Origin of the sequence: Methylomonas sp. MS20 (genome assembly GCF_050275925.1) — a bacterium.
Taxonomy (GTDB): domain Bacteria; phylum Pseudomonadota; class Gammaproteobacteria; order Methylococcales; family Methylomonadaceae; genus Methylomonas; species Methylomonas koyamae_A.
On the sequence record NZ_CP189962.1, the window covers coordinates 1,142,882 to 1,373,567 of the forward strand.

At 56.9% G+C, this 230,686-nt stretch carries 189 protein-coding genes and 3 pseudogenes (1 of these 192 only partly in view); 94 read left to right on the top strand and 98 right to left on the bottom strand.

All coding sequences use genetic code 11. The features are described from left to right. Window positions 1-242 precede the first annotated feature (242 nt). The 8 genes from eutC to hslV form a co-directional block, all read right to left on the bottom strand. Window positions 243-1,019: an ethanolamine ammonia-lyase subunit EutC gene (gene eutC, locus ACQE3D_RS05075; protein WP_313728832.1), complete on the bottom strand. Its 777-nt coding sequence runs from the start codon at window positions 1,017-1,019 to the stop codon at window positions 243-245. After that, on the bottom strand, window positions 1,016-2,395 hold the full coding sequence (locus ACQE3D_RS05080) for an ethanolamine ammonia-lyase subunit EutB (protein WP_313728831.1): 1,380 nt from the start codon (window positions 2,393-2,395) through the stop codon (window positions 1,016-1,018). The genes eutC and ACQE3D_RS05080 overlap by 4 nt, the downstream gene beginning before the upstream one ends. A 392-nt stretch (window positions 2,396-2,787) precedes the next feature. Then, complete coding sequence (gene ubiB, locus ACQE3D_RS05085; protein ID WP_168031847.1) at window positions 2,788-4,356, bottom strand: ubiquinone biosynthesis regulatory protein kinase UbiB; 1,569 nt, start codon at window positions 4,354-4,356, stop codon at window positions 2,788-2,790. 11 nt (window positions 4,357-4,367) lie between these two features. Then, on the bottom strand, window positions 4,368-5,012 hold the full coding sequence (locus tag ACQE3D_RS05090; protein ID WP_313728830.1) for a ubiquinone biosynthesis accessory factor UbiJ: 645 nt from the start codon (window positions 5,010-5,012) through the stop codon (window positions 4,368-4,370). A gap of 72 nt (window positions 5,013-5,084) precedes the next feature. Next, entirely contained in the window at window positions 5,085-5,834 is a 750-nt protein-coding gene (gene ubiE / locus ACQE3D_RS05095) for a bifunctional demethylmenaquinone methyltransferase/2-methoxy-6-polyprenyl-1,4-benzoquinol methylase UbiE (RefSeq protein WP_064024253.1), read from the bottom strand. Window positions 5,835-5,842: 8 nt separating this feature from the next. Next, window positions 5,843-6,232, bottom strand: a complete 390-nt coding sequence (locus tag ACQE3D_RS05100) for a gamma-butyrobetaine hydroxylase-like domain-containing protein (protein ID WP_064024251.1) — start codon at window positions 6,230-6,232, stop codon at window positions 5,843-5,845. Window positions 6,233-6,235: 3 nt separating this feature from the next. Continuing rightward, a complete protein-coding gene (hslU, locus tag ACQE3D_RS05105; protein ID WP_064024249.1) occupies window positions 6,236-7,555 on the bottom strand; it encodes an ATP-dependent protease ATPase subunit HslU in 1,320 nt (439 codons plus the stop codon). Then, window positions 7,552-8,121: an ATP-dependent protease subunit HslV gene (gene hslV / locus ACQE3D_RS05110; protein ID WP_071154817.1), complete on the bottom strand. Its 570-nt coding sequence runs from the start codon at window positions 8,119-8,121 to the stop codon at window positions 7,552-7,554. Before hslV ends, hslU begins: the two co-directional genes overlap by 4 nt. 214 nt (window positions 8,122-8,335) lie before the next feature. Between hslV and ACQE3D_RS05115 the strand changes: the two genes are divergently transcribed. Then, window positions 8,336-8,782: a hypothetical protein gene (locus tag ACQE3D_RS05115; RefSeq protein ID WP_313728829.1), complete on the top strand. Its 447-nt coding sequence runs from the start codon at window positions 8,336-8,338 to the stop codon at window positions 8,780-8,782. Here ACQE3D_RS05115 and ACQE3D_RS05120 read toward each other — a convergent pair. Genes ACQE3D_RS05120 through ACQE3D_RS05135 form a run of 4 tightly spaced genes read right to left on the bottom strand, consistent with a single transcriptional unit; the run spans window position 8,776 to window position 11,482 of the window. Then, window positions 8,776-9,240 (bottom strand): nucleoside deaminase, encoded by a 465-nt coding sequence (locus ACQE3D_RS05120; protein WP_071154819.1) that lies wholly within the window; start codon window positions 9,238-9,240, stop codon window positions 8,776-8,778. The two genes, ACQE3D_RS05115 and ACQE3D_RS05120, sit on opposite strands and share 7 nt — an antisense overlap. After that, window positions 9,240-10,304: a homoserine O-succinyltransferase MetA gene (gene metA / locus ACQE3D_RS05125; protein WP_313728828.1), complete on the bottom strand. Its 1,065-nt coding sequence runs from the start codon at window positions 10,302-10,304 to the stop codon at window positions 9,240-9,242. The genes ACQE3D_RS05120 and metA overlap by 1 nt, the downstream gene beginning before the upstream one ends. Before the next feature lie 13 nt (window positions 10,305-10,317). After that, window positions 10,318-11,166 carry an ATPase gene (locus ACQE3D_RS05130; protein WP_313728827.1) on the bottom strand — a complete coding sequence of 283 codons (849 nt, stop codon included), beginning with the start codon at window positions 11,164-11,166 and terminating at the stop codon, window positions 10,318-10,320. A gap of 13 nt (window positions 11,167-11,179) precedes the next feature. Continuing rightward, a complete protein-coding gene (locus ACQE3D_RS05135) occupies window positions 11,180-11,482 on the bottom strand; it encodes a DUF6763 family protein (protein WP_064024235.1) in 303 nt (100 codons plus the stop codon). Window positions 11,483-11,601: 119 nt separating this feature from the next. Here ACQE3D_RS05135 and ACQE3D_RS05140 point away from each other — a divergent pair, with 119 nt between their 5' ends. Continuing rightward, complete coding sequence (locus tag ACQE3D_RS05140; protein WP_064024233.1) at window positions 11,602-11,814, top strand: SlyX family protein; 213 nt, start codon at window positions 11,602-11,604, stop codon at window positions 11,812-11,814. A 37-nt stretch (window positions 11,815-11,851) separates the two neighbouring features. On the opposite strand, the gene ACQE3D_RS05145 is transcribed toward ACQE3D_RS05140, so the two are convergent. Continuing rightward, entirely contained in the window at window positions 11,852-13,162 is a 1,311-nt protein-coding gene (locus tag ACQE3D_RS05145) for a D-alanyl-D-alanine carboxypeptidase family protein (protein WP_313729458.1), read from the bottom strand. A 273-nt stretch (window positions 13,163-13,435) separates the two neighbouring features. Between ACQE3D_RS05145 and ACQE3D_RS05150 the strand changes: the two genes are divergently transcribed. Beyond that, window positions 13,436-14,224 carry a PEP-CTERM/exosortase system-associated acyltransferase gene (locus ACQE3D_RS05150; RefSeq protein WP_064024231.1) on the top strand — a complete coding sequence of 263 codons (789 nt, stop codon included), beginning with the start codon at window positions 13,436-13,438 and terminating at the stop codon, window positions 14,222-14,224. 214 nt (window positions 14,225-14,438) lie between these two features. On the opposite strand, the gene ACQE3D_RS05155 is transcribed toward ACQE3D_RS05150, so the two are convergent. The 4 genes from ACQE3D_RS05155 to ACQE3D_RS05170 all read right to left on the bottom strand — a co-directional run bounded on the left by ACQE3D_RS05155 (window position 14,439) and on the right by ACQE3D_RS05170 (window position 19,418). Beyond that, on the bottom strand, window positions 14,439-15,680 hold the full coding sequence (locus ACQE3D_RS05155; RefSeq protein ID WP_313728826.1) for a glycerophosphodiester phosphodiesterase: 1,242 nt from the start codon (window positions 15,678-15,680) through the stop codon (window positions 14,439-14,441). A gap of 40 nt (window positions 15,681-15,720) precedes the next feature. Further along, window positions 15,721-17,292, bottom strand: a complete 1,572-nt coding sequence (locus ACQE3D_RS05160) for an alkaline phosphatase D family protein (RefSeq protein ID WP_313728825.1) — start codon at window positions 17,290-17,292, stop codon at window positions 15,721-15,723. A gap of 390 nt (window positions 17,293-17,682) precedes the next feature. After that, complete coding sequence (locus tag ACQE3D_RS05165) at window positions 17,683-18,546, bottom strand: pirin family protein (RefSeq protein ID WP_313728824.1); 864 nt, start codon at window positions 18,544-18,546, stop codon at window positions 17,683-17,685. Between the two features lie 272 nt (window positions 18,547-18,818). Next, window positions 18,819-19,418: an FMN-dependent NADH-azoreductase gene (locus ACQE3D_RS05170; RefSeq protein WP_168031836.1), complete on the bottom strand. Its 600-nt coding sequence runs from the start codon at window positions 19,416-19,418 to the stop codon at window positions 18,819-18,821. A gap of 70 nt (window positions 19,419-19,488) precedes the next feature. Between ACQE3D_RS05170 and ACQE3D_RS05175 the strand changes: the two genes are divergently transcribed. Then, window positions 19,489-20,424 carry a LysR family transcriptional regulator gene (locus tag ACQE3D_RS05175; protein WP_313728823.1) on the top strand — a complete coding sequence of 312 codons (936 nt, stop codon included), beginning with the start codon at window positions 19,489-19,491 and terminating at the stop codon, window positions 20,422-20,424. A 253-nt stretch (window positions 20,425-20,677) separates the two neighbouring features. Here the strand turns inward: ACQE3D_RS05175 and ACQE3D_RS05180 are convergent, their stop codons facing one another. After that, the gene (locus ACQE3D_RS05180; protein ID WP_313728822.1) at window positions 20,678-21,475 is read right to left on the bottom strand and encodes a PEP-CTERM sorting domain-containing protein; all 798 of its coding nucleotides are present in this window, start codon (window positions 21,473-21,475) and stop codon (window positions 20,678-20,680) included. 255 nt (window positions 21,476-21,730) lie between these two features. On the opposite strand from ACQE3D_RS05180, the gene ACQE3D_RS05185 reads away from it, so the two are divergent. Then, window positions 21,731-23,338, top strand: coding sequence for an FAD-binding oxidoreductase (locus ACQE3D_RS05185; RefSeq protein ID WP_064024219.1), 1,608 nt, complete (start codon window positions 21,731-21,733; stop codon window positions 23,336-23,338). Window positions 23,339-23,694: 356 nt separating this feature from the next. Here the strand turns inward: ACQE3D_RS05185 and ACQE3D_RS05190 are convergent, their stop codons facing one another. From ACQE3D_RS05190 to ACQE3D_RS05220, 7 genes are all read right to left on the bottom strand, one after another. Further along, window positions 23,695-24,822, bottom strand: a complete 1,128-nt coding sequence (locus tag ACQE3D_RS05190) for an SDR family oxidoreductase (protein WP_168031830.1) — start codon at window positions 24,820-24,822, stop codon at window positions 23,695-23,697. A 43-nt stretch (window positions 24,823-24,865) separates the two neighbouring features. Then, a complete protein-coding gene (locus tag ACQE3D_RS05195; RefSeq protein WP_313728821.1) occupies window positions 24,866-26,644 on the bottom strand; it encodes an AMP-dependent synthetase/ligase in 1,779 nt (592 codons plus the stop codon). Beyond that, window positions 26,622-27,731 (bottom strand): hypothetical protein, encoded by a 1,110-nt coding sequence (locus ACQE3D_RS05200; protein WP_427551419.1) that lies wholly within the window; start codon window positions 27,729-27,731, stop codon window positions 26,622-26,624. The genes ACQE3D_RS05195 and ACQE3D_RS05200 overlap by 23 nt, the downstream gene beginning before the upstream one ends. A 64-nt stretch (window positions 27,732-27,795) precedes the next feature. Continuing rightward, window positions 27,796-29,184, bottom strand: coding sequence for a TIGR03013 family XrtA/PEP-CTERM system glycosyltransferase (locus ACQE3D_RS05205; RefSeq protein ID WP_064024211.1), 1,389 nt, complete (start codon window positions 29,182-29,184; stop codon window positions 27,796-27,798). 29 nt (window positions 29,185-29,213) lie between these two features. Next, the gene (locus ACQE3D_RS05210; RefSeq protein ID WP_313728819.1) at window positions 29,214-29,990 is read right to left on the bottom strand and encodes a S1C family serine protease; all 777 of its coding nucleotides are present in this window, start codon (window positions 29,988-29,990) and stop codon (window positions 29,214-29,216) included. A 307-nt stretch (window positions 29,991-30,297) separates the two neighbouring features. Continuing rightward, entirely contained in the window at window positions 30,298-31,068 is a 771-nt protein-coding gene (locus tag ACQE3D_RS05215; protein ID WP_313728818.1) for a UDP-2,3-diacylglucosamine diphosphatase, read from the bottom strand. Window positions 31,069-31,072: 4 nt separating this feature from the next. After that, window positions 31,073-31,585: a peptidylprolyl isomerase gene (locus ACQE3D_RS05220; RefSeq protein ID WP_269454742.1), complete on the bottom strand. Its 513-nt coding sequence runs from the start codon at window positions 31,583-31,585 to the stop codon at window positions 31,073-31,075. Window positions 31,586-31,766: 181 nt separating this feature from the next. Between ACQE3D_RS05220 and cysS the strand changes: the two genes are divergently transcribed. Together cysS and fchA are read left to right on the top strand one after the other, a co-directional pair. Then, on the top strand, window positions 31,767-33,140 hold the full coding sequence (cysS, locus tag ACQE3D_RS05225; RefSeq protein ID WP_313728817.1) for a cysteine--tRNA ligase: 1,374 nt from the start codon (window positions 31,767-31,769) through the stop codon (window positions 33,138-33,140). A 9-nt stretch (window positions 33,141-33,149) separates the two neighbouring features. Further along, window positions 33,150-33,779 (top strand): methenyltetrahydrofolate cyclohydrolase, encoded by a 630-nt coding sequence (gene fchA, locus ACQE3D_RS05230; protein WP_313728816.1) that lies wholly within the window; start codon window positions 33,150-33,152, stop codon window positions 33,777-33,779. A gap of 241 nt (window positions 33,780-34,020) precedes the next feature. Here the strand turns inward: fchA and nifA are convergent, their stop codons facing one another. Together nifA and nifL are read right to left on the bottom strand one after the other, a co-directional pair. Then, a complete protein-coding gene (nifA, locus tag ACQE3D_RS05235; protein ID WP_064024199.1) occupies window positions 34,021-35,547 on the bottom strand; it encodes a nif-specific transcriptional activator NifA in 1,527 nt (508 codons plus the stop codon). Beyond that, window positions 35,540-37,174: a nitrogen fixation negative regulator NifL gene (gene nifL, locus ACQE3D_RS05240; RefSeq protein WP_313728815.1), complete on the bottom strand. Its 1,635-nt coding sequence runs from the start codon at window positions 37,172-37,174 to the stop codon at window positions 35,540-35,542. Before nifL ends, nifA begins: the two co-directional genes overlap by 8 nt. A gap of 344 nt (window positions 37,175-37,518) precedes the next feature. Between nifL and rsxA the strand changes: the two genes are divergently transcribed. The 11 genes from rsxA (at window position 37,519) to ACQE3D_RS05295 (ending at window position 46,262) form a co-directional block, all read left to right on the top strand. Next, window positions 37,519-38,100 carry an electron transport complex subunit RsxA gene (gene rsxA, locus ACQE3D_RS05245; protein ID WP_064024198.1) on the top strand — a complete coding sequence of 194 codons (582 nt, stop codon included), beginning with the start codon at window positions 37,519-37,521 and terminating at the stop codon, window positions 38,098-38,100. 11 nt (window positions 38,101-38,111) lie between these two features. Beyond that, complete coding sequence (gene rsxB, locus ACQE3D_RS05250) at window positions 38,112-38,645, top strand: electron transport complex subunit RsxB (protein WP_064024196.1); 534 nt, start codon at window positions 38,112-38,114, stop codon at window positions 38,643-38,645. A gap of 11 nt (window positions 38,646-38,656) precedes the next feature. Then, a complete protein-coding gene (gene rsxC, locus ACQE3D_RS05255; RefSeq protein ID WP_313728814.1) occupies window positions 38,657-40,171 on the top strand; it encodes an electron transport complex subunit RsxC in 1,515 nt (504 codons plus the stop codon). Continuing rightward, on the top strand, window positions 40,168-41,229 hold the full coding sequence (locus ACQE3D_RS05260; RefSeq protein WP_313728813.1) for an RnfABCDGE type electron transport complex subunit D: 1,062 nt from the start codon (window positions 40,168-40,170) through the stop codon (window positions 41,227-41,229). The genes rsxC and ACQE3D_RS05260 overlap by 4 nt, the downstream gene beginning before the upstream one ends. 8 nt (window positions 41,230-41,237) lie before the next feature. Continuing rightward, entirely contained in the window at window positions 41,238-41,975 is a 738-nt protein-coding gene (gene rsxG, locus ACQE3D_RS05265) for an electron transport complex subunit RsxG (RefSeq protein ID WP_083385532.1), read from the top strand. A 41-nt stretch (window positions 41,976-42,016) separates the two neighbouring features. After that, the gene (locus ACQE3D_RS05270; protein WP_064024189.1) at window positions 42,017-42,721 is read left to right on the top strand and encodes an electron transport complex subunit E; all 705 of its coding nucleotides are present in this window, start codon (window positions 42,017-42,019) and stop codon (window positions 42,719-42,721) included. 12 nt (window positions 42,722-42,733) lie between these two features. Beyond that, a complete protein-coding gene (locus ACQE3D_RS05275; RefSeq protein WP_064024187.1) occupies window positions 42,734-42,997 on the top strand; it encodes an RnfH family protein in 264 nt (87 codons plus the stop codon). A 2-nt stretch (window positions 42,998-42,999) separates the two neighbouring features. Continuing rightward, complete coding sequence (locus ACQE3D_RS05280) at window positions 43,000-43,203, top strand: (2Fe-2S)-binding protein (protein WP_313728812.1); 204 nt, start codon at window positions 43,000-43,002, stop codon at window positions 43,201-43,203. 23 nt (window positions 43,204-43,226) lie between these two features. Further along, on the top strand, window positions 43,227-43,691 hold the full coding sequence (gene bfr, locus ACQE3D_RS05285; RefSeq protein ID WP_064024262.1) for a bacterioferritin: 465 nt from the start codon (window positions 43,227-43,229) through the stop codon (window positions 43,689-43,691). A 327-nt stretch (window positions 43,692-44,018) separates the two neighbouring features. Next, window positions 44,019-45,320, top strand: coding sequence for a sigma-54 interaction domain-containing protein (locus tag ACQE3D_RS05290; protein WP_313728811.1), 1,302 nt, complete (start codon window positions 44,019-44,021; stop codon window positions 45,318-45,320). An 18-nt stretch (window positions 45,321-45,338) separates the two neighbouring features. Further along, entirely contained in the window at window positions 45,339-46,262 is a 924-nt protein-coding gene (locus tag ACQE3D_RS05295; RefSeq protein WP_313728810.1) for an HDOD domain-containing protein, read from the top strand. A 10-nt stretch (window positions 46,263-46,272) separates the two neighbouring features. Here ACQE3D_RS05295 and ACQE3D_RS05300 read toward each other — a convergent pair whose 3' ends face one another. The 6 genes from ACQE3D_RS05300 to ACQE3D_RS05325 form a co-directional block, all read right to left on the bottom strand. Further along, the gene (locus tag ACQE3D_RS05300; RefSeq protein WP_071154839.1) at window positions 46,273-47,061 is read right to left on the bottom strand and encodes an elongation factor-1 alpha; all 789 of its coding nucleotides are present in this window, start codon (window positions 47,059-47,061) and stop codon (window positions 46,273-46,275) included. A gap of 76 nt (window positions 47,062-47,137) precedes the next feature. Then, complete coding sequence (locus ACQE3D_RS05305; RefSeq protein WP_313728809.1) at window positions 47,138-47,788, bottom strand: c-type cytochrome; 651 nt, start codon at window positions 47,786-47,788, stop codon at window positions 47,138-47,140. 2 nt (window positions 47,789-47,790) lie between these two features. Then, window positions 47,791-49,410 carry a cbb3-type cytochrome c oxidase subunit I gene (locus tag ACQE3D_RS05310; RefSeq protein WP_313728808.1) on the bottom strand — a complete coding sequence of 540 codons (1,620 nt, stop codon included), beginning with the start codon at window positions 49,408-49,410 and terminating at the stop codon, window positions 47,791-47,793. Next, a complete protein-coding gene (locus ACQE3D_RS05315; RefSeq protein ID WP_064024177.1) occupies window positions 49,403-49,927 on the bottom strand; it encodes a cytochrome C oxidase subunit II in 525 nt (174 codons plus the stop codon). Before ACQE3D_RS05315 ends, ACQE3D_RS05310 begins: the two co-directional genes overlap by 8 nt. 9 nt (window positions 49,928-49,936) lie before the next feature. Then, window positions 49,937-50,089, bottom strand: coding sequence for a hypothetical protein (locus ACQE3D_RS05320; RefSeq protein WP_168031802.1), 153 nt, complete (start codon window positions 50,087-50,089; stop codon window positions 49,937-49,939). A gap of 162 nt (window positions 50,090-50,251) precedes the next feature. Beyond that, window positions 50,252-50,944: a thiopurine S-methyltransferase gene (locus ACQE3D_RS05325; RefSeq protein ID WP_281022474.1), complete on the bottom strand. Its 693-nt coding sequence runs from the start codon at window positions 50,942-50,944 to the stop codon at window positions 50,252-50,254. A 396-nt stretch (window positions 50,945-51,340) separates the two neighbouring features. Here ACQE3D_RS05325 and ACQE3D_RS05330 point away from each other — a divergent pair, with 396 nt between their 5' ends. The 5 genes from ACQE3D_RS05330 (at window position 51,341) to ACQE3D_RS05350 (ending at window position 55,483) form a co-directional block, all read left to right on the top strand. After that, window positions 51,341-52,579: a glutamate-5-semialdehyde dehydrogenase gene (locus tag ACQE3D_RS05330; RefSeq protein WP_409521100.1), complete on the top strand. Its 1,239-nt coding sequence runs from the start codon at window positions 51,341-51,343 to the stop codon at window positions 52,577-52,579. Beyond that, complete coding sequence (gene nadD / locus ACQE3D_RS05335; RefSeq protein WP_281022476.1) at window positions 52,579-53,220, top strand: nicotinate-nucleotide adenylyltransferase; 642 nt, start codon at window positions 52,579-52,581, stop codon at window positions 53,218-53,220. The genes ACQE3D_RS05330 and nadD overlap by 1 nt, the downstream gene beginning before the upstream one ends. After that, the gene (gene rsfS, locus ACQE3D_RS05340) at window positions 53,221-53,556 is read left to right on the top strand and encodes a ribosome silencing factor (RefSeq protein ID WP_064024169.1); all 336 of its coding nucleotides are present in this window, start codon (window positions 53,221-53,223) and stop codon (window positions 53,554-53,556) included. A 90-nt stretch (window positions 53,557-53,646) separates the two neighbouring features. After that, window positions 53,647-54,327 carry a hypothetical protein gene (locus ACQE3D_RS05345; RefSeq protein WP_313728806.1) on the top strand — a complete coding sequence of 227 codons (681 nt, stop codon included), beginning with the start codon at window positions 53,647-53,649 and terminating at the stop codon, window positions 54,325-54,327. Continuing rightward, window positions 54,317-55,483: a flagella assembly protein FlgT middle domain-containing protein gene (locus ACQE3D_RS05350; RefSeq protein ID WP_313728805.1), complete on the top strand. Its 1,167-nt coding sequence runs from the start codon at window positions 54,317-54,319 to the stop codon at window positions 55,481-55,483. The genes ACQE3D_RS05345 and ACQE3D_RS05350 overlap by 11 nt, the downstream gene beginning before the upstream one ends. Here the strand turns inward: ACQE3D_RS05350 and ACQE3D_RS05355 are convergent. The 3 genes from ACQE3D_RS05355 to ACQE3D_RS05365 form a co-directional block, all read right to left on the bottom strand. Next, on the bottom strand, window positions 55,480-55,971 hold the full coding sequence (locus ACQE3D_RS05355; protein ID WP_313728804.1) for a glutathione peroxidase: 492 nt from the start codon (window positions 55,969-55,971) through the stop codon (window positions 55,480-55,482). The two genes, ACQE3D_RS05350 and ACQE3D_RS05355, sit on opposite strands and share 4 nt — an antisense overlap. 63 nt (window positions 55,972-56,034) lie before the next feature. After that, window positions 56,035-56,685 (bottom strand): hypothetical protein, encoded by a 651-nt coding sequence (locus tag ACQE3D_RS05360; protein ID WP_313728803.1) that lies wholly within the window; start codon window positions 56,683-56,685, stop codon window positions 56,035-56,037. Window positions 56,686-56,946: 261 nt separating this feature from the next. Further along, a complete protein-coding gene (locus ACQE3D_RS05365; protein WP_313728802.1) occupies window positions 56,947-58,971 on the bottom strand; it encodes a reprolysin-like metallopeptidase in 2,025 nt (674 codons plus the stop codon). A 246-nt stretch (window positions 58,972-59,217) separates the two neighbouring features. Between ACQE3D_RS05365 and ACQE3D_RS05370 the strand changes: the two genes are divergently transcribed. Then, entirely contained in the window at window positions 59,218-59,949 is a 732-nt protein-coding gene (locus ACQE3D_RS05370) for a DUF5765 domain-containing protein (RefSeq protein ID WP_064024157.1), read from the top strand. A 47-nt stretch (window positions 59,950-59,996) separates the two neighbouring features. On the opposite strand, the gene ACQE3D_RS05375 is transcribed toward ACQE3D_RS05370, so the two are convergent. The 3 genes from ACQE3D_RS05375 to ACQE3D_RS05385 all read right to left on the bottom strand — a co-directional run bounded on the left by ACQE3D_RS05375 (window position 59,997) and on the right by ACQE3D_RS05385 (window position 64,278). Continuing rightward, window positions 59,997-60,566, bottom strand: a complete 570-nt coding sequence (locus tag ACQE3D_RS05375; RefSeq protein ID WP_313728801.1) for a hypothetical protein — start codon at window positions 60,564-60,566, stop codon at window positions 59,997-59,999. Window positions 60,567-60,631: 65 nt separating this feature from the next. Next, complete coding sequence (locus ACQE3D_RS05380; RefSeq protein WP_313728800.1) at window positions 60,632-63,157, bottom strand: ExeM/NucH family extracellular endonuclease; 2,526 nt, start codon at window positions 63,155-63,157, stop codon at window positions 60,632-60,634. Window positions 63,158-63,402: 245 nt separating this feature from the next. Beyond that, window positions 63,403-64,278 (bottom strand): carbohydrate kinase family protein, encoded by an 876-nt coding sequence (locus ACQE3D_RS05385; RefSeq protein WP_313728799.1) that lies wholly within the window; start codon window positions 64,276-64,278, stop codon window positions 63,403-63,405. Window positions 64,279-64,482: 204 nt separating this feature from the next. Between ACQE3D_RS05385 and ACQE3D_RS05390 the strand changes: the two genes are divergently transcribed. The 4 genes from ACQE3D_RS05390 to ACQE3D_RS05405 all read left to right on the top strand — a co-directional run bounded on the left by ACQE3D_RS05390 (window position 64,483) and on the right by ACQE3D_RS05405 (window position 71,475). After that, a complete protein-coding gene (locus ACQE3D_RS05390) occupies window positions 64,483-65,910 on the top strand; it encodes a circularly permuted type 2 ATP-grasp protein (protein WP_071154853.1) in 1,428 nt (475 codons plus the stop codon). Continuing rightward, window positions 65,904-66,845: an alpha-E domain-containing protein gene (locus tag ACQE3D_RS05395; RefSeq protein WP_071154854.1), complete on the top strand. Its 942-nt coding sequence runs from the start codon at window positions 65,904-65,906 to the stop codon at window positions 66,843-66,845. The genes ACQE3D_RS05390 and ACQE3D_RS05395 overlap by 7 nt, the downstream gene beginning before the upstream one ends. Before the next feature lie 62 nt (window positions 66,846-66,907). Continuing rightward, entirely contained in the window at window positions 66,908-68,164 is a 1,257-nt protein-coding gene (locus ACQE3D_RS05400) for a hypothetical protein (protein WP_064024574.1), read from the top strand. After that, window positions 68,161-71,475 carry a DUF2126 domain-containing protein gene (locus ACQE3D_RS05405; protein WP_313728798.1) on the top strand — a complete coding sequence of 1,105 codons (3,315 nt, stop codon included), beginning with the start codon at window positions 68,161-68,163 and terminating at the stop codon, window positions 71,473-71,475. Before ACQE3D_RS05400 ends, ACQE3D_RS05405 begins: the two co-directional genes overlap by 4 nt. A 166-nt stretch (window positions 71,476-71,641) precedes the next feature. Here ACQE3D_RS05405 and ACQE3D_RS05410 read toward each other — a convergent pair whose 3' ends face one another. From ACQE3D_RS05410 to ACQE3D_RS05440, 7 genes are all read right to left on the bottom strand, one after another. After that, on the bottom strand, window positions 71,642-73,255 hold the full coding sequence (locus tag ACQE3D_RS05410; protein WP_168031778.1) for a methyl-accepting chemotaxis protein: 1,614 nt from the start codon (window positions 73,253-73,255) through the stop codon (window positions 71,642-71,644). A 136-nt stretch (window positions 73,256-73,391) separates the two neighbouring features. After that, the gene (locus tag ACQE3D_RS05415; protein ID WP_313728797.1) at window positions 73,392-74,612 is read right to left on the bottom strand and encodes a PepSY-associated TM helix domain-containing protein; all 1,221 of its coding nucleotides are present in this window, start codon (window positions 74,610-74,612) and stop codon (window positions 73,392-73,394) included. A 210-nt stretch (window positions 74,613-74,822) separates the two neighbouring features. Further along, window positions 74,823-77,363 (bottom strand): TonB-dependent siderophore receptor, encoded by a 2,541-nt coding sequence (locus ACQE3D_RS05420; RefSeq protein ID WP_427501293.1) that lies wholly within the window; start codon window positions 77,361-77,363, stop codon window positions 74,823-74,825. 102 nt (window positions 77,364-77,465) lie between these two features. Next, window positions 77,466-78,440: a FecR family protein gene (locus tag ACQE3D_RS05425; RefSeq protein WP_313728795.1), complete on the bottom strand. Its 975-nt coding sequence runs from the start codon at window positions 78,438-78,440 to the stop codon at window positions 77,466-77,468. A 61-nt stretch (window positions 78,441-78,501) separates the two neighbouring features. After that, entirely contained in the window at window positions 78,502-79,116 is a 615-nt protein-coding gene (locus ACQE3D_RS05430; protein ID WP_231883524.1) for an RNA polymerase sigma factor, read from the bottom strand. Window positions 79,117-79,248: 132 nt separating this feature from the next. After that, complete coding sequence (locus ACQE3D_RS05435) at window positions 79,249-81,672, bottom strand: Lon protease family protein (RefSeq protein ID WP_313728794.1); 2,424 nt, start codon at window positions 81,670-81,672, stop codon at window positions 79,249-79,251. A 58-nt stretch (window positions 81,673-81,730) separates the two neighbouring features. Continuing rightward, window positions 81,731-82,717 carry a helix-turn-helix domain-containing protein gene (locus ACQE3D_RS05440; RefSeq protein WP_313728793.1) on the bottom strand — a complete coding sequence of 329 codons (987 nt, stop codon included), beginning with the start codon at window positions 82,715-82,717 and terminating at the stop codon, window positions 81,731-81,733. 130 nt (window positions 82,718-82,847) lie between these two features. On the opposite strand from ACQE3D_RS05440, the gene ACQE3D_RS05445 reads away from it, so the two are divergent. Then, window positions 82,848-83,285: a hypothetical protein gene (locus ACQE3D_RS05445; protein ID WP_064024560.1), complete on the top strand. Its 438-nt coding sequence runs from the start codon at window positions 82,848-82,850 to the stop codon at window positions 83,283-83,285. Here ACQE3D_RS05445 and ACQE3D_RS05450 read toward each other — a convergent pair. Beyond that, the gene (locus ACQE3D_RS05450) at window positions 83,273-84,481 is read right to left on the bottom strand and encodes a glycosyltransferase (protein ID WP_168031768.1); all 1,209 of its coding nucleotides are present in this window, start codon (window positions 84,479-84,481) and stop codon (window positions 83,273-83,275) included. The two genes, ACQE3D_RS05445 and ACQE3D_RS05450, sit on opposite strands and share 13 nt — an antisense overlap. 201 nt (window positions 84,482-84,682) lie before the next feature. Between ACQE3D_RS05450 and ACQE3D_RS05455 the strand changes: the two genes are divergently transcribed. From ACQE3D_RS05455 to ACQE3D_RS05470, 4 genes are all read left to right on the top strand, one after another. After that, window positions 84,683-86,530 carry an autotransporter domain-containing protein gene (locus ACQE3D_RS05455; RefSeq protein ID WP_313729457.1) on the top strand — a complete coding sequence of 616 codons (1,848 nt, stop codon included), beginning with the start codon at window positions 84,683-84,685 and terminating at the stop codon, window positions 86,528-86,530. A 173-nt stretch (window positions 86,531-86,703) separates the two neighbouring features. Continuing rightward, a complete protein-coding gene (locus tag ACQE3D_RS05460) occupies window positions 86,704-88,539 on the top strand; it encodes a HAMP domain-containing methyl-accepting chemotaxis protein (RefSeq protein WP_064024556.1) in 1,836 nt (611 codons plus the stop codon). A 37-nt stretch (window positions 88,540-88,576) separates the two neighbouring features. After that, window positions 88,577-92,632 carry a response regulator gene (locus tag ACQE3D_RS05465; protein ID WP_313728792.1) on the top strand — a complete coding sequence of 1,352 codons (4,056 nt, stop codon included), beginning with the start codon at window positions 88,577-88,579 and terminating at the stop codon, window positions 92,630-92,632. 9 nt (window positions 92,633-92,641) lie between these two features. Beyond that, the gene (locus ACQE3D_RS05470; protein ID WP_071154867.1) at window positions 92,642-93,760 is read left to right on the top strand and encodes an HD domain-containing phosphohydrolase; all 1,119 of its coding nucleotides are present in this window, start codon (window positions 92,642-92,644) and stop codon (window positions 93,758-93,760) included. Between the two features lie 7 nt (window positions 93,761-93,767). Here ACQE3D_RS05470 and ACQE3D_RS05475 read toward each other — a convergent pair whose 3' ends face one another. After that, window positions 93,768-94,667 (bottom strand): LysR family transcriptional regulator, encoded by a 900-nt coding sequence (locus ACQE3D_RS05475; protein WP_064024551.1) that lies wholly within the window; start codon window positions 94,665-94,667, stop codon window positions 93,768-93,770. A 143-nt stretch (window positions 94,668-94,810) separates the two neighbouring features. On the opposite strand from ACQE3D_RS05475, the gene ppc reads away from it, so the two are divergent. From ppc to ACQE3D_RS05525, 10 genes are all read left to right on the top strand, one after another. Further along, window positions 94,811-97,597: a phosphoenolpyruvate carboxylase gene (ppc, locus tag ACQE3D_RS05480; RefSeq protein WP_281022494.1), complete on the top strand. Its 2,787-nt coding sequence runs from the start codon at window positions 94,811-94,813 to the stop codon at window positions 97,595-97,597. Window positions 97,598-97,643: 46 nt separating this feature from the next. After that, window positions 97,644-98,090: a hypothetical protein gene (locus tag ACQE3D_RS05485; RefSeq protein ID WP_313728791.1), complete on the top strand. Its 447-nt coding sequence runs from the start codon at window positions 97,644-97,646 to the stop codon at window positions 98,088-98,090. Window positions 98,091-98,242: 152 nt separating this feature from the next. Further along, a complete protein-coding gene (locus tag ACQE3D_RS05490; RefSeq protein ID WP_082885306.1) occupies window positions 98,243-100,288 on the top strand; it encodes an ATP-binding cassette domain-containing protein in 2,046 nt (681 codons plus the stop codon). Beyond that, window positions 100,272-101,582, top strand: a complete 1,311-nt coding sequence (locus tag ACQE3D_RS05495; protein WP_313728790.1) for an HlyD family secretion protein — start codon at window positions 100,272-100,274, stop codon at window positions 101,580-101,582. The genes ACQE3D_RS05490 and ACQE3D_RS05495 overlap by 17 nt, the downstream gene beginning before the upstream one ends. Continuing rightward, complete coding sequence (locus ACQE3D_RS05500) at window positions 101,579-103,369, top strand: TolC family protein (protein ID WP_313728789.1); 1,791 nt, start codon at window positions 101,579-101,581, stop codon at window positions 103,367-103,369. The genes ACQE3D_RS05495 and ACQE3D_RS05500 overlap by 4 nt, the downstream gene beginning before the upstream one ends. A 203-nt stretch (window positions 103,370-103,572) precedes the next feature. After that, entirely contained in the window at window positions 103,573-104,406 is an 834-nt protein-coding gene (locus ACQE3D_RS05505; protein WP_313728788.1) for a hypothetical protein, read from the top strand. Between the two features lie 81 nt (window positions 104,407-104,487). Then, the gene (locus ACQE3D_RS05510) at window positions 104,488-105,165 is read left to right on the top strand and encodes a transaldolase family protein (RefSeq protein ID WP_313728787.1); all 678 of its coding nucleotides are present in this window, start codon (window positions 104,488-104,490) and stop codon (window positions 105,163-105,165) included. Between the two features lie 12 nt (window positions 105,166-105,177). Then, entirely contained in the window at window positions 105,178-106,740 is a 1,563-nt protein-coding gene (locus ACQE3D_RS05515; RefSeq protein ID WP_313728786.1) for an NCS2 family permease, read from the top strand. A 738-nt stretch (window positions 106,741-107,478) separates the two neighbouring features. Then, the gene (locus ACQE3D_RS05520) at window positions 107,479-108,018 is read left to right on the top strand and encodes an REP-associated tyrosine transposase (RefSeq protein WP_313728785.1); all 540 of its coding nucleotides are present in this window, start codon (window positions 107,479-107,481) and stop codon (window positions 108,016-108,018) included. Between the two features lie 316 nt (window positions 108,019-108,334). Next, entirely contained in the window at window positions 108,335-108,508 is a 174-nt protein-coding gene (locus ACQE3D_RS05525; protein WP_168031754.1) for a hypothetical protein, read from the top strand. Here the strand turns inward: ACQE3D_RS05525 and ACQE3D_RS05530 are convergent. After that, on the bottom strand, window positions 108,505-109,173 hold the full coding sequence (locus tag ACQE3D_RS05530; protein WP_313728784.1) for a Crp/Fnr family transcriptional regulator: 669 nt from the start codon (window positions 109,171-109,173) through the stop codon (window positions 108,505-108,507). The two genes, ACQE3D_RS05525 and ACQE3D_RS05530, sit on opposite strands and share 4 nt — an antisense overlap. A gap of 179 nt (window positions 109,174-109,352) precedes the next feature. Here ACQE3D_RS05530 and ACQE3D_RS05535 point away from each other — a divergent pair, with 179 nt between their 5' ends. Next, window positions 109,353-109,901: a hypothetical protein gene (locus ACQE3D_RS05535; protein WP_427501295.1), complete on the top strand. Its 549-nt coding sequence runs from the start codon at window positions 109,353-109,355 to the stop codon at window positions 109,899-109,901. 604 nt (window positions 109,902-110,505) lie between these two features. Here the strand turns inward: ACQE3D_RS05535 and ACQE3D_RS05540 are convergent. Beyond that, the gene (locus ACQE3D_RS05540) at window positions 110,506-111,174 is read right to left on the bottom strand and encodes a hypothetical protein (protein ID WP_313728779.1); all 669 of its coding nucleotides are present in this window, start codon (window positions 111,172-111,174) and stop codon (window positions 110,506-110,508) included. 435 nt (window positions 111,175-111,609) lie between these two features. On the opposite strand from ACQE3D_RS05540, the gene ACQE3D_RS05545 reads away from it, so the two are divergent. Beyond that, on the top strand, window positions 111,610-112,062 hold the full coding sequence (locus ACQE3D_RS05545; protein WP_313728778.1) for a helix-turn-helix transcriptional regulator: 453 nt from the start codon (window positions 111,610-111,612) through the stop codon (window positions 112,060-112,062). Between the two features lie 81 nt (window positions 112,063-112,143). Here the strand turns inward: ACQE3D_RS05545 and ACQE3D_RS05550 are convergent, their stop codons facing one another. Further along, window positions 112,144-113,556 (bottom strand): PLP-dependent aminotransferase family protein, encoded by a 1,413-nt coding sequence (locus ACQE3D_RS05550; RefSeq protein ID WP_313728777.1) that lies wholly within the window; start codon window positions 113,554-113,556, stop codon window positions 112,144-112,146. A 162-nt stretch (window positions 113,557-113,718) separates the two neighbouring features. Here ACQE3D_RS05550 and ilvE point away from each other — a divergent pair, with 162 nt between their 5' ends. The 5 genes from ilvE to ACQE3D_RS05575 all read left to right on the top strand — a co-directional run bounded on the left by ilvE (window position 113,719) and on the right by ACQE3D_RS05575 (window position 117,284). After that, on the top strand, window positions 113,719-114,597 hold the full coding sequence (gene ilvE, locus ACQE3D_RS05555; protein WP_313728776.1) for a branched-chain-amino-acid transaminase: 879 nt from the start codon (window positions 113,719-113,721) through the stop codon (window positions 114,595-114,597). Between the two features lie 274 nt (window positions 114,598-114,871). Further along, entirely contained in the window at window positions 114,872-115,282 is a 411-nt protein-coding gene (locus tag ACQE3D_RS05560) for a MauE/DoxX family redox-associated membrane protein (RefSeq protein WP_313728775.1), read from the top strand. A gap of 41 nt (window positions 115,283-115,323) precedes the next feature. Further along, on the top strand, window positions 115,324-116,112 hold the full coding sequence (locus tag ACQE3D_RS05565) for a transglycosylase domain-containing protein (RefSeq protein ID WP_313728774.1): 789 nt from the start codon (window positions 115,324-115,326) through the stop codon (window positions 116,110-116,112). A 129-nt stretch (window positions 116,113-116,241) separates the two neighbouring features. Beyond that, a complete protein-coding gene (locus tag ACQE3D_RS05570; RefSeq protein WP_313729456.1) occupies window positions 116,242-116,550 on the top strand; it encodes an SPFH domain-containing protein in 309 nt (102 codons plus the stop codon). Window positions 116,551-116,585: 35 nt separating this feature from the next. Next, window positions 116,586-117,284: a sugar kinase gene (locus ACQE3D_RS05575; protein ID WP_313728773.1), complete on the top strand. Its 699-nt coding sequence runs from the start codon at window positions 116,586-116,588 to the stop codon at window positions 117,282-117,284. A gap of 180 nt (window positions 117,285-117,464) precedes the next feature. Here ACQE3D_RS05575 and ACQE3D_RS05580 read toward each other — a convergent pair. Then, a pseudogene (locus ACQE3D_RS05580) lies at window positions 117,465-117,680 on the bottom strand (IS256 family transposase); the annotation flags it as partial. A gap of 407 nt (window positions 117,681-118,087) precedes the next feature. On the opposite strand from ACQE3D_RS05580, the gene ACQE3D_RS05585 reads away from it, so the two are divergent. From ACQE3D_RS05585 to ACQE3D_RS05620, 8 genes are all read left to right on the top strand, one after another. After that, the gene (locus tag ACQE3D_RS05585) at window positions 118,088-123,388 is read left to right on the top strand and encodes a non-ribosomal peptide synthetase (protein WP_313728772.1); all 5,301 of its coding nucleotides are present in this window, start codon (window positions 118,088-118,090) and stop codon (window positions 123,386-123,388) included. Window positions 123,389-123,469: 81 nt separating this feature from the next. Further along, window positions 123,470-125,077 (top strand): MBL fold metallo-hydrolase, encoded by a 1,608-nt coding sequence (locus ACQE3D_RS05590; protein WP_313728771.1) that lies wholly within the window; start codon window positions 123,470-123,472, stop codon window positions 125,075-125,077. Window positions 125,078-125,115: 38 nt separating this feature from the next. After that, on the top strand, window positions 125,116-128,457 hold the full coding sequence (locus ACQE3D_RS05595; RefSeq protein ID WP_427501299.1) for an amino acid adenylation domain-containing protein: 3,342 nt from the start codon (window positions 125,116-125,118) through the stop codon (window positions 128,455-128,457). Continuing rightward, on the top strand, window positions 128,454-136,370 hold the full coding sequence (locus tag ACQE3D_RS05600) for a non-ribosomal peptide synthetase (RefSeq protein WP_313728769.1): 7,917 nt from the start codon (window positions 128,454-128,456) through the stop codon (window positions 136,368-136,370). Before ACQE3D_RS05595 ends, ACQE3D_RS05600 begins: the two co-directional genes overlap by 4 nt. A gap of 109 nt (window positions 136,371-136,479) precedes the next feature. Continuing rightward, window positions 136,480-138,957, top strand: coding sequence for a TonB-dependent siderophore receptor (locus tag ACQE3D_RS05605; protein ID WP_313728768.1), 2,478 nt, complete (start codon window positions 136,480-136,482; stop codon window positions 138,955-138,957). 53 nt (window positions 138,958-139,010) lie between these two features. Then, on the top strand, window positions 139,011-140,180 hold the full coding sequence (locus tag ACQE3D_RS05610; RefSeq protein ID WP_313728767.1) for a PepSY-associated TM helix domain-containing protein: 1,170 nt from the start codon (window positions 139,011-139,013) through the stop codon (window positions 140,178-140,180). Between the two features lie 48 nt (window positions 140,181-140,228). Beyond that, window positions 140,229-141,434, top strand: a complete 1,206-nt coding sequence (locus ACQE3D_RS05615; protein WP_313728766.1) for a sulfotransferase — start codon at window positions 140,229-140,231, stop codon at window positions 141,432-141,434. 56 nt (window positions 141,435-141,490) lie between these two features. Beyond that, entirely contained in the window at window positions 141,491-143,494 is a 2,004-nt protein-coding gene (locus ACQE3D_RS05620; RefSeq protein WP_313728765.1) for a carbamoyltransferase family protein, read from the top strand. A gap of 75 nt (window positions 143,495-143,569) precedes the next feature. On the opposite strand, the gene cysC is transcribed toward ACQE3D_RS05620, so the two are convergent. The 3 genes from cysC to ACQE3D_RS05635 all read right to left on the bottom strand — a co-directional run bounded on the left by cysC (window position 143,570) and on the right by ACQE3D_RS05635 (window position 145,327). Then, window positions 143,570-144,184: an adenylyl-sulfate kinase gene (gene cysC, locus ACQE3D_RS05625; RefSeq protein WP_313728764.1), complete on the bottom strand. Its 615-nt coding sequence runs from the start codon at window positions 144,182-144,184 to the stop codon at window positions 143,570-143,572. A 187-nt stretch (window positions 144,185-144,371) separates the two neighbouring features. Continuing rightward, window positions 144,372-144,593, bottom strand: a complete 222-nt coding sequence (locus ACQE3D_RS05630) for an MbtH family protein (protein WP_064025298.1) — start codon at window positions 144,591-144,593, stop codon at window positions 144,372-144,374. Window positions 144,594-144,814: 221 nt separating this feature from the next. Continuing rightward, window positions 144,815-145,327, bottom strand: coding sequence for an RNA polymerase sigma factor (locus tag ACQE3D_RS05635; protein ID WP_313728763.1), 513 nt, complete (start codon window positions 145,325-145,327; stop codon window positions 144,815-144,817). A 444-nt stretch (window positions 145,328-145,771) separates the two neighbouring features. Between ACQE3D_RS05635 and ACQE3D_RS05640 the strand changes: the two genes are divergently transcribed. From ACQE3D_RS05640 to ACQE3D_RS05650, 3 genes are all read left to right on the top strand, one after another. Continuing rightward, window positions 145,772-147,457: a cyclic peptide export ABC transporter gene (locus ACQE3D_RS05640; protein ID WP_313728762.1), complete on the top strand. Its 1,686-nt coding sequence runs from the start codon at window positions 145,772-145,774 to the stop codon at window positions 147,455-147,457. Further along, window positions 147,454-149,877, top strand: a complete 2,424-nt coding sequence (locus ACQE3D_RS05645) for a penicillin acylase family protein (protein WP_313728761.1) — start codon at window positions 147,454-147,456, stop codon at window positions 149,875-149,877. The genes ACQE3D_RS05640 and ACQE3D_RS05645 overlap by 4 nt, the downstream gene beginning before the upstream one ends. A 114-nt stretch (window positions 149,878-149,991) precedes the next feature. Further along, window positions 149,992-150,948 (top strand): FecR family protein, encoded by a 957-nt coding sequence (locus ACQE3D_RS05650; RefSeq protein ID WP_313728760.1) that lies wholly within the window; start codon window positions 149,992-149,994, stop codon window positions 150,946-150,948. Between the two features lie 230 nt (window positions 150,949-151,178). Here ACQE3D_RS05650 and ACQE3D_RS05655 read toward each other — a convergent pair. Then, window positions 151,179-151,491, bottom strand: a pseudogene (locus tag ACQE3D_RS05655) (adenylyl-sulfate kinase). A 760-nt stretch (window positions 151,492-152,251) separates the two neighbouring features. On the opposite strand from ACQE3D_RS05655, the gene zwf reads away from it, so the two are divergent. Next, complete coding sequence (gene zwf / locus ACQE3D_RS05660; RefSeq protein ID WP_313728759.1) at window positions 152,252-153,739, top strand: glucose-6-phosphate dehydrogenase; 1,488 nt, start codon at window positions 152,252-152,254, stop codon at window positions 153,737-153,739. A 17-nt stretch (window positions 153,740-153,756) separates the two neighbouring features. Here zwf and ACQE3D_RS05665 read toward each other — a convergent pair whose 3' ends face one another. The 5 genes from ACQE3D_RS05665 to rpsT form a co-directional block, all read right to left on the bottom strand. After that, the gene (locus tag ACQE3D_RS05665; protein ID WP_064025286.1) at window positions 153,757-155,067 is read right to left on the bottom strand and encodes a hemolysin family protein; all 1,311 of its coding nucleotides are present in this window, start codon (window positions 155,065-155,067) and stop codon (window positions 153,757-153,759) included. 205 nt (window positions 155,068-155,272) lie between these two features. Continuing rightward, window positions 155,273-156,025: an MBL fold metallo-hydrolase gene (locus ACQE3D_RS05670; RefSeq protein WP_064025284.1), complete on the bottom strand. Its 753-nt coding sequence runs from the start codon at window positions 156,023-156,025 to the stop codon at window positions 155,273-155,275. A 4-nt stretch (window positions 156,026-156,029) separates the two neighbouring features. Further along, complete coding sequence (locus ACQE3D_RS05675; RefSeq protein WP_064025282.1) at window positions 156,030-156,629, bottom strand: hypothetical protein; 600 nt, start codon at window positions 156,627-156,629, stop codon at window positions 156,030-156,032. A 252-nt stretch (window positions 156,630-156,881) separates the two neighbouring features. Next, complete coding sequence (locus tag ACQE3D_RS05680; RefSeq protein ID WP_064025280.1) at window positions 156,882-157,892, bottom strand: Gfo/Idh/MocA family protein; 1,011 nt, start codon at window positions 157,890-157,892, stop codon at window positions 156,882-156,884. Between the two features lie 224 nt (window positions 157,893-158,116). After that, window positions 158,117-158,380 (bottom strand): 30S ribosomal protein S20, encoded by a 264-nt coding sequence (gene rpsT / locus ACQE3D_RS05685; protein ID WP_064025278.1) that lies wholly within the window; start codon window positions 158,378-158,380, stop codon window positions 158,117-158,119. 102 nt (window positions 158,381-158,482) lie between these two features. Between rpsT and murJ the strand changes: the two genes are divergently transcribed. From murJ to ACQE3D_RS05705, 4 genes are read left to right on the top strand one after another with little or no spacing between them, the layout of a single operon-like run. Beyond that, window positions 158,483-160,027, top strand: a complete 1,545-nt coding sequence (gene murJ, locus ACQE3D_RS05690) for a murein biosynthesis integral membrane protein MurJ (RefSeq protein WP_071157223.1) — start codon at window positions 158,483-158,485, stop codon at window positions 160,025-160,027. 60 nt (window positions 160,028-160,087) lie between these two features. After that, window positions 160,088-160,915: a pyrroline-5-carboxylate reductase gene (proC, locus tag ACQE3D_RS05695; RefSeq protein WP_168032164.1), complete on the top strand. Its 828-nt coding sequence runs from the start codon at window positions 160,088-160,090 to the stop codon at window positions 160,913-160,915. Then, complete coding sequence (locus tag ACQE3D_RS05700; protein WP_064025272.1) at window positions 160,915-161,490, top strand: YggT family protein; 576 nt, start codon at window positions 160,915-160,917, stop codon at window positions 161,488-161,490. The genes proC and ACQE3D_RS05700 overlap by 1 nt, the downstream gene beginning before the upstream one ends. A 14-nt stretch (window positions 161,491-161,504) precedes the next feature. Then, on the top strand, window positions 161,505-162,500 hold the full coding sequence (locus ACQE3D_RS05705) for a DUF4124 domain-containing protein (RefSeq protein WP_064025270.1): 996 nt from the start codon (window positions 161,505-161,507) through the stop codon (window positions 162,498-162,500). On the opposite strand, the gene argB is transcribed toward ACQE3D_RS05705, so the two are convergent. Genes argB through coaBC form a run of 4 tightly spaced genes read right to left on the bottom strand, consistent with a single transcriptional unit; the run spans window position 162,483 to window position 167,615 of the window. Continuing rightward, on the bottom strand, window positions 162,483-163,376 hold the full coding sequence (gene argB / locus ACQE3D_RS05710) for an acetylglutamate kinase (RefSeq protein ID WP_071157229.1): 894 nt from the start codon (window positions 163,374-163,376) through the stop codon (window positions 162,483-162,485). The two genes, ACQE3D_RS05705 and argB, sit on opposite strands and share 18 nt — an antisense overlap. A gap of 12 nt (window positions 163,377-163,388) precedes the next feature. Further along, the gene (locus tag ACQE3D_RS05715; RefSeq protein WP_313728758.1) at window positions 163,389-165,965 is read right to left on the bottom strand and encodes a phosphomannomutase/phosphoglucomutase; all 2,577 of its coding nucleotides are present in this window, start codon (window positions 165,963-165,965) and stop codon (window positions 163,389-163,391) included. A 17-nt stretch (window positions 165,966-165,982) separates the two neighbouring features. After that, on the bottom strand, window positions 165,983-166,438 hold the full coding sequence (dut, locus tag ACQE3D_RS05720; RefSeq protein ID WP_313728757.1) for a dUTP diphosphatase: 456 nt from the start codon (window positions 166,436-166,438) through the stop codon (window positions 165,983-165,985). Then, the gene (gene coaBC, locus ACQE3D_RS05725) at window positions 166,410-167,615 is read right to left on the bottom strand and encodes a bifunctional phosphopantothenoylcysteine decarboxylase/phosphopantothenate--cysteine ligase CoaBC (protein ID WP_313729455.1); all 1,206 of its coding nucleotides are present in this window, start codon (window positions 167,613-167,615) and stop codon (window positions 166,410-166,412) included. Before coaBC ends, dut begins: the two co-directional genes overlap by 29 nt. A gap of 92 nt (window positions 167,616-167,707) precedes the next feature. Between coaBC and radC the strand changes: the two genes are divergently transcribed. The 3 genes from radC (at window position 167,708) to ACQE3D_RS05740 (ending at window position 171,902) form a co-directional block, all read left to right on the top strand. Next, window positions 167,708-168,382, top strand: coding sequence for a RadC family protein (gene radC / locus ACQE3D_RS05730; RefSeq protein WP_064031008.1), 675 nt, complete (start codon window positions 167,708-167,710; stop codon window positions 168,380-168,382). Between the two features lie 116 nt (window positions 168,383-168,498). Then, window positions 168,499-169,938, top strand: coding sequence for a hypothetical protein (locus ACQE3D_RS05735; RefSeq protein WP_313728756.1), 1,440 nt, complete (start codon window positions 168,499-168,501; stop codon window positions 169,936-169,938). Further along, window positions 169,935-171,902, top strand: a complete 1,968-nt coding sequence (locus tag ACQE3D_RS05740; protein WP_313728755.1) for a DUF3857 domain-containing transglutaminase family protein — start codon at window positions 169,935-169,937, stop codon at window positions 171,900-171,902. The genes ACQE3D_RS05735 and ACQE3D_RS05740 overlap by 4 nt, the downstream gene beginning before the upstream one ends. Before the next feature lie 550 nt (window positions 171,903-172,452). On the opposite strand, the gene ACQE3D_RS05745 is transcribed toward ACQE3D_RS05740, so the two are convergent. Beyond that, window positions 172,453-174,354, bottom strand: coding sequence for a tetratricopeptide repeat protein (locus tag ACQE3D_RS05745; protein ID WP_313728754.1), 1,902 nt, complete (start codon window positions 174,352-174,354; stop codon window positions 172,453-172,455). A gap of 238 nt (window positions 174,355-174,592) precedes the next feature. Between ACQE3D_RS05745 and ACQE3D_RS05750 the strand changes: the two genes are divergently transcribed. Continuing rightward, window positions 174,593-176,587, top strand: coding sequence for an alpha/beta hydrolase family protein (locus tag ACQE3D_RS05750; RefSeq protein ID WP_313728753.1), 1,995 nt, complete (start codon window positions 174,593-174,595; stop codon window positions 176,585-176,587). Window positions 176,588-176,599: 12 nt separating this feature from the next. Here ACQE3D_RS05750 and ACQE3D_RS05755 read toward each other — a convergent pair whose 3' ends face one another. From ACQE3D_RS05755 to ACQE3D_RS05770, 4 genes are all read right to left on the bottom strand, one after another. After that, window positions 176,600-177,328: a TIGR00266 family protein gene (locus ACQE3D_RS05755; RefSeq protein WP_064031003.1), complete on the bottom strand. Its 729-nt coding sequence runs from the start codon at window positions 177,326-177,328 to the stop codon at window positions 176,600-176,602. Window positions 177,329-177,397: 69 nt separating this feature from the next. After that, window positions 177,398-178,525 carry a succinyl-diaminopimelate desuccinylase gene (dapE, locus tag ACQE3D_RS05760; protein WP_313728752.1) on the bottom strand — a complete coding sequence of 376 codons (1,128 nt, stop codon included), beginning with the start codon at window positions 178,523-178,525 and terminating at the stop codon, window positions 177,398-177,400. Continuing rightward, complete coding sequence (locus tag ACQE3D_RS05765) at window positions 178,522-178,863, bottom strand: ArsC family reductase (protein WP_168032180.1); 342 nt, start codon at window positions 178,861-178,863, stop codon at window positions 178,522-178,524. The genes dapE and ACQE3D_RS05765 overlap by 4 nt, the downstream gene beginning before the upstream one ends. Before the next feature lie 5 nt (window positions 178,864-178,868). Beyond that, window positions 178,869-179,111: a hypothetical protein gene (locus ACQE3D_RS05770; protein WP_064031000.1), complete on the bottom strand. Its 243-nt coding sequence runs from the start codon at window positions 179,109-179,111 to the stop codon at window positions 178,869-178,871. A 241-nt stretch (window positions 179,112-179,352) separates the two neighbouring features. Between ACQE3D_RS05770 and ACQE3D_RS05775 the strand changes: the two genes are divergently transcribed. After that, window positions 179,353-181,590 carry a putative bifunctional diguanylate cyclase/phosphodiesterase gene (locus ACQE3D_RS05775; protein WP_427551422.1) on the top strand — a complete coding sequence of 746 codons (2,238 nt, stop codon included), beginning with the start codon at window positions 179,353-179,355 and terminating at the stop codon, window positions 181,588-181,590. A gap of 708 nt (window positions 181,591-182,298) precedes the next feature. Further along, window positions 182,299-183,015: a hypothetical protein gene (locus ACQE3D_RS05780; protein WP_313728750.1), complete on the top strand. Its 717-nt coding sequence runs from the start codon at window positions 182,299-182,301 to the stop codon at window positions 183,013-183,015. 342 nt (window positions 183,016-183,357) lie between these two features. On the opposite strand, the gene ACQE3D_RS05785 is transcribed toward ACQE3D_RS05780, so the two are convergent. The 9 genes from ACQE3D_RS05785 to ACQE3D_RS05825 all read right to left on the bottom strand — a co-directional run bounded on the left by ACQE3D_RS05785 (window position 183,358) and on the right by ACQE3D_RS05825 (window position 193,195). Continuing rightward, entirely contained in the window at window positions 183,358-184,284 is a 927-nt protein-coding gene (locus tag ACQE3D_RS05785; RefSeq protein ID WP_427551423.1) for a hypothetical protein, read from the bottom strand. 216 nt (window positions 184,285-184,500) lie between these two features. Further along, the gene (gene dapD, locus ACQE3D_RS05790; RefSeq protein ID WP_168032188.1) at window positions 184,501-185,319 is read right to left on the bottom strand and encodes a 2,3,4,5-tetrahydropyridine-2,6-dicarboxylate N-succinyltransferase; all 819 of its coding nucleotides are present in this window, start codon (window positions 185,317-185,319) and stop codon (window positions 184,501-184,503) included. Between the two features lie 97 nt (window positions 185,320-185,416). Further along, window positions 185,417-186,619 (bottom strand): succinyldiaminopimelate transaminase, encoded by a 1,203-nt coding sequence (dapC, locus tag ACQE3D_RS05795; RefSeq protein ID WP_313728748.1) that lies wholly within the window; start codon window positions 186,617-186,619, stop codon window positions 185,417-185,419. Continuing rightward, on the bottom strand, window positions 186,619-187,401 hold the full coding sequence (locus ACQE3D_RS05800) for a M48 family metallopeptidase (protein ID WP_313728747.1): 783 nt from the start codon (window positions 187,399-187,401) through the stop codon (window positions 186,619-186,621). Before ACQE3D_RS05800 ends, dapC begins: the two co-directional genes overlap by 1 nt. Window positions 187,402-187,485: 84 nt before the next feature. Further along, window positions 187,486-189,444 carry a sensor domain-containing diguanylate cyclase gene (locus tag ACQE3D_RS05805; protein ID WP_313728746.1) on the bottom strand — a complete coding sequence of 653 codons (1,959 nt, stop codon included), beginning with the start codon at window positions 189,442-189,444 and terminating at the stop codon, window positions 187,486-187,488. Window positions 189,445-189,537: 93 nt separating this feature from the next. After that, window positions 189,538-190,029, bottom strand: a complete 492-nt coding sequence (locus tag ACQE3D_RS05810; RefSeq protein WP_064030993.1) for a CinA family protein — start codon at window positions 190,027-190,029, stop codon at window positions 189,538-189,540. Between the two features lie 44 nt (window positions 190,030-190,073). Continuing rightward, window positions 190,074-190,652, bottom strand: a complete 579-nt coding sequence (locus tag ACQE3D_RS05815) for a DUF502 domain-containing protein (protein WP_064030992.1) — start codon at window positions 190,650-190,652, stop codon at window positions 190,074-190,076. 88 nt (window positions 190,653-190,740) lie between these two features. Beyond that, window positions 190,741-191,814: a cytochrome d ubiquinol oxidase subunit II gene (gene cydB / locus ACQE3D_RS05820; RefSeq protein ID WP_313728745.1), complete on the bottom strand. Its 1,074-nt coding sequence runs from the start codon at window positions 191,812-191,814 to the stop codon at window positions 190,741-190,743. After that, window positions 191,804-193,195, bottom strand: coding sequence for a cytochrome ubiquinol oxidase subunit I (locus ACQE3D_RS05825; RefSeq protein WP_313728744.1), 1,392 nt, complete (start codon window positions 193,193-193,195; stop codon window positions 191,804-191,806). Before ACQE3D_RS05825 ends, cydB begins: the two co-directional genes overlap by 11 nt. A 167-nt stretch (window positions 193,196-193,362) precedes the next feature. On the opposite strand from ACQE3D_RS05825, the gene ACQE3D_RS05830 reads away from it, so the two are divergent. Beyond that, on the top strand, window positions 193,363-195,510 hold the full coding sequence (locus ACQE3D_RS05830; RefSeq protein ID WP_313728743.1) for a sensor domain-containing diguanylate cyclase: 2,148 nt from the start codon (window positions 193,363-193,365) through the stop codon (window positions 195,508-195,510). Here ACQE3D_RS05830 and phoR read toward each other — a convergent pair. The 4 genes from phoR to clpB all read right to left on the bottom strand — a co-directional run bounded on the left by phoR (window position 195,507) and on the right by clpB (window position 201,472). Further along, window positions 195,507-196,781 (bottom strand): phosphate regulon sensor histidine kinase PhoR, encoded by a 1,275-nt coding sequence (gene phoR, locus ACQE3D_RS05835; protein ID WP_064030988.1) that lies wholly within the window; start codon window positions 196,779-196,781, stop codon window positions 195,507-195,509. The genes ACQE3D_RS05830 and phoR overlap by 4 nt on opposite strands. Window positions 196,782-196,787: 6 nt before the next feature. Then, complete coding sequence (gene phoB / locus ACQE3D_RS05840; protein WP_064030987.1) at window positions 196,788-197,480, bottom strand: phosphate regulon transcriptional regulator PhoB; 693 nt, start codon at window positions 197,478-197,480, stop codon at window positions 196,788-196,790. Between the two features lie 136 nt (window positions 197,481-197,616). After that, window positions 197,617-198,669, bottom strand: a complete 1,053-nt coding sequence (locus ACQE3D_RS05845; protein ID WP_064030986.1) for a glyceraldehyde 3-phosphate dehydrogenase NAD-binding domain-containing protein — start codon at window positions 198,667-198,669, stop codon at window positions 197,617-197,619. Between the two features lie 229 nt (window positions 198,670-198,898). Beyond that, window positions 198,899-201,472 (bottom strand): ATP-dependent chaperone ClpB, encoded by a 2,574-nt coding sequence (gene clpB / locus ACQE3D_RS05850; RefSeq protein ID WP_313728742.1) that lies wholly within the window; start codon window positions 201,470-201,472, stop codon window positions 198,899-198,901. A gap of 263 nt (window positions 201,473-201,735) precedes the next feature. On the opposite strand from clpB, the gene ACQE3D_RS05855 reads away from it, so the two are divergent. The 3 genes from ACQE3D_RS05855 (at window position 201,736) to ACQE3D_RS05865 (ending at window position 203,355) form a co-directional block, all read left to right on the top strand. After that, window positions 201,736-201,939 (top strand): cold-shock protein, encoded by a 204-nt coding sequence (locus tag ACQE3D_RS05855; protein ID WP_064030983.1) that lies wholly within the window; start codon window positions 201,736-201,738, stop codon window positions 201,937-201,939. Between the two features lie 131 nt (window positions 201,940-202,070). Further along, window positions 202,071-202,997, top strand: coding sequence for a hypothetical protein (locus ACQE3D_RS05860; RefSeq protein WP_313728741.1), 927 nt, complete (start codon window positions 202,071-202,073; stop codon window positions 202,995-202,997). Between the two features lie 103 nt (window positions 202,998-203,100). Then, complete coding sequence (locus ACQE3D_RS05865; RefSeq protein ID WP_071157281.1) at window positions 203,101-203,355, top strand: hypothetical protein; 255 nt, start codon at window positions 203,101-203,103, stop codon at window positions 203,353-203,355. Here ACQE3D_RS05865 and ACQE3D_RS05870 read toward each other — a convergent pair. The 11 genes from ACQE3D_RS05870 to ACQE3D_RS05920 all read right to left on the bottom strand — a co-directional run bounded on the left by ACQE3D_RS05870 (window position 203,352) and on the right by ACQE3D_RS05920 (window position 212,660). Beyond that, complete coding sequence (locus tag ACQE3D_RS05870; protein WP_313728740.1) at window positions 203,352-204,203, bottom strand: radical SAM protein; 852 nt, start codon at window positions 204,201-204,203, stop codon at window positions 203,352-203,354. The two genes, ACQE3D_RS05865 and ACQE3D_RS05870, sit on opposite strands and share 4 nt — an antisense overlap. Window positions 204,204-204,243: 40 nt before the next feature. After that, window positions 204,244-205,062 carry a formylmethanofuran dehydrogenase subunit C gene (locus ACQE3D_RS05875; protein WP_281022553.1) on the bottom strand — a complete coding sequence of 273 codons (819 nt, stop codon included), beginning with the start codon at window positions 205,060-205,062 and terminating at the stop codon, window positions 204,244-204,246. Beyond that, on the bottom strand, window positions 205,059-205,955 hold the full coding sequence (gene fhcD, locus ACQE3D_RS05880; RefSeq protein WP_313728739.1) for a formylmethanofuran--tetrahydromethanopterin N-formyltransferase: 897 nt from the start codon (window positions 205,953-205,955) through the stop codon (window positions 205,059-205,061). Before fhcD ends, ACQE3D_RS05875 begins: the two co-directional genes overlap by 4 nt. Continuing rightward, complete coding sequence (locus ACQE3D_RS05885) at window positions 205,952-207,616, bottom strand: formylmethanofuran dehydrogenase subunit A (RefSeq protein ID WP_313728738.1); 1,665 nt, start codon at window positions 207,614-207,616, stop codon at window positions 205,952-205,954. The genes fhcD and ACQE3D_RS05885 overlap by 4 nt, the downstream gene beginning before the upstream one ends. A gap of 9 nt (window positions 207,617-207,625) precedes the next feature. Further along, window positions 207,626-208,885, bottom strand: a complete 1,260-nt coding sequence (locus ACQE3D_RS05890; RefSeq protein WP_313728737.1) for a formylmethanofuran dehydrogenase subunit B — start codon at window positions 208,883-208,885, stop codon at window positions 207,626-207,628. Window positions 208,886-208,895: 10 nt separating this feature from the next. Continuing rightward, window positions 208,896-209,273: a 4a-hydroxytetrahydrobiopterin dehydratase gene (locus ACQE3D_RS05895; RefSeq protein ID WP_281022557.1), complete on the bottom strand. Its 378-nt coding sequence runs from the start codon at window positions 209,271-209,273 to the stop codon at window positions 208,896-208,898. Window positions 209,274-209,415: 142 nt separating this feature from the next. Then, on the bottom strand, window positions 209,416-209,799 hold the full coding sequence (locus ACQE3D_RS05900) for a ClpXP protease specificity-enhancing factor (protein WP_064024737.1): 384 nt from the start codon (window positions 209,797-209,799) through the stop codon (window positions 209,416-209,418). After that, a complete protein-coding gene (locus ACQE3D_RS05905) occupies window positions 209,796-210,404 on the bottom strand; it encodes a glutathione S-transferase N-terminal domain-containing protein (RefSeq protein WP_313728736.1) in 609 nt (202 codons plus the stop codon). Before ACQE3D_RS05905 ends, ACQE3D_RS05900 begins: the two co-directional genes overlap by 4 nt. Before the next feature lie 170 nt (window positions 210,405-210,574). Beyond that, entirely contained in the window at window positions 210,575-211,216 is a 642-nt protein-coding gene (locus ACQE3D_RS05910; protein WP_064024739.1) for a DUF47 domain-containing protein, read from the bottom strand. Window positions 211,217-211,229: 13 nt separating this feature from the next. Then, window positions 211,230-212,228, bottom strand: coding sequence for an inorganic phosphate transporter (locus ACQE3D_RS05915; protein WP_231883529.1), 999 nt, complete (start codon window positions 212,226-212,228; stop codon window positions 211,230-211,232). Window positions 212,229-212,267: 39 nt separating this feature from the next. Then, window positions 212,268-212,660, bottom strand: coding sequence for a glycine zipper family protein (locus tag ACQE3D_RS05920; protein WP_064024741.1), 393 nt, complete (start codon window positions 212,658-212,660; stop codon window positions 212,268-212,270). A gap of 155 nt (window positions 212,661-212,815) precedes the next feature. Here ACQE3D_RS05920 and rpmH point away from each other — a divergent pair, with 155 nt between their 5' ends. From rpmH to ACQE3D_RS05960, 8 genes are all read left to right on the top strand, one after another. Further along, the gene (gene rpmH, locus ACQE3D_RS05925; RefSeq protein WP_064024743.1) at window positions 212,816-212,950 is read left to right on the top strand and encodes a 50S ribosomal protein L34; all 135 of its coding nucleotides are present in this window, start codon (window positions 212,816-212,818) and stop codon (window positions 212,948-212,950) included. After that, window positions 212,951-213,319 (top strand): ribonuclease P protein component, encoded by a 369-nt coding sequence (gene rnpA / locus ACQE3D_RS05930; protein WP_082885317.1) that lies wholly within the window; start codon window positions 212,951-212,953, stop codon window positions 213,317-213,319. Further along, entirely contained in the window at window positions 213,301-213,522 is a 222-nt protein-coding gene (gene yidD / locus ACQE3D_RS05935) for a membrane protein insertion efficiency factor YidD (RefSeq protein ID WP_082885318.1), read from the top strand. Before rnpA ends, yidD begins: the two co-directional genes overlap by 19 nt. A gap of 5 nt (window positions 213,523-213,527) precedes the next feature. Beyond that, a complete protein-coding gene (gene yidC / locus ACQE3D_RS05940; protein ID WP_313728734.1) occupies window positions 213,528-215,231 on the top strand; it encodes a membrane protein insertase YidC in 1,704 nt (567 codons plus the stop codon). A 5-nt stretch (window positions 215,232-215,236) separates the two neighbouring features. Next, window positions 215,237-216,577 carry a tRNA uridine-5-carboxymethylaminomethyl(34) synthesis GTPase MnmE gene (mnmE, locus tag ACQE3D_RS05945; RefSeq protein ID WP_313728733.1) on the top strand — a complete coding sequence of 447 codons (1,341 nt, stop codon included), beginning with the start codon at window positions 215,237-215,239 and terminating at the stop codon, window positions 216,575-216,577. A gap of 119 nt (window positions 216,578-216,696) precedes the next feature. After that, on the top strand, window positions 216,697-218,673 hold the full coding sequence (locus tag ACQE3D_RS05950) for a type I restriction-modification system subunit M (RefSeq protein WP_313728732.1): 1,977 nt from the start codon (window positions 216,697-216,699) through the stop codon (window positions 218,671-218,673). Between the two features lie 49 nt (window positions 218,674-218,722). After that, entirely contained in the window at window positions 218,723-218,950 is a 228-nt protein-coding gene (locus ACQE3D_RS05955) for an addiction module protein (protein WP_071157430.1), read from the top strand. 19 nt (window positions 218,951-218,969) lie between these two features. Then, window positions 218,970-219,515, top strand: a complete 546-nt coding sequence (locus ACQE3D_RS05960; protein ID WP_083385857.1) for an endonuclease domain-containing protein — start codon at window positions 218,970-218,972, stop codon at window positions 219,513-219,515. A gap of 299 nt (window positions 219,516-219,814) precedes the next feature. Here ACQE3D_RS05960 and ACQE3D_RS05965 read toward each other — a convergent pair whose 3' ends face one another. The 4 genes from ACQE3D_RS05965 to ACQE3D_RS05980 all read right to left on the bottom strand — a co-directional run bounded on the left by ACQE3D_RS05965 (window position 219,815) and on the right by ACQE3D_RS05980 (window position 223,138). Beyond that, window positions 219,815-220,714, bottom strand: a complete 900-nt coding sequence (locus ACQE3D_RS05965) for a transposase (RefSeq protein WP_313728731.1) — start codon at window positions 220,712-220,714, stop codon at window positions 219,815-219,817. A 99-nt stretch (window positions 220,715-220,813) separates the two neighbouring features. Further along, window positions 220,814-222,373 (bottom strand): IS66 family transposase, encoded by a 1,560-nt coding sequence (gene tnpC / locus ACQE3D_RS05970; RefSeq protein ID WP_427551424.1) that lies wholly within the window; start codon window positions 222,371-222,373, stop codon window positions 220,814-220,816. A 31-nt stretch (window positions 222,374-222,404) separates the two neighbouring features. Further along, window positions 222,405-222,755 (bottom strand): IS66 family insertion sequence element accessory protein TnpB, encoded by a 351-nt coding sequence (tnpB, locus tag ACQE3D_RS05975; RefSeq protein ID WP_064031840.1) that lies wholly within the window; start codon window positions 222,753-222,755, stop codon window positions 222,405-222,407. Next, window positions 222,731-223,138 (bottom strand): transposase, encoded by a 408-nt coding sequence (locus tag ACQE3D_RS05980; RefSeq protein WP_231883784.1) that lies wholly within the window; start codon window positions 223,136-223,138, stop codon window positions 222,731-222,733. The genes tnpB and ACQE3D_RS05980 overlap by 25 nt, the downstream gene beginning before the upstream one ends. Window positions 223,139-223,327: 189 nt before the next feature. On the opposite strand from ACQE3D_RS05980, the gene ACQE3D_RS05985 reads away from it, so the two are divergent. From ACQE3D_RS05985 to ACQE3D_RS06030, 10 genes and pseudogenes are all read left to right on the top strand, one after another. After that, on the top strand, window positions 223,328-224,026 hold the full coding sequence (locus ACQE3D_RS05985) for a restriction endonuclease subunit S (RefSeq protein ID WP_313728729.1): 699 nt from the start codon (window positions 223,328-223,330) through the stop codon (window positions 224,024-224,026). A gap of 172 nt (window positions 224,027-224,198) precedes the next feature. After that, window positions 224,199-224,431, top strand: a pseudogene (locus ACQE3D_RS05990) (DUF4160 domain-containing protein). A 10-nt stretch (window positions 224,432-224,441) separates the two neighbouring features. Further along, window positions 224,442-224,729, top strand: a complete 288-nt coding sequence (locus ACQE3D_RS05995) for a DUF2442 domain-containing protein (RefSeq protein ID WP_313728728.1) — start codon at window positions 224,442-224,444, stop codon at window positions 224,727-224,729. After that, window positions 224,726-224,950, top strand: a complete 225-nt coding sequence (locus tag ACQE3D_RS06000; protein WP_313728727.1) for a hypothetical protein — start codon at window positions 224,726-224,728, stop codon at window positions 224,948-224,950. Before ACQE3D_RS05995 ends, ACQE3D_RS06000 begins: the two co-directional genes overlap by 4 nt. Window positions 224,951-225,180: 230 nt before the next feature. Further along, window positions 225,181-225,417, top strand: a complete 237-nt coding sequence (locus tag ACQE3D_RS06005; protein WP_313728726.1) for an AbrB/MazE/SpoVT family DNA-binding domain-containing protein — start codon at window positions 225,181-225,183, stop codon at window positions 225,415-225,417. Then, window positions 225,405-225,719 (top strand): type II toxin-antitoxin system PemK/MazF family toxin, encoded by a 315-nt coding sequence (locus ACQE3D_RS06010; protein WP_313728725.1) that lies wholly within the window; start codon window positions 225,405-225,407, stop codon window positions 225,717-225,719. The genes ACQE3D_RS06005 and ACQE3D_RS06010 overlap by 13 nt, the downstream gene beginning before the upstream one ends. 28 nt (window positions 225,720-225,747) lie before the next feature. Next, the gene (locus tag ACQE3D_RS06015; RefSeq protein ID WP_313728724.1) at window positions 225,748-229,065 is read left to right on the top strand and encodes a type I restriction endonuclease subunit R; all 3,318 of its coding nucleotides are present in this window, start codon (window positions 225,748-225,750) and stop codon (window positions 229,063-229,065) included. A 301-nt stretch (window positions 229,066-229,366) separates the two neighbouring features. Continuing rightward, window positions 229,367-229,687 carry a hypothetical protein gene (locus tag ACQE3D_RS06020; protein WP_313728723.1) on the top strand — a complete coding sequence of 107 codons (321 nt, stop codon included), beginning with the start codon at window positions 229,367-229,369 and terminating at the stop codon, window positions 229,685-229,687. 216 nt (window positions 229,688-229,903) lie between these two features. Next, window positions 229,904-230,176: a hypothetical protein gene (locus ACQE3D_RS06025; protein ID WP_071157449.1), complete on the top strand. Its 273-nt coding sequence runs from the start codon at window positions 229,904-229,906 to the stop codon at window positions 230,174-230,176. Window positions 230,177-230,353: 177 nt separating this feature from the next. Then, window positions 230,354-230,686, top strand: partial view of an ATP-binding protein gene (locus ACQE3D_RS06030; protein ID WP_064027755.1) — the beginning only. 1,038 nt of this gene lie beyond the right edge of the window; the window shows 333 of its 1,371 coding nt (coding positions 1-333); the start codon lies at window positions 230,354-230,356; the stop codon falls past the right edge of the window.

The following is a 230,686-nucleotide window of genomic DNA, read 5'->3' on the forward strand; positions in this document are numbered from 1 at the left end:
AATTCTCGGGGGGATAAGGCTTTGTCTTCCGGGTAGCTCGCATTGCCAATTCCGGCCCTTGCTCCACCCAACTTTTGCACATATTGGCTGTTTGGAAGCATTACTAATCCAACAAAGTTTTGCTTACTACGGCGATACTTAAAAATTAGGTACGTTCTAATTTTCAAGCTTAGAATGAAAATGCCCGGTATTTTTCCAGGTTGCATCTAATTCAAACCAAGCGGATCTGTCGGCTCCATACGCTAAAAACAGTCCAAGCTGTTGGCGTCCTTGCTGGTCGGCAACCAGCCGCTCGGCATGTCGTCTTTCAAGGCCACGCCGGAAAGTCCGCGCCGCAGCGCTTGCGCGCTCAGATAAGCCAGTTTGATCGCGGCGGCTTCGTAAGCCAGGCCCTGTGGCGGGCGGATGTTGGATAGGCAGTTGCGGTCGGCGTCGGTATTGCCGAGGCGCGGCGCGTGGGTCAGGTAAATGCCCAAGCTGTCGGCGGCGCTTAAGCCGGGGCGTTCGCCGACGATGATGACGGCGAGTTTGGCTTGCAGCAGTTCGCCGATTTCGTCGGCGACGGCGACGCGGGCTTCCGGCACCAGACAAATCGGAGCCAGGGTCAGGCCGTAAGCGCGGTAAGCGGCCGTCACCGCTTGCAATAGGTTGAAAGCGTGGCGTTCGACCGCAGTCGAAGACAGACCGTTGCTGACGATCAGCGCGACGTCGGAGCCGGTCGGGTTCAGCGCCGTCAGTTGGGCGCGGCTGTCTTCGGTCAAGCGCCGGCCCAAGTCCGGTCGGCGCAAATATTGAGCGCGATCCGCAATCGGCGTGTTCAGTACCAAAACCGGCCAGCCGGCATCGGCGACTGCATCGGCACAGGCGCGAACCGCCCACGGTTGATGCACCGCGTCCCGAGCCGCGGCGTGAGCGGCGTTGAATTCCAGTTGCGCCGAGGTTGGCAGCGCGCAGCCGGCCCGGCCCAGCGCGATGCGAGCTTGAGTGTAACGGCGCAGTTCCAGCCAGGGATCGCTCATGCGGTCAGTTCGCCGCGAAATTGGCCGAGCAGCCGGGACGCGTCGCGGCGGTCGGTTAGGCGGTTATTGTCGAAGATGCCCAGGCTTTCCAGCCAGGCTTCGAATTCCGGTGCGGGGCGCAGGCCCAGCGCTTCGCGCAGATACAGCGCGTCGTGGAACGAGGTGCTTTGGTAGGCCAGCATCACGTCGTCGGCGCCGGGTACGCCCATCACGAAATGGCAGCCGGCGACGCCGAGCAAGGTCAGCAAGGTATCCATGTCGTCCTGGTCCGCCTCGGCATGATTGGTGTAGCAAATGTCGCATCCCATCGGCAGGCCGAGCAGTTTGCCGCAAAAATGGTCTTCCAGACCGGCGCGGATAATCTGTTTGCCGTCGTACAGGTATTCCGGGCCGATGAAGCCGACCACCGAATTGACCAGCAGCGGATCGAACTCGCGGGCGACCGCGTAGGCGCGGGCTTCGCAGGTTTGCGCATCGACACCGTGGTTGGCGCCGGCGGACAATGCGCTGCCCTGGCCGGTCTCGAAGTACATCACTTGATGGCCGACGCTGCCGCGCCGTTGCTCGTCGGCCATCGCCCTGGCTTCGCGCAACAGAGCTAAATCCACGCCGAAGCTGCGGTTGGCGGCTTCAGTGCCGGCGATCGACTGAAACACCAGATCGATCGGTGCGCCGCGCCGCATCAGTTCCATCGTGGTGGTGACGTGGGCCAACACGCAGGCCTGGGTCGGGATCGCGTAGCGTTGGATGATGCCGTCGAGCATTTCCAGCAAGGCGCGGACATTGTCCAGGCTGTCGGTGGCCGGATTGATGCCGATTACCGCGTCGCCGCTGCCGTACAGCAAGCCGTCGAGAATGCTGGCGGCGATGCCGCGCGTGTCGTCGGTCGGATGGTTAGGCTGCAGCCGGGTGGATAGCCGACCCGGCAGTCCCAAGGTATTGCGAAATCGGCTGACCACCCGGCAACGGCGGGCGACCGCGATCAGATCCTGATTGCGCATGATTTTGCTGACTGCGGCGACCATTTCCGGCGTCAATCCGGGCGCCAGCGCTGTCAAGTCGGTTTGACCGGTCAGCAGCCAATCGCGGAATTCGCCGACCGACAAACCGGCGACCGGCGCAAATGCGCGCTGGTCGTGGCGATCCAGGATCAGGCGCGATACTTCGTCGTATTCCGGGTCGATCAGAGGCTCTTCTAAGAAGCGTTGCAGCGCGACCTCGGCCAGACAACGCTGGGCGGCGGCCCGTTCGATCTCGGAATCGGCGGCCAATCCGGCCAATTCGTCGGCCGCCCGGCGCGGCGATGCCTTGGCCATCAACACCCGTAGATTCGCAAATTGAAAGAAGCGGCCGTTAACGGCGGTCGAGTAGGGCATTCCGCGAGCGAAAATTGATTGATGATTGGACCGCGAGCATAAGCCGGTTTTATGACCGATTCGTGACACTGGCGAGCGCATGCTTGCCGCAAACTGGGGTATCTCAAAAAGATCCGTTGTCACGTGTTTTGGGCCGTCCATGTTTCGACTTTGCTCAACACGAACGGCCTAAAACACACTCACTTACCCGGTGAATAAAAAATCCAGCTTCCACTTCAGAGGGTGTCGTAAAAGTCGAAACAGAACCTTCTCCTCGCGGGAGAGGGCAGGGTGAGGGGGATAAAATCAATGCCTTACCTTGATATTTCCCCTCACCCCAACCCCGCAAGGAGAGGGGCTTTTACGACACCCTTCTTCAGTGGGAGTTACGCGGTGTCGGGCGCGGATTGCGGTCAGTAGTTGAGACCGGGCAATTGGAGGATCAGCGCGGCGCTGATCATCGCGGCGGCGGTCAAAATGGCCCACAGCGAACGGCGATTGTTGGATTTGAGCTGTTTGCGCAGCAATACCATTTCGCGCTGGTGGTGCTGGATTTGTTGCTGCATCTGGGCGGTGCTCTGCAATGCGTGCAACACCAGGGCCGGGATTTCCGGCAGTTGCTCGGTGATTTCCGGGAGTTTGCCCAGCAGTTCCTTGAGCTTGGCGGCGGGTCCCATCCGTTCCTTGAACCAATTCTCCAGGAAGGGTTTCGCGGTTTGCCACAGGTCCAGCTCCGGGTAGAGCTGCCGGCCCAGGCCTTCGATGTTCAGCAAGGTTTTTTGCAGCAGCACCAATTGCGGTTGGACCACCATGTCGAAGCGGCGGGCGGTCTGGAACAGTCTGAGCAACAGCAGGCCGAAGGAGATGTCTTTCAACGGCTTTTCGAAGATGGGTTCGCAGACGGCGCGGATGGCTGCCTCGAATTCCTCGACCCGAGTCGTGCTCGGCACCCAGCCCGACTCGATGTGCATTTGCGCGACCCGCCGGTAATCGTGGTTGAAAAAGGCCAGGAAATTCTCGGCCAGATAACGCTGATCGGAATCCGACAGGCTGCCGACGATGCCGAAATCGACCGCCAGGTATTTGTCCGGCAGTTGCACGAAAATATTGCCGGGGTGCATGTCGGCGTGGAAGAAATTGTCGCGGAATACTTGGGTAAAGAATATTTCCACGCCCCGTTCCGCCAGTTTCTTGAAATCGGCTTGGCCTTCGCGCAAGGCGTCGATGTCGCCGACCGGAATACCGTAGATGCGTTCCATCACCAGCACTTTGCGGCGGGTCAGCGGCCAGTGGATTTCCGGGATGTAGAGCATTTCGGAGTTTTTGAAATTGCTGCGGATCGCGCTGGCATTGGCGGCTTCGCGGACCAGGTCCAGTTCGTCGAGGATGGTCTTCTCGAATTCGGCGACGATTTCGACGGCGCGCAGGCGGCGGGCATCCGGCCAGAAGCGCTCGGCCAGTTTGGCGAATTCGAATAACAGCGCGACGTCCGAGTGAATCTTGCCGGCGATGTCCGGGCGCAACACCTTGACGATGACTTGCTCGCCGCTGTGCAATTGCGCGGTATGAACTTGGGCGACCGAGGCCGAGGCCAGCGGCGTCGGATTGAATTCGGCGAAGGCTTCGCCCAGGGTTTGGCCGAGTTGCTGCTCGATGATTTTTCGGGCCGTTTCGGCCGGGAAGGGCGGCACCTTATCCTGTAGCTTGACCAGCTCCTCGGCGATGTCTTCCGGCAGCAAGTCCTTGCGGGTGGACAGGGTTTGGCCGAATTTGACGTAGATCGGCCCCAGGTCTTCCAGGGTTTTGCGGATGCGGACGCCGCGCGGCAGCGTGGTGCGGCCCAGCCAGTAGTTGGGCGAGCAATAGGCCAGAAAGCGAATCGCCCGGAACAAGCGGGTTTTCAGCACGATTTCGTCCAAACCGTGGAACATCATCACCCAATTGATATGAATCAGGCGCATCAAGGTTTTGGGACGAATCACAAGCAGTCCTTTTAACGGGGTTCGGTGGGTGGAGTGAGGGCGGCGGCCAGCCGGTCGAGGCGCGCGGTCAGTCTATCGGCATCCTGCCGGAGTTCGTCTATCCGTTGAAAGACTTGCTCGGCTTCCGGTTTGGCGGGCAGTTCGCGGGTTTCTTCCTGGAGAAATTCCTCCAGATTGAGTTTAAACGTGGTCAGGCCATGCCGCGACCAGGCGCGGCCGCCGCGCACCCAGCCGGCCAGGCGGTGGGCCAGGTCGGCGCCGGCGTAGCGGGCCAACTTGGCTTCCCAGGCGATGTCCAGTTTTTCGAACAAGCGCTGCAGCTTGCGGGCCAGTTGGGTATCGCCGGCCAGTTTGACTTCGCCGCGAAACAGCGAGCGCATGGGCGTGGCGCTCAAGCCCATCAGGCCCAGAGCGGCCAGCGAGCCGCTCAAACTGGCATCGGGTTCGCCGGCGTAACTCTCCAGAATCTGGATGCGCCGGGTGCCGGGACACAGGAACAGTTCGGCGCCGAAGGGCTGAATGCGCAACGCGATGACCTTGCCGGCCATCGGCGCCAGATAGTCTTCGAGGTGGTCGTCCAGCACCAGATACTGGTTCAACGCGGTTTCCAGCGCGGCTACCAGCAGGGGTTTGACTTGCAGAAAATCGTTCGCCATTAGCCGTTCGTCGATCGGAGCTGTTGCGGACAATCGCGCGCTACCATCCGGGGTCGATGGAAGCCGCGGCGCTTAAAATTTGTAGCCCCGGTGCACCGCGACGATACCCTGGGTCATATTGAAATATTCGCAGCGCTCCAGGCCGGCGTTTTCCATCATTTGTTTTAGTTCGTCCTGCTTCGGGTGCATCCGGATGGATTCGGCCAGATAGCGGTAGCTTTCCTCGTCCTTGGCGACGACCGCGCCGATTTTGGGCAGCAGATTGAACGAATAAAAGTCGTAAACCTTTTCGGTAATCGGATCGGTCGGATGGGAAAATTCCAGCACGATGACCCGGCCGCCCGGTTTCAAGACTCGGTACATCGAACGCAGCGCGGCGTCCTTGTCGGTGACGTTGCGCAAGCCGAAACCTATCGTCACGCAATCGAAGGTATTGTCGGCGAACGGCAGGCATTCGGCGTTGACCTGGGCGTAACGGATATTGCCGGCCAGACCTTTGTTGACCAGGCGTTCGCGACCGTTGCGCAGCATCTCGGCGTTGATGTCGGCCAATACCACTTGGCCCTTGGCGCCGACCCGTTTCTCGTACAGCATCGTCAAATCGCCGGTGCCGCCGGCCAGATCCAGTATTTTATCGCCTTCGCGCACATTGGCCAGTTGTACCGCGACCCGCTTCCAGATCCGGTGAATGCCGAACGACATCAGATCGTTCATCAGATCGTAGTTGTTGGCGACCGAATCGAACACGCCGCGCACCATCGCGACTTTTTCCGAGACCGGTACTTGTTTGAAGCCGAAATGGGTAGTGTTGTCGTTAGTCATGGTGGCGTTTAATGAGTAATGGGCGAGCGGCGGCTAATGCCGGCGGCTTGGAGTTCTTCGAGATATTGCGACCAGAGCAGCGGAAAGTCCGAACCCAGTTTGTACAACAAGTCCCAACTGTAAATGCCGGTATCGTGGCCGTCGCTGAATACCAGTTTGACCGCGTAATTGCCGACCGGCAGGATGTCGGTGATGGCAACGTCCTCCTTGCCTGTTTGCAGGGTTTCCTGGCCGGGGCCGTGACCGACCGCTTCGGCCGACTGGGTGTAGACGCGCAGGTATTCGGCCGGCATTTCGAAGATGCTGCCGTCGTCGAAATGGATTTCCAGTATACCCGACACCTGGTGCAGCTTGATTTCGGTCGGGACGTGGTGGCAGGGCGGAATTTCGATACGCATGGCTTATAAGATATAGCGGCTGAGGTCTTCGTCGTCGGCCAGTTCCAGCAAATGGGCGTTGACGTAGGCGGCGTCGATGGTCACGGTTTTTTCCGGCAGGTCCGGGGCGTTGAAGGACACGTCCTCCAGCAACTTCTCCAAGATCGTGTGCAAGCGGCGGGCGCCGATGTTCTCGGTTTTTTCGTTGACCTGCCAGCCCAGCTCGGCGATGCGGCGGATGCCGTCGGCGGTAAATTGCACGTCCACGCCTTCGGTTTTGAGTAGCGCCTGATATTGCTCGGTCAGCGAGGCGTTCGGCTCGGTTAGGATGCGGACGAAGTCTTCGGCGCTGAGCGCGCTCAGTTCGACCCGGATCGGAAAACGGCCTTGCAACTCCGGAATCAGGTCTGACGGTTTGGTCAAATGAAAGGCTCCGGATGCGATGAACAGCACGTGGTCGGTCTTGATCATGCCGTATTTGGTGCTGACCGTGCTGCCTTCGACCAGCGGCAGCAAGTCGCGCTGCACGCCTTCGCGGGAGACTTCGCCGCCGCCGATTTCGCCCCGTTTGCAAATCTTGTCGATCTCGTCCAGGAACACGATGCCGTTTTGCTCGACGGCTTGTAGCGCCGTTTGCTTGATGTCTTCCTCGTTGACCAGTTTGCCGGCTTCTTCTTCCTGTAGCAGTTTCAGCGCGTCCTTGATTTTCAATTTGCGGGTCTTGGTGCGGCCGCTGTTCAGGTTTTGAAACATGCCCTGTAACTGATTGGTCATTTCTTCCATGCCCGGCGGCGCCATGATCTCGACACCCACCGACGGCGCCGCGACATCGACTTGAATTTCCTTGTCGTCGAGATCGCCTTCGCGCAGTTTTTTACGCATTTTCTGGCGGGTGGATTCCTCGGTTTCCGACAGCATGCCGCCCTCGGCGCGCGGCAGCAGAATGTCCAGCACCTTGTCTTCGGCGGCGTCGGCGGCGCGGTTTTGCACTTTTTCCATTGCCGCGACGCGAGTCATTTTGACGGCGGTGTCCACCAGATCGCGGATGATGGATTCCACGTCGCGGCCGACGTAACCGACCTCGGTAAACTTGGTGGCTTCTATTTTAATGAAGGGGGCGTTGGCCAAGCGGGCCAGGCGGCGGGCGATTTCGGTCTTGCCGACGCCAGTGGGGCCTATCATCAGAATGTTCTTCGGAGTGATTTCCTCGCGCATGCCGGCATCTACCTGGCCGCGGCGCCAGCGGTTGCGTAGCGCGATAGCGACCGAGCGCTTGGCGTCGGCCTGGCCGACGATGTGCTTGTCCAGTTCGCTGACGATTTCTCTTGGGGTCATTTGACTCATGGTTGTTCTTGCTCCGCCGGTTTGGCTTCGGCGTCCAATTCTTCGATGCGTAAATTGTGGTTGGTGTAGATACAGATGTCGGCGGCGATGTGCAGCGATTTCTCGACGATGTCGCGGGCGCCGAGTTCGGTGTTTTCGTACAAGGCGCGGGCCGCGCTTTGCGCGAACGCGCCGCCGGAGCCGATCGCGATGAAATCGTATTCCGGCTCGATCACGTCACCGGTGCCGGAAATGACCAGGGTGGTCTTGCTGTCGGCGATGATCAACAAGGCTTCCAGCTTACGCAGCGCTCGATCGGTGCGCCAATCCTTGGCCATTTCGACGGCGGCGCGGGTCAGATTGCCGCGGTGTTTTTCAAGCTTGCCTTCGAAATGTTCGAACAGGGTAAAGGCGTCGGCGGTGGCGCCGGCAAAACCGCCTATCACCTTGTCGTGGTAAAGCCGGCGCACCTTGCGGGCGTTGGCCTTCATCACGGTGTTGCCCAGCGTGACCTGGCCGTCGCCGCCGATCACGACTTTGTCGCCGCGCCGCACGGACAATATGGTGGTACCTTCGAAACTCGTCATGTTTTCAATCAACGGAACGGGGAAAGCCGAGGATTTTACATGTTCTGGATTGCGATGGGGAGAAGTTTGCTGGGGCTCGCCGGCCGGCCAAGCGTTGAACTATCGGGCGAAACTGATTAAAGTGAGGCGGCCGGATAGGTGGTGCCGATAACGCTGCCGTAGAGCGGCGGCCGGGACGGCTTTCGATCATTAGAATAACAACAAGGGGATCAACATGAGAGGTTCATCAGGCTGGAAATGCGCGGCTTTGCTGTGCGCGGTGTTCTTTTCGGGCGCGGTAGCGGCGGTAACGCCCGACGAAGAAGAAAAACAGCAATGTAAAAAACCCAAATTTCGGGACTTCGCGCCCGCGCACATGGCGGAAGTGGCGCCGGGCGTGCCGTTGTCGTTTCACGTTTCGCCCAACGCCGACCCGTTTACGATCACCGCCGAGGCGCGTGGCGAGAAAATGAAAGTGGATGTTGTCAATAAAAAGACCTTCTATCTGGTCAATGCGACCTTGCCGGCGCTGAGCGGCGGATTTGCCCGGATACACGTCACCGCGAAAGCCGCCGAAAGCAAGACCATCGCTAGCGGTTGCCTGGGTCAGGATGGTTGGTTGCTGAAAATCAAGGGGGCCGAGACACCCGCGAAAACGGCGGTGGCGCCGGCCGCTCAATAGCGGATTTTGTCGGTTTTGGCCTGCCAACGGCGGAACGGCAGATCCGGTTCCGCCAGCGGCAGTCGGCGCATTGCGATTCGGCGGTGCTTGGCGGCCTTGCCGATTTCGTCGTAGATAAAGCCGTCGTCGAAACCGGCTTGGGCCGCGTCGTGGCGGTCGCAGGCGTAATACACCGCCTTTAGCCGCGCCCAATAAATCGCGCCCAAGCACATCGGGCAGGGTTCGCAACTGGTGTAGAGCGTGCAGTCGGGCAGCTGAAAGTCGCCGAGCGCCCGACAGGCCAGACGGATCGCCGCGACTTCGGCGTGAGCGCTCGGGTCCAGGTCGGCGGTCACCCGATTGCCGCTGGCGGCGATGACTCGGCCGTCCCGGACGATCAGCGCGCCGAACGGTCCGCCGCCTTGTTCGACATTGGCGGTGGCCAAATCCACCGCTTGCTGTAAAAAGCCGGCGTCCATTAGAGGCCCAACGGGTTGTCCGGGTCGATGCCGGTCATGAACGGCAAACGCCGGTCTTCGTTGGTGATTTGGTAAACCTTGCCCAGCCAATTGTTGAACACCGCCTTGGCGGAGTCGCGCCAAGTAATGTCCAAATGGCCGAGTATCTCCTCCTCGGGCAGGGCTTTTACCGGTCTGGCGCCGTGCCGGGCGGCCTTGACCTCCGCTTCGTACTCGGACAGTAGGCGTTGCGTCGCCGGATCGAAGTAGTTTTCCGGGAACGGCGGGTAATCGTCGCGCTCGGCTCGGTAAAACCGCAGTACCTCGCGCTTGTATTCCTTCAGCAGGCTGATGTCGTCGTATTCCGGATGGCCTTGGAAGAATACGATACGGAAGCCGTCCGGACTGACCGCCAGATGTACGCCCGCCTGATCGCTGGCCACCAATACTTTCAATCCGTGTTTGGCCATGTCCGCTTGAAAGACTTCGTTGTAGCGCGAGTGCGGTACGTCGAAGCGGGTGTTGATTTCGGCCACCAACGGATGGCGGCGGTCGACGACCTTGTGCGAGAACACTCCCCAGCGTTTGCTGGGCAAGCGGGTGCGCTCGACGCCGTAGCAGTGTTGGATCAAGGCATGGGTGGCGAGGCAGGAGCACAGGACCGACGTGACGTTTTGCTTGGCCCATTCGAAGACTTCGGTCAACGGTCCCCAAAACGCTTCGTCCTGCAAGTGGTCGTGGGTGACGTTGGCGCCGCTGATGATCAATGCATCCAGGCCGTCCCGCTTGATTTGCTCGAAGGATTCGTAATAGCGCTCGATATGAGCCAGCGCTTCAGGGCCGCGTTCCAGGCCGGCGATCGTGAATGGATGCACATGAAATTGGGCAATCTGATTACAAGCGCCGACCAGCCGGAAAAACTGGCGTTCGGTGGCTTCCAGCGCCGCGTCGGGCATGATGTTGAGCAGGCCGATATGCAATTCGCGGATGGATTGGCCTAGCGCGCGCGCCGGACTGAGGATTTCTTCGCCTTCGTCGCGCAGACGGCCGAAGGTCGGCAAATCGGTATGGGCAACTAACGGCATCGCGGTAGAGGCCTCATGCGCTTTGGCGGTTGATGGCCGCGGCGATCAATTCGATGAAATCTTGCTCGCTTTGAATCCGGGCCGTTTCGTCGGCGCTGACCGTGTAGCCGTATTGGGCGGCAATCGCTTCGTAGCGCGGCACGCGGGCCTTGAACAGCTCCGGAAATACCCAAGTGACGAAGTCGTCCGGCGGAATTTGGTCGGTCGAGGCGTAACCGCGTTCGTTCATGAATCGCGCCAGCTTGGCATCGACGAATTCGGGGCGGTAGTAGAGCGGTTTCGGATCTTGCTTGGCGCGGTCGATGATGGTTTGTTCCAGCGCCGGCGGAATCTGGATGTAAACGATCAGCGTGTGCTCTGCCAGCGTTTCGAGAACCTCAGGGCAATCGAGTTCGCAGACGCTACCGCCTGCGTCGTTCAAAAAATGTTTGTAGCCGTAAATCGCTTCGGCCTTATGAATGAAATCCGGCACGTCGTTCATCGCCGCGATTTCGGCCTGATGGTGTAGTGCCTGCCGGCGCTTGAATTCGGCCAGCGTCAGGCCGCCCTTGGCCGGATCGCCGATTTTGCCCAGGAAACTCGATACCGGCGCCAGATTATCGACGGTAATATTGTTGCAGATGTAGATCGAGTCCGATTTAAGCAGCTCGCGCAAAAACGGCACGCCCATCGCCTGCTGTTTGATGTTGTCCAGGATGGGTTCTTCCAAGTACTTGGTGCCGATCCGGTAATCCCCGGAATAGTGGAACCATTTGTCCTTGGGCAGTTTGTTGGACAAGGTAGTCTTGCCCGCGCCGGACATGGCCAGCAGCGTGATGCTCTTGGATTCCCAGTCCAAGAATTGTTGGGCGGTCATTTTCATAAAAGGTGATTGCTTAATCCAAAAAATCGCTGATATCCAAATCTTCCGAGTCCGGGCGGGCGTGGCGATCGGGATCGGTATAGCCGAGATCGTCGGCCTCCAGATCGTCGAACGGCGCGCTCCAGTCTTCCGGATCCTCGATATAGTCTATCGTCGAGTTGTACCAACTTTCGTTGTCGTATTCGCCCAGATCGCCATTGGCGTATTGGACTTCGATGTTGTCGTCATTGCCTTCGATGGCGACGACCTTGAAGGTGAGGTTGCTTTCCAAGTCTTTATACCAACGGCCGATCACCGGGTCTGCGATAGTAGTCATCGTTGCGTCCTCGCTAAGTGGTTTACCCGCCCAATGATAGCGAGTTTGCCGAGACTGTGCGAGCCGAGTCGCCGGCGAATTCGGTTAGAATGGCGATTTACTCTTGGTCGGTACAGATCATGAACGTGGATAGAATCATCGAATTGGAGATCAGGCAGGCGTATCAGGAAGACCTGATACAGGCCCTGAATCAGGTGGTGGCCGGTCAACAAATCCAGATCGGCAAACTGGAAGAAACTTGCAAGTTATTGCACGACAAGATTAAAAGCCTGGGACATGCCATTAACGATGGCGGCGGAGCGCAGGCGGACGAGCGTCCGCCGCATTATTGAACCAGCCGGCATCCGGCCGGGCTGTGCTTCCCGCCGTTTAGCCGGCCTTGACGCGCCGACGCGGCGTTTCGGCGCTAGCGACCGATTTGGCGGATGGCGGCAATGCGGTGCAATCCAGGTTTTTAGAATGCAGTCGTCGGCAGAAATCGCGGCTGTCGTCTTGCGCCAGCCCGGTCCAAACGGTTTTCCAAAACACGCCGCCCTTGAATTTTTGGCGGACGATACGCGGTTGGCCGGCTTTGGCTAGCGAGCCGAGCGCGCTTCTGGCGCGTTTCAGATTAACGTCAGCGTCGATCTTGCGCGCGAAATTGCCTATCGCGACCGACCAAGCACGCTCGCTGGAATGGCTTTTGACGCCGGTCGCGCGGATTTCCGCAACTGCCTTGCGGCGTTCCGAATGGCCGGGATTGATCCGAATCGGCTCGTAACGGTTGTTGCCGGAGTCGGCACCCATTTGTTCCGCGCTACCGGCGCAACGATTGGAGGACAGCTGGAACGGCGGCGGCGCGCCGCTGCCGTCTTGCAATTGGCTGATGTGGCTGCCGTACAAGCCGCTGGCACTGTTGGTAAAGCCCAGGTCCAGCAGGTTTTCCATTTGTTGAAAGCGTTCGGCACTACTGTGCGCCCCCAACAACACGCCGATCAAGCGATGGCCGTTGCGTTTGGCCGAGGCGATCAGGTTGTACCCGGAGCCGCAAGTAAAACCGGTCTTCAGGCCGTCGGCATCCGGATAGCTTTTCAGAATGCGGTTGGTATTCGGCAGAACCCGGCCCTTGTAGCGAAATTCGGTCGCCGAGAAAAAACGGTAGTGCTGCGGAAAGTCGCGGATCAATGCGGCGGACAACAAGGCTAAATCGCGAGCGCTGCTGATCTGGCCGTCGTCAGGCAGGCCGCTGGCGTTCTGAAACGAACTGTTATACATGCCCAGCCGATGCGCCGTTTGGGTCATCATCGCCGCGAAATTGCTTTCGGTACCGCCCAGATGCTCTGCCAGCACCACCGCCGCGTCGTTGGCCGAGCGGGTCGTTACCGCCATGATGGCCTGCTCGACGGTCAGGTTTTGGCCTTGGCGCAAGCCCAACTTGGAGCTGGGTTGCAGCGAAGCGTGTCGGGATACCGTGACTGTGTCGTTCAGGTGCAGGTGACCGGATTCTATCGCCGAGAACGTCATGTAAATCGTCATGACCTTGGTCAGCGAGGCAGGATACCAGCGATGCGTGGAGTCGGTTTCGTGAACGACTCTGCCCGTATCGGCATCGATGACGATGGCCGCGTAACGGGCGGCGGCCGGCGAACCGTGCAGCAGCAGGCAGGCGATTGAGGCGAGGGCTAGGTTTAGGCGCGGCACGGTACTCAAGTTCTTACTTTGCTCCAAGTAGGTGGTGTAAGGTTTTGACTGGATTATTTAATCAGAATAATCGCTTTCAAAAAAGGCTTATTTTCGAATCGGTGACCAAATATTCTGGAATTTTTTTGGGCAAGCTTAGCCGGTTTTTTGCTTGAACAAAAGGGCAATTGCGGTTTGTAAATGCTTAAAATTGTTATATTATCTAAGCTCGGGGCTGCTATTTGACAAACAGTCTGGGCAGCAAGGGATCTATAGTCGTCGGGATGGTGTCGCTTGATTGAAGAAAAACGTTATTTTGACAATAGTTTTGATGTGTTTCTGGCTGATACGCCCGAGAGTCTGGAAATCCATTACAACCTCCGGTTTCGGGTGTATTGCGATGAAATGGGCTACGAAGACAAGGAGCGGTTTCCCGATAGATTGGAGAAGGATTATTGGGATGAAAACGCCGTCCATTTTTTGGTCCGCCATCGCGATAGCGGCTGTTGGCTGGGAGCCATGCGGTTGGTCAAGCCGAGAGGCTATCGGTTTCCGCTCGAGGATCGCTGCACCCCCTACCAGCCTCTGTCGGTGAATCAATACCGCAACTCGGTGGAAATTTCCAGGCTGTGCGTGCTGCGGGAAGCGCGGCGCTTAAACTTGCACAGGCGGCCGGCCAAGGTGTTGGCCAACGGCGAAGTCGATCGGCGTGTCAGTTTCCTGCAAGATTATAAAAACTTGAGCCGTAGCGTGATGTGGGGTTTATATCGGGCGGCCGTCGTGTATTGCCGGCAAACCGGAATCAGAGACTGGTACATCCTGGTCACGCCGTCGTTGGCGCATGCGGTCAAGCGCGAAGGCTTTGAAATGACTCAGATCGCCGAACCTTGCGGACTGAACGGCGTGCGTACCGCATATCGATTGAGCGTGGCGCATATCCTGAAAAACCCGATATGGGAACACGACTACAAGCGCGATTTTCTGCGCTACTCCGAGCTGAACGACGAATTCGCCGCCTATGGTTATCTGCGCAGGCCGCTACGCCAGATCGGCTCGGTTTCCTATATTCAGCCGCGCTATTAGAAAAACTATAACGGCGGAAATCGATAGACCGGCAGCTCGGTTGCCGATCATCGATAGAAGAGTGCCGCAGCGCTAGTCACGGCGTTAGTCCTTGAGCGTTCCGGCTTGCTCGAGCCATTCGGCAAACAGGGCGCCAGACGTGCAAACTGGGTTTGCGCGCCTGGCTTTTCCGTATCAACCACCGCCGGCTTGGCGAAACCGTTGTCAAGCGGAATCAATCCTCGCGATGCCGGCCGCGGCGGCATTGACTAAAGGTCGAATCGGCGTTCGCCGAGGCATCGCGAGCCGCCACGCCGGTGTCCGGGAAGTCGGTGAACAAGCCATCCACGCCTAAATCGAAGTAGTAGATCATTTCCTGTTGCGGGTCCGCGAAACCGTAACCACCGGAGTCGTTGCGGAAGGTCCAGCTATGCACCTGCAAACCCTTGTCGTGCGCCATTTCCAGTACGCCGGTACTGCCGTCCACTCGGCGGTCGTGAAGGTCTATGCTACCGTCGCCGGTACGGTCCACGCCATCGGCCACCGTTTTCACCAGATAAGGTTTCCATGGGCCGATTGCGTCGGCATAGGACTTAACGAAATCCAGGCCGGTTTCGCTTAACAAATCCGCAAAAGTGCGCGGGTCGCCGGCTTTGACGAAATCGTAAGGCTGTTTGTAAGGCGGAACCAGCGACAGTGAACCATCGGCATTGACATCGTCGGCGTCGATCAACTGCACCAAGCGAATGTCGGTTTTCCTGCTCAGATATTGCAGATTGCCGACTTCGAAGGATTGGATGAACACCGGTGCGCAGGCGCTGTCGCCGTAGGCGGCGTGCAATTTGGCCAACAACTTGTTTTCGAAGAAATTCCGGCCGAACAGCGGCCGGCGGTTGGCGGCTTTCAAGTCGGCGTGATAGGTGGAATGCTTGATTTCCGGATAAATGCCGATGGTCCGGCCGGTTTCCCGGCTTTTTTGCTTGGCCAGCGCGATGACTTCTTCCAGTGTCGGAATTTCATACAGGCCGTCGTAGGCGGTGTTGGCCGGCCGCGTTTGCGGTAAACGTTCCCTGGCGCGCAGGGTTTTGATCTCGGCCAACGTAAAGTCGCTGGCAAACCAGTCTTCGTATTCGACACCATCCACCATCCGCTTGGTTTTGCGGCCGGCGAATTCCGGGTGATTGGCCACGTCGGTGGTGCCGCCTATCATCGGCTCGTGGCGGGCGATCATCTGGCCGTCCTTGGTCAACACCAAATCGGGCTCGATGAAATCGACGCCCATCTCGATTGCCAGCGTATAGCCCGCCAATGTGTGCTCCGGCCGGTAACCGGCGGCACCGCGATGGCCGATGACGAGAGGGCTGGTTTGCATGGTGCCGTGATCTCGGTGATAGGAATGGGCGGCGGCGGTGCCGGGCCCAGTCAATATAGCCAGGGAAACGGCCGCCGCCGGCAGGTTGTAAAGCATTTTAAACATGTTGGCTCCTTAGTTAAGGAAAGGTGAGCTTCCTAGGATATTAATCGCGGCGTTCGCCGTCGGCGGGCAGTACTTTGCTGAACACCGTCGCGCCATTGATGTCTTTCAACGCAACCCGCAGGGCTCGGCTGCGCTGGTCGATATCGACTTGACCGAAGAACTGCAAGCCGGCGTACGGTGACAGGTTCACTTGACCGGCCGGTGGCGCCTTGCTGAATACCACTTGCGGGCCGAAGGTGCCGTCGGTGCCGTTCGGGCCGAACGAACCGGCGTTCAGCGGGCCGGCGACGAATTCCCAGAACGGCGCGAAATCTTTGCTGGCGGCCTTGCTTGGGTCGTAATAGTGCGCGGCGGCGTAATGCACGTCGGCGGTCAGCCACACTACGTTTTTGACGTGCGCGTGTTTGATAAAGCTCAGCAAGCGGGCGATTTCCAGCTCGCGGCCGGCGGCCGGACCATTGTTGCCGTTGGCGACCGCTTCCCAGCGCGGCGTGCCGTCCGGCAAGCTACCGTCGCCGATGTTCAAGCCGATCGGCATGTCGGCCGAAATGATTTTCCAGGTGGCGTCGGAGCTGGCCAAGGCTTCTTCCAGACGAGCCAGTTGTTCCTCGCCCAGGAATGCGGTTTCCTCGCTTTCGGAGGTTTGCAGATTGGCGGTGTTCGGACCACGGTAGCTGCGCATGTCTAAGACGAACACCTCCAGCAACTTGCCGTAAGACAATTTCCGGTAAACCCGGTCGGATTCTTCCGCACCGTGCGGGCGTAGCGGCGCGTATTCGTGGAAGGCTTGGGTGGCGTGGGCGATCAGGGTCGGAATATCCTTGATGGTATAGCGCGCGTCGTTGCTCAGGTCCTTGGCATCCGACCAGTTGTTGACCACTTCGTGGTCGTCCCATTGCCAGATTTGCGGTACTTCGGCGTTAAAGCGGCGCAGATTGGCGTCCAGCAGGTTGTATTTGTAGCGGCCGCGAAACTCGTCCAGCGTTTCGGCCACTTTGGAGACTTCCGGCGTGACCAGATTGGTCCAAACTTGGCCGTTCTCGGCGACCACGCTTTCTTTAATCGGGCCGTCGGAATACACGCTGTCGCCGCTTTCGATGAAGAATTGCGGTTGGACTTTACGCATCGCTTCGTAGATTTTCATGCCGCCGAAGCTTTCGTTGATGCCCCAGCCCTGGCCGGCGATGTCACCGCCCCAGACAAAACGGATGTTGTCGCGTTTGCCTATCGTGTGGAAATGCCCGGTCACCGCCGCGCTGGCATTGCGAGCGTTGGTCAAGTCTTCGAACCAGACCTTGACGTAAACGTCTTGGCCGGCCGGCAGATCGACCAAATCCTGGCGGGCGGTGAAATCGGATTCAGGCGTCGCATAAGGGCCGCGAATCGTTACCGGATTGGTGAAGTCGGCATCGAATGCATATTGCACGAACATCCGGGCCGGTCGGTCGGCACGGCTCCACACCACGGTTCTGCCCGGCAGCGGATCGCCGAATTGGATGCCTTGCGGCATTTGCGGGGCGTCCACCGCGCAAGCCGGGTTTGTTAAAGCGGCAATGGCCGCCAGCAGCGCCGATTGGCCGGCGATACGGGTAAATCTGCTTAATTTACGCATGCTTAATTCCAGGGCTGGGTAGAGGAGGCCGGGATTATAGGCAGCGCAAAATGACAGGATGATTAAGCGGAGCCGCTTGATTTCTCGAGGGAATCGGCGTGATCGGGTGGTGGGAGGGATTTGGAATGTCGTTTTTATCAGTCGTTCGCCGCGCGGATTTGTGCTGTGGCGAAGTCGTGGCAGACGCATCGAATGCGCTGTTAAGCCCGCCCGGCTGTTGCTGCCGGGCGGAATGAGCTGGAGTGAGGCTTTGCGTTGCAGGACACAGGCGGAATGCACTCGCCGTGTCGTTTCTTTCGCGAGTGCGTTTGGCGCGAAGGTTTGGGCTTGCGGCGCGGTCGGTTTACTGAAGACGTCGCGGCCGAGTTCCGGTGGGGACCGGTCCCCGGTTTACAAGCGGCCGTTTTGGTAGTCGTCGATCGCTTGCAGAATTTCGGCCTCGCTGTTCATCACGAACGGGCCGCGCTGAACGATCGGTTCGCGCAGCGGCCGGCCGGCGATCAGTATGGCTTGGCTGTCCTGTTCGGCGATCATCACCACGCCGTCGCTTTCCGACCGATTATTTAACACCGCCAATTGCCGAGCCGCGAGCTTGCGCCCGCCGATCGTCAGCTCGCCGCGATAAACGTAGATAAAGGCATTGCGGTCGGGCGGCAGCGCTTGGCTGAATGCGTCGCCGGCCGGTAAGTGCAGATCCAGAAACAACGGTTCGGTGACCGGCCGTTGTATCGCGCCAGCTACGCCGTGACTGGCGCCGGCAATCACGCGGAGCAGGCCGCCGTTCGGCAGCTCGAGTTCCGGTATCGCCGGGCTTTGCACGTCGAGGTAGCTGGGGGGCTGCATTTTGTGCGCGGCCGGCAGATTGATCCACAGTTGAAAGCCTGCCAACAAACCGTCTTTCTGCTCCGGCATTTCCGAATGGATAATCCCGCGTCCGGCTGTCATCCATTGTATCCCGCCGGTCTCCAATAGCCCGGCGTGGCCGGCATTGTCGCTATGCCGCATGCGGCCGGCCAGCAAATAGGTCAGGGTCTCGAAGCCGCGGTGCGGGTGACTGGGGAAGCCGGCGACATAATCGCCGGGATTGTCGCTGCCAAAGGCGTCCAGCAATAGAAACGGGTCCAGCCGTTTTTGTAAACTTGGCGGTATCAGCCGCGTCAGTTGGACGCCGGCGCCGTCGGTTGTGTTAAGCCCGGTGACTAATTGTTCGATAGTCCGGGAGTGATTTACGGTGGAAGCGGATGTTGGGCTCATCGGTTGATCTCATGTTAATTGGGGCGCGTTTTAAGGTCCCTTCGGCATCGCGCGGGGACCGAGCGGCATCGGCACAGTTCCTGATCCGAGCGTGGCGTTTCCCTGAGCGGAGCGTGGCGTTCCCTGAGCCGAGCCGAAGCATCCCCTGAGCGGAGCCGAAGCGGTCCCTGAGCGGAGTCGAAGGGAACATGCCGGTCGATTCAATCACCGGCAGGGCAAATCCTCGAGGGGGTGACGGATTTGGAACTCGCCGCAAGGATGGGGTCGGCCGGTCATATTTCCAGCGCGGCAATTTCCAGCTCGGCTTGCCGCAAGGCCAGTTCGGCGACATCGCCGCTTCTTGCCAGGCCTTCTGCATGGATGAAGGTCAGATCGGTCATGCCCAAAAAGCCCAGCATCGTTTGCAGGTAGGGCGTCATCGTATCCAAGGGAGTGTCGCTGTGTTGTCCGCCATAAGTTAAGGTTAAATAAACCTTTTTGCCGCGCAACAAGCCTTCCGGGCCGGACTCGGTGTAACGAAACGTCAGGTCGGCGCGGGCAATGGCATCGAACCAGGCTTTGAGCTGGGCGGGAATCCCGAAGTTGTACATCGGAACGCCCAGCACGATACGGTCGGCTTGTTGGATTTCGTCTATCAAGGCGTCGAAACGTTCCGCCAAGGCCTGCTGTTCGGCGTCGCGCTGTTCGGCCGGCGTGAACAACGCGCCGAGGGCCGCGCCGTCCAACAGCGGTGGAGCGGATTGCGCCAAGTCGCGTTTAATTAACTCGGAATCCGGATAGGCGGCTTGTAGCTTTTCAGTCAATAGTGTTGCCAAATGGCTGGAGTGGCTTTGTTCGCCGCGAATGCTGGTGTTGATTTGCAGAAGGTTCATCGTTGGTCTCCTAAATGTCAGTGGATGGGGCTACTATAATTCGGGATAATCAAAACGATAAGACGTGAAAATGGATAACATTATTCCACTAGAGCAACAATATCCCGGCATCGAGCCGAACGATTTGTGGCTATTCGCCAAGGTGGCCGATTGCGGCAGCTTTTCCAGGGCCGCCGAAGCGGTGGGATTGCCCAAGTCGTCGTTGTCCAGGCGCATCGCGTTGCTGGAGCAGCGTCTGGGCGAGCGTTTGTTGCAACGCACGACGCGTAAGTTGACCCTGACCGAGCTAGGCGAACGTTTGCGGGAACATGGTCGGCAAATCGGTGAGGAAACCAACGCGGCGGCGGCCTGGGCGGCGCATCGGCAAGTGACGCCGTCCGGCCGGTTGCGTTTATCCGTTCCCGGCGATTTCGCCAGTTTGGCTTTGGCGCCGCTGTTGGCCGAATTCGGGGAACGCTATCCAGATGTGATGTTGGCCCTGGATCTATCGCCGCGACGGGTGGATTTGGTTGGGGAAGGCTACGACTTGGCGATTCGGGTCGGCGAATTGGCCGACGACACGACGTTGGCGGCTAAGCGCCTGGACCGGTTCGAATTCGGTTTGTACGCGGCGCCACACTATTTGGCGCGCGCCGGCACGCCGGATCATCCCCGGCAATTGGCTGAGCATACCGCGTTGCATCTGGTAGCGGCCAATCAAGAAATCGCGCCCTGGCGGTTGCGGCGCGGTGAAGAACTTTGGACCGGCCTGCCGCCCGCGGCGGTCACCGCCAATTCGCCGGAGTTATTGGTTAAATTGGCTCGTCTTGGTCGCGGTATTGTCGCGGCGCCAAAAGTCTACGGTGAATTGAGTTTGCATACTGGTGAACTGGTGCGTTTGCTAGCGGACTGGCAGCTTCCCGGTGTCGATGTCTGGGCGGTATTCCCCGGCCGAAAGTTAATGCCGACCAAGACTCGAGTGTTCTTGGATTTTTTGGCGGAGCGCTTTGGTAAGGGGGCATTCTAATGAACAGATGATTTGTCGCCGAGGAAGGTGAAAAAGCTGGGCGTAGTGAGGTTACTTAGGCTACGATAAGAGGTGTCGATTTAACGGTGCTGCCCTTATAAATATGGCATATTGAGGGGGAAATGCTGTGTAGTGAGACCAAGTTACAAAAGTTGACCGGAAGCACTAAGGCAAAAAATAACCGCCAGTCTGTTAGAACTGGCGGTTGGTATATAGCAATATCGCTTGGTAATTCGATCTGCTTACGCGGATATTATGCTCTGGCTTTGAGTTTACGCTGACCCGCTAGACCTAAAAGCCCGATTCCTAACAGCGCTAACGATTCAGGCTCTGGTACAGTTACTGTGTTGCCGTTAAGCTGGCCGTTTCCCCCGTTTGAGTACTTGTCATTGGCGGTAGTGTTAAAAAACGCACTGGAGTTGTATTCAAGGGTTTTGGGGTCGAAATAGGAATATGCCGTACCGCCGACTGCTCGTAATGTTGCTGAAACGCTACCGCCTTGGATATTGGAACCGGTGTTAAAGATCAAAGAATCAATCACTAAATCAAGCCACACGGTCCCAGTCTGAGCGGCGGCAACTTCTGCGCCACTACCAGCCGGAGTGGTGTAGTTTGGGGTCAAGTCATTAACGTAAATTCTAGCCCATGCGTTGGTCGTATCGTAGGTTGAGTCGAAATTCAACGAAATACCTCCAAACGCAAATGTCAATTCGTAACCTGCATCCATAAAAGCAGGGCCGGATGAAAATCCTCCGTTAACGCGGTCGATTTCGCCTACACCTTCTAGGTAGAAACCAGTGGCTCCAACACCGCCACCAGCGACAGTACTTGTTACGGTATTGATCGCGACTCCGTTATTGAACACTGCGGAACCGGTGTCGCTGGCTGAGTACCATTGAGTAAACTTGAATTCACTTAGAAAGTCATGGTCTGTAGAGTCAATGTAGTTTGGATCCCAGTTTACGTGGCTAACGCTTAATGCGCTTGCTGTTCCGCTGAGAGCTATCATGCTGATTGCGCCGATTAATTTGAGTTTTGTCGTTGTTTTCATGTTGGTTCACCTTAGTTTGATTGGTTAAGGACTTGTATGAGTCGTATTTTTACAAGCATGTATTGTGCCGCTTTTCTTAAATAGCCATAATATATTGATATTTATGATTTTTATTCTGTCTTGTGCGATGAGCGCTCTCTGGTATTTTTTGTGGTGTAAAAAAAGCCGACGCTTCGTTTTGCCGCAGGAGAGGTCAATGGTTCTTGGTTGAAGCTGCTATACTTTAAGGACTAGTCGGTTTTTAGGGGAATTAAAATGGAACCAGATACATTTGCCATTGCCTTGACCCGTTTTCAACAAGCAATTGGTGCTGATAGGGTCAATGCTGATTCGGATATGTTGGACATCGTTACTAGCGATTGCTCTATGTTACGGCGCCGTATTATCGCTACCCTTGAGCTTTCGAGCGCTTCGGATGTGTGTGAAGTTGTTAGGATTGCCAATGAGCATCGCATTTCCCTCTATCCCTTTAGCACAGGACGAAACTGGGGCTATGGATCGAAAAATCCCGTCCAGGATTGTTCCGTACTGGTGGATTTGTCACATATGACTCAGATTATCGACTTCGATGATGAAACAGGTTTAGTTACTATTGAGCCTGGCGTTACTCAACGTCAATTAGATGCCTTTTTACGTGCGCATGGGCATCCTTATATCGTCCCTGTAACGGGAGGCGGTCCGGATTGCAGTTTGGTCGGCAACGCTCTAGAACGCGGTTACGGTATAACGCCTTATGCCGACCATTTTAGCGCGGTGATGAGTTTGGAAGCTGTTCTGCCAAACGGTGAAATTTATCGTTCCATGATGGAGGGGTTGGGCGGAGTTGAGATAGATAAGGCCTTCAAGTATGGGATGGGGCCATACTGTGACGGTTTGTTTTCTCAAGGCAATTTTGGAATTGTGACGAAAATGACGATAGCCTTGGCGCCTAAGCCAGAACGAGTCGAGGCTTTCTTCTTTGGCGTAAAAAAGTCTGACGATTTGGAGTTGGCCGTAGAAAAAGTGCGGCAGGTTCTTAGAGAAGTCGGTGCGGTGACGGGATCGATAAATTTGATGAACGGACACCGGATGTTGTCGATGTCGGAACCTTACCCGAAGGATAGGCTAGGCGAGAATGGAATGATTCCTGACGCGGTTTTGAAAAAACTGATGCGGCGCAATCTATTTATGGAATGGACCGGCGTTGGAGCAATCTACGGCAATAAGAAGGTCGTGAAGGCGGTGAAAGGCGAAATTTGCAAAATATTAGGTCCGGTTGCTAAGCGGTTGGTGTTCTTCACGCCAAAAAAAGCGAGATTTTTATTTAAACTAGCTTCAGCTATCCCGATCTTCCGGGATTCGCAAATTGTAAAGGGTTTGGCATCTGTCAACAAGAGCATGCAGATATTTGCAGGAGAGCCAAGCGAAATAGCCTTGCCTCTCGCTTATTGGCGATCGGGTGTTATGCCGGCAGACGGGACGCCTATGAATCCAGATGTCGACGGTTGCGGTTTAATCTGGTACTCCCCGCTTTTGCCGATGAAGCCGAGTTTGACAAGAGCCTATGTTGATATGGTTACGAAAATTTGTGTAAAACACAAAATTGAGCCACTAATTACGCTAACGAGTATTTCCGATCGCTGTTGGGATAGCACGATACCAATTTTGTTTGATAGGCAAAATTCAGAAGAGGTTGCTCGTGCTCATGCGTGTTATCACGAGTTGTTGGATACCGGTATAGCATTAGGATTTATACCTTATAGGCTGGGCATTCAGTCTATGTCTTTGCCAAGCGAAAAAAATGCAGTACCTTCTTTCTTGCAAGTTGTAAAGAAAGCAGTGGATCCGAGTAATATTATGGCTCCGGGGCGTTACGGATTGTGATTCTTCGCTCATTCAGCAATGTAGTCGTTAGGGAACCTCTGATTAACAGGTTGTTGAAAAATGAAACTCGGTGGAAAAATTTTCCAAAATCCTCCAATTTGTCACTAAAAGGCATTTGGCCGCTACTAACAATCAATGACTTACAAAATTTTATTTTGCGGGATATGCGTTTTAGAGACAAAAGTGGAGCAGATTTTTAAATTTCAACAGCCTGTTAAATCAACGGCTTATGTATTCGAATGTTTTGAAAAACTGAATTAGTCAGAGGTTCCTTAGCAAAATCAAAAGGTTTAATAAATCATAATCCTTCGAAAGACAGGTTGTATATACTTGAGCATTGCGCAAAAAACCACTTGTTATTTAAATCGCTGGCGAGTCCAATATCGTGTAATTACTGTTTGAAAATATGTGTGGGTTAAAGGTGGCTGGATCGGTAGAGTCTGCACTGATAATTGGTTGTCAAAGCTGGTCCGAGCCTCTAAATATGCTAAAAAAAAAGGAAATGACTTTGTTTTTCGGCGGGTGCTCTTCGGGATAAAATGTTTAGTAGCTTTGGTTAATATATTGAAAGCCCATAGTGGAATAGATATAACTTTCGGTATATCTAAAACATGCTCCTTTGATATACATTGTAATATTTTTATTATATCGACTAATTTTAATGCTTGATTGGGTCCGGAGCAAAGATGAAATATTTTTCCAACGAAATCTAGTCTTTGCGAGCTGGTTTTTATACATTTTGCAACATAATCAACGGGTATTATATCCAGCTTTGCGTTGCCGAGGTGCGGTAATAGTCCAAATGTAAGGCGCCCTGACAGAAAGTCACAAATATAATAAAAAATTTGGAAGTGAATAATCTTACCTGTTTCGGAGTGTCCGACAACCATACTCGGACGGTGTACAGTTACAGGTAAATTGAGTTCGAGCATCTTTTCTCTTAAGTAATCTTCTGCTTCAGCCTTGGATTGCTCGTATGTGTTATGAAATGCTCTAGTTTCGGTAATCCATGTTTCCGGTATTAAGCCGGGCATCTTGCCTGCTACCCCAATAGTGCTGACATATTCTACCTTCTGCAATACTCCCGCCGCTTGGCAGGCGTGAGCCAGTTCGACAATGTTTTTGACGGCGCTCAATGCGTGTTTGCGAGCCGTGTCCAGCGGCAGATTCATCCGTACCACGCCGGCGCTATGGATAATGTGCGTGCATGAATTAACGATTTCTCCATAGGCTTGCTCGGATAGGGCAAAGCGCGGCTCATCGGTGTCCCCTTGTAGTAGGCTAATCCGTCGGCGCGCGTCGTCGGCTCGAGTGGTATCCAGTTCCCAGAATTCAATCAGTTCCTCTAGTCGTTGCCGGAGGTGTTCGGGTGAGTTCGCGCGGATTAACAACCAAATTCGGTTTTGTGGTTCTTCCAGCAATAGCGGTACCAGCATGCTGCCGATAGCGCCGGTCGCGCCGGTGACGAAGTAATTGGATTTCATCGTTATTCCTTGGGTGCGATTGGACGATCTGCAAAAGGACTTGTCAGGCCGGTAACTTCAGCAGCACGATATTAGGTTCAATTAACAGGGGTTGCTGATGAATAGTTGAATCGCCATTGTCTAATGCGTCGTAAAGCTGGTTTATCCACGCTCCGTAATCTTGTTGAATATTCCTCCGCAACAGCTTTAAATTACGCGTCAGTTCATTTCTTTCGACCGACAGTGACGAAAAGCTTAACACAGCACCGACCGGGCGCTTGTAATTGGGTAATTCCGTTGCGGTTTCGGCGAGCGTCTTCGCTAATTTTCTGGCGAAATCGAGCATTTCGCCGGCGTCTTCCGGTCGTTTGGCTCCCACTGTTACCAAGGTTGTCAAAAATTTGCGGTTTGCGCCGAATACAACCGCGTGCTCGATTTTACTATGGCTTTTTAACAAGTCTTCGATTTCGACGGGGGCGATTTTGCGGCCGGTGGAGGTCTTAAACACGTCGGATTTTCGCCCGGTCAGGCGAATGTAGCCGTGTTCGTCGATCTCGGCATAATCCCCGCTCGCCAAATAACCGTCCGTGGTTAATCTGCGGTCTTCTTGTTGTTCCGCTACATAGCCACCAAAAACTCCGCTGCCTTTAACGAGTAATTCACCGTCTTCCGCAAGTATTACCCTATTAGGGCTTAGTGGTTTCCCGACAGTGCCGAATCGGTAGTCGTTGCCGCGGTTTGCGGCAATCGGAACAACGTTTTCGCTGAGACCGTAGGACTCCAGAATCAACAGCCCTGTTGCGTAGAAGCGTTTTAGCAGCCAAATTGGTATCGGAGCGGAACCGCTAATCAAATATCGAATGTTGCATCCGAACAATGATGTAAACGACTTGAATAGGCGGCGATTGATAAAACGAAATAGGCATCCGACCGGCGAATCGTTTTCCCCCGCAGACAGACAATAGCAGAGGAGGTGATAGATAGGTTTTGGTTGTCTATTTAATTTGTTCTCGACTTCTTGATAGAGCTTTTCGTAAAAACGCGGGACAGCAATAAAGACATGCGGGTTGATTTGAGGTAGATATTCAATGATTTTTTGCGGCTGAGTTACGAAAAATATTTCCGAACCTCCAGCAAGCGCACATAGGTTTACAATGCGTTGAAAAAGATTCGATAACGGCAACCAACAGACCAAATGGCAGGGGGCTTGGCCAATTTCCGGGAAGGTGTCCAATATGGCTTGAATAGCAGTGACGATCTGTTCGTGTCTGTACGCTATTCCCTTGGGGGTACCGGTGGTGCCGGAGGTGAATATGATCGTTGCAATGTCGTTGGGGAATATCGCCGTTGATAAAACCGTGTGGTCGAGTTTTTCGTCGAGGTGGTCGTGAATGGTCACCGAGTGAAGCTTGCTCTTACCGGATTCGCTGGCATCTTCAAGTGAAATAACGGTGGATATTTGATTAAAGACGCTGTCGCCAAATTTTTCCAAACGTCCAACTCGATCGATAATCATGGCATCGATTTTGACCAGAGTGGAGATGGTTTCGAGATGTTCCGAGGTTTCTTCGGGATCTATCCCGACAATGATACCGCCGAGCATCAGAATAGCGTGATGAGCCAACTCCCATTGGCTTGAGCTTGCCGCCAAAACAATGACGGTCTGCCCTTTTTCGATACCGAGAGTCTTTAGCTGCCAAGCTAGATCGACTGCCTGTAAATAGAATTGGCTGATGTTGGTGGGTGACCATTGGCCGTGAATATCGAGCGACCAATGAGCGTTAGCGTTCGGAGTTTGCCTGGCTCTTGTGGCTAACAATTCAGGGAGCGTCGCTCTTTGCATTTTGCAATCTCCTTGTTGCTATCATGGGTGGATCGTAAGCACCCAGTGGGTGGTTTACGGTCAATTCCTTTTCCGATAGGTCAAGCCATTTCAGGCTTCTTGTCACCTCACTGCCTAAAAATACTTTCTTTTTGAGCATAAAGTCGATTATAGGCACGAGTATGCGCCATTGGTTTACATTGGCCTTGCCCTCGCGTATTAATGCGGAAAACTCCGGCAGATATGGGTTGTACCCAAAATGCTTTAAGTCTGAATACATTAATAGCCAATTGATTGGATAATTGCTGAATATTGGGCTGGCGTGCTTTCCGGATTTTACCAAACCCAGTTGCACGACTTTTTGCATGATCTGTTCCTGGTTGTAAGGCCAGGCGTGATAGGGTGCTAAGTATCTGGGAAATACAGTTCCGGAAGGATAGTTCTGGGGATTGAAAAATCGGGAAAGCTCTAGTTCGTCAAATTCGGTGCTGGTTTTCAGTGCCGGTGGCGTCCAATTGACTTTGGCAATCAAATCCCTGGAGAACTCGTAAAGCATTCGTTCAGGTTCGGGTTGGCCGGGCGAATATCCGGCCAGTATCAGCGGAATATTTTTTTCGAGGGCCAACTTAATGGCATCGCCCTCGAATAGCGGGGCGTAGACGTACGACACGGTGTATACCGCGCCGCGCGGTTCCTGATTTTTCAGCAAATGCCGGAAGAGCTTTTGGTAAAACTGCTCGGAAGGCCGGTAAACGACATGGTCTATGTCCAGCTTATTCAGCGTGCGGCGAATATTGTCCCAGGCTAACGGCGGAATATTGATGTCGGTGGTGAAGGCCAGAACCTTAAGGCCGTATTCGACTTTTAACTTATAAAGTAAATAAATGCTGTCCTTACCGCCGCTAAGCGGCACCAAGCAATCGTATTCCGCTTGATTCTTACACTCGCGCAGGGCTTTTTCCAGATCGGCTTCGCGTTCGGCACGCTGTCTATCTAAAATTTGGCTGTCTTCCGGTTTATAGTTTTCGCACAGATTGCAAATCCCATTTTTGCCGAGTATGACTCCGGGTACCGCATCGGATATTAAACATTTAACGCAGTTTGCCATAATAGTTCCAGGGACAGGTTCTTAATTTCGCGCTAACAGGCGAGGGGTGTTGCGCTCGGTAAAACTATCTGGCTCCCTTACCCCATAAGATGACCTCGACGGTGCTCATCATGATGGTCAAATCTAAAAACAGACTGTAGTTTTTTACATAATATAAGTCATATTGCAATTTCTGCAGGGTGTCGTACTCGCTGGCGCCGTAGGGGTAGCATAGCTGCGCCCAGCCGGTGATACCGGGTTTTACCCGGTGCCTTTCCTTGTAATAGGGGATGCGTTCTTCGAAACCTTGCACAAATTCGGGGCGTTCGGGTCTTGGGCCAACGAAGCTCATGTCGCCTTTCAACACGTTCAGCAGCTGCGGAAGCTCGTCTATCCGATATTTGCGGATAAACTTGCCGACCTTGGTGACTCTGTCGTCTGTTTGCGCGGCCCATTGCGCGCCGTTTTTTTCGGCATCCACTCGCATGCTGCGGAATTTGATGACGTTAAATACCTCGCTACGATAGCCTACCCGCCGCTGCCTATAAAATACCGGCGCGCCAAAGCCGCTTTCGACGTAGATCGCCATCATGGTCAGCACCATGATCCACCAACTGACGGATAGCAATAACAAGCTGGCAATCACGTCGAACGTGCGTTTGACGATAGGGCGGGTGCCGTCGTTAACGAAACCGTCGGAGAACACCAGCCAACTCGGGCTTAACGTTTCCAGATATATCAAGCGCTGTTCGCGCTCGTAAAAGGTTTGCAAATCCATGATTTGAACGCCGGACATCTTGACGTCCAGCAGCTCGTCGACAGGGAGCTTTTTGCGCCTATCGTCCACCGCGATGACAATTTCGTCGACCTCGGCGGCTTCGACAATGTCGTTCAAGCGCAATTTCTCGTTGAGTGCGATGGCGTGCGGTACGTTGATGGGTTCGTCTTCGAGTGTCACATAACCGACAATTTCGAAGCCGCGATAAATGTAACTGGAATTGATGACGCTCAATTCCCCGGCGCGCTGGCCGCAACCGATGACCAGTACCCGGCGCTTGAGTTTTTCCAAGTTCACGAAACGATAAAACAGGTGGCGGGTCAGCAGTAGCCCGGCGTAGGAGAGAATCAACGCGGAAATCAAAACGCTACGTGCCAACATCAGGTCTGGAATCACGTAGTAGATAAATGCCAACATGAAAACCGCAATGGCGAACGCAAAACTAATACGCTGTAGGATATTGTATTCTTCCTTATCGAGCGTTTTCCGGTATAGCCCCAACGCCGAGCACGCGGCGGTAAATACCATTGAGTACATCAAGGCGGCGGCTCCCAGTTCGTTGGAGGTATACCAGGAGGCCGTATAGAGAAAACGGACTGTCGCGCCACAATACATCGCCAGAAAAAAGACCAGCCATTCCAGGATTAACAGCCATAAATAAGCCGTTGAAATATAGTGTCGAAAGATTCGAATCATATTGGGTGCGAATTACGGTCCGGGAAGAATTATTGGAGAGACGTTTGGCCGGCCAGTGCTCGGATGTATTCGGCCGGAATGGCATAAGTGATGCCACTGGGGTTGGTGATGGCGTTTTCCTTGCTGCCTTGCACGAACACCTTGTTGATGATGCCGACGACCTTGCCCGAGTCCGGATCGTAAAGCGGGCTGCCGCTGTTGCCCGGATAGGCGGTCGCGTCGAGTTGGAACACGTTGTACGGGGTCTGCAGTTTTCTCAGCATGTTCACATTCAATTGATTGGTGGCGATGGCTGGGATTGCATTGGGCGAAATCGCTGAAACCATGGTGTGATGGGTGACAGGGTATAAGCCCAATACCATGCCGATCGGATAGCCGGTAAAAGCGAATTGCTCGCCTTCTTTAACCTTTCGCGAATCGCCGATTTCCAGCGGCGGCAGTTTGCCGCCTTCGAGCGTCAGCATCGCCAAGTCATGCTCTCCGTCCACGCCGGCAATATTCGCGATCAACATGTGCTCTTTTTGGTCCTGTAGATAGAACACCGCGAAACGCTCCAACCGGGCGCCGTCCAGCTTTTTCTCGAGCACATGGGCATTGGTGACGATCCGGTCGCCGTTACCGACCGCAAAGCCGGTCGCCAAAAACAGCGCCCTGGGATTACGGGTAGGCATGTAAGTTCCGACAGCAACCACGCCGGGTTTGATAAGGGCGATGGTATCCGGAAGTTTGTTGTCGTTGGCAAGCAAGTCGCCACTGGCGGCAAGCGTTAAAGCACTACCCAGAAAATATGCCGCTAAGTTAATCATGCAGAACTGTCGAGGGGGTCATACGAAGCCATGCCTAAAGTTTAGCCTATCTTGTCGTCAATACTAACACCCTGCCGAGAGTAGCGGCGCAAATTCGTTGGTGGTTCGATCCAAGCAGAGTTTTGGCTTGGAAACGGTTCGGTCGGGATGGCTGGATGAATTTGGAGACGCGGAGTCGCTACGGTTGGTTTTTTCCCGAAACAGCGGAACTTGACCGGCATTGGCCGGTCTACTTGGGCGGAGATAGTGCAGCCGGTAGCGCCGCGATCGGGAAACAGTGAGATCCCGTTCCGCGTTACCGGTTTTTTTATGGGTATAGCCTTTCCTGCTGAAACGAGGAGCCGTTCCAGCACAGTGCGCTGGCGCCGTCCATCGTCCAGTCAGCCAGCACGAAACGCTTGGCATGGCGGCCTTCCAGCAGGAATTCGTGCAGGTTCGGGCGATGGGTGTGGCCGTGTATTAGAATGTCGCAGCCATGTTGGCGCATCGTTTCGGCGACGGTTTGTTGATTGACATCCATGATTTCATCGGTTTTGCCGCGCTTATGATAAAAGCTGCGTAGGCGGTACCAGCGCGCGGCCAACAGGCGAAGTATCAATGGTTTGCTCAGTACATTGTTGCGCCACCGAGGATTACGGGATTTTTTCCGAAACGCTTGGTAAGCCTCGTCGTCGGTACAGAGCAAATCGCCATGCGTCAATAAAACTCGGGTGCCGTTCAAGTCGATAACACTGTAATCGTCCAACAACGTGACGCCGGTTTCCCGACAAAACTGTTCGCCCAGCAAAAAATCCCGATTGCCTTGCAATAAAAAAATCCGGATTCCAGCTTCGGTCAGCGCTCTTAATGCCTTTTTGATACTTCGATTCGGCGGAGTTTTGTCGTCGTCGCCTATCCAGGCGTCGAAGAGATCGCCGAGTATATAGACGGCTTGGGCGCGCGGGACTCGGTACTTTAAGAAATCGAGAAAGCGCCGGGTTAGTCCCGGCTTTTCCCATGCCAGATGCAGGTCGGAGATGAACAGAATATCCGGGTGTAGAGACGCCTGCTTCGGCGTCTCTAGCGAGGATTGCGGCATGGCGTTATTCGACGACTTCGGCTTTCTCAATGACGATGTCGGTTTTGGGGACGTCTTGATGCATGCCGCGGTTGGCGGTGGGTTGCTTGGCCATCGCATCGACGACATCCATGCCTTCGACGACTTCGCCGAATACCGCATAGCCCCAGCCGCTAGGCGTTTGGTTGGTATGGTCTAAAAAGGCGTTGTCTTTATAATTGATAAAAAATTGCGCGGTGGCCGAATGAGGATCGTTGGTACGGGCCATCGCGATGGTGCCGCGCTTGTTTTTCAGGCCGTTGTTCGCTTCGTTTTGGATGGTGGCCTTGGTGGCTTTTTGATTGAACGACGTGTCGAAACCACCGCCTTGAGCCATGAACCCCGGAATGACACGATGGAAGATCGTGCCGTTATAAAAGCCGTCGTTCACGTAGGCAATGAAGTTGGCCGTCGATGCAGGCGCTTTGACGGCGTCGAGTTGGATGACGATGGTGCCTAGCGTGGTGGTCAATTTGACTTTGGATTGGGAGTCCGACATTTTGTTTTCCGTTGCAAATGAAAGGGTTGAAAATAAAAACAGCATCAGGTAAGCGAACCGGTTACGCATGAAATATCCTCGTTAGCGCTGTAAGCGGCGAATTCTATGTGTTTTTATGTTGAAAGAGAAGCCGGAATCTTGGTAGATTGCGGAGTCTTTGCGCCGTAATCGATCAACGCCGATGCTGAAAATTTACAACACCCTGACTCGCAGCAAGCAAGAATTCATTCCCCGGGAACCCGGCAAGGTCGGCATGTACGTTTGCGGCATGACTGTTTACGACTATTGCCACGTCGGCCACGCTCGGGTGATGGTGGTTTTCGATACCGTGGCCCGCTATTTGCGCCATGCGGGATACCAACTGACGTATGTGCGGAACGTCACCGATATAGACGATAAAATCATTCAGCGCGCCAACGAAAACGGCGAAGCCTTTACCGAATTGACCGAGCGTTTTATCGCCGCAATGCACGAGGACGAAAGGGCGCTGGCGGTATTGCCGCCGGACATCGAGCCGCGCGCTACTCAATCGATTGCCGACATCATCCGGATGATAGAAACGCTGATCGACAAGGGCTACGCCTACGTCGGCGGCAATGGCGACGTGTTTTACGCGGTCAGCCGTTTCGACGGTTACGGCAAGCTGTCCGGCAAGAACATCGAAGATTTGAATGCCGGCGAACGGGTCGGCGTCGATACGGCCAAACGCGATCCGCTGGATTTCGTGTTGTGGAAAATGGCCAAACTCGGCGAACCGGCCTGGGAGTCGCCTTGGGGCATGGGGCGTCCCGGCTGGCATATCGAATGCTCGGCGATGTCCACCTGCTGCCTCGGCAATCACTTCGACATTCACGGCGGCGGCATGGATTTACAGTTTCCGCATCACGAAAACGAGATAGCCCAGTCCGAGGGCGCCACCGGTCAGCCCTTCGTCAATTATTGGATGCATAACGGTTTCGTTCGGATTAACGAAGAGAAAATGTCCAAATCATTGGGCAATTTTTTTACGGTGCGAGAGGTGCTGAAACAATATCGGCCGGAAGTGATTCGGTTTTTTATACTGTCCAGCCACTACCGCAGTCCGCTGAATTACGCCGACGAACAGCTCGACGAAGCCGGCACCGCGTTGACACGTTTGTATACGGCACTGCGCGGCGTCGAAATCGCCGACATCGACATCGACGTCGATTATCGGCTGCGTTTCGAGCAAGCGATGGACGATGACTTCAATACGCCGGTGGCCCTGGCGGTACTTTTCGATTTGGCTCGCGAATTGAACAAAACCGAACACAAAGCCCAACTGGCGACGACGTTAAAGCGTTTGGCCGGAATTTTGGGATTGCTGCAAGACGATCCGGACGATTTTCTGAAAGGCGGTAGCGGCGCGGACGGTTTATCCGAGGCCGACATTGAAAGTTTGATTGCCGATCGTAAAGTCGCCAAAACCAATAAAGATTGGGCGCGAGCGGACGCGATCCGGGATCGCCTAAAAAGCTCGGGCGTCATTCTGGAAGATGTGGCCGGCGGGAACACCATTTGGCGGCGGGAAAACTGAGAGACAGAAATGACTGAAATCAAAGATCAATCCGTTCAACTGTTTCTCGACGAACTAGCCAGCAAACAAGCGACACCGGGCGGGGGTAGCGCGGCGGCGCTGTTGGGAGCGCAAGGCGCTGCGTTGGTTTCGATGGTTTGTAATCTGACGATAGGCAAACCCAAATATGCCGAAGTCGATGCCGAGATGCGGGCGTTGCTGGTCGAAGCCGAGAGCTTGCGCGAAACTCTGATCGGCATGATCAAGGCCGACGTCGAGGTGTTCGATCGCTTGATGGCCTGTTACGGCCTGCCCAAGACCACCGATGCGGAAAAAGCCTACCGTTTGGAGCGGATTCAGGCGGTGCTCAAAGAGGCCACCGATGTGCCGCTGGCCTGCGCCAAGGCTTGCGCGCAAGCGATTGCATTGAGCCGGGTTGCGGCCGAAAAAGGTGGGCAGGCGGTAATCAGCGATGCCGGCGTCGCGGTGATGGCGGCCTATGCCGGCTTGAAAAGCGCGGCGCTGAACGTTCGGATCAACGCCGGCGCCTTGAAGGATAGGGCGTTTGCCGACAGCCGAATGGCGGAGTTGCAAGTCTTGTTGACGACAGGCGAGCAGGAGGCCGATGCCATTTATCGGATCGTGCAAGACAAACTTTAACTCGCCAATCGCCCAAATCAGCCGCTCGACTATCGGGGCGTTTGCTTTGAGCTGTCTAGGTTACAACAGGTCCAAAGCCGATAAGTTAAGTGCTTACGGTCGATCTAGGCTGGGCTGAGCGGAAGCCGAACTAAGCTGCTGGCTGAGCGGAGCCGAAGCCAACCGTTCGCTTCGGCTCTGCTTAGCGAACGGCTTAACCTAACGGCAACGGCAGTTGCAGCAGGCTTAGGCGCGGATTGGCTCAAAGCTGTTTGACGTTAATATTCAAGGTTTGAATCCGATAGGCGATCTGCCTAGGCGTCATATCCAACAATCGAGCTGCCTTGGCTTGCACCCAGCCGCTTTGCTCCAGCGCGGCGATTACTCTTTCCCGCTCGTCCATGTTTTCGTCGTGCAGATCGATTTGCTTAATTTGTTGCGGCGTCCGGCCGATGCCAATTTCGCTTTCCAGCCCGGTCGCGGCAATTACGTCGCGATCGATGACGCCGTCCTGGCTCATAATCGCGGCGCGTTCCAGGCGGTTTTCCAATTCGCGGACATTGCCGGGCCAGTCGTGTTTCATCAAAATGCGGATCGCGCTTTCCTTGACTTCCAGCGGCCGGCCGCCTTGTTGCTTGGAAATCCGGTTCAGTAAAAAGCTGGCCAGTTCCGGAATGTCTTCGATGCGCTCGCGCAGCGGCGGCATATTGATAGGCATCACGTTCAGCCGGTAATACAAGTCCTCGCGGAAGTTGCCGTCGGCCACCTCCTGCTCCAGATTGCGGTTGGTTGCGGCGATGATGCGGACGTTGACTTTCAGGGTGCGGACGCCGCCGACCCGCTCGAATTCGCCCTCTTGCAATACCCGCAATAGTTTGGCTTGGAACGAAGCCGAGATTTCGCCGATCTCGTCGAGAAATAAGGTGCCGCCATCGGCCAGTTCGAAGCGGCCCTTGCGTTGACCGATCGCGCCGCTGAACGCGCCTTTTTCGTGACCGAACAACTCGGACTCGAGCAAGGTGTCCGGTAGTGCCGCACAGTTCAGTTTCAGAAACGGGCCGTTGGCGCAGGCCGAGTTGAAGTGGATGGAACTGGCGACTACTTCCTTACCTGTGCCGGATTCGCCGCGAATTAAAACGGTGGTATGCCATTTTGCGACCTGACGAATGATGTCGAACACCTTCAGCATCGGTTCGGAATGGCCGATGATGTTTTCGAAGCGATAGTTTTTGACCAGAGTCTGTTTGAGGTAGTCGCGCTCGCTGGCCAGTTCGTTTTGTTTGCGTTCCATGACCCGCAGCATGTTGACGCTGTGGGCGATCAGGTTGGCAACCATTTCCATGAAGCGGGCGCGTTCGCCGAGGAAGCCTGCGTCGCATGGCTGAGCCGCCAGGATGCCGACTACTTCTCCTTGTTCGACGGCCAGCGGCGAGCCGATGAAGGGTAGGTCGGGGTTGTATACGCCGAGCCGGCTTAAGAAGCGCGGTTCGTCGGCGATGCGCTCCACGACGATGGTGCTGCCTTCGTCCAAAATCGCACCGACCAAGCCTTCGCCGGGTTGGTAGCGGACCGAACGGTCGATGTCTTCGCCGTAGATTTCGCAGATGCTCATGCTGTCGTCTTCAATGTCGCGTAGCGTGATCATCCCGAAATGCAGGCCGGTACGTTTGTGCAGTATCTCCAATATCCCCTTCAGTTTGGTTCTCAGATCGTGGGTGCTATTGAGAAGTTGGCTGACCAAATACAGGGTGTCCAGTTCCGATTCGACCAGTAGTAATCTTTCACTCATGGATGCTCACCATGGCTGAGTTTTTTTGACAGGGAAAACTGAGTTTGAAACTGCAGCCGTTTTGATAGTCCGGATCGATTTCGATCATGCCGTTGTGCTGGTTGACAATTTCCTTCGCCATTACCAGCCCCATGCCGGCCTGTACGCTGCCCATCGTCGGCGAAGTGGTGAAAAACGGTTCGAACACTTTGCTGCGTTGATTCGCCGGGATGCCGGGGCCGGTATCGTCGATAGCCACGTGTACCCAGGCGCGGTCGCTGGCGGTGCTGATCTTGATCAGCCGTTCGCGACTGCCGGCACGGTTCATGGCATTGACCGCATTGTCGATCAGTTGTTTGAACAGCATGCGCAGTTTGTTCTCCGACCCGAGGATAGAAGGCAAAACCGGATTGGGCAACCAATCGACGACGATGCCGTTGGCTAGAAACTTGGTGCTGTAGAGCAGCATTACCTCGTGCAGCAGTTGATTCAAATTGACGGGTACGACCGCCGATTCCGGGATCTCGGGCACGCAGCGTTGCAAAGTCGCCAGGGTTTCCTCGCCCATGGCTTGTACCTGACTGAGCAGGTCGCGCAACGGCTGGTTGTGCGAGTCGTTGCGCTGACTCATGATCTGTATCGCCGCGTGAATTTGATTGAGCGGCTGGCGGATTTGGTGCATCGCGCCCAACAGGGTTTCGCGGATGCTGCGTATGTGTTCTTCCTCGGTCAACAAATTGCGCAAAGTCTGAATCTGCAGTTTTTCCTGCTGGCGACGCTGTAGTGTGATGTCGTTGACGCTCAACAATAGATAGTCTTTAAACTGCTTGGCGAAGAAAGTGTCGGCGCAGACGTCGTTTTCGGTAAACCAGTTGCCGGAGCAGGAAAACCAGCGGGTGCCGCGGATGCCGGTGCCGTCGTAACGGATTTCCCGGTTGGTGAAGCCTTGGCGAGTCGTGGCGGCGTTCCACAGATCGCCCATGTCCTGCTCCAACGCGTCGAGGAAAAACAATGCCGGTTCCGGTTTATCCAGTTCGCTGATCAGCATCTTGTACATTTGGTTGTCCAGGACCACCCGCTTGTCGCTGTCCAATACCGCCATCGCCACCGGCGATGCGTTCAGCACCGATTCGATCAATTGCTTTTGGTTACTGACCTGCTGTTCGACGTGGTGAGCCTGGGTGACGTCCCGGTGCATGCCGATGTAATGACTGATGGCGCCGCGTTCGTCGAACATCGGCGCGATCGTCAGGTCCGCCAAATAGCGGTCTCCCAGTTTACGCCGGTTGACCAACTGGCCGTGCCAAACTTGCTTGCGGGAAATGGTGTGCCATAGGTCGTAATAAATTTGCCGGGGCGTGGACTTGTCGGAGAGCTTGGATTCGTTTTGGCCCAGAATTTCGGCGGCGTGGTAGCCGGTCACTTGGGTGAAGGCGTCGTTGATATACAGGATATTGGCTTTTTTATCGGTGATCGATATGGCGACCGGGGCTTGTTCGACCGCTTTCACGAACAGCGAGAAAGGTAGGGTTTGGTTTCGCTTGTCGCCGCGCTTGGCCGGGGTGGTATCGGCCTGGCCGGGCGCCAACAGATTGGCCGTGTCGATCTCGATTTCGCCCAGCATGAAGTCACGGGTGGATTTGGTCATGGCAAACTGCTCTCTAGGTATATTCCGGATGAATGATTGTTGCCCGCCGAGCAATCGACAGCAAAGCCGGCGGCAAGGGCGACCGGCTCCGGGCCGGTATTTCCTTAAAAGCATATGCAATTTGGACGCCAAAGTTGGTAAGGCTAGTCTGCTGTTGCTTATTCCCGGCTAATTGTAAGGTTTACGACATTTATTTGCCCGCTTGTTTTGAATCTGTGTTTTTTGGCACAGAGCTTACAGGAAACCTGAGCCCTGATTTCGCGGGATTCGGCGGGTATTCGCCGAGATAGTCGCTTGGCACGGATGATGCTGAATAGTTAACACTACACAAGGTTCTTAAAACGATGAGCGAATACTTATTGCTGATATTGGGCACGGCGCTGGTAAACAACGTGGTGCTGGTCAAGTTCCTCGGATTATGCCCGTTCATGGGCGTTTCCAACAAACTTGATACCGCATTGGGCATGGGCTTGGCGACCACCTTCGTACTGACGCTGGCCTCGGCCGCGAGTTGGGTATTGGAGCACCGCTTGCTGTTGCCGTTCGACATCGGCTTTTTAAGAGTGTTGGGTTTTATTTTAGTGATCGCCGCCGTCGTGCAGTTCACCGAAATGGTCATTCATAAGACTAGTCCGGTGATGTATCAGGTGTTGGGTATTTTCTTGCCGCTGATCACTACCAATTGCGCAGTCTTGGGCGTGGCCTTGCTAAACATCCAAGAACAATACAACTTCGTCCAAAGCCTGTTGTTCGGCTTTGGTTCGGCATTGGGTTTTACCCTGGTGATGGTGCTCTTTGCCGGTCTCCGTGAACGCTTGGCGTTGATGGCTGTACCGGCACTTTTTTCAGGCACCCCCATTGCGTTTATCACCGCCGGCATTATGTCGCTGGCATTCATGGGATTTGCGGGTCTATACAGCAAATAAGAGGCGCAGCCATGTACGTTTTATCCGCGATAGTGATTTTGACCGCTCTGGGCCTGTTTCTGGGCATCAGTCTGGGCATTGCCGCTAAATATCTGAAAGTGGAATCCGATCCGCTGGTCGAGCGAGTGGAAGAATTAATGCCGGGTTCGCAGTGCGGCCAATGCGGCTTTCCAGGATGTCGGCCGGCGGCCGAGGCCGTGGTATCCGGCGCCGCGCCGGTAACCTTATGTCCGCCGGGCGGCACGGCCTTGGTCGAGCAACTGGCCAAACTGCTGGGTGTCGATGTCGACTTGAGCCAGACTCAGGATCAAGAACCGATGGTCGCTAGGGTCAGCGAAGAGACGTGCACCGGTTGCACTCGCTGCTTTAAGGTCTGCCCCACCGATGCGATCGTCGGCGCACCAAAACAAATCCATGCGGTCGTTGCGGATGCCTGCATAGGCTGTAAAAAATGTGTGGAAGTTTGCCCGACCGAGTGCCTGCAAATGCATCCCGTCGAAGTCACCTTGCGGAACTGGCGCTGGCCCAAGCCTTTGGCGGCGTAAGGAAAAAGTTTATGTTTGGATGGTTTGAAAATCCTAGATTACGCGGCGGCGTCCATGCCGAAGAGCATAAGAGCGAAACGGCGAAGCTGAGTATCGCCAGCGGCTTTCCGATTCCGAAAAAGCTCTACATTCCGGTGCAGCAGCACGTCGGCAAGCCCGCCGAGCCAGTCGTCAAGGTCGGCGAAAGAATTCTAAAGGGTCAACTACTGGCCTATAGTCAAGGCACCATTTCGGCGCCGGTTCATGCACCAACATCGGGCGTTGTCGCCGACGTGAAAGATTTTCCGGCGCCGCATCCGTCCGCGTTGCCGATTCGAACCGTTGTCATCGAAAGCGACGGACACGACGAATGGGCGCCGCTGGAAGTGCCCGACGATCCGTTTGAACTTGATGCGGAAACGATTTGCGCGATGGTCGGCTCCGCGGGCGTGGTTGGCTTGGGCGGTGCGGTGTTTCCGTCCGCCGTTAAACTCAGTCTGGGCCGAAAAAGCAAAATTCATACATTGTTGATCAATGCTGGAGAATGCGAGCCCTACCTGACCTGCGACGATAGGTTGATGCAGGAAAAAGCCGACGAAATTGTCGCCGGTATCCGCCTGATGCTGCGAGGCATGGGCGCGCCCAAAGCGATGGTCGGTATCGAGGACAATAAGCCGGCGGCGTATCAGGCCATGCGCGATGCTTGCCGGGATTATCCGAATATCGTGGTATCCCAAGTCCCGACCCGCTACCCGATGGGCTGGGACCGGCAGATGCTGCGTTATCTGACCGGTCAGGAAATTCCGGCCGATGGCCGAGCCGCCGATATTGGCGTCGTGGTTCACAACGTGGCGACCGCCCACGCGGTTTACAAAGCGATTTGTCTGGGTCAGCCGTTAATTTCCAGGGTGGTTACCGTATCCGGTGCCGCCGTTGCCCAACCTCGCAACGTCGAAGTGCCGATCGGCACCTTGATGTCGGAAGTGCTGGCATTCTGCGATTGGGATAAAACCAAAATGGCCCGCTTGGTGATGGGCGGACCGATGATGGGCGATGCGCTGCCTATCGCCGACGTACCGGTAGTCAAGGCGTGCAATGGTATTTTGGCTCTAACGGCCGCCGAAATCGAAGAGCCCGAAGTGCAACCGTGCATTCGCTGCTCGAGTTGCGTCACGGCTTGCCCGGTGGGTTTGCTGCCGTTGGAAATGGCTAGCCGGATCAAGGTTAACCAACTCGATGCCGCAGTCGATCTGGGCTTGAAGGATTGCATCAGTTGCGGCAGCTGTTCCTATGTTTGTCCTTCGAATATCCCGCTCGTGCATTACTTCAAATTCGCGTCCGGCGAACTGGTCAAGCGCCAGCAGGCCGATCACAAGTCGGAACAAACCAAACGTCTGATCGACGAACGCAATCAGCGAATGGAGCGCATCCGTCTGGAAGCCGAAGCCGAGGCGCAACGTGCTCAGGAAGCCCGCGCCGCCCGTTTGGCCGCTCAACAAGCGCAGCAGGCACAACAAGCCCAGGCGAAAGCGGAGGAAACCGTATGAGTGTAAAACCGGTTAGTGGTCCTCACGTACTGGCTACCCGCCGTTCCGATCAGATCATGCGTCTGGTGATTCTGGCGATGGCACCGTCCGTAGGTTTCGGCGTGTTGCTATTCGGTTGGCCGGCCTTGTATTTGCTGGTTGTCACGGTCTTCTCGGCGCTGGCCTTTGAAGCGTTCTGCCTGAAATTGAAAGGCGTCGCGGCCGGACCCTATTTGCGCGACGGTTCCGCGATCGTCTCCGGCCTGCTGGTGGCGATGACCTTGCCGCCGTGGGCACCCTGGTGGATAGGCGTCGTTGGCGCCGGTATCGCTATTGTGTTGGGTAAGCATGTCTATGGCGGTCTGGGACAAAATTTATTTAATCCGGCGATGCTGGCCAGGGTGGCCTTGCTGATTTCATTTCCGATCGAAATGACGACGTGGGCGAACGTATCGCCGCTGTTCACCGGGCCTGGCGTGTTCGACAGCTTCGCAATCACATTTTCGGGCTTAAGCAACGCTGATGCGGTAACCGGTGCGACCACGCTGGGCCTGGTCAAGACCGAATTTTCACAAGGTCACGTATTACCCGGCATATTGAGCGACTATTCCGGCTTCTTGGCGATGTTGGGTTGGGAGCGCGGTAGTCTCGGCGAAACTTCGACGCTGTTGATTCTCGGCGGCGGCCTGTGGCTGATGCGGCAGGGCGTGATCCAGTGGCATATCCCGGTTTCGTTGTTGGCGACGATTTTCCTGCTGTCCTCCGGCTTTCATTTGTGGGACGCCAAACATTACTTGAGTCCGTGGGTGCATTTGAATTCCGGCGCAGTCATGCTGGTGGCCTTCTTTATCGCTACCGATTACGTGACCTCGCCGAATACGCCGCAAGGACAGGTGATCTTCGGCGCCGGCTGCGGCTTGTTGATATTCGTAATTCGTTCCTGGGGGGGGTATCCCGAGGGCACCGGTTTTGCCATTTTACTGATGAACGCCGTGACTCCATTGATCGATCATTACATTCGGCCGCGTATTTACGGACGTTACCGTAGCGGTAAACCGCTAGACATTTCCAATTCCTGAGATTGCCGATGAGTTCCGATCCCGTGCAAAAACAAGCGGCTGGCGGCGAAGCGCTGGCGGCGGCGATTTCCGCAGGCAAAACGCTGAAACGTAAGCTGGCGGTCTGGCTGGAGCCCGAGAATTTGCAGGCATTGCGGCCGCAATTGCAATTTCAGGCCGGCGTTTTGGCGGGTTTCGCGTTATTGGCGGCGCTGTTGCTGGGCTTGGCCGATCTGGCCACCCGAGGCGTGATCGCGCTGCGATTGCAGGAAGACTTGCAGGCCAATTTGGCTCAGGTGGTGCCGGCAGATTTGCACGACAATAACTTGTTGGAAGATAGCGTGATGTTGGATTCCGCCGATGCGAATCTGGGCTCGCCGCAAACGCAGGTGTATCTGGCCAAGAAAGCCGGCGCGGTCAACGCGGTGTGTTTCAAGCTGATCGCGCCGGACGGATATGCGGGACCGATCAGTCTGGTCATGGGTGTGGACCGAAACGGCGAAATTCTGGGCGTGCGGGTGATTGCCCACGTCGAAACGCCGGGTCTCGGCGACAAAATCGAAATTACCAAATCCAAGTGGGCCTTGTCTTTCGACGGCAAATCGCTGGATAACCTGACCGTCGAACAATGGGCGGTCAAGAAGGACGGCGGGGTGTTCGATCAATTCAGCGGCGCGACCATCACGCCGCGTAAAGTCGTGCAAGCCATTCGGCGCGGTCTGGAATTCTATCGCGTCCATCAAGCCGAACTGCTGGCCGCCGAATAGCCGCATCCTGGTAAACCACGTTTTCGTTTCGGAGTGTATCCATGAATCTTTCGATATTGTTTTCCGAGCCCTACCGCAAAATCGCCAAAGACGGTCTGTGGGACAACAACGTCGTATTGACCCAGAATTTGGCCTTGTGTCCGCTTTTGGCGGTGACCGGTACCGCGACCAACGGGCTGGGCATGGGCTTGGCGACGATGGTGGTGATGCTGGCGTCCAATGCCGCCGTGTCGGCCAGCCGGCATTTGATTCCGGCCGAAATTCGGATTCCGATCTTCGTGTTGTTGATCGCGGCGCTGGTGACCTTGGTCGATTTGTTTCTGAACGCCTGGATGCACGAGTTGCATAAGGTGCTCGGTTTGTTTATTCCGCTGATCGTTACCAACTGCGTCATTTTGGGCCGGGCCGAAGCCTTCGCCTCCAAGCAGGAAGTGTTGCCGTCGATGTGGGACGGCTTGATGATGGGCGTCGGCTTCACCGCCGCGATGGTGGTGCTCGGCGCGATGCGGGAAATCAGTTCGGCGGGTACCTTGTTCGCGAATGCGTCGGTATTGCTCGGCGAAAGTTTTCAATTTCTGGAAACCGTGTTGATTCCGGAATACAAAGGTTTTCTGCTGATGGCGCTACCGCCGGGCGGATTCATCATGTTGGGATTCATGGTGGCCTTGAAGCGACTGTTCGATCGCAAGGCCGCCGAAAAACCGGTCCAACCGGCCGCGCCGATCGAAGCAGCCGTCGTCGAATAACCGAGGTCAACGATGAACGTAGGAGTTTGTTACGCTCAAGCGGACCGGCAAATCTGGATGCGTCTGGAAGTGCCGGAAGGTAGTACCATCGCCGAGGCGATAGAATTATCCGGTGTTTTGAGCCAGTACCCGGAAATCGATCTGGAAACGCAAAAGGTCGGGATCTTCGGCAAACTGGCCAAGCTCGATACCGTGGTCAAGGAAGGCGACCGGGTGGAAATCTATCGCAAAATTACCGCCGATCCCAATCAAGTTCAGCGGCGCCGGGTGGCTTAGCCATGTACGTCTGCGTTTGTAAGGCATTTACCGAACGCCAGCTTGATGCGGCAATCGCCAGTGGAGTATCCTCGCGTAAACAATTAACCAATTGTTTCGGGGTTGGCGGCGAATGCGGTAAGTGCAACCGGGAGCTTTCGCAACGATTGCTCGGCAAAGCATCTTCCGGCTGTTCATCCAGCATCCATGCCGTGACCAATCATTAAAACGAATCACCGGGAGAATCGACATGCAAGGCGATAAAAAAGTCATCGAGTTTTTAAACAAAGTGTTGGAAAACGAACTGACCGCGATCAACCAGTATTTTTTGCACGCGCGGATGTTCAAGAATTGGGGTTTGCACAAACTTAACGAAAAGGAATATCACGAATCCATCGACGAAATGAAACATGCCGATCGCTTGATAGAGCGGGTGTTGTTTCTGGAAGGATTGCCCAATCTGCAAAGCTTGGGGCGCTTGATGATAGGTGAGAATCCCAAGGAAATGCTGGAATGCGATCTTAAACTGGAACAACTGGCGTTGCCGTTGTTGAAGGAAGCGATTGCCTATTGCGAGTCGGTGGCCGACTACATTTCGCGCGAATTGTTGGAGCATATTCTGGAAAGCGAGGAAGAACATATCGATTGGCTGGAAACCCAGCTGGATTTGATCGAAAAACTCGGCATTCAAAATTACCTGCAATCGCAGATGTAATCCCTATTTCGCCTCTTCCATCCGACCGCCTCCGCGTGGCTGTATGGAAGGGGCCAAGCTTCGTTTTCTCACGTTATCTTCTTTCGAACCTCCCCGTTCGCGTAAAACCGGGTACCGATGGTGTTGGCGTTCGTCCGCCGTTTTTTCCGAAGACATTGCGGAGCGCTGATCGCGCCAACGGGATTTTTCCCAGCGCTCAGCAGAATCGTCGGTTTCTCGCTAAAATGACAGCTTGATTCTCTACCGGCCGGACCAACGAACGACACGCATGGCTTGTCCGACGTCCAAGGCCAACGATCGCCAGTTCGGTGCCCACTGAAAGGATTTATGCTGCAAAACGCCTTTACGCTCGAATCATTGCTGGAGACTCACGATCTGCCGTTCGTGATCATCAATGCCGATTTAAGGATCGTCGCGGTGAATCGCGCTTGGGAATTAAGTTTTGGCGTCGATAGGCAGCAGCAGGTTGGTCGGCCCTGTTGCGCCGATAGCGGTCGCTGCCGCCACCGGCAATTGTTTCAGTCCTTGGAAGGTTACGCGGGCGTTCATGGCGGTGTCGGTACCGTTCCGCCCGAGCTGTCGTTCAATGTACGGGGATTTCCGCTGCTGGATGCCGATGGCACGCTGTATTTGGGTGAAACCCTGGCTCCGATCAGCAAGCCGACCGGTGCTTACAGCGGGCCGACGATGATAGGCCAGTCGGCGGCGTTTACCCGCTTCAAATCCACGTTGTTGCAAGCCGCCGTCAGCCAGGCGCCGGTGATGTTGTTGGGCGAAACCGGTACCGGCAAGGAATTGGCGGCCGAATTCGTGCATCGCCAATCGCCGCGCGCCGACGCGGATTTCGTCATTGTCGACTGCACGATACTGGGCGAGGATTTATTCGAAAGCGAATTGTTCGGCCACGAGAAAGGCGCGTTTACCGGCGCCGCCGTCGCCAAAAAAGGCCTGTTCGAACTGGCCAACGGTGGTACCTTGTTTCTCGACGAAATCGGCGATCTGCCGTTGTCGCAGCAACCCAAATTGCTCCGAGCCTTGGAAAGCGGCCAGTTTCGCCGGGTTGGCGGAACGACCATGTTGAAGTCGGACGTGCGTATCGTCTGCGCCACGCACCGTAATTTGGCCGATATGGTTAAAGCGGGCCGGTTTCGCGAGGACTTGTTTTACCGGCTTTCGGTGTTTCCGGTGGACGTGCCGCGCCTGCGCGACCGCAAACAGGATCTGCCGGTGTTGATCGATTTTTTTCTGGAGCAGCTCGGCGGTCGCGACGGCCGTACTTATCGGCTGAACCAGCCGGCTTTAATCAAATTGCTGCAGTACGGATGGCCGGGTAATATCCGCGAGTTGCGCAATTGCTTGCAGCTCGCCGCCGGCTTGTCGCAAAACGGCGTGGTCTCGGAGGCTTGCGTGCATTTCATGCAGCCGCTGAACCAAGCGGCTGCGGTCGAAGCGACGGTCGCGGCAACGCCGGAGCGCAAGCCCTGTTTGAACAGTTTGGCGGAATTGGAAGCCGATTTCATCAACAGCCTGATCGTCAAATATCAAGGCAACCGCAAGTTGATCGCCGCCGAAATGAACATCAGCGAGCGCACGCTTTATCGCAAACTAAACCGTTTGAATTTGAATTAGGTCGCGGAGCATATCGTTATGGAAGCCAATCTTATCAACTGGACCTTAACCAGCATCAGCCCGCAACGCAACGGATTCACGCCGCCGCGCGACATGCGGGAGACCGTGGCTCAAATCAAGGCCTTGCCGCCATTGCCGGGTAGCGCGATGCGTATCTTGAAACTGACTTCGGACCCGCATGCCGACGCCGCCAAGTTGGCGGAAATCATCGAGCTTGATCCTTTGTTGACCGCTCAGATCATACGCTGGGCCAGTTCGGCCCTGTACGGTTACCGGGGCAAGATCACGTCGGTGCATGATGCGATAACCCGGGTGCTGGGTTTCGACTTTGTCATGGATCTGGCCTTGGGCTTAGCCGTATTGGCGCCGTTGAAAGCGCCCAAGGACGGGCCGATCGGCACCCGGATGTTTTGGACGCATGCGCTGGCCAGTACTCAGTTGATGGCCAAATTAGCAGCGGCGATGCCGGAGCCGAGTCGGCCGTCGACGCAAGCCTTGTTTTTGGCGGCGCTGATGCACAACATTGGTTTTCCGTTGCTGGGCCATCGATTTCCGGACGAATTCGCCTATTTGAGCGGTTTGATCGCCGCCAATCCCAGCTTGGTGGTATTTCACCTGGAAAACTTCGCGTTCGGCGTCAATCACGCCGAAATAGGGGCGTGGCTAATGAACGATTGGTCGATGCCCCGATTGGTAACCGACATCGTTTATCATCACCACAACCCTTGTTACCGAGGCGACAATTACATGCTGAATTTGCTGACTTTCGCAAACGACAGCTTGCTCGGCGAACTCGGGATCGGCGATGCCGCCAATCAGACCTGTTCGGAGCAGGCGCTCGAGCAGTTGGGCCTGACGCAGGACGCGTGCCGGGAAGTACTGGACAGGCTGAATGACGATCTGGCCAAGGTCGTCGCCACCGCCGAACAGCTGACCGAATAAGCTCGCGCCACTAGTCGCGCATGACCGCGTTGCGGCGGTCCTTGCGTTTCAACACGCCGCCCAATATCCACATTTGGTACATCGATACTGTCCACATGAACGCGAACGCCACGCCGAGGCCGGCACCGGCGAGAATCACCAGTAGCGCGAAATGCGGATTAAGCTTGGTCAACCACCAGGATGCGATGTCGATCAGTAAAAACAAATACGGCATCACCACGGCCGGATATTTGTACTTACAAGGCACGCCGGTACTGAAGCTGAAAATAATACCGACGAACATGAAGATAAAACTGATCCCAAACAGGTGGATGTGCGAAATGCGTATCAGCGATTGAAACGTGGCACCTTCATTGGAAGCGGCCAGTTTCTTTAAATTGTCGAATCGGCCGAAGTCCGGCAACGAGCCGGCGGAGGCGTTGTGGCACATCAAGCAGCGGGTCTCGACAATCGGCTTGATGTCCCGATCGTAAGTCGCTTCCTCGGCGCCGTCCCGCACCCACTGGATGATTTTGAAGCGTTCCTGGTCGGGGGCGTTGTACTTCATCGAACCGTTCAGTTTCGATTCCAACACCGAACCGGAGCGGTCGCCGTAATAGCTGTAGACGATGTCGTCCAACGACAGGCCGAATTTGCCGTCGGCCATCCCGTGAGTGAACAGGATTTGAATCAGCGCCATCAGATAACCGGCGCCGACCGTGGTCAGATAACCGCTGAACAGCAGTTTGATCGAGGTGCCGAAGCTGATCAGATTGATGCCTTTACCGGCGCGGTCGAGAGTAGGTGGATCGCAGTTCATGGCGGAATTCCGAGGCTAAACGAAAATACCGTCCGGCGCGTGAGCGCCGAACGGGCGAGGGCGATTTTCGCGCTCGCTATTGTTGACTATTCTGGTAGTACAAGCCAAGCGCCTCGATCTCGGAGTCGCTTAAGGTCTCGGCCAGAATCCGCATCCTGGCGTAGATGTCGTTGTGGCGTTCGCCGGATTTAAAGGCGCGCAAGCTGGCGGCCAGATAATCCCCGCTTTGGCCGGACAACGCCGGAACGTCCTGCGCTTGCCCCTTGCCGTCGGTGCCGTGGCAAACTTCGCACGGCGGCAATAAGCGCTGCTTGTCGCCGCGCTTGACCAAGTTTTCGGCGGTCGGGTAGGCGTCTTTCGCGTTCGCCGACAAAATCGCCGCAGGTCGAGTCGAAAACCACGCCGCCAAATCGGCAGCGTCTCTCGGCGTTAGGCCTTTGGCGATACCGTTCATCAGTGGATTTTGCCGGCTGCCGTCGCGGTAGTCTTGCAGTTGTTTGAATAAATAAGTCGGCAATTGGCCGGCGAGCGAGGGGTAGGTCGGCACGGCGCTGATGCCTTGCTCGCCGTGGCAGGCGGCGCAGGCTTGCGCCAGTTCCCGGCCTTTTTGCGGATTGCCGGATTCAACCAAGCTCAATTGCTCGGCGGTCCACGCCAGTTTCGACGAGGGTTCGGCGCAAACCAGCACGGGTGTCAGTACTGCGATCAAGCAGAATAGGTTTTTCATGATCAGACCCCCCATCTGCCGGAACCGAAGGTTTCCATCAGGAAGAATTGCAAAATCGGGTAACCGAACGCAATCAACATGAATACCGCGATGACCGCGTTCCACAATCCGAAACTGTTCAAATAGGCTGGTAAATCCCGGACCGGACGAATCGGTTCGGCGTATTCGACTTCACCACGGTAGGCTTCCGTACCGCACTGGGTTTTATACAGGTTGTAGAGCAACATGCCGGAGGACACCAGCAGGATCGTGCCGCCGAAGATCATCGTGACTTCGTAGGGCTCCCAGGACAAGGTCAGCAAGTTGTTGTAATTGACGCTGTCTATCCGCCGCGGCTGGCCTAGCAAACCCAGAATGTGCCAGGGCGTGGTCATGATGATCATGCCGACGAACCAAGTCCACAATTGGGTGATCGCCAACGACGGGCAATGCAGCGGCTTGCCGGTCAGAACCGGCCAGAAATAATAGGCGATCCCGAAATACATGATGATGGTCGTGCCGCCGAAGATCAGATGGAAATGGCCGGATACCCAGGCCGTGTTATGTACCATCGCGTTCATTGCATAGCTGGCGTTGACCAGGCCGCCGAAGCCACCGAAGATCAGCATCAGCAAGCCCAGAATTAGCGCCAACACCATTGGGTTGTTCCACGGCAGCGCGGCGATCCAGCCGAACAAGCCCTTGCCGCCGTTAAGGCGGCCGGCGATTTCCAGCGAGGCGATCACGGTAAAACCGGTGATGAAGGTCGGCAACGTGACGACGAAGGTGCCGATCGCGTGCAGGATTTTCCAGCCGTGGCCTTGCTCAGGATCCATGTACAAATGGTGGAAGCCTATCGGCAAACTGAAGACGACCAACAGAATGAACGCGGCTCTGGCCATTTCGTCGCTGAACAAATAACCGCCGGCCTGTTTGGGGACCAGGGTATAAAACGCGGTATAGGTCGGAATCAGCCAGAAATAGACGATGGGATGCAAGGTCCAGGCGAACAGCGTACGAGCCAGACCGGCGTCTATCGTATCTATCCAGCCTAAGGCCCACGGGATCAATTGAAATAGGACTTCCACCGCGACGCCGACGCTGGTCCACAGCCACAGAATCGCATTGGCCGTGGTGGCGAACATCGCCAACGGCACCGCTTGGCCAGGATGAGCTTTTTTCCATTGCATGTACATCACGATCATCGACACGCACCAGAACCACGAGCCGACCACCAGCAAGGTCGCGCCAATATAAAACAGCGGGTGGGCCATCAACGGCGGATAAAAGGTAAACAACACCGAGGCCTTGCCCAGCAGCAACGGCAGCGCGGCCAGCACCACGCCGGTCAGGGCAACGCCAAAACCGCTCCAAGCAAAACTTAGGTTCCAGATTGGCAGTTTCAGCGTGCTGGTGGCCACGTAGTAGCCGAAGCCCATGATGAAAAACGTCGTCAGTACAAAGCCCATCAGCACGCCATGGGTACTGACCGAGGCGTAATACACTTCCCGCGACTCCAAAAAGCCAAAGAAACCGCTACGTTCAATGACTTGGTACAGCCCCATCAACGCCGCCAAACCGAAGGCGGCGAACGCGACCCACAGATGGGTCAGCGCCAGTTTTTTCGCGCTTGCGTTATCCATGTTGTTCTCCCCCTTGCTTGGCCAGCGCGTCCCACTCGGCCTTGCCTACCACCTTGATGTTGCTCCACATGTGGGCGTGGCCCATGCCGCAATACTCGTTGCACAGCAAGGGATAGTCGCCGGTGTGGTGCAGTTCGGTCTTGACCTGGGCGACATAGCCCGGCACGATCATCGTGCTCATGTTGGTCATCGGCATGTGGACGCCGTGGATGACGTCCAGGCTGACCCAGCGGAAGGTGATCGGCGTTTCCGCCGGCACCGTGAGGGTTTTTGGGAAAAAGCCGTAGCGGCCGGCCACCATGCGCACCGTGACGCTGCCGTCCGGGTTGCGGCTGGCGCCGAGTTTGTCCTCGGCGAATTCCTTGGACAAATGCAGTTTGGCCGAGTCTATGGTTTCGACATTGCTCGGCGCGTGTATGCCGTGCAGCAAGGCCGAGCCGAGAATGGCCGAGACGAACACGCCGGCGATACCCAGCGCGACACCGGCCCAATTTCGTTCCAGTTTATCGATATGCATGGTGCCCCCTCAACCGATATGGCCGCGCGGCAGGAACACCCCGTAATACATCAGCAGCCAGGCGATCAGCATGCCGCCGCTGACGATCAGCATCAGCGCCCAGGTGCCGACCGGCGAGCTTTCCAGGATTTTTTTTCGTTCTTCTTCACTTAATCGAGTCATACCCATCCTTCCTGTTTAATTATTTTTAGGAATTGAGCAATAAGCGCCGACTCGCGGCCCGTCATTCTTGGCGATGACTATTCCCTGGTTATTGCAAGGGAGATGATACCCTGATCGCGTGCGGACGCAAAACGCCAAGGTGGCGCTCGCGTTCCAACCGCTTTAATGCGGGTGGGCGTTGAGGCGATACAGCTTGTAATCGACGAACTCCCCAGCTTCGGTCAGCGTTTCGGCATGGGTGAGCTCGATGTCGAAATGTTCGGCGTAAAGGTGCCGTACTTCGGCGGCGATCTCGGGGTGCGTGGCAACCGTTTCCGTGGTTTCGGCTTCCTCGGCGGTCAACAGAAAAATCTTGTCGGTATCGGGCAGAATGCGCTCCAGATGTGCGACGTAAAGTTTGCGAACCTCTTCCGGCAAGGCAGTCAATGCCGCGCGGTCGTAAACCGCGGCGACGGTGCCGAGATCGGTAGCGGTCAGCGAAAAATAATCGCCACACAATATCGTCAGGCGATCATGCCGCCACGCCACGAATTTGCCGATTTTTCGACGGCTGGGTTTCAAGCTGTTCTCGCGGAAAAACGCCGCGACAGCAACCGGGCTGAGTTCGATGCCAATCACTTCGTGGCCTTGTTCCAACAACCAGATCAGATCCAGGCTCTTGCCGCACAACGGCACGAATACGCGACTGCCCTCGGCCAAGTCCTGTCCGTTCCAAAAGCGGCGTAGTAAGGGATTAACCGCGGCTTGATGGAAGTCGTCGCGTTGGTCTCGCCAAAATTGCAACCAAAGCGGATTGTCGCGGGCGGTGGCGGCGGACGAGGAAGGCGTGGCAGGTTGCTGGGCTCGGTTGGACATGGCTGACTCGCTGTGCGGTAGGGTTGTGCTTCGAAAAGGTTCTGATCGAACGGGCACAACGCTTCGAGAGAAGAGCGATGCAGGCCGAAAAGGCGCTTGCGGCGGCGGAGCGACTGGGTCAAAAGTGCCCGCTGGGGTCAAGGGTAACACGCGGGCCGGCTGTCGTGCGGGAATTTGTCCGGTTTGGCGCGTGACCAAGCCGCGCTTCGATCTGAGCGCGGTCATAATGGTCGAACCGAGGCCGGCGAAATCGGTTTGTGTCGGCCGTGCGACCGCTGGGTTGAGAGGGCTGGACCCGCGCCGGGGCGACCGTTGGCCGCCCCGGCGCGGGTCTGGGTTATAATGGCGGTTTTTTCAAAATCAACGAGTCGTAACATTGTGGACGTAACCCGCTACATGCAGCAATTGGGCAAGCAGGCCAGACAGGCCGGTCGCGAGATCAGCAAGGCCGATACCGGCCGCAAGAATCTGGCCCTGGTGAAAATCGCGGAAGCCTTGGCCGCCAACGCCGACACGTTGATCGCCGAAAACGCCAAGGATTTGCAAGCCGGCCAAGCCAACGGCCTGGATGCCGCTTCGTTGGACAGGCTGGATCTGACGCCGGCCCGTATCGAAAAAATGGTCGAGGGCTTGACCCAAATCGCCGCGTTGCCGGACCCGGTCGGCGAAATCACCAACCTCAGTTACCGGCCGACCGGCATTCAAGTCGGACAAATGCGGGTGCCGTTGGGCGTGATCGGTATCATTTACGAATCCAGACCGAATGTCACCGTCGATGCCGCCGCGCTGTGCCTGAAAGCCGGGAATGCCTGCATTTTGCGCGGCGGCTCCGAAGCCATTCATTCCAATCGGGCCATCGCCGCCTGTATCGCGCAAGGTTTGGCCGAGGCCGGACTGCCGCAACAGGCGGTGCAAGTCGTCGAAACCACCGACCGGGCGGCGGTCGGCGCGCTGGTGACGATGAAGGAATTCGTCGATGTGATCGTGCCGCGCGGCGGTAAAAGTCTGATCGAGCGGATTAGCGCCGAGGCGACCATCCCGGTCATCAAACATCTGGACGGCATTTGCCACGTTTACATTGATGTCAAGGCCGATCTCGACAAGGCGGTGGCGATCGCGTTGAACGCCAAAACCCATCGCTATGGCGTCTGTAATGCGATGGAAACGCTATTGGTCGCCGAAAGCGTTGCCGGCGCGGTATTGCCCATCCTGGCCGAGCAATACGCCGCCAAGGGCGTGGAGTTGCGCGGCTGCCTGAAAACCTGCTCATTGATTCCGGGCGCGGTCAGGGCCAGCGAAACGGACTGGCACACCGAATATTTGGCGCCGATTTTATCGATCAAGATCGTCTCCGGCATCGACGAGGCGATAGACCACATCAACACCTATAGCTCGGCGCATACCGAAGCCATCGTCACCGAGGATTTCACGCTGGCCCGGCGTTTCTTGCGCGAGGTCGATTCCAGCTCGGTGATGGTCAACGCCTCGACCCGTTTCGCCGACGGCTTCGAATACGGTCTGGGCGCCGAAATCGGCATCAGCACCGATAAATTGCACGCGCGCGGACCGGTCGGCTTGCACGGCTTGACTTCGTTGAAATACATCGTGTTGGGCGACGGGCATATCCGCCAATAATGATCGGCGTTTACGGCGGCACCTTCAACCCGGTTCACTACGGGCATTTGCGGACCGCATTGGAAGTGCGCGAATGCTTCGAATTGGACGACTTGAAAATGATTCCGTGCCGGGTGCCGGCGCATCGCGGCGAGCCGGATGTTTCGGCGGAGCACCGTTTGCGGATGCTCGAATTGGCGGTCGCCGGCACGCCCGGTTTGAGCGTCGATAGACGCGAACTGGACCGGCCGGGACCGTCCTACATGGTGGATACCCTGCAATCGCTGGCGGCGGAGTTGCCGGGGTCCGGCTTGGTGCTGTTCGTCGGTGCCGACGCCTTCACCGGTCTGGAAGGCTGGTATCGTTGGCGGGACCTGTTCGATTACGCCCATATTGTGGTGATGACCCGGCCAGGCTTTCAACCGTCGGTACTTGGCGATTTTATGCGAGCCCGCCTCGCGGCGCGGCGGGACGAGTTGCGCGACGCCAGGGCTGGCAAGTTGTTTTTTCAAGCGGTGACCTTGCTGGACATTGCCGCGACCCAAATCCGCCGGATCGTCGCCGACGGGACGAATCCTAGATTTTTATTGCCGGACGCCGTTCTGGCCTATATTCAACAACATCAACTTTATCGAGCAAGCTCGACATCTACGGAAACCTGAATGCAAAGTACCGAATTAGCCCAATTGGTCCAAACCGAACTGGATCTGCGCAAGGCCCTGCATATCGCGACGTTGGACGTACGCGACAAGACCAGCATCACCGATTTTATGATCGTCGCGACCGCGACCTCGGCGCGGCACGCCAAGTCGCTGTGCGATTACGTTGTCGTGAAAGTTAAGGAAAACGGCATCCAACCGATCGGTACCGAGGGCGAGCAAGGCTCGGATTGGGTTTTGCTGGATCTCGGCGACGTGATCGTGCACGTGATGACCGGCCAGGCTCGCGAGTTCTACCAGTTGGAAAAACTCTGGTCGGTACCGGCCAAATCCGCCTGAGCCCGGAGCCGGCGCGGCCGATTTAAATTGGCCGTCCTCCTCAAGATTTCGGCCGGTCAGTCGATGACTAGGCTAGCCCGAGGAGGAACCATGAACACCCTGAGACTGCTTCAAATCATCCCGCTGTTATGGCTGGTGGGCTGCGCCGGGCCGGCCGGCAAATCCGCCGCTCTGTCCGAATCCAAAACGCTAAGCGCCAGCGGTATCAGCCGCTTCGACGACAGCGGCGCGCTGAACGTCAAGCAACGCTGGCAGCAAGCCCAGCAGAATGCCAAACTCGACGCCTACCGAGATTTGGCCGCTCAACTTTATCGCGAGCCACTGCCCAACGGTTCGACGGTCGGCGCCCAAGTGATGCGCGACGAAGCCTACCGCGTCTACGTCGATAGCTATTTGCGCGAAGCCCGTCCGGCCGACTACCGTACCGTCCGCGACCATCTGAAAGCCAGGCTGGACCTGACCTTGACGCCGCGCTTTTATCGGTGCATGGCCGGCGACGCGGGGCAGGTCGGGCAATGTCAGCAACAGGACCAAAAGCTGGCTTTCACCCGATTGGGATACCGGGAGGCTACCATGGTTTCAGCGAATCTGGCTTGCGGTAACCGGGATTGTAGCGACCAATACCACGTCAAGGGCTTTTCCAAACAACCCAATGTCGTCGATGATGTCTTGCTTGATGCCGGCATGTACGACAGCGAATGGACAATCAACACCGGCGCGCGTACGCTGTTGAATTATTTCCTGACCAACGGGTTCCTCAATGCGCTGTAACGGCTTTAGCCACGTTTTACTGATTTTGCTGTTGGCCGGTTGCGGCGGTGCCGGTACGCGAGACGATAGCGCCAGCGATTTGGCGGCCTCGCGACAGGTTAGCGCCGAGGGTAGCGCAGCGATTGCCGGTGCGAATCGCGAGGCGGCTCGGCGGGCCGCTATCGACAACGCGGTCGACGCGGCTTCGGCTCGGCTGCGGCGCGGCAATCGCGGCGACCAGTTGATCAGCGATATCAAGGTGGTCGACGAATGGCAGGACGGCGCCGTCTACCACGTGCAAGTGCTGGCAATGTTGGCCGACAGCGAGCGTTGCGCGTCTCCCTATCGCAAGAAGATTGTCGCGACCGGCTTTCCGATTATGAACGCCGATCAGCTCAGCGGTTCCGAGAGCCAGGATTTGTACAGCGGCATTCCTCGCGAGATCAACAATCGACTCATGGAAACAGGCGACTTTATCGGCCGCAACCTGACCAATGCCGCGCTGTACGCCCGACCGGACATCGCGCCGGAGTTGGTGCCGGCCGAGGGCAGCGGTGAATCCATGGTGTTGAACGTGGCCCGCCAGCAAAACGCGCAGTTCGTGCTGTCCGGCGTGATACGCGATTTTCGGATCGAATCCACCGAGTACGTGCGCGGCACCGGCGTGTTGGCCGATCTGAAATCGTTGGTCCGCGATTTTGTCGGTCGGCGCAGCGTCGGCATCGACGTATTCGTTTACGACGGCTTTACCGGGGCGCTGTTGTTTCAGCAGCGCTACACCGACTCCATCGTCGGCGATGTCAGCCTGCCGACCGGCTACACGGTCGGTAGCGACCGCTTCAACGCGACGCCTGCCGGCCATAAGATCGATGAGATCATTACTCAGGCTTCGGAAGACATACACAAAATGTTCGGCTGTTACCCGTTCGCTACACGGGTGGCGCGGGTCGAATCCGGCCGCGTCGTGATTGCCGCCGGGGCGCAAGATAAGGTCAAGGCCGGCGACAAATTGATGGTGTATCCACTGGCCCAGAATCGGGCCGATACCGGCTTGGGTGACCCCAGCGGCATTTTGACCATCGTCGACGTTAGTGCCGCGACCGCCGTCGGTCAAATGGACGCCGGCGCCGCCATTGTCCGGCCCGGCGACTGGGTCAAGAGTTTTCAGTCGCGTTAAACGGTTTCCGCCAATAAGGCTTCGATGTCGCCGCGCAAAGTCTCCGGAGCGGTCAGTGGCGCGTAGCGTTGTTTGACGCAACCATCCCGGCCGATCAGAAATTTGGTGAAATTCCATTTGATCGCTTCCGAACCCAGCACGCCCGGCGCGCTAGCCTTCAGAAATGCGTACAACGGATGTGCGCCGTCGCCGTTGACTTCGATTTTTTCGAATATCGGGAAGTCGATTTGATAATTCATCGCGCAAAATTCGCCGATCGCCTGGCTGTCGCCGGGTTCCTGGGCGCCGAATTGATTACACGGAAAGCCCAACACCGCGAAGCCTCGGTCTCGATATTCGCGGTATAGCGCTTGCAAGCCTTGGTATTGCGGGGTGAAGCCGCAACGGCTCGCGGTATTGACGATCAACAGTACTTGGCCGCGGAAGGTGTCGAATGCCAACGGCGCGCCGCTCAGGGTGACGGCTGAAAACCGGTAAATAGTGTCCATGGTAGCTTTGTCGATGAATGTGGGTGGCCCGGACCGGCAGAAGCCGGTCCGGGGCGTTGACCCTCAGGCCGGAAAACCGCCGGTTAGGCGTTTGTCCAGTTCGGTTTGCAACAGCGCCGCGTAATGCCGCTTCAACGCGGAGTCGGTCGGTTGCGGCGGCAATTGGGATTGTATATCGGACAGCAATTGCGTCAGTACGTGCCGTTTCAACACCGAGTCCTCGGGCAGCTGCGCTGATTTGGGTATGGGGCGGGCCGGCTGGTGGCCGGCTGCCGACGCCGGTCGCACTGCGGATGCCGTTTCGAGTGCCGCTTTTTGCATTGCGTCGTAGTGTCGGCGCAGCACGGAATCGGTGGGATAAGGTCTCGCCCGTTGCTCGCGCTCGGCGAGGCGCATCGCCAGATAATGGCGGCGCAGCACCGAGTCTTCCGGGATCGCCGTATCGCTTGCGGTATGCGGCAAGGGCACCGAGGAGACGGCGCCGAGGTTGACAGGCGCGGCGCTCGGTTTTGCAGGCTCGGCGCATGTCGGTTCCGCCGCGGGCGGCGCGTTCAGGTGTTGTGGGTTCGCGTCGGCTGGCATTGCCGAACCAGGCGTTGCAATTTGCGCGGTTTCCAGCTGCCGGCGAAGGGCGATCTTGCGTTTGATCGCCCAGACCAACAGACCCAGCAGCAATAGCGAAAAAATGGTTGAGACGACGATAATTTGGATCATGAGCTTTCCCCTGGTTATTGTTGTTATCGATCCGGAATGGACGTCGGGCCTGCAGTGGTTTCAGGCTGAGCTCGGCCCAGCGGCACGGTCCGGTTCAAAGCATCGTTGCGCTTCCGCGTTCCGTTCGTCCTGGTGCCGGCGTTACCTTGGCGGTAGCGCTTTCGGGGCGCGGCGATCGGTCGGCGGCTGGCCGGCCAATCGGGGTGATTTATATCATAAATCCTTGAAAAACTTATGAAGTCTATTTAAGTGGCGTCCGCGTCACTCGATCGACGGTACGCTCACTTGGGTCTGCCGGTATGCGCTGACAAAGGGCGCGGTATAGTTGGTCGTGGCGGTCTGGTCGGACGAATGTATCGACCCGGCCGGATAGCCGCAGGGGCCGCCGGCGCACTGCGTGCTCAGGGACGGCGACGAGAACAGCAGGATTTGCGGGCTGTAATAGCTCATGATCGTGCCGAACAGGTTGTCTATGCCCCAGGCGTAGGAATATTCGAACTTGCCTTGCAAGTTGCTAAACTCCCGGTCGTGGACGTTACCGAGCGTATGGCCGATTTCGTGGGCGAAACTGCCGGTGGTGCAATAGTAATTATCCGATTCCAAGGAATACCCGTCGCCGACCACCGCATAGGCCAAGAACGGATAGGCATCGCCGCCGTTGTAGAACCCCTGGTAGGCGATGCCGCACATCTGGCCCGACGCCAAATGGTAGAAGGGACGGAAAAATACCACCACATCGGCGCCGTAGCGGTTGCGCAGAGCCTCGACATTGGCAAACGCGCCGTTACCGGCGCCCAGATCGTCCAATGCGGTGTTGTCGAGGTTGGTTTCGGTATAGGCGCTGGCTTCGGTATGCACCAGGCGCAGACTGGCGTGGATGCCCGAGTCCCGGTAAGCCTGGTTGCTGACATCGACCAGATATTGAATGCGCTGCTTGGCGTAATCGGCGCTTTGCCCAACCGTGGTGTAGAGCACCATCACGTCGACGACGTTGGTTTCGGTGGTATTGCCGCCGCCGTTTCCGTTATTACCGTTATTTTCGGTATTGCCTCCGCCGGTCTCGTTCAGTCGGGCGGCGTAATCGGCTTCGGCTTTTTCGGCCTTGGTATTGGCCTTTTTATACGCGGCGATCTTTTTGTTGTAGGCGGACAGTGCCGATTTTTCGAATTTCTTGACTGCCTTGAGGTTGGTGTTGGCCTGTTTTTCAGCGGCTTTGGCGGCATTCAGCGCGGATTTGGCGCTGGCGACCGCCGCTTGCAAGGTTGCGTCCTTGGGTGCCGATTTCAGAGTCTGCTTTCGGCTTGCCAGCTCGGCTTTCGCGGTTGCGGTGTTTGCCTTGGCCGCGGTCAAGGCGGTTTGCGCGTTGGCGACCAGTTGTTGGTTATCGGTGTAATTGCCGTACAGATTCGTGGCTTCCTGATTCAGCGCGGTGGCGTCCGCCCTTAGCGACTCGGCTTTGGTTCTCAGGCTTTCGGTCGATAGGGTGGCCTTGGCCATTTCGGTTGGCGCCGGCAAACCCGACGGTTCGATATGGTCGCCGTCGAAACCGCCTGCCGTCAGGCCGGAATGCTGCAGGTCGACCAGCACGGCGGCCCCCCCGGCACCTTCGATCAAATATTCACCGTCCGGCGTGTAGAGATTGCCCATCAGTCCGGCCGCGCCGACGGACAGATTCAGCCGGTACCCCAGACCTTCGTCGGCGAGATGGCCGGTCCAGGTCGATGAGCCGTCGGCATGGTCGGTGCGGCGGTCGTGTTCGACTTGGTATTGACCGATCGGCAGATCGAGAAGTGCGCGGTCGCCGGCTTTCAATTGCCGCAACTGGGCCATTGGCAGCTCGACCGGCATGGCCGAGCCGGGTTTCAGGCGGCGGTAACGTTCCGGCAGACCGTCGACCTTGCGGGGTTCGATAGCGATGCCAGCGGATGTCGGGTCTACAAGGCCGTTGTGACGGCGGCCGCTGATCAGAACCGAGCGAATCGCGCCGGGTTCGCCGACCAGCGTGTAGTTGTAATCCTCTAACAATTGCGCCAATGCCGCAGGCCAATCGGCGGCGGCCAGCTTGCGATTCAAACGGTCGGATTCCAGGCCGGCGGCGATCCGGAAGCCGAAGCCGCCGCGATTGGCGATCGATGCCGCCGCCTGGGCCAGGGTTTGATCGCGAACCACGTGATAAATCGGATGCGGTGGTTCGACCAAAGTCGCGCGCGCGCCGTCGGCCAGCGCACTGGTCGCGCCGAGCCAGACAGCCAGAGAGAGGTAGCGTAAGTTTTGGTTGATTTTCATCCGCTGATAACCTTGAATGTGACGGGCTTCGCAATTTCTGATCAAGAATACCACAGCTCGGACTTCCGGAAAACCGATTGACGAAAGATTTAGTCCGTTAGGAAATAATCCGGTTAAAACCATAAAAAGCTGCAATAAATGCCGGGGCCGTGTATCGTTCCCAGGCCGAAGCCCGAAATTACCGGCCGAGGCGAGAGGAGGCCACCGGCGTGGCTGTTTTGTCTGACTTTTTGATACGGATTCACTATGTGTTTTAGCGCCGATATGTCGTTGGGCTTGGGCGTCGCGGGTTTGGCCGCGGCGACCGTGACTGTGCTGGACAAGGACGAAGCGTTTTGGGTCAGGTTGGCCCGCGCTTACGCGATTTTTCATTTTTCGCTGATGGAATTCATTCAGTTTTTCGCCTATCCGGTCGCCGACCAATGCGGCTACGGTACCAATCTGCTGCTTAGCGAATTGTCCTCGGTACATATCAGCCTGCAGGCCTTCGCGATCATGCCGGCCTTGGCGACGTATTCGAGCGACCCGGCGGCCTTGAAGAAGGCCTTCATCGCCGGGGCGAGTTTAAGCGGCTTGTTTCTGGTGTTCGGCCGGCTGCCGAACGAGTGGCAATTGTTCGGTTTGGAGCCCAATTTCATCGGTCGGATGAACTCCTGCCTGTTCATGGGCATTTATCATATCGGTTATGCCATTTCCAGCGCCTTCGGTACCTTGGTGACCCACGGTTCCTTGTTCGCGCTGGCGCTCAGCGGTTTCGTCTGGAAGCACAACTGGCGGATCGCGTCTTACCATTTCGGGATGGCGATGATGACGCTGTTCATGCCGCAATGGTTGTTCGGCGTCAGTACCGGCGAGGCGGCGGCGATGTATTGCTTTTATTCGATTCCGATCACCGCCAGCTTCATGCCGCAATTCAAAAAGTTGTTCGCGGCGCGGCCGGACGACTGGTCCGGTCGGTTCGCCAAGCAGCAATCCTGAATCGAGCCGGGCCGGGGCCCGGCTTTTTTCTGGCCGCCGCCCAATTTTCAGGCGCGGCGTCCGCCTCTAACGAGCATCGCCGCCATACCGGATGCAAACAGCAGCGCGCCGGTTGGTAACGGTACCGCGACGATGCTCAGGTTGAAATCGGCGGCAATCGCCACCGGTCCCCGGTTCAAAAAAATCAGGCCTTGATTCGGATCGGCCAAATCGCCGCGTATGCCGACGATGGCGCTACCCGCCGCCAGCGCCCGAAAGTACAGCGTGGCGAGTGTGATATTTGCCGGCGTGTCGTCGGCGCTCAGTCCGGGAAAGGTCGAGCCGGCCGCGGTTAGGCCCACGGCGGCAGAATCGTCGCTAAACACCGGATTCACGCTGACGCCGGTCCATTCCAGACGTTCGTCGTCCAGATCGCCGAGGTTTAGACCGAAGGCCAGCAGCAACTCGTCCGAGTCCGCGTCGCCGAACAGGTCGTGAGCGACCACGTCGGCCGCGAAGGTATCGCCGACAGTGACGGTCGAGCTCCGCGGAATCAGGCTAAGGCTCAAGGTGGCAGCGTCCGCGGTAGGCCACAAGCCGACAGCGGTCAGAATCAAAATACAACTCAGTGTTTTCATGGCATGTTCCGGTAAATGAAAGTAAAAAGCGGCCGGTCGGCGTCATGCCGACCGGCCGTGCCGGCTTAGAGGCCGGTCGCGGCGGTTTGATACCGCTGGTAGTGGCCGTACCAGGTCCGGTAATCCGTGTAGGAAACGCAGCCGTTATTGTCGTAATCCGCTTCGCGGTTGAACGTCTGCCGGCTCGCGCATTGGCCGATTTGCGCCTTGGCCGCGGCGGCATCGGTGCTGTCCACATCGCCGTCGCTGTCCAGGTCGCCGGCCACGAATAATTGCACCAACAAGGGGTCGTGGTCGGACGAGCGATAGGCGTCGGCGGCGTAAAAGTCGGCGATCTGCCCGGCCGATTTGAACTCCTCGTTGTAATCCAGCGCCCTCGGCTCGTCGGCGTTGATGTGCCACTCCGAGACGGCCTTGACTTGCGGCGCTAGAGCGGTATTTGCCAAGGCGTGATCCAGATAGCCGGAAGCGCCGTCGAACACGTAGCTGTAGGCGGCGTGATTGCCGACCAGATTCTCCAGCAGATTGCGATAGCCGGCCGATTTTAGGGCGCTGATCGGATCTTCCTCCGCGTAGCTGTTCAAGTCGCCGACGATCAACGCGTTGGCGGAGCCGGCATGGGTGGGGTCGGTGGCGAGCCACTGGGTCAGCACCTGGGCGGCGGCGGTGCGAGTCAGATTGCAATTGCCTTGGCCATCGCCGGTATCCGGATCGTTGACATCGTCGCAAGCCGATCCCTTGGATTTCAGGTGGTTGACCGCGACGGTCAGCAACTTGTTGGAGGTTTTGTCGCGGAAAGTCTGGGCGATGGTCGGCCGGTTCTTGGTATCGATAAATGCCGGGTCGAAGGCTGAGCTCAGAATGGCCGCCGGACCGATCGGAGAGGCCTTGGCCGGTTTGTAAATCAGACCCACGGCGATTTCGTCGCTGCCCACCGGCGAGACGCCCGGGTTGATATAGGCATAGGTGCCGGGGCCGGCGGCTTGATTTAGCCCGGCCACCAGGTCGGCGATCGCGCTGTTGGCGGCGTAGCCGTCGTTCTCGATTTCCATCAGGCCGATCACATCGGCGTTTAGGCGAGTCAGGGCCGCGACGATTTTGGCGCGTTGCTTGGCGAATTCGGCCGGGCTGTCGGCGCCGCGCGCGGTTGGGAAGCCGCCGCCGTTGCCGTCGCCGTTGAAATAATTCAAGACATTGAAGCTGGCGACGGTCAAGGATGTGCGTCGGTCCGGCGTGGGCGCCTGGTCGCGCGGGTTGTCCGCATTCAGCGTCAATGTTTGAGTCGGTTGCAAACGGTAGGCGCCGAAGTCGTACGCCAAGATCCCGGTCGCGCCGCTTACGCTGTCGCCGACCCTTAAAGTATTGGCGCCACTCAGACCGGCCGGCTCGGGGTAAATCACGGGATCGGGATTTTGCAGATTGGCGCCGTCGTCAACCAGCAGTTGATTGGCCAGGTTTTGCGCGGCGATGGCCAGGGCCGGCGCGCCGGGCTCGGCGGCTTGGGTCGGCGTTAGCAGACGGCCGCCCGACGAGAGTAGGAATTCGCCGTAGCGAGCCAGATTGTAGTTTTCGGTGACGGTCAGGGTTTGCGGCAGGGTTACCAGCATGCCTTCTCGGCTTTCCTGCCGGTTGTCCGGGCCGAACGGCAACTCGACCGCGACGGCGGCCGGCAGCGCCTGTCCACTGGCGCAGACTTGCGGCGGCGAGACGTTTTCCAGTCGAGTCATGCCGTAGGTTTCGGCGACGTTGCCGGAAATGCGTACCCGGTCACCGACATGGATCGATGCGGACGCCGCTATGAACAGGCCTTCCGAACTGGTTGGATCGGCGTCGGTCTCGCCGTCGGCTTGCTGGACGAAGAAGCCGTTCAGTTTGGCGCCGCCGCTGAAATCGGCGGTGACGATGGCCTCTACCGTCTGGCGTGTGCCAACCAACGGACTGTCGATGTCGTTACCTTGGATCGCGCTAATCGCGGTGGCGGGATCGCGGCATTTGTCGGTCGAGTCCGGCGGCGCGGCGGCAAAGCTTTGACCGGCGTTGACGGCGCCGAAGTTGTCGTCGGATGCGCTAGCCCAAAGGAAGTCTTCGTAAACCTGACCGCTACCCTGCAATTGCAGCGAAAATCCCACCGGCGTGGCGCTGGACTCGGACACGCCGATGTCGGTGCCGGCTTGGCCGGCGGCCGGTCCGCCAACCGCGTTGAACGTGCCTTCGTAGCTTAAAAATTGTACGGCGACCTGATTGGCATCGACCAAAGCGATCCCATCCGGCGCGCCGTTTTGAATGCCATCGGTCGGAAAGCCGAAACTCAAGGTTCCGAAGCCGCTGCCCGATTGGTCGGCGATGACGCCGCTTAACGTCGCGGTTCGGTAATTGGCGCCGCCGTTGCCGTTGTAGAGCACCAACGACCAACCGCTAAGGTCGGTACCGGCCGGGCCGGCGATTTCAACGGCTTCGCCGCTGTCGGTGCCGGTGTTATCGTAATGGATTTCGTTGATGAATACCGGCGTGGCGGCTTGAGCGCCGCCGAATAAGCCCAGCGCGGCCAGCGTGGTCAGTGCCGGTTTGAAGAGGGGTCGTCTTCTGAACATGGTCGGAGTATCTCGGAAAAAAATGTAGACGCGAACGGGCGCTTGGCCCGGCTAGGCCCGACCCGGTCTGAAGCCCGGCCGAGCCGAGCCGCGCGGGTGCTTGAGCCGGCGATCATTTTGGCGTTAAAGCGCCGACACTGGGTTAAGGATGCGTGACGGTTTGCTGAAGATTACGTGAAATGTAATACAGGCTTGGGCCAATGTTTGGACCCTCGCCGCGATCGCGGTCGGCCCGCCCGGCGGGATTATTGCCAGCCGGCCAGGATGTGTTGATAGAACGCGGGGTCCTCGACTGTCGCGCCGTGCCTGCCGACCAGCGCGGACGCGAAATCCTGCGCGCGGCGTAGCGTTAGCGGTAAGGGCCAAGTGGAGGCGATGCCGTGCAGCAGCACGGCGGCGAAGGCGTCGCCGGCGCCGACCGTGTCCGCGACTTCGAGCCGGGCGTTCGGGGTGACGCCGAGTAGTTCGCCGTCGGGCGTCAGAGCTAGCGCGCCTTCTTCGCCGCAGGTGACGAAAATGCCTTGCAAATCGAATTCTCGAACGATCAGGCGCATTTTGTCGGCGATATCCTGAGTGCCGGGGAAGAGTTGGGCCAGCTCGGCGTCGTTCAGTTTCAGCCAATCGGCGCCGGCGATCAAATCGAAAATGCGGCCGGGTTGCCACCACGGTGCGCGCAAATTCACGTCTAAAAACACCGGCCCGCGCCAGGCGCTCGCTAGATCGGTCCACGTATGGCCCGAAACCTCGCCGCGTAGCGCCAAACTGCCATGATAGAGCAGGCCGTCGCCGGTCCCCGGCTGGACAGGCTGGATAAAGTCGTAAGCTTGGCGGTCGAGAATTTGGTAATCGGGTTGGTCGTCGGTTATGCTGACCGCCACGGTGCCGGTCGGCCGACTCGGGTCGATTTGCAGGTCGGACGGGTCCATATCCCAGCGGGTCATCGCGGCCAGGATGTCGTTGCCCGCCGCGTCGCCGCCGACCCGGCTGATAAAGCGGGGCCGGTCGCCGAAGGCTTGCAGATGCCAAGCGACGTTGAACGGCGCACCGCCCAGTACCCGGCTGCCGTCGGGGAAACAGTCGAACAACACTTCGCCGAATAACGTAATTTGGGCTTTATTCATTGGTTGAATCGCGGATGGTGGTACAAGTCACTTACGATAGTCAAAGCCGGCGAAATTGCCAACGTATTTGCGCCGAGTGGTCGTTTTGGGGCGAGGGTGCGCAGGGTTTGCGCCAATTTGGTGCGTTAGTCGGCCGCGTTGGGCCGTCCGGACCGGTTCGCCATCGTTTGACCGGGTTGGCATGTGGATTGCTGTAAGGAGCCTATGAAGCCACTGAATTATTTCGACGAAATGCGGACACCCGACGGCAGCGTGCGGGCGCTCTATCAACCCTTTGCGGACTGGTTGGACGGCATCGATCAGGCCCAGCTGATGCAAAAGTCCCGAGAGGCGGAGATGTTGTTCCGCCGGGTTGGCATCACCTTCAACGTCTATGGCGACGAGGCCGGCGCCGAGCGGCTGATTCCGTTCGATGTCGTGCCGAGGATTCTGGCGGCCAGCGAATGGCGGCAATTGGCCGACGGCGCGATTCAGCGGGTGAGGGCCTTAAACGCGTTTCTGAACGATCTCTACCACGATCGGGAAATCGTCAAGGCCGGCATCGTGCCCGCCGCCATGCTGGAAAACGAAATGTACCGCCCGGAGATGCAGGGCGTCGCGGCGCCGGGCGGTATCTACGCGCACATCGCCGGCATCGATATTGTGCGAACCGGCGAGAATCAATTCTACGTGCTCGAGGACAACTTGCGGACGCCGTCCGGCGTGTCCTACATGTTGGAGAACCGCAAAATGATGATGCGCTTGTTCCCGGAATTATTCCGTCGCTATGCGGTGGCGCCGGTCGAGCACTATCCGCAAGTGCTGTTGAACAATCTGCGCGCGGTGGCTCAGCCCGGCGTGCAAGATCCGACGGTGGTGTTGCTGACGCCGGGCGCCTACAACAGCGCCTATTTCGAACATGCGTTTCTGGCGCAGCAAATGGGTATCGAACTGGTCGAGGGCCAGGACTTGTTCGTCGAGGACGATCTGGTGTATATGCGCACCACCGACGGTCCCAAGCAGGTCGATGTGATTTACCGTCGTATCGACGACGACTTCATCGATCCTAAAGCCTTCCGGCCGGATTCGCTATTGGGCGTGCCGGGTATCGTCGAAGCCTATCGCAACGGCGGCGTGACGCTGGCCAACGCGATCGGTACCGGCGTTGCCGACGACAAGGCCACGTATACCTATGTCCCGGACATGGTTCGGTTCTATCTGGGCGAGGAACCGATCCTGTCCAACGTGCCGACCTACAAACTGGCGGAAGCAGACGACCGCAAATACGTGTTGGAGCACCTGGACGAACTGGTGGTCAAGGAAGTACAGGGTTCCGGCGGTTACGGCATGTTGGTCGGTCCGACCGCTTCCAAGCAGCAAATTCTGGAGTTTCGTGATCGCATTCTGGCCGATCCGGATAATTACATTGCCCAGCCGACCCTGGCGCTGTCGACCTGCCCGACCCTGGTCGAAGCCGGCGTGGCGCCGCGCCACGTGGATCTACGGCCGTTCGTGCTGTCCGGCAAGACCGTGACCTTGGTACCCGGCGGTTTGTGCCGGGTCGCGATGCGGGAAGGGTCGCTAGTCGTGAATTCCTCGCAGGGTGGTGGGACCAAGGACACTTGGGTGTTGAACGAGGACAAACCATGCTGAGCCGCACCGCCGACCATTTGTACTGGATGGCGCGCTACATCGAGCGCGCCGAGAACATGGCCAGGGTCCTGGATGTCACCTACCGGATGTCGCTGGTCGCCAACAGTCCTTACGACGAAGCCGCGCGCTGGAAACCGCCGGTGCTGATCGCCGACGATATCGAGGTATTCGAACGCGATTACGGGACCTATACCGCCGCCAACGTGATTCGCTACATGGCGCTGGACGAACGCAATCCGTCCAGCATCGTCAGCGCGCTGGGCGCGGCGCGCGAGAACGCCCGCGCCGTGCGGGTCGCGATGTCTTCGGAAATGTGGGAAACCGTCAATGCGTTGTGGATAGAGCTAAGGCAACGCATCCGCGGTGGCTTGCCCGAAGCCGAAATCGGCGAGTTCTGCGATTGGGTCAAGTCCCGTTCGCACTTGTTTCGCGGCGTTACCTTCGGCACGATGTTGCGTGACGACGGTTACAAATTCGTGCGGATCGGTAGTTTCGTCGAACGGGCCGACAACACCGCGCGGCTGCTGGACGCCAAATTTCAACTGTTGTTGCCCGACGCCGATCAAACCACCGAAGTCGATTATTACGAATGGAGCTCCTTGCTGCGGTCGGTATCGGCGTTCGAGGCTTACCAGAAAGTGTTCCGCGATACGCTGGAGCCCTGGAAAGTCGCAGAATTGCTGGTGTTGCGCGACGACATGCCGCGTTCGCTACACGCCTGCTACGACGAATTGGCGCCGATCCTGGAACAGTTGTGCGGCCGGCGCGGTCGAGAATGTCTGCGCTTGGCCGGCGAAAACCACGCACGCCTGCATTTCGGCCGGATGAGCGACATCGTTCGCACCGGTTTGCACGCGTTTCTACAAGATTTCATCGTCCGCAACAATGCGTTGGGCGTCGAGATACAGCGTACCTTTCTGAACGGTCCGTCCTGAAAAACGCCCCTAGAGGCAAGACCGGTTCGGTTAATGGATAGTTACACTCACGAGGAAATTGGATGATCAATTCACTGATCCACCCCAGGCACGGCGACAAAGCCAATTCCGCCTGGTTCGACGAATTTCTGGTCAAACTGTTGGAAAACCGCGACCGCACCGGCCTGACCGAGATGATCCGCGAGATCGACGCGATGATGATTACCGTCGAGCCGGGTTGTTCGGCCGCCTATGTCAGCGAACTGGCGCTGATGACGCCGTACCATTATTTGGTGACCTTGGAAACCGAATCGCATTGGACCCATATTTTGCGTATCGACATGAATTCGCCGGATCTGCTGGTCCGCGAAGTGCGCGATGCGGGGCGCGGCGATATTTTTCGGGCCTTGAACGAGGTCTACCCGATCGGCGCCCACAAACCCAATTCGCGCTATATGGGCGAAGTGTTTCGGGTCAGCAACCTGCACGAGGTGGTCGAACAGCAAAAGTCGCGGGAGATTCGCTTCTTTAACCAGGACCAGATCCGTAAGCTGGGTTTGCCCGGCAACATGGCCATCGTCAAGCCCTCGCCATACACCCACAATATCGTCGGCTACTGGGAACGGCCGCCCGAAGATCTGCGAGTCTACGCATTAGGTAACAGTATCATTCGCGACGACGTCAATCGCGGCTATCTGGAAGCCAAGGAAATGCAGGCCGAGCTGGGTCTGGAGCGGCTGATTCAGCCCATCGACCATCTGGCGACTCGGGTGTACAGCCAGAATCGCGAAGTGGCAATCCTGGAGTATCTGACCTTGTCTAGTTACTTCTATTGGGGTTCTTACGATATCGCCAACCAGAACTCGTCGACCAACGTCACCAAAAGCATACACTATGCCGAGGAGAGTTTTAGTCCGGCCAAGGTGTTTACCGCCGCCAATCAACCCTATTTCGTCAATCATTTGGTCGGTCTGCCTTCGCCGACCGAAAATTTCGTCCGCAATTACGGGCCGCGCCTACATCACGTGGCGCTCGGCGTCGCCGACGGCGATACCGGCGGCCGGGCCAACATCGACTACGTGGTCGATGCAATTCGCGCCAAGGGCAAGGACTTTTTGCTCGACGTGATCGGCTCGCGCGAGGAAGGCTTGAAGCAGATTTTTTCCAGCGCCTCGGAACACTCGTCTCTGATTGTCGAATACGTGCAGCGCTTCGGCGATTTCGACGGCTTTTTCACCAAACAAAACGTCGCCGAGCTGACCCATGCCGCCGGCGTCGAGGAAAATCTGCGGCTGCTGCAAGCGGAAAGCGAAGCCGCCAACCCAGTGGTAACTCCATGAGCATCAAAGTCGCGATCAATCACAAGACCTGTTACCGCTACGACCAATCGATACAGCTCAGTCCGCACGTACTGCGGCTGCGGCCGGCCGCGCATTCGCGGACGCCGATCAGCGCCTATTCGCTGACCATCAAGCCGGACAAGCACTTCATTAACTGGCAACAAGACCCGTTCGGCAACTATCTGGCCAGACTGGTGTTTCCGGAAAAAACTCGCGAATTCTCGATCGAAGTCGATCTAATCGCCGAAATGACGGTGATCAATCCGTTCGACTTTTTCCTGGAGGAATACGCCGAAAAATACCCGTTCGGCTATCCCGAACAATTGGCCAAGGAATTGGCGCCGTATCTGGAAGTCAAGGACGACGGTCCGTTGTTGGGCAAATTTCTGAAAACCTTGGATCGGCGCGAACGCGGCGTCGTCGATTTTCTGGTCGATATCAATCAAGCCGTGCACAAGGCTGTGACGTATTCGATCCGGATGGAACCCGGCGTGCAGACCTGCGAGGAAACCCTGGAGCGTAAAGTAGGTTCTTGTCGGGATTCGGGCTGGCTGTTGATGCAGGTGTTGCGGCATATGGGATTGGCGGCGCGCTTTGTGTCCGGTTATCTGGTGCAGTTGACCGCCGACGTCAAGGCGCTGGATGGACCGTCCGGCACCGAAGAAGACTTCACCGATCTGCACGCCTGGACCGAGGTGTACATCCCCGGCGCCGGTTGGATCGGTCTGGATCCGACTTCCGGCCTATTCGCCGGCGAGGGCCATATTCCGCTGGCCTGTACCGCCGACTATGTCAGCGCGGCGCCGGTCAGCGGCGGCTTCATCGGCAAGGCGGAAACGTCGTTCGAGTTTTCCAACCGGGTCAGCCGTATCTACGAAGACCCGCGCGTGACCAAACCCTATACCGACCGGCAATGGGAGGAGATCGATCTGCTCGGTGAAAAGGTCGATGCCGAATTGAGTCTCGGCGACGTCCGCTTGACGATGGGCGGCGAACCGACCTTCGTGTCCATCGACAACATGGACGCGCCGGAATGGAACACCGCCGCCGACGGTCCCGAGAAGCGCAAGCTGGCCGGCAAACTGCTCCGGCGTTTGCGCGAGGTATTCGCACCGGGGGGCATGTTGTATTTCGGCCAGGGCAAATGGTATCCGGGCGAACCGTTGCCGCGCTGGCAAATGGCGTGTTTCTGGCGTAAGGACGGTGTGCCGGTCTGGAAAAATCCGGCGCTGTTCGCCGATGAAACCAAGGACTACGGTTACGGCCGCGAGCAGGCCGACGCTTTTATCCGCGAATTGGCAAAACGCTTGGGTCTGCGCGGCGATTGCATCCTGCCGGGTTACGAAGATCCGTTGTACTACCTGCTGCACGAAGGATTGTTGCCGGAGAATATCGATTTCAGCCATGCTGATTTGAAGGACGAGCTGGAGCGGCAACGCTTGGTCAAGGTGTTGAGCGCCGATCTCGGCGCGCCTGCCGGTTACGCGTTGCCGTTATACTGGGATTACCGCGCCGGTGTATGGTGCAGCAGTCCCTGGCGGTTCAGACGTGGCGACATGTTTCTGGTGCCTGGCGATTCGGCGATGGGTCTGCGTTTGCCGTTGAATAGTCTGCCTTGGGTGGCGGCGGCCGATCGCGATCCGTTGATCGAACGCAGTTTGTACGACGCGGTGCCGCCGCTCGGCGACATCGATTCCGAAGTCAGCCGCCGCTACAGCAAGACGGTCAAACAAGATCCGCTGCACCCGAACGAAATGGCGTCGGCCGACGACCGCGCGCCGCACGCCGGCGGCTGGACGCCGCACACCGCATTAACGGTTGAAGCTCGCGAGGGCAGGCTCTATGTGTTCCTACCGCCGACCCAGGAGCTTGAGCATTATCTGGATATCGTTGCCTCGGTCGAAGCCGCCGCCGCCGCGCTGAAAATGCCGGTCGTTATCGAGGGCTACCAACCGCCGCACGATTTGCGCTTGTTGCGCTTGCCGGTAACCCCCGATCCGGGTGTCATCGAGGTCAATATTCATCCGGCCGCCAATTGGAAGGAACTGGTGTTCAACACCACTTCGCTTTACGAACAGGCCCGGCTGACCCGGCTCGGCACCGAAAAATTCATGCTGGACGGCCGTCACACCGGCACCGGTGGCGGTAATCACGTCACGTTGGGCGGGATCACGCCGGTGGACAGCCCGATGTTGCGCCGGCCGGATTTGCTGCGCAGCTTGATTACCTATTGGCAACATCACCCGGCGCTGTCCTATTTGTTTTCCGGCTTGTTCCTCGGTCCGACCAGCCAGGCTCCGCGCGTTGACGAGGCCCGCAACGACAGCTTGTACGAGCTGGAGATCGCCTTCCAGCAAATGCCGGACGGCGAGGTGATGGCCCCGTGGCTGGTCGATCGCCTGCTGCGTAATCTGCTGGTCGATATGACCGGCAACACCCACCGCAGCGAGTTCTGTATCGATAAACTCTACGCGCCGGGCGCCGACGCCGGCCGCTTGGGTCTGCTGGAGCTGCGCGCCTTCGAAATGCCGCCGCATGCCCGGATGAGCTTGATGCAGATGCTGCTGCTGAGAACGCTGGTGGCCTGGTTTTGGCGTCAGCCCTATAGAAAGCCGCTGGTGCGCTGGGGAACTCAATTGCACGACCGCTTTATGTTGCCGCATTTCGTGGCGGCCGACATTCAGGATGTGGTGCGCGATTTGCAAAGCGCCGGCTACGAGTTCAAGGCCGAATGGTTTGCGCCGTTTTTGGAGTTTCGTTTCCCGCGCATCGGCACGCTACGCGTCGGCGACTTGCATCTGGAATTGCATCAAGCCATCGAACCCTGGCACGTGCTGGGCGAGGAAATCACCAGTACCGGCACGGCCCGCTACGTCGATTCGTCGGTCGAGCGCTTGCAAGTCACGCTGAGCGGCACGATGGGCGATCGCTACGCATTGACTTGCAACGGTCGCTTGGTGCCGCTACGCGCCACCGGCAAGCAAAGCGAGATGGTGGCCGGTATCCGCTATCGCGCCTGGAATCCGCCGTCGGCGCTGCATCCGACGATAGGCGTGCAAGCGCCGCTGGTGTTCGACTTGATCGATACCTGGAACGGCCGGTCTATCGGCGGTTGCACCTATCACGTTAGCCATCCGGGTGGGCGCAGTTACGAGACCTTGCCGGTCAACGCCTACGAAGCCGAGGGGCGCCGGGTCAGCCGTTTCTGGCAACACGGCCACACCCCCAGCGTCGCGCCTTTCGACGTGCCGGCGGAGGATATCAATAAAGACTTTCCGTTTACGTTGGATTTGCGCTGGCAAGCCAGATAATCGGTTTTCTCATGCTCGCGCCGACTGGCCGCGGGTTAGGGAAATCCGGTGGCTGGATCGGCCGACCGGCGCGCCTCGGTCGTCGTGACGCGATTGCCGTCTTGAATCGGGCGCGAAACGGTGCTGTTGAGTTTCGAGCTTCGCGCTATCCCAGCGCTCTGCCCGGCTAAATCTTGAAACGTTGCGCGGTCTGGCGCATCGCGGTAGCAATGCCGGCCAGATTACGCGACAGCTTGGCGGTTTGTTCGGCCACGTCGCTGTTTTCGTCGCTCATTCGGGCGATCTGCTCGACATGCACCGCGATTTGCTGGCTGGCTTCGCCCTGCTCGCGGATCGCCCTGGAAATCGCATTGGCTTCGGCTTCGCTATCTTGGGTGCGTTCGGTGATCAATTTCACCGAATTTCCCGCGCCGTCGGCGACGGCGACGCCGGTTTCCACTAACGCGACCGCTTCGGTCATTCGGGCCCCGGCATCCTTGACGCCGGCTTGAATGGCAGTGATTTTGACGCCGATGTCGCGGGTTGCCACCGCAGTACGCTCGGCCAGCTTACGAACTTCGTCGGCCACCACCGCGAAACCGCGGCCTTGTTCGCCGGCTCGCGCCGCCTCGATCGCGGCATTCAACGCCAGCAAATTGGTTTGTTCGGCGACGTCGCGGATGACTCGAATAATTCCGGAAATTTCCTCGGAGGCGGCGCCCAGATGTTGGACCGACATCGAAGTCTGTTCGATGCGCGTGGCGATTTCCCGCATCTGCCGGATCGAATCGGCAATGACAGCGCCGCCGCTGCGGGCGGCATCGCCGGACTGGTGGGCCAGGTCGAAAGCGCGAGCGGCGTTCTCCGCCACTTGATTGATGCTAACAGTCAACTCCTCGACCGTCGCGGCCATGCTGGCGGCGGCTTCCGACTGGCGTTCCGAGCTTTGCGAGGCCAGATCGGCAGTCGTCAGCAGCCGTTCGGCATTGCTGGCGTTGTCGGCGATACCGTTCAGCAGATCGCGTAGCGCCGCTTGTATCGCGGCGGCGACCCGATTCACCGCGTCGGCGGTTTCGCCGATTTCGTCGTGCTTGTCGACGTTGGCTCGCAACGAAAAATCCAGGCGCTCGGCGATTGCCGTCGTCGTCGTATCGATATGTCTGAGCCGAGGCACGATGGCTTTGAACAACCAGGCGTTCAAGCCGATGGCGGTCAGCAACACGGCCAACGTGACGGCGACGGTCAGCGTTTGGCTGGACTCGGTCAGCGTATTGGCGTCTTGCTCGGCCTTGTCGGCATTGGCTAGACTGGCTTCGACCAAGACGTCTATCGTCGGTAGCAACTCGCGAAACGCGGAGCGGCCGGCGCCGCGAAAATAACTCAGCGCCGACTCGTATTCGCTTGCTTTGATCAAGGCTTCGAATTGCTGGTGGCTTTGCAGATAGGCTTGCAATTTATCCCGGTAGAGCCGGTGGCGGGCGATTTCGTCGGCGCCGGTCAGCAGCGGTAGCAAGGCTTGTTCGTGACTTTGCAAGTCGGCCGAATTTTTGTTCATCCGGTTTAGCGTTTCGGCAATCTCGTCGGCGGAGCGGGTCAGCAGCAGCTGGGTTTCCCGGTTGCGGTAGTCGATCAGCGCCGACTTCATCGCCTCGGTGTGGCGGATCTGCGGCAACAAAACATGGTGAGTATGTTCCAGCGTGTCGGCAATACGATTCAGCCCGACCATGCCGATACCGCCGACTACGGCGGTTAATAGGAATACCGCGACGAACGCGAAGATGAGTTTTTGCGAGATGCGCATGCCGTCTGTCCTTGGCTGAACGGAAAAAATGAGAGCTTGGCCCGTTTGGCTGGACCGGAGATCATAAGTTTAGCCAAGTTTGACGGCGGCGAAGCAATGAGGACGTCGAGGAGGGCGCTTCCCGTTGTGTCGGGAATCAACTCGGGTGGCGTTTAGGCCGTCGCTTTTGCCGCCAGCGGATGAAGCCGGTGACAAACAGCGTTGGACACGCCAAACCGGTGAGAAACACCAATATCCGCCCGGTCATCCCGAAGGCCTGGCCGGAATGCAGCGGCCATTGCCAGTGGGTGAAGATTTCCCCGGCCGTAGCGGTCGGCAGGCTGGGATCGTCCAGATCCAGAATCTTACCGCTGTAACGGTCGATCACCGTGCAGCGGCGTTCCAATAAGCTACCGGGCGCATCGACGCCGTCCTGGCAAACCGTATAGGTTTTGCTAGGTTCGGTAGCGCCGTATATCCAGTGCGGCCGGCCTGTTGGGTATTGTTTCAATGCGATCGCCACCGCTTCGTCCATGCCGATGGCCGGCGCATCCGGCTTGGGCGCCGCGGATTGAAACCAATAGCGGTAGGTTACCGGCGAAAACAGCTCCAGCACTGGCACCACGTTATGCGGCAGCACCATATATATCCCGGAAAACAACACCGGCACCATCACCAGCAAGGTGTAAAAGCCGCTGATTTTATGCAGATCGTAATTGAAGCGTACTTTGCCGGCTTTGGCTTTAAACGTCAGTGCTTGCCGCCAATGCCCGGTCAGCGGCCACCAGACGATCAGGCCGGTCAGCGTCGAGATGATCAGCAATGCCGCCGAGATACCGACAATCGCCGCGCTGACTTCCTCGGACGGAATCAGCAGAGCGTAATGTAGTTCGAACATCAGGCCGATAAAGGTGTTGGGTTGCCAGTTGTCGGATCGGCCTTGCAGTAGTTTGCCGGTGACTCGCGCCGTGTAAGGGTCGACCGCCACCAGCCAGCGTTCAACGGCTCCGGCGTTTGGAAAGGCAAAGTTCAATTTGAACGCTGCCTCCGCGTTGCGCGGATAAGTGGCGAAGGTATGCTTCGCGGTTGACGGCATCGCTTGCCGGCCGACCTCGAAAATTTCCGCCAAGGGTCGATATTCGGCATGCTCCGGTGGTTGCACCGTTAACATCTCGGTGTGCAACCATTCGTCGATTTCCGCATGAAACACCAGAATACTGCCGGTGATGCCGTAAATCGACAGCAAAAACCCCAAGGTCAAACCCAACCAGAGATGGGCAGTCAGCCAGCGTTGGCGCCGAGCTTTCAAACGAGTCAGGCGTTGGCTTGGAGTATGGCGAAGAGGTATCGTCGCTAAATTATCGGTTTTGATGTCCATGGTTTTAGTCGAAAACAAATTTGGTCGTGACGGCAAAAGCATCTAGTCATCAATAGGACGTCACAGCAAAGAAAATCCCCACGTCGATTGGCATTTGATCAATATTTGTCGGCACATCTGTCACGGTTGGGTTAAGTGGATTGGCTGCATTGAGGTCGATCTGGTATATCCCGACTTATTGAGCTGTTGAATATGCCTTGCCAAAACGGACTAAAACTCCAAGCGTACCGAACCCATGGCTGTCAGTGGCGCACCAGGGTAAATCCCAACTCGCGGCGGGGCGTTTTGAAAAGGATCGGTGGATTCGTAGTAGGTTTTATCCAGCAGATTGCGGACATTAAATTGGGTGATCAAGCGGGATTTGCCAAGCTGATAGGTATAGCTGGCAAAGGCATCCAAGCGGGCATAGCCGGGTAATACAAAGGTATTATCGTTGTCACCTTGCCGTTGTCCCGCGGCAAACAAACCCAGGCCAAAACTCAAACCGTTCAACGGTTCGTAGTGATGAATATCGTATTTGAGCCATAAACTGCCGGAATGCTCCGGCACATTGTTAAGACGGTGGCCCTGCAGACCGGAAAAATCTTTGGTGATACGCGCATCGGTAAAGGCATAGTTGCCGATGATGCTGATCTCGTTGGTCAGCCGTCCGGCCATATCCAACTCAATACCTTGACTGCGCGCTTTGCCGATAGCCGCACTGGCGAAAGGATCGGGGCTATTGAAATCGCGGGTCATCAAGTTTTCTTTGGTTAAATGGTAATACGCCAGTGTCGTGGACAGGCGCTGGTCGAAAAACTCGGTTTTAAACCCGGCTTCGAATTGTTCGCCGATTTCCGGATTAATCGTCGCGCCAGTGGCGGTTATGCCATTGTTGGCCCCGAAAGACGTGGTCCAATTGCCGTAAATACTGGCCCAGGGCCAGGGCTGATAGAGAAGACCCACTCTAGGGCTAAAGCCCTCGTCTCGACGCGAAGGTAGGGCTGCATCGGCGGCGCTAGCCGAATTACCTATGCCCAAGCCGGTTCTTGCCCAGTCGTAACGACCGCCGCCCAGGATATGCACTTTATCCCACAGGGTAATCTGGTCCTGAAAATACGCGCCGTACCAGTCGTCCCGGAACAGGTAATGGTTAGCCCCACCGTCGGAGGGTGTTGTCAGCGCATCGGCGTAATAGGCCGGGTCGATGCCGTATTGGGGATTATAAATATCGATCTCCAAACCCGGCACCGGATCCTGGTAGTTGCCGTAGAATTCATAGCTGCCGACCGCGCGCAAGTAATCGACGCCAATCAGGGTTTGATGACTGACTCCCATTAAGTCGAATTTCCCAGTTAAATCTAGATTGGTCGTATAGGTTTCGTTGTCGGAGGTTTGAGAAAATATATTCCGTGCATAGTGGCGATTGCCCGTGCTCGGATCGAGAAACTGTTCGACGGTAAAGCCATTGGCGGGTTTGACTGAGATATTTTTATCGTAAATAAACGAAGCCAGGAACCGATTGCGTAAGGTCCAGTTGTCGTTGAAAGCATGGCTTAGATTGAAGCCAAGGTTTACCTTGGAGTTAGTATCGACCGGATCGTTAGGGTCGATAAAGGATCGGCTAACCGGAATCGGTGCCGGGCGATTGCCGATAGCGAACAAACCTCTGTCAACCTGATAGTCCTCATGTAAGGCCTCGACCTCCAGTGACATTTCAGTTGCATCACTGGGCCGCCAGGTCACCGATGGATTGACCAGCACCCGGTCATTAAAATTAAAATCCCGAAACGATTTGTTGTTTTGATAAGCGCCGGAAAAACGATAGCTTAATGACTTATCGCCGGTTATCGGTCCGGTGGCATCCCATTCGGTTCTATAAAAATCGTACGCGCCGAAACGTTGCTCCACCGAGTAATAGGTCTCGTCGCGAGGTTTTTTTGTCACTAGGTTAATTAAGCCGCCAGGCTCGATACGGCCAAACAAAACCGCCGCCGGACCTTTCAATACTTCGACGCGCTCCAGATTCGCCGAATCGAATTGAGCCCCCTCGCCAATACCCAGGCCGTTGGCGACCAGACCGTTTCGATAAACCCGCCCGTTCCTAAAGCCACGAACGATGTAGGCATTACTCAGGCCCAAGGACGATTGCGGACGTATGCTGCTGACGTTTTCGAGCGCGTCTTTAATGGTCGTGGTTTTTTGATCGTTCATTACCGCTCTGGGTACGACTTGAATCGATACCGGGGTTTCCATGATCGGCGCATCGGTTTTGGTGGCGGCGCTGGCGCTGGTGCGGTTGTAGTCGGGATTATAAGGATCGCTGTCGGCATAGCCGGATTTGCCTGTTACCGTCACCGCCGGCATAGTCGTAGCCGTTAGGGGCTCAGCTACCGCGTTTTTTTCCAATTTCACGGTATTGCCATTATTGAATTGGTAGCTTATCCCTGAACCCTTTAGCAAGCGCGTCAACGCGGCTTCCAATGAATACAGTCCGCTAACGCCCGGCGAATCGATACCCTTGACCAGTTCCGAGTTGTAAACGAATTGCACGCCGGATTGTTCGGCCAGGGCGCTGAGCGCGGCATACAGCGGTTGCGGGGCGATGCTGAAGGCGCGGGTTTCGCCGTTGACGGCGGTGCTGTCGGCTTGGCTGGGCAACGGCAGAGCCAGGGCTGCAAGGCTGAAACACAGCGACAAAGTCTTGATGCCGCGCGATCGGCCTGGCGGGGTTTTGCCGGTTCCAATGGCCGGGCTTTCTGTATTTCTCATGGATTGGGTCCTCAGTGAATGTGTTCAAGCTGAGAACGATTGGCGGCTAACAAAGCCGTACAAGTCAGCCCGCGACAAATTGTCGCAGGGCTTCGCGGCCGGCTAGGATCGTAAAAAGATCAGCGGGCCGGCACGTACCACTTTGATGGGCAGGGTTTGTTCCAGTGCTGTCAGCCAGGCGTCGATGTTTTGGATATCTACGGCGATATTGACTTCCCGTTCCGCCAACCGATCGTTCAACAGCCGGATCGGGCCGCGCCGGTAGCGGTTGATTTCGGAGATAACCTGCTGCAAAGGTACGAAGTTCATCAACAAGCGACCACGCCGCCAGGCGTCGGCGCTGCTTAATTCCGCCGTTTGCGGCGTACCCAGCCTATCGGCGGTAAAAGCCAATTGTTGACCCGGTTGCAGCGTGGCGCTGTCGGTTTGCGCGCCGTGCGTGGAAGGCCGACTGCTGCGCACCTTGCCTTGCAGCAGCGTCACCGCGCCGGCCTTACCGTCGTATCGAACGATAAAGCGGGTGCCCAGGGCCTCGGTCGTCGTGGCGCCAGTAGCGACACGGAACGGCCGACTGGCATCGTGCGCGACATCGAATTCGGCTTCGCCGCGCAGCAATACGATGCGGCGTTCGATGCCGTTGATCGAGACATCGATCGCGGTGTCGGTATTCAAATGAACGATGCTGCCGTCGGCCAGTGCGATCGAGCTTTGCTCGCCAATGCGGGTGCGGTAATCGGCCAGCGGATGTTGCAGATAATCCGGATAAAAACCGGCCAGCGCCGCCAGCAATAGCGACGCGGCGGCGGTAGCGCTCCAACCGCGTCGAAGCACGCCGCTGGCCCGTCGCCGCTTGGCCGAGGCCAGACGTCGCCGGCGATCGGCCAGCAGCGGCTCCGGCAGGACTTGCCACAGTTGGGCGATGTCTTGATAAGCTCGCTCGTGCGCCGCATCCGCCCGGCGCCAGGCGGCGAACGCGGCGGCGGTTTCCGCCGAGACCGCGCCGGACGTCAGACGCACGTGCCACTCGACGGCGGTGCGGCGCGCGCGGTCTTCGAGAGTTTCGGGCGTATCGGTCATCGGCGGGTGGGCAAACGGTTTAGGGAAATCACTATAACGAATCGGCGCGGGCTAAACCATATTAGGTGTCCAGGGCTTGGCGGCATTGCAGTAGGGCGCGGGCCAATTGCTTCTCCACCCAGCTCAGGGAAATGCCCAGACGCGCGGCGATTTCGGCGTGGCTCAGCCCTTCGATCCGGCTTAGATACAAGATGTCGGCGCATAAATCGGGCAATTCCGCCAGCGCGGATTCGATTTGCCGCCAGTCGTCCCGCGCTTGCGCGCTGCGCTCGGGCGACGCGGAAACATCGACTTCAGTGGCGCCGCCCAGGTAGTGGTCGAGCAAATCGTGATGGCGTTTCTCGGCGCGCAGATAATCGATCGACAGATTGGCCGCCACCGCGTAAAGCCACGCGCGCACTTCGCCTTCGCTATTCGGCGGCGGCTTCAGCAAGCGTAGTCGCAGGTAGATGTCTTGAATCAGGTCGGCGGCGGTGTCCGGGCAACGCAGGCGTTGTTGCAAAAAGCCAAGAATCCGCGGTCGGTGGTCGATAAAAATTCGATAAATGTCGTGTTCCGAGAATGCCATCCGCGACCAGCCGCCGATCCCAAGTTGCCAAACGTGGCAAATCCCAAAGCGGAATGCGTGCCAGATTCGTTGGTTTGTACGGTGGACCAGCGTTTTCGGGCGGTTCATGACGACGAATCAGCGGCTCGGTGGTTCGAGCTCGGGTTAAAACTGTGTGATATGCCTCAGCGCTAGGGCATATACCTCACTCAGGCGCCGATCCGAAGGTGGCGGAAATTATCGAATCCATGGTGTTCGGACTCAATCGATACCGGTTCTAGGCTTGCCGCCGTCGCTTGCTTCGCGGCCCGAAAAGGCCTGGACCGAGCGGCTAAACGCTTGGAGTTGGGCGTCGATTCGGCCGTTGAAGCTATCCGCCGGATAGCGGCCTTGGTCGTCGGCGCGGCCGATGTCCGTTCCGGTCAGCAAGGCCAGTGCTTGCTCGACGCCGCCGACCGGGTATATATGAAACTGGCCGGCTTGGGCGGCATGCACCACGTCCCAACGCAGCATCAAATGCGGCACGTTGCCCGCCGGGATGATGACACCCTGCGTGCCGGTCAGGCCGCGGGCGTTGCAAATGTCGAAGAAGCCCTCGATTTTTTCGTTGACGCCACCGATGGGCTGCACCTGGCCCAACTGGTTGATCGAGCCGGTCATCGCCAAGTCCTGGCGTAACGGTACCTGCGCCAGCGACGACAAAATCGCGCACAGCTCGGCCAGCGACGCGCTATCGCCCTCGACATGGCCGTAAGACTGTTCGAACACCAGACCCGCCGACAGCGAGAATGGCGTATCGCGGGCGTAACGGGCGGCGATGAAGTGCGACAAAATCAGCACGCCCTTGCTGTGTAGCGGGCCGCCGAGTTCGGTTTCGCGTTCGATGTCGACGATCTTGCCGTTGCCCATTCGGGTAGTCGCGGTGATGCGGGACGGCTGGCCGAACGCGAAATCGCCGACTTGCAACACCGACAAACCGTTGATTTGACCGATCACCTCGCCGTCGGTATCGATCATCAACGTGCCGCGTTGGATATTTTCGTAGAGCTTTTCGCGGATCTTGTCGAGCCGGCGGGTCTTGAGGTCGATAGCCTGTTGTACGTCGCTGTTGGCGATGGCGGTATGGCCGTTTTCGCCGGCCCAGTAATCGGCCTCGGTCAGCAAATCCTTGATCGTGCGCAGATGGGTCAGCAACTTGTCGGCGTCGCCGGCCAGCCGGGCGCTGTGTTCTATCACCCGCGCCACCGCTTGCCGGCTCAATGGCCGCAGCTGTTCGCGGCGGGCTATCGTCGCCAGCAAGCGAGCGTATTCCAGCGTGCCGCCGTGCCGGTCCATGCTGCCTTCGAAATCGGCGGCGACCTTGAAATAGTCCTGAAATTCAGGATCGTAATAACCCAGTAGGTAATACAACATCGGATCGCCGAGCAAAATGATCTTGACGTCCAGCGGAATCGGTTGCGGTTCCAGCGAGGTGGTGCTGATCAGGCTCAACGCCCGTTCCAGCGACTCGATGCGTATCTCGCCGGCCTGCAAGGTACGTTTCAGCGCTTCCCAAGCGTAGGGTTGTTGCAGCAGTTTGCGAGCGTCCAGAATCAGATAGCCGCCGTTGGCCTTGTGCAGCGCGCCGGGCTTGATCATTGTGAAATCGGTGATTAGCGAACCCATCTGCGCTTGATGGTCGATGCGGCCGATCAGATTGGCGTAGTTCGGCAAATCCTCGCAAATTACCGGTGCCGAGCGTTTGCGACTGAAATCGACGATCAGATTGACCTGATAGCGCTTGAACGGCTGCGGTTCCTGCGGTATTTCCAGGAAGGACAGGGTTTTTTCGCCGTGCGGCATGAAGTCGCGGACATGCTCTACGATGTCTATTTGCACCGCGGTCAGATAGTCCAGAATCGGCTGCCACTTGGCGTATTTTTCCTTCAGCTCGTCGATCGAGTGATTGACCGCCAACTCGGCCATCTCCCGATTCAAGGCTTGCAGCTTGCGCTTGGTTTCCTTGCGCCATTGCGGAAACAGTTTGATCGCATCCTGTACCCGTTCCTGCAAGCCCATCACCGTGTCGTGGTAGTGGCGTTGCTTGTCCTTGTCGAGTTTGCCGAATTGTTCCGGCGTCAGCGGTTCGTTGTCGTCGTCGGCCGGCAGAAAGGCGTAACCGGTCGGCGTTTCGGTGAAGATGATGTGCGCCTGATCGGCGTCGTCGCGGATTCGGTTCAACACGTTGAGTTCGCGCTGGCGCGATTCGTTGTCCAGTTCGCCGGCCCGCGAGCGGTATTCGTCGCCGTCGAACGCCGCCGGAATCGCCACGCTGAGTTCGTCGATCAGTTCGGCCATGTCCGACTGAAAGGCTCGACCCTGACCGGGCTCCAGGCCGATCGCCTTGGGTTTGGACGGCTGCGCGAAATTGTGCACGTAACACCAGTCCAGCGGGACCGGCTGGCGATGCGCCTCATGTTCAGCCAGTTCGCGGACGATGGTCAGCTTGCCGGTGCCGTCGGGTGCCAACGCGAAGATGTTGTAGCCGGGCTTGCGTAGCCGGACGCCGAACTTGATCGCTTCCAGGGCTCGCGTCTGGCCGACGACGATGTCCAACTCCTCCAGTTCCTCGGTGGTCGCGAACGGCAACTCCTCCAGGCTGCAGGCTTTATAAAGCAGGGTCGGCGCGAGTGCTGGGATGGTCATCGGGTAAAGTCCTTGTCGAAAGATCGCGGGTTAATGGCGTGTGGCGCGCCGGTGAACGTCAGAACGTATCGTCGGCGCCGGCTGGGTAGTCGCGCGGCGGGCAGGCGTAGCGTTGCTTGAAGACCCGGCTGAAGTGAGCCATGTCGTTAAAGCCCCAACGTAGCGCGACTGCGGTCAGATTGCGGCAGGCGGGCGGACCTGCGCGTAACTCGGCCGCGCAACGCGCCAACCGGCGTTCGCGGACGTAACGCATCAGCGAGGTGTTTTCGGCGCCGAACAAGTCATTCAAATAGCGGGCGGACAGCCCCAGTTCGCGGGCCAAGCGGGCCGCGTTCAGCTCGGGATCGGCCAAGCGCGATTCGATGTGGCGTTTGGCGCGGTCCAGCGCGGCGGCGCGGCTGGCCGACAATTCGAAGCGGGCCGGCCGCAGTTCCGCGAAAGCCTTGACCAACAAATCCTGGAGCTGCTCGGCGATCAGCGCGGTTTCGTCGGCCTTCAACGTGGCGGCTTGCGCCAGCGCGGTCCGCGCCAGGGCGCCGGCGACGGCGGCCAGCCCTTGTTCGCCCGGCAGGCGTAGCGCGGTGCAATGTTCGACGCCCGGCAGGCGGGCACGCAACAAGGGGCGCGGAATGGCCACCAGCAGCTTGGCGAAACGGTCCGGGCAGTCGATGCGGTGGGCTTGGGTGGCGTCGTATAAGGTCCAATCGCCGACTTGCGGAAAGGCCTCGCGGCCGTGCTGGCGCAAGCGGTAACGGCCGTCCAGCAGCAGTACCGCGAAATAGGCGTCTTGGCTGGCCGAATCCGGTTCGCCTGGCAAGCTGCGCAAGCCCAACGGGTTGGAGCGGATCGCCGACAGACGCAGATTGGACCAGTGATGTATCGTCATTTCGTTGAACAAGGGCTGGTCGGTGGGCGGCTCGACGTCGACTCTGGCGTATTCGCGGCCGATGACTTCGCGCAACCAGGCCTGCCGGTGGGACGGCGCGATGGTCTCGGTCGAGTAAAAGTCCGCGTGTATGGGCTGGTCGTCAATACGTTTGGTCATGGCTGATCTGGGTTGGCGAGCGCAACATACTATTGGCGTAAGTGCCGTTTTGGTCAAGCGTCGGGGCCGATTCGGACAAGCGGGCGAGCGCCGAGCACGTTAGCATACGGTTTTTTCCTAGAGGTCCGCGATGAATTCCTTATCGAATCCGAATCCCCTATTGCTGAAAGGCGCCGGTTGCTGGCTGTTGGTCGCGCTGGTCATGGCCTGGTGTCTGGTCGGTCTGCACTTCGAGTTGGCGCCGCTCCAGGCCTTGTTTCCCGGCAAGCCGGCCCGCTTGCTGCAGGCTCATCTGGACTTTTTATTGATGAGCGCGTTGCTGTTGGGCTTTTACGGCGCTCGCTTTCCGCTGCCGGCTATTGCCTGTTGGGCCATGGTGATCGGGGCGTTCACCAACTCCAGCCTGTTTTTACTGATGGCGATGTTTCCGGTGCTCGACGACCCGGCCGCGACCGGCGTGGCGGTCGCGGTCTTCAAGCTGTATACCTTTGCCAGCATCGTCACGACCAGCTTCGGTTTTGGCCGCGCGGCTTGGGCGGCGGTCAGACACGCCGCTCAGTCGGCTTGAGGTCGGATCTCGATTAGGCTCAGACAGCGTTCGGCGATGGCTTGTGCTTGGGCGTCCGGCTCGAATCCGGCGTATTTCGCCGCGAAAGCTGAGGCCGCGGCGGCGTAGTTCGGCCGCGCGCTCAGGTCCTTGAGCAATGCGCGGAAATTGGGCTTGAGGGTTTCGGCCGGTAGCTGGATGCCGGCACCGACTTCGACGATGCGGCGGGCGTTGATGGCTTGCTCGATCTGCATCGGCAGCACCAATTGCGGCTTGCCGGCCAATAGACAGGCCGCGCCGGTAGCGGCGCCGCCGTGGTGGACGGCTAGATCGCAAGTACCGAGCGCCGCTTCCAGGCGTAGCGGCTGAGCGCAAATATGTAGATTGGCGCCGGCGTGTTGGTCGGCAAAGGCCGCGGACGCGCCGGGAATGTGCAGCAGGCACGACCAGCCGCTGGCGGCTAGCGCTTGCAGTAGAGGGCCCAGGGCAGGGTACTCCGGGCGCAGGTAGCCGAACAGCTTGAGTGCCGAGCCGGTCGGCCAGCGTGGCTCCGAGCCGGCGGTCGCATGCAGCGCCGGGCCCCAATAACGGGCGGAGACGCGTTGCGGATAGGCGTCCAGTTCCGGCCAAGTGCACAAAAACCTTTCGGCGGTCTCGAACAAATCCGCCAATGTCCGCAACGTCGGTGCTTCCAGCCGAGCCGCGACGGCGTTGGCTCCGGCCAGCACGCGCGCTTCGGTGTCGGCCAACTCGCGTGGCGCGGTCGGTAACCAGGGACGTAACGCGGGCAGGGGGTGGCTGGCCGGCGGAATTTGAAAGCCGCCGCCGAACAGCGCCCCGGTCAGCGGCAGACCGCGCGCGGCCAATTGTGCGGTCGGCGCGTGGTCGAACACCAGCAGGTCGGGTTTCAGGTGCCGATACAGGGCACGCCAAGCGTTTGCTCGGCTGTAGAGCGCGGCCGGGTCGGTGTAGCCGGTGTTTGCTAGTATCCCGGCGTAATTCAGCGCCGCCGGTAGCGGCCGGCCGTCCGGCCAATAGACCGGCGCTTGCAAATAGCCGAAAGCCTCGTCGCCGAGTAGCACGTCGGCGAATTGCAGATTTTTCAGCACAAAAATCACGTCGTGCCCAGCCTGTCGCAACCGTCTCGCCACCGGCAAGAACGCGGCGATATGGCCGTAACCGGCGCCCAATTCCCAACAATACAGAATACGGCTCATCGCCGGCATGCCATTGGGCTGGAAACACTAGGGGAGGCCGGAGATTGCGCATTCCGCGATTCGTTTCGGGCCGTTGGTCCCGGCGGTTCCGCACGGGACGCGGTTTCCGCCCGCCGCTCCGGATTTCCCGCCGCGCCATTCACAGAACGCTGCCCAACGGCTATCTTTAACGCTGTCATTTTTTTACCGTGTCATCTCGTGATGTTATTACCCTTGGCAAACCCGGATAGCGGCGCTATCCCAGCCGCCGGTCCGGCGTGTCGTAAACCAGCGTACCCGTTCAGTGTTCTCGAGCCGCGCAACGTCGCGTCCAAGTCGCTTATTTTAGCGGCCTTCGCGGCGTTGGCTTCGGCGCCGTCGGCGGTCGAGGCTTACACGCTCGACTTTTCTCCAAGCAGTTACAGCGTCGACGAGGCCGGCGGTGCCGTTGAGGTCACCGTCAATTTGGCATTGGGGCGGAGCGATTACGGTAGTTGTTTCGTCTCCGGCGTGGTTTCCGCCAGCGGTGGTACTGCCACCGCCGGCAGCGACTTCAGCATCTCCGGAGGCGATTTCAGCTTGGATGCGGTCCAGAACGGCTCGGCGACCGTCGTGGTCAACATTAACGACGACAGCGAGGTTGAGAGTAGCGAGACGATCAATCTGACCTTACAGTATCAGCCTGACTGCGACGGTTCGATCAATGTCGGCTCCGGGGCCACGATTTCGATCGCCGATAACGATGTCGCGCCAACGCCAACCCCGGATCCGACCCCAACGCCCGATCCAACCCCGACCCCGGATCCAACGCCGACGCCTGATCCAACCCCAAATCCGACGCCCAATCTGACCAACGATCCGGGCTTCTCGCCAAACCAACAAGCCATCTACGACGGCCTGACCTCCGCTTGCGAAAATGCCAGCGGCGCTTTGGCGGCACGTTGCGAGACCATCACCAATAACGATTTGAACCAGGTGATTCCGGATGAAGTGGCGGCTCAAGGCGCCGCCGCGATCGATTTCGGGTTCAAGCAGTTTTCGATTATTCACGGCCGTATCGTCAATTTACGAAATTCGGGGTCGCAAGGTTCGACCTTGCTCGGGTATTCGACGATCAACATCAACGGCGAGATCCTGCCGGTCGGCAAGGCTTTGCTGGCGGCCTTGAGTCCGGCGCGCGGCGGCGCGGCCGGCGACGATCCCGCCGAAGATCCGTTTCGGGACAGTCCGCTGGGCTTTTTCATCAAGGGCCAATTCAACGTCGGTCAGCGTAACGCCAGCTACAAGGAACAGGGTTACAAGGTCGACCGCAAGGCCGTCACGCTAGGCGTCGATTACCGGTTTACCGACGATTTCGTATGGGGCGCCTCGTTCGGCTACGGCGGGGCCAACACCGATTACCAACGCAACAACGGCAAAATGGCCAACGATGCTTACGAGTTTTCGTCCTACGGCAGCTACTTTCTCCCCGCCGACTTTTATGTCGATTGGATCATGAGCTATGCATTGCACGCGTTCGAAATGGACAGGCGCTTGAATTTAAGCGACATCGATACCGTCGCGCGCAGTTCGGTCAACGGCGACCAGTACGGCATCAGCCTGGGTCTGGGCAAGGATGTCGCCATCGATAGTTTCGTGCTCAATCCCTACCTACGTTGGGAGTACATCAACACGCAAGTCGATGCCTATCGGGAAGCCGGCGGCGGAGGTCTGGGTTTGACCTACGACCGTCAGGCCATGGAGTCGGTCACCTCGACGATAGGCGCGCAAGCCAGCAAATCGGTCAGTACCCCCTGGGGGGTGTTGACGCCGGGCGCTCGTTTCGAATGGGTGCATCAGTATATGAACGACAGCCGCGCGATTCGAGCCCGCTTCAGTCAGGCGGCGGCCGGTACCGGTTCGTTCAGCGTCGCCACCGAGAACCCGGACCGGGACTATTTCAATTTGGGCGGTTCGCTGGCGATGACCTTGCCGGAAGGGCGAGCCGGCTTCTTACGTTACGAATACCGCGCCGGCCAAGCCTATATTTCCGATCATACCGTCGAGCTCGGGGCCAGGATTCCGTTTTAAGCACCGGATTTTGCAGGTGCTTGGTCGCTTGCTTGGGTAATAGCGTTGACCGGACGCTATATAGCCATGCGAACCCGCCGCCGACCAAATCCGGAACTAGGGTCGATTCGGGTCTATGCTTTCTTCACGAGGCCGTTTTTTGCGTATCGGCCGCTAGCCTTCTGGGAGGGGAAATGGAAAGTTTTGCGAACTTGTCGATTCGGGTGAAAACCGCGATTCCGATTGCGTTGATGTCCTTGGTGTTGGTCGTGGTGGCCGGGCTCGGCTACAACTACCTATCGAAACTGGGCGACCACACCCGGCGCCTGGGCGAGGTCGAATTGCCGGCGCTGGCGGTGTTGCTGGAAAGCGACCGCGACATGTATCAGGCGATGCTGGCGGAACGTACCCTACAATCGCCCGGTTTGGACAGCGCCGCGGCCGACAAACTCAAGGCGTTTCACGCCGAGAACCTGCAACAGGCCCGTACTCGCTTCAGCAAGTTTCTGGCCTTGTCCGACCTGCCGAATGCCGGCCAGTACGAAGCCCGCTTCGATTCTTCCTTTCAGGCTTGGGTTAAGCAAAGTCAGGCCAATATCGCCTCGGCATTAGCCGGTAAGCCTGCCCCCTATCAAAAAGGCGAGGCCGATTTCGAGAAAGCCCGGGCGGTCATCAACGAATTGACCGAGTTGGTCAACGCTCAAGCCGACAGCTTGCGCGCGGCCGCCGGCGCGGACGTGGCGTTCAGCGTGCGGGTGTCGTTGGCGGCGCTGTCGGTGGGATTGGCCTTGGCCTTGGCCTTTGTGTGGGTCTTTCCTCGGCATATTGCCGAGTCGCTGCGACCCGCGCTGGACGCGGCGCGGCGCATGGCCGACGGCGATTTGAATTTCGAGCTGAAGACCGAACGTACCGAGGAGACCGGTCAGTTGCTAAAGGCGATGGAAAGCGTCCGGCTCAGCCTGCGGGCGATGGTGGCCGATACCGAACTACTGGTGGGCGCGGTGTCCGACGGGCGACTGGAAGTCAGGGCCGACGCGGACCAGCATCGCGGCGCCTATCGCAATATCGTCGCCGGAATCAATCGGACCCTGGAAGCGATCGTCGAACCGGTTAGCGCCGCGATCGCGGTCCTGGAAGAGGTCGAACGCGGCAAATTGACCCGAACCCTGGACGGTGACTATCGCGGCCAATTCCTGAACTTTAAAAATACCGTCAACAACACGATCAACCGTCTGGCCGAAACCATCGGTCAGGTGATGCTGGCGGCCGATGCGTTGCGTAACGCCGCCGAGCAGATCGACGCCACTTCGCAAGCCTTGGCCAGCGCCGCTAGTCAGCAGGCCAGCGGGGCCGAACAGACCAGTGCCAGCATCGAGCAAATGGCGGCCAGCATCGAACAGAACGCCGATAATGCCCGGATTACCGACGGCATGGCCGGCGAGGCCGCGCAAGAGGCGGCGACCGGCGGTGCGGCAGTCCGGCAAACCGTGACGGCGATGCAGCAGATCGCAGCCAAGATCGGCATCATCGACGATATTGCCTACCAAACCAACATGTTGGCCTTGAACGCGGCGATCGAGGCGGCGCGGGCCGGCGACCACGGCAAAGGCTTCGCGGTGGTCGCCGCCGAAGTACGCAAGTTGGCGGAGCGCAGTCAGGTCGCGGCTCGGGAAATCGGCAAACTGGCCGAAACCAGTGTCGAAACCGCCGAAAGCGCCGGTAACTTGCTGGACCATATCGTGCCGGGCATCGCCAAAACCTCGGAGTTGATTCGGGAAATCGCCGCCGCGTCGCATGAGCAGTCGATTGGCGTCAGCCAGATCAACGCGGCGATGTCGCAAATGAACCAAGCCACCCAGCAAAACGCGTCGGCCAGCGAGCAGTTGGCCGCCACTGCCGGCGGCATGACTGGACAAACCGACCAATTGTTGGAATTGATGCGGTTTTTCGACATCGGCGAAGCAGCGGGGCCCGCCGCCGAAAAATCCGTGCGTCCGGACGCGCCGCGCGGACGATTCAAACGTTTTTGAATGAGGGTCGCGGCTTTTTGAACGGTTGGGGACGCCGATGACGTCACGATTTTTCAATCGCTTCTCTCTGGGCACGGCGAGTTTGGCCGGATTGGTCGGGGTCGTCGGCTTTGCGGTATTGATGGGATTTAGCCTGTGGCAGGAACGGCTACAGCGCATTGCCCACGCCCGGGTCGAAACCGAAAACATCGCTATGGTCCTGGAAGGGCACGCGCTGGCGACCGTGCAAAAAATCGATTTGATCTTGAACGACGTACTGGGCCATTTGCGGGCCGACGATATGAAGGCGCGCTTGGGCGACCAGACCGAACGCGCGTTGGAACTGCATCGTTTGCTGATGGACAAGGCCGCCAGACTCAACGACGCGGCTATCATCGAAACCGGCGCGATTCAGGTGTTCGATGCCCGAGGCGATTGTCTGTACAGTTCGCTGGACAGCCAGCCGCCGATCAGTATCGCGGATCGTGAATATTTCCAACGCCATGGCGCCGACCCCAGCGTCGGTTTGTCGATCTCGCCGCCGCAGATTTCCAAGACCCTGGGTCTGCGAAAAATCTCGCTGACCCGGCGCATAGACGGTCCGGACGGCCGCTTTGCCGGTGTCGTCAACGTTGTGACGCTGTTGAGTTCCTTCGAAAAGTTTTACGCGACACTGGATTTGGGCGAACACGGCGCGGTCGTGCTGCGCGACGACGCGATGCGCTTGCTGGCGCGTCATCCGATGCTGACCGAGGACGCCGCCCAACCTTTTCCCGACCACCCGGTGCTCGGTTTTGTCGCGCGCGGTAGCGATCGCGGTCATTACGTCGAAATCAGTCCGGCCGACGGGGTCAAACGCCTTTACAGCTTCCGCCGGGTGGGCCATTACCCCTTATTCGTACTGGCGGCCATCGCCGAGCAGGACTATCTGGCCGAATGGTACGAGCACCTGCGCTGGTACGGGGCCGCCGGTCTGCTGATCGCGCTGTTGTCGCTGAAATTAATGCTGACGGCCCGTTACGGTCTGCTGAAGTGGCAAAGCAACGAAAAAAAATACCGCTATATCGTCGAAAACGCGCCGATCGGCGTCTTCCAATGCGACAACCAGGGCAAACACCTGTTCGCCAACCTGACGATGGCTCGGCAGTTCGATTGCGAGTCGGTCGAAGAATTCATGGCTACTTATGGTGGCGCCGACTTTCGCTTCGCCGACTCCACTCAATTATGCAAGGCTTTGGAATCCGACCGGGAAGTCCGCGAATTCGAAACCCGCGCCGTGTTGGCCGGCGGCCATACCAAATGGTTCTCGCTGTCGGCCAGGGCCGACGCCAACGGCGTCGTCAACGGTTTTACGCTGGACGTCACCGACCGCAAGCAAACCGAGGAAAAATTGCGGATGTCCGAAGAGCGCTTGCGGCTGACGCTGGAAGCCGCGCAAATCGGCATTTTCGACTGGGATGTGGTCAGCGATCGTTTCGTGGTTTCGCCGATTTACTACAGCATGTTGGGTTACTCGCCCAAGGATGGTCAAGGCGACCGCGAAGAATGGCTGGAGCGGGTGCATCCGGACGACCGGGCGATGGTGGCCGGCAAAATCAACAGCGTGTTGGCCAAGCAAGCCGACGCCTACACCTACGAGGCGCGGATCCGCCACGCCGACGGCGAATACCGTTGGTTGAGCGCCAAGGCTTTCAACGTGGAACGCGGCGCGGACGGCGCGGTCGGACGCGTGCTCGGCATTCGGATGGATGTCACCGACCGGAAACGCAACGAAGAGGAATTGGCGCATTATCGAGATCATCTGGAGCGCTTGGTCGACGAACGCACCGCCGAACTGCTGGAAGCCCGGAAGCTGGCCGACGACGCCAACCGCGCCAAGTCGGATTTTCTGGCGAATATGAGTCACGAAATCCGCACCCCGATGAACGCCATCATCGGTTTGACCCGCTTAGCGTTGGATACCGAGCTTAGTCAACAACAACGCGATTATCTGGGCAAGGTATTGAATGCGTCGCAGGCTCTGCTGGGCATACTCAACGATATTTTGGATTATTCGAAAATCGAAGCGGGCCGGATAGACATCGAGGCGGTCGATTTTTGTTTGGAAGATATTTTGCGCGCCACCGCCGATTTGTTTTCGTTTCGGGCCGAGGAGAAAGGGATCGAATTGTTTATCGACATGGCCCCGGACGTGCCGGAGTGGCTGGTCGGCGATCCGTTGCGGCTGAGCCAGATTGTCGACAATCTGGTCGGCAACGCCATCAAATTTACCGAGCGCGGCGAAGTGCATTTGAAGGTCGAGCAAAAAGAGATCACGGCGGACGCGGTGTGCTTGCGCTTCGCGGTGCGCGATACCGGGATCGGCTTGACGGCGGATCAGGCCAATCGCTTATTCCGGCCGTTCGTGCAGGCCGAGGCCGGCATCACCCGCCGTTTTGGCGGTACCGGCCTGGGCCTGACGATTTGCAAACGCCTGGTCGAGATGATGCGCGGCCGCATCGCATTGTCGAGCGAACCGGGGCGCGGCAGTACGTTCGTGTTTACCGTGTGGCTGGGTTTGCCGGATCCGCAAAAACCGCGAGCCAAGCCCGGCCGCGGCTTGCACGACTTGCGGGCGATGCGGACGCTGGTGGTCGACGATCAGGAAACCTCTTTGCTGATTCTGCGGACCATGCTGCAAAGCTGGGGCTTTCAAGTGACGACCGCCGACTCCGGCGCCGCCGGTTTGCGGTTTTTCGAAGAGGCCGAACGCGACGGTCAACCCTACGATTTGTTGATCCTGGATTGGAAAATGCCGGCGATGAACGGGCTGGAGTTCGCTCGGGCCTTGGCCGAACTGAAGCCGGAGAATCGGCCGCCGATTACGGTAATGGTGACCGGTTTCGGCCGAGAAGAACTGGCCGCCGCCACCGACGGCGCCTTGATCGACGCGATTGTCGGCAAGCCGGTGACGCCGTCTGAAATGTTTGACGTTTTGATGGCGCTGCAACGTCAGGAGCACGTTAGGTCGAAACCGACCGCCGACGTGTTCGAAACCAGCCGGGTGTTGTTGGATGGCATACGCGGCGCCCGGATTCTATTGGTCGAGGATAACGAACTCAATCAGCAAGTGGCTAGAGAGTTTTTGACGAAAAGCGGATTGTCGGTGGAGCTGGCTAACAATGGGCAGGAGGCCGTTGATCTGGTGCAGCGCCAGCGTTTCGATGCGGTGTTGATGGATTTGCACATGCCCGTCATGGATGGCCTGGAAGCGACCCGGCGAATTCGGGCCCTGGCGGAGGGCCGGCATTTACCGATCATCGCGATGACGGCGGCGGCGATGGCGCAAGATCGCGAGGCTTGCGCGTTGGCGGGCATGAACGGCCACGTCGCCAAGCCGGTTGAGCCGCGAGAACTCGCCGAAGTGCTGGCGCGCTGGGTCAAGCAGGGCGGAGAGCGGCCGGTGACGATACTTGAGTCGGCCGGGACCGTCGATGCGGCGCCGGCCGCGGTCGATAGCGAAGCCGAAATCGCCGGATTGGCGCGGGCCTTGCCGGGCGTTTCGGTCGGGGTGGCGTTGCGACGCATGGGCGGTGATCCGCTGTTCTATCGGCGCTTGTTGGCACGCTTTGCCGAGCGTCATGGCGATGCCGGCGCGCAAATTCGGCGCTTGGCGGGCGACGGCGATAATGAAGCGCTCTATCAGCTGGCCCACAATCTGAAAGGCGAGGCCGGCAATTTGGGCCTGGACAGCATTGCCGGTCCGGCCGATCGATTAGGGCGCTTGCTGAAATCCGCCGGCGCCCAAAACTGGGCCGAGTTGGCGGCAACCCTGGCGAGCGAATGCGAGGCGATGACGGCGCGCTTGGCCGCGCTGACACTCGATGCCGCCGCTGTCCCGGCGGCGCCGAGCGGCGGTGGGGCGGGGGAGTTTTGGCCGCGCCTGACCTTGCTCGAGCAGCAGTTGCGGAGTAAAAGTTTGGAGGCCCGCCATCTGGTCGACGAACTGGAAGGAACGCTGGACGATCCGATTTTGGCGGAGCAATTCGCCAAAGTCGTCCAAGCGGTCAAACAATTGCGTTACGACGCTGCGTTGGTCGAATTGGCCACACTCGGCGAAGACCGTAGACCTTAGGAGTAGAACATGAGCGCGCAAAACAAGGCTCAACGGGTTTTGATTGTCGACGATTCGCTGAGCAATATTGAGTTACTGGACCACATCCTGGGGAGGCATTACGCCACCAGCTTCGCGACTAACGGTGCCGAGGCGCTGGAACTGGTCGACCGGTGTCCGCCGCATTTGGTGTTGCTGGACGTGGTGATGCCGGGCATCGACGGCTACGAAGTCTGCCGGCGCTTGCAAGCCGATAACGCCACCCGCGCCATTCCGGTGATTTTCTTAACTAGCCTGGACAGTCCGGTTGACGAGGAATACGGTTTGTCGTTGGGCGCCGCCGATTTCATTCACAAGCCCGTGTCGCCGCCGGTGGTGTTGGCCAGGGTGCGCAATCATCTGGCCCTGGCCGATACCACGCGAGAGCTGCGCCGGCACAACGAAAATCTGGAGCAGTTGGTGGCCGAGCGCACCGAGGAGTTATTGCAGCGCAACCGGCAATTGATCGCGGCCCAAGGCTCGGTGATCTCGGCGTTTTGCGCGCTTGCCGAGGTCCGCGATAACGAAACCGGCAATCACATCCGGCGCACCCAAAATTATGTGCGCGAACTGGGTGAAGCCCTGCGCGGCCACCCGCGGTTCCGAAATTGCTTGAACGACGAAACCATCGAGTTGATGTACAAAACCGCGCCGCTGCACGACATCGGCAAGGTGGCGATTCCCGACGCGGTGTTGCTGAAGCCCGGTAAATTGACCGATGCCGAGTGGGTGATCATGAAACGGCATTGCGAGGCCGGTCGCGACGCGATCGTGTCGGCGGCTCGCGAATTCGGCGACGGCGAGGGGGCATTCCTGGAGTGCGCGGCCGATATTGCCTATTGCCATCACGAGCGTTGGGACGGCAACGGCTATCCGCGCGGTTTGCGCGGCGATAGCATTCCGATTAGCGCCCGGTTGATGTCGGTCGCCGACGTCTACGACGCACTGACTACCAAGCGGGTTTACAAGCCGGCCTTCAGCCATGCCGAATCGGTGAAATTGATCTGGGAGGGGCGCGGCAGTCAGTTCGATCCCGACGTCACCGATGCGATGACGGCGCTGGCAGGCCGCTTCGAGGCGATAGCGGAGCAATACCGCGACGGCGAATAAGACGCCGTCACAACCAGCCGTCCCTGGCGTGGTCGAGGATCGCGGTGACGGCCGGATGTTGCTGTTTGCGGCGTAGCGTGATCGCGTAAAAACGTTCCAGCACCGTTTCGATCCGGCCCAACACCTCGACGCCGTATTGCCGGCAAATTTCGCCGGCCACCGCGCTCGGCGCGACGAACAGGCCGGCGCCGCCGGCGCCGAACGTCTTCAGCAGCGCGCTGTCTTCGATTTCGGCCTGAATGTTGGGACTGATCCCGTTGGCGTCGAACCATAAGTCCAACGAGCGCCGCAGCGCGGTATTGCCGGTCGGCAGCAAGAACGGCGCGCCGGTCAGCGAGCGCGGAAAGCGATCCCGATAAGTCGCCGCCAAGCCGGGACTGCCGAACACGCTGACATCGCATTCGCCCAGAAAGTGGTTGAAGGCCTTGGCGCCGCTGGCCGGGGTCAGCGGCGTATCCGACAGTACCAAATCGACGCCTTGCACGGCAATCTCGGCCAACAGCCGGTCGGCCTTGTCTTCGTAGCAATGAATCTGGACCGGTTCCGGCAAGCGGAAAACCGGTTCGATCAGCCGGTACACTGCCAACTTGGGCAATGCGTCGGATACGCCGACCGTCAAGCGCCAGGCTCGCCCGGTCGGCAGGCCTTTCAAGGTATTGGTCAGTTCCCTGCCCAGCGTGAATATCTCGTCCGCGTAATGAAACACCACCCGCCCGGTATCGGTTAGCAGCAACTTGCGGCCGCTTTTGAAGAACAACTTGTCGCCGATGGCTTGTTCGAATACCGCCAGTTGGCCGCTGACGGTCGGCTGAGCCAGATGCAATTTTTCGCAGGCCCGAGTGATGCTGGCTTCGCGGGCCACATGCCAAAAATAAAACAAATGCTGGTAATTGATGCGTTCCTGCATGGCCTTTACATAGAAATTTTCGATGTATTTATTCTAATCTTTCTATTTAACAATACCAAAGACTAGCGTTACGCTATCGACAAAGTGGCCGGCCCGCTTTTTGCTGCTCGATGCGGTAACCGCTGACCATGATGGAGACTTAAGTGACTAAACATACCGACGATAAACAACTGCGCCGCTCGATTCGTTTGCTGAGTTCGATGTTGACCAGAGTGTTGAAACACCAAGGCCAACGCGATGTGGAGGAATCCGTCGCGCAATTGCAGCGACGCTTCGCCGCGCTGATGCGCGACAACACGCCGGCCCGGCGCAAGCCCCTGCAGGATGTCGTCGAGCGCTTGGACGCCGACGAAATCGGTCAGGTGGTCAGAGTGTTCAACCAGTATTTCAGCCTGTTGAGCATCGCCGAGGAGTCGCATTCGCTAGGCCAGCGCCGCCAGCGCCAGACCGGGCATTTCTGGCCGGGCTCGTTCCACGACACCTTGTGTACCTTCAAGGAATCCGGCATCGGCGCCGAGCAAGTGCAGACCTTGTTGGCTGATTTGCTGTATTTGCCGGTGATGACGGCCCATCCGACCGAGGCCAAGCGCCGCACCGTCAAGGGCGCGTTGCGCAATTTGTTTTTGACCCACGAACAGATTGACGGCAGCCGGCAGGGTCCGGGCCGTAAGGCGGCATTGGAACGCTTGCAGGCGCAGATTCAGTTGCTGTTGCGCACCGATGAAGTGCGCGGTCGCAAGCCCGGCGTGGTCGACGAAATCGATACCGGCCTGTTTTATTTTCCGCTGTCGCTGTTCGAGGCGACCAGCAAGGTTTACCGGAATTTCGAGGAATCGATGGTCGATGTCTACGGCGAGGAAGCGGCCGCCGGCGCGCGGATTCCCAGTTTCTTGAAGTTCGGATCGTGGATAGGCGGCGATCGCGACGGCAATCCCAACGTCACCCCGGAAACCACGGTGCTGGCGCTACGGCTGCAAGCGCAAGCGATCCTGCTGGAGTATGCGCGGCGTCTCGATGCGTTGCGCGGCCAGTTGTCGCATTCCTACGGCTTGTGCGAATTGACGAGCGAATTCAGTGCCAGTCTGGAAGCCGACCGCACCGCATTGGGGCCGGCGGTGGCCGAATTGGCGCGGCCTTATCTGCAAGAGCCCTACCGCCATAAATTGACCATCGTCAAATACCGGATAGAGCAGGGCTTGGAACGCATTGCCAGGCGCTTGCGCGGCGACGCGGAACCGGCCGATTGCCACGCCTATCCCAGCGTGGCCGAATTCCTGCGCGATTTGCGTCTGATCGACCGGTCGCTGCGCAACCACGGCGACGCCAATATCGCCGAACTGGAATTGCACGACCTGATTCGCCTCGCCGATACCTTCGGCTTTCATTTGATGCATCTGGACGTGCGCCAGGAATCGACCCGGCATAGCGAGGCGGTGGCCGATATTCTCGGCGCGGCCTTGGGCATCGATTATCGGGCGATGAACGAGGAGGATCGCTTGCAATTGCTCGGCGAGGCGATCGCCGCGCCGGGCGGCTTGATGTTCGATCCGGGCGCGTTGCCGTCGGCAACCCGCGAAACCCTGGCCTTGTTCGAAGTGATGGCCAGCAGCCGGCGCGAGATCGGTCCGGACTGCTTCGGCGAATACGTGATATCGATGACCCACCACGCCAGTCACGTTTTGGAGGTGATGTTACTGGCCGCCCAGTGCGGCTTGGTTGGTCGGATCCGAGGTCATTGGTACTGCAATATCGGCGTCAGCCCGCTGTTCGAGACGATAGACGACTTGAACCGGATCGAGGAAGTATTGAACGACTTGTTCGATTCGCCGACTTACCTGACCTTGCTGAAGGCCTCCGGCCGTCGTCAGGAAATCATGCTGGGCTATTCCGATTCGTGCAAGGACGGCGGCATCCTGGCTTCGGCGTGGGGCTTGTACCGGGCGCAACGCCGCATCGTCGATATTTGCGATCGGCGCGGCATCCGCTGCCGCTTGTTTCACGGCCGCGGCGGTACGGTTGGCCGCGGCGGCGGTCCGACCCACGAAGCGATTCTGGCGCAACCCGCCGACAGCGTGCGCGGTCAGATCAAGTTTACCGAGCAGGGCGAGGTGTTGTTCTATCGCTATAACAACATGGAAACCGCGATTTACGAACTGACGATGGGCGTGACCGGTTTGTTGAAGGCCAGCGCCAGTCTGGTGCAACCGGTCCCCCCCGATAACCCGGAAAATTTGGCGGTGATGGACGAGTTGGCGAGGATAGGCGAACAAAGTTATCGGGATTTGACCGAGCGCACGCCGGGCTTTTTGGACTATTTTTACGAATCGACGCCGGTCGGCGAAATCGGCCGCTTGAACATCGGCTCGCGGCCGTCGCACCGCAAGAAACAGGACCGCTCCAAAGAGTCGGTGCGGGCCATTGGCTGGGTATTTGCCTGGGCCCAGTCGCGGCAAACCTTCCCGGCTTGGTACGGCGTCGGCCTCAGCGTATCGACCTGGTGCGCCGGTCGAAGCGAGCGGCTGGAGCAATTGCGAACGATGTACCGCGACTGGCCGTTTTTTCGCAATTTGCTCAGCAACGCTCAGATGGCCTTGAGCAAGTCGGACATGGAACTGGCGCGGGAATACGCCGGCTTGTGCGTGGACCCGGAAACCGGCAAACGCGTGTACGGCTTGATCGCCGGCGAGTATCAACGTTGCGTGGAGTGGGTGTTGGATGTGGCGCAAATCGATAGGCTGTTGGCCGATAACCCTAGCTTGGCCGACTCGTTGCGCCGCCGCGACGCTTATCTGGGGCCATTGAATTTCTTGCAGGTCTGCCTGCTGCGCAAGGTGCGAGAAGACGATGCCGGCGCCGGCGACAGTCCTTGGCTGAATCCGCTGTTGCGCACGATCAACGCGATCGCCGCCGGCATGCGCAACACCGGCTAATTTCGCGGCGGCTGGCCGGCGCCACGACAGTCGTTAGGGAGGCAGCATGATTAACGAAATCGTTAGTGGATCGACCGGCGTCTTGGCGAATGCCTACGCGGCCGCGAAGCGCCGTTATGGCGGCCGGCGTTTGGCCTACTTCGTCGCCGCGCTGGTGATGTTGAGCTTCGGCGATACGCTGTTGCCGCTGATCGGCCACGGCGTGCACGTGGCGATAGAAATCGTCGAGTGGCTGTTGGAGCATTGGTTGGAGGCCGCCTTCGGCTTATCGCCGCGCCAAGCGGAAATCACGGTGTTTTGGCTGGGCATCGTCGCGATCGGTTACGGATCGTGGCGGGTCGCACGGGCCGCGTATCTGGCCGCACTGGCCTGGCGGCGCGATTTGGCGGTGCGTTGGCGGGCAAACTCGGCGGGGCGGGCGTATTGGCCGGCCTTGGCGCGCTCGGCCTTGGTGTTCGGCGCACTCGGCTCAACGCTGTTGATGTTCACTTGACAGTAACGGCGGTGATGTCGCGTCGGCCATCATGAAACGTGGCTGCGGGAGTTGCCCGGCTGGATACGGTCTTGGGATCGGCGCGCGCGTTCGAACGACTTTAATGGGGCCGGCACCTGCCGATTCGTCAATCCATCAGGACTCGTGAAACGATGCGGACCTTACAAGCATTTTTGAGCCGACTGTTGGCGCTGCCGGAAACCGGACCGGTTCCGGACCCGCCGGCGAATTTGACCGAACTCGCCGACCGTTTGGGTCTGCGTCTCGAGCCGGCGGTACTCACGCCGAACGCCGCCGCCGAAACCTCGGCGCCGCAAACCCCGTTGCTGGCCGAACTGGCCGAGCGGGAGGGGTGGTTGGTGTTGTCGGGCTTTCGGGCCGGTTCGGTGCGGGTCGCGCTGATTCACGGCGACGCCGTCGAAGAGCGTTTGATCAAGCCGGCCGAGGTCGCCGGCTTGCTGGGCTTGAGCGGCGACCGTTCGACCGGGTGGTGGCTGATACAAGCCAGGGCGCCCTTGGCCAACGCGGTGAGTCCCGACGGCCACGGCCATCTGCCGCCTTGGCGGCGTTTGGTCGAGTTGCTGCGCGCCGATTTACCCGATCTTTGGCTGGTGCTGGGGCTGGCCTTGGGCTCCGGCTTGCTGGCCCTGGCGTCGCCGGTCGCGGTGCAGGCACTGGTCAACACCGTGGCGATGGGCGGCATGGGCCAACCTCTACTGGTGTTGGCGGTCATCCTGTTTTTCTTTCTGACTTTCGCCGGGGCGGTTCACGTACTCGAGGCCTATCTGGTCGAAATCGTTCAGCGCCGGGTGTTCGTGCGCCTGGCCAGCGATCTGGCCCACCGCTTGCCGCGAGTGCGGCGCGAAACCGGCGACGCTCACCACGGCGCCGAATTGGTGAACCGTTTTTTCGACGTGCTGACCTTGCAAAAGGCCGGTTCGGCCTTGTTGCTGGACGGCTTGAGCACGCTGGTGCAAACCGGCGTGGGTTTGCTGATGCTGGCGTTTTATCATCCGTTCCTGCTGGCCTTCGATGTGGTATTGCTGTTCCTGATCGGCTTGATCGTGTTTGTATTGGGGCGGGGCGGCGTGAAAACCGCAGTTCAGGAATCCATTACCAAGTACGCGTTGGTGGCTTGGCTGGAAACCGTGGCCGCCAATCAGCAGATTTTCAAATTTTCCGGCGGGCCGCGCTGGGCGGTCCAGCGGACCGACGAGTTGTCGCTGAGCTATCTGGACGCCAAGCGCGGTCACTTTCGGGTGTTGCTGCGCCAAATCGTCGGTTCGTTGGCCTTGTACGCCGTCGCCAGCACCGGCTTGTTGGCGCTGGGCGGTTATCTGGTGATCGACGGGCATTTGACCTTGGGGCAATTGGTGGCCGCCGAATTGATCGTGTCTTCGGCATTGATTTCGTTGATCAAGTTCGGCAAGCATCTGGAAGGGTTTTACGATCTGATGGCGGGGACCGATAAAATCGGTCATCTACTGGACTTGCCGTTGGAGCGCGGCGATGGCGAGGCCTTGCCGGCGGCCGGCGCGTTGGCGGTGAACGTGACCCGGCTCGGCTTTGCCTACGGCCAGCGCCGGCCGGTTTTCAAGGACTTGAGCTTCGCGATCGGTGCCGGCGAAAAAGTCGCGCTGCTGGCCGGACATGCCGCCGGCAAGACCACCTTGGTCGAACTGCTGTGCGGCTTAAGGCCGGCGGCTAGCGGCCGGATTGAAATCGGCGGCGTCGAATTGGGACGCTTGCGCTTGGAAAATTTGCGGGACCGGGTCGCGCTGGTGGGTCGGTCGGAGTGGGTGGCCGACACCTTGTTCGAGAACGTGCGGCTAGGCCGGTCGGATATCGACGCCGAGGCGGTCAGGCAGGTCTTGGAGCGCTTGGGTTGGACGCGCTTCGGCTACGACGCGGCGCTCGACGCGCTGGCCACCGAGTTGACGGTGGGCGGCGCGCCACTGTCGGCCGCGCAAGGCCATTTGGTGCTGCTGGCCAGGGCGATGGTCGGTCGGCCCGGCATTTTGATCGTGGACGGCTTGCTTGACGACATGAGCCAGGACTGGCGCGACGCGGTGTTGGCGACTTTGTGCGCCGCCGACGCGCCGTGGACTTTGATCGTGACGACCGGCGTGCCGGCGGTGGCAAGCGGTCTGGCGCGCGTCATCGAGTGGGGAGGAGAGGGCGATGGACGAATGGCATAACCGCTTGTCGGCCCTGGCGGCCGCGCATACGCCGAGGACGGTCGGGCGTTGGGCGCGGGCATGCGTCTGGGTGTTCGTGCTGACGCCGCCTGCCTTGTTGGTGACGCCCTGGCAGCAAAACATCCACGCCAGCGGGCGAGTGTCGGCGTTCGCGCCGCTGGAGCGTCAGCAAACCGTCGAGGCGCCGGTCGGCGGCCGTATCGTGGCCTGGCATGTCAAGGAAGGGGACAAGGTGAAGTCCGGCGAAGTGTTGCTGGATATCGCCGATGTCGATCCGAGGTTGTTGGAGCGCCTGGCCGGCCAACGCGACGCGGCCGCCGCCAAATTGGCCGCCAAGCAAGACGAGTTGAACGCCTACCGGTTGCAGCTCGACAATCTGCAAGCTACTCGGGATTTGCAGGTCGCGACCGCGCAATATCGGCTCGACGTCGCCAAACAACGCGCCCGCGCCGCCGCCGAGGCGATCGCTTCGGCCCGCGCCACGCTGGACGCCGCCAGTTTGCAGCGCGAGCGTCTGCAACGTTTGCTCGGCGACGGCTTGGTGTCGCAACGCGAGTTCGAACTGGCCGAGCGCGACGGCGTCGTGGCCGGGCGCGGTCTGAACAGCGCCCAAGCCAGTCTGGAAGGCGCGCTGGCCGAGCAGCGCGCCGCCGAAGCCGAGATCGGCCGGATTCGCGCCGACGCCCAGGCCCGCATCGATTCGGCCAGCGCGGCGGCCAACAAAACCCAGAGCGAACTCGAGGACGGCCGCGCCAGCCTGTTAAAGGCCGAAGTCGATGTGTCCCGCCAACAATCGCAATCGATTACCGCGCCGCGCGGGGGCAGTGTGTTGCGCCTGCTCGCCAATCCGCAGAGCGACTTGGTGCGCCAGGGCGATCCGCTGTTGGTGCTGGTGCCGGACCGCGACGTCAAGGCCGTCGAATTGTGGGTGGACGGCAACGACGCGGCGTTGATCACGCCCGGCCGCCACGCCCGCCTGCAATTCGAAGGCTGGCCGGCCTTGCAGTTTGCCGGTTGGCCGGAAGTGGCGGTCGGTACCTTCGGCGGCAGCGTCGCCTTCGTCGACGCCAGCGACGACGGCAAGGGCAAATTCCGGGTTCTGGTGATACCGGACCCGGCCGACCGCGAATGGCCCAGCGAGCGCTTTTTGCGCCAAGGCGTGCGGGTCAAGGGTTGGATATTGTTGAATCGGGTGACGATGGCCTACGAATTGTGGCGCCAGTTGAATGCGTTTCCGCCGCAATTGACCGTCGAGGCGCCGATCAACGATCTGGTCAGGCAGAAGCTGAAATGAGCAGGCGGCGAACTCACTACCTTGGCTTCCCAAACGTCTGCCCGGCGCTTAGCGGCTTAGTCTTGCTGCTCGCGCTGGGCGGCTGCGCCGGCTATTTCGATACCGCCCCGGACCGCCGACTGGCCAAACGCGTCGAGGAGCGGCTGCAAACCGATCAAGGATTGAACTTGCCGGCGCTGTCCGCCGCGCCGCCGCAAACCGTCGAACAGGCTTTGCCGCGCTTCAAGGAACGCTTGGTTACCAACTTGCCCAAAGCGCCGCCCAAATCCGTGCAGCCCCGACCCGAGCGGCCGGCCGCCGAGCCGGAAGCCAGCCGGCGCCTGTCGATCGCGGCGGTGCGCGGCTTGGCGCTGGAAAACAATCTGGATCTGAAAATTGCTCAAATCGACCCCAAGCTGGCGCAATTGGCGGTCAGCGAGGAACAAGCCAAATTCGACGATTTGATCTTCGCCAAGGCCAAGTACGGCCAGAAGAACACCCCGGCCGAGAATTTGGATGTCGTGACCTTTACGCCCAGCGACGCCGACTCGCCGCTGAAAAACGAAACCGATAAATTGACCGCGATTGCCCAACGCACCGAAGGCTTGGAACTGGAGGCCGGCGTGGTGATACCGCTGCGTACCGGCGCCAAGGTCACCATTAGCGCGCCGTTCGACGCCAAGAAGCAATATCGCGGCGTGGCTTCCGACCAATACCGCAATGCGCTGCGCTTTTCGATCAGCCAGCCGTTGCTGCGCGACGCCGGCATCGCCAACAATGTGGCCGGCATCCGCATCGCCCGCTACGAACAACAGGCGGTCGATGTCAAAACCCGCTTGCAGGCGATTCGGGTGCTGGCGGCGGTCGAGCGGGCGTATTGGAGTCTCTACGTCGCCTGGGGCGAGTTGGACGTGCGCCGCCAGCAATACGAAAATGCCGCCGGCAATCTGGCGATGGTCAAAAAACGGGTCGGCGAAGGTTTGACCGCCGCGGTCGAAATCAATCGCGCCGAGATCGGCGTCGCCGAGCGGCTGGAAACCTTGATCGTCGCCGAAACCACGCTGAAAACCCGGCAACGCCAGCTCAAGCTGCTGTTGAACGATGCCAATCTCGATTTGGATTCGCCGACGGTCTTGATCCCGGAAACCGAGCCGACCTTGTTGGAATTCGGCTTCGATCGGGAACAATTGGCGGCGCGGGCCTTGGACGGGCGGCTGGAGTTGCTGGAACTGGAATTGAAGCTGGCCGCCGACGCCACCAAAATCGATTACCTGGAAAATCAGACCTTGCCGATGTTCATGCTGGATTATCAATATGCCGGCTTGGGGCGCGATACCGGTTCGATCAACGGCGCCTTCGATCAAACCCTGAGCGGACGCTATTCCGACTGGTCGGTCGGCTTGCGGATGGAAATTCCGTTGACCAATGAATTGCGCCGCGCCCGTCTGGACAAGGCGGTGCAGGAGCGTCTGCAACGCTTGACCACCAAGCAATTGCGCGAACTCAGCGTGCGCCGGGAGATTTACGATGCGCTGGACGTGTTGGGCCAGAACTGGCGGCGCATATTGGCCGCGCGGCAAAACGTGCTGTTGGCCGGCTTGAATTACGACGCCGAACTCAAGCAATTTCGGGAAGGCTTGCGAACGATGACCGAAGTACTGGAAACCCTGACCCGGCTGGGCGAGGCGCAATTGCGCGAGGTCAGGGCGGTCGGCGATTATCAGGTGGCGCTGGTCGATCTGGCTTTCGCGACCGGCACCGTGCTCGGCCATAGCCGGGTCGATTTCGAGCAGGCGGCGGCGCGCTAACGCCGATTGCCGGATCGCCAATCGGGCAAGAAAAGGAAAAAACCGGGTTTACAGCGATCCGCTATCGGTCTATCGTGGCAAGGCGTCTTTTGCCGCTTAGTTTGCAAACTACCTTTCGTTGATTAAGGGTATCGCGGCGCTTGCCGCCGTCGGCCGGGCATTCCGTCGCCGTCGCGATGATCTTTTTTTGGGGAGGAATGACGATGCAACGCAAATCTTTCAAATGGCTGGGATTGGCGGCGATGGCCGGATTCGGCCTGACCAATACGGCTCTGGCCAGTCAAACCGTCTGGGACGTCGGGACCGCCGAACTGCGCTTCGACGCCGACGAATTTTTGTTTTCGATCGCCGACGACGGCGCCAACGCCAGCGGGAACGTGCAAGTCACGCCGATCCCCGCCGCCGAACTGGCAATCATGCCGATCGCCAACGGTTTTAAAGTGGACTTCGGCGGCCGGATGCAAGTCTACGACGATACCCACGGCTTGACCGACAACGGCGTGGCAGGGCTCGGTTCGATCGATCTGAAATTCAATTTCGCGCCGAAGGCCGGCTACCGGATTAGCGGCTACAACGTGGCGTTCACCGGCCGGTATTCGTTTCAGGGCAACGCTTATTCGTCGGCTTATCTCAATCTGTCCGGCGACGTGCGATCGGTCGACGACCTATTCGGGAACCACGGTTTCGGCGTCGGCGGCGCGCCGGCCAATCAGTTCACCGCTTCGATACTGGCCGTGACCCAGGTCGAGGCTTACGAGCAAATCGTCGGCTACACCACCGAATGGGTGTCGGTATACATTGGCACCGAATACAGCGATCCGAATTGCCAGGAAGACGGTTGCCCGCTTCAAGACGTTTACGAACGGATGCAAGTCGAAACCCCGGTTTACGACTGGTACGACATTCCGGGCTACGCCACGATCGCCATCGACAGTTTGAGCCTGTCCGCCAATCTGGAACCGGTGCCGTTGCCGGCCGCGGCCGGGTTGTTCGCCGCCGGCCTGCCGTTGTTACTGGTCCGCCGCCGCGCGGGGTGATCGCCGGATTGCCGCCGATTTGCTTTCCCGGCCGGCATTCTCAATAATCGCAAGCTGTTTTGACTGTCACGGATTGCGATTATGTTCGAACTTTATTTAGACAGCGCCGATCTGGGCGCGATTCACGCTCTCTCCGCCAGCTTGCCGCTGGCTGGTGTCACGACCAATCCGACTATTCTGGCCAGTAGCGGTCAAGGCTTGCAGCAATGGCTGCCGGCCCTGGCCGATATTTTCCGCGGACAGCTTCGGGTACACGTACAAGTCGTGGCGGTGACGACCGAAGCCATGGTCGCGGAAGCGCTCGAACTGGCGGCATTGCCCTACGACATTGTCGTCAAGATACCGGCGCATGCGCCTGGTCTGGCCGCGATCAAGCAAATCAAGCGGCAGCACGACATTCCGGTATTGGCGACCGCGATTTACAGCGTGCAGCAAGGCTGGTTGGCGGCGCTGAACGGTGCGGACTATCTGGCGCCGTATTTGAACCGGATCGACAACCTGGGTCAGGACGGCCTCGGCGTGGTGGGCGACTTGCAAGCGCTGATCGACCGTTACCATTTGCCGAGCAAATTGCTGGTGGCCAGCTTCAAAAACGTCCAGCAGGTCTTGCAGGTCTTGAAGCTCGGCGTCGCGTCGGTAACGCTGCCGCCGGACATCGCCCGTGCCATGTTGGCCGCGCCGGCCACCGACCGGGCCGTCGAGGCGTTCTCGCTGGATTGGCGCGGCGTACACGGCGAACGGCTGTCGTTTCAAAGTTAAGCCGGAACTACGATGCCAAGCGATGCGCACACGTCGTTCCGCTGGTGGCGGGCCGGCGATTTGGACGGCTTTTTCGGCCTGTTTGTCGATAACCTGATTCAACTGATCCTGATCGTGGTGCTGTGCGGCAACCTGCTGCAAATGCCGGGCGAACTGGTGTTTGGGCGGATTTTGCCCGGCGTCGCGGTCAGTCTGCTGGTCGGCAATGGCTTTTACGCCTGGCAGGCGCGCCGGCTAGCGTTGGCGACCGGCCAAGCGCAAGTGACCGCGCTGCCCTACGGCGTCAACACCGTGTCCTTGTTCGCTCACGTGTTGTTCGTGATGAAGCCGGTGTTGGAGCAAAGCCACGACGCCGAATTGGCCTGGCGGGTTGGTTTGGCGGCCTGCCTGGGTTCCGGCGTCATTGAGCTGGCCGGCGCCTTTCTGGCCGGCTGGGTTAAGCGCATCACGCCGCGCGCGGCCCTGCTGGCGACGCTGGCCGGCATCGCAATCACGTTCATTGCCATGGATTTTTGCTTTCGGATATTCGCCCAGCCCTTGGTCGGCTTGCTGCCGCTAGCGGTGATTCTGCTGCAGTACATCGGCCGATTGCGCCTACCTTTCGACGTGCCGGCCGGTCTGGTCGCGGTGGTGTTGGGCACCGGGTTGGCTTGGGGCTTGGGGCGGATGGATGCCGCCGCGTTGAACGCCGCGTTCGCGCTGAATCCGCAATGGCCGGCGTTGTACCTCGGCGATTTGCTGGAAGCGACTTTCTCGAACTATTTGCTGCAATTTCTGCCGGTCATCGTGCCGATGGGCTTGTTCAACCTGATTGGCTCGCTGCAAAATCTGGAAAGCGCCGAGGCGGCCGGCGACCGCTTCGGCGTGCGTAGCTCGCTGGCGATGAACGGCGTCGGCACAATCGCGGCGGCCTGCTGCGGCAGCGTGTTTCCGACCACGATCTACATCGGTCATCCCGGCTGGAAAAAGATGGGCGCCGGCGCCGGCTATTCGGTGGCCAACGGCGTCGCTATCACCATGCTGTGTCTGTTGGGCTTGGTCGGCTGGGTGGCGGCGTTGGTGCCGGTCGAGGCCGGCGCGGCTATTTTGCTGTGGATAGGCATCACCATCGCCGCCCAAGCCTTTCAGGCCACGCCGGCCGACCATGCCCCGGCGGTCGTGGTCGGTTTCTTCCCGGCCCTGGCGGGCTGGGGCCTGTTGATGTTGGAAAGCGGCTTGCGTGCCGCCGGCGCCAACGTCGAAACGGTCGGCTTGACCGCGTTGACGCAACAGTTGCCGATCGCCGGTTTGATGGCGCTGGAACGCGGTTTTATTTTCACGTCGATGATTTGGTCGGCGCTGACGGTCTGTTTAATCGAAGCCCGCTACCGCGCCGCCGCTTATTGGGCGCTGGCCGCCGCCGCGATCAGCGCCACCGGCCTGATGCACGGCTACGCGATCGCCGGCGGCGCCATCGTCAACGCCTACGGCCCGGCCACGACCTGGCCCTTCGTCGCAGGCTACGCGGCGATGGCGGCGGCGTTTTGGATGGGCGGCTGGCGGGCGTCCTGCAAAAAATCGGGAGTACAAATCTAGATTTGTACTCCGGCAAATTGCCTGCGTCGCTTGGCGGCTTTGAGTTGATCGCGGCATTGGTTAGGCCACAGCCATCCGTCAAGCGTTTTTCTAGGTCTATATCGTTAGGGTTAGCTGCGCGGAGATAGTTTCAGGTAGGCACACCTGGACATCTCCCGGAGTACAAATCTAGATTTGTACTCCATGACACGACGCTTGCTCTGGTGGACAAAGCCGACTGACCGGGAACTCGCTAGCAGAAAAATAGCGGATTTTCCGGCGAGAGCGGCGTTTCCGAGTGCAACTCCAGATGGGGGCGTCGGCTGATAGGTTGCAAAGCTTCTGGGGTTATCGCGCCTGCGATAAGTTTTCGCCATCCGCTTAGTCCATTCTCTTAAGATGTTGGCTCGGGGTCTGGTTGTCCGTTAGCCGGAGTACAAATCTAGATTTGTACTCCAAGCACGACGCTTGCTTTGGCGGATAAAACCGACTGAACTGGAAACGCGCTAGCCGAAAATTAGCGGACTTTTCGACGAGAGCGGCGTTTCGGAGTGCAAGTCCAGTTGGGTTCGCCGGCTGATAGGTTGCGAAGCTTGGCGTTTATCGCGCCTGCGATAAGTTTTCGCCATCCGCCTAGTCCACACTCTAAATATGTTGGTTCTTGGTCCGGTTGTCCGTCTCCCGTAGTACAAATCTAGATTTGTACTACCGATAAATTTCGTTAGACTCGGAAGAGGACTTTCCGGGGAGTTGAAGCCGATGTTTAAGAAAGGTCGACACGCGCCGGCGCATTTACAACTCGATCGCGCGCAATATTTCGTCACTGGTGCGATTTATCGAAGGCGGCCGCTACTGCGAGACCACGACGTTAAGCAATATTTGTTGGAAACCATGCGGGATTGTCTGGCCGAAAAAGCTTGGCAACTTGAACACTGGGTGATACTCGACAACCACTACCATCTGACGGCGACCAGCGCTCTTGGGAGCGACTTGCCGAAAATCTTCCGCAAACTCCACGTGTTGTCGGCCCGCTATATCCTGGACCGCCAACATTCCGAATTACCGATTTGGTGGAACTATTGGGACTACTGCCCGCGCGACGAACGCGACTACTACGTGCGCTTGAATTATCTGCTGAACAACCCGGTTAAGCACGGTTACGCGAGCCGCTTGGAGGACTACCCGTATTCCAGTTTTGGTCAAACCTTGGCGAGTTTGGGGCGCGAGCGTTTGGCCAGGCAATTTACCGAGCACGCCGGTTATCGTAGCCTGAATTTGCCGGAAGATCGGGACGATTAGCGGGAATACAAATCCTGAGTTGCACATCCAAGCTTTGATGCCCGCTAAAAATGGATGCGGTTTGGCGGTATTAAGCCCTAATCAAGGCTGGAATTCACGACCGTTGGGTTGGCGGCAACGCATTGTCGAAAGAAGACAACAAACTCAAAGCCGGCAACCGGTGCCAGCGACTCATTGGAGTACAAATCTAGATTTGTATTCCGCCTCGGTGACTTAGTCACTGATCGCCATTAAGCCCAGGGTTACATTGGCATCGTCCGCCGCCGCCAGCCGGTATCGCGGGCGTTCCGATAACTAAAAACGGTAGGTAATGGCTATGAGAGACTTGATCTTCGGTTTTGCCGAGAGCATTTTGCATATGAATCTGCGCGATCCGCACGACATTCCGTTCGCATTGCCGCTGATGTTGGCGGCGGGTTTGGGTTTTATACTGGGTTTTATCTTCATCCAATTGCTGGGCAACGAACAACGCCAACAGCGCGACGATTAGTCGCCGCCGGTCAGCAATCCCCGCAACGCGGCGGCGTCGACGATTTCGATGCTGCCGCGCTGCAAATTCAACCAACCCAGGCTTTCGAAGCGCTTCAAGTGTCGGGATACCACTTCCCGCACCGAACCCAATTCCAGCGCCAGTTCCTGATGGGTTTTGTGGATCGTGGGGCCGTCGGCCGCCAACAGGGTTTGCGCCAGGCGCTGGTCGATGCTGGCAAAACTCAGCGCCGCCATCCGCTTGATCACGTCGGCCAGCCGCGTCGAGAAATTGCGAAACACGAATTCGCGGAAGAACGCCGACTGCTGCAGGCAGCGGTGGAACACGTGGGCCGGAATCGCGAAGGCGCTAACGTCGGTTTCGCTGTAACCCTCGGCCGGATACTGGCTGTCGCCGAGCAGGCAGGAGGTGGTCAGCACGCAGGAGTCGCCCGGCAACACCCGGTACAATAACACCTCGCGGCCGTCGGCCGACAAAATCTGCGCCTTGACGCTGCCGGACAGCAGCAACAAATAATGCTCGCAAGTCTTGCCCGGATAAAACACCTGCTGCCCCGCCGGCACCGTCACCAGCGTCGCCGCCTCCATTAATTGTTCCACCACCGCGTCCCGGCAACCGGCGAATTCCGGGAAGCGGTCTTTCCAGGCGTTGGCGTGTTTGAGCATGGCGGTCTCCGGCGGGATTTTTGTGGCTGGATTATAAGGCGGTTTGGGGGATTGAATGGGGTTTGAGCGTTGGGGCTGTCGCGCGCTTGGTCGGTTTGTTAGAATGGATTTGATTTGGTGTTTCACGGCGTAGCGTGTGAAATACAGAACTATCTAATAACTAGTTAGAGGACATCACCGTGATTTTTGATGCCGACACAATTGCAAAGATCATTGGGCCAGTTCTCTCGCTCGTCCTGGGCGCCCTGTTCAAGCACTACACGGAGGCCCGAGCTAGGCTCGTGTCATTCATCGGCCACGTCTCATCCTTCACGCTGCAAGACGAGAAACGAACGGTTGTTCACGCCCACAGCGTTGTGGTGAGAAACGCAGGCCGTAAAGCGGCACACAACGTCCGCCTGTCGCATACAGTGCTTCCTCCCAATGTCACAGTTCATCCGCCTGTGCAGTACACAATTGAACGAAACCCCGAGGGGGCGGGTGAAATTCTCATCCCCGTGCTGGTCGCAAAGGAGCAAGTCACCGTTTCCTATCTCTACTTCCCGCCGCTCACTTGGAACCAAGTTAACGCAAGCACCAAGTCTGATGAAGGCTTTGCGAAGATTCTCAACGTCATCCCAATGCCACAACCGAGCAAGGCCGTATTGGCGGCAGTGTGGTCCCTCATCTTCGTGGGTGCTTCGTTCCTTTTCTACTGGCTCGCCAAGTTGGTGGCCTATGTCCTCTAACCTTTCGTTCCAGTTGCGTAGGGTGGGCACGGCGTTTGTGCCCACGCGGATTGAAAGCAAATCTATCTTGTGTTTCGCTAACGCGTAGCTGATTTTAACGTCGGGTCTCGGCCCGACAGCCGAGTTTCTTTCTTTTGCTTGGCCTCGGCAATTGCTCCTGCATTGCTCTACCTCCTGCATCCATGCAGTCGAAAAGAAAGTATCCAAAGAAAAGGCCACCCCATGCCGCTTATATCCTGCGCTCCTGCGGGTTTGAACGGGGTTTTTGGAAGGGCTATCCATAGCCCTCCAAAAACGCGATGCATCCCTGCATCGCCCCTAACGGGCAAATCCGCTCAAACCCTCCGGTGCTCGGCGCGGCATCAGGGGACAACCCCCGTCGCGATTGTAACGTTGCCCAATCAGCCCGCGTAGGTACGATTAGCGGTAGCGTAATCGTACGCATGTTGTTGACTTTGCCGCGACTGATTTTAATGTCGGGTCTCGGCCCGGCATCAGGGGACAACCCCGTCGCGATTGTAACGTTGCTTAATCAATACGCTCAGCCTTGCAATCTCTCGCTGCGGAGCTTGGCGCCGTGAGATAGTCGCATTGGAGTACAAATCTAGATTTGTACTCCAATGCGTGGCTTGGGCGGCTCCGGTTGGGAAGCGCGGGGTTGAATCGCGGCTGGTCGGCCGAGCGAAAAACACTCGGCGTCGAGTATCGCGGGGTCGACATCGGGTAAAAAATACTCGGCGTCGAGTATCGCCGGGTCGGCGTCGGGCAAAAAACACTCGGCGTCGAGTATCGTTGGGTCGACGTCGGGCAAAAAACACTCGGCATCGAGTATCGTTGGTTCGGCATCGGGCAAAAAAGACTCGGCGTCGAGTATCGCGGGGTCGACATCGGGTAAAAAATACTCGGCGTCGAGTATCGTTGGTTCGGCGTCGGGCAAAAAACACTCGGCGTCGAGTATCGTTGGGTCGACGTCGGGCAAAAAACACTCGGCATCGAGTATCGTTGGTTCGGCGTCGGGCAAAAAAGACTCGGCGTCGAGTATCGTTGGTTCGGCGTCGGGCAAAAAATACTCGGCGTCGAGTATCGTTGGTTCGGCGTCGGGCAAAAAATACTCGGCGTCGAGTATCGTTGGGTCGACGTCGGGCAAAAAACACTCGGCGTCGAGTATCGTTGGGTCGACGTCGGGCAAAAAACACTCGGCGTCGAGTATCGTTGGTTCGGCGTCGGGCAAAAAAGACTCGGCGTCGAGTATCGCCGGGTCGGCGTCGAGCAAAAATGACTCGGCGCCGCATGTCGCTGGTGGTCGGCCCTAGCCGCGTAGGGTGGGCACGGTGTTTGTGCCCACGCGGATTGAAAGCAAATCTATCTTGTGTTTCGCTAACGCGAAGCTGATTTTAACGTCGGGTTTCGGCCCGACAGCCGAGTTTCTTTCGCTACGAAAACCATCCCTGGTTTTCGCCCCGCGGGCCAGCCTATTGGCTGTTCAAATTCGTTCCAGACGAATTTGTGCTTGGCCTCGGCAATTGCTCCTGCATTGCTCTACCTCCTGCATCCATGCAGTCGAAAGAAAAGTATCCAAAAGACAAATCCGCCGGGAGCGGATTTGGACGCCATTCTTCTCCGTTCCACTAGCAATGTTGCCTGTCTCGTTTTTTGTGTACGGCCATCGGCTTGGTGCAGCTAAGGTGGCCGCGGACTTCTTGAAATCGTGGTCTGCCCGCTTGCCGCAACTCATCAGTCGGCACTGGACAGCTTGTGCGAGACTTTGTTGGACTTGTTGGACTTGTTGGCGTTGGCCGAGATTCGGCCTAACGCTATCCAGTCGTCGCGGTCTCAAGCCGTTACCGTACTGGAAATCAAACGCCATGTCGAACGGCGACTGGCCGATCCGGCGCTGAATGCAAGCGGCATTGCCCAAGCCGTCGGACCGTCGCCGCACTATATCAATGCCCTGTTCGAACAAGAACAGCAATCTCTGATGCGCTATGTTCTGCAGCGACGCTTGGAGCGCTGCCATCAAGCGATCGCACGACGGCAAACGGCGGGATTGACGATTTCGCGGATTGCCTTTCGTGGGAGCTTTAACGAGTTGGCGCATTTCAGCCGGGTATTTAAAAAGCAATATGGCGTGTCGCCCAGCGCATTGAAATTAGCGGAGTAGACTTAGAACCAGATTGTTCTGGTGCAAACGTCTGTTCGATGAGGCCTCTTTGAATTGCAGGGGAGGGCAGTAAAACCCAGGTCATTGCCCGCCGACCATCTGCGCCAATCTGACCAAGGCCTGATTGACCCGTTCGTCCCAATCCACCGCGCAATTCAGGCGGATGAAATTGCGGTATTTTTGCGTCGCCGAGAACATTGGACCGGGCGCGATGCTGATGCCTCGCTCCAATGCTCGCCGGCTCAACGCCGTCGCATCGACCGTTTCCGGCAACTCCACCCAGATCACGAAGCCGCCCTCCGGCTGGGTCACGCGGGTGCCGAGCGGAAAATAAGCGCCGATGGCCGCCGTCATTCTGTCCACCGCTTGCCGGTATTGGTTGCGCGCTTGACGCAGATGGCGTTCGTAGCCGCCCTTGGCCAGCATTTCCGCGACCGTCAATTGCGCGTGAGTCGGCGTCGCCAAGTTGCCGACGTATTTCAGGTACTCGGTTTGCTCCAGGTACGGTCCCGCCACCAGCCAACCCACCCGTAAACCGGGGCACAGCGATTTGGAAAACGACGAGCAATACAACACCCGGCCTTCGCTGTCCCAGCTTTTCGCCATAGCCGGCCGTTGCGGGCCGAAACCCAAGTCGCCGTATATATCGTCTTCGATCAGCGCGATTTTATGGCGGTTGACCAACTCTACCAGCGCGCGTTTGCGTTCGTCGCTCATGCAGTAGCCCAAGGGGTTGCTGTAATTGGGCACCGCGATACAAGCCTTGATCGGCCATTGCTCGCAGGCCAGTTGCAGTGCGTCCAGCGCGATGCCATCGCGCGGATGGGTCGGAATCTCGATCGCGCGCAGTGATAACGATTCGATGACTTGCAACAGCCCGTAAAAGGTCGGCGATTCGACGGCGACGATGTCTCCCGGCTTGGTAACCGCCCGCAAGGCTAGCGTCAGCGCTTCCTGGCAGCCGTTGGTGATCAGGATGTCGTCGGGATCGACCGGGCAGCCCTGTTCCGACATGCGCCTGGCAATTTGTCGGCGCAATTCCGGTTCACCCGGTGGGAACTCGTAATTGGCAATGCGCTGACTGTAACGGCGGGCGACACTGGCCGACAGCTGGGCCATTTTTTGTGTCGGTAAAAATGCCGCCGCCGGCACCGCCGCGCCCAATTGCACGATCTTCGGATCGTTGGTGGCCTTGACCAGACGCAATACCCATTCCTGACCCGTCACCAGCGTTGGTTCGCGCGGCGGTGCCGACATCGTTGGTTCATGCAGCGAACTGCGTGGGCGCGGTTTGACGTAATAGCCAGAACGCTGCCTGGCTTCGAGATGGCCCTGATCCTCCAGCAAACGCAAGGCGCTGACCGCCGTCGCGGTGCTGACTTGGTGCTGCCGGCTAAGCTGGCGTACGCTGGGCAGGCGTTCCCCTGGCCGGTACAGATTCTGGGCGATGGCGTTATATAAATGTTCGGCGAGGTTTTCGTAACGAAGATTCATGGCGGCGAGCAATACAGTTTCGGCGCTTGGCAACAGATACAATTCAATTGTGGTTAAAATTGTATCGATATAATTAACAGAGTTTGCATCTGTATCGATTGCCGGATCATAGCCTAAAGTAGCGCCTCCAACCAACTCATTAGAACAGCTCAGGAGGATACGATGGTCAAGCAATCGGTAACTTGGTTGAACGGCCAACTGCTACCCACAGAACAGGCGACCGTTCCGGTCAACGACCACGGTTTGTTATACGGCGACGGCGTGTTCGAAGGCATACGCTTTTACAAGCGCCGTGCCTTCCGTCTGCAACGGCACTTGCAGCGGCTACAGCTGTCGGCGCGGGCGATTGCGCTGGCAATACCACTCTCCACCGAAGAATTGAATGCCGTGATCGAACGACTGATCGAAGCGTTTGCCGACGATGACGGCTATATCCGCCTGATGGTGACGCGCGGCGCCGGACCGCTGGGCTTGAATCCCAATAGCTGCGTGTTACCCAATGTCATCGCCATCGCCGACCAGTTGACGATGATTGCAATCGCTGAACAACAGGCCGGGGCGAGGTTAATCGTGTCCTCGGTACGCCGTTTGCCGGCCGACGGCCTCGATCCGCGCATCAAAAGCCTGAATTATTTGAACCACATTCTGGCCAAAATCGAAGCCAACCATGCCGGCGCCGACGAAGCGATACTGCTCAACGGCCAAGGCCGGGTGGCCGAAGGCACCGCCGACAACATCTTCCTCGTCCGCGACGGCCGCTTGCTGACGCCGCCGTGCAGCGAAGGCGCGCTGGAAGGCATCACCCGAGAATTGGTGTTACAGTTGGCGCAAGACAATGGCATCGAAACCAGGGAGCAGCCGCTGGGCGTTTACGACCTCTACGCCGCCGACGAATGTTTCTTGACCGGCACCGGGGCGGAACTGATTCCGGTCGCCAGTATCGACTGGCGATCATTGCCAAATTGCCCCGGCCCGGTATTCCAACGCTTGCAACAGGCTTTTCGGCGGACCATAGACCAAGAGTGCGGAGTGGTCTTATGAATTCATTGGAAAATTTGCAGTTGCAGGCGCGATACAGCCAGTGGGTCAATCAGCGTCTGTACGGCGCTTGCGCATCCTTGCCGGACGCCGAACGCAAATAGGTATGCGCAATGCGGCCGACGCCGGCAAGCGTTTAGAACTGGGTAAAAGCGCGCTTAAAGCGTTGGGGGTATTGTGAGAACGACGATGCCTAACCGGACAACGACTGGGATGCCGGTAAATTTGCCGCGACGATTGTCGATGCGCCGTATCTTTTAGCACCTGGAGACTTACCATGATTGAACAATCAACTCTAAAAGACGCCGAACGCGTCGTTCGCGTGCTGATGGCGATCATTCTGCTCACTGCCGGCACCAGCAAGTTTTTCAGCCACGGCGGTTTTTTCGAATACTACGCGGGGTTGTTTCAAGGCGACCTTCGTATTCGGCTTCCCACATGGCTGGTCAAGGCTTACTTGTACGCGATACCGTTCATCGAAATCGGACTCGGCTGCGTGCTTCTCAGCAATCGCCATAAAATACTTGCCGTTTATGGCTGGTTCGCCTTCATGCTAAGCCTGCTCATCGGTCACTACATCCTGCAAGAATGGTCTTCCGTCAATCAGATGCTCGACTATTTCTTTCTAGGATTGCTTTGCCTGGTATTGCCCAGGCATCAATCGTGGCTTAGACGGGACATTGCATGACTGACAGGCGGATCCGGACGCTAGGGTTCTAGGTGTGCAGCGTGAATTTTAGACCACTGACGCGTGTTGTCGCGGTCCTGCTTTTGCTTTCCGGCACTGTGTTGACTGGCTACTATGCCAACGAAATCCGTGTTGCGCGTAGCGAGACGCCCAAAATTCTAGCCCTAGCCTGGCAAACCCACGGCAAACGGATCAGCTTACGGGATCTGCCGCTCCAACGTTTGCAATGGCTCCTGGCGATCGAGGATCCGGCCTTTTACCAACACCAAGGGGTGGACCTCTACACACCGGGTGCGGGCATGACGACGATCAGCCAGGGTTTGGTCAAGCTGTTATATTTTCCAGACGGATTTCAGAAGGGTATCGCCAAGATTCGCCAAACCTTGATAGCCCGGTACGCATTCGATACGCTGGTGTCGAAAGAAGAACAACTGGCGTTGCTGCTGAATACCGCATACCTGGGGCAAGTGAACGGTGTCGCGATTTATGGTTTTTCCGCCGCCGCCGAAACCTATTTTCACCGGAATTTTGCCGCCCTTTCGGATGGAGAATTCAAGTCGCTGGTAGCCATGCTTGCCGCTCCGGACCGGTTCGTTCCCGGTTCTTCCGCGCTGCTTGAGCGCACCGCACGAATCAACGCATACCTGTCGGGCGCGTACCAACCGGCGAGCGTTCTGGATACAGAGTACGACGGTAAGACTAAAGGCTCGCTCGGAGAAGAGGTTTTTATGGCTATGCTACGGCTCATCACAGGCGCAAAACCGCAGATTCAAGCCAATTCAGCGGTCAGGCACAGCCAACCCGTAATTCCGTCAGGCCCGTCACATTAAGTCAGGCTCGGTGAGTCACATTTGAAATGGTCTAATAATCCCGGACGCTTCTAAAGGCAGAATTCATACTACTTAAAAAGGTGGTCATAAGTAACGACAAAAACGCCGGATTCAGGATCAACGTTTGTCATTAAAACTGTCAATGGCAAGGTTCGAAAAAAAGGCAAAGGCTTGAGCTTTTTCTACAATGTCGCCACGGCTTCGATCGCCGCCGTACCGGTCAGTGCTCAGGAAGCTCCCTTCATTTTCAAGCTGTTGACGGCAGACTTTCAATCTGTGACTGTGCAAGGCCAGATGACGTATCGTGTGGCCGAGCCGGAAAGCATGGCCGAGATGCTGAATTACAGCCTGAAAAACGACGGTCTGACTTATGTTTCGGAAGACCCATTGAAACTGTCGGATATCAGTGGCGTCTGCAAGAGGCCGAACGGACGCTGAAAGCATTGGGCCGGTTTCAACTGCTGGAACGGCGTTTGCTGCCCAATTACCAGTTTGGACCAACTGATATCGTGGTCACCATCGGCCAGGATGGACTGGTAGCCAATACCCTGAAATATCTCGAAGGCCAGCCGGTCATTGCCATCAATCCCGATCCTGATCGATGGGATGGGAAACTGCTGCCCTTCGAAATAGGGGAGTTACAATCAGTGGTGACGCGTACCCTTGCCGGCAAGTCGGCTTGCAAAACCATTACCTTTGCTGAGGCAAAGACCAATGATGGTCAACGCATTCTGGCAGTCAATGACCTGTTTGTCGGACCGAAAAGCCACACTTCGGCCCGATACCTGCTGTCGTGGAATGGCCGAGAGGAAACTCAATCATCGTCAGGCATCATTATCTCGACAGGCTTTGGCTCGACAGGCTGGTTTCAGTCGATCTTGGCAGGGGCCTTAGGCGTTTCCGGCAGCGAGTCCCATCCGCTTAAGAAGGGTTTTGCCTGGCATGAACAACGCTTGCAATTTACCGTTCGTGAACCGTTTCCGAGCCGGACTACCGGTACCAGCTTGGTATTCGGCGCCATCACACTCGCCACGCCGCTCAAACTGGAATCGCAGATGCCTGAAAATGGCGTGATCTTCTCGGACGGTATTGAAACCGACTACTTGGCATTCAATTCCGGTACCGTGGTGACGATCAGTTTGGCAGCGACTCAAGGGCAATTGATCGTTTGAATTTGGAATTTGACACATATTTAGGTATTTCAACGCCCCCGCCGGTTTCAAATTGAAACCAATCTGACGCCAACAACAAAAGACCAGCTTTGGCACTGATGGGTTTTTGAAGTATCAAATGCTCGGAACCGGCCATAGGACTAAGAGAAATAGTCAAATCTGGTGTACGGCTGAATTGAATCAGGCGGCCATCTGCTGGGTTTCTTCAGTTTTCCACGTTTCCGTGATGACAGCGATGCCGTCCTGAAAACGGATGCCCTCAATCACCTCTGGCAGGCGTTTAAATCCGCGTATCTTGCGCCAACTTTTTTCGGCGACCAGCGCCAGTCGGAACACCAAACCCAACAAGGTATTGCGGGACAGGCAATTCTTAGTGCAGGTCGTTCGATGGCAAATAAAATCAACAACTTGTTAATGCAAGTTTGGCTTTGAAGGAGGGTGAATGTTTTCTTCTGGGTTTTTGGACATCTTCTAATGGACTGTTCAATTTCTCGGCGCAAGCCCTCCCAACTGCATCATCCGGGCAAAAACGGACAGATTGCAAGGGTGCTTTTGACCTGTTGCTACGCCAACACTATGGTGGGGAAATTATTTCCGTTAGTCGTCTCCATTTCAAATAACCGGTTTCAAGGAACGTTAGGTTTCTATTGTCAACCGACTAAAGCGCTCAAGCGCTACCGGTTTTACGCCACTTAGTAACAAGACAAAAGCAACACGCGATTATGAATTGCATTTGAAATTAGGGGCGGAAATTCAAAGACGAAATTTCATTCAACATTGGGTTGGATAGAACCGGAGGCAAGATGTTAAACGAGCGACATTATTTTGATGGTTCCGCCAATGATGTTTTAAGGGTAGAAGGAGCCACTTCTCTGACGGATGTGTTGCAGCGACGCGCAGAATGTCATCCTCACCGGATTGCGTATACATTTTTGGATTATGGCGCATCAGGCCAGCATTCGCTGACCTATGGCGAACTGAATGCAAAATCCAGGCAATTAGCCGCATTGTTGCTGCAGATGGGTTTGCAAGGTGAGCGAGCCTTATTACTCTATCCGCCCGGCCTAGATTACATCGTGGCCTTTTTTGCTTGCCTTTGTGCAGGGGCGATTGCTGTTCCGGCCTATCCGCCGAGTAATAATCGGCATATGCCCAGACTACAGGCCATTCTTGATGACAGCAAAGCCAAAATAATTCTTACCACCCAGCAAGTTGCCAAGAACATTCGTCATTTTCCCAGCGCCACGGGTAATTTGTTAGACAAGCATTGGTTGCAAACTGATGTCGTCGAACACAATGTCGATGCAAGCTCATGGCAGGCCCCTATCCTACAAGCCAAGGATTTGGCCTTTCTACAATACACCTCGGGCTCTACCGGCGACGCAAAGGGGGTGATGATTAGCCACGGTAACCTGATGGCTAATCAACAGTTAATCAAACGCCGATTTGGCCACGACGAACGGTCGACTGTGGTCGGTTGGCTCCCGCTTTATCACGACATGGGCCTGATCGGTAATGTCATGCAACCCCTGTATTGTGGCGCCAGTGCAATTTTGATGGCGCCGATGGCGTTTTTGGAAAAACCGCTACGCTGGTTGCAAGCCATTAGCGATTACCGTGCGCATACCAGTGGCGGTCCTAACTTTGCTTACGATTTGTGCGTCCAAAAAATCAATCGCGATGAATTGATGGGGATTAATCTCAGCAGTTGGCAATTGGCATTCAATGGCGCCGAGCCTATCAATCCGCTGACCTTGCAACGATTCAGCGACGCATTTAAGGCATGTGGATTCCAACAGCGTTCATTTTATCTCTGTTATGGCCTGGCCGAAGCAACATTACTGGCGACTGGCGGCGATAAACAATCCCTTCCAAAGATTCGCGCATTCGATAAAGCTGCCTTGGAACAACGCATAGTCCATTCGATTGATGATAATCAATTGAATGCCAGAAGCCTTGTAGGATGCGGAACCATCGATATTCATGATGGACAAGACTTGCGTATTGTCGATCTTGATAACGCCACTTGTTGCCCGAATGGTCGAATCGGAGAAATCTGGCTGAGCGGTCCCAGCGTGGCCCAGGGCTATTGGCAAAACCCCGAGATGAGCGGTAAAGCTTTTGTCAAAGATTTCAAAGGCCAATTCTGGCTACGCACGGGTGATTTGGGATTTATAGACAAGGGTGAATTGTTCGTTTCCGGGCGCCTAAAAGACCTAATCATTATTCGCGGTCGCAATTATTATCCGCACGATCTTGAATATGCTGTTGAAACGGCAACCGATGCTTTGAACCCTGCCTCAACAGTGACATTTTCGGTTGATGACGGCGATGGTGAAAAGCTGATTGTGTTAGCCGAATTAAAGCGCAGTCGGGTCAGACAAGGTGATTATCGAAGCGAATTCTCTGCCATCCGTACCCGATTAACCGAAGAATGCGGTATCCAAGCCGACCAGATTTTGTTTCTAAAACCCGGCGCTATTTTAAAAACCAGCAGCGGAAAACTTCGGCGAAATGCTTGCCGTGAACTTTTTATCCAGCAGGGGTTTGAGTATATCGCCATCGACAACTTACGAGTGTCGGGCGAGGTATCACAGTCTCTAGTGAATGTTGATTCGGGGGCAAACGAACGCCGCTTATTGCGCCAAGCTTTACTCAAGATGAATAGCAGCAATGCCGCCGACTTATTGGCGGAACATCTTGCACTGAAAGCCTCGGGATTATCCGGATTGGCCGCAGGTACTGTCGAGTCAAACTATACACTATCGCAACTGGGTTTAGACTCGTTGAAAGCCGTGGAAATGAAATATTTCATCGACGACTTGCTGGGTATCGATCTACCCATCACTGACTTACTCGGTAGCTCAACCTTATCTGCTTGTGCTGTAACTGCGCTGAATCAGGCCAAACATGCGGCAAACCTACCCGTTTCTCTTGCCAATGTCGGCATAGAGAAGGCATCGAACTCTGCTATGTCATACAACCAAAAGGCATTGTGGACACGCGCACAAATAGCACCCAGCAATGCCTCGCACCACATGTCCATAGCATTGCAAATCAGGGACGAATTAAACCGCGAAGCGCTGGGTCGCGCACTGATTGAATTGCATGAGCGTCATGCACAATTACGTGTTGGGTTTAAGCTGGGCACTGATCAACATCCGGTTTGTCTAGCTATTGACCAAGTAGGATTGCTGGAACAGGTTGATTGTTACGACTATTCGCAGCAAATCACGAATCTGCAAAATTTCGTCAACAAGCCGTTTGACCTGGAACGTGGACCGTTACTGAGATGCGGGGTATTCAGTTGTGATGATGACTATCCTGTTCTGGCATTTTGTGCGCATCATTTGATCGTCGATTTTCGTTCTCTGCAAGTATTGCTGACGGAGTTACAAACACTCTATTTAGCTCAAAGCGCCGGTCAGACATCTCTATTGTCATCCTCTACTTCGGTTTACTCGGATTATGTCGCATGGCAACGGAATTATCTGGACAGCACTGCCGCAGAACAAGACTTGAACTATTGGCGGCAGCAGCTGGCTGGTGAGTTACCCAGGTTGGAGCTGCCAGGTGAACGTTCATCAGCCGGTGCCGATTCATACCAAAGCGCTGCAGAAACGCTACATATTTCGGCTGAAACGTTGCAGAAGCTTAAACGATTGGCCGCAACCCATCACACCACGCTGTATACGCTGTTATTGAGTATCTTTAAGACCCTGCTGTACCGCTACAGCGGTCAAACCGATCTAATCGTCGGCAGTCCAACCTTAGGACGGCCTAAACGTGAATTTGCCGATTTAGTGGGTTATTTTGTCAATCCAGTCGCATTGCGTAGTCGACCTCATGGCGAACAGCCATTCTGCGATTACTTGGCTCATGTCAATACCACCGTGCTGGAAGCGCTCAATCATCAACAATATCCCTATGCTTTGTTGGTGGAAAAGGTTTTGCATCGCACTGCCAACGATATAGCACCATTTCGGACCTGGTTCGTGTTGCAGTCCGCAGATGATCCATTGGCGGCGGCGCTGGCCTTGGGACAATCGGGTATTACTGGCCAATGGGGTGATATTGCGGTTGAAACGGTTGCCTTGCCGGAACGATCGGAAGAGTTCGATTTGGCCTTGCTATGCGCGGAAATTGATCAGGGTTTGAAGGTCGTGTTTAGCTATCGTTGTGACGTCATGAGCCGATTGACAGCACTGCGTATGCTGGGACATTTTCAATGTCTGCTGAACGGCATATTGGCGGAACCCACCGCCCGGTTGAGTCAATTACCGTTTTTGACTGTGCCGGAAAAACAGCAGCTGGCTGCATGGAATAGCACGACAACTTGTTACCCAGAGCACCCGAGCATCGTTGATCTATTTGAAGCGGCTGTAGATCGTCAACCCCAGGCAACGGCTTTGATATTTGGCGAGCAGCGAATTTCCTATGTCGAGTTAAATCAGCGAGCCAACCGGTTGGCGCATTATCTGATCGCACAAGGTGCCGGTCCGGAGCGTCGCATCGCATTAAGCATGCCCCGTTGCTCTGCCTTATTGATCGGCATGTTGGCCATTTTGAAAGCAGGTGCGGTCTATGTGCCGGTTGATCCAAGCTATCCCCAAGAACGGCAGACTTATTTGTTTCAGGATGCTGGGGCTGATTGGTTATTAACTGTGATGTCCTTGGCACCGGCTTTGGATTCCGGCCACTTGGTGAAAATCTGCGTCGACCAACCTCACGAGTTTAGCGCTTATAGTGCGGCAAACCCATCTTTAATACGTTTTCCGACATCCGCTGCCTATTTGATTTACACCTCCGGATCGACCGGGCACCCCAAAGGGGTGGTGGTCAGCCATGCCAATCTGTTGCATTCAACATTGGCGAGAAGCGCTTACTATCGCGAACCGCTTGATTGTTACCTGCTATTACCGTCGTTTGCATTCGATAGCTCGGTTGCGGGCATTTTTTGGAGTTTAAGCCAGGGAGCCGCGCTGTGTTTGCCTGACGACAACCTGCTTAAAGAACCGCTGGGTTTGGGGGCCTTGATTGAGCACAACCAGGTCACCCACCTGTTAACCCTACCCTCGTTATATCAACTCTTGCTGGAACATCTGCCCAGCGTTGCTTTGCAAAGCCTGCGTACCGCCATTGTCGCTGGTGAAGCCTGCCCAGGTGTCTTGACTGAGCTTCACCACACACGTTTACCGAACGTCGAGTTATTCAACGAATACGGTCCGACCGAAGCCACTGTTTGGTGCAGCGTATATCGCGTACAACCGACCGATTGCGATGCGACTCTGCCGATAGGCACTCCCATTGCCAATATGCGCATTCATATTGTCGATGCGGCGATGCAGCCTGTTCCAGTCGGTGTGGCAGGCGAGTTGCTGGTTGGCGGCGAGGGTATTAGCCGTGGTTATCTCGGCCAACCCGGTTTGACCGCAGAACGCTTTGTACCGGATCCGTTCGCGCACAACGGCGGACGCTTATACCGAACTGGCGATCGGGTGAGGTATCGCGCGGACGGAAATATTGAATTTTTAGGGCGTTTCGATCAGCAAGTCAAAATCAGAGGCTATCGCATTGAACTCGGTGAAATCGAAGCCTGCTTATTGCGTCATCCAGGCGTGAATGCCGCCGCCGTCATCGTTCGAGAAGACGCACCGGGTATGAAGCGTCTGGTCGCCTATTGGAGCGGTGATGCTTCGGTTCAGGATGGGTTGAAGTCTCTGCTTAAGGATGGACTGCCCGACTACATGCAGCCATCGGCTTGGGTATGGCTTGAGTCCATGCCGTTGAATGCCAATGGCAAGCTGGATCGCAAAGCGCTGCCAATGCCGGAAATTCGGACCGACGATCAAGACACCTTTGTGGCGCCGCGCGACGAGGCCGAGGAAGCGGTAGCGTCTATCTGGCGTGAAGTCCTGGGTATTGATCGTTTGAGCATTCACGATGACTTTTTCGAGCTGGGAGGACACTCATTGGCGGGCGTGCAAGTGATGGCAAAAATACAGGAAATGTTCGCAATCGATCTACCCGTCAACGTGTTGTTCGAGGCAACGACGCTAGCCAAATTCGTTGATCGCATGGCTGAGTGTCAGAGTGAAGAATGATGAAGCATAGCCTGGATTTTGGAGCGAATTGGTTCATTTCCAATGGCTTGATAACAAATTAATGAACAAGAAACGGAAACCATGAACGACAAAACGCTATACCGACTTGCAGATTCCACCGCAGTAGAAGCGCTGGTTGATCACTGGGTTGCCTGGCCGCACACTTTTTCGCCGGTCCCCTACAGCCTGCATATGCTGAATTATCAGAAGAAGAACCTGACCTCGTACCTGCAAAATCCGGAAATTCATCTTAAATCCAGCGCTAATCCAAAACTGCTGGGTGGTCCTTTTGTGAACGTACCGCTCGACAGAGTGGCCGACATTGCGCAAATGTTGGAACGTATGGGCGGTGAGCATGCGGAAAGTCTACAAATGGCCGAAGACCTCATCGCTTTTCAGAATCTGCTGGATCGAGAGGCTATCGGGCAAAGTCTGGAAGTGTATTACCCTCAGCTACCCCAGTCGTTACGCGGTTTCGTCGAACTGCTCTATGACTATAACAACCGCCCGATTGTTCGCTGTATCGAGAGCCTGTTTTATAAAAGCCGGCATTACAAAAAGCATTTGCAATCGTTACGGCTTTTTACCCAAACCCACGACAGAGTCCGTGCGTATTATATGAGTACGCCACGCCTGCCCGATGACGATAGCGTATCTTGGCAGATTCCGTTTGCCGAGTTGGCCGTCGACGAATTATTCAAACTGGATAGTCAGCCTCAATCCCTGGGCTATATCCGGGAGGTTCTGGGCTTGGATGCTTGCGACGAAGATAAACTGATCCGTTTATTAACCGCGCAATCGGCTCGCACTGCCGAACCCTGGCAGGGTCCAGGTGCGCGCGTCCGATACCTTGGTCACGCCGGCGTTTTAATCGAAGCCGCTGGTATTGCCGTGCTGATTGATCCCTTCATTGCTGTAAAACCCAGTCAGGGTGGAATAGATCGTTATAGTTTTCAAGATTTGCCGGCACATATCGATTACGTGCTAATTACTCATGTTCATCATGACCATTATGTCTTCGAAACCCTATTACGGTTACGGCACAAAATTGGTTGCCTAGTTGTACCTAAAAGTTCGGGCATTTTTTATGCCGATATCTCGATGAAACTGTTGGCCAGAGAATTGGGTTTTCAGCAGGTCGTTGAAGTTGATCCGTTAGATAGTATCTCGTTTACCGGTGGTGAGATCGTCGCGGTACCTTTCCTGGGCGAACACAATGATTTGCCTTTTGCGAAAAGCGCCTATTTAGTTCGCGCCGGGAACCGGAAATTGTTGTTTGCTGCCGATTCGAACTGCCTGGATAAGCACATGTACCAGAATCTATGTGCTGAATATGGATCTATCGACACGGTGTTTTTAGGCATGGAATGCATTGGCGCACCGCTCTCCTGGGTTTACGGCGCTTTATTACCTAAGCTGCCGGATCACAAGCACTGTCAGGCCAGACGCTCCAACGGCAGCAATGCCGAAGGCGCATTGCAATTACTGGAAGCCGTCGGCGCCAATCGCGTCTACGTCTACGCCATTGGTCGCGAGCCGTGGCTGCAATATTTCATGGCGCTGGAGCCGGAAGACGACGATGCCTACATTCGCGAAATCAACAAAATGTTAACGGTTTGTCATGAGCGTGGCTTTAGCGATGCCCGGCGTCTATATGGATGCGACGAGATTTTTCTAGGCCAGGATTAAGTCGGCTCTCTTTTATCAACTTAAGGATTCGACACGACATGACTATCTCAACCGCTAACCCTGTTTCCGTAACAACTGATCGCTCGCGTTTGATTGCCCGCCTCGGGCAGAATACCACGGCTGACTCGATAACGAAGCGCGCAGCTGGTGAAACGGCGCCTTTATCCTATTCGCAAGAGCGCCTATGGATTATGTCGCAATTGGAGCCGGACAATCCGATTTATAACGTTGCCGGAGCTGTGCGGCTTGATGGCGCTTTACGCGGCGAGCTGTTGGCGCAAGCCTTGAGCGAAGTGGTCCGGCGCCACGAAATTTTGCGCAGTCGTTTTTTGGCGTTGGAAGGGGGGCCCGGCCAGCAAGTCGAAACCGAAGCGCAATTGCCGCTGGAAGATTGGGATTTGTCGGCGTTGGCGGAAAACGAAAAAATGCCGGCTTTCGAGACGCGGGCGCAAGACTTCATTCGCCGTCCGTTCCGGCTAGACCTGCAGCCGCCGCTTCGGGGAGCATGGGTTGACTTGGGCGGCGAGCGGCATATTTTGTTGCTGGTCTTACACCATATGGTGTCCGATCGTTGGTCGGTCGCGGTGTTGATGCAAGAAGTCGCGACCCTTTACCAAGCCTTCGCCGAAGGCCGGCCGTCGCCTTTACCGGAACTGGCGATTCAATACGCCGATTATTGCGTTTGGCAACGCGGCCGCGACGCGCAACGGCAAAGCCAATTGGAATATTGGACGGCCAAGTTGGCCGGCGCGCCGCCGCTGCTGGAATTGCCCTTGGACCGTCCGCGGCCGCCGCAGCCTAGTTACAGCGGCGAAGTTTATCGCTTCGAATTAAGCGAGGATTTGAGCCGGCAAGTCAAGCAATTGGCCGGGCAACACAAGGCCACATTGTTCATGGTCATGGCGGCGGCGTTTTCGGCGCTGTTGCACCGCTATTCCGGCAGCCGGGATTTTTGCATCGGCTATCCGGTGGCCGGCCGCAATCGTAGCCAGGTTGCCAGTTTGATCGGTTTTTTCGTCAATACTTTGGTGTTGCGTTGCCGGGTCGAAGGCGAAATCTCTTTCGCCGACTGGTTGGCTCAGCTTCGCGAACAAGCCTTACAGGATCAAAATCACCAAGAATTAGCTTTTGGACAGTTATTGGATGCCCTGAATCCGCCCCGCAACCCCGGCCATGCGCCCTTGTTTCAAGTGATGCTGGCGGTGCAGAACGTGCCGGTGGCGGATTTTCGGATGGGGAGTCTGAATGTTTCACCTTTGACGTTAAACAACGGCGCCGCCCAGTTCGATTTGACCTTGTTCGTCGACGAAGGCGAGGGGCGTTTAGCCTGCAGTTTCGAGTACGCCAAAGACTTATTCGCCGCCGAAACGATAGAGCGGATGGCCGGGCATTTACGGGTTTTGCTGGAACAAGCGGCGGCCGAGCCGAAGCAATCCTTATGGCAATTGACGGCTTTGCCGGCCGAACAGTACCGCAGGATCGTCGAGGAATTTAACACCACGGAGCGCGATTATCGAAGCCGGCCGCGATTGGTTCATGCCTTGATCGAGTCTCAATCGGCCAAGACCCCCAACGCCGCAGCCTTACGTTTCGAGGCCGATTGCCTGAGTTATGCCGAGTTGAATGCCAAAGCCAATCGCTTGGCTCACGAGCTGATCGGGCGAGGCGTGGGGCCGGAAGTCCTGGTCGGCGTTTGTCTGGAGCGTTCGCTGGAAATGGTGGTCGCGTTGTTGGCTATCCTGAAAGCCGGCGGGGCTTACGTGCCGCTAGATCCCGATTATCCGGCCGAACGGCTGCGATTTATGCTGGCCGATTGCGAGCCAAGATTGCTGATTGGCCGGCAAAGTTTATGCGGAGCTTGGCCGGAGCCGGCGCTTGCCGGCGTTAGGACGCTGTTGCTCGACGACGCCGATACCGAGGCCGCGATCGCTTTACGTTCCGATGTCAATCCCGATGCGGCGGCCATGGGCTTGGCGCCGGTCAATCTTGCTTACGTTATTTATACCTCCGGTTCGACTGGCCAGCCCAAAGGAGCGATGAACCAGCACGACGCGGTAGTTAACCGTTTGTTGTGGGCGCAAGACCAATATCAGCTGACGGCTGGCGATAAGGTGATGCAGAAAACGCCCTTCAGCTTCGACGTGTCGGTTTGGGAGTTTTTTCTGCCGTTATTGGCGGGCGCCGAACTGGTGCTGGCTCGCCCCAAAGGCCATCAAGAGCCCGACTATTTGCAGGACTTGATCGAAGTGGCCGGCGTGACGACCTTGCATTTCGTGCCGTCTATGCTGCAGGCCTTTTTGCCCGGTTTGGATGCGGCAAAATGCCGTTCCTTGCGGCAAGTGCTATGCAGCGGCGAAGCCTTACCGGCGGCTTTGACAGCAAGGTTTCACGAAGCCTTGCCGAACGTGGCCTTACATAATCTGTACGGGCCGACCGAGGCGGCGGTCGACGTGACGGCCTGGCTGTGCCAACAAGACGATGGCGCTACGCCGCCTATCGGCCGGCCGATTGCCAATACTCGGTTATACATTCTCGATTCCGCGTTGCAGCCTGTGCCGTTGGGGGTTATCGGCGAAATTTATATCGGCGGCATTGCGGTCGGTCGCGGTTATTGCCGCAAGCCGGCCTTGAGCGCCGAGCGTTTTCTACCCGATCCGTTTGCGGAAGGGGCGCGGCTTTATAAGACCGGCGATTTGGGGCGCTGGCGCGCCGACGGCGGCATCGATTATCTAGGCCGCAACGATTTTCAAGTCAAGTTGCGCGGTTTTCGCATCGAATTAGGGGAGATCGAAAGCCGTTTGGCAGCCTGTGACGGCGTCGGCGAGGCGGTCGTGGTAGCCCGTGGCGATCGTTTAGGCGACAAGCGTTTGGTGGCTTATTTGACCAGCCGTTCCGGCGGCGAATTATCGCTTGGCGAATTGCGCCAGCAGTTGGCGGCCGATTTGCCCGATTACATGTTGCCGGCGGCCTTCGTACTGTTGCCTTCCTTGCCGTTGAACGCCAATGGCAAGCTCGATAGAAGCGCTTTACCGGCACCGGACACGGAGACTGTATTAGGCCGGGAATACCAAGCGCCGCAAGGCGAGGCGGAAGCGGCGTTGGCCGAAATTTGGCAAGACTTGTTGGAACTCGAGCGTGTTGGCCGTAACGATCATTTTTTCGAATTAGGCGGCCATTCCTTGTTGGCCTTAACGCTAGTCGAGCGCCTGCGGCAACGAGGTTGGAATTTGCCGGCCCGCGAGGTATTCGCCCGGCCGCTATTGGCGGATCTGGCGGCAGCGATCGCCGAGGATGAGGCGACCGACTGGATACCGCCGAATCTTATTTCCGATGCTTTTTCATTATCCGCTAATACGCCGACGGAGGAATTCCGGCTATGAGTTTGAACGCTGTTTTTTCGCTGCTGAAATCCCGGAATATCGCCTTATTGGAAGAAGAAGGCGAACTGGTGATACGGGCCCCGCAGGGGGCGATGGACGAAGACTTGCTGGCGCGGTTGAAACTACATAAGCAGGGTTTGCTGACTGCCTTGCGTAACGGCCGAGATGTATCGATTACGCCGCAAATGCTGACCCTGGTCGAATTAAGCCAGGAAGAAATCGATGCCATCGTCGCAAACGTCGACGGCGGTGCCGCCAATATTCAAGATATTTATCCCTTGGCGCCGTTACAGGAAGGTATCTTGTTTCATCATTTGCTGGAAAGCCAAGGCGATCCTTACGTTACGCGGACCCAAATCGTCTTCGAAAATCGGCGCTATTTGGATCATTTTCTCGCGGCCTTGCAAACCGTGATAGAGCGGCACGATATTTTACGCAGCGCTATGCATTGGCAAGGCTTGCGGCAGCCGGTGCAGGTCGTGCAGCGCCGGGCGAAATTGCCGGTACACGACTTATACGGCGGCGACGCAGAAGCCCGTTTGTCGGCGACAACGGACCCCAGACAGTGCCGGATGAATTTGCAACAAGCGCCTTTATTGCAGGTTTACATCGCCGCCGAGCAGGACGGTTTGGGTTGGCGTTTGGTGTTACTGAATCATCACTTGATCGACGACAACTATACCTTACAGTTGGTGTTGTCGGAAATTCGCTTGTTGCTGGCCGGGCGCGGCGACGAGTTGCGGGCGCCTTTGCCGTATCGCAATTTTATCGCCAGGATGCGCCGCACTTCGCAGGCCGAACACGAGGCTTATTTTCGAGAGCAACTGAGCGACGTTTATGAGACTACTGCGCCGTTCGGTTTATTGAACGTGCAAGGCGACGGCGGTAAAGTCGAAGAAGCGACCTTGCGCTTGGACACGGAATTATCGCGGCGGATACGCGATACGGCGCGCAGTTGCAGCGTTAGTCCGGCCGGTTTGCTGCATGCCGCTTGGGCGGTGGTGATGGGGCGTTGCAGCGGCCGCGACGACGTAGTGTTCGGTACGGTTTTGTCGGGGCGTTTGCACGGCGGTGCCGGCGCCGAGCGTGCGGTGGGAATGTTCATCAATACCTTGCCGATCCGCGTGCCGTTAGGGCGGCACGCTTGCCGCGAGGTGGTTGCGTTGACGCATCGGCGCTTGAATAGCTTATTGGCTCACGAACAAGCCTCGTTGGCGACGGCGCAACGCTGTAGCGCCGTGCCGTCCGGCACGCCGCTGTTTACGACCTTGATCAATTATCGGCATGCGGCCATCGTCGAGGCGGACGATAAGGCCTTGATGGCCTGGGAGGGGGCGCGGGTCTTGTTCAGCGAGGAGCGCAGCAATTATCCGTTGACGCTGGCGGTCGACGATTTCGGCGATGATTTCGCATTGACCGTGCAAGCGGCGCCGGGAATCGATCCTTTGCGTATCGCCGACTATATGAGAACCGTTGCCGAGGGTTTGGACGATGCTTTACGCCACGATCCCGATAAAGCGGTTGCCGAAATCGCCATGTTATCCGCAGCCGAGAAGCGGCGATTATTGTTCGATTGGAACGCGACCGAAGTCGACTACCCTGAGTCGTCTTGCTTACAGGCCTTATTCGAAGCTCAAGTCGAAAGGACGCCGAACGCCGTTGCCTTGAGCTTCGAAGACAACAGTCTGACTTACGCCGAACTGAACGCTAAAGCCAATCGACTAGCGCATTATTTGATCGAGCACGGCGTCGGCCCGGACGTGCTGGTGGGTATCTGCATCGAGCGCTCGTTGGAGATGGTGATCGGCCTGCTGGGCGTCTTGAAGGCAGGCGGGGCTTACGTGCCGATCGATCCTCACTATCCCGAAGAACGGCTGCGTTACATGCTGGACGACGCCGGCGTCAGCCTGCTGTTGACCCGTTCCGGTTTGGCGGAGTTAACGGATTTCGATCGGCAACGCAGTTTTTATTTGGACGCCGATTGGCTGCAGGCGGCGTTTTACCCGGCACACAATCCCGCCGTTCGCAACCGGTCGCAGGACTTGGCCTACATCATCTACACCTCGGGCTCGACCGGCCAGCCCAAAGGTGTGGCGGTGGCGCACGGCAATGCGCTGCATTCGACCCAAGCGCGGTTTGCTTATTATGCCGATCCGGTTCGGGCCTATCTGTTGCTGTCGTCGTTCGCCTTCGACAGCTCGGTGGCCGGCATCTTCTGGACGCTGGGGCAGGGCGGTTGTTTGTGTTTGCCGAGCGAGGAGGCGGGTAAAGACCCTGCGGCTTTGGCCGCTTTGATCGAACGCCAGCGGGTTTCGCATCTGTTGGCCTTGCCGTCGCTGTATACTTTGTTATTAGAGCAAGCGTCCGAAAAATTGAAGAGCCTGAAGGCCGCCATCGTCGCCGGCGAAGCCTGCGCCACCGAAGTCGTTAAGCGTCATTTCGCTATTTTGCCGGTCGTCAAACTCTACAACGAATACGGCCCGACCGAGGGCACAGTGTGGAGCAGCGTTTACCAAGCCGGTTCGGACGACCTCGATCGGACGTTGGCGATCGGTAGGCCGGTCGCCAACGTCCGCCTGTATATTCTGGGCAAATCACTCAATCCGCTGCCGGTTGGCGTCGCCGGCGAACTTTACATCGGCGGCGCCGGCATCGTGCGCGGCTATCTGAACCGCCCCGAGCTGACGGCCGAACGTTTTATCCCCGATCCGTTCCAAGCCGGCGGCGGCCGCTTGTACAAAACCGGCGACTTGGCTCGCTACCGGGCCGACGGGGCGATCGAGTTTTTGGGGCGCATCGATCACCAGGTAAAGATTCGCGGTTTCAGGATAGAACTCGGAGAAATCGAAGCCGAGCTGCTGAAACAGCCGGCGGTCAAAGAGGTGGTGGTCGTGGCGCGCGAAGAGCAACCCGGCGACAAACGCTTGGTGGCTTATCTGGTGGAAGATCAGCATGGCGCCTTGGTCATCGACGAATTGAAAGTCCAACTCAAACAAGCTTTGCCGAACTACATGGTGCCCAGTGCCTTCGTGGTGTTGGACGAGATGCCGCTTTCTGCCAACGGCAAATTGGACAGGAAAAAACTGCCGGCCCCGGACATCGGCGAACAATTGAAAAAGCCATACGTCGCGCCGCGCACCGAAACCGAAACCCTGTTGGCCGAAATTTGGCGGGAAGTGTTGGGCGTGGAAAAAGTCGGGGTCGAAGACGATTTCTTTGAATTGGGCGGGCATTCGTTGTTGGCGACCCAGCTGGCGTCGCGGGTGGCTAAATGCTTTTCGATCGATTTGCCGCTGCGCAGCGTGTTCGAGGCCGGCAACGTCGCTACGTTGGCGGAAATAATCGACGACGAAAAACGCGCTCATCCGGGCGTCGCAATGAATGAGGACAAATTTACCATCGCGGCGGCCATGCGTTCGGCGCCCATCCCATTGTCCTTCGCCCAGCAAAGGCTATGGTTTCTGGATCAACTGGAACCTGACAGTCCGCTCTACAACATTCCGGTGGCGTTGCGTTTGTCCGGCCGTTTGGATCTTGCCGCCTTGAGGCAAAGTTTTAGCGAGATCGTTCGTCGCCACGAAGTATTGCGGACGATATTCGAGACGGGCGAGGACGGCGAGCCGGTGCAAAAAATATTGCCGAGTTTGACACTCGAGATCGACAGTGTGGATTTGACCTCTACCGACCGGCCCTGCGTTTGGCAGGCGCTGTGCCGCGACGAAGCCGCCAAGCCTTTCGATTTGCGCCGGGGGCCGTTGATTCGGGCCGGCTTGCTGATGCTGGACGACAGCGGCGACAGCCAGGACGCCATCCTGATGCTGACCGTGCATCACATCGTCTCGGACGGTTGGTCTTCGGCGGTCTTGGTCAAAGAGTTTGCCGCGCTGTACCGGGCTTTTGCGCGGCATCAAGCCTCGCCGCTGGCCGAATTGCCGATCCAATACGCCGATTTCGCCTGCTGGCAACGCCATTGGCTGAGCGGCGAGGAATTGGATAGGCAAATAGGCTACTGGCGCGAGCGCTTGCAAGGCGCGTCCGGTGTCTTGGAGCTGCCAACCGACCGGCCAAGGCCGGCGCTGAAGACTTACCGGGGCGCTCATTTCGGTTTCGAAATCCCGCCGGCATTGGCTTTGCAAGCCAGAGCCGTGAGCAATCGATACAACGTTAGCTTGTTCATGCTCTTGCTCTCGGTATTCAAACTCTTGTTGAGCCGCCATAGCGGCCAGACCGACCTCTGCGTCGGCACCCCGTTCGCCAACCGTAACCGCCAGGAAATCGAAGATTTGATCGGTTTCTTCGTCAACACCCTGGTGTTGCGTAGCGACTTATCGGCCAATCCGCCCTTTGCCGAGCTGTTGGAGCAAATCAGGGCGACGGTATTGGACGCGCAAAACCACCAGGATTTGCCGTTCGAAAAGCTGGTCGAAGCCTTGCAACCTACGCGCGATCCCAGCCGCAGTCCGTTGTTCCAAGTCATGTTCGTGCTGCAAAACCGCGACAACCTGACCTTGAGTTTGCCTGATGTGGAGGTCGCCGTGCTCGAAGACGACAGTCGAACCGCCAAGTTCGATCTGACCCTGCACATCCAGGACTGGCCGGACGGTCGCTTGGGCGGCAGCTTCGAATACAACAACGATTTGTTCGACGCCGAGACGATGGCAAGATTGGCGCGGCATTACTTGATATTGTTGCAAGCGGCGCTCGAGTGTCCGCAAACACGGATTTTTGAATTGCCGTTGCTGACCGATGGCGAAAAACGGCAACTTTTGCAAGAGTGGAACGCTACCGAAGTAGAGTATCCGCAAGGCCGTTGCATTCACCAGTTGTTCGAGGCTCAAGTCGAGAAAACGCCGGATGCCGTTGCATTGAGCTTCGAAGATAGCAGCCTGACTTATGCCGAACTGAACGTCAAAGCCAATCAGCTGGCGCACGCTCTAATCGATCGGGGCGTCGGCCCGGATGTGTTGGTGGGTATCTGCATCGAGCGTTCGTTGGAAATGGTGATCGGTCTGCTGGGCATTTTGAAGGCCGGCGGGGCTTACGTGCCGCTCGATCCTCACTATCCCGAGGAACGGCTGCGTTACATGCTGGACGACGCCGGCGTTAGCCTGCTGTTGACTCGGCAAGGCTTGACGGAGATGTTGGCGGGGAATAATCGAGGCGTAGGGTACGCACCGCGTGCCTTGGCTGAACCCGGTGTTGGCGCCGGACCGGTACGCGGTGCGTACCCTACGGACGACGTCGGCCGGCGCCCTCGCCCTCTCCCAGCGGGAGAGGGCCGGGGTGAGGGGGCATTAAAAACGCTATGTCTGGACAGCGATTGGCCGGCCATCGCCCCATGTCCTGAGCATAACCCCGAACCGTGCAACCACCCGCTGGATTTGGCCTACATCATCTACACCTCGGGCTCGACCGGCCAGCCCAAAGGTGTGGCGGTGGCGCACGGCAATGCGCTGCATTCGACCCAAGCGCGGTTTGCTTATTATGCCGATCCGGTTCGGGCCTATCTGTTGCTGTCGTCGTTCGCCTTCGACAGCTCGGTGGCCGGCATCTTCTGGACGCTGGGGCAGGGCGGCTGTCTGTGCCTGCCGAAGGACGAAGCGGGCAAAGACCCGGTCGCCTTGGCGGACTTGATTGAACGCCATGGGGTTTCGCATCTGTTGGCCTTGCCGTCGCTGTATACTTTGTTATTAGAGCAAGCGTCCGAAAAATTGGACAGCCTGAAGGCTGCCATCGTTGCCGGCGAAGCCTGCGCGACCGAGGTGGTCAAGCGTCATTTCGCCGCTCTGCCGGCCGTCAAACTCTACAACGAATACGGCCCGACCGAAGCCACGGTGTGGAGCAGCGTCTATCAAGCGAGTTTGGACGACCTCGACCGGCCGCTGGCCATAGGCCGGCCTATCGGCAACGTCCGTCTCTATATCCTCGACAGCTACCTAAATCCGGCGCCGGTCGGTGTGGCCGGCGAGTTATATATCGGCGGCGCCGGCATCGTGCGGGGTTATCTGAACCGTCCCGCCTTGAGCGCCGAACGCTTCATTCCCGATCCGTTCCAAGCCGGCGGCGGCCGCTTGTACAAAACCGGCGACTTGGCCCGTTACCGGGCCGACGGCGCGATCGAGTTTTTGGGCCGCATCGATCACCAAGTCAAAATTCGCGGTTTTAGGATAGAGCTGGGCGAGATCGAGGCTCGGTTGCTGCAACACCCGGACGTCAAGGAAGCCGCGGTGCTGGCGAGGGAAGATCAACCGGGCGACAAACGACTGGTGGCCTATTTGGTGGAAGACCAGCTTGGAACCTTGGTCATCGATGAATTGAAAGTTCAACTCAAACAAACTTTGCCGGACTACATGGTGCCCAGTGCCTTCGTGGTGTTGGACGAGATGCCGCTTTCTGCCAACGGCAAATTGGACAGGAAAAAACTGCCGGCCCCGGACATCGGCGAACAATTGAGAAAGCCATACGTCGCGCCGCGCACAGAAACCGAAACCCTGTTGGCCGAAATTTGGCGGGAAGTGTTGGGCGTGGAAAAAGTCGGCGTCGAAGACGACTTTTTCGAACTGGGTGGGCATTCGTTGTTGGCGACGCAGTTGGCCTTTGCCGTTCAAAATCGGTTGCGACTGCCATTTCCGGTCAAAGCCGTGTTAGAAAAACCGACCGTAGCGGAGCAAGCCGGCTGGTTAAGCGGCGAGGCCGACGAAGAAAGTCTCGATCTGCAGGTCGAAGCCGGGCTGGGTAGCGATATTCTGCCCTTGCCGGCCAAACCGGCCGAGCTTGGGCAATCTCGCGCTCTGCTGCTGACCGGAGCGACCGGATTTCTCGGCGCATTTTTGTTGGCCGATTTATTGGAACAAACCCAGGCCCATGTTTATTGCCTGATCCGCGCCGCCGACGAAGCGCAGGCCTTTAGCCGACTGGAAAAGCAATTGGCACGTTATGACTTACTCGAGCGCATTGATTGGCGGCGAGTGATTCCTGTGTGTGGGGATTTGGCGTCCGAATGCCTGGGGCTTAGCGAAGATCGTTACCGAGAAATCGCCGCCGGCGTCGATGCGATCTTCCACAACGGTGCATTGGTCAATTTCGTTCAGCCCTACCGGGCCTTGAAGGCCGCCAACGTGTCCGGCAGCGTCGAAGTCTTGCGTTTGGCGGCGACGGAGCGGCCGAAAGCGATTCATTACGTTTCTACCTTGTCGGTATTCGCCGGCAATCCCTCGAATCCGCAAGGTTTTACGGAAACAGACGAACCGCGACTTAGCGACGCATTGGTCGGCGGTTACGCGCAAAGCAAATGGGTGGCGGAGGCCATATTGCGCAAGGCAAGCCTGCGAGGCTTTCAGGTAGCCGTCTACCGGCCGGCGACGGTTGCCGGCGACAGCCGTAACGGCGTCTGGAATACCGACGATTTTTTATGCCGCGTCTTCAAGGGCTGTATACAGATGGGCCTGGCGCCGGAAGTCGACAGCCGTTTGGACATGGCGCCGGTGGATTTCGTCAGCGGGGCGATCGTGGCCTTGGCGCAAGAAACTGATGTTGCCGGCGGCGTTTTTCATTTGAATCATCCCTATCCGCCAACCGCAAATGCCTGGTTCGATTGGTTTATTGCCGCCGGTTTTCCGTTGCGCAAGGTATCGACTCGGCAATGGCGGGCGGCAATGCTCGCCGCCGCGGAAACGATAGCCGATTTTGCGTTGGCGCCGTTGCTGACGCTCTTTGCCGAGGAGGCGGAGCCGGACGGGGCAGCGGATAGTGACGAAGCCGCAGGCTACGACTGCTCGGCAACGCAACGCAGGCTTGCGGCGCGAGGCATGGCTTACCAACCCATTGAAGATACCTTGCTGGCGCGTTACCGCGACTATTTTGTACGTAGCGGATGGATAGACGCCGGCAAGATCGAAAAAAACGGCGAATGACGATGGGGAGAACCGGGTGTGCAGTCGTCTTCCGAGTGTAAAGCGAATGCAACAGCCTGGGCTTCGGGTGGACGCTTTGTAATTCATTCTTTAACCATCGGATCAAATCATGAGTCATTCAGGAAAACATTGCGATTTCAAGGCTAGCCGGCAACAAAAGGGAAATAGGCCGCGGCATGCCTTGAAGGCGGTTGCGCTGTTGTGCGCGATGGCGGCTTCGAGCGGGGCGATTGCGGAAAATGCCGGCAGCGGCGAGGTTTACAAGTTCAATATCTCCGCCGGCGACATGTCCGCGTCGCTGAACAAATTGGCGGAAACCGCCAACTTAGAGCTCAGCTATCCGGCCGCGATGGCGAGCGATATGAAATCCAATGGCCTGAAGGGCAATTACACGGTCGAGCAGGCGTTGCAACAACTGTTGAAAGGCAGCGGACTGAATTACCGGGTGGCCGGTGGGAATTCGATTACCGTGGAGAAGGTGGCTGTGGCGCAAGCGAACGATGCGACGACGATGGCGGCGGTGACTGTGACAGGGGCTAGGCCGGGATACGATGCGACCGATCCTTACACCAAAGATTATGCGGTTCCCAGTTCCAGTGCCGCCAGTAAGACGGAAATGGCATTGATGGAAACGCCGGTCAATATCCAGATTGTGCCTCGCACCATCATGGATGACCAGCAAGATATCGAAATCACCGAAGCTTTAAGTAGAAATGTCAGCGGTGTACAAAGGAGCATGGATTACGGCGATCTGTACGAAAACTTTAATATCCGGGGATTCAGCACCAATTTTTCCACCTATCGTAATGGGTTGCGGCGTTATACCAACTATTCCGATCCTGCGAACATCGAGCAAGTAGAGGTTATTAAAGGCCCGGCAGCGGTGCTTTACGGGCAAATTCAACCCGGCGGCATGGTCAACGTCGTCACCAAACAAGCTCTGGATAAACCCTATTACTCTCTGCAGCAACAATTCGGTTCCTACGACCAATATCGTACGACGGCTGCGGCCACCGGCCCCATCGACGACGCTAAGACACTGAAATATCGGTTCGACGCGTCCTACCAGGATTTAAGCTCGTTCAAGAAATACGTGGGGGACGAGCGGGTATTTATCGCGCCCAAACTGAGTTGGACGCCTAATGACCGATTCGAGGCCAATGCCGAGTTGGAGTTCAAGCACGATAAACGTGTGAATGACAACGGAATACCGACGATTGGTAATCGTCCGGCGCCGGTAGCATTTAATACCTACCTTGGCGATGTGGCGAAAGGCCCCACCATGAATTCCGTGCTGACGGCATTTGATTGGTCTTACAAATTTAATAACCAATGGAAAGTGACGAACCGGTTTATGCACGAGGATTGGGATATCAATTATTTCGACCTTCAGCCTCAATATATGCTCAACGCTACAATGTTAAGGCGATTTCCAATAACTGGCGTGGCCTATCATGATACTTATGGAACCAACCTGGATTTAATTGGAAATGTCGAGTTGTTCAATACCAAACACGAATTGTTAATCGGCGGCGATTTCTCGAGAAGAACCCGAAAAGCCGATAAAAACCGATTCGCGTGTTGTAACGGGAACAACACCGGCGGAACGGTTGATATCTACAACCCGGCTTATAATACCGTTGACTTGGCCGCTATTTATTCTTCGCCTTACGACTATGCGGTGAGAGAGAAAGAAGAATGGTTTGGTGTGTATTTTCAAGATCATATTACCTTGTTTGAAAAGCTCCATATCTTGGGCGGCGGCCGCTACGATTGGGCAACTTTTGGACGAGGTTTCGATTTTGCTACGGGTAGCTATGATGTGGCGAGCGCCAATTATAAAAGCACCGACAATCAAAAGTTCAGTCCGCGGGTTGGTATTTTGTATCAGCCGATGTCATGGCTTTCTGTTTACGGTAACTATACCGAATCCCTTGGTAGTGCCAATACCGGAATGGTCTATGAGAACCAATCCATTAAGCCTGAGATTGGCGAGCAATTCGAGGCTGGTTTTAAAACGGAGTTCTTCGATCAGAGACTAAGCAGCACCGTATCTTTCTATCATCTGACAAAACAGAATATCCAGCTTTCTGATCCTATTCATACCGGTTTCACCGTGACAGCCGGAGAGGCTCGAAGCCAAGGAATTGAGGCCGACCTTAAGGGGCGTGTCACCGATGATTTAAATCTGATCTTAACCTATGCCTATACGGATGCCAGAATAACCAAGAATGGTGAAAATTCCGATGGGGCATTGGGGAAGCGTCTAATAAATGTGCCGGAGCATCAGGCAAGCTTATGGGGAACCTATCAATTTACTCCCGAATTTAAAGCAGGTATCGGCGGAGTTTTAGTGGGTTCGAGAGCGGGGAAAACATGGACTGATCTAGAGTTGCCTGGGTATGCGCGAATGGACATGATGGCCGCTTATGTTAAGCCGATCGGTAAAACTCGCCTAACCACGCAATTAAATATCAATAATGTGCTCGACAAAGAATATTATGCCGGTGCGACTCAACAAGGGGCAAGTAATACTATTACCGGTAATCCTATTACCGTAATGGGATCATTAAAGTTGGAATATTAATTTTAATCCATAGTGCCGAGCTTTATAGTTCAGACATTAGTTTCGAAAAGCGTATGAAGACCTATCGCAACAATATTCGAAAATTCTGGCTTAAACTGCATTTGGCGCTGGCGCTTAGCGTCGGTCTGTTGTTCGTGATTCTGGGTTTGACCGGTTCCTGCAATGTGTTTTATTACGAGTTGCGGGAATGGAATCTTGCTAAGCCCATGGCTTTATCGAATCAGCAGCCTTTACCGCTGGATCATCTTCTGCAAATCGTCCAAACCGAACATCCGCAGCGCCAAGGTAGTTGGTCCTTGTTGTTGCCGGGCTACGGAGCCGATTATTTGCTGGCCGAATACCTCAATCCCGAAGAAACCCGGAGCGAAATGTTCGCGCCTCTGGAAGTATTGGTCGATCCCTACACTGGCCGCATCGCGGAGCAGAGTTTCTGGGGGCGAACCCTGCCCAGCAAGCTTTACGAGATACATGCCGCTTTAATGCTGGGGACGTTGGGCAAGGAGGCCGGCCAACTCGGCTTTAACACGGTTAGCTCGCTGGGGGCTCTATTGTTTCTATCTTGTTTGAGCGGCCTGTATTTATGGTGGCCGCGCACCGGTAAATTCAAGAAGGCATCGACTATCAAAGCGCATGCCAGCTCGGAGCGATTTTATTATGACGTACATAAAACCGCCGGATTTTATGGCTCTTTGTGTTTGCTCATTCTGGCCTTTACCGGATTTGCTTTCGGTTATGAAAATGTTTTTCGCCCCATTGTGGCATTGTTTTCGCCAGTTGCTAAAGAGCATTTGCAAGTGCCCGAATTGAAGTCGACTCGACTAAATGCACAACCGCCGATGACGGTCATGCAGGCCGTGGCTGTTGCAGACCGTATCTTTCCTGGCGCGGAATTACGCATGATCAATACGCCTGACGGCCCGGACGGCGTCTATATGGTCGCCAAGAAACAAGCCGGCGAAGCCAACCGCAAACGGCCGCGCAGCAAAGTTTGGATAGACCAATACAGCGGCAAGGTGTTGGCCGTGCAAGACCCCAACCGCTTTACTGCCGGCGAAACGTTTTTCAATTTGTTGTGGCCTCTCCATGATGGGCAGGCGTTTGGTCAGCTTGGACGCATTGTTTGGTGCATGGTTGGTTTTTTGCCATTCATTTTGTATGTCAGCGGTGTTTTGTGGTGGTTACGCAAGCGGAAGGCACAAAGAATGCGCACCAATACGACATAAGAAGCATATGTGTGGAAAGGGTTTTGGCGTTTAACTATGGAATTTAGGATGAAAAATAATAGTGCGAATCTGGCAACTACTTTTTCGGGTAGGCCGATTTTTATTTTATCGTGCGTTAGGTCAGGCTCTACTATGCTGAGGTATATTTTGGATACCAATCCTAATATTTGTAGCCCAGGACATTTAAACTTAGGTTTATTATGCTCAGGATTGTATAAGGCTTCTTATTATTCTATAGGAAGTTTGCCTGATATTAAGACTGAAGAGCAAAGGGATGTATTCGCTATTCACGAATCAAGAGCGATTATTCATCAATTGATGGATAAGTATGTGCAAGGAAAAGGAGGGAAACGCTGGTGTGAGAAATCAACAGATAATGTCGATTATGCCGGGCTTCTCGAAAAACTTTTTCCTGAAGCACAGTACATATGTCTCTATAGAAGCTGCTTGGACGTAGTCTATTCATGTATAAAGACCAGTCCCCTAGGGTTTATGGATGAGTTGTCACCCTATGTTCAGAGACAGCCTACAAACTTTGTTGCTGCAGTCATTGAAAATTGGTTGGAAAAGACAGAAAAGCTTATTCGTTTCGAGGAGAATTACCCCGATAAATCTATCAGGGTTAATTATGAGTTCTTGGTCAATAATCCTCGGGATGAATTGTATCGTTTGTTTGCTTTCTTGGGTGAAGATTGGAATAGCGAGTTGTCGAATTCTATATTCAAAGTGTCGCACGATCAAGGGCCTGGCGATAGTAAAGTCAAGTTCTCCTCTGAAATCAGAAGAGATTCTGTTGGAAATGGAGTTCAAATACCATTTACGGCAATCCCCGAAGCTTTGGTGAATAGGGTTGATACTTTGCATCAAAAATTGGGTTATCCGGTGTTAGAAGATTTGTATCGCTATAGCTCTGACTGTGTTGGTTATGACAGTGTAGATTATGGCAGCTTATTTGAAAATCTGATTGTTAGTATTCAAAAAGTAGAAAATAAAATTACAATTCATGGGGTATGTAAGTTAATTGTTTCTGGGTTAAAAGGTCGAGTCTGGAGGATTGAAGCGAATACCGGAGAGCTTCGCTTTCTCAATGGCGATGGTCCAAGTGATTGTGTTGTTTCCACTTCATATGTAGTGTTTTGTAAATTATTGTCGAAGGAAACGTCCGTTCTAAAATCTTACGAAAATGGAGAAATAGCCGGAGATGGAAATATCAGTTTGGCTTTTGAGTTTGGGAGGTTGATTTTTGGCGGGTAAAAAATTATATGGTATAGGAGGTTTTAGGTTTTTTATTTTATGATTTTGGAGATGGCATGTATATTTTGGGGATGTCTGGTGGTATTGATAGGATATTGGATAGCTCTATCTTGCCTCATATAGGCTTGGGTCATGATTCTTCGTCTCTTTTGTTAGGAAACGGAGTAGTCGCTTACTCCATTGAGGAGGAGCGGCTGAACAGAATTAAACATACCAATAAATTATGTTCGTCGTCGGCATTTTTTTGTTTGAAGTCTACGCATAAAACACTGGAAAGTTTGGATGCCATTGCTATTTATGCAAGTGAAAGTTTTTTAACTTCAAAACTCAAAGAGTTTGGTTTGTACGTGCCTGATTTAAGTGTTTTCTGCGATATTAAACATTTATATCAATTTATTTTCGAGAGAGAGTTCGGCGTCTTGATTGCTAGGGATAAGTTTTATTTCGTCAATCACCATTTAGCCCATGCCGCAGGTTCGTATTATTTATCCGGTTTCGATAAGGCTTTGATTTTAACCATAGACGGCGAAGGCGATGATGTATCTTCGATGGTTATCGATGCCAACGGCAAGAATTTTAATGTTTTAAAAAGTAAATCGGTTGCCGATTCGTTGGGACATTTTTATTTAAAAGTGATTGCCTTTTTGGGTTACAAGGATTTTGACGAATACAAAGTCATGGGCTTGGCGCCTTATGGCAACTCCGCCGTTTATCGGGACAAACTTAGCCGTTTTTACGAATTATTAGCGGACGGCGATTACCGCATTCATGCCGATCGTATTTTGGAGTTGTACGAGGTCTTAACGCCGAGGAAACGCGGGGAAGCTTTTTCTCAAGTGCATATGGATCTTGCGGCGGCCCTGCAGGAGGCGTTAGAGTCTATCGTCTTCCATGTGCTTCGCCATTATCAAGTTTTGACTGGCCATACCCGTTTGGCAATCAGCGGAGGCGTCGGGCAGAACAGCAGTATGAACGGCAAAATTTTAAATTCGGGTTTGTTCGAAGAAGTTTTCGTGCCGTCGTTTGCTGGCGACTCCGGTTGCGCTTACGGCGCGGCGGCCTATGTGGCGCATCAATTACTGCCCGATTTACCGTTTAAAAAAGTAACTCATGCTTATTGGGGGACGCCGATTCACGAGGATGAAGTAGCCGAGGTCTTAGCGCCGTGGCAGGATTTCGTGACGATCGAAAAATTGCTTGATCGCTCGGAACAAGTGTCGGATTTGATTATCGACGGCGCGGTGATCGGTTGGGTGCAAGGCCGCTCAGAATTTGGTCCACGGGCTTTGGGCAATCGCAGCATTATTGCTGATCCGCGCGTGGCTTCGCATAAGGAAACCATTAATGCGATGATCAAGATGCGGGAAAGTTATCGACCATTTGCTCCATCAGTGTTGGTTGAACGTGTCCGCGATTTTTTTGAGGTGCCGGGTAAGCAGGAAGACTTTCCTTTTATGTCTTTTGTCTTGAATGTCAGACCAGGGTGGCGAGAACAGTTGCCGGCTATTACCCATGTTGATGGCAGCGCCCGATTGCAAACGGTTAACAAAGATGATAACCCGCGTTATTGGGAGTTGATAGAAGCCTTCGGCCGTAAGACTGGTATTTCTATTTTGTTGAATACTTCGTTCAACAATAACGCTGAACCTATTGTCGATAGTATTGATGATGCTGTTGTCTGTTATTTGACATCAGGTTTGGATTATCTCGTCGTTGGCGACTATTTGGTCACCAAAAAAGACTGGGGCAGCGACCAAATGGCAACACTAATAGTCACTTTGCCGAAAGCGGCTATTTTAAATCGGGAAGATAAGTATTTAAATCATACCGAGCGTGGATTTAGTTATTTCCTAACTTGGAATTATGACACTACGCGGCGCTACGCGCTTTCGGATGTTTGGTACTATGTTTTGCAACAAGCTGATGGTTTACTTACACTTCAGGAGTTGATGATTAATCTGGGATTTTCGGGGGAACAGCAAAGTCAGATTTTTGAAGAGTTACCGAGTTTGTGGTCGGATCGCTTGATTATTTTTCATCCGGGAAGTGTTGCAAATTAACGGTGTATTCTGTCGATATTTGGTTTGAGTGCTGGAACGGTTGATCCGCTTCTGAGTTCAGGTCGTTTTAAAGATCTAGGTAAGGCTGGGAGACATAATGCCCACTTTATGCAAGTGATTAAGGATATGGGTTAAACATTCCTCAATACTCATCTGATCCGTATCGATCACTATCTCCGGGTTTTCAGGTGGTTCGTAGGGGGATGAAATACCGGTGAAGTGCACTATTTCGCCGAGTCTTGCTTTTCGATAGAGTCCTTTAACATCTCGTTGCTCACAGACCGTCAAATCGCAGTTGCAGTAAATTTCTATAAAATCCCCTTCGGCTACCGTACGTCGGGCCAGCTCTCTTTCTAATCTGAAAGGCGAAATGAAAGCCGTTAGGGTTATGGTTCCGGCGTCGAGCATTAATTTGGCAACTTCCGCAATTCGACGAATGTTTTCTTTTCTATCTGAGTCTTCAAAACCTAAATCTTTTGAAAGACCGTGTCGGATGTTATCACCATCCAATACAAACGCACTGCATCCTCGTTGATGAAGTTGCGCCTCCACTGCATGGGCTATGGTTGATTTGCCCGCCCCAGACAAACCCGTAAACCACAAAATGACCGACCGATGTCCGTTCAAGGATTCCCGGTGTGATCGTGATACTTGGGAATGATGCCAGACAATGTTTTTGCGGTATTCCATGCGCATAAATCCAATCGATAGTGATGTGGTAATGATGCAAGCCATTAACGACTTTTCTTTACAACGGAGACGATTATTGCCGTTAAGTTACTCAGTAAACTGCCTTTTTAGAGGTGGGTGCGCGGACAAGGTAAGCAAAAAAGTGGACGTTTTTAGAAAAAGGGCACCTCCATATGCCCTTTTTTCTTTATTCCAACCCCGCCTCCCGCATATGTTGCCGCAGGCTTAGCGGCCGCATGTCGGTCCAAACTTCCTTGATGTAATCCAGACATTCCTGCTTTGGGCCTTTGGGGCCGACGGCGCGCCAGCCGTTGGGGATTTCCTTGTAGTCGGGCCAGATAGAATATTGTTCTTCGTGATTGACGACGACTTGGTAGGTGGTGGTGTCTTCTTCTTCGTCCCAGCTCATTGGGCCCTCCGGATTCTGTTGAAAAGGCGGTTGGTTTTAGGCGGTCTCGCAAAGTCCATTGCCTGAAAAGTTTTGTTAATTAGAACGGCTCGGTTCTTTACCGGCAACGGTTATTGCTTCTACGTCTGTCGATGGTAACTGCGGCGAATTGGCGCAGCTGTTTGTTCGACCATCGAGGCGGAGTGATTCCGTGGAGAAGACGACTTTAGGGGCTGTGTTCCTCAGTCGTTGCTTAAATCGGCTTGGCGATTTTTGAACTGTTTGCGGCAGTGGAGTAGCGCTCGGGCTAACAGTTTTTCGACCGCGCTGTCGGAAATGTTCAACTCGACCGCGATTTCCGCGTAGGTCATGCCGTATACCCGGTTCAGCACGAATGCTGTTTTGGCCCGTTCGGGCAGTTCGTCGACGATGCTAGAAAAAATCGCCAGCTTTTCGTTGACCAGCGCCAAGTGTTCTTCCGAGGGGGTTTCTTCGGCGATGTCCAGCGTGGGTTCGGTGCTGTAGACGTGTTTTTCGGTGACCTTGCGGTGCTTGATGTGGTCGTAAGCCAGATTGCGGGCGGTGCGGAATAAAAAGCCGCGCGGATGCTCGATGACTTGTTTTTGCGATTCCCTGGAAAAAATGATGAAACATTCCTGTACCAAATCTGCGGCGATTTCCGGGCAATCGACTATGCGTGCCAAGTGCTGTTGTAGTTCCGTTTGATGATTTAAATATACGGACTCAATATTCATCATTAACTCCCTCTGGCTAATCGGTTGGGCTGCCTGGCGTTGGATTGCCGGGCCGGCTCTGGCGGCGTTGACAAATCCGGGTGCGCACGATTGCAAGCAGTGCCGGCGACCAAGTGTGGGCCGGGCTGACTGTTGGGGGGTGGGGCGGTTCCGGATATTATGCTACCGCCTCAAGCAGCAGGTTTTACGCCAACTGACAGTTTAGCCAATATCAAGGGCTTAGCCATCGCCGACGTCGGAGTTGGACCGTCAATGCGCGAAATGGCTTAATAAAAAATAGGCATATAACATAGATTAATTTTATGACCCTTTGGATATGCCTCATTCCGGTCGGCACCGGGATGGGGTGGATTTGTTTTATAGGCGTCTTCTAATATAAGCCGTAGCCGGAAATTGCTAGCTTTCGACCTTGGCTTTTTCTCAACCGGTATTTATGGGGTCAGTATGCTGAAGTTTTTATGGCGTTCGTCTTGGGTCACGATGGCTGGTGTGATGTTGACGGGCATTGTCGCAGGTTTGAGTAACGCCGCCCTGCTGGCGTTCATCAATACCCGGCTGGCCGGCGGCTTGACCGACTTTGCCGATCCTGTCTGGTTTGCCGGTTTGGCGTTGACGGTTTTGACTAGCCGATTTGTATCGCATTATTGGCTGAACCGTTTCAGTACCAAGACAATCCGTGACTTGCGCCTGCACATCAGTCGCCTGATCTTGCGCGCTCCCTATCCCGACTTACAGCGGTTCGGTAAAGCGCAATTGCTCGGGCATTTGACCGAGGACGTGACGGCTATTGCCGGCGCCAGCGAGCTGTTTCCGGTTTTATGCATCAACTTCGCGATCGTCGCCGGTTGCATGGCTTATCTGAGTTGGTTGTCCTGGCAATTGGCTGCGGTCTTGGCCGGGGTGATTTTATTCGGGATTACCACGTTTCAGCTTTGCAAGAACATCCCGACCCGCTACGTGCGCGGAGCTCGAGAAGAATACGATCGCTTGAGCCAAGGTTTCTGCGCACTAACGGAGGGCGTACGCGAATTGAAGTTACACCGGCATCGTAGCGAGGCTTTTGTCGCCCGATCGCTGGCAGCTAGCGCCGAAGCGTACCGGCGCGACAGCTTGCGGGCGGCGGCAGCCTATTTGGCGATCAATCAATGGACACAACTACTGTATTTCCTAACGATAGGCGTCATTTTGTACGGATTTCCGGTGTGGCGCTCGGTCGGCGCGGAGGTGATCTGTGGCTATATTTTGGTGTTTTTATTCATGATGTCGCCATTGACGATTTTGACCAGCAGCTTGCCGGCGTTCAGTCGGGCCAAGGTTGCGTTACACAAGGTTTTACAGTTGGACGATAGCTTGGCTGGGACGCTAACAATTGATTTGGCGGAGCCGGACGGGCCGCGCTTCGACAGGTTGGCGATGCGCGGCGTGACCCACGCCTTCCACCGCGAGAAGGAAAACCGCCAATTTCGGCTAGGGCCTATCGATCTGGATTTCCGTCCGGGCGAGCTGGTGTTTCTGGTGGGAGGCAACGGCAGCGGTAAGACCACGCTGGCGATGTTATTGCTGGGTTTGTATCACCCGGAGCAAGGCACGGTCATTTGGAACGACAGCGTGATTCACGCCGGTAACCGCGATGTCTACATGCAAAATTTTTCGGCGATCTTCGCCGATTTTTATTTGTTCGACGCGTTGTACGGCGTGGATGTCGCTAACCGGCAAGCTTTGATCGACGATTATCTGGCGCGCCTGCACTTGAGTCACAAGGTTGAAATCGTCGATGGCGCCTTTTCGTCGGTGAACTTGTCGCAAGGTCAGCGCAAACGCTTGGCTTTGTTGGCGGCGTATTTGGAGGACCGGCCGTTTTATGTGTTCGACGAATGGGCGGCCGACCAGGATCCCGAATTCAAACAAGTGTTTTACGCTGAATTATTGCCGGCGCTGAAGGCTAGAGGCAAGACGGTATTGGCAATTACTCACGACGATAAATATTTTCATCTGGCCGACCGCTGCATCAAACTCGAAGAAGGGCGAATTACCGCAATCGAATATCCGCAGGCCTACCGGCAAACGGCTGGGGCGGAGACGGGGGCCTCTATCGAGGCATTGGCGTCGAGTGACGGGGGAATTCGATGAGGCGAGTTACCAAATGGGGGCTATACGTCGGTTCAGCGGTATTGGCGCTGGCGACCGTCGCAGCCGGCCTGGGGTATTGGTGGTTGGCGCGCTCGCTGCCGGACTTGGATGGGGAGCGGCGCTTGCCGGGGCTTGTCGCGCCGGCAAGCATAGTCACCGATCGCCACGGCATACCGCTCATCAGCGCCGATAGCCGCGTCGACGCGGCGCGAGTGTTAGGGTATCTCACCGCGCGCGATCGCTTGTTTCAAATGGATTTGATGCGTCGTAAAAATGCCGGCCTATTGGCGGAAATCTTTGGCGCTATGGCATTGCCCAGCGACATTCAGGCTAGAACCTACGGATTTTCGGATCTGGCTCGGCGAGTATTGACCAAGCTGCCCCAGGCGCATCGCGACTATCTGGAAGCTTACGCCGACGGCGTCAATAGTTACTTGGCGCAAAATTCGGTTTTGCCGTTCGAGTTCGATGTATTGAGTTATCGGCCGGAGCCCTGGAAGCCGGAGCACAGCCTATTGATTGTATTGGGAATGTTCGAAAATCTGACGGCCAGGGTAGAGAGCGGCGAACGCATGCTCAGCGTTATGGCGCAAACCTTGCCCGTCGACGTTGTCGAATTTTTAACGCCGGATAGCGATCGCTATACCGATAGCCTAATGCGTCATACTCTGTCGCTACGTCCTCCGAGGCCGGTGCCGGTTGCGGCGCTGCAAACGCTGCTGGCTCGCCGCGACGCAGCAATCGGGTCGTTGGCGGCGGCGCCGGCCGAAACCCTGGCCGGTTCCAACGCCTGGGCGGTGGCCGGCGCCAAGACCGTCGACGGCCGGGCGATTCTCGCCAACGATATGCATCTGGGTATCAGCGTGCCCAATATTTGGTACCGGGTGGAGCTCGATTATCCCAAAGTGCGGGCGGCGGGATTGAACTTGCCGGGCACGCCAATTCTGGTGGTTGGCAGTAATCGCCACGTGGCTTGGGGCATGACGAATCTGGCCGGTGATTTTCTGGACCTGGTCCGGCTGGAAATCAATCCGGACGATGCCGACCAATACAGGGTTGGCGCGGAGTGGCGGACTTTCGGCGAACGCCGCGAGACAATTTCCGTCAAGGGCGGCGAGTCTAAGATCGTGACGGTTAGGGAAACGATTTGGGGCCCGGTGGCCCGGCAGGATTTGTTGGGTCGGTCGGTCGCGATTCATTGGGCAGCATTGGATGCGGATGCGGTCAATCTGGAGATCATGGCGTTGGAGCAGAGCGAAACGCTGAGTCAGGCTCTGGATATCGCCAACCGCGGCGGCGGTCCCCAGTTGAATGTGCTGTTGGCCGACGATGTAGGCCATATCGCCTGGACCGTCACCGGTAAGATTCCGCGCCGCTTTGGCGGTGATGGCGCGGTCAGCCGTTCCTGGGCGGATGCTCAAACCGGCTGGCGCGGCTACTTGGCACCTGGGGAGATGCCCAGGGTCATTGACCCGCCGGAAGGCTATTTACTGAGCGCTAACGAACGGCGTTTTGCCGCGGATTTTCCGGTTCCTGTCGGTCATCAATTTGCACCGGGTTTTCGTGCCTACCGAATTAATCAGCGTTTGGCTCAGATGACTCAGCCTAGCGAATGGACGCTGTTTAATCTGCAACAAGATACCGACACCGAGTTTTACGCCTACTACCAACAGCTGGCGCTGCAATTGTTGACGCCCGAGGTTCTGGCGCAAAGACCGGCCTTATCAGGATTGAGAGACTATTTGTTGAGCTGGAACGGTCGGGCCGATACCGGCAGTTTGGGCTTGCCGGTGTTGATCGAGTTTCGCAAGCAATTGATCGACACCGTGTTTACGCCGTTTTTGAGCGCCTGTAAGCAGGCGGATCCGAGTTTTGTTTACGCATGGAGTTATGTCGACACGCCGCTGCAAGCGCTGCTGACTGCCCGCCCGGCGGTTTTGTTGCCCGATCCCGGCGCGCGGAGTTGGGAGGCGTTTCTGTTGGCGCGCCTGGAGGCCAGTGCCGCCGCCGTTGCGAGCCGTTTTCCCGGTCTGCCGCTGATGGAACTGACTTGGGGGCGGCAAAACGTAGTCGGTCACGCCCATCCGTTTTCCAAGGCCGTTTCCGCATTGGCGGATTTGTTGGATATGCCGCGCCAGCCTCTGGCCGGTTGCGGCGGCTATTGCGTTAGGGTCACCGGACCTGACTTCGGTGCCAGCGAGCGTTTGATCGTGTCGCCTAACCATTTTCAGGAGGCGATTTTGCATATGCCCGGCGGCCAATCCGGGCATCCGTTATCGCCGTATTACCGCGATCAACAGCCCTACTGGTTGGTGGGCTTGCCGCTGGCCCTGACAGTCGGCAGACCGGAGCACACCTTGCTGTTTAATCCGGTACCGGCAGCGGGACAAAACTCGGCGGCGGCAAGCCCGATTCGTTAAAATGTAATTTAAATTAAAGCTTTGACGTCCGTTGAGACCCGTTTGGGGTAAGGTTGAGCGGGGTGTAAAATCCCGTTGGACCTTACGGTTTTTTTATCCGATGAGTACAGTGCCTTGGAATCCGAAATTGAAGATGGCATAGACGAACAGGCCGTCGCTTGGTTCGTTCGGTTGCGCGCCGATAACGTCAGCGGGCAAGACGAAACATTGTTTCTGGAATGGTTGGAACAGGCCGAAACGCATCGTAGCGCGTTTTACGAAATTTGTTTGCTGTGGGGGGACCCTGATTTTTTACACTGCTTGATCGGCAATGCCAAAAAACACGGTATCGCGCCGAGTCTCAAAAAAAAACGTTACATTGAGGCTTGGCGGTATCCTGTATTGGTTGCCGCGTTGGTGGTGTTGGCCGTGGGGGTGGCGAGACCGCTGCGCGTGGCCTTGAAAGCCGATTACAGCTCGGCATTGGGCGAACGTAAAACCGTGAAACTCGCCGACGGTTCAACGGTGATGTTGAATACGGGTAGCGCCATAGCAGTTGAGATAGCCGGCGAACAACGCATGGTTGAACTGCTGCAAGGCGAAGCTTATTTTGACGTCAAACCCGACCCCAATCGGCCGTTTATCGTGCGAGCCGACCGTTCGACGACGCGCGTGTTGGGGACGCATTTCTTCGTCGATCGCCAAACCGACGGCGACAGAATCAGCGTGTTGTCCGGCCGGGTGGAGGTATCGGAACCCCGGCGTTGGAAGGAGGCGCTGGTATTGCGCGACCGGGAAGCCGTCACGGTTTACGATAACGCCATCGGCCAGCCGCAAACGATGGACTCCGCCCTGTCCACGTCGTGGATCGACGGCTATCTGGTTTACGAAAACGAAACCCTGGAAAACGTGATGCGGCAAATTAACCGCTATCACGCCGGTACAGTGTATTTTAAGGATGATGATTTGCGGCAAATACGCATCAACGGCCGGCTCAAAATTCGGCGGTCGCGCGAGATGTTCGATGTCTTGCGGCATTCCATGGCGCTGAAAATGACCTATCTGACCGATTGGTTGGTAATCGTCGGCTAGGTTTGCGCGAAAGTCGGCAGGTTTCTTTATCCTAGTTCGAATGACGAAAACGTGAGCGGGGTTGTTACAGTTGTAAATGACTTGAGTTTTTTACGTTCTTGCTGGTCCTAGGGCGTTGCGGCCCAGTGCATAGCTGACCAAGTGCACGGTAAGAGCCGTTTTCCAATGGCATGGTTAGCTCTTAATGATGCCTTCCGTTCTTAAACAGTTCAGCGTTTCAGTATCCAGGATCAACTCTGGCCCGAGTGGCACATCATAAGTCGAAATACCTGTGAACTCGGAATCTTGCCAAGTCTGGCTGCGCGATAAAGCTCTTTAGCGTCACGACGCTCGCAAATTGTTACATCGCATCGACTGTAAATTTCGATGAAATCTAGCCGTGACGCTAGCTCCCACCAGTTCGCGTTCCAATCGGAAAGACGAAATGAATGCAGTGTAGGTGATATTGCCTGCCTCCAGCATCAGCTTGGCAACCTTCGCGACGCGGCAGATATTTTCTCGACAGTCGGCCACGCTAAATCCTAAGTCGAGGGAGCCAGACAAATCCCTTGATCGCCCAGGCGCGGCACGATCTAGTTGGGCGGACAGTCCGCAAATTCATCCGAATTGGCTACGGCCAGGACGTCGGCGCCGTGGCCCCGGCCTAGTACGTAGGTGTCTTGCCGGTGCCGCGGGTCAGCGCCACCTTGTCCGTCCAAAGTGTCGTTGCCAGCCAAGCGGGAGGGGCTGTTGGCGGCGCTGTTGCCGGTAAGCCGATTGTCCAAGTTCGTTAACCAGAGCGGAATTTTTTCCAGAAATCGGCTCCATGGCAAATGTTGAAAGCCATTTGATATCAAAACTTGATATGCGTCCTGGAAAAAGTTAGACGCCCATTTTGTTCAAAAAGTGGAAAATTTTCCACGCAGACTTACAAGCGGGTTCGAATCGCTGCCTGTCGGCAGGGCGAAAAAGACTAAAAAGCCTCTCCAATAGGCTGGCTAGATTCTGGCCGAGAGGTTGTTGAGCAACCCGCTCGATCTGTCGCCGCGAGCTTGGCGTCAGGGGATCGTCGTATTGGAGTACAAACCTAGATTTGTACTCCGGCCGCGTGGTTTTAGCCGCTCCGGTTGGTGGGAACAGCGGGTTGGAATCGCCGATGGTCGGCCGGGCTAAAAAGACTCGGCGTCGAGTACCGCCGGTGCTTAAGCGAGTTGGCGAAACGAAAGGAGGCGCATGGCGTTTGATTTGGCGCGCGACTCGACGCGTTCGGCGAAATCGGGCACACTGACCGTCAGACCAAATAAAGCGGCCAGGAGCGTGGGCGATGACGACAGAACCTTGCACGTATGTAATCTTTGGAGCGACCGGGAATCTGGCGCGGTTGAAATTGATGCCGGGCTTTTACCATCTGGAGCTGGAGAACAAGTTGCCGGATGGTTGTCGGATTGTCGCGGTCGGTCGGCGGGGCTGGGATAGGGTGATCTGGTTGGCCGAAGTGAAGGCGATGTTGCGCGAGCGGGTGCCGGACGACTTGGATGACTCGGTGTTTGCCAGGTTCGCCGAGCGCCTGGACTACCATCGCGGCGACATGGATGATCCTGCTTGCTATCAGTCCCTGGCCGAGGTCTTACAAGGCCAGCCCCAATTTTCTAAAAATATTGCGTTTTATTTGGCGATTAGTCCCGGCGACTTCGGTAACGTCATTGAGGCCCTGAGTCGGGTGGGGCTGTTGAGCGAAGACGACGGCTGGCGGCGGGTGATCATCGAAAAACCGTTCGGCTACGATTTGGAAAGTGCCCAGGCCTTGCAAAAGCGCTTGAGTCGCTATTTGAGCGAGGATCAAATCTACCGAATCGATCATTACCTCGGTAAGGGCATGGTGCAGAACGTATTGGTGTTCCGCTTCGCCAACGTGATGCTGGAACCTTTATGGAACCGCAATTACATCGATCACATTCAGATTACCCATGCCGAGGATTTGGGTATCGGTAGTCGCGGCGAATATTACGATAGCGCTGGGGCGTTGCGCGACATGTTGCAAAGCCACTTATTGCAGTTGCTGACGCTGGTGGCGATGGAGCCGCCGGTTTCGATGGACGCCGAGTCGCTACGAGACGAAAAGGTCAAGGTGTTGAAATCGATTCGGCCGATTCCCAAGTCGGCGGTGCATGCTCATACCTTTCGAGGTCAATATGCCAGGGGCAATATCGGCGGCCAGAAAGTGCCGGGATATTTGGAAGAGGCCAATATTCCGGCGGACAGTAGTACCGAGACCTACGCGGCGATCAAGTTGCTGATCGATAACTGGCGTTGGCGCGGCGTGCCGTTTTATTTACGGACCGGCAAGCGCATGGCCAAGGGTCAGTCGTCGATCGCGATTTGCTTTCGTCATCCGCCACTGCAATTCTTCCGAGATACCCACGTGCATTGCATGACGCCGAATTGGGTATTGATGGGTATCCAGCCGGATGAATGTATACGCATCGAGATGACCGTCAAGGAACCGGGACTAGAAATGCGAACCCGCACTACCAGCCTAGACGCCAGTTTTCGTCATCCCGACGAGCGGCGGGTCGATGCTTACGAAGATTTATTATTAGACGTGATGAAGGGCGACCGTTCGCTGTTTTTGCGATTCGACGAAGTCGAATACGCTTGGCGCATCGTTGATCCGATCTTGCAAACCTGGGCGATAGAGCGCGATTACATTGCCACCTATTCGGCCGGTTCCTGGGGGCCCGACGACGCCAAGCGCTTGTTCGAGAAAGAAGGTCAGTATTGGCGCAGTTCCTTACTGCCGGAGTGCCGCTGAGGTCGCGCGCCCGCTTTTTAGTCCTTGGGATAGACCAACACCCATTCGATGCGCGGTCCGTTCATCTCCTTAACGACGATGTCGAAGCGGTTGAAGGCGATGCGTTCGCCGACGTCGGGAATGTCCTGCAGTTGTGCCAGGATCATGCCGCCCACCGAATCGACGTCGTCCAAATCCAGTTCTTCGTTTTCGACGTCGACGCCCAGTATCCGCTCCAGCGAGAAGATCGGCAGGCTGCCCTTGCCTAGCAAACCGCCGTCTTCCAGGCGGGTCCAGTCGCTTTGCGAGCGGGCAAATTCGTCGCGAATCTCGCCAACCAAGGCCGACAGCAGATTGTCCAACGTAATGTAGCCTTCCGGTTTTTGGCCTTTCTGGCCGACCACCGCCAAGTGCGGCGCGCCCTTGGTAAAGCGCCGGAACAACTCCAACGCCGGTAGATGCGCGGAAATGTGCTGGATTGGTCTGAGATAGGCCTGCAAGTCGTCCAGCGGCTGACCTTGCTGTTGGGCCAAAAACAAATCCTTCAAATGCACCAAGCCGAGCAGGTCGATCCGATTGTTGTCGAAATAGGGATAGCGGCTGTAGCCGCTGTCGCAAATGGTCTGCAGGATTTCCTCGGTGGGTTGACCACGGTATAGCGCTTTCACTTCGTGGATCGGGCGCATCAAATCCGAGACTTCTAGCTTTCCGAAATCCAGCGATTTCGCCAGTACGTTGCGCTCGTCCTTGGTGAAGCCGCCGCCGGCGCTGCTGGAGCGCAGAATCAATTTAATTTCGTCGGTCGAATAATGGCTGTCGTGATGGCCTTCGCTGCACAAGCCGGCCAGATGCAGCACCAGATTAGAACTGGCGTTCAGCAACCAGATTGCCGGATACATGATCCAGTAAAAGGCGTAGAGCGGTCCGGCACTCCACAACCCAATGCCTTCGGGGTTGCGAATCGCCAGCGATTTGGGGGCTTGTTCGCCGACGACAATGTGCAGAAACGAGATCGTGCAGAAGGCAATCGCAAACGACACATTGTGGATAATTTCGGCCGAGGTAACGCCCATTTCGGCAAACATTGGTTTCAATAAGTCGGCGAAGGCCGGTTCTCCGATCCAACCCAAGCCCAGCGAGGCGAGGGTGATGCCGAGTTGGCAGGCGGATAGATAGGTGTCGAGTTTTCTATGAACTTTGGCGAGAATTCGGCCGCGCCAGCCGTGGGTTTGTTCGATGGCTTTGATACGGGTTTGCCGTAATTTCACCAAGCTGAATTCGACGGCCACGAAAAAACCGTTCAAACCGACCAATAGCAAGGCGCCGGCAACCAAAACAAGAGTGTTCATACATTTTTGAAAACCACAACGGAATAGCCATTATAGCCGATCGCATCGCGACGCCGACGCTTGCGCGTTGCTTTGCGCCGGTCCGCATCGCCTCGCAAGGCGATAGCGGCTACGGGCGTCGAGCAGGGTGGCGGTCAATGTTGGTGGTTAGGTGGACAGGCTCGGACCAGGCGGCTGGTCATGTGTCGTCGTTGGAGTAGTCAAGCTAAGTCCGCTGACTGGCGATACCGGTGCCGATTTTCAATTCGGCCAGCCAGTTGATAAAGCGTTCGACATCGTTACCGCGATAAATGGCGCCGTGTTGCGGGCAAAGCATGTCGATCTTGAGGCGGCTGACGCGTTCGCACCAGTCCAGCTTGGCCGACTCAGAACCCATCCAGCGCCTATGAAAGCCTTCGGCGTATTGGATGTGGCTATCGAAGTCTTCGACGAACAGCCCTGCGTTCGCGCTCGGCAACAAGGCTGCCCCGACATCGCCGGAGAACAGTATGCTCGCTTTGCGGTCGTAGAGTTGAAAGTTGCCCGAGGAATGCAGGTAGTGCGCAGGGATTGCTTCCAGTTCGAGGTTGCCTAACAGAAAGGTTGTACCGTCGTCGGGTAGCGCGATAAACGTATCGGCATTGCCGCCGAAATGAGGGACGAAGCTAGTCCACAGCCGGCTCAGATAACATTTCAGTTTGGGGTTGAATTCCAGCCATAGTGCTAGCGAGGAAATGATATCCGGGTCTTGGTGGGATGCAAACAGGCCTACGATTTGGTTGGGGTTGAATTCGGTATCGATCGCCGAAAACACGTCGGGAAAAATCTCCATGCCGCCGGGATCGGTGAGTATCGCCTGCTCGCCGTTGAGGATCAGGTATTCGTTGGTATCGATCAAGTAGCTGGCCTTGGTTGGATCGCGGGCGATGGCGACCCATTTGTGGGGACCGTGTTCGTAGATAAATTCGAGTTTTTTCATGAGTTCAGTGCTCCAGCGAAGCCCGTAAGGTCGTCAATAGCGAAATGATGTTGAGCACCGTTTTCTCGATTTGTTCGGCGATTTCGTTCAATACTTGACGCATATCACCACCGTGCGCGGCTTCGATTTTGGCCGACCTCGCCAAGGCGTTGCCGGCCTTGCACAGTTGTAACGTGCGCTTTGAATAGCGGTTTAGTTTTTCGATGTCTTCCGCAAACTCGTCGGTTACCGACAGCAAGGCCGCCGATTTGTTTTGCAGCGGGAGTTTCATCGTCTGTTCGCCGCGCGGACTTTTGGTTAACGTCGTCATCAACAGATGACGCTCGCGGCTGAGTTTTTTAAAGATGGCGGCTTTTTTGGACATCGCATAAGTTAACTGGCTGAGCTGAATCATCGCGGTTTCCAGCTTTCGACTGAACTGTCTTAGTTCCGAACTGACCACACCGAAACCCAGTAGACGCTGGCCGGAGGCTTTCGAGATCAGCATTGAATTGATGGCAACCAGATAAGACGCGGAAGAAATCCGCAAGATTTCCTTGATGTGTTCGTTCAGCGAGACTATCCGTTGCATGTCCAGCTGCGCGGAAATCGAATTTATCGGCATGGCGCTTAGTCTCCTAGTCAAATTGGCGGGGCATTCTACGCTACCGCGGGTAAGTGGGTTGGATCAGGTGGCGAATGTTTGAGCTGGCCCTGATTTTCACGGCGAACGAGTCCGGCCTTGCCAAGGGCAGACAGCATTGCCTATTCCCTAAGTCCGTTTACGGAATCGTTTGTCTCGACGTGTCGGCCTGCAAGGGTTACCGCGTCGTCGGAGGCAAATGAGCCGGATGATGACGCGCCGGTAAACCGTAGGCTAAATTTTAACGGTTCGACCTTCGGCGGCGGCTTGCAGCGCGGCGACGATGATGCGGCAATTGGCGCGGGCGTCGTCCAGCGACAATGCCGGGTCGCGGTTATTTAGCACGCAATCTGAAAAATGTTCGATTTCCAGCCGGAAATGGTTGCTGTAAGGTAAACGCTCTTCGGCTTGACGGCCGTCTTCGGTCCACCAGGAAATCACCGGCACGTCGCCCGGCAGCTGCCAGACGACGTGGCATTTGATGCCGCCATGGGTGCCGATGATTTCGTATTCGCAACGACGAGCCCGCTCGAAGCTGAAATCGAAGTGACCGTAGCGGCCGTCGCCGAAATCGACAATGCCGCTAGTGACACTGTCGGCGCCGCTTTCGACGTATTTGGAAACGGCGCTGACCGCCAGTGGTGCTTGCCGGAAAAACAGCCGGAGGCTGTGAATTGCGTAGCAGCCGATATCCCACATCGCTCCGCCACCGTGCGCGGTGTCGTCGGCCAGCCGATAAAGGCGGGCCGGTCTCATCATGAACGAGTAACTGGCCCTGACCGAGCGGATCTCGCCGATCAAACCGGCGTTTATCAATTCAAGAACCCGCTGATGCTGCGGATGGAAACGGTACATAAAGCCTTCCATGACTTTGACATTGTAGCGGCGGGCGGCAATTTCGATGGCATCGATATCGGCAATCGTCAGCGCCATCGGTTTTTCGCATAATACGTGCTTGCGGTGTTCGATAGCCCGCAGAGCCCATTCGGCGTGTTCTTGATTCGCCATCGGCAAATACACCGCTTGCACGTCGTCGTCTTTAAGCAGGGCATCGAGATTGTCGTAACACTGTGCTCCGGTCGGCTTTGGCGCGTATTTGGCTAGCGTTTCGGCGCCGGCGCCGGGGCGGCGGCTGGCGATCGCCACCAATTCGGCGTTGTCGGCTTCGACGATGGCCGGCAGCAGACGTTCGTTGATGCGTGCGGCGCCGAGGATTCCCCAGCGTAGTCGGGTCGGATTGTTCATCGTGTTTGCCTCGGATGAATCGACATTGATGGATCAGATTAGCAGTTTGCCCGCCGACCGCAAGCCGTCGGGTTTTGGCTGGTGGTCGGCGAAGCTTGGCGGCGGTCTTTTGAATGAATACCAATGCATAAGTTCCGCACGCCCAGCTCGTGAAGAAACCCCCGCGCATAAAAAAGGCCGAAGCGTTTCGGGCTTCGGCCTTGGGTTCGGTCGGCGGGGCCGTATTAAGCCATCGCGCGCAGTTTATCGTTCAATCTGCTTTTGCTGCGGGCGGCTTTGTTTTTATGGATCAAGCCTTTATTGACCGCGGAATCGATCACCGGCACGGCCGATCTGAAGGCCGCTTGCGCTTGTTCTTTGTCACCGGCCTTGACGGCGGCGATAACTTTTTTGATGAACGTGCGGAGATTGCTGCGTTGTCCGGCATTGCGAATACGGCTTTCCTCTGCCTGACGCGCTCTCTTTTTAGCTTGTGGTGAATTAGCCATAGGGGTATCAAGTCGTTGGGTTGGTTAGGAACCGCGCATTATCTTTTTGGATGCTATGATTGTCAACTTTTAATTGACTCCGGACCGGCGACAGGATACGCAGTGAGCAAGCAATTATACAAGTCGACGGCGATAGTCGGCAGCATGACGATGATATCGCGAGTCATGGGCTTTATCCGGGACATGTTGGTCGCAAACCTGTTTGGCGTCAACGCCGATACCGATGCCTTCTTCGTGGCGTTTCGGATTCCGAATTTATTGCGGCGTTTGTTTGCCGAGGGTGCGTTCGCCCATGCCTTCGTACCTGTACTTGCCGAATATAGCGGGCAAGGCGAACGTTCCGCGTTGCGAGGCTTCATCGATCGTACCTTCGGTACGCTGGCGGGGTTGTTGTTTTTAATGACGTTGTTGGGCACGATGGCCGCGCCCTTGCTGATACTCTTGGTGGCGCCGGGATTCGTCGCCGATCACGCTCATTTCGTGCCGGCGGCGGAGATGCTCAGAATCACATTGCCGTATCTGTTTTTCATCTCGCTGGTAGCGTTCGCCGGGGCAATCCTGAACGCGGAGGGCCGATTCGCGGTCCCGGCACTGACGCCGGTCATCTTGAATCTGGTGATGATCGCGGCGGCGGTCTGGCTGGCTCCCCATCTGGAGCGGCCGATCACCGCATTGGCTTGGGGCGTATTCGCGGCGGGGATTATGCAGCTGTTGTTTCAAATTCCGTCGCTTTGGCGGATTGGTTTGATGCCGAGGCCGCGCTGGGCTTACCGCGATCCGGGCGTACAGCGCGTCGTCAAGCTGATGTTGCCGGCCATTTTCGGCGTCTCGGTGGCCCAGATCAACATGCTGGTTGGTACGTTGATCGCCTCCTTTCTGGCGGCCGGTAGCGTGTCCTGGCTGTATTATTCCGACCGTCTGGTAGAGTTCCCGCTCGGCATTCTCGGCGTCGCGTTGTCGACGGTGATTTTACCGAATCTATCGAAAAACCATATCGCCGCCGACCGTGCCGCATTTTCGGCGGCTCTGGATTGGGGGTTAAAGCTGGTGGTGCTGATCGGCGTGCCGGCCACCCTGGGATTGACCCAATTGGCCGAGCCGCTATTATCCACATTGTTTCAATACCATGAGTTCGGTGTCGAAGACGTGCATATGACGGGCAGAAGCCTAGCCGCCTACGCACTGGGTTTACTGGCTTTGATGTTGATCAAAATCCTGGTTCCGGGTTTTACCGCTCGCCTGGATACCCGATCGCCAGTGCGCTTCGGGATGAGTGCCGTCGCCGCGAACGGGGTGTTGAATCTGTTGTTGGTGCCGTTTTTAGCACACGCCGGGGTGGCGCTGGCCGCCACGCTCGCCGCCTATCTGAATGCCGGGCTGTTACTGAACGCCTTATTGCGGAACGGCACCTATCGGCCGCGGCCGGGCTGGTTGGCGTTCGCGGCTAGGATTGTGATCGCGTCCGCGACGATGTCGGGCTTTTTGATTTACTTTGTCCAGCCGGAAGTCTGGTTCAGCTGGGGCGCCGGCCAGCGCGGCCTGCAACTCGGCGCGGCGGTCGGCGGGGCGATCGCAGTGTATGCGGCGGTGCTTTTGATCTGCGGTTTGCGGCCGAGGGACTTGAGTTTTTCCGTCGCGCCATCATAGTCATGTAGAATAATTGGGGTTCGACGAAGTCGAATAAACGTTTAATTCAGTCAACTATCTATGAAAACGAAAACAATCGGTTTTATCGGCGGCGGCAACATGGCGACCAGTTTGATCCGCGGCCTGATCGCCAGCGGCCATTCGCCCCGGCAGATCTGGGTATCGGACACTTCGGCTGAGTTGTTGAACGCTCACGCCGATCAACTGCACGTGAATACCGCCCGCGATAACGCAACCGTCGTTAACGAAGCCGAGGTCGTCGTGTTGGCGATCAAGCCGCAAGTATTGCGTGAGGTGGCGCTGGAAATCGCGCCACTACTGAAACACAAGCATGGGTTGATGGTTTCGATCGCCGCCGGTATCGGCCAGCAAAGCTTGGCGTTATGGCTGGGCGGCGACACGGCGATCGTGCGCTGTATGCCCAACACGCCGGCCTTGGTTTTGACCGGCGCCACCGCATTGCACGCCAACGCCAATGTCAACGACGAACAAAAAGATTTGGCCGAGAACATCCTGCGAGCGGTTGGGCTGACGTTGTGGGTGGATGACGAAGCCGAATTGGACACGGTCACTGCGGTATCCGGCAGCGGTCCAGCCTATTTCTTCCTGTTGATGGAAGCGATGGAAGCCGCCGCGTTGCAAATGGGCCTGGACGAACGTAGCGCCCGCTTGCTGATTCAGCAAACCGCGCTCGGCGCGGCGAAGATTGCTCTGGAATCGGCCGATTCGCCGGCCCAGTTGCGGGCCAGGGTAACCTCGCCTGGCGGCACCACGCAGCGCGCCGTCGAAACCTTCCAGCAGGGAGGCTTCGAGGCGCTGGTGTCCAAGGCTTTGCACGCGGCGCGGGATAGATCGGTTGAAATGGCCAAACAATTGGGAGCCGATTGATGGGAAGCAATTACATGACCGATCCGGTGGTATTCCTGATCGACACGCTGTTTTCGCTGTACATCCTGGCGGTGATGTTGCGGTTTTTGCTGCAGTGGACGCAGGCGGATTTTTACAATCCGGTCTCGCAGTTTCTGGTGAAAGTCACCCATCCGCCGTTGCGGGTGATGCGCCGCTTCATACCGGCATTCGGCCGCATCGACAGTTCGTCGCTAGTGCTGGCCTTGCTGTTGCAAATGTTGGCGAACTTTGCGATTTTGGCGGTCAAGGACTTGTCGGTCGGTTTTGTCGCGCTAGCCTTGCTGTCGTTCGCCGATCTGCTGAAAATGATCCTCGATATTTTCGTGTACGCGATTTTCGCGGCGGCGATTCTGAGCTGGTTCGCGCCCGGCAACTATAGCGGTGCGTCGTCGATACTTTACAGCTTGACCGAGCCCTTGCTGAACGTCTGCCGGCGGGTGATACCCGATTTAGGCGGCATAGACCTTTCGCCGTTGGCCGCGCTAGTGTTGCTGCAACTGGCTAAGATGATGGTATTGCCGCCGTTGCATCAATTGATCGCGATTTTGGGCTGACGAGGCGGGCGGCGATGCGCGGCACGTTGAAAACCACCACGTTGGTCGCGCTCGCGGCATTATTGCTGGTCGGTCCATCGGTTCAGGCCAAGAAGATGTATCGTTGGGTCGATGAAAACGGCAATGTCTATTTTTCCGACCAAGTGCCGCCGGACCAAGTCCAGCACAAGCGGGAAACCCTGACCGAGAAAGCCCGGATCGTCGAGACCGTCGAAAAGGCCAAGACCGCCGAGGAATTGGCCCAGCAAAAACGCCTGGACGCGTTGCGCAAGGAACAGGAAAAAATCGTCGCCAAGCAGGCCGCCAACGACAAGGTGCTGCTCAGCACGTTTCGCAGCCTGGACGACATGGAAAAGGCCCTAGGCAACAAATTGGCTAGCTTCGACGCCAAACGTAAGGTCATTGAAGGTAATATCGAGCGATTGCAGAGCCAGTTGCTGAAGCAGGAACAGCAAGCCGCCGAACACGAACGCAACGGCCAGAAAGTGCCCGGCAAACTGCTCGACGAGATTGCCGCGACCAAGCAGCAAATCGGCCAGTCCAATCAGGAGTTGGCCGATCACCATAGCGAGCGCCAAAATACCGAAAAAGCCTTTCGGGCCGACATGGCGCGTTTCCAGTTTCTGACCCAGGCCAATGCCGACGCCAAGGCCGCCAATTCTTCGCTGGCCGCCAGCAACGCCGGCAACGAATTGGGTTTGTTTGTTTGCCAGGACGCCGAACAATGCCAAAAAGCCTGGAAACTGGCCGGCGAGTTTGTCGCGGCCAATTCCAGCACCGGGCCCGATGTGGAGACCGAAAAATTGATCATGCGGGCCGCGCCGCAACAGGACGACGATTTGAGCCTGTCGGCTTCCTTGCTCGAGCAGGGCAAGGTCAGACAGATATTCCTGGATATTCGTTGCCGTCAGTCCAGTTTGGGCAACGAGCTTTGCAACAGCGCCAAAGTCAAGAGTTTGCGGCAAAGCTTCGCGCCGTATCTGCAATCCGGCTTAGCGGCGCAGCAATAAGGTGCCAACCCCTTGGTCGGTAAACAACTCCAGCAACACCGCGTGATCCACCCGGCCATCAATGATATGCACGCTGTTGACGCCGCCTTTTAGCGCGTCGGTCGCGCAGCGGGTTTTCGGAATCATGCCTCCGGAGATGGTGCCGTCGGCGATCAGTGCATCGATGTCCGGCATTCTCAAGCCGGTCAACAGCTTACCTTGCTTGTCCAGGATGCCGGCGGTGTTGGTCAGCAACATCAGTTTTTCCGCTTTCAGCACTTCCGCGACCTTGCCGGCCACCAGATCGGCATTGATGTTGTAGGAATGGCCGTCCGCGCCGACGCCAATCGGCGCGATCACCGGGATGAAGTCGCTATGCACCAGCATGTCCACGACGGCCGGGTCTATGCTGCTAACCTCGCCGACATGGCCTAGATCGATGATTTCCGGCGCATCGTCGACATTGGCGCCGGCCTTGGTCATGGCGATCTTGCGGGCGTGGATGAAATTGCCGTCCTTGCCGGTCAGCCCGACGGCCTTGCCGCCGTGCATATTGATCAGATTGACGATTTCCTTATTCACCAAGCCGCCCAACACCATTTCGACGACATCCATCGTCTCGCTGTCGGTGACGCGCATGCCGTCGACGAATTCCGAGGTCTTGCCGAGCCGGGTCAACAGATTGCCGATTTGCGGACCGCCGCCGTGGACGACGACCGGATTGATGCCGACCAATTTCATCATCACGATGTCGCGAGCGAAGCTATGTTTCAACGCGTCGTCGACCATCGCGTTGCCGCCGTATTTGATGACGACGGTCTTGTCCTTGAATTTTTGGATATAGGGCAGGGCTTCGATCAGAACGTGAGCGATTTGGTGTGGGGTGTTTTCTTTCATGAATGAGCTTAATTAAAAAGGTAGGTCTAGGTCGGGTTTGATTTGTAGCAACAGCTGTTTGAACTGATCTTGAATCCGGCGTAGCGCATCCTTGGTGTCCGCCTCGAAGCGGGCGGTCAGCGCCGGCGTGGTATTGGACGCGCGAATTAGTCCCCAGCCGTCGGCGAATTCGATGCGTAGTCCGTCGATGTCGATGACCTTAGCGTTCGGGAAGCGGGCATTGCCTGCCAATTGGGTCATCACGGCCGCCGCTTCGCCCTCGGCGAGCGGAATCAGCAACTCCGGCGTGCTGATGCTGTCGGGCAGATCGGAGAACACGTCGCTGCTGGAGCGCATGTCGGCCGACAGAATCTCGATCAAGCGCGCCGCCGCGTACAGGCCGTCGTCGAAGCCGAACCAGCGGTCGTTGAAAAAGATATGACCGCTCATTTCGCCGGCCAGCGCCGCGCCGGTCTCGTGGAGTTTGGCTTTCATCATCGAATGGCCGCTCTTCCACATCAACGGCCGGCCGCCGCGCTTCCTGATTTGCTCTTCCAAATGCTTGGAACATTTGACGTCGAAAATCACCTCGGAGCCAGGCTTGCCGGCCAGCACGTCACGGGCGAACAACATCAATTGCCGATCCGGCCAGATGATTTTGCCCGACGAATCGACCACGCCCAAGCGGTCGGCGTCCCCGTCGAACGCGACTCCGACATCGGCGCCGTAATGCTTGACCGCGCCGATCAGGTCGGCCAAATTCTCCGGCTTGCTGGGATCGGGATGGTGGTTGGGAAAATGCCCGTCGATATCGCAAAACAATTCGACAATATCGCAGCCCATGGTTTTCAACAGCAACGGGGCCAGCAAACCGGCGGCACCGTTGCCGCAATCGACGACGACCTTCATCGGCCGGACCAGATGCACGTCGTCGGCGATCGTGCCGATATATTCGTTGCTGAACGCGGTATTCAGCTCGACCTTGCCGAGTTCGCCCTGGCGAAAGTCGCGGGCCAGCGTGCGCTGCTTGAGCTGCTGAATCGCCGGGCCGGCCAAGGTTTCGCCGTTCAGTACCAGTTTCAGTCCGTTGTAGTCGGGCGGATTGTGACTGCCGGTGATCATGATGCCGGTGCGGCCCTCGCAATGGCGGGCGACGAAGTACAGTAGCGGCGTTGGCACCAGGCCGATGTCCAGCACGTTGCAACCGGTCGAGCGGATGCCGGCCACCAGGGCTTCGGCCAACGCCGGACTGGACAGCCGGCCGTCGCGGCCGACGACGACGGTGGGCACTTGTTGTTCCAGCGCCAGACTGGCGAAAGCGGCGCCGATGTCGCGCACGCCGTCCTGGGTCAGGCCGCGGCCGACGACGCCGCGAATGTCGTAGCCGCGAAAACTGTCGGCGAAGTCGTTGCGCGCGGGTCGTGGCGGCGGAGCGGATGGCTTGGGCGCCGAGCTGGAGGCCGGCGCTGGGTGTGGGGGCGGGCCGGGTTCGGCGTCCGCCGGTTGGCCTAGCGAAATCGGTGCGGTATTCAACACGATCGGCGCCGTGTTCAGTGAAATCGGCGCGGTGGCGAATGGCTCGGCCGCCGGTTGAGGCGCTTCCTCGACGAAGTCGATGTCGAAGGATTCGTCGAAAAAGTCGTGATCGTCGGCGAAACCGGTGCCGGTCGGCTCGGCGGTCTGTTCTTGTTGCAAGATGCGCTTGAATTGCGCCAGCGCCGAGATGATCGGCTGCATTTCTTCGAGCAATACCGGGTAGTTGCCGACCTTCTTGCCGGCCATCATGTCCTTGGCGGCTTTTAAAATCACGCTTTGGTCATGATGCAGAAAGTCGTGCAATTTGCGGTAGCCGATAAAGAATCCCAGGCAGGCCAACATGGCCGGAATCAGGACAATGCTGGCGAACAATACCGTGTTGCCGGTACTGTCGCCGCTACCGATCCAGAGATCGAGTTGCCAGCGGGTGTTGGTCAACGGCAGGGATTGCGGTTCGTCGAGTTTGGCGGCCGGGTTGCCGGCACTGGCAATCACGCTTTGGTCCTGTTTGATTTCGATCAGGCCCGCATTGAAAATGGTTCTGGACAGGAGTTGCTGAACCAGATCCGGTTTCAGGCTGACCAGTACGGCCCCCAGCGTCTGCTGGTTGGCGACGACGGCGCTGGTGATCGCCAGATGGCGGTGTTCGCCCTCGCCTTGCACCATCGGCTTTTGTTTGGCCGTCAACGTGGCGCGCACCATTTCCAGATCGGCGAAGCCCATGTTCGGCGTTTGCGTCAGTTCCGGCTCGCTGACGGTGGCCGGCAGAATGCGGACCCGCAAGGCCTGAGGTATCGCGTCTTGCAGCCGGGCGGCCAGCTTGTCCAAATCGGCGCGGCCTGCGCCGGCGGCCAGGGCGTTGGCGACTTCGGGCGACTGCGCCAGACCGTCCACCACTTTTTGCAGGGTGTCGATCTGACTGGCAACGCCGACCGACATTACGCCGGCAATCGCGGTGACGCTGGATTGCTCGGTATCGCGGACGTTGGCCGCCGCCAGCCAGTAGCCGGCGGCACCGGTGACCAGCACCATCAAAGCCGCTATCGCGGCCACTATGCTAAATATTCGGCCCATCGCGGCGGCTCCGGATTTTAATGACGGCCGCTGTGGCCGAAGCCGCCGGCGCCGCGTTGGCTGTCGGCGAATTCGGCCACGCATTCGAATTCGGCCTGGACCACCGGAACGAACACCATTTGGGCGATGCGCTCGCCGACTTCGACGATAAACGTCTCGCTGCCCCGGTTCCAGCACGATACGAAGATTTGGCCTTGATAATCCGAATCGATCAGGCCGACCAGGTTACCGAGCACAATGCCGTGTTTATGGCCGAGTCCGGAGCGCGGCAACAATACAGCGGCCAGATGCGGATCGTCGATGTGAATCGCCAGGCCGGTCGGGATCAACGTGCTGGCGCCGGGTTGCAGCGTCAGCGGCGTGTCCAGGCAGGCCCTCAGGTCCAGGCCGGCCGAACCGTCCGTGGCGTATGCCGGCAGCGGAATGTCGTGGCCCAGACGGGGATCAAGAACTTTTAGTTGAATTTTTCGCATGAAAATGTTCCGCGATCAGAGTGATGAGTTGCTCGGCCAGGGCGGATTTTTCGGTCATCGCCAAGCTCGCGGCCCCGCCCGGCCAATAGACTTGCAGGGCATTGCGATCGCTGTCGAAACCGCCGTCTTCACGGCCAATCCAGTTGGCGGCGATCATGTCCAGATTTTTGGCGATCAATTTGCCTCGGGCGTATTTTTCCAGGTCGTCGGTTTCGGCGGCGAAGCCGACCACGAACGGCTTGGGCTTTAACGCGGCGACATCGGCGACGATGTCCGGATTTTGGGTTAATGCTATCACCGAGGCGCCCCGCCCCTTTTTTAATTTGACGGGGGCGATCTCGCTGGGTCGGTAATCGGCCACCGCCGCCGCGCCGATGTAGATATCGGCTTCGCCCATGAGAGCCATGACCGCCGCGTGCATGTCGGCGGCGGTTTCGACGTCGATGCGTTCGAGGCCCGGTGGTGTCGGCAACGCTACCGGGCCGCTGACCAGCGTGACTTGCGCACCGGCCCGAGTCGCCGCCGCCGCCAATGCGTATCCCATCTTGCCGGAACTGCGATTGCTGATAAAGCGCACCGGGTCCAGCGCTTCGCGGGTTGGGCCGGCGCTGACCACCAGTCGCGCGCCTCGTAGCGGTCGGTCCCGATCGTCCGACAACAGGCTGTCGCAAAGCTCGGCGGGCTCGAGCATCCGCCCCAGTCCCAGTTCGCCGCAAGCCTGCTCGCCGCTGGCAGGTCCCAACACGCCAACGCCGTCGGCCGCCAGTGTAGCGAGATTGCGTTGGGTGGCGGGCTTGGCCCACATGGCTTGGTTCATGGCCGGTGCGACATAGACCGGACAGTCGGCGGCCAGCAGCAGCGTGGACAACAAGTCGTCGGCCAGACCGTGCGCCAATTTTGCCAGCAGATCGGCACTCGCCGGGGCGACGACGACAGCATCGGCCCAGCGCGCCAGATGAATATGGCCCATCGCCTGTTCCTGGCCTGCGTCCAGTAAGTGCAGGTGAACGGCGTGGCCGCTCAGCGCCTGGAAGGTCAGCGGGGCGACGAATTCGCGGGCGGCGGCGGTCATGACGACGCGCACCTCGCAGCCCTGCTTGCGCAACAGGCGAACCAATTCCGCCGCCTTGTAGGCCGCGATACCGCCGCAAACTCCCAGTAATATGCGTTTGTTAATCGTCTTGCCCCAAAACGGTAAAGAGTTGGAATTATGGCAAACTCCCCCGGATTCTTCTATGCTTGAACCGTTTTTTCCGGCCGGGAGCGACAATGAGCATCAAGGATTGGTCGGCGGACGAACGTCCCCGCGAGAAGTTGTTGCAGCGCGGCGCGGCGGCCTTGTCCGATGCCGAATTGCTGGCGATTTTCCTGCGTACCGGTATCGCCGGCAAGACGGCGGTGGATATGGCGCGCGAGCTGTTGCGCGATTTCGGCTCGTTGCGGGGGTTGCTGGCCGCCGACCGCCAGCGCTTTTGCGAAAGCAAGGGCTTGGGCGATGCCAAATACGCCCAGTTGCAAGCGGTCATGGAAATGGCGCGTCGGCATTTTTCCGAAGTGTTGCAGCGCGGCGACGCGCTGACTAGCCCGGATGCCACTCGCGCCTACCTAAGCGCGCAATTGCGCGGTTACGATTTCGAGGTGTTCGCCTGTCTGTTTCTGGATAATCAGCATCGGGTCATCCAGTGGGAAGAATTGTTTCGCGGCACGATCGACGGGGCCAGCGTTTACCCGCGCGAAGTCGCCAAACGCGCGCTCTACCATGCGGCGGCGGCGGTGATCTTCGCCCACAATCATCCGTCCGGTATTAACGAGCCCAGTCAGGCCGACCGCTTGCTCACCGATAAGCTCAAACAAGCCCTCGGCCTGTTCGACATACGCGTACTGGATCATTTTATTGTCGGAGACGGCTTACCCTATTCGTTTGCCGAGCATGGCTTGATATGATATGCCGCCGGGAAAGTCGGACGCGAGACTCGACTAGGGCGGCCGAGTCGAATCTCGCGAATCTTCGGGCATGCGCCGCTTGGACAGCATGAAGTCAATATCGATGGATTATAAGGATGAATGAAAAACGCAGGAGATTGCCCGCGCGGATGTTATATGGTGTCAGTTCGGTTTACCTGGGATTGGCATTTTGGGTTGCCGTTGCCTTCGGCACCTGCGGCACCTTACCGGCCGCGCTCGGTGTGGCCGGGCTTTTGACGCTATCGGCCGCGATCAAGAATTACCAGGGTGGCGGCGTGTTTCTAGGCGGTACGTTGGCGTTAATGTTTTGCGTGGGTTTTGGATTGACCCCGCTACTGGATTATTCGCAACGCAAGGAAGATACGCTGTTCGTCAGCCTTGGCCTTTGTATAGGGTTCGCGCTGCTTGCCGCCTGCTTATTTTGGTTCGGACATCAGCGACATGTAATTAAGACGCGGCCGAACGCTGCCGAATCGGACAGTGACGACTCGGTGCCTGCAGGCGGACGGCCGATGCTTGTTTCTTCGAGCAAACCTCGCGCGGAGGCCTCGCTTTATCCGCCGACGCCAGTCGGGCGGGTGTTCTGGCTGTTGTTTTTTAGTTTGGGACTCTATGCTTGTTTCCTGATGTACCGCATCGTCAAGGATTTGACCGAAGTCAGCGAAACGCGTCTAAACCCGACGCGTTGCGCCTGGATGATGATGGTGCCCCTTTACAATTTGAACGTGTTCTATCAGGTGGCGCGGCGAGTTAGTCGCGTCGCGGGAAATCAGCGTTTCCGGTTCGGAGCCGCGCCCGGTACTTTGTTGGTGTTGATGATCGCCGGAGAACTCTTCGGCTGGCTGGCCCCAGGTTTTTTGTTACCGATCACGGTCGTTATCGGTGCCGTCCCCTGGTTGATATTGCAAGAAAGGATGAACCAGTTGCGCCGCAGTGCTGGGTTACCGTGGCGTGAGGAGCCGGATCGCTACAGTTGGCGGCAACGCGCCGTGTTGTTAGCGGGGTTGCCGTTCATGGTTTTCGCATTGTACCTCGGCAGGGGCGAGCTAGCGTTCTACACTGGGGAGCGTCTGCGAGCCGAACAAGTTGTCGCCGGTGTCGCGTCAAACTATCGTTTGACAATTCCGAGCGGAAAATGGCGACGGGCAAATTCCGGGAGCTTCCCCGACACCGATATGAAGCTGCTGACTTCGGCGGAAGACGAGTGGGTTTTGGTCAGAGTCCGACCCAGCGAACGGCAATCGCTGGATTACTATGTCGATCGGCGTCAGGCGTCGATTGCCGGGGACTGGCGCGATTTCAAGATCGAGGAGACCCGGACCTTGATATGGGCTGGCGAACTGCAACCGATGTCGTTGGCTCGGTATAGTCAAAACTCGCCTTTCACGTTTGGCGCCCACGAGCTTTATGTGGCAACGCTCGTTGCTCGCGACCAGGTGATCGAAGTCATCGGCCAGGGCCAAAAACAGTCGGCGGCCGACGTAGGGGCCTTGGTGCGAAGTTTTCGTTTGGCAACGGCTGGCAACGAATCATGAATAAAGCACTGGGACTGTTGTTGATGCTGGGTTGGGCGCTAGCGTGCGCGGCCGGTGGAACGGAAAGCAAATTGCGGCAAATCGGCTATTCCGCGGACTTGTTGCGTTGCCTAAAAACCGCGCGTCATTCCAGCTATCGGGAGTTGGCGCCAACTCCGGATCGCGTCCAAGCTTTGGAAAGCGCCGGCTATGGTAGTGTGGCCTTGAGCGAGGAGCATCAATTCAAACTGTTGAAGAATGGTCAAGTCGAGGAAACCGTGACCGAGACGTGGTTGTATCTAACCAGCAGCGCGATCGAGAACGACGGCAACGTGGGGTTTTGGTTCGATGCGGCATCGCAACGCGCGGAAATTCAGGCCGCTTACGTGTTGCAGCCGGAAGGTGTCTCCACCGACGTCGAGCCGGATCTTTTGCAAATCAATACCGACAATTCACCCAATATTTTCAACGATAGTCTGTTCGTGACGATTCCGCTCACTCCGCTGAAGCCAGGCAGTATCGCCGTGCTGCGCTATAAAATCGTAACCGCGTCTAAAAAGGTACCGTTGCCCTGGTCGCGCAATCTATTTTCAGCCTATTTTTACCCGGTGGAACGCTTCCAAGTCGATGTCAGCTGGGACAGCGACGCGCGCAAACCGACGTGGAGGACAGATGACAGCAATCTGGCCTGTCACGAGGAGACTGCCGCCTTGCATTGCGCGACGTTGGGCGCGGTCGCGCCGCTGCCCTACGATCAACAAATGCCCGCCCCGCAAGATCTGTTGCCGGTTTTGACGCTGGCGGAGCCCGACGATTGGCCGGCGATTTCCGCGCGGATCCGCACGTTGACCGATTCAGCACTGGCAAAAGACCAGCGCTTGGACGCCGAGATCGGGCGGCTGAGTAACGGGGTTGCCAATCCCCGTCAATTATTCAAGCGCGTTGCGGCGTTCGTGGCGCGGGATATACGCTACGTTGGCCTGGAGCACGGCCACGGCGGCGTGATCCCGCGTCCCACTTCGGCGACGCTAGAGCGTCGCTTCGGCGATTGTAAGGATAAGGCCATGCTGTTCGTCGATCTGGCACGCCGCGCTGGTCTGGACGCATACCCGGTGTTGACCTCAACCAAGCGCAGAGCACTGAACAAATTGTTACTGCCGTCTTCGAGCTATTTCAATCATATGATTGCTTGCGTCAATTTCGGTAAAGACCAGGAGCAATGCACCGACTTGACCGATCCCGAGACCGCCGGCAGCCGCTTGCCGCATACGCTGCATGGCGCGGTGGCACTGACGGTCGGCCAAGACGGCGCAGCACCGCGCAACCTGCCCAGCGAGCCTTTTACGTGGGTGGCCAGCGTAAAGGCCGAGAATCGGTTGACCGAAGCCGGCAGCGTTGTCGAAACTTTGGTCAGGCGCTACGAGTCGCATTGGGCCGCCGGATTGCGGCGGGTCTTGGCGGCTAAATCCAAAGCCGAGTCCGAGCGTTGGCTATTGGAGGATTTTCGGGCGGTAATGGGCGACCAAGTCGCGCCCAGCGTTTCGGTGCAAGGACTTGAAACTTCCGAAGCCGGGATCGCGTTGAATTCGGTGACGGAATACCCCAATTTGTTTACGCTCGGACAGCTGACTTCCTATCAGGAGAGCGACTCGTGGCTGCGCGATTTGGCAAACGACGCCAAAACCTCGAATCGGCACTATCCCTATCGTTTTGAAGGCATTGATTACCGTAGCGAGTTGAGTTTTCGGGTGCCGGCCGGAAGACGTGTCGCCAGCGGAGGCCCAAAAATCGATTACGTGTCGGCTTGGGGCGAGTTGCATCGGCATGTCAGTCAGGATGGCGAAGTCGTGACCGCCTATACCCGTTTGGAAATGCCAAAAGCCGAGATTCCGGTTGCCAAGATCGCCGAATACAATCGATTTTTAGAATTGGTCGGCTACGAGTCCCGGTTTAGATTCAGTCTAAGCGGAGGTTCGCAACAGTAACTGTCCCCGCCGTGAGCGGGACGCGGACGGGCGCTGCCCATCGCGGCGGCCGTCAGGCGGATGGCGGTGCGCAGTATAAATCTAGGTTTATAGTGCAGACGTTGTTGCCGCGCGAGTCGGGTAATCCGCCCAACAGACAGGGGCTTTCGCAAGATACCCACCGGGCAAAAGTACACCCGGCGCCGGATATCGCTGGCCATCAGCCGAACAAAAGCAGTCGGCGTCGGGGACTTAGCGATCGGAAAGGCCGAATTACTTGGGCTGTGGAGGATTTGAAATAAAGATGCGACAAATTGCCGCACTTTTTCTGGACAAAGCGGTTTTAGTTCACTAGAATGCGCCAACCTTGACTTAGGTCAAAACGAGCCAAAAGCTCGGCGTCTTTTGAGGGGGGAGAACGCAACCGTGTAAACGGTACAATAATAATAAGAGCGCAAGCAATTAACCTATCGACATTGGCGGTAGGCGTCCAGAAAACATAAAAAACAACACCGGACGAAGCCCACTTTACGTGGGCTTTTTTATGTCCGCAAGATTGGTATACCTTGGGTTAAACCCGGCCGGCCGACAGGCGCTTTTGCAAGTCTTGTTGCTTGGCGCGGGCATCCGGCAGATTGCCGTACTCCAGCGAGGCGTCGCAGTCTTTCAGTGCGGCTTCGTTCTGTCCCAATTGCATTTTGGCGTAGCAGCGGTTGTTGTAGGCGATCGCTACGTCCTGTCTGGATACTTGGTCGGCGTCGTATAAGAAGTCGTAGCGGTTTAACGTGGCCAGCATGTTCGGCATATCGTTGCGCTTGGCGTAAAGCACTGAGATTTGAATGGCGGCGTAAGCGCGGCCGTCTTGCTCGGAGTTTGCGACTTCGGCATAATCGGCCAGCGCGGCGTCGGTCTGGCCCAGCGCCTCGTAAGCTTCGCCGCGCCGGGACAACGCTTGCCAGTCGTTGCCGCGGTCGATCTGCGCACCGCAGGCGCGCACCGCCTCTTGATAGCGCTTCAATTTGACCAGCGCGGTGCATTGCAAATGGCTCCAGTCCTTGCGATAAATCCCCGCCAGCTTTTCGGCGGCGCTTTGATAGACGAGGACTTGTTCGTATTGTTTATTGGCGTTGTAAATGCCGGCCAAGCGGTCGTAAATGGCGGCGGTTGCCGCATTTTTCTGGGTTGCGTTTGGAAACGCAGTGCGGTCCAGGTCGGCCAGCGCCCGTCGGTACAGGGTTTCGGCGTTGGCGTAATGGCCGGCTCGGTACCAAACCGCGCCGATCTGTTGGTCCAACATGAAGTGGTTGCGACTGGTGTCGGTCGCGGCCAGTTCGATGTTGTGGCCCATGCTTTCGGCGGTCAGTTGCAACAGGTTGTTGGCTTGACGTTCGTTGCCTTCGGTGCGGGCGATACCGGCCAGGATGGGTTCCAGCGCGGCGCCAAAGGTCAGGCTGTTTTGTGGGGTATACAAGGCTAGCGCTTGGCGGATGTCGGCTTGCAGGTCCCGGCCGGCCGCCACGTTGCGCAGGGCCTGATCGATACAATCGGCGCGTTTTTCCGGCGCCAGCGCAAAGCATTCGGCCCCAGCAATATCCAGCAGATCTTCGTAGAGATTCAAATACAGCAGTTTCAATGGCGATATGGCGGCGGCCGAATCGACGTACTCCTGAGTAAACGCCAGCATCTCGGCCACCGAGCCGCCCCATTTGGGCGTCAAGGTATTCAGTTGCACTCGGTAGAGCGGGTAGTAGTCCGGGAAGCGGCGGATCGCCAGACGAAAGGCGCCGTCCATCGCCAACGAGTTGCCGTAGCCTTGCAGGATGGCCAGCAGCAAATAGCGGCTATAGGGATTGGCGTCGTCGCGGACGATGGCTTGAGCGATGTCGGTGGCGGCCAGCGAGTTTTCGACCTCGAAGCCGCCTCTGTGCCGCATGGAGACTTTGGCGGCGTAGTCGTGGCCGCGGATGCGCCAGCCGGTGTCGTAATGGTATTGGGCGCGCAGCAAGTAGGCTAGGGCCGGCGGTTGGTCTTGCGCCAACCATTGGTCCAGGCGTTGCAGCAGCGCGGTATTGCCGGGTACGACCATCAGCTTGACGAAGCGGTCGAAAGGGGCAAAGCCCCAGTCCTGGATGCGGCTTTGCGTTAATTGGACTTCCAATGCCCGGCCGGCGGCGGCGAAATCGCCGGCGAGCAGGGCTTGCCTGGCTTGCGCGGCTTGGTCGGCCAGCGTGGGAACGATGTCGCGGCCGGCCAGTAATTTATCGGCTTCGGTGGCGATATCCAAGGTCGAGGTGGGCGCGGGTGGCGGCAAGATCGGTTGAATGATGCGGGTCGGCGGCTCCGGCGCCGAGGAGGGTTGTAAAAAGGTCCAGGCCAGCGCTAGGCCGGCGGTCAAGCCCAGCAGCAGAAGTAATAACATCAGACGTAGCGACGTCGGCTCTGGTGGCGGAAAATCGGGATCGATATCAGTCATGGCAGTTAATTGCCGGATTGCCGGCAGCCTAGTTAAATTGTTAGTAGCTTAGACCAGGTTGCGAAATCTTGGCGTTTTCCGCTCTGGCCAGGCGAGGTCGGACTGGAACAATTGCGAACCCGCTCCGGGCCGGCATCTAAACGGCGGTAAAAATAACGGCCTAACTAGGCTGCCAGGTTTGTTAGAATGCGCCGGCCCGCACTGGCGGCCGATGATGTTTAACCGTGTAGGAGTGACTGTGAAAGGACGATTCGCGCGCCGCGTGGCGCTGATTCCGTGGCTGGTTGGGTTGGTGGCTTGCGGCGGTTCCCGGCCGGCGAACGAACCTTTGCCGGTGGCGGCCGCGAGACCTGGCGAATTGCCGGTTAAGGCCTTTGCGGCCTTGCCGCTGATCGAGGATTTGACGCTGTCGCCCAGCGGCGATTATCTGGCCTTTATTCAAAATACCGACGGCCATAGTGCACTGGTTACCCAAAATCGTAGCGGCGGCGATAGTCGGGTGGTGATTACGTCCGATAACCAGAAATACCATATACGCGGCTTTACCTGGGTTAACAATCAACGGCTGTTGGTCAGGATGTGGTATCCGGATCGGGTGTCCGATTTGAAATTCACCCAGACTCGCTTGTTTGCGATTAACCGCGACGGCAGCGAATTGAAGAGCGATCTGGTCAGGTTTCAAGATCCGGTGTTCGGCGGTCGGCGGCATATTCCGCAATTTCAGGATGCCTACGCCTTGATCCCCGGCGATGAGCGTCACATCTTGCTGATGCTGGACGAACGCCAGCAAGGCGCGCCTGACGTGTATCGTTTGGATGTTTACAGTGGCGAGCGGGAAACCGTGGCCGGCAACCCCGGTTATGTCAGGCGTTGGCTGGCTGATTTGCAAGGCCACGTTCGGGTCGGCCTGGGCTTGGTCGGAGGCAGTACCGAGCGGATTGTGTATCGCTCCGCGGCGGGCGGCGATTGGCAAACATTATTCGAGCATGACGCGGTGAACGAAGACGGCATGCAGCCCTTGGGCTTCGACGCCGACCCGGATATCCTGTATTTACGCGGCCCGCACCAGGGTAGGTCGGCGATCTTTCGGATGCATTTGTCCGCGCCCAAGAGCGCTCCGGAACTGGTATACGCCGACCCGCGCTACGACGTGACGGGCGGTTTGATGTATTCGTCGGCCGGCAATCGGGTGCTCGGCGTGCATTACCGGGCCGCCACCGCGAAGTCGGTGTTTTGGGACGAGGATGCCCGCTTGGCACAGGCCAAGATCGATCAAGCCTTGCCGGATCGGGATAACGCGGTGATCAGCAGCGCCGGCAACCAAGTCATCGTATTGTCGTCGGGACCATCGCACGCGCCGGCCTATTACTGGTTAAACATGCATAACAATCAAATGGGGCGGCTGATCGACAGCTACCCACTGCTCGCGAATCAAACGTTGGCGGCATCTGAAATCGTGCATTTCAAGGCGCGTGACGGTTTGGAGCTGGAAGGCTATTTAACCAAGCCGCGCCAAGCCGGCGCCACCGCCGGCCCGGCCGTCGTGTTCCCGCACGGCGGGCCGTGGTCGCGAGACAGTCACGGCTTCAATCCGTGGACGCAATTTCTGGCCGATCGCGGCTGGACTGTGCTGCAGTTGAATTTTCGGGGGTCGGCCGGTTACGGCAACGACTTCGAGACTGCCGGATTTCGGCGTTGGGGCCTGGAAATGCAGGACGACATTACCGACGGCGTACGCTGGTTGACCGAGCAAAAATTGGTCGATCCGGCGAAAGTCTGCATCGTCGGCGCCAGTTACGGCGGTTACGCCGCGTTGATGGGGGCGATCAAAACCCCGGAGCTGTACCGTTGCGCGGTCAGTCTAGCACCGGTCACCGATTTACGACGCTTGCTGGACGAGTGGGGCGACATGCGTTGGCAGGATCATCGCTTGCGCGCCGAAATGGCCGAAAAAACCTTGGGCCATTGGTGGAGCGATAGGGCGCGTTTGAAGGATACTTCTCCGGTCGAGCAAGCCGCCCGTTTGCACACGCCGCTGCTGTTGGCGCATGGGGTCGGCGACTGGACCGTCAATGTCGGCCATTCGCGGGACATGGCCGACGCGTTGGCCAGCGCCGGATTTAAGGATGTGCGCTACGTCGAAATGGAAGACGCGGATCACTATCTGACCCGCGAGGAAGACCGCTTGCGGTTTTTCGGCGAAATGGACGCGTTTTTGCGGCGTTTTCGCTAGCCGGGTTCCGGCTTATTCGCTGTCCTGAATTGGTCGCGACTGGCTGAGTACCCGCTCGGCCAAGCGCGAGAACGGCATGCTTTGCACCCAGACCGAGCCGGTGCCGGACAGCGTCGCCAGAAACAAGCCTTCGCCGCCGAACAGCATGCTTTTCAAACCGCCGCTCATCGCGATACCGTAATCGATGTCGCCGCTGAAAGCCACCAGGCAGCCGGTATCCAAACGCAGGGTTTCGTTGCGCAGATCCTTGCGGACGATGGTGCCGCCGGCATGAATGAAGGCCATGCCGTCGCCGCGCAAGCGCTCCAGAATAAAGCCTTCGCCGCCGAAAAAGCCGCTGCCCAGGCGTTTGTTGAAGGCGATGTCCACCTGGGTGCCGAAGGCGGCGGCCAGAAAGGCGGTGCGCTGGCAGATGACTTCCTCGCCAAGCTCGGCCAGATTCAGCGGGATCACCGAGCCGGGAAACGGCGCGGAAAAGGCCACCTTGCGTTTTTGGCCGCCGCGATTGCTGAAGTGGGTCAGGAACACCGATTCGCCGGTCAGCATGCGCTTGCCCAAGCCGAACAGCTTGTCCATCACACCGCCGGAGCCATCGCCCATTTTGGTTTCGAAGTCGATGTCCTGCTCCATGTAGGTCATCGCGCCGGCTTCGGCGATCACGGTTTCGTTGGGGTCCAGTTCGATTTCGACCATTTGTATGTCATGGCCGACAATGTGGTAATCGACTTCGTGGCAACGCATGCTGTCCTCCTCGGGGATAGTGGCTGAATGGTTGACCGGTCAGCCGAATGCCGGCCGGCCGGAACTGGATCAGGCCAGTAGATTGATCAGAATTTGTCGGTAGAGCGAACTCAGGCGCTCCAGATCGGCCAGATCGATGTGTTCGTTGATTTTGTGAATGCTGGCGTTGATCGGGCCCAATTCGATGACTTGCGCGCCGGTCTGCGCGACGAAGCGGCCGTCGGAAGTGCCGCCGCCGGTGTCGTCTCGGGTCGCATAACCGCAAATGTGTTCGATAGCCGCATGGGTGGCTTCTTTCAATTCGCCTTGGGCGGTCAGAAACGGGTGGCCCGATAAGCGCCAGTCCAGTTGATAGCGTAAACCGAAGCGGTCTAGAATCGCCGCAGTGCGGGTCTTGATCGTGGCTTCGTCCAGTTCGGTGCTGAAGCGCAAATTGAATTGGGCGACCAGTTCGCCCGGAATCACGTTTTCGGCGCCGGTACCCGAAGTCAAGTTGGAGACCTGTAAGCGGGTTGGCGGGAAGAAGGCGTTGCCGTGGTCCCAGATTTCCTCGGTCAGCGCCTGCAAGGCCGGCGCGAAACGATGAATTGGGTTGTCGGCCAGCTCCGGGTAGGCAACGTGACCCTGAATGCCGAACACTGTCAGTTTGGCATTCAAGGAACCGCGCCGGCCGACCCGTATCACGTCGCCGAGTTTGGCCGCGCTGGACGGTTCGCCGACCAGACACCAGTCCATGGTTTCGCCGCGGCCTTGCAAAACCTCGACGACCTTGACCACGCCGTCGGTGGCCGGGCCTTCCTCGTCGCTGGTCATCAACAGCGCGATCGAGCCGCGATGCTCGGGGTGTTCGGCGATAAAACCTTCCACAGCGGTGACGAAGGCGGCGATGCTGCCCTTCATGTCGGCGCTGCCGCGACCGTAGAGTTTGCCGTCGCGTAGCGTCGGCTCGAACGGCGGACTGTCCCACTTCTCCAGCGGGCCGGGCGGCACTACGTCGGTGTGGCCGAGGAACACTAGTAGCGGTGCCTGGGTGCCTTTGCGTAGCCACAAATTTTGGGTGTCGCCGAAATTCAGACGCTCGTCCTTAAAGCCCAGCGGAGCCAGGCGTTCGGCCAAGACGTCCTGGCAACCGGCATCGGCGGGCGTCACCGAGGCTCGGCGAATCAACGCCTGCAGCAAAGTCAGGGTTTCGCTCATGATGCGCTTGGATAACGATCGGCGGCGAAGCCGACGATCAATTGTTGCCCGTCGTCGAGTATCGGCCGCTTGATTAGCGTCGGCAATTCCAGCATCAGCGCCACGGCCTTGGTTTCGTCCAGATCGGCTTTTTGCGCGTCGCTCAACGAGCGCCAGCTGGTGCTGCGCTGATTCAACACCGTGTTCCAGCCGGCGTCGGCGACAAAGCGTCGCAGCAGGGCTTCATCCAAGCCGTCAACTCGGAAATCGTGGAAGCGGTAATTCACGCCGCGTCCGTCCAGACAGGCGCGCGCCTTCTTGACGGTATCGCAGTTTTTGATTCCGTAAAGCACGAGCATGGCTGTCAGGCGTCTCCGGCCAGCAATTCTTCCAGGCTAGGCAGGGTCTCGTCGGCCTTGGCGCGAGCTTTGTAGACGTCGACGAATTCCATGAAGGCTTGTTCGAGGTCGTCGAGGACTTCTTCCTCGTCGGCGACTTCGTCTTCCGGGATTTCGCCGGAGTCCAGATAGTCTTTTTGAATGGCAATTTCGCCGTTCAGCGACAGCAGGGCGAGGATCAGTGCGTTATTGGAGATGTTTTCGGCCATGGCTAGATTCGAATTGAGTTGATCGGAAAGGAATGTTTGCTGTTGGCGGGACGCTCCGTGCGTCGGGCGAGAATCCTTGAACAGATTGCCTCTAGAGTACCATTTTCCGGGTGGCGGCGCTTGCCCGTTTTTGGAGCCACCCTTCGGAGGTATATCGAAAAAACGCTGCAAATCATGCGAAAATGCCCGGTATAAGGCTGTGGCGCTTGGCCGGCCGGTTAAGGAGTCTCTCGACAGTAGCATGCAAACCCATCCCGGCAGCGAATTTCAGGCAACAAATCAAGGTGTCGAATACATGGCATTAGATTGCGGCGATCAAGCCCGTATCTTGCAATTGCAGCAGGATATTCTGCGGTTGGTGGCCCTGGGTTACGATGCCGTCGAAGTGTGTCGGCAAATTTGTTTGCTGGAAGAGCAGTTGTTGCCCAATGCGGTCGCTTCGGTGATGTTATTGGACGACGAAGGCCAACGTTTGCACGTGTTCGCGGCGCCCAGTGTTCCGGTCGAGGGCGTCGCCCAACTGAACGGTTTGCGACCTGGACCTGGTGCGGGTTCTTGCGGGAACGCGGTATTTCGGCGAGAACCGGTTTTCGTCGAAAATACCCATACCGACCCGCGTTGGCAGGACCTTCGCCAACTGGCCTGCAATTTCAACATCGGTGCCTGTTGGTCGATGCCGATACGAGGCAAGGGCGGCCGGGTGATCGGTTCGTTCGCGCTGTCCAGCTTCGAACATCGCCTGCCTAGCCCGTTCCATCACAAGTTGTTGGAAATCGGCGCTTTCATTGTCGGCATCGTGCTGGAGCAGCGTAGAGCCAATGAACAGCTGCATCTGGCCGGTAAGGTGTTCGAGTACAGTACCGAAGGGATCATGATCACCGATGCCGGCAACCGCATCGTTTCGGTCAACCGAGCATTTACCCGCATTACCGGATACGCGCTCGACCAAGTCAAGGGCAAGAATCCGTCGCTGCTATCGGCTGGACGGCACGGTCCCGCGTTTTACCAAAAAATGTGGCAAAGCTTGGCCTCCAACGGTTATTGGCAAGGCGAAATCTGGAACAAAGCCCGCGACGGTCGGGTTTATCCCGAATGGCTAAGCATTACCGCGATCAACGGCGGAGACGGGAAGCTGGGTCACTATCTGGGCATCTTTTCCGACCTCAGCGACAAGAAACGCAGTGACGAAATCATTTGGCGGCAAGCGAATTACGATGCGCTGACCGGTTTGCCGAACCGTAACCGTTTTTATGACCGTCTGGAGCAAGCGATCAAGGCCGCCCTCCACAACGGAGGTCGGTTGGCGCTGCTGTTGATCGATCTGGATCGATTTAAGGAAGTCAACGACACGGTCGGCCATGCCTATGGCGACGCCCTGCTAAAGGCCGCCGGCGAGCGTTTGCAGGCTTGCGCCGGTCCAAACGACGTATTGGCCCGTTTGGGCGGCGACGAGTTCACGTTGATCTTGCCCGACATCGCCGACAACGAATGCGTCGAGCAAACCGCGCAAACGTTTTTGGATACATTGGCCGCGCCTTTCGTGCTGGATGGGGCCGCCAGCTATCTGTCCGCCAGTATCGGTATCGCCCTGTTCCCGGACGATGCCGTCGGCATCGACGCTCTGCTGAAATATGCCGATCAGGCCATGTACGCCGCCAAGAACCAGGGGCGCAATGCCTGGCGCTATTTTACGCCAGCCCTGCAAATCGCCGCCGAACATCGTTCCAGGACTTCCAGCGATTTGCGCGAAGCCTTGGCCCGCGGTCAATTCCATTTGGTTTATCAGCCTATTGTCGAGCTAGCGACCGGGCGAATTCGCAAGGCCGAGGCCTTGATTCGTTGGCAACATCCGCAACGCGGGTTCATCAGTCCGGCCGAATTCATTCCACTGGCGGAGGAAACCCGCTTGATCCGGGAGATAGGCGGCTGGGTGTTCGAGCGCGCGGTCGAACAGGTCGCGGTCTGGCAAGCCGCGTATGGCGCCGATTTTCAAATCAGCGTGAACAAGTCGCCGCTGCAATTCAAGGGTGACGAAGACTGGGTGGGGTATTTGGTCGGCTTGGGTTTATCCGGTCACAGCATCGTGGTCGAGATCACCGAAGGCTTGCTGCTGGATGCGGACGAGCAGGTTTCAAACAAGCTATTGGCGTTTCGGGATGCCGGTATCCAAGTAGCGATCGACGACTTCGGTACCGGTTATTCATCGTTGTCGTATTTAAAAAAGTTCGACATCGATTACTTGAAAATCGACCAATCGTTTGTGCGTAATCTGGCGCCGGACTCCAGCGATCTGGTACTCTGCAAAGCCATCGTGACGATGGCGCACCGCTTGGGGATGCAAGTGATAGCCGAGGGCGTCGAAACTCGAGAACAGCGGGACTTGTTAAGCGCGGCCGGCTGCGATTTCGCCCAGGGCTATTGGTTTGCCAAGCCGTTGAGCGTAGCGGATTTCGAAGCTATGTTGGCTAGGGTTGGCTAATTTTCGACCAACCCGGTTGGGTTCAGGCGTTTGCAAGTCTTCGACAGCGTCGAGTGAATACCGCTTATTGTTGATGTCGAATAAAGTCGTCAAGTCGATCGCTATACTCCTCCGGAGCTATCGATAAATTCGATTGCACGGCTATACACACCACGGATGGGTCGAGTTGCAGATTTCCGGCAATGAGGTTTTCGAAATCTTGTTGACTCCAGATGCCTTGATAAATCGGAGTCGTCATTAAGCGAATATTAGCGGGTTTTAGAATCTCTTCAACATAGATGCCGTAAATGGAATATTCGGAAAACCATTCAGCCTCGAATAATACCTGTTGCCACGGTTTTTGGTGTTTATCCTGTCGATATTGAGCGTAACATTCCGATTTTAAGTTTTTATTTTATGGGGTTTGTTTGAATCGGTTTTTACTATTGTGATTCTTTCAGAGCCGGGATGGATCTGGCCGGTAAATTGACATTGAGAAAGTGTGTCTCATTTTGGTCGCATTAATTACGCTTTTCCGTGACCGGAACATCCCGGAACCCTTACGCAACTCTTTCGCGCGGCACCGAGAATAAAAAATAACCCCGTAAAAAATGCAAGGCTTTGGATTTCTTAATTTGCCGGACATTTCGAATGGGTTGGCGGAGTCATTGTTTATGATTGCTATAAGATTGAATTTATTACACCTTAGAAAAGGATGCGCTGTTAACTATGAACTTTAACGATACAGGCACATTAATCGATTGGCCGTTGGAAGACACCGATGTTATTGCCCCATTGCAGAATAAACAGGATGGCGGTTCGCGTGGAGGTGTTTATTTATGTATACCGAATTTCGAAGCGTTGCCGCCGCCGTTTGCCATCAAACATGGCGAATACCGAATGACCCCTTGTGATAACACCTTGCCGCACCGGAAAACTTTGGCTGGCACGGCCGAAACCGATTGGGGCAAGGTCGAAGTGATCACCGATTGGACGGAACACGCCGGATTGGGCGGAAAAGTCTTGACGGTCTCCTGTCGTATTCGAGCGTTATCCGATATTGCTTGGATCCGGCCGGGGTTTCATCCCTATTTTTCGGTCTCGCCGGGCAGTGTTATCGACATCGGCCCCGAGCACATCGACATCGCGGAGATGCCGCACGATCAACTGCAAGTTCACCACGCGGCATCGTTGGCGGAGCCGGCAACAATTCGTACCGCCGATTATACCGTGGCAATGATCTGTGGTTTGTCACCGCTGCGGGAAGGGCTGTGTTTGGCGTATGGCGTGTGGAGCGATAAAAGTACCGAGTATGTTTGCATCGAGCCGATTATCGGTTGTCGTTTCGGCGCGGATGGTTTACCTGCACCGTTTAGCCTAAGCGAGGGTGAGGAATTTGCGATGACATTTACAATTCACGCGGAACGATTGGGTTTTCTGAAATAGTCGCTTAATTGCTGGGGAAGCGAAAAGGAAAGGCGAGTAATTGCCGCACTTTTTTGGCCGTGGCATCCAGGGCAATGTTGTCCCGTCAAGATGAAGCCCTGGCAGGTGTTGAATTGGTGATTATAAGGCCGGTTTGAAAAGCCGAATTTAGCCTTCGAGGTTGGTTTTCATGTAGCTTACGGTAACGAATGGCTAGGCAGTCGCGCAAGCAAGGTTAAACTATGTACATGCGATATGCTCGCGTAAACAGTGGATTTCTTGCCTTTCAGACGACGCCGTCTTGAAATGGCTTCTTTATGAAAAGCCTGTCAAGTTTTATTTTTAAATCACGCTGAATGAATACTAAATACAGGATTTTAAGGCTCGGCAAAGAGCATTCAAATTGCCGTGGATATATTGGGGTTGTTGTTCTAGGATGGTTTGTCTGACGGCCCAAGGGTCGTAATTGTTTTTAATTGAGATTAGCTGTTCGATCAACTCGTCTTTGGAACCGTAAATCAAAAAATTATTGGAGAATGATTTCCGGTCGCTGTCCTCGAGATAGACGTGACCGTTCGAAAGTAAGGAGTGGCGTTTAACCCAACTTGCAGCAGGGCTGGCGATATATCCACCTTGATATTGGATTTGTACGATCGGTAAGCCAAAGGCCTCTGGAAATGCGACGAAAGCGACACCCACTTGGGCATAAATGGCTTCGATTTCGCTAAAAGTGTATTCACCTCGCAATTCCAGAGCCGGAATATTTAGGGTTTGTAGTGCTTCCAGCTGGGTCTGCCGCGCTGCAGTGTAACCTTCTCGAGGAAAATCGATCATTGCCGTCAAAGGTCGCTGTGCTAAGAAGGTCGCTTGCGGCGTGATGTCCAGACCGATTTCGAATATCGGGCGATCTGTTAATGGTTCGATGTCGTGAATGCCGCTAACCGTCAACAATCCGTCGAATACATGGTGTGCCGTAGGCCCGAATTTGTCCCGCCAAAATTGGGCGCCTTGGTAAGCGAAAACCTCGTAGAACAATAATGGTTTGTCGAGTTGTTTTAGTGGGCGGAGGATTTGTGGGCGGCCTAAGATTCCTATCGTGTCGGATACGATGATAATGTCAAAGCTACGTAAGGTGTGGGTGATGCCTTGCAAATCCGCCCAAATTGCTTTGAAACGATGCCGGGTCGATGCGCTTCGTTCAGACATCGCTTCCAATTGCGCGAGTGCATTCGGGAAGTAGCCAAACTCCACACCCAGCTTAGTTAGCATTCGGGTCAGGCTTTCGGCCAAAAATCGCGGACTACGAAAATCGTTTTTCGCTAAGATCGCTACCCGCATGACTATTCCTTAAAGTATTTGGCATTCGGATTAAAAAATGCTGTTTGGTCTATATGGCTGGGATTCGGCTGTCCCACTTTGTGTTCCAGCTGGAGTCCCAATCAATGTCCGTGCGCTTCGTATCTTAACGCGTGAGGCGCACGGGAGAAAGTTTAGTACCGAGGACGATCAATCCCGTAACAACTCATTAATCCCGGTTTTGCTACGGGTTTTCTCGTCTACTTGCTTGATGATCACCGCGCAATACAAGCTGTGGCTGCCGTCTTTGGAAGGCAGGTTGCCGGAGACGACCACGGAGCCGGCCGGGATGCGACCGTAGCTGACTTCGCCGGTCATGCGGTTGAAGATCTTGGTGCTTTGGCCGATGTAGACGCCCATCGATACCACGCAATTATCTTCGACGATCACACCTTCGACGATTTCGGAGCGGGCGCCGATGAAGCAGTTATCGCCGATGATGGTCGGGTTGGCTTGCAGCGGCTCCAACACGCCGCCGATGCCGACGCCGCCGGATAAATGCACGTTTTTACCGATTTGTGCGCAAGACCCGACCGTTACCCAAGTATCGACCATCGTGCCGCTATCGACGTAAGCGCCGATGTTGACGTAGGACGGCATCAGGATCGCGCCGGGGGCAATGTAGGAACCGTAACGGGCTACTGCGTTGGGCACCACGCGGACGCCGGCTTGAGCAAATTCGGCTTCGCTGTATTGACCGAATTTGGTCGGCACTTTGTCGTAGTAACGCACGTCGCCGCTTTCGATGACCTTGTTTTCGTTGATGCGGAACGACAGTAGCACGGCTTTTTTCAGCCACTGGTTGGTGACCCAGTCGCCGTCTTTTTTCTCGGCAACGCGCGCTTCGCCTTTGTCCAGCATGTTCAATGCGGTGGCGACTGCGTCGCGGACTTCCGATGAGACGGTGGACGGGCTGATTTCGGCGCGGTTTTCGAAGGCGTCGTTGATGATGGTTTCCAGGTTTGACATGGTTTTCTTAAGTTTAAGGATTAAACAAATGTAGGATGTGCCGACGTAAGGAGGCGCATCGTTCGCGACCGATACGCTTCACGTTGTTCAGCACATCCTACGCGGTGTTTTCATTGAGAAAAGCTTTAATGCGTTGCGCCGCCTCGACACATTCCTCGATCGGCGCAACCAAGGCGATACGGACATGGTAGGCACCGGGATTAATGCCGCCGCTGTCGCGCGACAAATAACTTCCCGGTAACACCGTAATGTTCTGCTGGGCAAACAATTGTTTAGCAAATTCACAGTCATCAATTGGTGTCTTCAGCCAGACATAGAAGCTGGCCGGCGGCCGGCTGATCTCGCAGACGTCTTTTAAAATATCGATGAAGGCGGTGAACTTGTCGCGGTACAACTGGCGGTTGTGTTTGACGTGTTCCTCGTCGTTCCAGGCGGCGATGCTGGCGTGTTGGGTCGGCACCGGCATCGGGCAGCCGTGGTAGGTGCGGTATTTGAAATACTGTTTCAACACCTCGGCGTCGCCGGCGACGAAACCGGAGCGCAGGCCGGGCGCGTTGGAACGCTTGGACAGGCTTTGGAAAATCACGCAATGCTTGAACGCGGTGTTGCCGCCGTGCCAGGCGCTTTGCAGCAGGCCTTGCGGCGGGTTCGCCTCGTCGTCGTAGAGTTCGGTGTAGCACTCGTCGGAGGCGATCACGAAGTCGTGTTTTTCCGCCAGCGCCAGTAGTTTCAGATGGTCACTCTCGCTCAGCACCGTGCCGGTCGGATTGCCGGGCGAACAGATGAAAATCAGCTGGCAGCGCTGCCAGATCGCTTCCGGCACGCTGTCGAAATCCGGCCGATAACCGTTTTCCTCGGTGGTGTTCAGATAATACGGTTCGGCGCCGGCCAGCAAGGCCGCACCTTCGTAGATCTGGTAGAAAGGATTGGGCATGATCACCACCGGCTTGGCGGCTGGATCGATCACAGCCTGTACCAGTGAGAATAAGGCCTCGCGGGTGCCGTTGACCGGCAGTACCTGAGTCTCGGGATCGACGCCGCCGGCCGGAATCGCGAAGCGTCGGCAAGTCCACTCGGCAATTGCCTGACGCAATTCCGGCAAGCCCTTGGTGGTCGGATACTGGGTCAGCCCGTGCAGATGACGCAGCAGGGCTTCCTGGATGAAGTGCGGCGTGGCGTGTTTGGGTTCGCCGATAGACAGCGCAATATGGGGTTGATCGCTAGGGGACACAACGCCGTTTTTTAACGCAGCCAGCTTCTCGAACGGATAGGGGTGCAGTTGAGACAAATACGGATTCATTATTTGGTGCAGTGCGGTTGTTTGCCCTGACTCCTAGCTTGTTGCTGAAGTTGAACAGCGTGGTTCATGTGTTGGTTCAAATTGTCGATGCGGCTACCGTGCGATGGGTGCGTGGACATGAACTCGATAGGCTGGCCGCCTTGCGAGGCTTGGTCCATTTTTTTCCATAGATTGATGCTTTGGCGGGGATCGAAGCCGGCTTTAGCCATCAAATCCAAACCTATCGTATCGGCCTCGGTTTCGTGAACCCGGCTATAAGGTAGCAGCACGCCGTATTGGGCACCGACGCCGAGTAGACCCAAGGCCGTCTGGCCGAGCGCCGTCTGCGGTTGGGTAACCGCTTGAACAATCGAGAGTCCGGTACTGACCGCAGTCTCTTGCGACAAGCGTTCGTTGCTGTGGCGGGAGAGCACATGACCGATTTCGTGGCCGATTACCGCCGCCAATTGGTCTTGATTGTCGACTAGCTTGATCAGACCGGTGTGAACGCCGATTTTGTTGCCGGGCAGGGCGAACGCGTTCAGGGTTTCGTCTTCGAAGACCACGACTTCCCACTGTCCGCCGGTTTGCTTGGTCAGGTCGAGTGCAACGCATTGCGCAAACTGGTTGTAATCGGCGTTGCGGCTGATCGGATTTTTGCTCTTCATACTGTCGAAGGCTTGCAAGCCCATTTGATCGACCTGATTGTCGGGCATGTAAATGAATTGGCTCCTGCCGGTAGGACTGGTGGCGCATGCGCTCAGTAAGCCGACGAGAACGGTAAACAGGGATTTTTTCAACATGGCGAAACTTCCGCAGGATGAACAGAGGCGGCATTTTAGCCCAACCGGCGCGCTGGAGTGGCAGCTTTTTGGCCGGCAGGGTTGTTACGCGGGCTCGGGTTCCGGTCGGGGCGGGGCTTGCAAGGGCGAATGAATTCTGACGGTATTGCGACCGGCCTGCTTGGCAACATACATCGCGCGATCCGCCAGTTCCAGTACCGTGTCGATATCGAAGGCATGGGGCTGGCATTCGGCGACGCCGGCACTGATGGTAAATTGAATTGGCGCGGCATTCCCGCTCGAGAAACTCAGTTCGGCGATCGCGGCCCGCAGACGTTCGGCGATTGCGCCGGCTTCCTTGACGCCGGTTTCCGGCAGTAATACGCAAAACTCCTCGCCGCCGAAACGGGCGAATAAGTCGCGTGGCCGTAAAATCGGCATCACGGTTTCGGTCAACATGATCAAAATGCGATCGCCAACGCCGTGACCGTGATGGTCGTTAATCTGTTTGAAGTGATCGATGTCCAGTGCGATTAACGACAGTGCTCGGCCGTGCCGGTTTGCCTGTTTGAGTTCGGCGTTGGCTTGGGTCATGAAGTGGCGGCGATTGTAGGCCCCGGTCAACGGATCGGTGGCGGCCAGCATTGCCAGTTGCTCGTTGGCCGATTTCAATTCGCGGGTGCGTTGTTCGATACGGTTTTCCAGGTCCAGATTGATCAATTCCAGTTCTCGATGGGCGTTTCGCAGAGCTTGCTCGCCGGCGACGATGTCGGTGATGTCGTGCAGAACCCCGATGAAATGGCTAACGCGCCCCGCTTCGTCCAACACCGGGTCTATCGTCATCCGGTTGTAAAACAAGCTGCCGTTCTTACGGCGATTGCGCAGCGTGCAGCGTATGCGTTGGCGTTGTTCTATCGCGCTACGCAGCGCCTGAATTTTGTGAGCATCCGCGCCGGGGTCTTGTAAGAAGCGCGGGTTTCTGCCGATCGCGTCGCGGCGTCGGTAGCCGGTGATGGCTTCGAAGCCTTTGTTGACGTAAATAATCGGGTTGTCCTGGCTGGTCGGATCGGTAATCACGATGCCGGCATACACGGTTTCGACCGCTCGGCTTAGTGCGCGCAGCCGGACGTTTTGTTGCTGCAATTCTTGTAGTAGCGCGGCGAGCGCCAACGATGAAAACGCCAAGGCCGCCAGATATTCTTGCAAGCGGAGGACATTGTCGGCTTGATTCATCGACACGAAATGGCCGCGACCGGCAACCGTGCCGGCAATTGCGATCATAGCGATCAGTAGATTCAGGGACGCCGCGCCGCGCAGTCCGAAGCGGGCCGCGGCCCAGATCGTTAGCGGCAACATCAGGATGGGGCTGGCCGGATAACGGGTAGTCAGATAGTCCGGCAACGAGAAAACCCACAAGCCGACCAGTAACGTGGCGGCTAACAACAAGGCGGCTTCGAACGGCCTGTCGGCCGGGGGCGTGTCCCACAGATTCGATTGAACCTGTAGCCAGCCCAACAACACCGGGGTGATCGTCAGCAATCCCAGGCTGTCGCCAAACCACCAGATACGCCATTCGCTCCAAAAAGAGACCGTGTCGGCCGAGGTCGTCACGTAAACCGCGGCGCCGAACAGGCCGGCAACCCCGCTGGCCATGATCAGAGCGAATAGGCCAAACATCGCGACTTGGCGAAGGGTGTCCAGTCTGAACGGCCAGCGGCAGGTGAGCTTAATCAAGCCGGCTGCGATCAGAGCTTCCAGAATGTTGACCGCGACGAACAACAAGGCTTGATGCAGTTGGAAGGTTGGTAGATCCGCGGCGATCTCGGCCGGTATCGCCGCTAGCGCGTAGGCGGGCCACATCCTAAGAGGGTTCAGCAAAAAACCCGCCAGCAGAAATGCGTTCGGCGGCCAGAAAATTGCGATGCCCTCGGACATGACCGAGGCTTTGACGCCCAATACCGCGCCCAAATAGTAAGCGATGCCGACGGCGACCGGTCCCCACCAGCGTCGATGATCTTGGCTGGTGGTTCCGAAAAAGGCTTGAAGTGCCGGGACGATAGTCATGGTGTGCGGATCAGCGATTCGGGCGCGTTGCGCAGTTGGAGTCTCGGGAATTGTAAGCAAATTCTTACAAGTTGCGCGAAAGTAGGGGAATATCTAACTCACAGCGGCGGTTTGTAAAGCCCATTGCAACGCGAAATCCACGGTTTGTTGGCGAATTTCGTGGCGGGTACCCTGGAAGTGTTTACGTTGGCAGCTGGCAGGTTGGCCGCTGGTTTGTAGCGAGACATACACCAAGCCAACCGGCTTATCCGGCGTGCCGCCGCCCGGGCCGGCAATGCCGGTGACCGCCAGGGCCAAATCGGCTTGACTATGGCTGAGCGCGCCGGCCACCATCGCCAGCGCGGTTTCCGGGCTGACCGCCCCGGCACCGTCCAACGTCGTTTGCGGCACTCCCAGCAACTCCGCCTTGGCGGCGTTGCTGTAGGTCACAAAACCTCTGTCGAACCATTCCGAGCTACCGGCAACCTCGGTAATGGCATGGGCAATCCCTCCGCCGGTACAGGATTCGGCGACGGCGATGCGCCAGCCTCGCCGTTTCAAAGCGGCGCCCAAGCGCGCGGCGAGGGTGTCGGCGCCGTCGGTCATTGTCGGGAAATGGTCGGCTGAGCGCTATCGTTGAACGAACCGGTTTAACTCGGCAGCTTTTTAATTTCGGCGACTTTTTCGAAATCGGCGCCGACGCTGATGATGAAGCTGGTGACTTGTTCGATGCTCATCTCCGATTTAATTACTTTCGATTCGTGGACGATGACCGCGAAGCCGGAGGTTGGGTTGGGCGAGGTCGGTACGAACAACACGTAGCGGTCGTCGGTTTTGTTGGTGACATAGGCCGGTACCCAAATGCCTTCCTTCGGGTACTCGACGTAAACCACTTCGCGCGGTTCCTGAAGCTGATGTCCGGCGATCATGTTGACCAATTTTTTGGTGACCCGATAGATGGTGCTCAGCAGCGGAATCCGCTCGATCAGGTGCTCGAACATCGCGATAATCGAAAATCGGCCCAGGCTGACCCGGTGGCCGACGTAGGTAATGGTCGCGAAACTGGCGGCGAATAGTAGAAAGGTCACCAGATAGTTGTCCGAATAGCCGTAAACGAATTGAAATAAATCGGTCAGCCGGTCTTTGACGAACAGGACGATTTGGACGATGACCATGATCGGAATAAACGCCAGTACGCCGATCAGGGTGTGGTTCAGGACTTTCTTCATATTGCGCCTACCTTTTTGTAGTTATAGTTGTCAGGAAACTAAGGTTTTATCAGGTTTGTTCGAGCGATACAAACTCATCGGGTTCCCGCTAACGCCAGCGGCTGGCAATCGCCATCAACGGAAACAGTATCCCGCCGAACATTAGCAACGCGCGCAGCCCGGTTTCGCTGGCGCTGGCGTCCCAAAGGGTTAGCGAGCTGTTCAAGGACATATTGGACGGGACCAAAAACGGAAAGAGCGACACGCCTGCCGTCAGTACCAGCATCGCCATCGCCACCGCGGCGGCCAGGGAAGCCCAATAGGCTTTATCACGGCGCGAACAGATCAGCATCGCGATACCGGCGATAAAAACCAGCGAGGGTATCGCGATCAACGAGGGTTCGTGTTCGTAATTGTCCAGCCAAAGGCCGTCGCCGCGTCTGACGAATTTGCTGAGCGGGTTGGACGGTCCGAGCGGTGCGATGTCGGTGGTGACGTGGTAGCCTTCGAGGTGCGTGATCCACAGTCCTGTCAAGGCGAATAGACTCAAAAAGGCTAAGCCCAACGGAAGGGCGAGGGCCTTGGCACGCTCGGAAATTTCCGAGTCGCCGTGCAATTGTAATTGGAGTGCGCCCAAGCTCGCGGCGGCCGCCGACGCGACAGCGCCGACCAACATTGAAAACGGGTTGAACAAACCGCCCAAGTTGCCGAGCAGCGCGATCCGCATATCGCTTTGCAGATGAAACGGAATGCCCTTGATCAGGTTGCCTATCATCACGCCGAGCAGAAAGGTCGGCAGCAACGCCCCGAGAGACAAGCCCCTGTCCCATTTTTCCAACCAATTGGCAGGCAAACCGGCGCGGACATACAAAGCAAACGGCCTAAGCGCGAGTGGAATCAATACAAAGGGTAACAAGGTTTGAAAACTGGAAAACACCGCCGCGTAAACGCTGGGCCAGCCGAAAAACACCAGTGCGATCAACGCCGCCAGCCAAGCCAGATTGCCGGCGGTAACGGCCGCCCATTGCGCGGTTAAGGCTCGTCGTTGCGATTCGTTGGCGTTTAACGTCGGTAGCAAACTGGCCGCGCCGAGCTCGGCCAAGACGGTTAGGCTGACGCCGATCGCAAACAGGCTGAGCAGCGCCCAGGCCGCTAACCGAAGAATCGAATAATCAAGCGTCATGACGATTTTCCTCCGAGATTGCACCGAGGCCGTCGGTGACGGCTCGTTTGACCAGGATTAGCGCCAGACTCAACAAACCGCCGTACGCCAGCGCGTAAAGGCCTAGGCCGGTCCATAAATCGCTCGGGTTGCCAAGCGATACGCCCAGCCATGTCGGCAGCGCGTCGGCGATGATCCAGGGTTGGCGGCCGTATTCGGCAATAAACCAACCGGCGCCGCTGGCCAACCAAGGTAGCGGCAAGGCGTAAAAGTTGAGTTTTAATATCGCGGGGGAGCCTAGCCAGCCGAACGCGAAGGCGATACCGGCCAGAAAATTGAGAGCCAGCAAAACGCCGCAGCCGACCATGACTCGGTAGCCCCAACGGATGGGCTCGGACGGCGGCACGCTGGCCCGCGCGGTTTGTTGAATCTGCGCTTCGCTGGCGCCGCTGACACCGTCTTTCCAATGTTTTAGCAATAAGGCATGGCCCAGGTCGGCCTGGGTGGCGGCGAAATCGGCGAGCAGCCGCGGTTCGTGGTTGTCGTCGCGGATCGCTTGGAGCTTTTCGTAGGCGCCGATGCCGTTGAGAGTACGTCGGGCATGCTCGGCGATCAAGTCGTCGGGCGGCAGGCCGTGAATAGCCGCGAATTTACCCGCTTGTAGGCTGTTGGGTTGGAAAATGCCGGTATCGCCGAGCGCCATCGTTGCCAGCACGGCGGTCAGGCCCATCACGCCGCCTAATCGGTGGCCCAGCGCCGCCGCCCCGCTCTCGCGGCCTTGCCGCCGCCAAAGCGCGCTAACCGACAATATCAGCCCGGCGGCGCTTGCGTAGCCAGCCAACGCCGCGTGCAGGAATTTTGCAGTCATCACCGGATTTCGAAACAAACTGGCCGGATCGGTCAATTCCAGCCGTAAGGTTTGCGGATTGAAGCCGCTGCCGACTGGGTATTGCATCCAGGCATTTGCCGCCACGAATCCCAGCAGGGCGACATGGCAACCCAGACACGCGGTCCACGCCAGCAGAGCGCGGCGGACGCCGGGCAAGCATTGCTCGCCGAACAGTAAACGGCCGGTCGCCTGAGCCGTGACGAAAAAGCCGGCGCAGGCCGTCAAAAGTGCCAAGCCGATCGTATCGCCGGCATAATGGGCAAAATACGCCCAGTGACTGCCGAATTGGCAGAGCAAGATCAATGTGGTTGCCGCAGTCAGTGCCATGCCGATGCCGAACAGTTTGACCCAGAATGCGGCTAGAGCGGCATAACGGGCGTCGCGGACGGATAGCGTTTCCAGCAGGGCGAGCAGCAACGATAGTCCGAGGCTGACCGGCATGAACAGAAAATGCTGGATTGCCGTCATCGCGAATTGGCCGCGCGATAGCTCGATAACGGTTTCCGAAATCATGTCCACCTCTTTGGCAGGGTCAAAAATGCCGGCAATTATAGAGGCATGGCGAACTTTGGCGGTGGTTTTTGTTTCCGGACTCGGCTCGCAAAAAATCGCCGGGCGCGGGCTGGTGAATGAGGGCGGTTGTTGTACACTTCTGGACAGGTGTCTTTCCGTGTCACGTTATGAAATCACAATCCGGCGTCACTGTATTCTTGAAGGTTATCGGGGTTGCCCTGCTATATGCGGCACTGGCCAAGCTGGTGTTGGCTTTTTTTTCCGACGCCAGTGGCGTCACCTTGGTCTGGTTTCCGTCCGGATTGGGCTTGGTTACAATTATCTTGGGGGGATGGCGCTTCGTTCCGGCCGTTTTTGTCGGTGCGTTGCTGGCGGGGCTGTTGGTAGACGATTCCTTGGCTATTTCCGCCGGCATTGCTGTCGGTAACACGTTGGAGTCCTGGTTGGGTGCCTGGTTTTTATCCGGCCACTCTGGCTTTTCACCAGCTCTGAAACATCCGCGCGACTTCGTCTGGTTGGGCATTGCCGCCCTGTTTAGTGCCGGATTCAGCGCGTTAATCGGGCCGATGATATTGCTGTTCGCCGGTCATGTGGCGCTGGATAGTGCGTTCGACAGTATGCTGCACTGGTGGATGGCCGATGTGTTCGGCATGGCATTGTTAACACCGTTGGTACTGATTTGGAAGGATTGGCCCTTGGATTGGTTTGCGCCCAAGCGCTTGCCTGAAACACTCGCTTTTATCGCGCTTAGCGCGGTATGTGGTCAAACGGTGTTTTTGGCGTGGTGGCCGGATCTGTTCGGCGATTTCGCCAAATCCTACTGGCCTTTTATGTTTGTCATTTGGGCGGCGGCCCGATTCGGCCGCCACGGCGTAACCTTGTTAATCACGATGACCGCGGTGCAATCCTTATGGGGCCTCGAGCACGGCGTTGGGCCGTTTGTCGGCAACGGTGTCCAGGAAGGCTTGCTGAGTATCTGGTTTTATCTACTGATTTTCGCGGCGGTCGGGATCCCGCTCGCGTTAATGCTGTTCGACAAAGAACAGTACACGCGGGCTTTGCGGCAGAGCGAAGCCCGAATGGGATTTGCGTTGGATACCATCGGCGCTGGCGCGTGGGACTTAGATCTAGCTAGCAAGGACGTGCAACGTACGCCAACCCATGATCGGATATTCGGGTATTCGCAAATGCGTAGGGTCTGGAGTTACCAGATGTTGCTCGATCACGTGTTGCCGGGCCATCGCGAAGCGGTGGACGCGCGTTTTCAACAAGCGATCGGAATGGCCGCCAATTGCGATATCGAATGCGAGATCCGCCGCGCGGATGGCGAAAAGCGTTGGATTCGGATCGCCGGCTGCTACCTGCCAGGTCGCCCCGCCCGGATGGCGGGAATCGTTCAGGATGTGACTGATTCTAAATTGGCCGAGGAAGACCGGCAATTGGCGATGTTGTTCTACCAAGGTTGCAGCGAGGCGATGATGATTACCGACCTCGACGGGCTTATTGTCTCGGTAAATCCGGCTTTCGCAGATGTTACCGGTTATGCGGCCGAGGAAGTCATCGGTAAAAATGCCAGGATGCTCGGTTCGGGGCGCCACGATGCGGCATTTTTTCAAGTAATGTGGGCGGCTATTCAAGCGACCGGGCAATGGCGGGGCGAAATATGGAATCGCCGGAAAAATGGCGAACTCTATGTGGAGCTGTTAACGATTAACACGATATTTGATCGCAACGGCTTGGAACTGCGGCGGATCGGGGTGTTTTTCGATATTACTCACCGCAAGCTGACTGAAGAGCAATTGTGGCAGCAGGCCAATTTCGACCCGTTGACCGGTGCTGGGAATCGCCGGATGTTGTATGCCCGCTTGGATCAGGAAGTCAAAAAATCCCAACGTAGTGGTGCGCTATTGGCGTTGATGATCGTCAGTTTCGACGGTTTCAAGGAACTTAACGAAAGCCTGGGCTACGCGAAAGGCGATAGTGTGTTGCAGGAAGTGGCGCAACGTTTGGTGGGCGGCATTCGCGAAACCGATATCGTCGCCCGTTTGGACGGCGCGGAGTTCGCCGTTTTGCTGACCGAGTTGGATAAGCTCGATAGTATTGCCAAATTGGCCGGCCATTTGGCCGAGCTTTTGGCTAAACCTTATGCGGGGGTGGAGGCGACCGGCTTGTTGAATTGCCGTATCGGGATCGCGTTGAGTCCTGTCGATGCCTCGGATGCCGAAGGCTTGCAGCGCTCGGCGATTCACGCGCTACGCCGTTGCGAAGCCGGGCGTTACGCCTTCTTCAATCAATTCGCGCTTAGCGGCACTTAACACAGCCGTTGCTTGGGGAACACGCAACGAAACCGACTCCCTTTACCTAACTGGCTTTCGATTTCCAATTTGGCGTCGTGACGCACCAGCACGTGTTTTACGATGGCCAAACCCAGGCCGGTCCCGGCAATTTTCTGATTGCGTTTGACGTCGGCACGATAAAAGCGCTCGGTAATCCTGGGGATTTCGTGGTTGGCGATACCTTGGCCGAAATCCTCGACTTCCAAATACACACTACCGTCCGGCAAGTTGTCCCAGCGCACATGTACCGGCGAGCGCGGCGGCGAATACTTCAGGGCATTGCCTAGCAGATTGCTGAATGCGCCGCGCAGCTCCAGCGCATCGCCGCGCAGGTTGGCGGTACTCGCGAGGCTCAGCGTGACCCGGCGTTCGTCTTTTTCCAGTAAATCGCTCTCGTGGCAGACTTGGCCGAGCAGATCGGCAATCTGGACGCATTCGGACTTTTTAGCCTTGCTTTCCAAACGGGCAAGCAGTAGCAGATCGTCGATCAGCATTTGCATGCGCTCGGTTTGCGCCGACATATTTTGAAACGAGCGGGTGTAAACGCTCGGACCGTTTTCCATTTCCTGCAGGGTTTCCAGATAGCCGCGTAGTACCGTCAGCGGCGTGCGCAGTTCGTGCGACACATTGGCGACGAAATCGGTGCGCATCCGCTCGATGGCCTTTAAGTGGGTAATGTCTTGCGCCATCAGCAAACGCAAGCCGTTGCCGTAGGGCACGATACCGATTTGCAGAATCAGGTTTTCGTTGACCGGCGAGGGGATGCTGATCTTCTGTCGGTAATCCTGGTCCTTTAGGTATTGGATAAACAGCGGATGGCGGACCAGGTTCGGAATCCGATGGCCCGTATCGGACTTTTTCAAGCCCAGAAATTCGTGAGCGACCTTGTTGCTCCATTCGATTTCGCCGTAGCTGCCCAGCACGACGACGGCATCGGGCAGCGCGTCGGTGGATTTACGGAACCGGTCCAACATCTTGCCGAGCTTTTTCTTACGGCGTTTCTGACTGCGACGAATTTTATACAAGTGGTAGTAAATGTCGCCCCAAATCCCTTTGAAGTTAGTGCGTTCGCCAACGCCGCCCTGGCTTAGCCAGCGCTCCAGGCGGTTGATGCTGATGGTTTGTTTGGTCAGTAGTAGTAACGTGACGGCCAGTAGCAGTTCGGTCAGATGACCGAAGAACACACTGATCAGCAGCGTGGGGATCAATAGGCCAATGACGATATTCAGTTCGCGTTGCCAGCGCTGCATCTAACGTCAATCCGCCATCGAAAACCGGTAGCCGAAGCCGCGCACGGTTTGGATCAGTTCTTCCCGGCCGTAGGTCGCCAAAATTTTGCGCAATCGGCGGATGTGCACGTCGACGGTGCGCTCTTCGATATAGACGCTTCGGCCCCAGACCTGGTCCAGCAAATGCGTGCGGCTGTAGACTTTGTCGGGATTGGTCATGAAAAATTGCATCAGCCTGAATTCGGTGGGGCTGACTTCCAAACTGCGGCCGCCGATCATCAAGCGATGTTGTTCGGTGTCCAGGGTTAGATCGCCAACGCTGAGTTGGCCGGATTCCGACAATTTGCCGCTGCGCCGCATCACCGCCTTGATTCGAGCAACCAATTCTTTTGGGGAGAAGGGTTTGGTGACGTAATCGTCCGCGCCGATTTCCAGGCCGCGGATTTTATCTTCTTCTTCGCTACGGGCGGTGAGCAGAATGATGGGGAGTTCCTTGAAGCCCGGTTCGTTTTTCAAGCGCTTGGCCAGCTCGACGCCGCTAATGCCGGGTAGCATCCAGTCCAGCACGATCAAATCCACCCGGTTGTCGGCCAGGGCTTGCATGGCTTGTTCGGCACTACCGGCGGAGATGACTTGAAATTCGGCTTGTTCCAGCACCATGGCCAGCATTTCCCTGATAGCTTCTTCATCTTCGACAACCAGGATGTTCAAGTTGGGCATATAGGTTCCATAAAAGGCTAGGTAGCAACGACTTAGCTAATCTAGCAGCGATATATTACCTGTTTGTGACAAAAAATATCGACCGGCGCGGTAAGGGGCCTGCCGAGCGCGGGCTTGACGGAGGATGGCGGAGGCTTTAGCTGGGCGGGTTGGCGGCCATCACGCCCAGTACATCCAGAACCCGGCAACAATAGCCGAACTCATTGTCGTGCATCAGGGCCAGACCCAGGTGACGACGGTTGCCGAGGCTTAAATGCTTCATCAGGACGATCGCCGAATAGGGGCTAGCCAGGTAGTCGATGCTGGCTTTTTGGTGCCCCCACGCGCCGTATTCGCAGGACAGGATTCCAGACAGGCGATTATTCGAATACTCGCAAAGCAGGCTGGCGACTTCTTCCGGAGTGGAATCCCTGGCCAAGACCGCCGCGATGTCGATCACCGAGACGATGGCGGTCGGTACTCTGTAGGACAGGGCTTCCAGCTTCCCGGCCAACCGAGGCAGCACCAGTTCGGTCGATTTGGCCACGTTGGTGGCGGTGGGAACGATGGATACCGCGCAGGCCCGGCCGAGTTGCGAAGAAGGGTGGTAGCCGTCCAGGACTTTTTGGTCCGACAATTCCGGGTGGATCGTGACGATACGGGCGTAGTCGATGCCGATGTGGCGGTCGAGAATGTCGCAAATCGGCACCATGGCGTTGCCGGTGCAGGTGCTGGCGGAAACGACATGGTGACGCGCCGGATCGTAATCGTCTTGGTTGACTCCGTAAACCAGACTGAGGTCGCAACCCGCCACGTTCCAGGTGCAGAGGATTTTTTTGGCGACGCGCTGATCGAGCAAGGCTCGGAAGTCGCCGATCGCCGCGGTACCGGTGGCGTCGAACAACACGTCCAGGTCAAAGGGCCGCAGCATGCCGAAGCTGTCGTTCTCCGGCGGCCGACGGCGGCGATCGACGCGTTGATAGCGTATCCGCTGCTCGCCCAACAGCAAGTCGGTACCGTCGTGATCCACCGCGAACGGCGGCCGGCCGTAGGTGCTGTCGTGGGCGATCAGGTAAGCGACGTGGTCGATCGGCATCACGTCGCAGATCACGCGAATGTCGAAGCGACCCGCGGGGTCGTTCAGAAAATTGTTGCGGAGCACACCGCCGCCGATGCGTCCGAGTCCGACGATACCGATGCGTAAGCTCATCGTTCCGAACCTCCGGCGTCGTGCGCGAGGAAGAGGGCAAACGTCGGTCGCGCACTACGAGGTGTGATACTTGGATTCATGGCGGTGGCTTGATTGTTATTGTTGATATGCAAGCCAGATTGAAGCTAGAGCAAGCCGTCGATTTAGTCAAGCCGAAGGCCGGGCGGATAGTCGAAACCCGGTGGGAACGGGCCGGTCGGCGGAAAGCATTCCGGACCGGCCCTTGGCGTTATTTGCCGAAGGTCAGGCCGTCCGCCGCGCGATCGACCTTGACGGTGTCGCCGGGAAGGTAGTGTCCGGACAAAATTTCGTTGGCCAGACGGTTTTCCAATTGGCGTTGGATTGCCCGTTTCAGCGGTCGCGCGCCGTAAACCGGATCGAAGCCGGATTCGCCCAGCAAATCCAGCGCGGTTTCGCTGACCTCCAGCTCGATATCCTTTTCGGCCAAACGGTTCCGTAGCAAGTCGATCTGTATTTTGCAGATCGCGCGAATTTGGCCCTGGCCGAGCGGATGGAACACCACGGCTTCGTCAACCCGGTTGATGAATTCCGGCCGAAAATGCTGGCCGACGATGTCCATTACCGCGTCTTTCATGTCGCCGTAGTTCTCCTCGCCCGCCAACTCTTGGATAATCTGTGAACCCAGGTTAGAGGTCATCACCACCACGGTGTTTTTAAAATCCACCGTGCGGCCCTGGCCATCGGTCAAACGGCCGTCGTCCAGTACCTGCAGCAGCACATTGAACACGTCGGCATGGGCTTTCTCGATTTCGTCGAGCAGAATTACCGAGTAAGGCTTGCGGCGCACCGCCTCGGTCAAATAGCCGCCTTCTTCGTAGCCGACATAGCCCGGCGGCGCGCCTATCAGGCGGGCGACCGAATGTTTCTCCATGAATTCGGACATGTCGATTCTGACCATCGCTTCCTCGGTGTCGAACATGAACTCGGCTAGGGCCTTGCACAGTTCGGTTTTGCCGACGCCGGTCGGTCCCAAGAACAAAAAGGACCCGTTGGGACGGTTCGGATCGGACAATCCTGCCCGCGAGCGGCGGATCGCGTTGCTGACGGCTTTCAGGGCTTCGGTCTGACCGATCACTCGTTTGGCCAATTCGTCTTCCATCCGCAATAGCTTTTCGCGCTCGCCTTCCATCATTTTCGAAACCGGAATGCCGGTCCATTTGGAGACAACCTCGGCGATTTCTTCTTCGGTGACCTTGCTGCGCAACAGCGTGGTTTCCTGCATCTCGGCTTGCGACGCCAGATCCAGTTCCTTTTCCAGTTTGGGAATGTCGCCGTACTGCAGTTCGGACATCCTCGCGTAATCTTGAGCGCGGCGGGCGGCTTCCAACTCCAGTCTGGCGTGTTCCAGTCTTTCCTTGATCGTGGCGGTGCCTTGCAGCGCGGCTTTTTCGGCTTTCCAGATTTCATCCAAATCGGAATATTCCTTTTCCAGTTCGCCGATCTCGTCCTGCAAGGTTTCCAGACGCTTTTTCGAGGCGGCGTCGGTTTCGTTTTTCAAGGCCTCGCGTTCGATCTTGAGCTGGATCAGGCGTCGGTCGAGTTTATCCATCGCTTCCGGTTTGGAATCCATTTCCATCCGAATCCGGCTGGCGGCTTCGTCGATCAAGTCGATGGCCTTGTCCGGCAGTTGCCGGTCGGAAATGTAGCGGTGCGACAGCATCGCCGCCGCGACGATGGCCGGGTCGGTGATGTCGACGCTGTGGTGGATTTCGTAGCGTTCCTTCAAACCGCGCAAGATGGCGATGGTGTCTTCGACGTTGGGTTCGTCGACCAAGACTTTTTGGAATCGGCGTTCCAGCGCGGCGTCTTTTTCGATGTATTGGCGGTATTCGTCTAGCGTGGTGGCGCCGACGCAATGCAGTTCGCCGCGTGCCAGGGCCGGCTTGAGCATATTGCCGGCATCCATCGCGCCCTCGGCCTTGCCGGCGCCGACCATGGTGTGCAGTTCGTCGATGAACAGAATCACCTGGCCTTCGAGTTTGGCGATGTCGTTGAGCACCGCTTTCAGGCGTTCCTCGAATTCGCCGCGAAACTTGGCGCCGGCGATCAGCGCCGCCATGTCCAACGACAGCAATTGCTTACCCTTGATGCCTTCCGGCACTTCGCCGTTGACGATGCGCTGGGCCAGGCCTTCGACGATGGCCGTCTTACCGACGCCGGGTTCGCCGATCAATACCGGGTTATTCTTGGTGCGGCGTTGCAACACCTGGATCGTACGGCGGATTTCGTCGTCGCGGCCGATTACTGGATCGAGTTTGCCTTGCTCGGCGCGTTCGGTCAGATTGATCGTGTATTTTTTCAGGGCTTGGCGTTGATCTTCGGCATTGGCGTCGTTAACGGCTTGGCCGCCGCGCAGATTTTCGATGGCTTTTTCGACGGCTGGCGCGGTCACGCCGGCGCGTTTCAGCAAGTTTTGTAGCGTGCCGCCGCCTTCCAACGCCGCCAACAAGAACAATTCGCTGGAGATGTAGGCGTCTTTGCGTTTTTGCGCCAATTTGTCGGTCAGGTTGAGCGTCCGGGACAGTTCGTTGGAAATTTGCACGTCGCCGCCCGCGCCGGAAACGCTGGCGAGCCGGTCGATTTCCTTCAGCAGATCGCCGCGAAACGTATTGACCTGTACGCCAATCTGTTGCAGCAAAGGTTTAATGCTGCCGCCTTCCTGGTCCAGCAAGGCCAGCATGACGTGTAGCGGTTCGATGAACTGATGATCCTTGCCCAAAGCCAAGCTTTGAGCGTCCCCGAGCGCTTGCTGGAATTTGCTGGTGAGTCTGTCCATACGCATGGTAGGTACCTCGATTGTAATGATGTTGCCGCTGAGATGGGGCGGTGGACGAGCGATTTCAAGCGGCTATATATTAAAAATCGCTAATATTTTGAATGGCCGGCCGGTGATGGCGGTGTGGTCGTGCTCAGTGGTCATGCCGAATAAATCACAGTACAATGCCGAGACTCGATTCGCCGAAATGACGTGGCTCGACGGGTGAAATCCGTGAGCGCGGCGGTTTGTTCGGGTAAATTTTGGTTTTAATTCGTAGGAGTTTTTGTATGGCAACAGGCACTGTAAAGTGGTTCAACAACACCAAAGGGTTTGGGTTTATCGAGCCTTCCGAAGGTAAGGAAGATGTTTTCGTCCACCATTCGGTGATCTTGGGCGAAGGGTTTAAGACTCTGTCCCCTGGGCAATCGGTGGAATTTGAAATTGAATCCGGTCCCAAAGGCCTGACTGCCGCCAACGTTCAGCCGAAATAATTCAGTTTCGGAAGAATCGAAACAGGCTCTTGTTCGCAAGGGCCTTTTTTTTGTCAATCGTTAACAGTCTATTTCAAAATCTCGAGTTTTAACACAGTTATAATAAACCTTCACTTCTCCCGGAGGACCGCATGGCCCGCGAATTTTCTACGTTAAGGCAGTTGGATATCCCCGTTAAGGTGTTGTTTACCGGTTATTTGACAACGGTCGCGGTGGGTTATCTGGTCGCGCTGATCCAGATTCTGTTTACGCACGGTTTGGCCGACGGCAAGTTCGGCTTGTCGATAGACGACATCGTTTATAGTTACTACGGGAATCGGTCCGGCACGATGCTGGAGACGAAATTGAACGGCTCGATGAAGGACAATGCCTCGGAGAAAGAGCGGTTTGCCATCATCCAATGGGTGCGGGACGGTGCCGACAAGGATGATTTTGTCGATGACGGTATCGATAAAATCATCGAGAGCCGCTGTGTGATGTGCCACAACAAAGAGGCTTCGCTGCCGGACTTTAGCGACTTCAACGTCTTAAAGGAATTGGCCAAGGAAGACGAAGGCGCCACGTTCACCTCGCTGACCAGGGTGTCGCATATCCACTTGTTCGGCATTAGCTTTATCTTTATGTTGGTCGGACTAATCTTTAGCTTTTCCGAGACCAGTACGCTGAAATACAAGTCGATCGCGATCGGCATGCCCTATGTGTTTCTGCTGGTGGATATTTTGTCGTGGTGGTTGACTAAGCTCAATCCGATGTTTGCCTGGCTGGTGATATTTGCCGGTGCCGGCATGGCCATCTCTTTTGGGTTTATGTGGTTGGTTTCGGTGTTGGAAATGTGGGCGTACAACCAAGTGTTTGTTGATAGCCAAGGCGAGCCCAAGCCGCAATGGAGTAGGATTGTCGAAGCCAAATTCAAGCAACTGGGTGGCGACCGCGCGGTGGAACGCGCGATGAGCGGGTTGATTCGGTTGGTCGGTTACGCTTGGCGGCTGTTCAATCAGCACGGCTTGCCGGTTTTACTGGACGTTTACAAAAAACTGTTCGATAGGTTCCGTCGCTGACTTTGTGATCGTCATTGGATAAACCACCGGAAATTCAAGTTTCCGCCTAGGCGGCCGCTATGACTAGCGGTATGATGCAAACTTGATTTGCAGGAGGTACGCCATGATTAGCAATGTACTGAATAGTGCCACCAACCTGATCAGCAACGCTCAGCAGAAAGCGGCCACGGCCGCTCAAACCATCGCTACGTTGCCTGTCCAAAAAGACGAAGTCGGCGGCTCGCAAGATATCGCGCCGACCGAATTGTTTAAACCTATCGTCAGTTTGAAGGAAGCCGAGCTGGAGAATTCCGCAGGCGTCAAATTACTGAAGACCCACGAAAAAATGGTCGGGGCTCTTCTCGACGTCAAAGCCTAAAGGCTGACGCCGACATCGTAGCCCAGCGCTTCGATGTCGGCGGCAAAACTCGTCATTTCACTTAAATCGGCGCCTCTCAACTCACCTGCCTCCGGTTGCAACGACGGTCGAGCCAGACTGTACAACAGTATCTTCGCGATTTTAATGTTTCTGGATTTCAGTTCCGCCAGCAAGGCCAAATACGCGGCTTTTTCGGCCTCGGACCAAGCCTGTCGATAATGCAAAATACAGGTTTGCAATTTGGTTGGGCATAAATCGCTGGCGATTTGCAGATGTTCGATCAGCTTGGCTTGACTCAATTTGGCGTGGTTCAGCAAGTTTCGGCCAGCGCTAGTGGCACTGTCCAGCTTGAACCAAAGTTCGCCGCCGCAATTCGCCAATTCGGCTAGTCCGGCTTGGACAGGTTTTTGATGTACCAGGCTGCCGTTGCTGATCAATACCAAGTTGCCGGCCGGCAATATGCCGGTTTCCACGCCGATCGCTCCTATCAGGCGGATGGCTCGGTCGAAGGATTTTAGACTGGTCGGCTCGCCGTTACCGGAGATCGCAATGTCCTTGACGACGCGCTGTTCGGCGGCGACATCGTAAGCATCGAAAAAGTCGCCATGTAACACCCACTCCAAAAAGCCCTGCAATTCCCGTTCGAGTACCTCGAAATCCAGGGTGGGCGCGGCACCGCGAGTAAGATTGGGGACTTGGCAATACACGCAACGCCAGTTGCAAGCGTTATTTGGGTTGAAGTTGATGCCTATCGATAGCCCGCCCGCCCGCCGCGACATCACCGGATACACGTATTTTAGCCCGGCACTGTCGCGGTCGTGGTTGGCGGTGGTTAGCGGTCTAACCATATCTCCGGCAAGGAACGAAATCGGCTAGGAGTCTGCGATTTTATAGCTTGACCAACACTTCGCCGCGTCCGGTTTCCGCCATGTCGCCGCCGAAGCGTCTGACCCGGTTGAAAGCGACGCCGTTGTCGGCAAAGCGGGAGTTCAGGGTTTTGAACGACGCGAACAACATGGGCAGAAATGCCAGGGTATGCGAGCCGCAATCATTGAAGGTGGCCGGCAATTGCGGTTGATTCCACAGCAACAAGGTGCCTCGGCGCATTGCATAGCCGGCGTAACGGCCGACCTTGCCCATCACCGCGATCGTGCCGGCCACCATGCGGGAGCCGCAATAGTCGCCGGCATCGCCTTCGACTAGAATCTGGCCGCGGCGCAAATGGTCGCCGCAGCGCTGGCCGACACTGCCTTTGACCAAAACCGTGCCGCCCTTCATGCCTTGCTTGTTGCCGGGTAATGCGCCGCCAACGAAATCGCCAGCATTGCCTTCGATTTGGATCAGGCCGTTTTTCATTTCGCAAGCCGCGTAAATGCCGACATCGCCGATCACCGAAATCGTGCCGCCCTTCATTTGCATTCCCAAATAAGCGCCCGCGTCGCCTTGCACGCTGATGCTGCCGTTGGCGAGTTCCTTGCCGATGAAATCCAGTTTATCGGTACTGCCGACGATGCTGATGTCGTCGGGATTGCTGCCGTTAATGTGAAACAATTGATCGACCCGCAGTTTGCGTTTGCCGGACTGCAATTCGATCGCGGCGATCTGGTCCAGGCTCAAACCGGCCAATTTTTGGCAGACCAGCGGTGACATATCGACGCGTTGCACCGGCAGTGGCGTCTCTATCAGAGTGAAGGTCAACGTGGTCATGCCATGATCTCCTGTAGATGGAAGTGGAACGGGCCGAGTTTGCCGCCGTAGTTGCCGGCGCTGATGCGCTTAATACCGTTGGCCGCGCCCAGTTCGCAGACCGCTTGAATGCCGACTCGCATCGCCTTGTCGATGTCTTCTTTGGACAAACCGTCGATGACGATTTCCATCACCGACTCGATTTCCGCCGACAGGTCGGTCTTGGTCACGCCCTTCAAGGTCGGGCAGAAGGCATCGTTGGTCGACGCACTCAAGGCTTTGTATTTGGAGCCGACCTTGGAGCCGGAACGCACCACGCCGCCGGGGAAGGGCATGATCACGTTGGGGATTTTTTTCATCGCGTCGATCGCCGCTTCGCAAGCCGCCAGGGCTTGCGGTTGCGATTCGGCTAACACCAGAAAATTGCCGCCGCCGACCGCATCGACCATGCCGGTAGTGGCTTCGGTCAGAAACTCGCCGTCCATCACTGGCACCCGCCAGTAGCGCTTGCCGGCGATTTTTTTGGCAATCTGGAAGCCGTCGCCGAAGAAGCGCAGGTTTTTACCCAGCGGAATCGGCTTGCCGCCTGCGATGCCGGCGAACAAGGCTGATGTCGGCGAGGTCAACACGCACTGGCCGGCACGGGTTTCCAATTGCTTGGCTAGGCCCTTACCGCCCATCGCGTAAATCATGATGGATACGCCGGGGCGCCCGTCCGGGGTTTCGTCCGGGCTCAACACGCGCTCTATGCCTGCCTCGCAGCCGCAGGCAATTACCGAGGTGGCAAAGCCGGTCATGGCTTGCGCGGAAATCATCGCCCACTTCTCGTTCTGGGCCGTAATAATCGCCCGCGTCGCCTTCATCGGGAAGGCTTCGGCGAAGGTTTTGTCGATGGTTACGCCATTAATGATCATGCTGCACCTCTCAACGGATGCGCCGTCAAACTTCCGCGTCCGTCTTCGCTTATTTCGTCGTCGCTGATTTTAAAGTTGCCCAGTTTCATGGTCAGGTATTTATCGAAATACGGTTTCAACTCGTTTTCTATCGACAGATCGTATTCCGGTTTGACGATGTGGGTGGTGCCCCAGGTGACTTTTACGACTTGGCCGTCTTTGACCACCAATTCGCCGTCCTTGAACACGTAATCCGGCTTGGTGAACATCGCTTGGCGGTCGGCGTTTTCGGTGTAGACGGTGATGTCGGCGAAGTTGCCGGGGCTCAATGCGCCGCGGTCTTTCAAGCCGATAATGCGGGCCGCGCCGGCGCGGGTCATGATGGCGATTTCGCTCAAGCTGTATTCGCGTTCGATCGAAGCCAACGTGGTCATTTTCTGCGCTTCCGGATGGATAGTCGCCAGCATGTCGTTGCGGAAACTGCGGTCCATCAGCAAGCGGATCAAATGCGGGTAGCTGGTGAACGGTGCGCCGTTGGGGTGGTCGGTGGTCAGGAATATCCGCCACGGGTCTTCGACCAGCAGGAAGATTTCCAAACCAATCGCCCATTGCAAGGCGTTGACGAAATTTTGGTCCTTGTATTTGAACGGCACCACGCCGCAGCCGGCATCGCATTCGATGTCCATGCACACCCATTTGTTGGGGCTGGCGAAGCGGTGATTGGCGTGTTGGCGCATGTTGTCGCCGGAGGCGGTGACGGTTTGGCCGAATAGAATCTGACCGACGTCGGCGCTGATGTTTTTGTTTTGGTTGATCGCTTCGGCGATTTGCGCGGCGCCGGACGAAAATTTGAAATCGCCTTCGGTGCCGTAGCTGTGGAACTGAATGTGGGTCAAGTGCATCGGCAAGCCTTCGATGCCTTGAATCGTGTTCAAAGTGGTTTCCAGGTTACCGGGTACACCTAGGTTGCAACCGTGGACATGCAGTGGATGCGTGATGCCCAGTTCCTTGACCGCACGGGCCAGGGTTTGCAGGATTTGCCGTGGCGTGACGTCGTAGTGGCTGTTTTTCTCGTCCAAATCCAGTTTGCGCTGGTTGAATTTGAAGGCGTTGATGCCGCCGGCGTTGACGACTTTGATGCCTATGCCTTTGGCCGCATTCAAGGTCCAGGCCACGTAATCGTTGACGGCTTTTTGGTCTTTTTTTGCGGTCAGCATGCGCAGTAAGAAGTCGTCGCTGCCCAGCATCACGTAGCCGCCTTTATCGACGATCGGCGTGTCGCCCATCTCCATGTGCGCCTGGCGGGCGTTGATTGGCAGCACGGCCGGTTCGAAACAGGCGGTGTAGCCCATTTCGGCGTAACGGTAGCCGGCCACATAGGTGCTGGGCATCGCATGACCGTTGCCGGAGCGGGTGACCGGGGTACGATGTACCGGGTCCAAGCGGTGGTCTTCCGGCAACAGGGTGCGGGCAATGTTGCCCTTGCCGCCGCCGATGTGCGTGTGCATGTCGATCGCGCCGGACATCACCACCTTGCCGCGCAAGTCGTATTCTTGATCGACCGGCCGGCCGTCTGTTGGCGCATCGACGATGCGGCCGTCTTGAATAAAGAGGTCTTGTTGCTGGCCGGCTATGCCGCTGGCCGGGTCGTAAACGGTGCCGCCTGTGAGTTTTATCAGCATGTCGGTATCCTAAAGGGCTTGTTCAATGGCGTGCAGCACCTCGGCGGTGCTGGGCAGGCCGGAGTCTCTCAGTTTTTTCAGACGAATCGCCACCACGTTGTCCAGTCGGTAAGCGTGGCCGGCATGGTCGATGCCGGGCGTGCCGACCGGGATAAACACGTCGGGTTCTTGTTCGAACACCATGCCGGAGCGGCCGACCACGATGGTGGGCAACGCGGTTTTAGGTGGCACGGCCTTAACATTGAAGGCATTGACCCACAGCAAGCTGTCGGCTTCGCCGTTATTCAGCATGGCCTGGCTGTCGTATAGAAACGGATCGTATTCCGGATAGCCGCGGGCGAAATTGACCCGTGCCGGGTAGCCGGTAGTCCAGCCGCACACCTGGTTGGCGGTCTGGTCGCCTTCGCGGCCGCCGAGCGGAAAGCCGGAGCAGCGGGTGCCTTGCAGGTTGATATCCTTGACGATGTTGCAGAGGGCTTGCACGGTCAATTCGGCGTGGTCGTAGGCCAGCGCGGCGGCACCCCATAAGATTACGCCGTATTGGGCGGCTTTCAGCTGGTCGGCAATCGTTTGCAGATCGGCGACGGCAATGCCGGCAACCGATTGAACCACTACGGGTTGCTTTTTGACCAGCGCGGCCAATACCGCAACGACATCCGGTAGATCGGCGTCGGCGCAAGTTAGCACTTGGGCCTTCTTGCCGGTCGGCGAGGTCGAGGCTTCGCCGGATGGCGCCTTGCCCAGGAAAATGATTTCGCGGCTGGCGGTGTCGGCCAAATGCATGGACTCGGCGTTCCACAGATAGCGCTCGAAGAAACGCGGCGCGAAGCCTTCCAAATCGGTGCCGACGATCAGCAATACATCGCAGCGGTTTTTCAGTTCAGCCAAGGTGGTGTTCATCCAGCCTGAATCCTGCAAGGCTAGCAAATTGCGGCGGGCATTATTGAAGGCGGAACTATCGACCACTGCGCCGGATTTATCGGCCAGCGCCAACAGAGCGCGCATACCGTTGACGTCGGTGGCGCAGCCGGCGATGACCGGTTGTTGGGTGCCGCGCAGCAGCGCCGCTGCCTTGGCAACCGCTGTATCTAGATCAACAGCCTGGCCGCCGACACGCGGCGCCGTGTCGGTGATCGGCTGCTCGAAGCCCGGCGTGTTGACCGCGCAACCGTTGGCGGCTACTTTCAAGCTAACGCCGTCCACCCGGATCGCCAGGTCGTCGGTGCCGATACCGCAGAACGGGCTGGGTACCTCGGTGATTTCAGTCATCGTGCTGTCCTCAGTCTTTTTTAATGTATTTGAAACGCGGGTCGTCCGGCGTACCTTCGAAAATACCGCCGGATTCGGCGGCGGCATCCCATTGCACGACGTCCTCGATTTTTTTCGCCAGCGCGAAATCCTTGTCGGTAACGCCCTTGGCGGCGTGAGTGACCAGTTTGACGATCACGAACGCATAGGAAACTGTCAGGTCCGGGTGGTGCCAGGCTTTTTCCGCCAAATGGCCGACAGCGTTGACGACCATCAATGTCGCTTTCCAGCCGGAGGTCTTGTACTTGCGGCGTATCCAGCCGTTTTCGTAATACCAATGCGGCAGTTCGCGTTGCAAACGCTCGACGATTTCGGCGTCGCTAAAAACTTTGGGCGTGTCGTGCGTCATCACAGCTCCCCGTCGAAACTAGCCCGGCATTCTATCGCACCGTGTTAATCGTGTCTTTAGCCGAATCGCCCGAATTCCGAGGGGCCGCGGCACTATCGGACGTGGCTGGAACGCGGGGCGGCGAGCGCGGCTTGGCCGGAGGCTATTTCACAACCCGCAATTGCGGACGCTGCGGCGGTGTCGGTTCAGGGGCGCTGGGCGGCGTTTCGTCGTCTTGATCTTCCGGGTCGAAGACCATACCCTTGCCGTTTTCCTTCGCGTAAATCGCCAGCACCGCCTTGGTGGGTACCACAATGTGCATGGCCTTGCCGGAAAAGCGGGCGTTGAACTGGACTTCCTCGTTACCCAGGGTCAAGCCTTGTATGGCTTCGGGGCGAATATTCAGGACGATGCGGCCGTCCTCGACGAAGTCGGTGGGTAACACGACGCCGGGGTGTTCGGCGTTGACCAATAGATGGGGTGTCAGACTATTATCCAAAATCCATTCGTAAATGGAGCGGATCAGGTAGGGTTTTAGTGGCGTCATTTGGTTTGGCTTTGCATGAGTTCTTTTTCGTCGTGGCTGAGGCTGTCCTGAAAGGCCTTGCGCGCGAATAGCCGGTTGGCGTAAGCGGTGATACCCTTGCCTAGCGAGCTGATGTCGATGCCGACGCTGCCCAGGCGCCATAAAAAAGGCGCCATCGCGCAATCGATCAGCGAATAGTCTTCGCCCATGAAATAAGTGGTGGCATCGAAAACCGGCGCGGCCGCCAGCAGACTTTCCCTAAGAACTTTCTTGGCTTTGGCGGCGCGTTTGTCGCCTTGCAGTTGCGCTTCCTCGAGCATTTGATACCAATCCTGATCGATGCGTTTGATCAGCATTCGGGCGTTGGCGCGGGAGACGGGGTCCATTTGATGCAAGGCCGGGTGTGGAAAACGCTCGTCCAGATATTCCATGATGATGCGGGCGTCGTACAGCACCAGATCGCGCTCCACGAAGGTGGGGGCATTACCGTTCGGATTGAGTTCCAGCAGGTCTTCGGGCGGGTCGGTCGGATCGAAATATTCGATGTCGGCGGGAACGCCTTTTTCGTGAACAACGAGGCGGGCGCAATGGCTCATGATGCAATTCTGCGAGCTAAAAAGAGTCATTGCGGATTTTCGGCTGCTAATGTTTGCCACGAAGTGAACCTCATTAATTGAACACGATTCTAACCGCCGGAATTGTAGCATGGTTGCCTGGCGAATTGTGGCGGCCCCAGGGCGCCGGGCGGGCGTCGAGGCCAGGAAATTTCCGGCTTCGGCGCCGGCGGAAGCGGGCGTTAGCCCAGCTTGACGATGATGTCTTCGAGGATGTTGGCGGTCGCGTGGACCCGGTCGGCGGCGTTGGACAGGTGGCGGTATAGTTCGCGGCGCTTGAACATGTCCAGATAGTCCTGGCCCTGAAACAATTCGGCAATGGCTTTGCGGTACATCTTTTCGACCCGGCGTTCGGAATGACGCGCGGCGAACGCGTGCGTTTCGGCGTCGCGCGGGCGCTTGCCCAATACCGCGAAGCCTTGCTCGAGGGCTTTGATGCCGATCTGCAATTCCGCGACCATCGCCTTCGAATAATCGTCGGGATTCAATTGCAGAGCCTCCATCTCGTTATAGGTGCTCTTGCAATAGGTCACGATGTTGTCGAGCGCGGCGATGGCCCGGTAAATGTCTTCGCGGTCTATCGGGGTGGCAAACGAACTGTTCAATTCGTGCAAATTACGCATTCGGATTCGGTCGGCATCGTGCTCGTCCTTTTTCAACATTTCGTCGGCTTGCGGGTTTTCCTCGTTCATGTAGCGGACCAAATTGTCTACGGTGATGCACACTTGTTGGCATTGCTGGTGCAGTAACAGGTAGAAGTCGGCGGTTTTCGGAAAAATGCGCTGAAACAGCCGCGCGGCTAAACGGTTTTGCGAGTCGGACATGTCGGTAAGAGGGTTAGATTTGGGCGAGTCGGCCGATCAACGCGGCCAGTAGCGCCGAGCCGGGAATCGTGATCAACCAGGCCAGCACGATTTCGCCGGCCTTGCCCCAGCGTACCTGTCTAGGCCGGTCCGAGGCGCCGATGCCGGTAATGGCTGACGCGACGACGTGAGTGGTCGAAACCGGCGCTCCTAGCATAGAGCAAGCCGCAATCACCGAGCAGGCGGTCAGTTGCGAATTCAAGGCGTGTATCGGCCGAATCTTGTAAATCGCAAAACCCAGGGTACGAACGATGCGCCAGCCGCCGGTTAGGGCGCCGGCCGTCATCGCGGTCGCGCAAGCGGCCATTACCCACACCGGCACCTGAAAGGTCGCGATTTGTCCGCTGAGCAGCAGCAACAGAGTCAGTATGCCCATGCTTTTTTGCGCATCGTTGGCGCCGTGGCAGAACGCCAAGCCGGCGGCGGTCAGCCATTGGGCTTGGCACAGGCGGCGGTTGATGGACGGATGGGCGGCGCGCAGCAGGAACATCGTAGCGCGCTGCAGCGCGAATCCGACCGCGAAACCCAGGAACGGCGACAGAAACAGTGCCAGCAATACCTTGGCGAAGCCTTGGATGCGGCCGTGGAGGAGGGCTGCGATTCCCCAGTCCATCGGGATCGGCTCGGAGGAGGCCAGGGCCGCGCCGATCAAGCCGCCTACCAGCGCATGCGAGGATGACGACGGTAGTCCGCGCCACCAGGTGAAAAAATTCCACGCCACCGCCGCGGCCAATCCGGACAGAACGGCGGTCAGGCCGACCGGGCGCGGCGGCACGGACAAATCCAGCAAAGAACCGACGGTATCGGCGACGGCGGTGCCGCCCAGCAACGGGCCGAGAAATTCGAAGATAGCGACCAATAACATGGCCTGAAGCGGTGTCATCGCTCTGGAAGCGATGACACCGGAAAGGATGTTGGAGGCGTCGTGGAAGCCGTTGGTGTAATCGAACGCCAGAACGACGCCGATGGCCACGGCGACAACGGGTAAGTAAGCCTCCAAGTAGCGAGTGGTTTAGTTGAGGACGTTATGGCCGCGCTGTCTCAGGCAGCTGCGGTAAGCGTTTTTGTAACGGTCGTCGGACTGAACGCCTTGCATCGCGCCGCCGCCGATGCCGCCCGCCGCCGCGCCGATCGCCGCGCCGGCGCCGGGGTTGCCGGTGACCGCGCCGATCGCCGCGCCGCCGGCCGCGCCGAGTAAACCGCCCACGGCGACTCCGGTTGCGGTATCCTTTACCGCCGGGGATGATTGCGAAGCCAGTTGCTGGCACTCCTGCATGTCCTGGTTGAGCCGCGCGGCGTTGGGGTCGTTATAAGTATCCACGGTCGGCGTCCAGCCGGTCGCGGTGGCGCAAGCCGTCAATACAAACGCGGAAGCCGCGATTGCGGCGAACGATAAGTTTTTCATGATTTGGACTCCCTGAGTCGCTGATGGTGACAGACCAAAAAGAGCGTAGCCGATTTTGGATGGTTTGGGAATCCGACACGGCAAATTGACAGTGGTTCGTTTCATCACGTATGATTCGCAGCCTTTTTTATCCGTTTTATCCCGAGGCAATAACTATGAAAAGAACTTACCAACCCAGCAAAATCAAACGCGTCAGAACTCACGGTTTCCGCGCCAGAATGGCTACCGTCGGCGGCCGCAAAGTGTTGAATGCGCGCAGAGCAAAAGGCCGCGCATCGCTGACGGTTTAATTGTCGGCCCAAGAACACGGTTTTCCCGCTCGGTATCGGTTAGGGACGCCCGCCGAGTATAAAAATGTATTTAGCAATCCCGTAAAGTCGACCGATAAATACTTTACGGTATTGGCGACTTTCAACGGCCTGGCGCATGCGCGCTTGGGCTTGGCGATCGCAAAAAAAACAATAAAAACAGCAGTCGCGCGGAACCGCATCAAAAGGGCTGTCAGGGAAAGCTTTAGATTGCAGCGTCAACATATCGTCAGCATAGATATCGTTGTTTTGGCTCGGGGGGATGCAGCAAATGCAACCTCGCCGGTATTGAGGAAGTCCTTGGAAAGGCATTGGCTTAAATTGGTAAATCGATGCGATTCCTGCTCATAACCCTGATCAAGGTTTACAAGTACTTCATAAGCCCGTTACTGGGGCCCAGATGCCGTTTTTATCCCACCTGTTCAAGTTATGGCTTGGAGGCGATCCAGCGTCACGGCGCCGCCAAAGGCTCATATCTCACGCTTAGACGATTATTGAAATGCCACCCGTTCCATCCGGGTGGCATCGATCCTGTCCCAGAAAAATTTGAGTAATAACAATGGATAACATTAGATTTGTACTTGTCATGGCGATGTTGATGATCTCCTACATGCTGTGGGAGGCGTGGCAGATCGATTATGGCCCCAAGCCGCGGGCGATCGTTTCCGACAAGCCCATTGTTGCCGGCGACGCCGGGCTGAGCAACGTTCAGCAATCCCCGGATGCGGCGCAAACGCAGGCCGGCCAGCCGACCGCTCAAGCCGTCGCGGCGGACCGGGTCGTCAAAGTCAAAACCGATGTGTACGAGTTGGAAATCGACGTCGAGGGCGGTACGCTACGGAATCTGGATTTGCTGAATTACCCGCATGAGAAAACCAATACCGTCGTCCAAAAAGCGTGGGCTTTGATCGGCTTGCCGGCGCCCGAGAAAAATCTGGCCCCGATACGTCTGTTCGACAGCAATCCCGAAAACCTGTTCCTGGCCCAAACCGGTCTGGTCGCCAACCAGAACTCTTCCAGCGCGCCCGATCACCATGCGGTATTCAGCGCCGAGCGCACCGACTATACCTTGGCCGACGGCCAGGACCAATTGACCGTGCCGCTGACCTGGACCAACGAGCAAGGCCTGCGCGTCGTTAAAACCTTTACCTTCAGCCGCGGCAGTTACGCGGTCGACGTCGAACAAAAAATCGTCAACCAGTCCGCGACCGCGTGGTCCGGACGCCAATACGAGCAATTGTTGCGCGTAGAGCATAGCGATAAAAGCAACAACAATTTTATTCGTACCTACTCGGGCGGAGTGATTTATACCGACAAGGAGAAGTTCAAGAAGGTCAAGTACGAAGAAATGACCGAAGACAACCTGGCCGTGGCGGCGACCGGCGGTTGGAGCGGATTCATTCAGCATTACTTCGCGGCGGCCTGGATTCCGGCGGCGGATCAGGAAAACCATTACTACACCAAGGCGCTGAACGACGCGCGCTATGTGATCGGCTCCTACTCGCCGGATGTGAACGTTCAACCCAATAGCGAAGGCTCGTTCAAGACCAAGTTGTTCGTCGGTCCCAAGATCCAACCGGTCATGGAAGCCTTGGCGCCCGGCCTGGAGCTGACCGTCGATTACAGCTGGCTGACCGTCATCGCCAAGCCGATTTATTGGCTGCTCAACGAAATCCACGGCTACATTGGCAACTGGGGCCTGGCGATCATGGGCGTGACCCTGTTCATCAAACTGCTGTTCTTCAAGCTGTCGAAAGCCAGCTATCAATCGATGGCGAAAATGCGCAAGATTCAGCCGCGCCTGAAGGATTTGCAAGAGCGTTACGCCGACGACAGACAGCGCTTCAACACCGAAATGATGGCGATGTATAAGAAGGAGAAAGTCAATCCGCTCGGCGGTTGCTTGCCGATCATGGTACAGATTCCGGTGTTCATTTCGCTGTACTGGGTGCTGATCGAGACCGTCGAATTGCGTCAGGCCGACTTCGCGCTGTGGATACAAGACCTGTCCGCGCAAGACCCGTTTTACCTGCTGCCCATCGTCTACGGCATCACCATGAAGATTCAGCAAAGTCTGAATCCGGCGCCGATCGATCCGTTGCAAGCGCAGGTGATGAAAATGTTCCCTATCGTGTTCACCGTGTTCTTCCTGTTCTTCCCGTCCGGCTTGGTGCTTTACTGGATTTGCAACAACAGTTTGTCGATCCTGCAACAGTGGTACATCACCAAGCACGTGCTTGAAGAAGACGCGCACGCCCATTGAGTCCGATGCGGGACGGCGACACGATAGCCGCCATCGCCACGCCGCCCGGTAACGGCGGCGTCGGCGTCATCCGCATCTCGGGTCCGGCGGCCGGCTCGGTCGCTACCGGTCTGACCCGCAAATCCCTACCAGCTCCCCGTTACGCCCGTTACGCGCATTTCATCGCCGCCGACGGCACGGTCGTCGACAGCGGCTTGCTGCTGTATTTTCCAGGGCCAAAATCCTTTACCGGCGAAGACGTCGTCGAACTGCATGGCCACGGCGGCAGCGTGGTCTTGGACATGCTGTTGCGCCGCGTCCTGGCGCTGGGCGCCCGCTTGGCCGAGGCCGGCGAATTCAGCCGGCGCGCCTTTCTGAACAACAAAATCGATCTGGCTCAGGCCGAAGCCATCGCCGATTTAATCAGCAGCGGTACCGAGCAAGCCGCCAGAGCCGCCCAGCAATCGATGCAGGGCGAGTTTTCCCGCCAAGTCAACGAATTGATCGACGAACTGATCGAACTACGCGTGTACATCGAAGCCGCGATAGACTTCGTCGACGAAGAAATCGACTTCCTCGGCGACGGCGTGGTCGCCCAACGCATCGCCCGATTACAGGACAAACTGGCCGCGATTGCGCGTAGCGCCCGACAAGGCCGCTTGTTGCACGACGGCATGACCGTGGTGCTGGCCGGCAAACCCAATGCCGGCAAGTCCAGCTTGTTGAACGCACTGGCCGGCCATGAGGCCGCCATCGTCACCGAGATCGCCGGCACGACCCGCGACGTACTGCGCGAGCGCATCCAGATCGACGGCATGCCGCTGCACGTCATCGATACCGCCGGTCTGCGCGACAGCGACAATCCGGTCGAGCAGGAAGGCATTCGCCGCGCCCGCGCCGAAATCGCCAAGGCCGACCGGGTATTATTGTTGATCGACAGTACCGATCCCGACGCCGAGCCGGCGCTTAGCGAGCTGCCGGCCCACGCCAACGTGACCAGGCTTTACAACAAACTAGACTTGCTCGGCGGCGAGCCTAGCCTGGTCGAGACCGCCGCCGGTTGCGAAATCCGCTTGTCGATCAAGACCGGCGCCGGGTTGGACTTGCTGAAGACGCATTTAAAACACAGCATGGGCTTCGTCGAAGGCGGCGACGGCGCCTTCGCCGCCCGCACCCGCCATCTACGGGCCTTGCAACTTGCCGAGCAAGCCGTCGCCAACGCCGTCGCGCAGCTCCAGGCCGCCGCCCACGAGTTGGTCGCCGAGGAACTCCGGCAAGCCCAAGCCAGCCTGTCCGCCATTACCGGCGAATTCACGTCCGACGACCTGTTGGGCGAAATCTTTTCGAGTTTCTGTATCGGAAAATAATGGTGCTCCGCGTCAGTCGGGGAGGCGGCGTTAAAATCGCCGCCTTGGGCCTTTGAATGATTATGGTCAGCGACTCGGTCGGAAACCGCTTTCGGAAATATCAATAAGGACAAGACCCGATGAACCACTCATCCCTTTCCGCCTTGCTCTGGTCGGTTGCCGATCTGCTGCGCGGCGACTATAAGCAATCCGATTACGGTAAGGTCATTTTGCCGTTTACGGTGCTACGCCGGTTGGACTGCGTGTTGGAAGCCACCAAAGACGCGGTATTGACCGAATACGCGGATAAGCGCCAAGCCGGCATCAATCCGGAACCTTTCCTGCTGCGCAAGGCCGGCCAGAGTTTCTACAACACCTCGCCGCTGGACATGAAAACGCTGATGGGCGATCAGGATCACATTAAGGAAAACCTGATTTCCTATATCCATGGCTTTTCGGTGGAGGTCAGGGACATTTTCGAGCGCTTCGACTTTTATACCCAAGTGGACCGCCTCGCCAAATCCGGGCTGCTGTATCTGGTCACGGAACGCTTCGCCCATGTGGATTTGCATCCGGAGCAAGTCAGCAATAGCCAAATGGGTTTGGTGTTCGAGGAACTGATCCGCAAATTTGCCGAGATTTCCAACGAAACCGCCGGCGAGCATTTCACTCCGCGCGAAGTCATCAAGCTGATGGTTAGCCTGCTGTTCATCGAGGACGACGACGTGCTGGCCAAGCCCGGCGTGGTGCGCACCATTTACGACCCCACGGCCGGCACCGGCGGCATGCTATCGGTCGCCGGCGAATATCTGGAAGAGCATAACCCGCAAGCCCGTTTGACCATGTTCGGCCAGGAGCTCAATCCGGAATCCTATGCCATCTGCAAAGCCGATATGCTGATCAAGGGCCAGGATGTCGCCAATATCGTGTTCGGCAATACCTTTTCCGACGACGGCCATCTCCTCAAGAAATTCGACTACATGCTGTCCAATCCGCCGTTTGGAGTGGAATGGAAAAAGGTCGAAAAAGACATCCGCAACGAACACGAGAAACAAGGCTACAACGGCCGCTTTGGACCCGGTTTGCCGCGCGTATCGGACGGCTCGTTGTTATTCCTGCTGCATCTGATCAGCAAGATGCGCCAGGCGAAAGACGGCGGCAGCCGTTTCGGCATCGTTCTCAACGGCTCGCCCCTGTTCACCGGCGGTGCCGGTTCCGGCGAAAGCGAAATCCGTCGCTATGTGCTGGAAAACGATTTGGTCGAAGCCATCATTGGCCTGCCGACCGATATGTTTTACAACACCGGCATAAGCACCTATGTCTGGATACTATCCAACCGCAAACCGGAACACCGCAAAGGCAAGCTGCAACTGATCGATGCCAGCGGTTTCTGGCAAAAGATGCGCAAAAGTCTCGGCTCCAAGCGTAAGGAATTGTCTGACGAGCATATCGCCGAAATCACCCGTTTATTCGGGCACTTCATCGAGGCCAGTGATGGCAAGAAGCCGATTTCCCTTATCTTCAAGAACAGCGATTTTGGCTATCGCACCATCACCGTCGAGCGGCCGTTACGCATGAGGTTTGAAATCAATGAAAGGTATCTGAAGGCACTTTTAAATAGCCGTTCGTCAATGGCGGTTAATGCAGCCTATGACATGAGAAGTTTTGAAAGGATCGCTGCAACTTTATTTACGACCTGCAATAACGCTTGGTCAGATCAGCAATCCTTCTCTACGGATTTGAAAGCTACGGCTAAATCGCTAGACATTAAATTAACAGCCGCAGATATTAATTTTTTTGTTAAGGGTTGTGGAATCAAAGACCCCAATGCGCCAATTTCATACGATGTGAAGGGAAAGCCTATAGTGGATTCCGAGCTGCGCGACACCGAAAACGTGCCGCTCAATGAAGACGTGGAAAGCTACTTCCAGCGCGAAGTGCTGCCGCATGCGCCGGATGCGTGGATAGACCACGATAAAACCAAGGTCGGCTACGAGATCCCCTTCAACCGGCATTTCTATGTGTTCGAGCCGCCGCGCGACTTGGCCGCGATTGATGCGGACCTCAAACAATGCACCGATAGAATATTAAAGATGATTGCCGGCTTGAGCGCGTAACGTTAACCTAGCACACGTAGCCTGAATAACTTGTTAGCAGAGGTTTTTTATGAATATCGACCAACTGGCCAGTGAAGTGTTAAAACTTAACTCGCACGATAGAGCCATACTGGCCCAAACCATTTGGGAGAGTCTTGATCCCCCTTATCTGGCAGAGGAGTTGTCAGATGATGAAGCTATCACCTTGGCAAAAAACCGCGATAGCGAAATGGAGAGTGGCGCGGTAACGCCGTTGTCGCATACTCAGCTGATGAGCAAGTTACGAAATACGCATTGAATGCCCGTTTAGGAATGAAATGAACCTTGAATATGCCCGCGAGCTACGCAAAAACGCCACCGATTGCGAACGCCTGTTGTGGCTGCACTTGCGGGCAGGGCGATTGCATGGATTCAAATTTAAAAGGCAGCAACCACTTGGCAATTACATTGTCGATTTCGTTTGCTTTCAAACCCGCTTGATCGTGGAAGCCGACGGAGGGCAACATAAAGAGCAGATCGAATATGACACACACCGGGATAATTGGCTAAGGAGCCAAGGTTTTAACGTATTGCGATTTTGGAATAATGACATTTTGACTAATACCGAAGGGGTGTTGGCTGTCATTCTGGATGCTTGTAGTCAATATGTGGACACACCCTCTCCCCAACCCCTCTCCCGTGAAGGGAGAGGGGCTAAGGGCGCTGGTTATATTCAAGATCAAGGCCCGAATTCTGCGTTTACCGATCTGACATCGATAAAAAATAGCGTCGAGTGCAACCAATGCCCCATTAATGCGGAACAGCCTAACTCCCCTCTCCCCTTGCGGGAGAGGGGGTGGGGGAGAGGGGACGACGGCTTATGAGTTTTCCGCGTTACGAAAGCTACAAGGATAGCGGCGTCGAATGGTTGGGTGAGGTGCCGGCGCATTGGGAGGTGAAGCGTCTAAAACATAACCTTCGTTTGCTGACAGAAAAGACAGACCGCCGTGAAAACCCCGTCGCGCTAGGAGCCTGTCGGACTTAACTTACCAGCACATCTGTTGTCATCCAGCTCAGCGAAGACGGCGGTCGAAGGAAGGATTTGCCACTGGTTAGGCGAGCGTTTTGGCGTTGGATTCCGATAACGCCAATCGAGCCTTTTGCTGGCCAATCGTTTCGACCATTAGACGACCCTCGCCAAGATATGCATCCGTTTCAAGTTGAAGGCCATGGCCACCAGTTTCCACTCACCGGTGACCGCATCCAGACCGCGTAAGGAGAATTGGCGAAAGCCGAGTACCTGTTTGATGATCCCGAACACGGGTTCCACCGTGCATTTGCGCTTGGCATAACGGGCTTTGCCTTCGCGGGTTTTCAAGTACCAAGCCATCTTTTCCAGCGGATCGTCGCCAGTCGGTTCCGGCGCATCCGGGGCTAAACGTTCCGCCAACGGCCGATGATGACTGTCACGGCCCATGGCGATTAAAGGTTCGATCCGGTTTCGTTCGCAAGCCTGGACGTTGGCGGCACTGAAGTAGCCGGTGTCCGCCAGTAGGGCTTCGGCTTGGCCCAAGGCGTCGGGCAGTTTTTTCAGTTCGGCCAGCATCGGCTCAACTTGTTGTTTGTCGTTGGTCTGCTGCGTGACCGTGGTGGCCACGATCAGCATCGTATCGACATCGACGGCGGCCTGACTGTTGTAGCCTTGCACAAAGCCTTCGTGACTCGGCAGGATGCGCGATTCCTCGTCGGTCAGGTTGATTTGATCGTCGGGCTTGGGGCCGGCTACCGGCGCCTTGGGTTCCGGGCCTCGCGGCTTTTGGCCAGCTTGCCGCTGGGCTTCCCGGCGGGACACCTTGTCCTCGTATGCCTGTTCGGCTTGCGCGTCGCGCGGTTTGGCCCGCTCGGCGATCTTGGCTTTCGCTTCACGCAAGGCTTTCAGCCGGTCTTCCCGCCGCGCCAATTCGTCCGGCAGATCAAGGCCGTCCCGGTCGTCCACCGCGTCGGTTTCGTCGGCCTTTTGCAGTAAGGCCTGAACTTCGTCTCGTAGCTGTGCTTCGAGCTTTTCGATATGGCTGTGGGACAAGGCCTTGTGCTTGGAGGCATTCGCTTTGAGCTTGGGTAAGCGATCTTTGAAGGACGCACTAGAACTGAAACGGACAATGACTTAACCGTTGGCGTGCGATTAGTCCGTTAGGGCGTCGAGATTCCAAGGCAACAGCGCTTCGAACTCTTCGACAGTTTTTGCGGTGGGAAGCTTTCGGAACAGATCGACCAGATAGGTGTAAGGGTCGACGCTATTGGCCTTGCAGGTTTCGATCAACGAGTAAAGATTAGCGCTGGCACGGGCGCCGGCCACCGTATCGCAAAACAACCAATTGCGGCGGCCCACCACGAAGGGGCGTATGGCGTTTTCGCAGAGGTTGTTGTCGATGGGCCAAGCGCCGTTGTCGACGAAGCGGATCAGTTTGGACCACTGCGATGACAAGTAATGCAAAGCCTTGCCCAGCAAACTACCGGGGATTACCGCATGCAGATGTTGTAGCAGCAGGGCTTCGATTTTGACCAAAACCGGTCGGCTTTGCTCCTGGCGCCGCTGCCCACGCTGTTCGACGCTCAGGTCTTTCGTCTGAGTTTCAATCGCGTACAGTTCACCCATCGCCGCGATAAACTGCGTCGCCAGTTGCTCCGGGCCGCGCGCGGCTTTAGGAATGGCGGCTTCGGCCTCGACAAAATAACGCCGCGCATGCGCCCAACAGCCGAGGTGAATCGCACCCCGGCTGGCGGCAATGGCGTTATACACCTCATAGCCGTCGCTCATCAGTACCGCGCCGGGTTTGATGCCTTCATACAACGGCTGCGCATGCGTTCCGCCGCGCCCCGGCGTGTAGCTGAACAGCCGAATCGGCGGTCCGGAGCCGGTCATTTGTGCCCACAGATAGCTTTTGCTTTGCGCGGCTCGGCCGGATTCTTTGAGCACTTGAACCACGGTTTCGTCGCCCAGGATCAGATCGGCATCGAGCAGATGGTCGCGCAGCAAGTTGATGATGGGTTGCACTGCGTCGCCAACCCGCACCATGCTGGCCGCCAGCGTGTTGCGCGACAGATCGCCGCCGAAACGGCTCAACAGCGCGGCTTGCCGATACAGCGGCAGGCTATCCTGGTATTTGGCGGTGACGACCCAGGCTAATGCCGTTTCGGTGAGTAAGCCTTTGGGGATGATGCGAACCGGTGCCGGCGTCACGCGAATGCTTTCATCGCAGCACGGGCAGGCATATTTGACGCGGTGATGTTGAATGACTCGCACCTGTTGCGGCACGATGTCGAGCTGCTCGCTGATTTCAGCGCCGATTTCCACCAGACGAGTACCGTCATGCGCACAGATGCGTTCGGCTTCCGCTAATTCATGGCGCACGATCTCACGCGGCAGATGCGGATCGAGCGGTTTGCGACCGCGTTTCTGGCGGCGGTGACCGGCCACCTCGACCGCTTCGGGCGTGGCTTCCTCGGCGATTGGAGCACCGTTCGGCGCCAACACTTCGGCTTCGTTCAGGAACAGGTCGCGCTGGGCCGGATTGGCCCGCGCCTCGGATTTTGCGGCATACAGCCTATGCAGAAAGGCATCCACACGTTCTTTCAATAAATCCCGCTCGACCGTCACCAACCGCAGTTGACTCGCCAGCCGTTGCTGCTCGGCCAGCAAGGCTTGGTAGTCTTCGGTGGACAGCGTGATGGTGGGCGTCATGCCGTTATTTTACCGGCTTTACATCCGCGTTTCAGCCTACTTGGGTATAGGTTCGTGCCGGATGCGGCCGCATCGCGGCCAAGTCAATACCGGCTAACAACCAGTGGAGTTGCTCGACCGTCAACGTCACAACTGCTGCCTCTTTCGGCCAGTGAAAACGGTCGGCTTCCAGCCGCTTGAGCATCAACCAAAAACCGGTGCGGTCCCACAACAGCAGTTTGATCCGATCCCGCCGGCGATTGCTGAACACGTAGATGGCCGGCTCGAACGGATTCAAGCCTAATGCCTGCTCAACCAGCAGCGCTAAACCATTGATGGCCTTGCGGCCGTCGACCGGCTCGCGGTGCAGGTAGACCTTCAATCCTGCGTCGAAACGAAACATGGCAGCTCGGCCAACGCCTTCAAAATCACCGGCAGGTCGCTCAGTGCGACAGGCTGTAACGCGAGTTTAACGCCGTTGGGCAACTCCGCACTGAGCGCTGACTCAGCCGGTTTCTCTGCGCTCAGCGACTGAACGGGCACAAAAGCCGGCAACGTTAATGGACTGTTCGGATTCGGATGTCCTGTTTCTCGGTAATGCCCCATCCACTTGCGCAGCAGATTGGCATTGATACCGTATTGCAGAGCGATCTTGGCAACCGATGTGCCCGAATGCAAGCAAACTTTCACTAGCTCCCGCTTGGCTTCCGGATCATAAAGGCAACGGCCGTCTCGCCCGTGCCCCACGATTAATGGCCGCGATAATCGCGTGTTATGCTCCTTCATAGGTGTCCACCTGATTATAAGTGGACACTATCTTCGTTCCTTTCGAGCTGTTTATACAGATGCTGTTAAAGGACCGCTTACGAACAAAAAACCATCGCCACCTTCCTCGACCGCGAAACTGCAAAGATTGACGCGCTGATTGCCGAACAGCAACGGCTGATAGCACTGCTGAAGGAAAAGCGGCAGGCGGTGATTTCCCACGCTGTCACCAAAGGCCTCAACCCCAACGCGCCGATGAAGGATTCCGGCATTGAATGGTTGGGCGAGGTGCCGGAACATTGGGATAGAGTGCAGCTTGGAAGAGTATGTCTGAAGGTTTCCGATGGACCACATTTTTCACCGAACTACGTCGATGATGGGGTAATGTTCCTCTCGGCAAGAAACATAAACGTCAACTCTTGGTCGCTTGAAGATGCGAAGTTTATTTCTGAAGCTGACTATGCTGAGTTTTCAAAACGAGTAATCCCTGAAGTTGGGGATATTCTATACACGAAGGGTGGAACAACAGGTATAGCAAGAGTTGTTGACCTAACGGATCGTTTTCAAGTCTGGGTTCATGTGGCAGTTTTGAAGATCGCACGCGACATTGCGCATCCTTACTACATTGCATATGCATTGAACAGCAATGGAGGATACGAACAATCGCAACTGCATACACGCGGCGCAACAAATCAAGACCTTGGTCTTACACGCATGATTAAAATCTGGCTTGCTCTCCCCCCTCTTTCTGAACAAGTGGACATTATTACCTTTCTCGACAACGAAACGGCAAAACTCGACACTCTTACCACGGAAGCCAAAACCGTAATCAACTTGCTGCAAGAACGCCGCACCGCCCTAATTTCCGCCGCCGTGACCGGCAAGATTGATGTACGCGGTTTTTCGTAGGTCGGGTTAGGCGCAGCCGTAACCCGACATTGTTCGATGTGGCTGTCGGGTTACGCTATCGCTAACCCGACCTACTTTCCGCCGTCACCGGCAAGATTGATGTAAGATCAGTTTCAATACCCCCGGAGAATTGACCCTGCCCGTGATTTCCATGTTCTACGGCGTTATCGTCATGCTGTATTTCTTTGATGACGAACAACACAAACGGCCGCATATTCATGTCCGTTACCAGGGCAGGACGCATCGTTTGCCATCGACGATGGCGCCTGTCTGGCAGGCACCTTTCCGCCGGCCAAATTGCGCCTGGTCCAGGCCTGGATCGAAATCCACCGCGATGAATTACTGGCAGATTGGGAGCTAGCGGTAAACGGCGAAGCCCCGTTTCGTATCGATCCCTTGAAATGAGGAGGTGCAGATGATTCCCGAAATTACCGCCGTGCAGGTTCTGCCCACGTATCGCTTGCTGTTGTCCTATATCAACGGCGAGCGCCGTGTGTTTGATGTGACGCCTTATCTGGATCGCGGCGTATTTGTTCGCTTAAAAGATTTCAATTTATTTGCACAGGCGTATCTGGCATTCGGCACAGTCAGCTGGCCCGGCGAGTTGGATATAGCTCCGGAAACACTTTATATACGTTCCCAACCGCAATCCATGGCTGTTTCACCATCCCCTGACTCAATTGATTCGTGGGTGCAACAATGAGCACCAAAGCCACTATTCAATATTTCGACGATGAATCTGGCGGCGGTTACCATCTGTATGCCGATTGTCTGGACACGCTAAGCATGAAAGACGAAGAATGCCCCATTTATCTGGAGTTGAACGGCGTTGAATTTAACGCCACCTCTCCCGGCACAGTTACAGTGCGCATACCTCATGCCTGGGCTGTCAAACTGGGCCTGATTTCCGACACCTCAACATAAACCGCACATGATGAGCTTGCACAGGGAAGTTTTTCGTAGGTCGGGTTAGGCGCAGCTCTAACCCGACAGTTTGACGCGGCTTGTCGGGTTACGCTTTCGCTTTTATGCCCTTTAGGGTAAACCCGACCTACTTTCCGCCACCGTCACCGGCAAAATCGATGTGCGCGGGCTTGTTTTTTCAGATCGTTAGTAATAACATTGTTATAACTTTTTTATTAAGGGCTGTAGCCATGCGCACACAGTTAAGAAAAGTGGGTAATTCGCGCGGGGTAATTATCCCGGCCGCTTTATTGGAAGCCTGCGGTCTGGGCGAAGAAGTGGATTTACGCTTGGAAGGCAAAACGTTGGTGATCGAAGCCTTAAAAACGCCGCGTAGCGGCTGGTTTGACGGTTATCAGCCGGAAGGGGATAGCGATGTGCTGGCCGCGTTGCCGGTCGACGAGGCAGACGGGGAATGGGAGTGGTAAAGCGCGGCGACGTGTACTGGGTCAATCTTGATCCGACGGTCGGCACGGAAATCCGGAAAACCCGACCGGCGCTGGTGGTGTCGCCGGACGATCTGAATACGGCGTTGCCACGGGTGATCATTGCGCCGCTCACCAGTAAAGGGCAAGCGTTGGGCTGTCGGCCGGAAGTGGTTTTTGATAATCGTCCCGCACGCATCTTGCTGGATCAAATCCGTTGCGTGGATAAACGACGCTTGCTCGGCAAAATGGGCGAGATCGAGCCGGCGGCGTGGCATGCAGTGTTGATGGAAATGTTGGCCTAAGCCTGGTACGATCACTTAAGGATGATGGATGACCCTGCATCACGAAATTCACTTCGAAACTGAAATCTGCGAACACCTCGCCGCCCATGGCTGGCTATATGCGCAAGGCGACGCGGCAAGCTATGACCGCACACGGGCGCTGTTTTCGGAGGATGTGCTGGCACGGGTCAAAGACACCCAGCCGCGGGCATGGCAAGCACTGGAAAAGAATCACGGCGCACAGGCCGGCGAGGTGTTGCTCGGCCGGCTGCGGGATTCCATCAATCAACGCGGCACGCTGGATGTCTTGCGCCACGGCATTGAACTGATCGGCTTGCGGCAACCCCTGGCGCTAGCCCAATTCAAACCCGCTTTAGCCATCAATCCGGATATTCTCGCCCGCTACGCGGCCAACCGGCTGCGGGTGGTGCGGCAACTGCGCTATTCGCCGCATAACGAAAACGCTATCGATATTGGCCTGTTTCTGAACGGCATTCCGGTGGCGACGGCGGAACTGAAAACCGACTTCACCCAATCCGTGGAGGATGCGATCGACCAATATCGCTTCGATCGCGAGCCACGGCCGAAAGGTCAAGGCAACCCGGAACCCTTGCTGTCCTTCCCCAATGGGGCTTTGGTGCATTTCGCGGTCAGCAATAGCGAAGTCTATATGACGACGCAACTGGCAGGCGCGGCCACCCGTTTTCTGCCGTTTAATCGGGGCAATCATGGCGGGGCCGGCAATCCAGCCTATTCACCCTCACCCCGGCCCTCTCCCGTCGAGGGAGAGGGAGGCAAAAACCCTCCAATTTCCAGTGCAACATCGGTTCGAGAAAAAGACATTCTTGCTCCCCTCTCCCCAAGTGGGAGAGGGGCCGGGGGAGAGGGGGAGCAATACGGCCATCGCACCGCCTATCTCTGGGAAGACATTTGGGCGCGGGACAGCTGGCTGGAGATTTTGGGGCGTTATCTGGTCGCGCAAAAAGACCGGAAAAACCAAATTAAGAACATCATCTTCCCGCGTTTCCATCAGTTGGACGGTACTCGCAAGCTGCTGGCCGCGGTGTTGCAGGAGGGGGCGGGCGGCAAATACCTGATCCAGCATTCGGCCGGCTCCGGCAAAACCAATTCCATCGCTTGGTCGGCGCATTTTCTGGCCGATTTGCACTCGGCAACTGCTCCATGCGTTGCCCTACCTTCTGCATCCATGCAGTCGAATGCCGCTCATGAAAAACTGTTCGATACCGTGCTGGTCGTCTCCGACCGCAACGTGTTGGATAGCCAGTTGCAGGAAGCGATTTTCGATTTCGAGCGCACGGCCGGCGTGGTTGCCACCATTAAAGGCGAATCCGCCAGTAAAAGCGGGGAACTGGCGGCGGCGTTGTCGGGCGGCAAGAAAATCGTGGTTTGCACCATCCAGACTTTCCCGTTTGCGCTGAAAGCGGTGCGGGAGCTTGCAGCGACGCAAGGCAAACGCTTTGCCGTGATTGCCGACGAAGCGCACTCGTCGCAAACCGGCGAGGCGGCCGCCAAGCTGAAAGCGGTGTTGTCGGCGGAAGAGTTGCAGGAATTAAGCGACGGCGGCGAAATCGGCACCGAAGACCTGCTGGCCGCGCAAATGGCCAACCGTTCGGCCGAGAGCGGCATCACCTATGTGGCCTTCACCGCCACGCCCAAGGCCAAGACCCTGGAGTTGTTCGGTCGCCGGCCGAATCCGGATTTGCCGGCCGATGCCGATAACCTGCCGGCACCGTTTCATGTCTATTCGATGCGCCAAGCCATCGAGGAAGGCTTCATCCTGGATGTGTTGAAGAACTACACGCCGTATAAGCTGGCCTTCAAACTGGCGCATGACGGCAAGGAACTGGACGACAAGGAAGTCGAGCGCGGCGAAGCCCTGAAAGGCATCATGCGCTGGGTGCGGCTGCATCCTTACAATATCAGCCAAAAGGTGCAGGTGGTGGTCGAGCATTTCCGCGAAAACGTCGCCCCATTGTTGAATGGCAAAGCCAAGGCGATGGTGGTGGTCGGCAGTCGCGTGGAAGCGGTGCGCTGGCGGTTGGCGATCGATAAATACATTAAAGAAAACGGCTACAAAATCGGCACGCTGGTGGCGTTTTCCGGCGAAGTGAACGACCCGCAATCCGGCGCGGACCCGTTCAGCGAAACCAGCCATGCCATGAACCCCGCCCTAAAAGGGCAAGACATTCGCGAAGCGTTCAACACCGACGACTATCAAATCCTGTTGGTCGCCAATAAGTTTCAGACCGGTTTCGACCAGCCCTTGCTGTGCGGCATGTATGTGGACAAACGGCTGGCCGGCATTGCCGCCGTGCAGACGCTGTCTCGCCTCAATCGTGCTTATCAAGGCAAAGACACCACCTATGTCGTGGACTTCGTCAACGCTCCGGAGGACATTCTCGCCGCCTTTAAAGCCTATTACGAAACTGCCGAACTCTCCAACGTCACCGATCCGCATCGGGTGTTCGATTTACGCATGAAGCTGGATGCGACCGGCTTTTATGACGAGTTTGAAGTTAACAGGGTGGTAGACGTAGAGTTTAATCCCCATGCCAAGCAAAGCGAATTGGCCGGCGCACTGGAGCCGGTCGTGTCGCGGCTGTTGCTGCGTTACAAAGCGGCACAGGACAAGCTGAACATTGCCAAGGCCAACGAAGACGGCAAAGCGGCGGCGGACGCGCAAAACGAACTGGATGCGCTGATCCTGTTCAAGCATGACATGACCGCTTTCCAGCGGATGTATGCCTTCCTGTCGCAAATCTTCGATTACGGTAATACCGCCATTGAAAAACGCTTTATCTTCTACCGGCGCTTGTTGCCGCTGCTGGCGTTTGGTCGGGAGCGCGAAGGCATTGATTTATCCAAGGTTATCTTGACTCACCACAATCTGAAGCGTACCGGCAAACGTGATTTAGCCCTGGAAACGGGCGAGTATAAAAAACTGGAACCGATGAACGGGGCTGGTAGCGGTTCAATTCAGGAAAAGGAAAAAGCCTATCTGGTGGAAATCATTGCCAAGGTCAATGACTTGTTCGAAGGCGATTTGACCGACGATGACCGGCTGGTTTACGTCAATAGCGTCATTAAGGGCAAATTGCTGGAATCGACCATTCTGGTGACGCAAGCGGCCAACAACACCAAGGAGCAGTTTGCCAATTCGCCGGATTTCTCCAGCGAGTTGCTGAACGCCATTATCGATGCCTTCGCGGCGCACAATACCATGAGCAAGCAGGCCTTGGATTCGGCGCGGGTGCGCGGCGGTTTACGCGAGATTCTGCTGGGGCCGGCTCAGCTTTACGAGGCTTTGCGCGAACGAGCCGGCGCCGGGGTTGCCGGGCGGGACTAGTCGGACCGAAGCGGTCGGATGGGTTTGGCGGACCGGTGCCGGTAATCGTCGGCGTCAGGCGGGTTTGGGAGCACGTCTCGCCGATATTGCGTGCATTCCGCCGCATGGCGAAGCCCGGAACCCACCCCGGTCTCCCGTTAAAATGTCGCGCTTCAGGTGATGGGTAGGGCTCGAAGGTCTTTCTCTACTGAACGCAACGCAAAAAGCAATACTCGCAAGGCTCCGAGCCTTGCGCGTGATGCTAAAAGCCTTGCGCGCAACGCAAAAAGCGATACTCGCAAGGCTCCGAGGGTTGCGCGTAATGCTAAAAGCCTTGCGCGCAACGCAAAAAGAAATACTCGCAAGGCTCCGAGAGTTGCGCGTGATGCCAGAAGCCTTGCGCGCAACGCAAAAAGTAATTCTTGCAGGGTTCCGAGTGTTGCACGTAATGCTAAAAGCCTTGCGCGCAACGCAAAAAGCGATACTCGCAAGGCTTCGAGAGTTGCGTGTGATGCTAATAGCCTTGCGCGCAACGCAAAAAGCAATTCTCGTAAGGCTCCGAGAATCTCGCGTGCCACTAAAAGCCTTGCGGCTTAGGCTGTTCGATTCGGACGAGGGAAACTTGGCCGGAGCGGCTGGGTGAATCGCGATCGGCGTTGCGAACCAATGCCGGAACGAGGGCTTGGCTAGTGCTTGGCTGCCCGGATTTGCCGCGGCGAAATCGCTTCGAATCGCTTCGGCCGCGGTCCGCAAAAGCGGCGGCGGATCGAGGACAGGAAAAGCTTTTCTTTCGGTCGATTTACTGGTAGTTTGTTGCGCCGCCATACCAGCAACTCATAGAATAATTCAAGGAAAAGCCATGCAACAACCGCGAAAAACCCCGATTTGGGTCTTTTTGGCCCTGTCCAGCATCCAAACCCGCAAGGGCGCGCTGATTTTAATCTGGAGCAGTCTGCTGTTCAGTCTTTACTGCATCCCCTGGGTGAATTATTTCGCCGATGCCTGGATCGCCAGCGTGTTTTTGATCGACGACTGGAGCTGGTTTGCAATGATGTTGCCGATGACCGCTTGGTATTGGCTGAGCATGAAATGGATGGACAGCAACGGCGGTTGGCGATTTGAAAATGCCTGATGTGATACCGGTATAGGGGGCGAGCGGTCGCCTCCGACACCGGCGCTAGCGTTTTCGGCAGCCGGCTCGCCGGCCCAAGCTTCGCTCCATTCCATCCCCGTTATCCGCGCCGTTGGTTCGTTAGATGAGCCGGAGGCGGTTAGCGGCCCGCCCGATCGTCTCTGTCCAACGTTCACCATGCTGTCACATATACTCCCGAAAGCCGAGATTTCGATACGCGAAAATCTCCGCTGGCTTTACATACTCAGAAATTTGATGCTGTTCGCGGTGACCGTGGCGGTGTTTATCGCCGTGAACGGCTTGGGCATCAGTTTGCCGCAAAACCAGCTGTGGCTGGCAATTTTCGCGATTTCCATCCTGAATCTCTATACCTGGTTGCGCTTGCGGACCGCCGAGGAAGTCACCGAGTACGAGATTTTCTCGCAAATCTGCATGGACGTGCTGGCGCTGGCCTATTTGTTGTATCTGACCGGCGGCGCGTCCAATCCGATCATCTGGGTGTTTTTGTTG

Excerpts from the sequence above, each read along its gene's own strand:
- tnpB (WP_064031840.1), bottom strand. The coding sequence starts at position 222,755 with ATGTTTCGTTTCGACGCAGGATTGAAGGTCTACCTGCACCGCGAGCCG.
- ACQE3D_RS05195 (WP_313728821.1), bottom strand. The coding sequence starts at position 26,644 with ATGCAAAGAGCGACGCTCCCTGAATTGTTAGCCACAAGAGCCAGGCAA.
- ACQE3D_RS05560 (WP_313728775.1), top strand. The coding sequence starts at position 114,872 with ATGATTGAACAATCAACTCTAAAAGACGCCGAACGCGTCGTTCGCGTG.
- ACQE3D_RS05775 (WP_427551422.1), top strand. The coding sequence starts at position 179,353 with ATGCAAACCCATCCCGGCAGCGAATTTCAGGCAACAAATCAAGGTGTC.
- radC (WP_064031008.1), top strand. The coding sequence starts at position 167,708 with ATGAGCATCAAGGATTGGTCGGCGGACGAACGTCCCCGCGAGAAGTTG.
- zwf (WP_313728759.1), top strand. The coding sequence starts at position 152,252 with ATGACGACAGAACCTTGCACGTATGTAATCTTTGGAGCGACCGGGAAT.
- ACQE3D_RS05605 (WP_313728768.1), top strand. The coding sequence starts at position 136,480 with ATGAGTCATTCAGGAAAACATTGCGATTTCAAGGCTAGCCGGCAACAA.
- rpmH (WP_064024743.1), top strand. The coding sequence starts at position 212,816 with ATGAAAAGAACTTACCAACCCAGCAAAATCAAACGCGTCAGAACTCAC.
- ACQE3D_RS05280 (WP_313728812.1), top strand. The coding sequence starts at position 43,000 with ATGTACGTCTGCGTTTGTAAGGCATTTACCGAACGCCAGCTTGATGCG.
- dut (WP_313728757.1), bottom strand. The coding sequence starts at position 166,438 with ATGCGAAAAATTCAACTAAAAGTTCTTGATCCCCGTCTGGGCCACGAC.
- ACQE3D_RS05290 (WP_313728811.1), top strand. The coding sequence starts at position 44,019 with ATGCTGCAAAACGCCTTTACGCTCGAATCATTGCTGGAGACTCACGAT.
- ACQE3D_RS05670 (WP_064025284.1), bottom strand. The coding sequence starts at position 156,025 with ATGAAAAAACTCGAATTTATCTACGAACACGGTCCCCACAAATGGGTC.
- ACQE3D_RS05330 (WP_409521100.1), top strand. The coding sequence starts at position 51,341 with ATGCAGCAATTGGGCAAGCAGGCCAGACAGGCCGGTCGCGAGATCAGC.
- ACQE3D_RS05300 (WP_071154839.1), bottom strand. The coding sequence starts at position 47,061 with ATGAACTGCGATCCACCTACTCTCGACCGCGCCGGTAAAGGCATCAAT.
- ACQE3D_RS05275 (WP_064024187.1), top strand. The coding sequence starts at position 42,734 with ATGAACGTAGGAGTTTGTTACGCTCAAGCGGACCGGCAAATCTGGATG.
- hslV (WP_071154817.1), bottom strand. The coding sequence starts at position 8,121 with ATGACGAGTTTCGAAGGTACCACCATATTGTCCGTGCGGCGCGGCGAC.
- argB (WP_071157229.1), bottom strand. The coding sequence starts at position 163,376 with ATGAAAGAAAACACCCCACACCAAATCGCTCACGTTCTGATCGAAGCC.
- ACQE3D_RS05355 (WP_313728804.1), bottom strand. The coding sequence starts at position 55,971 with ATGGACACTATTTACCGGTTTTCAGCCGTCACCCTGAGCGGCGCGCCG.
- ACQE3D_RS05420 (WP_427501293.1), bottom strand. The coding sequence starts at position 77,363 with ATGAGAAATACAGAAAGCCCGGCCATTGGAACCGGCAAAACCCCGCCA.
- dapE (WP_313728752.1), bottom strand. The coding sequence starts at position 178,525 with ATGAGCGAAACCCTGACTTTGCTGCAGGCGTTGATTCGCCGAGCCTCG.
- nifA (WP_064024199.1), bottom strand. The coding sequence starts at position 35,547 with ATGAGTGAAAGATTACTACTGGTCGAATCGGAACTGGACACCCTGTAT.
- ACQE3D_RS05165 (WP_313728824.1), bottom strand. The coding sequence starts at position 18,546 with ATGAGCCCAACATCCGCTTCCACCGTAAATCACTCCCGGACTATCGAA.
- ACQE3D_RS05115 (WP_313728829.1), top strand. The coding sequence starts at position 8,336 with ATGAGAGGTTCATCAGGCTGGAAATGCGCGGCTTTGCTGTGCGCGGTG.
- ACQE3D_RS05635 (WP_313728763.1), bottom strand. The coding sequence starts at position 145,327 with ATGAATATTGAGTCCGTATATTTAAATCATCAAACGGAACTACAACAG.
- ACQE3D_RS05450 (WP_168031768.1), bottom strand. The coding sequence starts at position 84,481 with ATGAGCCGTATTCTGTATTGTTGGGAATTGGGCGCCGGTTACGGCCAT.
- bfr (WP_064024262.1), top strand. The coding sequence starts at position 43,227 with ATGCAAGGCGATAAAAAAGTCATCGAGTTTTTAAACAAAGTGTTGGAA.
- ACQE3D_RS05665 (WP_064025286.1), bottom strand. The coding sequence starts at position 155,067 with ATGAACACTCTTGTTTTGGTTGCCGGCGCCTTGCTATTGGTCGGTTTG.
- fhcD (WP_313728739.1), bottom strand. The coding sequence starts at position 205,955 with ATGATCATTAATGGCGTAACCATCGACAAAACCTTCGCCGAAGCCTTC.
- ACQE3D_RS05905 (WP_313728736.1), bottom strand. The coding sequence starts at position 210,404 with ATGACTCTTTTTAGCTCGCAGAATTGCATCATGAGCCATTGCGCCCGC.
- ACQE3D_RS05410 (WP_168031778.1), bottom strand. The coding sequence starts at position 73,255 with ATGCGCATCTCGCAAAAACTCATCTTCGCGTTCGTCGCGGTATTCCTA.
- ACQE3D_RS05955 (WP_071157430.1), top strand. The coding sequence starts at position 218,723 with ATGAATATCGACCAACTGGCCAGTGAAGTGTTAAAACTTAACTCGCAC.
- ACQE3D_RS05615 (WP_313728766.1), top strand. The coding sequence starts at position 140,229 with ATGAAAAATAATAGTGCGAATCTGGCAACTACTTTTTCGGGTAGGCCG.
- ACQE3D_RS05120 (WP_071154819.1), bottom strand. The coding sequence starts at position 9,240 with ATGGACGCCGGCTTTTTACAGCAAGCGGTGGATTTGGCCACCGCCAAT.
- ACQE3D_RS05460 (WP_064024556.1), top strand. The coding sequence starts at position 86,704 with ATGGAAAGTTTTGCGAACTTGTCGATTCGGGTGAAAACCGCGATTCCG.
- ACQE3D_RS05830 (WP_313728743.1), top strand. The coding sequence starts at position 193,363 with ATGAAATCACAATCCGGCGTCACTGTATTCTTGAAGGTTATCGGGGTT.
- ACQE3D_RS05345 (WP_313728806.1), top strand. The coding sequence starts at position 53,647 with ATGAACACCCTGAGACTGCTTCAAATCATCCCGCTGTTATGGCTGGTG.
- ACQE3D_RS05810 (WP_064030993.1), bottom strand. The coding sequence starts at position 190,029 with ATGACCGACGGCGCCGACACCCTCGCCGCGCGCTTGGGCGCCGCTTTG.
- ACQE3D_RS06000 (WP_313728727.1), top strand. The coding sequence starts at position 224,726 with ATGAGCACCAAAGCCACTATTCAATATTTCGACGATGAATCTGGCGGC.
- ACQE3D_RS05385 (WP_313728799.1), bottom strand. The coding sequence starts at position 64,278 with ATGAATAAAGCCCAAATTACGTTATTCGGCGAAGTGTTGTTCGACTGT.
- ACQE3D_RS05415 (WP_313728797.1), bottom strand. The coding sequence starts at position 74,612 with ATGGACATCAAAACCGATAATTTAGCGACGATACCTCTTCGCCATACT.
- yidC (WP_313728734.1), top strand. The coding sequence starts at position 213,528 with ATGGATAACATTAGATTTGTACTTGTCATGGCGATGTTGATGATCTCC.
- ACQE3D_RS05960 (WP_083385857.1), top strand. The coding sequence starts at position 218,970 with ATGAACCTTGAATATGCCCGCGAGCTACGCAAAAACGCCACCGATTGC.
- ACQE3D_RS05425 (WP_313728795.1), bottom strand. The coding sequence starts at position 78,440 with ATGACCGATACGCCCGAAACTCTCGAAGACCGCGCGCGCCGCACCGCC.
- ACQE3D_RS05200 (WP_427551419.1), bottom strand. The coding sequence starts at position 27,731 with ATGGCAAACTGCGTTAAATGTTTAATATCCGATGCGGTACCCGGAGTC.
- ACQE3D_RS05630 (WP_064025298.1), bottom strand. The coding sequence starts at position 144,593 with ATGAGCTGGGACGAAGAAGAAGACACCACCACCTACCAAGTCGTCGTC.
- phoB (WP_064030987.1), bottom strand. The coding sequence starts at position 197,480 with ATGCCCAACTTGAACATCCTGGTTGTCGAAGATGAAGAAGCTATCAGG.
- ACQE3D_RS05900 (WP_064024737.1), bottom strand. The coding sequence starts at position 209,799 with ATGACGCCACTAAAACCCTACCTGATCCGCTCCATTTACGAATGGATT.
- nifL (WP_313728815.1), bottom strand. The coding sequence starts at position 37,174 with ATGACCAAATCCACCCGTGACTTCATGCTGGGCGAAATCGAGATCGAC.
- rsfS (WP_064024169.1), top strand. The coding sequence starts at position 53,221 with ATGCAAAGTACCGAATTAGCCCAATTGGTCCAAACCGAACTGGATCTG.
- cydB (WP_313728745.1), bottom strand. The coding sequence starts at position 191,814 with ATGACGCTTGATTATTCGATTCTTCGGTTAGCGGCCTGGGCGCTGCTC.
- ACQE3D_RS05320 (WP_168031802.1), bottom strand. The coding sequence starts at position 50,089 with ATGACTCGATTAAGTGAAGAAGAACGAAAAAAAATCCTGGAAAGCTCG.
- ACQE3D_RS05135 (WP_064024235.1), bottom strand. The coding sequence starts at position 11,482 with ATGACTACTATCGCAGACCCGGTGATCGGCCGTTGGTATAAAGACTTG.
- ACQE3D_RS05215 (WP_313728818.1), bottom strand. The coding sequence starts at position 31,068 with ATGCCGCAATCCTCGCTAGAGACGCCGAAGCAGGCGTCTCTACACCCG.
- ACQE3D_RS05590 (WP_313728771.1), top strand. The coding sequence starts at position 123,470 with ATGAACGACAAAACGCTATACCGACTTGCAGATTCCACCGCAGTAGAA.
- ACQE3D_RS05435 (WP_313728794.1), bottom strand. The coding sequence starts at position 81,672 with ATGACCATCCCAGCACTCGCGCCGACCCTGCTTTATAAAGCCTGCAGC.
- ACQE3D_RS05920 (WP_064024741.1), bottom strand. The coding sequence starts at position 212,660 with ATGAAAAACTTATCGTTCGCCGCAATCGCGGCTTCCGCGTTTGTATTG.
- cysS (WP_313728817.1), top strand. The coding sequence starts at position 31,767 with ATGCTGAAAATTTACAACACCCTGACTCGCAGCAAGCAAGAATTCATT.
- ACQE3D_RS05680 (WP_064025280.1), bottom strand. The coding sequence starts at position 157,892 with ATGAACAATCCGACCCGACTACGCTGGGGAATCCTCGGCGCCGCACGC.
- proC (WP_168032164.1), top strand. The coding sequence starts at position 160,088 with ATGAAAACGAAAACAATCGGTTTTATCGGCGGCGGCAACATGGCGACC.
- ACQE3D_RS05390 (WP_071154853.1), top strand. The coding sequence starts at position 64,483 with ATGAAGCCACTGAATTATTTCGACGAAATGCGGACACCCGACGGCAGC.
- ACQE3D_RS05770 (WP_064031000.1), bottom strand. The coding sequence starts at position 179,111 with ATGGCCGAAAACATCTCCAATAACGCACTGATCCTCGCCCTGCTGTCG.
- ACQE3D_RS05440 (WP_313728793.1), bottom strand. The coding sequence starts at position 82,717 with ATGACCAAACGTATTGACGACCAGCCCATACACGCGGACTTTTACTCG.
- dapD (WP_168032188.1), bottom strand. The coding sequence starts at position 185,319 with ATGTCAAACCTGGAAACCATCATCAACGACGCCTTCGAAAACCGCGCC.
- ACQE3D_RS05550 (WP_313728777.1), bottom strand. The coding sequence starts at position 113,556 with ATGAATCTTCGTTACGAAAACCTCGCCGAACATTTATATAACGCCATC.
- ACQE3D_RS05800 (WP_313728747.1), bottom strand. The coding sequence starts at position 187,401 with ATGTTGAAAAAATCCCTGTTTACCGTTCTCGTCGGCTTACTGAGCGCA.
- ACQE3D_RS05380 (WP_313728800.1), bottom strand. The coding sequence starts at position 63,157 with ATGTTCAGAAGACGACCCCTCTTCAAACCGGCACTGACCACGCTGGCC.
- ACQE3D_RS05515 (WP_313728786.1), top strand. The coding sequence starts at position 105,178 with ATGCCAAGCGATGCGCACACGTCGTTCCGCTGGTGGCGGGCCGGCGAT.
- ACQE3D_RS05510 (WP_313728787.1), top strand. The coding sequence starts at position 104,488 with ATGTTCGAACTTTATTTAGACAGCGCCGATCTGGGCGCGATTCACGCT.
- rsxG (WP_083385532.1), top strand. The coding sequence starts at position 41,238 with ATGAGTTCCGATCCCGTGCAAAAACAAGCGGCTGGCGGCGAAGCGCTG.
- ACQE3D_RS05745 (WP_313728754.1), bottom strand. The coding sequence starts at position 174,354 with ATGACTGATATCGATCCCGATTTTCCGCCACCAGAGCCGACGTCGCTA.
- ACQE3D_RS05525 (WP_168031754.1), top strand. The coding sequence starts at position 108,335 with ATGAGAGACTTGATCTTCGGTTTTGCCGAGAGCATTTTGCATATGAAT.
- ACQE3D_RS05100 (WP_064024251.1), bottom strand. The coding sequence starts at position 6,232 with ATGCGTATCGAAATTCCGCCCTGCCACCACGTCCCGACCGAAATCAAG.
- ACQE3D_RS05595 (WP_427501299.1), top strand. The coding sequence starts at position 125,116 with ATGACTATCTCAACCGCTAACCCTGTTTCCGTAACAACTGATCGCTCG.
- ACQE3D_RS05130 (WP_313728827.1), bottom strand. The coding sequence starts at position 11,166 with ATGAAAATGACCGCCCAACAATTCTTGGACTGGGAATCCAAGAGCATC.
- ACQE3D_RS05895 (WP_281022557.1), bottom strand. The coding sequence starts at position 209,273 with ATGACGCACGACACGCCCAAAGTTTTTAGCGACGCCGAAATCGTCGAG.
- ACQE3D_RS05185 (WP_064024219.1), top strand. The coding sequence starts at position 21,731 with ATGGAACCAGATACATTTGCCATTGCCTTGACCCGTTTTCAACAAGCA.
- ACQE3D_RS05620 (WP_313728765.1), top strand. The coding sequence starts at position 141,491 with ATGTATATTTTGGGGATGTCTGGTGGTATTGATAGGATATTGGATAGC.
- ACQE3D_RS05160 (WP_313728825.1), bottom strand. The coding sequence starts at position 17,292 with ATGCGTAAATTAAGCAGATTTACCCGTATCGCCGGCCAATCGGCGCTG.
- ACQE3D_RS05875 (WP_281022553.1), bottom strand. The coding sequence starts at position 205,062 with ATGACCACGTTGACCTTCACTCTGATAGAGACGCCACTGCCGGTGCAA.
- ACQE3D_RS05645 (WP_313728761.1), top strand. The coding sequence starts at position 147,454 with ATGAGGCGAGTTACCAAATGGGGGCTATACGTCGGTTCAGCGGTATTG.
- ACQE3D_RS05855 (WP_064030983.1), top strand. The coding sequence starts at position 201,736 with ATGGCAACAGGCACTGTAAAGTGGTTCAACAACACCAAAGGGTTTGGG.
- ACQE3D_RS06015 (WP_313728724.1), top strand. The coding sequence starts at position 225,748 with ATGACCCTGCATCACGAAATTCACTTCGAAACTGAAATCTGCGAACAC.
- dapC (WP_313728748.1), bottom strand. The coding sequence starts at position 186,619 with ATGAATCCGTATTTGTCTCAACTGCACCCCTATCCGTTCGAGAAGCTG.
- phoR (WP_064030988.1), bottom strand. The coding sequence starts at position 196,781 with ATGCAGCGCTGGCAACGCGAACTGAATATCGTCATTGGCCTATTGATC.
- ilvE (WP_313728776.1), top strand. The coding sequence starts at position 113,719 with ATGGTCAAGCAATCGGTAACTTGGTTGAACGGCCAACTGCTACCCACA.
- ACQE3D_RS06005 (WP_313728726.1), top strand. The coding sequence starts at position 225,181 with ATGCGCACACAGTTAAGAAAAGTGGGTAATTCGCGCGGGGTAATTATC.
- ACQE3D_RS05735 (WP_313728756.1), top strand. The coding sequence starts at position 168,499 with ATGAATGAAAAACGCAGGAGATTGCCCGCGCGGATGTTATATGGTGTC.
- ACQE3D_RS05600 (WP_313728769.1), top strand. The coding sequence starts at position 128,454 with ATGAGTTTGAACGCTGTTTTTTCGCTGCTGAAATCCCGGAATATCGCC.
- ACQE3D_RS05950 (WP_313728732.1), top strand. The coding sequence starts at position 216,697 with ATGAACCACTCATCCCTTTCCGCCTTGCTCTGGTCGGTTGCCGATCTG.
- ACQE3D_RS05155 (WP_313728826.1), bottom strand. The coding sequence starts at position 15,680 with ATGTTTAAAATGCTTTACAACCTGCCGGCGGCGGCCGTTTCCCTGGCT.
- ACQE3D_RS05780 (WP_313728750.1), top strand. The coding sequence starts at position 182,299 with ATGAACTTTAACGATACAGGCACATTAATCGATTGGCCGTTGGAAGAC.
- ACQE3D_RS05470 (WP_071154867.1), top strand. The coding sequence starts at position 92,642 with ATGAGCGCGCAAAACAAGGCTCAACGGGTTTTGATTGTCGACGATTCG.
- ACQE3D_RS05530 (WP_313728784.1), bottom strand. The coding sequence starts at position 109,173 with ATGCTCAAACACGCCAACGCCTGGAAAGACCGCTTCCCGGAATTCGCC.
- ACQE3D_RS05080 (WP_313728831.1), bottom strand. The coding sequence starts at position 2,395 with ATGCCCTACTCGACCGCCGTTAACGGCCGCTTCTTTCAATTTGCGAAT.
- ACQE3D_RS05500 (WP_313728789.1), top strand. The coding sequence starts at position 101,579 with ATGAGCAGGCGGCGAACTCACTACCTTGGCTTCCCAAACGTCTGCCCG.
- ACQE3D_RS05370 (WP_064024157.1), top strand. The coding sequence starts at position 59,218 with ATGTGTTTTAGCGCCGATATGTCGTTGGGCTTGGGCGTCGCGGGTTTG.
- ACQE3D_RS05205 (WP_064024211.1), bottom strand. The coding sequence starts at position 29,184 with ATGATTCGAATCTTTCGACACTATATTTCAACGGCTTATTTATGGCTG.
- ACQE3D_RS05755 (WP_064031003.1), bottom strand. The coding sequence starts at position 177,328 with ATGCGTTGCCACGAAGTCGATTACCACATTGTCGGCCATGACATACAA.
- ACQE3D_RS05860 (WP_313728741.1), top strand. The coding sequence starts at position 202,071 with ATGGCCCGCGAATTTTCTACGTTAAGGCAGTTGGATATCCCCGTTAAG.
- ACQE3D_RS05520 (WP_313728785.1), top strand. The coding sequence starts at position 107,479 with ATGTTTAAGAAAGGTCGACACGCGCCGGCGCATTTACAACTCGATCGC.
- ACQE3D_RS05495 (WP_313728790.1), top strand. The coding sequence starts at position 100,272 with ATGGACGAATGGCATAACCGCTTGTCGGCCCTGGCGGCCGCGCATACG.
- ACQE3D_RS05485 (WP_313728791.1), top strand. The coding sequence starts at position 97,644 with ATGATTAACGAAATCGTTAGTGGATCGACCGGCGTCTTGGCGAATGCC.
- ACQE3D_RS05375 (WP_313728801.1), bottom strand. The coding sequence starts at position 60,566 with ATGAAAACACTGAGTTGTATTTTGATTCTGACCGCTGTCGGCTTGTGG.
- ACQE3D_RS05310 (WP_313728808.1), bottom strand. The coding sequence starts at position 49,410 with ATGGATAACGCAAGCGCGAAAAAACTGGCGCTGACCCATCTGTGGGTC.
- ACQE3D_RS05090 (WP_313728830.1), bottom strand. The coding sequence starts at position 5,012 with ATGGCGAACGATTTTCTGCAAGTCAAACCCCTGCTGGTAGCCGCGCTG.
- ACQE3D_RS05270 (WP_064024189.1), top strand. The coding sequence starts at position 42,017 with ATGAATCTTTCGATATTGTTTTCCGAGCCCTACCGCAAAATCGCCAAA.
- ACQE3D_RS05170 (WP_168031836.1), bottom strand. The coding sequence starts at position 19,418 with ATGAACCTTCTGCAAATCAACACCAGCATTCGCGGCGAACAAAGCCAC.
- ACQE3D_RS05180 (WP_313728822.1), bottom strand. The coding sequence starts at position 21,475 with ATGAAAACAACGACAAAACTCAAATTAATCGGCGCAATCAGCATGATA.
- ACQE3D_RS05805 (WP_313728746.1), bottom strand. The coding sequence starts at position 189,444 with ATGACTATCGTCCCGGCACTTCAAGCCTTTTTCGGAACCACCAGCCAA.
- ACQE3D_RS05220 (WP_269454742.1), bottom strand. The coding sequence starts at position 31,585 with ATGTCGGACTCCCAATCCAAAGTCAAATTGACCACCACGCTAGGCACC.
- cysC (WP_313728764.1), bottom strand. The coding sequence starts at position 144,184 with ATGGAATACCGCAAAAACATTGTCTGGCATCATTCCCAAGTATCACGA.
- fchA (WP_313728816.1), top strand. The coding sequence starts at position 33,150 with ATGACTGAAATCAAAGATCAATCCGTTCAACTGTTTCTCGACGAACTA.
- ACQE3D_RS05315 (WP_064024177.1), bottom strand. The coding sequence starts at position 49,927 with ATGCATATCGATAAACTGGAACGAAATTGGGCCGGTGTCGCGCTGGGT.
- ACQE3D_RS06025 (WP_071157449.1), top strand. The coding sequence starts at position 229,904 with ATGCAACAACCGCGAAAAACCCCGATTTGGGTCTTTTTGGCCCTGTCC.
- mnmE (WP_313728733.1), top strand. The coding sequence starts at position 215,237 with ATGCGGGACGGCGACACGATAGCCGCCATCGCCACGCCGCCCGGTAAC.
- rsxC (WP_313728814.1), top strand. The coding sequence starts at position 38,657 with ATGTTTGGATGGTTTGAAAATCCTAGATTACGCGGCGGCGTCCATGCC.
- ACQE3D_RS05405 (WP_313728798.1), top strand. The coding sequence starts at position 68,161 with ATGAGCATCAAAGTCGCGATCAATCACAAGACCTGTTACCGCTACGAC.
- ACQE3D_RS05815 (WP_064030992.1), bottom strand. The coding sequence starts at position 190,652 with ATGAAGAAAGTCCTGAACCACACCCTGATCGGCGTACTGGCGTTTATT.
- ACQE3D_RS05980 (WP_231883784.1), bottom strand. The coding sequence starts at position 223,138 with ATGAAGGAGCATAACACGCGATTATCGCGGCCATTAATCGTGGGGCAC.
- ACQE3D_RS05890 (WP_313728737.1), bottom strand. The coding sequence starts at position 208,885 with ATGACTGAAATCACCGAGGTACCCAGCCCGTTCTGCGGTATCGGCACC.
- rsxB (WP_064024196.1), top strand. The coding sequence starts at position 38,112 with ATGTACGTTTTATCCGCGATAGTGATTTTGACCGCTCTGGGCCTGTTT.
- ACQE3D_RS05305 (WP_313728809.1), bottom strand. The coding sequence starts at position 47,788 with ATGAAAAACCTATTCTGCTTGATCGCAGTACTGACACCCGTGCTGGTT.
- ACQE3D_RS05210 (WP_313728819.1), bottom strand. The coding sequence starts at position 29,990 with ATGATTAACTTAGCGGCATATTTTCTGGGTAGTGCTTTAACGCTTGCC.
- ACQE3D_RS05490 (WP_082885306.1), top strand. The coding sequence starts at position 98,243 with ATGCGGACCTTACAAGCATTTTTGAGCCGACTGTTGGCGCTGCCGGAA.
- ACQE3D_RS05360 (WP_313728803.1), bottom strand. The coding sequence starts at position 56,685 with ATGATCCAAATTATCGTCGTCTCAACCATTTTTTCGCTATTGCTGCTG.
- ACQE3D_RS05765 (WP_168032180.1), bottom strand. The coding sequence starts at position 178,863 with ATGCTCGTGCTTTACGGAATCAAAAACTGCGATACCGTCAAGAAGGCG.
- ACQE3D_RS05445 (WP_064024560.1), top strand. The coding sequence starts at position 82,848 with ATGAATTCCTTATCGAATCCGAATCCCCTATTGCTGAAAGGCGCCGGT.
- ACQE3D_RS05190 (WP_168031830.1), bottom strand. The coding sequence starts at position 24,822 with ATGAAATCCAATTACTTCGTCACCGGCGCGACCGGCGCTATCGGCAGC.
- ACQE3D_RS05870 (WP_313728740.1), bottom strand. The coding sequence starts at position 204,203 with ATGGTTAGACCGCTAACCACCGCCAACCACGACCGCGACAGTGCCGGG.
- ACQE3D_RS05455 (WP_313729457.1), top strand. The coding sequence starts at position 84,683 with ATGTTATTACCCTTGGCAAACCCGGATAGCGGCGCTATCCCAGCCGCC.
- ACQE3D_RS05430 (WP_231883524.1), bottom strand. The coding sequence starts at position 79,116 with ATGAACCGCCCGAAAACGCTGGTCCACCGTACAAACCAACGAATCTGG.
- ACQE3D_RS05400 (WP_064024574.1), top strand. The coding sequence starts at position 66,908 with ATGATCAATTCACTGATCCACCCCAGGCACGGCGACAAAGCCAATTCC.
- ACQE3D_RS05350 (WP_313728805.1), top strand. The coding sequence starts at position 54,317 with ATGCGCTGTAACGGCTTTAGCCACGTTTTACTGATTTTGCTGTTGGCC.
- ACQE3D_RS05885 (WP_313728738.1), bottom strand. The coding sequence starts at position 207,616 with ATGCTGATAAAACTCACAGGCGGCACCGTTTACGACCCGGCCAGCGGC.
- ACQE3D_RS05825 (WP_313728744.1), bottom strand. The coding sequence starts at position 193,195 with ATGATTTCGGAAACCGTTATCGAGCTATCGCGCGGCCAATTCGCGATG.
- metA (WP_313728828.1), bottom strand. The coding sequence starts at position 10,304 with ATGCCGTTAGTTGCCCATACCGATTTGCCGACCTTCGGCCGTCTGCGC.
- ACQE3D_RS05700 (WP_064025272.1), top strand. The coding sequence starts at position 160,915 with ATGGGAAGCAATTACATGACCGATCCGGTGGTATTCCTGATCGACACG.
- ACQE3D_RS05505 (WP_313728788.1), top strand. The coding sequence starts at position 103,573 with ATGCAACGCAAATCTTTCAAATGGCTGGGATTGGCGGCGATGGCCGGA.
- nadD (WP_281022476.1), top strand. The coding sequence starts at position 52,579 with ATGATCGGCGTTTACGGCGGCACCTTCAACCCGGTTCACTACGGGCAT.
- ACQE3D_RS05865 (WP_071157281.1), top strand. The coding sequence starts at position 203,101 with ATGATTAGCAATGTACTGAATAGTGCCACCAACCTGATCAGCAACGCT.
- ACQE3D_RS05610 (WP_313728767.1), top strand. The coding sequence starts at position 139,011 with ATGAAGACCTATCGCAACAATATTCGAAAATTCTGGCTTAAACTGCAT.
- ACQE3D_RS05995 (WP_313728728.1), top strand. The coding sequence starts at position 224,442 with ATGATTCCCGAAATTACCGCCGTGCAGGTTCTGCCCACGTATCGCTTG.
- ACQE3D_RS05675 (WP_064025282.1), bottom strand. The coding sequence starts at position 156,629 with ATGCCGATAAATTCGATTTCCGCGCAGCTGGACATGCAACGGATAGTC.
- hslU (WP_064024249.1), bottom strand. The coding sequence starts at position 7,555 with ATGAGTCAAATGACCCCAAGAGAAATCGTCAGCGAACTGGACAAGCAC.
- ACQE3D_RS05395 (WP_071154854.1), top strand. The coding sequence starts at position 65,904 with ATGCTGAGCCGCACCGCCGACCATTTGTACTGGATGGCGCGCTACATC.
- tnpC (WP_427551424.1), bottom strand. The coding sequence starts at position 222,373 with ATGACGCCCACCATCACGCTGTCCACCGAAGACTACCAAGCCTTGCTG.
- ubiE (WP_064024253.1), bottom strand. The coding sequence starts at position 5,834 with ATGACTAACGACAACACTACCCATTTCGGCTTCAAACAAGTACCGGTC.
- yidD (WP_082885318.1), top strand. The coding sequence starts at position 213,301 with ATGCGATTCCTGCTCATAACCCTGATCAAGGTTTACAAGTACTTCATA.
- ACQE3D_RS05465 (WP_313728792.1), top strand. The coding sequence starts at position 88,577 with ATGACGTCACGATTTTTCAATCGCTTCTCTCTGGGCACGGCGAGTTTG.
- ACQE3D_RS05365 (WP_313728802.1), bottom strand. The coding sequence starts at position 58,971 with ATGAAAATCAACCAAAACTTACGCTACCTCTCTCTGGCTGTCTGGCTC.
- ACQE3D_RS05295 (WP_313728810.1), top strand. The coding sequence starts at position 45,339 with ATGGAAGCCAATCTTATCAACTGGACCTTAACCAGCATCAGCCCGCAA.
- ACQE3D_RS05705 (WP_064025270.1), top strand. The coding sequence starts at position 161,505 with ATGCGCGGCACGTTGAAAACCACCACGTTGGTCGCGCTCGCGGCATTA.
- rpsT (WP_064025278.1), bottom strand. The coding sequence starts at position 158,380 with ATGGCTAATTCACCACAAGCTAAAAAGAGAGCGCGTCAGGCAGAGGAA.
- ACQE3D_RS05475 (WP_064024551.1), bottom strand. The coding sequence starts at position 94,667 with ATGCAGGAACGCATCAATTACCAGCATTTGTTTTATTTTTGGCATGTG.
- ACQE3D_RS05715 (WP_313728758.1), bottom strand. The coding sequence starts at position 165,965 with ATGGGCCGAATATTTAGCATAGTGGCCGCGATAGCGGCTTTGATGGTG.
- ACQE3D_RS05325 (WP_281022474.1), bottom strand. The coding sequence starts at position 50,944 with ATGTCCAACCGAGCCCAGCAACCTGCCACGCCTTCCTCGTCCGCCGCC.
- ACQE3D_RS05175 (WP_313728823.1), top strand. The coding sequence starts at position 19,489 with ATGGATAACATTATTCCACTAGAGCAACAATATCCCGGCATCGAGCCG.
- ACQE3D_RS06020 (WP_313728723.1), top strand. The coding sequence starts at position 229,367 with ATGCTAAAAGCCTTGCGCGCAACGCAAAAAGAAATACTCGCAAGGCTC.
- rsxA (WP_064024198.1), top strand. The coding sequence starts at position 37,519 with ATGAGCGAATACTTATTGCTGATATTGGGCACGGCGCTGGTAAACAAC.
- ACQE3D_RS05585 (WP_313728772.1), top strand. The coding sequence starts at position 118,088 with ATGTTAAACGAGCGACATTATTTTGATGGTTCCGCCAATGATGTTTTA.
- ACQE3D_RS06010 (WP_313728725.1), top strand. The coding sequence starts at position 225,405 with ATGGGAGTGGTAAAGCGCGGCGACGTGTACTGGGTCAATCTTGATCCG.
- ACQE3D_RS05140 (WP_064024233.1), top strand. The coding sequence starts at position 11,602 with ATGAACGTGGATAGAATCATCGAATTGGAGATCAGGCAGGCGTATCAG.
- ACQE3D_RS05845 (WP_064030986.1), bottom strand. The coding sequence starts at position 198,669 with ATGAGCTTACGCATCGGTATCGTCGGACTCGGACGCATCGGCGGCGGT.
- ACQE3D_RS05910 (WP_064024739.1), bottom strand. The coding sequence starts at position 211,216 with ATGTCCGACTCGCAAAACCGTTTAGCCGCGCGGCTGTTTCAGCGCATT.
- eutC (WP_313728832.1), bottom strand. The coding sequence starts at position 1,019 with ATGAGCGATCCCTGGCTGGAACTGCGCCGTTACACTCAAGCTCGCATC.
- ACQE3D_RS05640 (WP_313728762.1), top strand. The coding sequence starts at position 145,772 with ATGCTGAAGTTTTTATGGCGTTCGTCTTGGGTCACGATGGCTGGTGTG.
- ACQE3D_RS05260 (WP_313728813.1), top strand. The coding sequence starts at position 40,168 with ATGAGTGTAAAACCGGTTAGTGGTCCTCACGTACTGGCTACCCGCCGT.
- ACQE3D_RS05740 (WP_313728755.1), top strand. The coding sequence starts at position 169,935 with ATGAATAAAGCACTGGGACTGTTGTTGATGCTGGGTTGGGCGCTAGCG.
- clpB (WP_313728742.1), bottom strand. The coding sequence starts at position 201,472 with ATGCGTATGGACAGACTCACCAGCAAATTCCAGCAAGCGCTCGGGGAC.